Origin of the sequence: Natrinema sp. SYSU A 869 (assembly GCF_019879105.1) — an archaeon.
Taxonomy (GTDB): domain Archaea; phylum Halobacteriota; class Halobacteria; order Halobacteriales; family Natrialbaceae; genus Natrinema.
In genome coordinates, this window is record NZ_CP082247.1 from 403,701 (window position 1) to 634,386 (window position 230,686).

At 54.5% G+C, this 230,686-nt stretch carries 188 protein-coding genes and 40 pseudogenes (2 of these 228 only partly in view); 115 read left to right on the forward strand and 113 right to left on the reverse strand.

Going from position 1 to position 230,686, the window contains the following annotated elements; genetic code table 11:
* The 9 genes from K6I40_RS01820 to K6I40_RS01860 all read left to right on the forward strand — a co-directional run.
* Positions 1–356, forward strand: partial view of a hypothetical protein gene (locus tag K6I40_RS01820; protein ID WP_222913482.1) — the final stretch only. Its footprint begins 781 nt before the window's first position; the window shows 356 of its 1,137 coding nt (coding positions 782–1,137); the start codon falls outside the window, past its left edge; the stop codon is at positions 354–356.
* A gap of 104 nt (positions 357–460) precedes the next feature.
* Entirely contained in the window at positions 461–2,464 is a 2,004-nt protein-coding gene (locus tag K6I40_RS01825; protein WP_222913484.1) for a tRNA-guanine transglycosylase, read from the forward strand.
* Positions 2,465–3,174: 710 nt separating this feature from the next.
* Complete coding sequence (locus K6I40_RS01830) at positions 3,175–7,890, forward strand: DEAD/DEAH box helicase (protein ID WP_222913486.1); 4,716 nt, start codon at positions 3,175–3,177, stop codon at positions 7,888–7,890.
* Positions 7,887–8,804: a hypothetical protein gene (locus tag K6I40_RS01835; protein WP_222913488.1), complete on the forward strand. Its 918-nt coding sequence runs from the start codon at positions 7,887–7,889 to the stop codon at positions 8,802–8,804. Before K6I40_RS01830 ends, K6I40_RS01835 begins: the two co-directional genes overlap by 4 nt.
* Positions 8,805–8,806: 2 nt before the next feature.
* A complete protein-coding gene (locus K6I40_RS01840) occupies positions 8,807–9,640 on the forward strand; it encodes a hypothetical protein (RefSeq protein ID WP_222913491.1) in 834 nt (277 codons plus the stop codon).
* The gene (locus K6I40_RS01845) at positions 9,637–12,546 is read left to right on the forward strand and encodes an ATP-binding protein (protein WP_255681428.1); all 2,910 of its coding nucleotides are present in this window, start codon (positions 9,637–9,639) and stop codon (positions 12,544–12,546) included. The genes K6I40_RS01840 and K6I40_RS01845 overlap by 4 nt, the downstream gene beginning before the upstream one ends.
* Positions 12,536–13,240: a hypothetical protein gene (locus tag K6I40_RS01850; protein ID WP_222913492.1), complete on the forward strand. Its 705-nt coding sequence runs from the start codon at positions 12,536–12,538 to the stop codon at positions 13,238–13,240. Before K6I40_RS01845 ends, K6I40_RS01850 begins: the two co-directional genes overlap by 11 nt.
* A gap of 249 nt (positions 13,241–13,489) precedes the next feature.
* Positions 13,490–17,512 (forward strand): DEAD/DEAH box helicase, encoded by a 4,023-nt coding sequence (locus K6I40_RS01855; protein WP_222913494.1) that lies wholly within the window; start codon positions 13,490–13,492, stop codon positions 17,510–17,512.
* On the forward strand, positions 17,502–17,942 hold the full coding sequence (locus tag K6I40_RS01860) for a phospholipase D-like domain-containing protein (RefSeq protein WP_222913496.1): 441 nt from the start codon (positions 17,502–17,504) through the stop codon (positions 17,940–17,942). Before K6I40_RS01855 ends, K6I40_RS01860 begins: the two co-directional genes overlap by 11 nt.
* Before the next feature lie 499 nt (positions 17,943–18,441).
* Here the strand turns inward: K6I40_RS01860 and K6I40_RS01865 are convergent, their stop codons facing one another.
* Both K6I40_RS01865 and K6I40_RS01870 read right to left on the reverse strand, forming a co-directional pair.
* Positions 18,442–19,125: a hypothetical protein gene (locus K6I40_RS01865; protein WP_222913498.1), complete on the reverse strand. Its 684-nt coding sequence runs from the start codon at positions 19,123–19,125 to the stop codon at positions 18,442–18,444.
* 3 nt (positions 19,126–19,128) lie between these two features.
* Positions 19,129–20,250, reverse strand: coding sequence for a hypothetical protein (locus tag K6I40_RS01870; protein ID WP_222913500.1), 1,122 nt, complete (start codon positions 20,248–20,250; stop codon positions 19,129–19,131).
* Positions 20,251–20,441: 191 nt separating this feature from the next.
* On the opposite strand from K6I40_RS01870, the gene K6I40_RS01875 reads away from it, so the two are divergent.
* Entirely contained in the window at positions 20,442–21,098 is a 657-nt protein-coding gene (locus K6I40_RS01875) for a hypothetical protein (protein ID WP_222913502.1), read from the forward strand.
* Between the two features lie 387 nt (positions 21,099–21,485).
* The gene (locus K6I40_RS01880) at positions 21,486–22,421 is read left to right on the forward strand and encodes a transcription initiation factor IIB family protein (RefSeq protein ID WP_222913503.1); all 936 of its coding nucleotides are present in this window, start codon (positions 21,486–21,488) and stop codon (positions 22,419–22,421) included.
* A gap of 409 nt (positions 22,422–22,830) precedes the next feature.
* Here K6I40_RS01880 and K6I40_RS27660 read toward each other — a convergent pair whose 3' ends face one another.
* Complete coding sequence (locus K6I40_RS27660; RefSeq protein ID WP_255681429.1) at positions 22,831–23,007, reverse strand: hypothetical protein; 177 nt, start codon at positions 23,005–23,007, stop codon at positions 22,831–22,833.
* Between the two features lie 543 nt (positions 23,008–23,550).
* Between K6I40_RS27660 and K6I40_RS01890 the strand changes: the two genes are divergently transcribed.
* The 7 genes from K6I40_RS01890 (at position 23,551) to K6I40_RS01920 (ending at position 28,627) form a co-directional block, all read left to right on the forward strand.
* Entirely contained in the window at positions 23,551–23,892 is a 342-nt protein-coding gene (locus K6I40_RS01890) for a hypothetical protein (protein ID WP_222913505.1), read from the forward strand.
* Between the two features lie 174 nt (positions 23,893–24,066).
* Positions 24,067–24,333 (forward strand): hypothetical protein, encoded by a 267-nt coding sequence (locus K6I40_RS01895; protein ID WP_222913507.1) that lies wholly within the window; start codon positions 24,067–24,069, stop codon positions 24,331–24,333.
* 316 nt (positions 24,334–24,649) lie between these two features.
* Positions 24,650–25,081, forward strand: coding sequence for a response regulator (locus K6I40_RS01900; protein WP_255681430.1), 432 nt, complete (start codon positions 24,650–24,652; stop codon positions 25,079–25,081).
* Between the two features lie 202 nt (positions 25,082–25,283).
* The gene (locus K6I40_RS01905) at positions 25,284–25,472 is read left to right on the forward strand and encodes a hypothetical protein (protein WP_222913511.1); all 189 of its coding nucleotides are present in this window, start codon (positions 25,284–25,286) and stop codon (positions 25,470–25,472) included.
* A 57-nt stretch (positions 25,473–25,529) separates the two neighbouring features.
* The gene (locus K6I40_RS01910; RefSeq protein ID WP_222913512.1) at positions 25,530–25,937 is read left to right on the forward strand and encodes a hypothetical protein; all 408 of its coding nucleotides are present in this window, start codon (positions 25,530–25,532) and stop codon (positions 25,935–25,937) included.
* A gap of 295 nt (positions 25,938–26,232) precedes the next feature.
* Positions 26,233–27,288, forward strand: coding sequence for a hypothetical protein (locus tag K6I40_RS01915; protein WP_222913514.1), 1,056 nt, complete (start codon positions 26,233–26,235; stop codon positions 27,286–27,288).
* 556 nt (positions 27,289–27,844) lie between these two features.
* Positions 27,845–28,627: a hypothetical protein gene (locus K6I40_RS01920; RefSeq protein ID WP_222913516.1), complete on the forward strand. Its 783-nt coding sequence runs from the start codon at positions 27,845–27,847 to the stop codon at positions 28,625–28,627.
* Between the two features lie 496 nt (positions 28,628–29,123).
* Here the strand turns inward: K6I40_RS01920 and K6I40_RS01925 are convergent, their stop codons facing one another.
* Entirely contained in the window at positions 29,124–30,161 is a 1,038-nt protein-coding gene (locus K6I40_RS01925) for a hypothetical protein (RefSeq protein ID WP_222913518.1), read from the reverse strand.
* A gap of 182 nt (positions 30,162–30,343) precedes the next feature.
* Here K6I40_RS01925 and K6I40_RS01930 point away from each other — a divergent pair, with 182 nt between their 5' ends.
* The 4 genes from K6I40_RS01930 to K6I40_RS27665 all read left to right on the forward strand — a co-directional run bounded on the left by K6I40_RS01930 (position 30,344) and on the right by K6I40_RS27665 (position 33,006).
* Complete coding sequence (locus tag K6I40_RS01930) at positions 30,344–30,931, forward strand: site-specific integrase (RefSeq protein ID WP_222913520.1); 588 nt, start codon at positions 30,344–30,346, stop codon at positions 30,929–30,931.
* A gap of 285 nt (positions 30,932–31,216) precedes the next feature.
* Complete coding sequence (locus K6I40_RS01935) at positions 31,217–31,372, forward strand: hypothetical protein (protein WP_222913522.1); 156 nt, start codon at positions 31,217–31,219, stop codon at positions 31,370–31,372.
* A 345-nt stretch (positions 31,373–31,717) separates the two neighbouring features.
* The gene (locus K6I40_RS01940; protein WP_222913524.1) at positions 31,718–32,383 is read left to right on the forward strand and encodes an AN1-type zinc finger domain-containing protein; all 666 of its coding nucleotides are present in this window, start codon (positions 31,718–31,720) and stop codon (positions 32,381–32,383) included.
* A 41-nt stretch (positions 32,384–32,424) separates the two neighbouring features.
* A complete protein-coding gene (locus K6I40_RS27665; protein ID WP_255681431.1) occupies positions 32,425–33,006 on the forward strand; it encodes an AAA family ATPase in 582 nt (193 codons plus the stop codon).
* 144 nt (positions 33,007–33,150) lie between these two features.
* Here K6I40_RS27665 and K6I40_RS27670 read toward each other — a convergent pair whose 3' ends face one another.
* Positions 33,151–33,300: a hypothetical protein gene (locus K6I40_RS27670; protein WP_255681432.1), complete on the reverse strand. Its 150-nt coding sequence runs from the start codon at positions 33,298–33,300 to the stop codon at positions 33,151–33,153.
* Here K6I40_RS27670 and K6I40_RS27675 point away from each other — a divergent pair.
* Positions 33,295–33,441, forward strand: a complete 147-nt coding sequence (locus tag K6I40_RS27675) for a hypothetical protein (protein ID WP_255681433.1) — start codon at positions 33,295–33,297, stop codon at positions 33,439–33,441. The genes K6I40_RS27670 and K6I40_RS27675 overlap by 6 nt on opposite strands.
* Before the next feature lie 500 nt (positions 33,442–33,941).
* Here the strand turns inward: K6I40_RS27675 and K6I40_RS01950 are convergent, their stop codons facing one another.
* A complete protein-coding gene (locus K6I40_RS01950; RefSeq protein WP_222913525.1) occupies positions 33,942–34,577 on the reverse strand; it encodes a vWA domain-containing protein in 636 nt (211 codons plus the stop codon).
* 420 nt (positions 34,578–34,997) lie between these two features.
* On the opposite strand from K6I40_RS01950, the gene K6I40_RS01955 reads away from it, so the two are divergent.
* From K6I40_RS01955 to K6I40_RS01965, 3 genes are all read left to right on the forward strand, one after another.
* Positions 34,998–35,327 carry a hypothetical protein gene (locus tag K6I40_RS01955; RefSeq protein ID WP_345779368.1) on the forward strand — a complete coding sequence of 110 codons (330 nt, stop codon included), beginning with the start codon at positions 34,998–35,000 and terminating at the stop codon, positions 35,325–35,327.
* A 194-nt stretch (positions 35,328–35,521) separates the two neighbouring features.
* The gene (locus K6I40_RS01960) at positions 35,522–36,568 is read left to right on the forward strand and encodes a tRNA-guanine transglycosylase (protein ID WP_345779367.1); all 1,047 of its coding nucleotides are present in this window, start codon (positions 35,522–35,524) and stop codon (positions 36,566–36,568) included.
* Positions 36,568–38,124 carry an ATP-binding protein gene (locus K6I40_RS01965; protein WP_222913531.1) on the forward strand — a complete coding sequence of 519 codons (1,557 nt, stop codon included), beginning with the start codon at positions 36,568–36,570 and terminating at the stop codon, positions 38,122–38,124. The genes K6I40_RS01960 and K6I40_RS01965 overlap by 1 nt, the downstream gene beginning before the upstream one ends.
* Before the next feature lie 777 nt (positions 38,125–38,901).
* On the opposite strand, the gene K6I40_RS01970 is transcribed toward K6I40_RS01965, so the two are convergent.
* The gene (locus K6I40_RS01970; RefSeq protein WP_222913533.1) at positions 38,902–39,096 is read right to left on the reverse strand and encodes a hypothetical protein; all 195 of its coding nucleotides are present in this window, start codon (positions 39,094–39,096) and stop codon (positions 38,902–38,904) included.
* 733 nt (positions 39,097–39,829) lie between these two features.
* Positions 39,830–40,702 carry a hypothetical protein gene (locus tag K6I40_RS01975; protein WP_222913535.1) on the reverse strand — a complete coding sequence of 291 codons (873 nt, stop codon included), beginning with the start codon at positions 40,700–40,702 and terminating at the stop codon, positions 39,830–39,832.
* 5 nt (positions 40,703–40,707) lie between these two features.
* On the opposite strand from K6I40_RS01975, the gene K6I40_RS01980 reads away from it, so the two are divergent.
* A complete protein-coding gene (locus K6I40_RS01980; protein WP_222913537.1) occupies positions 40,708–40,986 on the forward strand; it encodes a hypothetical protein in 279 nt (92 codons plus the stop codon).
* A gap of 24 nt (positions 40,987–41,010) precedes the next feature.
* On the opposite strand, the gene K6I40_RS01985 is transcribed toward K6I40_RS01980, so the two are convergent.
* The 3 genes from K6I40_RS01985 to K6I40_RS01995 all read right to left on the reverse strand — a co-directional run bounded on the left by K6I40_RS01985 (position 41,011) and on the right by K6I40_RS01995 (position 42,042).
* Complete coding sequence (locus K6I40_RS01985; RefSeq protein ID WP_222913539.1) at positions 41,011–41,403, reverse strand: hypothetical protein; 393 nt, start codon at positions 41,401–41,403, stop codon at positions 41,011–41,013.
* Complete coding sequence (locus tag K6I40_RS01990; RefSeq protein ID WP_222913541.1) at positions 41,400–41,588, reverse strand: hypothetical protein; 189 nt, start codon at positions 41,586–41,588, stop codon at positions 41,400–41,402. Before K6I40_RS01990 ends, K6I40_RS01985 begins: the two co-directional genes overlap by 4 nt.
* 151 nt (positions 41,589–41,739) lie before the next feature.
* The gene (locus tag K6I40_RS01995) at positions 41,740–42,042 is read right to left on the reverse strand and encodes a hypothetical protein (protein ID WP_222913543.1); all 303 of its coding nucleotides are present in this window, start codon (positions 42,040–42,042) and stop codon (positions 41,740–41,742) included.
* A 192-nt stretch (positions 42,043–42,234) separates the two neighbouring features.
* Between K6I40_RS01995 and K6I40_RS02000 the strand changes: the two genes are divergently transcribed.
* A complete protein-coding gene (locus K6I40_RS02000) occupies positions 42,235–42,459 on the forward strand; it encodes a winged helix-turn-helix transcriptional regulator (protein WP_222912653.1) in 225 nt (74 codons plus the stop codon).
* A 236-nt stretch (positions 42,460–42,695) separates the two neighbouring features.
* Here the strand turns inward: K6I40_RS02000 and K6I40_RS02005 are convergent, their stop codons facing one another.
* The 3 genes from K6I40_RS02005 to K6I40_RS02015 all read right to left on the reverse strand — a co-directional run bounded on the left by K6I40_RS02005 (position 42,696) and on the right by K6I40_RS02015 (position 46,596).
* Positions 42,696–43,577, reverse strand: a complete 882-nt coding sequence (locus K6I40_RS02005) for an HNH endonuclease (RefSeq protein WP_222912654.1) — start codon at positions 43,575–43,577, stop codon at positions 42,696–42,698.
* A gap of 509 nt (positions 43,578–44,086) precedes the next feature.
* The gene (locus K6I40_RS02010) at positions 44,087–45,664 is read right to left on the reverse strand and encodes a DUF1524 domain-containing protein (RefSeq protein ID WP_222912655.1); all 1,578 of its coding nucleotides are present in this window, start codon (positions 45,662–45,664) and stop codon (positions 44,087–44,089) included.
* A 113-nt stretch (positions 45,665–45,777) separates the two neighbouring features.
* Complete coding sequence (locus K6I40_RS02015; RefSeq protein ID WP_222912656.1) at positions 45,778–46,596, reverse strand: DUF262 domain-containing protein; 819 nt, start codon at positions 46,594–46,596, stop codon at positions 45,778–45,780.
* Between the two features lie 262 nt (positions 46,597–46,858).
* Here K6I40_RS02015 and K6I40_RS27680 point away from each other — a divergent pair.
* Positions 46,859–47,112: pseudogene (locus K6I40_RS27680) on the forward strand (hypothetical protein).
* On the opposite strand, the gene K6I40_RS27685 reads toward K6I40_RS27680, so the two are convergent.
* The 8 genes from K6I40_RS27685 to K6I40_RS02045 form a co-directional block, all read right to left on the reverse strand.
* Positions 47,109–47,237, reverse strand: coding sequence for a hypothetical protein (locus tag K6I40_RS27685; RefSeq protein ID WP_255681309.1), 129 nt, complete (start codon positions 47,235–47,237; stop codon positions 47,109–47,111). The pseudogene K6I40_RS27680 and the gene K6I40_RS27685 sit on opposite strands and share 4 nt — an antisense overlap.
* 441 nt (positions 47,238–47,678) lie before the next feature.
* Positions 47,679–48,164 carry an ATP-binding protein gene (locus K6I40_RS27690; protein ID WP_255681311.1) on the reverse strand — a complete coding sequence of 162 codons (486 nt, stop codon included), beginning with the start codon at positions 48,162–48,164 and terminating at the stop codon, positions 47,679–47,681.
* 22 nt (positions 48,165–48,186) lie between these two features.
* Positions 48,187–49,566 carry a DUF87 domain-containing protein gene (locus K6I40_RS02020; protein ID WP_255681312.1) on the reverse strand — a complete coding sequence of 460 codons (1,380 nt, stop codon included), beginning with the start codon at positions 49,564–49,566 and terminating at the stop codon, positions 48,187–48,189.
* Entirely contained in the window at positions 49,559–50,839 is a 1,281-nt protein-coding gene (locus tag K6I40_RS02025) for a DNA double-strand break repair nuclease NurA (protein ID WP_222912657.1), read from the reverse strand. Before K6I40_RS02025 ends, K6I40_RS02020 begins: the two co-directional genes overlap by 8 nt.
* Positions 50,840–54,148, reverse strand: coding sequence for an AAA family ATPase (locus tag K6I40_RS02030; RefSeq protein WP_222912658.1), 3,309 nt, complete (start codon positions 54,146–54,148; stop codon positions 50,840–50,842). It lies immediately after the preceding gene.
* Entirely contained in the window at positions 54,145–55,341 is a 1,197-nt protein-coding gene (locus tag K6I40_RS02035) for a DNA repair exonuclease (RefSeq protein WP_222912659.1), read from the reverse strand. Before K6I40_RS02035 ends, K6I40_RS02030 begins: the two co-directional genes overlap by 4 nt.
* Positions 55,342–55,539: 198 nt before the next feature.
* Complete coding sequence (locus K6I40_RS02040) at positions 55,540–55,962, reverse strand: HD domain-containing protein (RefSeq protein WP_222912660.1); 423 nt, start codon at positions 55,960–55,962, stop codon at positions 55,540–55,542.
* A 420-nt stretch (positions 55,963–56,382) separates the two neighbouring features.
* Positions 56,383–57,021 (reverse strand): hypothetical protein, encoded by a 639-nt coding sequence (locus tag K6I40_RS02045; protein ID WP_222912661.1) that lies wholly within the window; start codon positions 57,019–57,021, stop codon positions 56,383–56,385.
* A gap of 252 nt (positions 57,022–57,273) precedes the next feature.
* Here K6I40_RS02045 and K6I40_RS02050 point away from each other — a divergent pair, with 252 nt between their 5' ends.
* Positions 57,274–58,185 (forward strand): transposase, encoded by a 912-nt coding sequence (locus K6I40_RS02050; protein WP_222912662.1) that lies wholly within the window; start codon positions 57,274–57,276, stop codon positions 58,183–58,185.
* A gap of 605 nt (positions 58,186–58,790) precedes the next feature.
* Positions 58,791–59,825, forward strand: a complete 1,035-nt coding sequence (locus K6I40_RS02055) for a hypothetical protein (RefSeq protein WP_222912663.1) — start codon at positions 58,791–58,793, stop codon at positions 59,823–59,825.
* Between the two features lie 143 nt (positions 59,826–59,968).
* Here the strand turns inward: K6I40_RS02055 and K6I40_RS02060 are convergent, their stop codons facing one another.
* Positions 59,969–61,165 (reverse strand): orc1/cdc6 family replication initiation protein, encoded by a 1,197-nt coding sequence (locus K6I40_RS02060; protein WP_222912664.1) that lies wholly within the window; start codon positions 61,163–61,165, stop codon positions 59,969–59,971.
* 1,204 nt (positions 61,166–62,369) lie between these two features.
* Between K6I40_RS02060 and K6I40_RS02065 the strand changes: the two genes are divergently transcribed.
* The 5 genes and pseudogenes from K6I40_RS02065 (at position 62,370) to K6I40_RS02085 (ending at position 67,855) form a co-directional block, all read left to right on the forward strand.
* On the forward strand, positions 62,370–62,564 hold the full coding sequence (locus K6I40_RS02065; protein ID WP_222912665.1) for a hypothetical protein: 195 nt from the start codon (positions 62,370–62,372) through the stop codon (positions 62,562–62,564).
* A gap of 199 nt (positions 62,565–62,763) precedes the next feature.
* A pseudogene (locus K6I40_RS02070) lies at positions 62,764–63,441 on the forward strand (IS6 family transposase).
* 453 nt (positions 63,442–63,894) lie between these two features.
* Positions 63,895–65,139, forward strand: a complete 1,245-nt coding sequence (locus K6I40_RS02075) for an AAA family ATPase (protein ID WP_222912666.1) — start codon at positions 63,895–63,897, stop codon at positions 65,137–65,139.
* A complete protein-coding gene (locus K6I40_RS02080) occupies positions 65,132–66,892 on the forward strand; it encodes a restriction endonuclease (RefSeq protein ID WP_222912667.1) in 1,761 nt (586 codons plus the stop codon). The genes K6I40_RS02075 and K6I40_RS02080 overlap by 8 nt, the downstream gene beginning before the upstream one ends.
* A 201-nt stretch (positions 66,893–67,093) precedes the next feature.
* A complete protein-coding gene (locus tag K6I40_RS02085; protein ID WP_222912668.1) occupies positions 67,094–67,855 on the forward strand; it encodes a hypothetical protein in 762 nt (253 codons plus the stop codon).
* Positions 67,856–67,907: 52 nt separating this feature from the next.
* Here K6I40_RS02085 and K6I40_RS02090 read toward each other — a convergent pair whose 3' ends face one another.
* From K6I40_RS02090 to K6I40_RS02100, 3 genes and pseudogenes are all read right to left on the reverse strand, one after another.
* Positions 67,908–68,291 (reverse strand): hypothetical protein, encoded by a 384-nt coding sequence (locus K6I40_RS02090; protein ID WP_222912669.1) that lies wholly within the window; start codon positions 68,289–68,291, stop codon positions 67,908–67,910.
* Between the two features lie 2 nt (positions 68,292–68,293).
* A pseudogene (locus tag K6I40_RS02095) lies at positions 68,294–70,953 on the reverse strand (DUF1156 domain-containing protein).
* A 2-nt stretch (positions 70,954–70,955) separates the two neighbouring features.
* A pseudogene (locus tag K6I40_RS02100) lies at positions 70,956–74,164 on the reverse strand (DUF499 domain-containing protein).
* A 146-nt stretch (positions 74,165–74,310) separates the two neighbouring features.
* Between K6I40_RS02100 and K6I40_RS02105 the strand changes: the two are divergent.
* The 3 genes and pseudogenes from K6I40_RS02105 to K6I40_RS02115 form a co-directional block, all read left to right on the forward strand.
* Positions 74,311–76,061, forward strand: a pseudogene (locus tag K6I40_RS02105) (SNF2-related protein).
* On the forward strand, positions 76,054–77,238 hold the full coding sequence (locus tag K6I40_RS02110) for a hypothetical protein (protein WP_222912670.1): 1,185 nt from the start codon (positions 76,054–76,056) through the stop codon (positions 77,236–77,238). The pseudogene K6I40_RS02105 and the gene K6I40_RS02110 overlap by 8 nt, the downstream one beginning before the upstream one ends.
* 143 nt (positions 77,239–77,381) lie before the next feature.
* A pseudogene (locus K6I40_RS02115) lies at positions 77,382–77,549 on the forward strand (ISH3 family transposase); the annotation flags it as partial.
* 494 nt (positions 77,550–78,043) lie between these two features.
* Here the strand turns inward: K6I40_RS02115 and K6I40_RS02120 are convergent.
* The 12 genes from K6I40_RS02120 to K6I40_RS27700 all read right to left on the reverse strand — a co-directional run bounded on the left by K6I40_RS02120 (position 78,044) and on the right by K6I40_RS27700 (position 84,740).
* On the reverse strand, positions 78,044–78,379 hold the full coding sequence (locus K6I40_RS02120; RefSeq protein ID WP_222912671.1) for a hypothetical protein: 336 nt from the start codon (positions 78,377–78,379) through the stop codon (positions 78,044–78,046).
* A 496-nt stretch (positions 78,380–78,875) separates the two neighbouring features.
* Positions 78,876–79,682 (reverse strand): hypothetical protein, encoded by an 807-nt coding sequence (locus K6I40_RS27695; RefSeq protein WP_255681319.1) that lies wholly within the window; start codon positions 79,680–79,682, stop codon positions 78,876–78,878.
* A gap of 31 nt (positions 79,683–79,713) precedes the next feature.
* On the reverse strand, positions 79,714–80,145 hold the full coding sequence (locus tag K6I40_RS02125) for an AAA family ATPase (RefSeq protein WP_255681321.1): 432 nt from the start codon (positions 80,143–80,145) through the stop codon (positions 79,714–79,716).
* Positions 80,146–80,497: 352 nt separating this feature from the next.
* Positions 80,498–80,782, reverse strand: a complete 285-nt coding sequence (locus K6I40_RS02130; protein ID WP_222912672.1) for a hypothetical protein — start codon at positions 80,780–80,782, stop codon at positions 80,498–80,500.
* Between the two features lie 645 nt (positions 80,783–81,427).
* Positions 81,428–81,835 carry a hypothetical protein gene (locus K6I40_RS02140; protein ID WP_222912673.1) on the reverse strand — a complete coding sequence of 136 codons (408 nt, stop codon included), beginning with the start codon at positions 81,833–81,835 and terminating at the stop codon, positions 81,428–81,430.
* A 282-nt stretch (positions 81,836–82,117) separates the two neighbouring features.
* Positions 82,118–82,708, reverse strand: a complete 591-nt coding sequence (locus K6I40_RS02145) for a hypothetical protein (RefSeq protein ID WP_222912674.1) — start codon at positions 82,706–82,708, stop codon at positions 82,118–82,120.
* Positions 82,709–82,737: 29 nt separating this feature from the next.
* The gene (locus tag K6I40_RS02150) at positions 82,738–83,469 is read right to left on the reverse strand and encodes a DUF262 domain-containing protein (protein WP_222912675.1); all 732 of its coding nucleotides are present in this window, start codon (positions 83,467–83,469) and stop codon (positions 82,738–82,740) included.
* A 190-nt stretch (positions 83,470–83,659) separates the two neighbouring features.
* On the reverse strand, positions 83,660–83,878 hold the full coding sequence (locus K6I40_RS02155) for a hypothetical protein (protein WP_222912676.1): 219 nt from the start codon (positions 83,876–83,878) through the stop codon (positions 83,660–83,662).
* A gap of 73 nt (positions 83,879–83,951) precedes the next feature.
* Positions 83,952–84,116 carry a hypothetical protein gene (locus K6I40_RS02160; protein WP_255681325.1) on the reverse strand — a complete coding sequence of 55 codons (165 nt, stop codon included), beginning with the start codon at positions 84,114–84,116 and terminating at the stop codon, positions 83,952–83,954.
* Positions 84,113–84,457, reverse strand: coding sequence for a hypothetical protein (locus K6I40_RS02165; RefSeq protein WP_222912677.1), 345 nt, complete (start codon positions 84,455–84,457; stop codon positions 84,113–84,115). The genes K6I40_RS02160 and K6I40_RS02165 overlap by 4 nt, the downstream gene beginning before the upstream one ends.
* Entirely contained in the window at positions 84,457–84,603 is a 147-nt protein-coding gene (locus K6I40_RS02170; RefSeq protein WP_222912678.1) for a hypothetical protein, read from the reverse strand. The genes K6I40_RS02165 and K6I40_RS02170 overlap by 1 nt, the downstream gene beginning before the upstream one ends.
* A complete protein-coding gene (locus K6I40_RS27700) occupies positions 84,603–84,740 on the reverse strand; it encodes a hypothetical protein (RefSeq protein ID WP_255681328.1) in 138 nt (45 codons plus the stop codon). The genes K6I40_RS02170 and K6I40_RS27700 overlap by 1 nt, the downstream gene beginning before the upstream one ends.
* 445 nt (positions 84,741–85,185) lie before the next feature.
* Between K6I40_RS27700 and K6I40_RS02180 the strand changes: the two genes are divergently transcribed.
* Positions 85,186–85,407 carry a hypothetical protein gene (locus K6I40_RS02180; RefSeq protein WP_222912679.1) on the forward strand — a complete coding sequence of 74 codons (222 nt, stop codon included), beginning with the start codon at positions 85,186–85,188 and terminating at the stop codon, positions 85,405–85,407.
* Between the two features lie 232 nt (positions 85,408–85,639).
* Here the strand turns inward: K6I40_RS02180 and K6I40_RS02185 are convergent, their stop codons facing one another.
* Positions 85,640–86,266, reverse strand: coding sequence for a hypothetical protein (locus tag K6I40_RS02185; protein WP_222912680.1), 627 nt, complete (start codon positions 86,264–86,266; stop codon positions 85,640–85,642).
* Positions 86,267–86,397: 131 nt separating this feature from the next.
* On the opposite strand from K6I40_RS02185, the gene K6I40_RS02190 reads away from it, so the two are divergent.
* From K6I40_RS02190 to K6I40_RS02210, 5 genes are all read left to right on the forward strand, one after another.
* Positions 86,398–86,613 (forward strand): hypothetical protein, encoded by a 216-nt coding sequence (locus tag K6I40_RS02190; protein WP_222912681.1) that lies wholly within the window; start codon positions 86,398–86,400, stop codon positions 86,611–86,613.
* Positions 86,614–87,377: 764 nt separating this feature from the next.
* Positions 87,378–87,884, forward strand: coding sequence for a hypothetical protein (locus K6I40_RS02195; RefSeq protein ID WP_222912682.1), 507 nt, complete (start codon positions 87,378–87,380; stop codon positions 87,882–87,884).
* A 447-nt stretch (positions 87,885–88,331) separates the two neighbouring features.
* Entirely contained in the window at positions 88,332–88,514 is a 183-nt protein-coding gene (locus K6I40_RS02200) for a hypothetical protein (protein ID WP_222912683.1), read from the forward strand.
* 629 nt (positions 88,515–89,143) lie between these two features.
* Positions 89,144–89,296 carry a hypothetical protein gene (locus tag K6I40_RS02205; protein WP_222912684.1) on the forward strand — a complete coding sequence of 51 codons (153 nt, stop codon included), beginning with the start codon at positions 89,144–89,146 and terminating at the stop codon, positions 89,294–89,296.
* 166 nt (positions 89,297–89,462) lie between these two features.
* Entirely contained in the window at positions 89,463–89,837 is a 375-nt protein-coding gene (locus K6I40_RS02210) for a restriction endonuclease (protein WP_222912685.1), read from the forward strand.
* A gap of 10 nt (positions 89,838–89,847) precedes the next feature.
* On the opposite strand, the gene K6I40_RS02215 is transcribed toward K6I40_RS02210, so the two are convergent.
* The 5 genes and pseudogenes from K6I40_RS02215 to K6I40_RS02235 all read right to left on the reverse strand — a co-directional run bounded on the left by K6I40_RS02215 (position 89,848) and on the right by K6I40_RS02235 (position 93,642).
* Positions 89,848–90,057, reverse strand: a complete 210-nt coding sequence (locus tag K6I40_RS02215; RefSeq protein ID WP_222912686.1) for a hypothetical protein — start codon at positions 90,055–90,057, stop codon at positions 89,848–89,850.
* 804 nt (positions 90,058–90,861) lie between these two features.
* Positions 90,862–91,245, reverse strand: a complete 384-nt coding sequence (locus tag K6I40_RS02220) for a hypothetical protein (protein WP_222912687.1) — start codon at positions 91,243–91,245, stop codon at positions 90,862–90,864.
* 744 nt (positions 91,246–91,989) lie between these two features.
* Positions 91,990–92,829 (reverse strand): annotated as a pseudogene (locus K6I40_RS02225) (DNA-binding protein).
* 54 nt (positions 92,830–92,883) lie between these two features.
* The gene (locus K6I40_RS02230; protein ID WP_222912688.1) at positions 92,884–93,303 is read right to left on the reverse strand and encodes a transcriptional regulator; all 420 of its coding nucleotides are present in this window, start codon (positions 93,301–93,303) and stop codon (positions 92,884–92,886) included.
* A gap of 24 nt (positions 93,304–93,327) precedes the next feature.
* A complete protein-coding gene (locus K6I40_RS02235) occupies positions 93,328–93,642 on the reverse strand; it encodes a DUF6516 family protein (protein ID WP_222912689.1) in 315 nt (104 codons plus the stop codon).
* Positions 93,643–93,921: 279 nt separating this feature from the next.
* Between K6I40_RS02235 and K6I40_RS02240 the strand changes: the two are divergent.
* Positions 93,922–94,357: pseudogene (locus tag K6I40_RS02240) on the forward strand (IS6 family transposase); the annotation flags it as partial.
* A gap of 178 nt (positions 94,358–94,535) precedes the next feature.
* Here K6I40_RS02240 and K6I40_RS02245 read toward each other — a convergent pair.
* Positions 94,536–95,518, reverse strand: a protein-coding gene (locus K6I40_RS02245) for an IS630 family transposase (RefSeq protein WP_222912690.1) whose coding sequence is annotated in 2 segments (ribosomal slippage) — positions 94,536–95,026 and positions 95,026–95,518 — 984 coding nt in all. Because the reading frame shifts where the segments join, the coding sequence is not laid out codon by codon here.
* Positions 95,519–95,559: 41 nt separating this feature from the next.
* On the opposite strand from K6I40_RS02245, the pseudogene K6I40_RS02250 reads away from it, so the two are divergent.
* Positions 95,560–96,144 (forward strand): annotated as a pseudogene (locus K6I40_RS02250) (IS5 family transposase); the annotation flags it as partial.
* 76 nt (positions 96,145–96,220) lie between these two features.
* A complete protein-coding gene (gene fni / locus K6I40_RS02255; protein WP_222912691.1) occupies positions 96,221–97,303 on the forward strand; it encodes a type 2 isopentenyl-diphosphate Delta-isomerase in 1,083 nt (360 codons plus the stop codon).
* Positions 97,304–98,362: 1,059 nt separating this feature from the next.
* Here fni and K6I40_RS27705 read toward each other — a convergent pair.
* Both K6I40_RS27705 and K6I40_RS27710 read right to left on the reverse strand, forming a co-directional pair.
* A complete protein-coding gene (locus K6I40_RS27705) occupies positions 98,363–99,346 on the reverse strand; it encodes an ATP-binding protein (RefSeq protein WP_255681334.1) in 984 nt (327 codons plus the stop codon).
* The gene (locus K6I40_RS27710; protein WP_255681335.1) at positions 99,229–99,927 is read right to left on the reverse strand and encodes a PAS domain-containing protein; all 699 of its coding nucleotides are present in this window, start codon (positions 99,925–99,927) and stop codon (positions 99,229–99,231) included. The genes K6I40_RS27705 and K6I40_RS27710 overlap by 118 nt, the downstream gene beginning before the upstream one ends.
* Positions 99,928–100,052: 125 nt before the next feature.
* On the opposite strand from K6I40_RS27710, the gene K6I40_RS02265 reads away from it, so the two are divergent.
* Together K6I40_RS02265 and K6I40_RS02270 are read left to right on the forward strand one after the other, a co-directional pair.
* Positions 100,053–102,020, forward strand: a complete 1,968-nt coding sequence (locus tag K6I40_RS02265) for an acetate--CoA ligase (protein ID WP_222912692.1) — start codon at positions 100,053–100,055, stop codon at positions 102,018–102,020.
* 656 nt (positions 102,021–102,676) lie between these two features.
* Positions 102,677–103,477: an IclR family transcriptional regulator gene (locus K6I40_RS02270; protein WP_222913604.1), complete on the forward strand. Its 801-nt coding sequence runs from the start codon at positions 102,677–102,679 to the stop codon at positions 103,475–103,477.
* A gap of 355 nt (positions 103,478–103,832) precedes the next feature.
* Here the strand turns inward: K6I40_RS02270 and K6I40_RS27715 are convergent, their stop codons facing one another.
* The gene (locus tag K6I40_RS27715; protein WP_255681440.1) at positions 103,833–104,114 is read right to left on the reverse strand and encodes a transcriptional regulator; all 282 of its coding nucleotides are present in this window, start codon (positions 104,112–104,114) and stop codon (positions 103,833–103,835) included.
* A gap of 1,042 nt (positions 104,115–105,156) precedes the next feature.
* Between K6I40_RS27715 and K6I40_RS02275 the strand changes: the two are divergent.
* A pseudogene (locus K6I40_RS02275) lies at positions 105,157–106,133 on the forward strand (deoxyhypusine synthase).
* Between the two features lie 336 nt (positions 106,134–106,469).
* Here the strand turns inward: K6I40_RS02275 and K6I40_RS02280 are convergent.
* Positions 106,470–108,902 carry a cation-translocating P-type ATPase gene (locus K6I40_RS02280; RefSeq protein ID WP_222913606.1) on the reverse strand — a complete coding sequence of 811 codons (2,433 nt, stop codon included), beginning with the start codon at positions 108,900–108,902 and terminating at the stop codon, positions 106,470–106,472.
* A gap of 7 nt (positions 108,903–108,909) precedes the next feature.
* On the reverse strand, positions 108,910–109,698 hold the full coding sequence (locus K6I40_RS02285; RefSeq protein WP_222912693.1) for a sulfite exporter TauE/SafE family protein: 789 nt from the start codon (positions 109,696–109,698) through the stop codon (positions 108,910–108,912).
* Positions 109,699–110,040: 342 nt separating this feature from the next.
* On the opposite strand from K6I40_RS02285, the pseudogene K6I40_RS02290 reads away from it, so the two are divergent.
* Positions 110,041–110,714 (forward strand): annotated as a pseudogene (locus K6I40_RS02290) (IS6 family transposase).
* 468 nt (positions 110,715–111,182) lie between these two features.
* Here the strand turns inward: K6I40_RS02290 and K6I40_RS02295 are convergent.
* The 3 genes and pseudogenes from K6I40_RS02295 to K6I40_RS02305 form a co-directional block, all read right to left on the reverse strand.
* On the reverse strand, positions 111,183–111,773 hold the full coding sequence (locus K6I40_RS02295; protein WP_222912694.1) for a tyrosine-type recombinase/integrase: 591 nt from the start codon (positions 111,771–111,773) through the stop codon (positions 111,183–111,185).
* Between the two features lie 604 nt (positions 111,774–112,377).
* A pseudogene (locus K6I40_RS02300) lies at positions 112,378–113,276 on the reverse strand (DNA-binding protein).
* 739 nt (positions 113,277–114,015) lie between these two features.
* Positions 114,016–115,020: an IS110 family transposase gene (locus tag K6I40_RS02305; RefSeq protein WP_222912695.1), complete on the reverse strand. Its 1,005-nt coding sequence runs from the start codon at positions 115,018–115,020 to the stop codon at positions 114,016–114,018.
* Between the two features lie 2,078 nt (positions 115,021–117,098).
* Between K6I40_RS02305 and K6I40_RS02315 the strand changes: the two genes are divergently transcribed.
* Entirely contained in the window at positions 117,099–117,734 is a 636-nt protein-coding gene (locus K6I40_RS02315; protein WP_222912697.1) for a hypothetical protein, read from the forward strand.
* 980 nt (positions 117,735–118,714) lie between these two features.
* Here K6I40_RS02315 and K6I40_RS02320 read toward each other — a convergent pair.
* The 5 genes and pseudogenes from K6I40_RS02320 to K6I40_RS02340 all read right to left on the reverse strand — a co-directional run bounded on the left by K6I40_RS02320 (position 118,715) and on the right by K6I40_RS02340 (position 123,612).
* Positions 118,715–119,959: a S8 family serine peptidase gene (locus tag K6I40_RS02320; protein WP_222912698.1), complete on the reverse strand. Its 1,245-nt coding sequence runs from the start codon at positions 119,957–119,959 to the stop codon at positions 118,715–118,717.
* A complete protein-coding gene (locus K6I40_RS27720; protein ID WP_255681450.1) occupies positions 119,956–120,525 on the reverse strand; it encodes a hypothetical protein in 570 nt (189 codons plus the stop codon). Before K6I40_RS27720 ends, K6I40_RS02320 begins: the two co-directional genes overlap by 4 nt.
* A 467-nt stretch (positions 120,526–120,992) precedes the next feature.
* Positions 120,993–121,121, reverse strand: a pseudogene (locus tag K6I40_RS02330) (helix-turn-helix transcriptional regulator); the annotation flags it as partial.
* A gap of 111 nt (positions 121,122–121,232) precedes the next feature.
* The gene (locus K6I40_RS02335; protein ID WP_255681336.1) at positions 121,233–122,159 is read right to left on the reverse strand and encodes a lamin tail domain-containing protein; all 927 of its coding nucleotides are present in this window, start codon (positions 122,157–122,159) and stop codon (positions 121,233–121,235) included.
* 991 nt (positions 122,160–123,150) lie between these two features.
* Positions 123,151–123,612, reverse strand: coding sequence for a hypothetical protein (locus K6I40_RS02340; RefSeq protein WP_255681337.1), 462 nt, complete (start codon positions 123,610–123,612; stop codon positions 123,151–123,153).
* Positions 123,613–123,916: 304 nt separating this feature from the next.
* Between K6I40_RS02340 and K6I40_RS02345 the strand changes: the two genes are divergently transcribed.
* The 3 genes and pseudogenes from K6I40_RS02345 to K6I40_RS02355 all read left to right on the forward strand — a co-directional run.
* Positions 123,917–125,089 (forward strand): inorganic phosphate transporter, encoded by a 1,173-nt coding sequence (locus tag K6I40_RS02345; protein ID WP_222912700.1) that lies wholly within the window; start codon positions 123,917–123,919, stop codon positions 125,087–125,089.
* Positions 125,090–125,164: 75 nt separating this feature from the next.
* A pseudogene (locus tag K6I40_RS02350) lies at positions 125,165–125,898 on the forward strand (IS6 family transposase).
* A gap of 3 nt (positions 125,899–125,901) precedes the next feature.
* A pseudogene (locus K6I40_RS02355) lies at positions 125,902–126,045 on the forward strand (IS1595 family transposase); the annotation flags it as partial.
* Here K6I40_RS02355 and K6I40_RS02360 read toward each other — a convergent pair.
* From K6I40_RS02360 to K6I40_RS02405, 11 genes and pseudogenes are all read right to left on the reverse strand, one after another.
* Positions 126,036–126,335 (reverse strand): annotated as a pseudogene (locus K6I40_RS02360) (DNA-binding protein); the annotation flags it as partial. The pseudogenes K6I40_RS02355 and K6I40_RS02360 sit on opposite strands and share 10 nt — an antisense overlap.
* 774 nt (positions 126,336–127,109) lie before the next feature.
* Positions 127,110–127,451 carry a PemK-like protein gene (locus tag K6I40_RS02365; RefSeq protein ID WP_222912701.1) on the reverse strand — a complete coding sequence of 114 codons (342 nt, stop codon included), beginning with the start codon at positions 127,449–127,451 and terminating at the stop codon, positions 127,110–127,112.
* Complete coding sequence (locus tag K6I40_RS02370; RefSeq protein ID WP_222912702.1) at positions 127,448–127,807, reverse strand: helix-turn-helix domain-containing protein; 360 nt, start codon at positions 127,805–127,807, stop codon at positions 127,448–127,450. The genes K6I40_RS02365 and K6I40_RS02370 overlap by 4 nt, the downstream gene beginning before the upstream one ends.
* A 154-nt stretch (positions 127,808–127,961) precedes the next feature.
* Positions 127,962–128,207, reverse strand: a complete 246-nt coding sequence (locus K6I40_RS02375; RefSeq protein ID WP_222912703.1) for a hypothetical protein — start codon at positions 128,205–128,207, stop codon at positions 127,962–127,964.
* Entirely contained in the window at positions 128,204–128,434 is a 231-nt protein-coding gene (locus tag K6I40_RS02380) for a UPF0175 family protein (protein WP_222912704.1), read from the reverse strand. The genes K6I40_RS02375 and K6I40_RS02380 overlap by 4 nt, the downstream gene beginning before the upstream one ends.
* A gap of 169 nt (positions 128,435–128,603) precedes the next feature.
* Entirely contained in the window at positions 128,604–128,831 is a 228-nt protein-coding gene (locus tag K6I40_RS02385) for a hypothetical protein (protein ID WP_222912705.1), read from the reverse strand.
* A 124-nt stretch (positions 128,832–128,955) separates the two neighbouring features.
* A pseudogene (locus K6I40_RS27725) lies at positions 128,956–129,249 on the reverse strand (type II toxin-antitoxin system RelE/ParE family toxin).
* Positions 129,230–129,505, reverse strand: a complete 276-nt coding sequence (locus tag K6I40_RS02390) for a ribbon-helix-helix domain-containing protein (RefSeq protein ID WP_222912706.1) — start codon at positions 129,503–129,505, stop codon at positions 129,230–129,232. The pseudogene K6I40_RS27725 and the gene K6I40_RS02390 overlap by 20 nt, the downstream one beginning before the upstream one ends.
* 193 nt (positions 129,506–129,698) lie before the next feature.
* Positions 129,699–130,954 (reverse strand): annotated as a pseudogene (locus tag K6I40_RS02395) (hypothetical protein).
* Positions 130,955–131,310: 356 nt separating this feature from the next.
* A complete protein-coding gene (locus tag K6I40_RS02400; protein ID WP_222912707.1) occupies positions 131,311–134,325 on the reverse strand; it encodes a type IV secretion system DNA-binding domain-containing protein in 3,015 nt (1,004 codons plus the stop codon).
* 672 nt (positions 134,326–134,997) lie between these two features.
* Positions 134,998–135,364: pseudogene (locus K6I40_RS02405) on the reverse strand (DDE-type integrase/transposase/recombinase); the annotation flags it as partial.
* Between the two features lie 394 nt (positions 135,365–135,758).
* Here K6I40_RS02405 and K6I40_RS02410 point away from each other — a divergent pair.
* The 3 genes and pseudogenes from K6I40_RS02410 to K6I40_RS02420 all read left to right on the forward strand — a co-directional run.
* The gene (locus K6I40_RS02410; protein ID WP_222912708.1) at positions 135,759–136,880 is read left to right on the forward strand and encodes a hemolysin family protein; all 1,122 of its coding nucleotides are present in this window, start codon (positions 135,759–135,761) and stop codon (positions 136,878–136,880) included.
* Positions 136,881–136,966: 86 nt separating this feature from the next.
* Complete coding sequence (locus K6I40_RS02415; protein ID WP_222913610.1) at positions 136,967–137,398, forward strand: universal stress protein; 432 nt, start codon at positions 136,967–136,969, stop codon at positions 137,396–137,398.
* A gap of 21 nt (positions 137,399–137,419) precedes the next feature.
* Positions 137,420–137,860, forward strand: a pseudogene (locus K6I40_RS02420) (elongation factor 1-alpha); the annotation flags it as partial.
* Positions 137,861–138,011: 151 nt separating this feature from the next.
* Here K6I40_RS02420 and K6I40_RS02425 read toward each other — a convergent pair.
* Together K6I40_RS02425 and K6I40_RS02430 are read right to left on the reverse strand one after the other, a co-directional pair.
* A pseudogene (locus K6I40_RS02425) lies at positions 138,012–138,266 on the reverse strand (helix-turn-helix transcriptional regulator).
* An 84-nt stretch (positions 138,267–138,350) separates the two neighbouring features.
* A pseudogene (locus tag K6I40_RS02430) lies at positions 138,351–139,828 on the reverse strand (amino acid permease); the annotation flags it as partial.
* Between the two features lie 262 nt (positions 139,829–140,090).
* Here K6I40_RS02430 and K6I40_RS02435 point away from each other — a divergent pair.
* Positions 140,091–140,849: an Lrp/AsnC family transcriptional regulator gene (locus K6I40_RS02435; RefSeq protein WP_222912709.1), complete on the forward strand. Its 759-nt coding sequence runs from the start codon at positions 140,091–140,093 to the stop codon at positions 140,847–140,849.
* 175 nt (positions 140,850–141,024) lie between these two features.
* Positions 141,025–141,849, forward strand: a pseudogene (locus K6I40_RS02440) (universal stress protein); the annotation flags it as partial.
* A gap of 74 nt (positions 141,850–141,923) precedes the next feature.
* On the opposite strand, the gene K6I40_RS02445 reads toward K6I40_RS02440, so the two are convergent.
* A complete protein-coding gene (locus tag K6I40_RS02445) occupies positions 141,924–143,420 on the reverse strand; it encodes a TrkH family potassium uptake protein (RefSeq protein ID WP_222912711.1) in 1,497 nt (498 codons plus the stop codon).
* 767 nt (positions 143,421–144,187) lie between these two features.
* Between K6I40_RS02445 and K6I40_RS02450 the strand changes: the two are divergent.
* The 3 genes and pseudogenes from K6I40_RS02450 to K6I40_RS02460 all read left to right on the forward strand — a co-directional run bounded on the left by K6I40_RS02450 (position 144,188) and on the right by K6I40_RS02460 (position 145,402).
* Positions 144,188–144,618: pseudogene (locus tag K6I40_RS02450) on the forward strand (universal stress protein).
* A gap of 103 nt (positions 144,619–144,721) precedes the next feature.
* Positions 144,722–145,215: pseudogene (locus K6I40_RS02455) on the forward strand (TrkA C-terminal domain-containing protein).
* A 34-nt stretch (positions 145,216–145,249) separates the two neighbouring features.
* Complete coding sequence (locus tag K6I40_RS02460; RefSeq protein ID WP_255681338.1) at positions 145,250–145,402, forward strand: hypothetical protein; 153 nt, start codon at positions 145,250–145,252, stop codon at positions 145,400–145,402.
* Here the strand turns inward: K6I40_RS02460 and K6I40_RS02465 are convergent.
* Positions 145,399–146,397 (reverse strand): annotated as a pseudogene (locus K6I40_RS02465) (IS630 family transposase). The gene K6I40_RS02460 and the pseudogene K6I40_RS02465 overlap by 4 nt on opposite strands.
* A 44-nt stretch (positions 146,398–146,441) precedes the next feature.
* Here K6I40_RS02465 and K6I40_RS02470 point away from each other — a divergent pair.
* Positions 146,442–147,635 (forward strand): annotated as a pseudogene (locus tag K6I40_RS02470) (cation:proton antiporter); the annotation flags it as partial.
* A gap of 859 nt (positions 147,636–148,494) precedes the next feature.
* Here the strand turns inward: K6I40_RS02470 and K6I40_RS02475 are convergent.
* A pseudogene (locus K6I40_RS02475) lies at positions 148,495–148,674 on the reverse strand (hypothetical protein).
* Positions 148,675–149,189: 515 nt separating this feature from the next.
* On the opposite strand from K6I40_RS02475, the gene K6I40_RS02480 reads away from it, so the two are divergent.
* Positions 149,190–149,759, forward strand: a complete 570-nt coding sequence (locus tag K6I40_RS02480; RefSeq protein WP_222912712.1) for a hypothetical protein — start codon at positions 149,190–149,192, stop codon at positions 149,757–149,759.
* A gap of 123 nt (positions 149,760–149,882) precedes the next feature.
* Here K6I40_RS02480 and K6I40_RS02485 read toward each other — a convergent pair whose 3' ends face one another.
* A complete protein-coding gene (locus K6I40_RS02485; protein WP_222912713.1) occupies positions 149,883–150,293 on the reverse strand; it encodes a hypothetical protein in 411 nt (136 codons plus the stop codon).
* Positions 150,294–150,548: 255 nt separating this feature from the next.
* Here K6I40_RS02485 and K6I40_RS02490 point away from each other — a divergent pair, with 255 nt between their 5' ends.
* On the forward strand, positions 150,549–151,427 hold the full coding sequence (locus tag K6I40_RS02490; RefSeq protein ID WP_222912714.1) for a hypothetical protein: 879 nt from the start codon (positions 150,549–150,551) through the stop codon (positions 151,425–151,427).
* Between the two features lie 133 nt (positions 151,428–151,560).
* On the opposite strand, the gene K6I40_RS02495 is transcribed toward K6I40_RS02490, so the two are convergent.
* Positions 151,561–151,968, reverse strand: a complete 408-nt coding sequence (locus tag K6I40_RS02495; protein ID WP_222912715.1) for a hypothetical protein — start codon at positions 151,966–151,968, stop codon at positions 151,561–151,563.
* 766 nt (positions 151,969–152,734) lie between these two features.
* Here K6I40_RS02495 and K6I40_RS28845 point away from each other — a divergent pair.
* Positions 152,735–153,013 (forward strand): annotated as a pseudogene (locus K6I40_RS28845) (hypothetical protein); the annotation flags it as partial.
* Here K6I40_RS28845 and K6I40_RS02505 read toward each other — a convergent pair.
* From K6I40_RS02505 to K6I40_RS02525, 5 genes and pseudogenes are all read right to left on the reverse strand, one after another.
* Positions 153,009–153,215 (reverse strand): annotated as a pseudogene (locus tag K6I40_RS02505) (IS5/IS1182 family transposase); the annotation flags it as partial. The pseudogenes K6I40_RS28845 and K6I40_RS02505 sit on opposite strands and share 5 nt — an antisense overlap.
* 113 nt (positions 153,216–153,328) lie before the next feature.
* A pseudogene (locus K6I40_RS02510) lies at positions 153,329–154,427 on the reverse strand (site-specific integrase).
* Positions 154,428–154,795: 368 nt separating this feature from the next.
* Positions 154,796–155,173, reverse strand: a pseudogene (locus tag K6I40_RS02515) (transposase); the annotation flags it as partial.
* A gap of 537 nt (positions 155,174–155,710) precedes the next feature.
* Positions 155,711–156,364 (reverse strand): type 1 glutamine amidotransferase, encoded by a 654-nt coding sequence (locus K6I40_RS02520; protein WP_222912716.1) that lies wholly within the window; start codon positions 156,362–156,364, stop codon positions 155,711–155,713.
* A 270-nt stretch (positions 156,365–156,634) separates the two neighbouring features.
* The gene (locus tag K6I40_RS02525) at positions 156,635–157,420 is read right to left on the reverse strand and encodes a helix-turn-helix domain-containing protein (RefSeq protein ID WP_222912717.1); all 786 of its coding nucleotides are present in this window, start codon (positions 157,418–157,420) and stop codon (positions 156,635–156,637) included.
* Between the two features lie 349 nt (positions 157,421–157,769).
* Here K6I40_RS02525 and K6I40_RS02530 point away from each other — a divergent pair, with 349 nt between their 5' ends.
* Positions 157,770–158,990, forward strand: coding sequence for a digeranylgeranylglycerophospholipid reductase (locus K6I40_RS02530; protein WP_222912718.1), 1,221 nt, complete (start codon positions 157,770–157,772; stop codon positions 158,988–158,990).
* Positions 158,991–159,720: 730 nt separating this feature from the next.
* Here K6I40_RS02530 and K6I40_RS02535 read toward each other — a convergent pair.
* The 4 genes from K6I40_RS02535 to K6I40_RS02545 all read right to left on the reverse strand — a co-directional run bounded on the left by K6I40_RS02535 (position 159,721) and on the right by K6I40_RS02545 (position 162,498).
* On the reverse strand, positions 159,721–159,867 hold the full coding sequence (locus K6I40_RS02535; protein ID WP_222912719.1) for a hypothetical protein: 147 nt from the start codon (positions 159,865–159,867) through the stop codon (positions 159,721–159,723).
* 581 nt (positions 159,868–160,448) lie between these two features.
* Positions 160,449–160,598 (reverse strand): hypothetical protein, encoded by a 150-nt coding sequence (locus K6I40_RS02540; RefSeq protein WP_222912720.1) that lies wholly within the window; start codon positions 160,596–160,598, stop codon positions 160,449–160,451.
* Positions 160,550–160,816 carry a hypothetical protein gene (locus K6I40_RS28810; protein WP_305082480.1) on the reverse strand — a complete coding sequence of 89 codons (267 nt, stop codon included), beginning with the start codon at positions 160,814–160,816 and terminating at the stop codon, positions 160,550–160,552. Before K6I40_RS28810 ends, K6I40_RS02540 begins: the two co-directional genes overlap by 49 nt.
* Positions 160,817–161,859: 1,043 nt before the next feature.
* Complete coding sequence (locus tag K6I40_RS02545; protein ID WP_222912721.1) at positions 161,860–162,498, reverse strand: NAD(P)H-binding protein; 639 nt, start codon at positions 162,496–162,498, stop codon at positions 161,860–161,862.
* Positions 162,499–162,634: 136 nt separating this feature from the next.
* On the opposite strand from K6I40_RS02545, the gene K6I40_RS02550 reads away from it, so the two are divergent.
* A complete protein-coding gene (locus K6I40_RS02550) occupies positions 162,635–162,973 on the forward strand; it encodes a helix-turn-helix domain-containing protein (RefSeq protein ID WP_222912722.1) in 339 nt (112 codons plus the stop codon).
* Between the two features lie 336 nt (positions 162,974–163,309).
* Here K6I40_RS02550 and K6I40_RS02555 read toward each other — a convergent pair.
* Positions 163,310–163,477 (reverse strand): annotated as a pseudogene (locus tag K6I40_RS02555) (MarR family transcriptional regulator); the annotation flags it as partial.
* A gap of 953 nt (positions 163,478–164,430) precedes the next feature.
* Between K6I40_RS02555 and K6I40_RS02560 the strand changes: the two are divergent.
* Positions 164,431–165,777, forward strand: a complete 1,347-nt coding sequence (locus K6I40_RS02560; protein WP_222912723.1) for an orc1/cdc6 family replication initiation protein — start codon at positions 164,431–164,433, stop codon at positions 165,775–165,777.
* Positions 165,778–166,109: 332 nt separating this feature from the next.
* Here the strand turns inward: K6I40_RS02560 and K6I40_RS02565 are convergent, their stop codons facing one another.
* Positions 166,110–166,433 carry a hypothetical protein gene (locus tag K6I40_RS02565; RefSeq protein ID WP_222912724.1) on the reverse strand — a complete coding sequence of 108 codons (324 nt, stop codon included), beginning with the start codon at positions 166,431–166,433 and terminating at the stop codon, positions 166,110–166,112.
* A 97-nt stretch (positions 166,434–166,530) separates the two neighbouring features.
* Between K6I40_RS02565 and K6I40_RS02570 the strand changes: the two are divergent.
* From K6I40_RS02570 to K6I40_RS02680, 22 genes and pseudogenes are all read left to right on the forward strand, one after another.
* Positions 166,531–167,393 (forward strand): annotated as a pseudogene (locus tag K6I40_RS02570) (transcriptional regulator TrmB).
* Positions 167,394–167,704: 311 nt separating this feature from the next.
* Positions 167,705–168,013: a hypothetical protein gene (locus K6I40_RS02575; protein WP_222913613.1), complete on the forward strand. Its 309-nt coding sequence runs from the start codon at positions 167,705–167,707 to the stop codon at positions 168,011–168,013.
* Positions 168,010–168,993 carry a tyrosine--tRNA ligase gene (locus tag K6I40_RS02580; RefSeq protein WP_222912725.1) on the forward strand — a complete coding sequence of 328 codons (984 nt, stop codon included), beginning with the start codon at positions 168,010–168,012 and terminating at the stop codon, positions 168,991–168,993. The genes K6I40_RS02575 and K6I40_RS02580 overlap by 4 nt, the downstream gene beginning before the upstream one ends.
* Before the next feature lie 421 nt (positions 168,994–169,414).
* Positions 169,415–169,741, forward strand: coding sequence for a hypothetical protein (locus K6I40_RS27735; RefSeq protein WP_255681340.1), 327 nt, complete (start codon positions 169,415–169,417; stop codon positions 169,739–169,741).
* A gap of 70 nt (positions 169,742–169,811) precedes the next feature.
* Positions 169,812–170,090, forward strand: a pseudogene (locus tag K6I40_RS02590) (IS6 family transposase); the annotation flags it as partial.
* Positions 170,091–170,530: 440 nt separating this feature from the next.
* Complete coding sequence (locus K6I40_RS02595) at positions 170,531–171,007, forward strand: FAD-dependent oxidoreductase (RefSeq protein WP_222912726.1); 477 nt, start codon at positions 170,531–170,533, stop codon at positions 171,005–171,007.
* Between the two features lie 46 nt (positions 171,008–171,053).
* Positions 171,054–172,226 (forward strand): ISH3 family transposase, encoded by a 1,173-nt coding sequence (locus K6I40_RS02600; protein ID WP_222912727.1) that lies wholly within the window; start codon positions 171,054–171,056, stop codon positions 172,224–172,226.
* Positions 172,227–172,409: 183 nt separating this feature from the next.
* The gene (locus K6I40_RS02605; RefSeq protein WP_222912728.1) at positions 172,410–172,883 is read left to right on the forward strand and encodes a hypothetical protein; all 474 of its coding nucleotides are present in this window, start codon (positions 172,410–172,412) and stop codon (positions 172,881–172,883) included.
* Positions 172,884–173,763: 880 nt separating this feature from the next.
* Positions 173,764–174,648: a hypothetical protein gene (locus tag K6I40_RS02610; protein ID WP_222912729.1), complete on the forward strand. Its 885-nt coding sequence runs from the start codon at positions 173,764–173,766 to the stop codon at positions 174,646–174,648.
* 414 nt (positions 174,649–175,062) lie between these two features.
* The gene (locus K6I40_RS02615; protein ID WP_222912730.1) at positions 175,063–175,671 is read left to right on the forward strand and encodes a hypothetical protein; all 609 of its coding nucleotides are present in this window, start codon (positions 175,063–175,065) and stop codon (positions 175,669–175,671) included.
* Positions 175,672–176,300: 629 nt separating this feature from the next.
* Positions 176,301–176,672 carry a J domain-containing protein gene (locus K6I40_RS27740; RefSeq protein WP_255681342.1) on the forward strand — a complete coding sequence of 124 codons (372 nt, stop codon included), beginning with the start codon at positions 176,301–176,303 and terminating at the stop codon, positions 176,670–176,672.
* Positions 176,665–176,856 carry a hypothetical protein gene (locus K6I40_RS02630; protein ID WP_222912732.1) on the forward strand — a complete coding sequence of 64 codons (192 nt, stop codon included), beginning with the start codon at positions 176,665–176,667 and terminating at the stop codon, positions 176,854–176,856. The genes K6I40_RS27740 and K6I40_RS02630 overlap by 8 nt, the downstream gene beginning before the upstream one ends.
* Complete coding sequence (locus tag K6I40_RS02635; RefSeq protein WP_222912733.1) at positions 176,853–177,179, forward strand: DUF3307 domain-containing protein; 327 nt, start codon at positions 176,853–176,855, stop codon at positions 177,177–177,179. The genes K6I40_RS02630 and K6I40_RS02635 overlap by 4 nt, the downstream gene beginning before the upstream one ends.
* The gene (locus tag K6I40_RS02640) at positions 177,172–177,390 is read left to right on the forward strand and encodes a hypothetical protein (protein ID WP_222912734.1); all 219 of its coding nucleotides are present in this window, start codon (positions 177,172–177,174) and stop codon (positions 177,388–177,390) included. Before K6I40_RS02635 ends, K6I40_RS02640 begins: the two co-directional genes overlap by 8 nt.
* A complete protein-coding gene (locus K6I40_RS02645) occupies positions 177,383–177,685 on the forward strand; it encodes a hypothetical protein (protein ID WP_222912735.1) in 303 nt (100 codons plus the stop codon). Before K6I40_RS02640 ends, K6I40_RS02645 begins: the two co-directional genes overlap by 8 nt.
* 99 nt (positions 177,686–177,784) lie before the next feature.
* Complete coding sequence (locus tag K6I40_RS02650; protein WP_222912736.1) at positions 177,785–178,033, forward strand: hypothetical protein; 249 nt, start codon at positions 177,785–177,787, stop codon at positions 178,031–178,033.
* Between the two features lie 103 nt (positions 178,034–178,136).
* Positions 178,137–178,490 carry a hypothetical protein gene (locus K6I40_RS02655; RefSeq protein WP_222912737.1) on the forward strand — a complete coding sequence of 118 codons (354 nt, stop codon included), beginning with the start codon at positions 178,137–178,139 and terminating at the stop codon, positions 178,488–178,490.
* A gap of 53 nt (positions 178,491–178,543) precedes the next feature.
* Positions 178,544–178,750, forward strand: a complete 207-nt coding sequence (locus K6I40_RS02660; protein ID WP_222912738.1) for a hypothetical protein — start codon at positions 178,544–178,546, stop codon at positions 178,748–178,750.
* Positions 178,751–179,204: 454 nt separating this feature from the next.
* Positions 179,205–180,080 (forward strand): ParA family protein, encoded by an 876-nt coding sequence (locus tag K6I40_RS02665; RefSeq protein WP_222912739.1) that lies wholly within the window; start codon positions 179,205–179,207, stop codon positions 180,078–180,080.
* On the forward strand, positions 180,077–180,493 hold the full coding sequence (locus K6I40_RS02670; protein WP_222912740.1) for a hypothetical protein: 417 nt from the start codon (positions 180,077–180,079) through the stop codon (positions 180,491–180,493). The genes K6I40_RS02665 and K6I40_RS02670 overlap by 4 nt, the downstream gene beginning before the upstream one ends.
* 515 nt (positions 180,494–181,008) lie before the next feature.
* Positions 181,009–181,839, forward strand: a complete 831-nt coding sequence (locus K6I40_RS02675; protein ID WP_222912741.1) for an IS5 family transposase — start codon at positions 181,009–181,011, stop codon at positions 181,837–181,839.
* Between the two features lie 117 nt (positions 181,840–181,956).
* Positions 181,957–182,289 (forward strand): hypothetical protein, encoded by a 333-nt coding sequence (locus K6I40_RS02680; RefSeq protein ID WP_222912742.1) that lies wholly within the window; start codon positions 181,957–181,959, stop codon positions 182,287–182,289.
* A 37-nt stretch (positions 182,290–182,326) separates the two neighbouring features.
* Here K6I40_RS02680 and K6I40_RS02685 read toward each other — a convergent pair whose 3' ends face one another.
* A complete protein-coding gene (locus K6I40_RS02685) occupies positions 182,327–182,560 on the reverse strand; it encodes an HNH endonuclease signature motif containing protein (RefSeq protein WP_222912743.1) in 234 nt (77 codons plus the stop codon).
* Between the two features lie 1,210 nt (positions 182,561–183,770).
* Between K6I40_RS02685 and K6I40_RS02690 the strand changes: the two genes are divergently transcribed.
* Complete coding sequence (locus tag K6I40_RS02690; protein ID WP_222912744.1) at positions 183,771–183,953, forward strand: hypothetical protein; 183 nt, start codon at positions 183,771–183,773, stop codon at positions 183,951–183,953.
* A gap of 276 nt (positions 183,954–184,229) precedes the next feature.
* Here K6I40_RS02690 and K6I40_RS02700 read toward each other — a convergent pair whose 3' ends face one another.
* From K6I40_RS02700 to K6I40_RS02710, 3 genes are all read right to left on the reverse strand, one after another.
* Entirely contained in the window at positions 184,230–184,427 is a 198-nt protein-coding gene (locus tag K6I40_RS02700) for a hypothetical protein (RefSeq protein ID WP_222912745.1), read from the reverse strand.
* 411 nt (positions 184,428–184,838) lie between these two features.
* Positions 184,839–185,807 (reverse strand): hypothetical protein, encoded by a 969-nt coding sequence (locus K6I40_RS02705; protein ID WP_222912746.1) that lies wholly within the window; start codon positions 185,805–185,807, stop codon positions 184,839–184,841.
* 640 nt (positions 185,808–186,447) lie between these two features.
* Positions 186,448–186,948: a hypothetical protein gene (locus K6I40_RS02710; protein WP_222912747.1), complete on the reverse strand. Its 501-nt coding sequence runs from the start codon at positions 186,946–186,948 to the stop codon at positions 186,448–186,450.
* A gap of 385 nt (positions 186,949–187,333) precedes the next feature.
* On the opposite strand from K6I40_RS02710, the gene K6I40_RS27745 reads away from it, so the two are divergent.
* Both K6I40_RS27745 and K6I40_RS02715 read left to right on the forward strand, forming a co-directional pair.
* Positions 187,334–187,462: a hypothetical protein gene (locus K6I40_RS27745; protein ID WP_255681343.1), complete on the forward strand. Its 129-nt coding sequence runs from the start codon at positions 187,334–187,336 to the stop codon at positions 187,460–187,462.
* Between the two features lie 237 nt (positions 187,463–187,699).
* Positions 187,700–188,173, forward strand: a pseudogene (locus K6I40_RS02715) (IS6 family transposase); the annotation flags it as partial.
* Positions 188,174–188,195: 22 nt separating this feature from the next.
* Here K6I40_RS02715 and K6I40_RS02720 read toward each other — a convergent pair.
* A pseudogene (locus tag K6I40_RS02720) lies at positions 188,196–188,369 on the reverse strand (transcriptional regulator); the annotation flags it as partial.
* Between the two features lie 474 nt (positions 188,370–188,843).
* On the reverse strand, positions 188,844–189,740 hold the full coding sequence (locus K6I40_RS02725; RefSeq protein ID WP_222912748.1) for a transcriptional regulator: 897 nt from the start codon (positions 189,738–189,740) through the stop codon (positions 188,844–188,846).
* 150 nt (positions 189,741–189,890) lie between these two features.
* Between K6I40_RS02725 and K6I40_RS02730 the strand changes: the two genes are divergently transcribed.
* The 3 genes from K6I40_RS02730 to K6I40_RS02740 all read left to right on the forward strand — a co-directional run bounded on the left by K6I40_RS02730 (position 189,891) and on the right by K6I40_RS02740 (position 194,263).
* Complete coding sequence (locus tag K6I40_RS02730; RefSeq protein ID WP_222912749.1) at positions 189,891–190,973, forward strand: class I SAM-dependent methyltransferase; 1,083 nt, start codon at positions 189,891–189,893, stop codon at positions 190,971–190,973.
* A gap of 277 nt (positions 190,974–191,250) precedes the next feature.
* Positions 191,251–192,600 carry an FAD-dependent monooxygenase gene (locus K6I40_RS02735; RefSeq protein ID WP_222912750.1) on the forward strand — a complete coding sequence of 450 codons (1,350 nt, stop codon included), beginning with the start codon at positions 191,251–191,253 and terminating at the stop codon, positions 192,598–192,600.
* 493 nt (positions 192,601–193,093) lie between these two features.
* Entirely contained in the window at positions 193,094–194,263 is a 1,170-nt protein-coding gene (locus tag K6I40_RS02740) for an MFS transporter (RefSeq protein WP_222912751.1), read from the forward strand.
* Positions 194,264–194,444: 181 nt separating this feature from the next.
* On the opposite strand, the gene K6I40_RS27750 is transcribed toward K6I40_RS02740, so the two are convergent.
* The 3 genes from K6I40_RS27750 to K6I40_RS02750 all read right to left on the reverse strand — a co-directional run bounded on the left by K6I40_RS27750 (position 194,445) and on the right by K6I40_RS02750 (position 196,826).
* Positions 194,445–194,636, reverse strand: a complete 192-nt coding sequence (locus K6I40_RS27750; protein ID WP_255681344.1) for a hypothetical protein — start codon at positions 194,634–194,636, stop codon at positions 194,445–194,447.
* Between the two features lie 717 nt (positions 194,637–195,353).
* On the reverse strand, positions 195,354–195,896 hold the full coding sequence (locus K6I40_RS02745; RefSeq protein ID WP_222912752.1) for a dihydrofolate reductase family protein: 543 nt from the start codon (positions 195,894–195,896) through the stop codon (positions 195,354–195,356).
* Positions 195,897–196,562: 666 nt separating this feature from the next.
* Positions 196,563–196,826 (reverse strand): hypothetical protein, encoded by a 264-nt coding sequence (locus K6I40_RS02750; protein ID WP_222912753.1) that lies wholly within the window; start codon positions 196,824–196,826, stop codon positions 196,563–196,565.
* A 230-nt stretch (positions 196,827–197,056) separates the two neighbouring features.
* Between K6I40_RS02750 and K6I40_RS27755 the strand changes: the two genes are divergently transcribed.
* From K6I40_RS27755 to K6I40_RS02760, 3 genes are all read left to right on the forward strand, one after another.
* Positions 197,057–197,617 (forward strand): hypothetical protein, encoded by a 561-nt coding sequence (locus K6I40_RS27755; protein ID WP_255681345.1) that lies wholly within the window; start codon positions 197,057–197,059, stop codon positions 197,615–197,617.
* Positions 197,618–197,744: 127 nt separating this feature from the next.
* The gene (locus tag K6I40_RS02755; RefSeq protein ID WP_222912754.1) at positions 197,745–198,308 is read left to right on the forward strand and encodes a hypothetical protein; all 564 of its coding nucleotides are present in this window, start codon (positions 197,745–197,747) and stop codon (positions 198,306–198,308) included.
* Positions 198,292–198,810: a metal-dependent hydrolase gene (locus K6I40_RS02760; protein WP_222912755.1), complete on the forward strand. Its 519-nt coding sequence runs from the start codon at positions 198,292–198,294 to the stop codon at positions 198,808–198,810. Before K6I40_RS02755 ends, K6I40_RS02760 begins: the two co-directional genes overlap by 17 nt.
* A gap of 241 nt (positions 198,811–199,051) precedes the next feature.
* On the opposite strand, the gene K6I40_RS02765 is transcribed toward K6I40_RS02760, so the two are convergent.
* The 5 genes from K6I40_RS02765 to K6I40_RS02785 all read right to left on the reverse strand — a co-directional run bounded on the left by K6I40_RS02765 (position 199,052) and on the right by K6I40_RS02785 (position 205,484).
* Positions 199,052–200,530: an amidohydrolase family protein gene (locus tag K6I40_RS02765; protein WP_222912756.1), complete on the reverse strand. Its 1,479-nt coding sequence runs from the start codon at positions 200,528–200,530 to the stop codon at positions 199,052–199,054.
* Positions 200,531–200,690: 160 nt separating this feature from the next.
* Positions 200,691–201,944 (reverse strand): ABC transporter permease, encoded by a 1,254-nt coding sequence (locus tag K6I40_RS02770; RefSeq protein WP_222912757.1) that lies wholly within the window; start codon positions 201,942–201,944, stop codon positions 200,691–200,693.
* Entirely contained in the window at positions 201,941–203,158 is a 1,218-nt protein-coding gene (locus tag K6I40_RS02775) for an ABC transporter permease (protein ID WP_222912758.1), read from the reverse strand. Before K6I40_RS02775 ends, K6I40_RS02770 begins: the two co-directional genes overlap by 4 nt.
* Positions 203,155–203,931 carry an ABC transporter ATP-binding protein gene (locus K6I40_RS02780; RefSeq protein WP_222912759.1) on the reverse strand — a complete coding sequence of 259 codons (777 nt, stop codon included), beginning with the start codon at positions 203,929–203,931 and terminating at the stop codon, positions 203,155–203,157. The genes K6I40_RS02775 and K6I40_RS02780 overlap by 4 nt, the downstream gene beginning before the upstream one ends.
* 128 nt (positions 203,932–204,059) lie before the next feature.
* Positions 204,060–205,484 (reverse strand): PGF-CTERM sorting domain-containing protein, encoded by a 1,425-nt coding sequence (locus K6I40_RS02785; RefSeq protein WP_222912760.1) that lies wholly within the window; start codon positions 205,482–205,484, stop codon positions 204,060–204,062.
* Between the two features lie 532 nt (positions 205,485–206,016).
* On the opposite strand from K6I40_RS02785, the pseudogene K6I40_RS02790 reads away from it, so the two are divergent.
* Positions 206,017–206,758 (forward strand): annotated as a pseudogene (locus K6I40_RS02790) (transposase); the annotation flags it as partial.
* A 579-nt stretch (positions 206,759–207,337) separates the two neighbouring features.
* Here K6I40_RS02790 and K6I40_RS02795 read toward each other — a convergent pair.
* The gene (locus K6I40_RS02795) at positions 207,338–208,189 is read right to left on the reverse strand and encodes a PGF-CTERM sorting domain-containing protein (RefSeq protein WP_255681346.1); all 852 of its coding nucleotides are present in this window, start codon (positions 208,187–208,189) and stop codon (positions 207,338–207,340) included.
* Between the two features lie 621 nt (positions 208,190–208,810).
* Between K6I40_RS02795 and K6I40_RS02800 the strand changes: the two genes are divergently transcribed.
* On the forward strand, positions 208,811–209,779 hold the full coding sequence (locus tag K6I40_RS02800) for a transcription initiation factor IIB (RefSeq protein WP_222912761.1): 969 nt from the start codon (positions 208,811–208,813) through the stop codon (positions 209,777–209,779).
* 1,244 nt (positions 209,780–211,023) lie between these two features.
* On the opposite strand, the gene K6I40_RS02805 is transcribed toward K6I40_RS02800, so the two are convergent.
* The 3 genes and pseudogenes from K6I40_RS02805 to K6I40_RS02815 all read right to left on the reverse strand — a co-directional run bounded on the left by K6I40_RS02805 (position 211,024) and on the right by K6I40_RS02815 (position 214,099).
* A complete protein-coding gene (locus K6I40_RS02805; protein WP_222912762.1) occupies positions 211,024–212,172 on the reverse strand; it encodes a M14 family zinc carboxypeptidase in 1,149 nt (382 codons plus the stop codon).
* A gap of 502 nt (positions 212,173–212,674) precedes the next feature.
* A pseudogene (locus tag K6I40_RS02810) lies at positions 212,675–213,947 on the reverse strand (transposase).
* Entirely contained in the window at positions 213,944–214,099 is a 156-nt protein-coding gene (locus tag K6I40_RS02815; protein WP_222912763.1) for a DUF2080 family transposase-associated protein, read from the reverse strand. The pseudogene K6I40_RS02810 and the gene K6I40_RS02815 overlap by 4 nt, the downstream one beginning before the upstream one ends.
* A 53-nt stretch (positions 214,100–214,152) precedes the next feature.
* Here K6I40_RS02815 and tnpA point away from each other — a divergent pair, with 53 nt between their 5' ends.
* A complete protein-coding gene (tnpA, locus tag K6I40_RS02820; protein ID WP_222912764.1) occupies positions 214,153–214,551 on the forward strand; it encodes an IS200/IS605 family transposase in 399 nt (132 codons plus the stop codon).
* A 140-nt stretch (positions 214,552–214,691) separates the two neighbouring features.
* Here tnpA and thsA read toward each other — a convergent pair whose 3' ends face one another.
* Positions 214,692–216,380, reverse strand: coding sequence for a thermosome subunit alpha (gene thsA / locus K6I40_RS02825; RefSeq protein WP_222913616.1), 1,689 nt, complete (start codon positions 216,378–216,380; stop codon positions 214,692–214,694).
* 478 nt (positions 216,381–216,858) lie between these two features.
* On the opposite strand from thsA, the gene K6I40_RS27760 reads away from it, so the two are divergent.
* Together K6I40_RS27760 and K6I40_RS02830 are read left to right on the forward strand one after the other, a co-directional pair.
* Positions 216,859–216,993: a hypothetical protein gene (locus K6I40_RS27760; RefSeq protein ID WP_255681347.1), complete on the forward strand. Its 135-nt coding sequence runs from the start codon at positions 216,859–216,861 to the stop codon at positions 216,991–216,993.
* A gap of 147 nt (positions 216,994–217,140) precedes the next feature.
* Positions 217,141–217,722: a hypothetical protein gene (locus K6I40_RS02830; RefSeq protein WP_222912765.1), complete on the forward strand. Its 582-nt coding sequence runs from the start codon at positions 217,141–217,143 to the stop codon at positions 217,720–217,722.
* A 548-nt stretch (positions 217,723–218,270) separates the two neighbouring features.
* Here the strand turns inward: K6I40_RS02830 and K6I40_RS02835 are convergent.
* The gene (locus K6I40_RS02835; protein ID WP_222913619.1) at positions 218,271–219,254 is read right to left on the reverse strand and encodes an alpha/beta fold hydrolase; all 984 of its coding nucleotides are present in this window, start codon (positions 219,252–219,254) and stop codon (positions 218,271–218,273) included.
* 360 nt (positions 219,255–219,614) lie between these two features.
* Here K6I40_RS02835 and K6I40_RS02840 point away from each other — a divergent pair.
* From K6I40_RS02840 to K6I40_RS02850, 3 genes and pseudogenes are all read left to right on the forward strand, one after another.
* A pseudogene (locus tag K6I40_RS02840) lies at positions 219,615–219,990 on the forward strand (zinc ribbon domain-containing protein); the annotation flags it as partial.
* A 217-nt stretch (positions 219,991–220,207) separates the two neighbouring features.
* Positions 220,208–220,570 carry a helix-turn-helix domain-containing protein gene (locus tag K6I40_RS02845; RefSeq protein ID WP_222912766.1) on the forward strand — a complete coding sequence of 121 codons (363 nt, stop codon included), beginning with the start codon at positions 220,208–220,210 and terminating at the stop codon, positions 220,568–220,570.
* A complete protein-coding gene (locus tag K6I40_RS02850; RefSeq protein WP_222912767.1) occupies positions 220,567–221,022 on the forward strand; it encodes a PIN domain-containing protein in 456 nt (151 codons plus the stop codon). The genes K6I40_RS02845 and K6I40_RS02850 overlap by 4 nt, the downstream gene beginning before the upstream one ends.
* A 49-nt stretch (positions 221,023–221,071) precedes the next feature.
* On the opposite strand, the gene K6I40_RS02855 is transcribed toward K6I40_RS02850, so the two are convergent.
* From K6I40_RS02855 to K6I40_RS02865, 3 genes are all read right to left on the reverse strand, one after another.
* Entirely contained in the window at positions 221,072–221,347 is a 276-nt protein-coding gene (locus K6I40_RS02855; RefSeq protein ID WP_222912768.1) for a hypothetical protein, read from the reverse strand.
* Between the two features lie 95 nt (positions 221,348–221,442).
* Complete coding sequence (locus K6I40_RS02860; protein ID WP_222912769.1) at positions 221,443–221,736, reverse strand: hypothetical protein; 294 nt, start codon at positions 221,734–221,736, stop codon at positions 221,443–221,445.
* Positions 221,737–222,106: 370 nt separating this feature from the next.
* Positions 222,107–222,334 carry a hypothetical protein gene (locus K6I40_RS02865; RefSeq protein ID WP_222913658.1) on the reverse strand — a complete coding sequence of 76 codons (228 nt, stop codon included), beginning with the start codon at positions 222,332–222,334 and terminating at the stop codon, positions 222,107–222,109.
* 214 nt (positions 222,335–222,548) lie between these two features.
* Between K6I40_RS02865 and K6I40_RS02870 the strand changes: the two genes are divergently transcribed.
* Together K6I40_RS02870 and K6I40_RS02875 are read left to right on the forward strand one after the other, a co-directional pair.
* Positions 222,549–223,874 (forward strand): aspartate aminotransferase family protein, encoded by a 1,326-nt coding sequence (locus K6I40_RS02870; protein WP_222912770.1) that lies wholly within the window; start codon positions 222,549–222,551, stop codon positions 223,872–223,874.
* The gene (locus K6I40_RS02875) at positions 223,867–224,874 is read left to right on the forward strand and encodes an agmatinase family protein (protein WP_222912771.1); all 1,008 of its coding nucleotides are present in this window, start codon (positions 223,867–223,869) and stop codon (positions 224,872–224,874) included. Before K6I40_RS02870 ends, K6I40_RS02875 begins: the two co-directional genes overlap by 8 nt.
* On the opposite strand, the gene K6I40_RS02880 is transcribed toward K6I40_RS02875, so the two are convergent.
* Entirely contained in the window at positions 224,875–225,930 is a 1,056-nt protein-coding gene (locus K6I40_RS02880) for an NrpR regulatory domain-containing protein (RefSeq protein ID WP_222912772.1), read from the reverse strand. It lies immediately after the preceding gene.
* A gap of 131 nt (positions 225,931–226,061) precedes the next feature.
* Here K6I40_RS02880 and K6I40_RS02885 point away from each other — a divergent pair, with 131 nt between their 5' ends.
* From K6I40_RS02885 to K6I40_RS02895, 3 genes are all read left to right on the forward strand, one after another.
* A complete protein-coding gene (locus K6I40_RS02885; protein ID WP_222912773.1) occupies positions 226,062–227,495 on the forward strand; it encodes a sodium:solute symporter in 1,434 nt (477 codons plus the stop codon).
* 939 nt (positions 227,496–228,434) lie between these two features.
* A complete protein-coding gene (locus K6I40_RS02890) occupies positions 228,435–228,734 on the forward strand; it encodes a hypothetical protein (protein ID WP_222912774.1) in 300 nt (99 codons plus the stop codon).
* 853 nt (positions 228,735–229,587) lie between these two features.
* Positions 229,588–230,043 carry a hypothetical protein gene (locus K6I40_RS02895; protein ID WP_255681348.1) on the forward strand — a complete coding sequence of 152 codons (456 nt, stop codon included), beginning with the start codon at positions 229,588–229,590 and terminating at the stop codon, positions 230,041–230,043.
* Here K6I40_RS02895 and K6I40_RS02900 read toward each other — a convergent pair.
* The gene (locus K6I40_RS02900) at positions 230,036–230,236 is read right to left on the reverse strand and encodes a TRAM domain-containing protein (RefSeq protein ID WP_222912775.1); all 201 of its coding nucleotides are present in this window, start codon (positions 230,234–230,236) and stop codon (positions 230,036–230,038) included. The genes K6I40_RS02895 and K6I40_RS02900 overlap by 8 nt on opposite strands.
* Positions 230,237–230,627: 391 nt before the next feature.
* A protein-coding gene (locus tag K6I40_RS02905) for a MarR family transcriptional regulator (protein WP_222912776.1) crosses the window boundary here: on the reverse strand, positions 230,628–230,686 show its 3' end. 250 nt of this gene lie beyond the right edge of the window; only the last 59 of its 309 coding nucleotides appear in the window; the start codon falls outside the window, past its right edge — the gene reads right to left on this strand; the stop codon is at positions 230,628–230,630.

The following is a 230,686-nucleotide window of genomic DNA, read 5'->3' on the forward strand; positions in this document are numbered from 1 at the left end:
AACGAGCTCGGGCACTTCTCGATGAATTCCCGACTGAACCACCCGTCCTCGTGGACGAAGCATCTGATACGAACGGCGATGAGGTATCGGGTGAGTTGGCGACAGCGGATCAGGTCGGAACGGCGATAGAAGATGACTCCGGGTCGACCTCTCCACAATCAGAATCAGAAGAGTCCTCCTCAACGCCGGTTGAAGATGTCCGTGGTGTGTCTGATTCAGTCGCGGAGGCATTGCGCAACGCAGGCTATGAACGTCTGGTTGATCTTCAGACTGCTACGGATGAGGAGCTCGAAGCGGTAGAGGACGTCTCAGCGCAACGCGTCCAGCTTATCAGAGCAACGGTCGGGAGCCGATAGGCAATCGGGACTGGTGATTACTGAGAAATATGATACAAATCTTGGAGGGATTGTTCGAGAGACGAAGAACCTATCAAGGACTGTCGAGTACCGAGGTGTGATTAATGGCAGATTTTCGGGTAACGTCGGTCGGTGACGACGGGTACGGCCGTTTGGGCGAACTCGACATCCCACATGGGCCGGTCGAGACGCCAGTGCTCTTCCCGGTAATCAATCTCATTGGTGGAACCACGACTGAATCGGGCGGTGTCTGGAGACGGATGCGAGACAATCTCATCTCGCGTGATCATCTTCAGGGGATCATGTTTCAGGCGATGAGTTTCACGGACTACGGGGTCTCTCCGGGGAATCTAAACGAATTCTGGCGAGCCGAGACGTTCCACGAACGATTCGACAACCTCGATGCCCCCGTATTCATCGACTCCGGCGGATTCAAACTGATGAATTCTAACACCTTCGGTAAGGCTCCAACCGAAGGCGGCGCCGAGAACGACTGGGGACTGTATACGAATCCTGCGAGCATCCTCGGACTACAACTGGATTTCGGCAGCGACATTATCGCCACGCTCGATTATCCGATTCCGCCGAAGCTCAACGAAGAGGAGAAATTCGAGCGGATGGAACGCAGTATTGAAAGCGCCGTGGACTGCCTACGGATCGTCGAAGATCCGTCGCTGCTAACGGATGGCCAGAACGACAACAAGCGAGCCAGACAGCACCTCGAGCGGCGGAAGGCCGAAGGGGACGAGCCCGGCGTCTTCATCGCACTCCACGGCCACGACTACGAGACGATAAACTGGTACGTCGGGAACTTCCTTGAGCAGGTTGACGACGCCGGCCTCGAGCACGCGTTCGAGGGGTTCGCGATCGGGTCACTCGTGCCCTTACGGAGCAGTATCGACGTTCTGGTCGATATCGTTCAGGGGGCGAAAGATGCCATCCCAACATCGCGCGCAGACGAGGTGGGGGTTCACGTCTTCGGTGTCGGGGGAAAACAGGTATCGCTGCTCGCGCTTCTCGGCGTCGACTCCTTCGACTGTTCCAGTCACATGCAGACTGCCCAGTATCGAAAGTACCTTCTCCCCGACAAGTGGGAAACCATCGAACTCGATGATTTAGAGTCTCATCTCGGCGATGACGGCGAGTTCCCCTGCGAAATGAGCAACTGTACGCTCTGTGGTCCCGACAGTGAGGTCGAGAGCTACGAGGAGATGATGCAAATCCTCAACAGTGATATGTCCTATGACGAGCGAGAGCGCCGGAAGGACAACGATCAATACATCAAAAGTGACTACTACGGCCATCTCGCGCGACACAATTTCGAAGTCTACAACGAGGAGCTCTCGCGAGTCCGCGACCAGATCAGGCAGGGAACACTTCTGGATTACGTCATCGAGTTCGCCAGACAGGCCGACGATATCAAGAAGGGGCTCAAGCAGGCCCAGCTTCGTAACCAGGGACTCCAACGCGATATCGAGGAGCGTGGAGCGTACGACTTGATTGCAGGGATCGATATCACGAGCGATCAGTCGAAACTTTCCAAGTTCGGTGCTGGCGTCGACGAGACGACAGAGAACCGTACGATTTCGCTACAGCACACTCCCAACGACTTCGATGTGCTTGCGCGAGACTACGAACCTCCAGCTGACAGAAACGTTCTCCTCGTCGTTCCATGTAGTCAACAGAAACCGTACTCGGAGTCACGAACGCATTCTGTGTTAATGGACAAAATTGGTGACCGCCGCGACGACATCCACAAGGTCACTCTCTCGGGAATGTACGGCCCGGTCCCAGAGGAATGTGAATCTGAACAGCCAGTTCTCGAGTACGAGTACGTTCTTGCCAAGGAGGATCACGCACAAATCGAACTCGTGACCGATCGTCTCGTCGCATATCTCGAGCGGCACAGCGATCAGTTCGACCATGTTGTCGGCTACGTGACGAGCAAGACCTACCGGCAAGTCATCGAGGACGCCTTCGATCAGTACGGCCGTGGGACCGTCCTTCCCCGCGATCCGAAGGCAATGCAACTCACTGAATTCTTCCGCTCAAGTAACACGCAAGAACTTGTCGAGTATCTAGATCGGGAGGCGGCAGATTTCGTATAGGTCCGCTTGACAGTCAAGGCCGGTGTGCTAGTCGGTTGCATATTTAAATAGTTGTGGCACACCAGAATACTGACTGTCACATACCAGACGGTGCGACCACACGATGAGTATCGATGAATTCCCAACCGGCGGTGGCTCGATAAGTTCCCCGAGCGAGAGCGGCTCGTTACAACTGGAGCGCACCGTCGTCGTGTTGACGGTTTGCCTGCAACGGCGCGATTTCGGTATACACTCGTGTGCCATGTTCAGATCGACACCGCCGAGAAATTTCAAAGCGGTGAGCGGGACATGAGGGCCGGTAATCAGGGGCATGGAAATGCTCTCGCTGACTTCCTGCTTGACCTCAATCGGTTCAACGTCGGCGCCAGCAGTATAGACAGTAGGTGGTCATCGTTGCGTCGAAGGCCCTGTTTGAGTTGGGCCAACTGACACCGGCGAAAACGCCAAACAGAAATTCTGGAAACTGCTCTACCACGAACCTAATTGCGACGAGACACCGGCTGCGACCGCAACGCTCGATGGGATGGATGTCTCGACACTCGATAGTCGGTTGGTCGACCTTTCGATACATACTGGCGTCGCTAGCCGGGAGAATTAACTATCCGCAATTGTGATACATCAGTAATCAATTCAACACGATGAACGCACCAAGAGACAGGCTCGATACCGCCGTTGACAGAGCCGCAGAAGTGACGTGGTGGAACCGCCAGATGACGAAACTGACGGATGTCGATGGCGTCGATAATGCTCAGCAGTTCGTCGAAGACGATATTATCGAACGTAAGGGCCCGTACGTGGAGTTTGTCGACGCTCCGGAATTTCACGACCAGACTGCAGCCGACTTCCTCTCGGGACTCGATTATCACGATCACATCATCGACGCTATTACTGCCGAACTGTTCGGTGGTGACTCATCAGGTTCGCTCTACCAGCACCAGGCCGAGACAATATCGGCTATCGAATCAAATAACGAAGATAACATTCTGTCTGTTCCGACGGCGACAGGAAAGACCGAGGCGTTCTTTCTACCGATCCTCGACCACTGCCTCTCGACGGACGAACAGGGATTGAAGTCGATCGTTCTCTATCCCATGAAGACGCTGGGCGTCGACCAGCTCAATAGGTTCGTCTCGTATCTCGACGAGATCAACCGACGACGTGATCCCGATGATCGGATCACTATCGGCATCTGGGACTCGGATACGCCCTCCCGTGTGGGCACACGGGACCACGAAATCGAAGTCGGGTCGTACGTCCGTGGACTGGAGTGCCCTCGTGAGGAGGGCGAGAAACTCAAGATCCTCGGCGAGATGAGCGTCGGGACGAATAATCACCAGTATCCCTGGCTCCGAGTGACACGCGAAAGTATCCGACGCGGCGTCGATATCTTGCTGACCGGGCCGGAAGCGCTCGACTACATGTTCGTTAGCGACAACGAGGAGACGCGGTCGATTCTCGGCGATCAACCGGGAGATGTACCGCTCAAACACGTCGTCTTCGACGAGGCCCACGTCTGGAGCGGCATCCAGGGTGCGGCTATCTCGCTGCTCTCTCGCCGACTCAAATCCTACTATGTGGAGCGTGATCCCCAGATCACGATGGTCTCGGCGACGGTCGATAACCCCACGGAACTGGCTTCCGACCTGACCGGCTCCGACGAAGAGACGATTAATACGGTCGAATTCAGTGCACGCGACTTCGACGCACGAGGAACAGCTGACTTCGGCCGTCTCCAGCCGTGTGAGGTCGACGAACTCATCTCGGCGCTGGCACTCGTTCACGTCCTCGATGTCGACGAATCGATGCTTGCATCGGAGTTCGACCTCGAGAACGCCCTCGCGACACTCCGTGCGGTAGGGTTGGTAACAGGAACAGACCCGGTCAGGCTCACAGACACGGCCGGTGACTGGGTAACGAGACCGATTGATCACGCTATCGAACGTACTGTCGATAATGACGATGAGACCTACCCCGACGCTGCGACGGTCGTCACTACCGAACGCGGACGCGACCGGATCGTCGATTCGGTGGTAGCTGCCAGCGGGACTCAGTCGGGCTGGTTCGAGTTTGTCATGGCATCGGTCCCGGAAGTTGCACAGTTCGCGGCGTGGTTCGACACGGATACGACCGGTGTGGTCGGTTTCAAGCACTACGATGATCTCGTCGATCAGTTGGCCGATGCCGGCCTCGATGACCCGGCGGGGATCCTTCAGGCAGTTATGGCCTTCGGACGGCTCGCTGGTGTCGTGACGGAAAAATATCACTCCTTCCTGAAGCCGCCACACAAGGTGTTCTGGTGTCGGGACTGCGAGCGTGTCGCACGCGATAGTCGGTGTCCCGACTGCAGGGCGGACCTGCCGGAGATGCAGTTCTGTCGTCGTTGTCACCAGCCGTATGTCGAAATTCCGTCCACCGATCCGTCGGGGGGTGGTGAAGCGTCTGGAAGTGACTCGTTGGGCGATTCATCATTCGTCCCCGTCGGCGCTGACGCAGTCGATACGACCGCGGCCGGCGGCCAGTGTCCAGGCTGTGACGGCTCACCACAGCTCACTGATGTCGGTGTACCGACCGCGTCACTGCTGTCGTACATGCTGACCGAGTTGTGTCGCGTCTCGCCATCGAAGAAGACGCTCGTATTCTCCGATTCCCGAAGTACTGCGGAGTCCGTCGGTGATCGTATCATCGACACGGAATACGGGCTGATGGCCGAAACGCTCTACATCGACGAACTCATCGACCGGGGCGGTCGTGCCGATAACTACGAACTCTTTCGGGCAGTGTCCGACCGCCTCCGCGAGGAGTACTGGGATCCGCTCATTCAGAACGACGTCAATGAAGACGGCACGGCCTACAACTTCCTGCGGACACTGCTCGACGACATTGAGGCCCACGCGATGCTGTCCAACTGTGATCACCTGCTGGACAGCGCGCTCGTGACCGCTGCACCGATTTACGATGCCGACAGTCTCGAGGAACTCCTCGTGGGCCACGCACTGTACTCGCTGTTCGCTGGCTCGTCGAATCCGTCGTTCTCCAAGCAGCGAATGCGGTTCGATGGATTGACTCGCGGGAAGATTCTCGACCGCCTTGACTCGCGGACTGGGTATGACCGATCGCTAATCGATCACCACCTCGATTCAGTCCTGCAGACGTTGCTTGACGTCGGCGTCGTCAGTGAAGTTACGTGGGACGAGGTCAGAGAGACGATTCAGTCCTCCACACAGGGTGAAGCTGCCAAAGATGAGGTCTTCGACTTCATCGAGGCTGCTAGGGAGACGGCGATCGAACACGAACTGATAGCGGACCCGGAAAGCGGCGTCTTCACACGGATCCCGCAGCGCGACGATAGCGATCTCGTCCTACTGCCGCGAGCGGCTTTCTGTGCCGAGTGTTATCGTTCATATCCAGTGATGGCCGACGGCGATGCACTATCGACGTGTCCCCATTGCGAGGCGTCGCTGAAGACCTATCGGCGGTTCAGCGAGACCGACGACGGCTTCGTTGCCAATCCGGGATACGCGGACGCTGCGAGTGAGTGGGAGTACGCTATCGATCACTGGTCTCACGATGTGACGCGACCGATACGTAACGGTGCTATTCCGGAGTACGTCTCTGTCGGGATCCACAAGGGCAACATTCCGCACTCCCTTCGAGGCGCGATCGAGGAAGGGTTCCGGAAGGACGACCCCGACGTCAACATCGTCAGTGCCACGCCGACGATGGAGCTGGGTGTCGACATCGGTACGTTAGACACCGTTGCACAGGTCGGCATCCCACCGACGTTGACAAACTACGTCCAGCGCAGCGGTCGTACTGGTCGTACCCGTGGGAGCTCCTCGCTCGTCGTCACCGCCATCCGCGGGAACCATCCGGTCGACAGCCACTACTATGGCAACCTCGAGACGTTCCTCGGGGAATTTGAGCCGGTTCGCGTCCCGGACCCGTACGACTTCGACGAACTTCTGGCAGGCCACGTCGTGACCGAGACGTTCGCTTACCTCGCTCGGAATCCCCACGAGAGCAACGTCTTCGAGAAGATGTACACTATCGATGAAAACAAGGAGAACCTGGTCAACTTCATCAATTCCGTAACAAATCAGCTTGATATCCTTCGGGAGTTCATGCTCGAAGAGCGCCGGGAGGCCGTCGTAGCTCACGTGGAATCGGTCTTCGGCGACCGCGGTGTCGAGGCCTTCGAGCAGGTATTCGAGGATGACGGGCCGCTGTCGCTGGACAACCGTATGGAGAAGACATTTTCGAAGCTGACGGGCATGTCCGGTGAGGGCGAGACCAACAAGTCGCTGACGGAGCAGAACGGTCGCCTTGACCAGTGGCTTCAGCGACTGGGATATCTCGCCAACTACCGGTCGTTCGGCCAGCAGTTCCCCGTCAAGTTCACCGGAGCCAACGATGGCATCCAGTTCGAGAGTGAGGGCCGGCTCTACGACATGTTCCCGGGAGAGGAGAACGACCTCGGTTCGGTGATGACGCTACACGGCACGGACTACATCGTCGACGATGTCCACGGGACGTCGACACCGCTGACGACCGTCGCTATCTGCGATAACGACGACTGCGAACGACCGTTCCAGAGCTATCGGCCCGCCGTCGAGACGTGTCCGCACTGCGGTTCGGAGGTAGTTGAGACACCGATACACGGCGTCAGCTCCGTCGAGTGTAAGGCCGCTCGCGGCGGCCAGAAGGGGTACACGACTCGCGGGCTCCAGTCGACGTTCATCGAAGAGCCGACCGCCGACACGGCGGTCAAGATGACTGACGACCGGACGATCTTCGACATGGACGCTCGGCTCACGTACGGCCAACTGGAGGTGACTGACTTCGTCTACGCCTTCGAACGGTGGCACACCAGAGGCAGTGAGAAGGACGTCTTGCGGTCCGAAGCGGTCATCGAGCGCGACGAGGCCGGCGGCTCGTCCGGAGGCTCATGGCAGGATCGGATGGAGGACGTCGAGGAGGAACTCTACCGGCCGGTCGGCCAGCAGTACTTCACGCAAGGGCTCGCGATCCGTTTCGACGAAACCGAGGTCCGAGCGCGCTACGAAGAGGCGGTTCACGAGTCCGTTTCGTGGCCCCAGGCGCTGGTCAGTCTCGAGCAGGCCCTCGAAAAGGCAATCGCAATCGTCGCCGAGTGTGACCGTGACGACTTCCGCGTGAAGGCCAGTACAACGGGCGAGGATGTCGTCGTATACATCGTCGACTCGCGACAGGGCGGCAACGGCATCACGTGGCAGGTCATGGACCGGCTGACAGCCGTCGAGCGTCGCGTCCGAGAAGTCGCTGACTGCGACCGCTGTCGCAATTACTGCGACGAGTGTCTCCTCCTCGCACGAACACCGGCGTACTATCTCGACAACGACCTGCTCGACCGCCGGACGCTCGCCGCTGTCGTTGGAGGCACACCGTGATCAGAGACCAACTGCTCGATGGGGTTCGGGATGCGGATATCGTTTATATGTACGATCCAAGGGAGAACTCGCGATGGGGGTTGCTCCGGGGGTTGCCCGCCCTCCATTACCTGGGAATTGACGACTTCACCTATCCCACATCGTGGTGTCAGTTTGGCCGCGGAAGCCGGCACTTCGAACTCGAGTACGACTACCACGTCGTCAGCAATGGCCTCGATATTCCGGACGAAACCCCTGACTTCGGTGTCGTCACCAACGAGTACTACGAGGAGGAGACTCCCTATACGATCAAGTTCCTCATCAACCGGTACACGGCGGGCGGGTCCAAACTGTTCGTCTTGACTGACGATAGGCTGTTCGAGCCACAGGGCGCTCGACGGCCGCTTTATCAGGAGCCGTTCGTCGACATGCTTGGGACCTATACCTCGGTGTACGAGGTATTCGAATCGGCGTATCGGGAAGCCGATTGGGAGCTCCCGCTTTCGGACACGAAGAACCTCTTCGTCCAGGACAACGCGAACCTATATCGTCTCGTTTCGGGCGAATCACTCTCCGGGACGACCGAGTTGTTCGAGGTACTGCCGGAGGCACCATATCTCCCACTGTACGACGCATTGTCGAGCGTCTTCTCCCGACCGAACGAGTATGGAGCAGTCCCGCTGGACGCCGAGAGCGGCTTACCCGAACTGGTTCGCTGGCTTCGACGACGAATCGAGTGGGACCGCGACACCGCTCGCAAGATAGCGACCGCGCTGAATGAGGCGGTCGTCGCCGATGGGAGCACGTTCGACCGTGCGGCTGCTCGTCGGGACCCAACGGTCCGCGACGCGAAACTCGCTGCGAACGACCTCGAGCCGACAGCATCGCCAATCGACCGACGATACGCAGACTGGCTAACGAGATACGATCTATAATCATGAGCGAAGGATACATCCTCAACGCACTGCAGACTCCGGCCTTGTTACGGCCGGTGTACGAATCAGTACAGGACGGGAACGTCACACAAACAGAGATCGGGGACGATACTGGACTTGACGACGACGCAGTCAAACAGGCCACCGACGGACTTCGATACGTCCGTTTGCTCGGCCGCGAAGACGGTGAGTATTATGTCGTCGAGCCGCCGTGGGCTATCGAAGACCCACAGCTCGCGTTTCGCATGGCTATCCTCCATTCTCTCGCGGGAGAGTGTACGCCCGGCGACTGGGGAACGCAAGCGGTCGTGCTGTTGAACTACCAGTACCTTCTCCAATACGACGTACAGTACTTCGAGGCCAACGACGAGGTACTCTACGACGCGATCAACACGTGGCATCGGGACGAGAAGAACTACGTCCCGATGTCCTCGCAGGGGGAGATCGACCTCAACGAGAACAAGTTCGTCAACTGGGCTCGCATCGTAGACTACCTCGGACTCGTCCACAAGGCTCGCGGTCGAGAACACACAGTCTATCCTGACTCCGAGATTATCGCAACATCAGTGTCACTCGCTGTGGAGGAAACCGGAACTGACGGGCATATCGGCATCACCGAGTACCTCGGATGGCTGCGCGAGAACCTCCTACCCGTCGAACTGACGAGCGGCGGCGAGGTTCCTGCACCGCTGGCGCGGGTCCTCTACAATCTGGTGCGTGACGGCCGACTCCGGATCGTCGAGTATGGCGACGCAGAAGCGGTCTCACTCGCCCGGACGCCCAAACGCAATGGGATCGCCACTGAGGCGAATACACTCGAGGTGGTGGCAGAATGAGCGATGCCGCGCAGTCGCCGGTGTCCTCAGCAGAGGCCGCCTGTCCTCACCTCCATGAGGTCGACAACCGGACGCTCCACCAGTTGTTCAGCAAGGTCGCTGCCGTTCGCTCGGAGAATCGCGACCTATTCGATTTCACCCACCGACGTATCGACGTCTTCCGGCGGACGGCGGGACGGTCAGAGGTGGTCTCGGAGGACGAGGTCTACGATGAGTTCGACGAAGACCGGCTGAAGAACTTCGCTGTCGTCATCGAAGGCGAGGTCGGGACCGGAAAGTCGGAACTCTGTGCCGCTCTCGCTCACCAGCTTCGCGATGACGGACGGCCACTACTCCACGTGGACAAGGAAGACGACCTGATGTCGCTTCTGAGCGATCGGATCCCGGAATTTTACCGCGAACAGTTTGGTGAAGAGATGGATGGTGCGGCGGATTTTCAGCAGCTCCGCGACGATATCGAGTCGATTCCTCAGGTCGTCGCGAACAGCGCCGTTTCGAACACGATTCTCAACCTCAACCAGCGCGGCTACAATGTCACCGCTACCGAAGACCAGCAGGACGAGGTCCGCGACTTCATCCGCGACAAACTCCAGTTGTTCGTCGAGAGCGGTCAGTATGCTACTGAGGTGACATTCGTCACCGAACAGGAGTACCGACAAAACGACTTCCTGCAGATCTTCACAGCCACGGCCGTCGAGGAAGCAGTCGAGATTTTTAACGAGGAGATGTGGCGCGTCGTCCGCGACCGCTACGAGACGGCGTCGCTCTCGGAGGTCCTCAAACGGGTCGGTGCGGCGTTCACTGATACGCGACCGGTCATCGTGTTCGAGGACTTCTCAGTCACTTCCATGGAAGCGGCGAAACTGGCTCGATTCATCGAGAGCGACTCGACAGAGAACACGTGGGACTTCATCATCGCCGGAACGCGTGACTCGACCGGGCCACTTCACAGCCGGACGGCCGAGGACCGCTACGAGTTCTACCAGACCAACGAGGCGGATTCACAGAACGTCCTCTTTCTCGACGAGGAGAGCGCTGTCGACTTCGTCCGGCCGTACCTCGGTTACTTCAAGTCCTTCGACGGCAGCGTGAACTACGATCGCGACCACGAAGCAGGGACGTTCGAGTTACAAGCGGCACCATCCGAATCAAGGTGTGCCGACTGCGGGCTCTGTGACGAACAGTTCCGGGACTTGTTCCCCTTCAACGAACACTTCCTCAGGCGTATCTTCGTGGGACTCGACGAGGACCGTCGATCGCCGCGGGAGTACATCATGACAATCTTCGATGTGCTCAGTGACTACTACGAGGGGAAGATCGACGCTCCGTCGGACGCAAAAGCGCTGAAACCGCTGGTAAATCGGGTTTCCGTTGCCGACGCTGTCTACGAGGATGCCGAAGCCTTCTCGCATCTCGCGCGATGGTACGGGCACCTGAACGATATCGACGACACAGTCGAGGTTGACAGGCGATTTGCGGAGGCGTTTGGCCTCGTCGAACCCGATGACGATACTGGTGACCTTCCCGGGCCGATTGAGGCGACCGACGACACCGTCATCGTGCCGTCGTCGGATATCGATATTATCACAGACCCGCCGGGCGGGGGCGATGATGACGACGATGGCGATGACGACGAGGCGGGCCCGCCACAGACGGACCCAGTCGATGACGAATTTGCCGACAAGGCGCCGCTTCTGGAGTCGTGGTTGAACGTTCCCGACAAGTTCGCTCAGACAACTGTCTACCTAAAGCGTGGCCTTGAGGATGCAATTAAGCGACTTACGGACGGCTACGTGCTATATCAGGGTACCGACCTTGAGTACAACCTCAGCAGCCAGAAGCGACCGTTCGTCTTCTCGATAACCGAGGAGACACCAGGAGAGGATCAGATCGTAATCGATCCGGCGGAGTTCCGGCTCTCCGATCTGCGGAGCGTCCTTCGGTTCGGAATCGAACGCGACATGACGCCCCGAAGCGCCGACTATGAGGCGTTACTTCAGGAATGTGGTACTCAACTGACCGGCTACGCTCAGGCTTGGCGAGCCAAAGTCCGACGGACGTACCTCCAAGACAGCGGTGTCCTCTACGAGAAACAGGCACAGGGTCGATACGATTTCGCCGACTTCCTCCTCGGCGCGTATTGCTACGTAGTGTTACTCGATTCGCCTTGGCAGCGACTTACAGCGGAGGCGCTCGCCGATCGGTTCGACGATGGTGAGTATACGATCGACGATGACATTAGTTCGTGGTTGCAAACGGAACTAGAACACGAGAGCTACGAGGCGCTCAGTAATCTCGTCGATGCAGGATCGCATCTCGAGACGATGGTCGGTGAACTGTTCGGGGTCAGCGGCTCGGATCTGGATCGTCTCAAAGTACGTCGCTGGTTCAAGCGCAATTCACCCCGAGACATACTCGCGTCACTAGCGCGGACATATATTGATAACATCGATACCCGGGTTCGGTTCGCTGATGGGACGACCGTACAGACCCTCGCGAACACGGCGTATGATACCCGAAGCGCACTTGAGGAAATCGATAATCGATATCAGCACGAGGTCGTTGAAGACGTCGCATCGAACCTCGATGGGCTTTCGATTGATACTGTAGAACAGACTGTATCGAAACTCGATACATACGACGTGAGCCCGGACGTGATGGAACCACTCAAGCAGTTCCTCCGTCTGAGCCAATCGACCATCGATGACGCTGCGGCTGCAGCGGCGATTGCCACAGACCTCCGGCTGCGGACGTCCTTTGAGGCCCTTCAGGCAACGCTGGCGAGTATCAAGCTTGCTAACTCGACGGTCTACCAGCGGTACAGCAGTATCCAGTTGCAAACAAGAGACAGCCCGGGACAGATCGGGGAGGAATTCACGGAGGTGGCTGAACACTATGTCGAGTGACCGATCAGGCGAAGATGAAAGCGAAGAAACGTTCGAGGATCAACTCGAGTCGATGTACGAGCGGTACCGGCGGCAGCACCTCGAAGACGAACTCGAGGCGCTAGCGATGACGATGGAGGAGACGCTGTTGCAACAGGCGATCGCCGAGACGTTCTTCGAAGAATCGATCGAGATTGAGAGCGATGTCAAGGCCGCAGTTGAAGCGACCGTCGAGAAGCTCGAAGCCGGCAAGTACGATACGGTTGAAGCGGAGCTCGACGAGCTCTCGAAGCAGGTCGACCGTGCAGAAACTCGCATCACGAACAGGATCCAGCAGCTCAGGATCGATCGACAGGACACGGCCACTGCGATGCGTCGACTGAACGAACGTGTCCAGCGCATCGACGGGTCGCAACTGCAGGCGCTCGAGACGTTACTGGACGACTGGAACTGGAAAGAGGAGGTCTTCGTCGAATCAAATGAGACGTATGCAGACCGGCGGAAGACGGCCGCCCAATACGGTGAGGACATGCGAGTCGTCTTCGAGACGCTTAAGGAGCAACTGTTCGGCGTCTACGAGGATACTGAACTCCGACCGCTGGTCGACGACCTCCTTGATGATGACCGACTCCGGTTGGGTGATCTCACGCTGGCAGAACGTCGACAGCTCGCTGACTCCGACCTGGCCAATTACATCGAGTTGAAACTCTCGTAATTCGATAATATATTTGAAAATTGACAATCACTGACTATTCTGAAGTCTCTGGATCATATATTCATTTATGGCACGCAGACGGCAAGCTGTGAGAGGTGTTATCAATAAATGAACCATTTGTCAGCAGGAAAAGGTTAAGGCACATCGGGCGACAGCATCTGACAGTCACTCCATATCAGAATGCAATATATTGACCGCAATACAGACACAAAACGTCTTCACAGCGACGTCAGCCCGCTCATCAGAGCGATGTTGGAAAACCGGCAGGTCAGGTACGAGGACCAGGAGGAACCGCCGTTCGTAACAGATGCGATCAAATACGAACGCGAACGGCAAGCGCGGCGGCAGACCAGTCCATACACGGGCGATGATCGGTTCGTCGAGTCGATTATCGACGTGTTCGGGTTCAACCCGCTGGACTTTCAGGTGAACAGCTGGCAGACCGTCGACAGACTTGACCGACAACGGCGCGCAGACGGCGAGAGCAAGGCGGCCGTCTTCTCAGCACCGACTGGATTCGGAAAAACAGAAGCCTTCCTCGGTCCGCTATATCAACTGCTCCGTGAGGATCGACAGGATTCAGTCGCGATTGTCTACCCGCGGAAAGCACTTCTTCAAGACCAGCTCGGACGAATTCTCGAGCACATCCACTCGATCAAGGCGGACCACGGCGACCAGCTATCTGTCGGCTGCTACGTGGGGAATATGCCGTGGAAGCGTTCTGAAATCGGGTCCAAGAGTTTCTTCGATACAAAGGGGAGTGGACGACCACGCTTTACGCTCTGTAACTGCTGGTGTGGCGAGGAAGAGGAATCACACTCTTTCGAGTACCACGGGACTAACAAGTCGTATGTCGTCCGGTGTGAGAACGATCCGTCACACGAGTTCACTGATCGCGAACTGATCCTCTCGCGCAGCGACATGGTGTTCGACGACCCGCCGGACATCGTCCTGACGACGCTCGAATCGCTCGAGAACTTCGCGCACAAGCCTCACTACTCACTGGTTGATCAGTTCGACACCATCGTTCTGGACGAAGTTCATCTCAACACCGGCCTGCGCGGTGCACACGCGTCGAAGGTCATCCAGAACGTCGACGATATTTCCGACGATCCGCTGCTGTGGCTCGGCTCAAGCGCGACAATTGACGACCCCAAGCGGTTCGGCTCACAGCTATTTGGGCTCTCCCAATCCGCGGTCGAGACCACGAGCCCGCCTCAATCGGACTTCGATGATGATCACGACGACCACGAGCATTACTACTTCATGCTCGCACCTGAGGACGGACCGGGTGTCTCCTCGATGGCTATCCAGCAATCGATGCTGTTGGGACACACGATGCTTGAGGACAAGAAGGGGCGGCGGAGCAAACAGCTCTCGTTCATCGACAGTATCTCTCAGATCAACCAGCAACGGGTCCAATTGGAGGATGCCGACCGCGAGAACGAGCTGTGGCAGTTCCACCGCGATCCCGACGGCGAAAACTGGGACACCGTCGCGGCGGAGATGGACCAACAGTTTATCGACGAGCCGCTCGATTTCATGCCGGTCTACTCCGAACAGGGCTTCGACAGCGAGACGGCCGCGAACAGCGATACCTTGCTCTCGACGAATTTTCTCGAAGTAGGGATCGACGTCGGTGAAATCAAGATAATCACGCAACACCGGACACCGTGGAATCTCTCGTCGTTCCTACAGCGTGCCGGCCGGGCTGCACGAAAGCCAGGGATGGAGTCACATATCGCGGTCTACCTGTCAAACCTAACTGGCGATGCTAACATGTTCTATCGGGCAGACCGGTTCCTCGGTTCCGATATTCGGACACCGCTAAACACGGATAATCCGGTCGTCGAGTGGATGCACGATCGGTTCAACCGGTACTACGAGCAGGTATCCGAGTTGGATGATGAACGCTTCCGGTCGAAACTCGACGAACACGCGACCTTCCTGAAACGATATCTCAAGGACGACCTCAAGTTCGATCGGTATTTCGAGATGCTCATCGACCCGAAGTCCTTCTTCGATACGGAGCTGGGCCTCGACGTACCCGCTGACCGGATGCTCTCGGAACAGGTTGTCGATGACGTTCAACAACAGATCAGCGCATATCTCGACGAACAACACGACGATGTCTCCGATATCGAGGAGTACTTCGGAATGGAAGACGGGGAAATCGTCCGAGGTGCGGATGCGATTGATAGTTATATTCTCGAAGTTCAGGACCAGACACTGCGGGTCATAAACACGTTCACAGGACAGGTGACGGGCTTTGAGAGAACGCTCGAAACACACGATGCGAGTGGCTACGATAATCTCGTCGTAGAATTGAACCAGCAGTTAGCAGAAGCAAAGAACCGAGCACAAATTCTTCCGTCAGGTGATGTTCACGAAACGGTCGCTCACTTCTCGTCACTACTCGCTGATCTATTCGGATTGACTGGGAAGTTGATGCAGTTACGTAATAGCGCCAACGACGCCGCAGAGAGGCCGATTCCACAAGTAAATCAGGACCGGCTGTCCGACCTGAACAACGCTGTCAATCAGCTCGAAACCCTCAGTGAGGACGACCGAATCCAAGAATACTACAAACTCGAAAAACAGATACACTACCTCCAGTCGGCCCTCGATGAGTTCGACTCGTATCTCGGCGGCAAGAACCCGCATAAGTCACTGTACAGGATCAAGGACCTCTTGCGCGGTGCGTACTATTTCGATCTGTACCTTCGGACCGATGGGCGCCAGCTCGCTGACGACGTTTGGTTCGTTCCACCGAATTACTTTGGGAGCGCCGGCCAGTTCGTCAAGGTATTCCGCGAAAGCGACGACCGAGAGCGACCCGAGGAATCCATCGACCAGGTCGTGAGCACGCTCGCTCCATATCGATCGGAGTATCAGTCCGAATCGGGTATGATGCAGGCGTTTCTCCCCAAAACGACCGTCACGGACGATGGCGTCGTGATGGATTACACGAAACACGTAACGGGAGAAGAACGAGATGGTGTCCTCGTGCCGGACACGCTCCAATTGTCCGAGATCAAGGATCTGTCTGGAGATAGCGCTATGGAAATTGTCCAGTACTGTCCCGAGTGCTTCCAGATCTTACCGGGAGATATCGACAGGTGTCTCCGACACGATCATCGCAAGTACGGAAAGATCCATTCCGAGCCACACGTCGATACCTCCGTTACCGATCGAACTCCGATCGAAACGACCGGGAATCTCATGCTTGCCGATCTCGAGGCGACGGTTTCGCTTGAAAGCGTGACCCTCGAGATAACGCCTGCCAAGTACTACGGTGACGAAATCGGTGTTGCGTACGACTCGGACAGTGATCGATTCACGCAGGAAATCGAAAGTCCCGAAGCCCCGCTTGGGTTTACCACACGGACGCGAGGATTGGTATACGACATGACGTCGTTCATCGACGGCCTCGAGGAGAAGGTTGGAAACTACGTGCAACGGTACAAAGACCTCGAGGACGACGGAGACTTCGAACATCTAGCTTACCACACGGCGGCACACTTCTTCCTGCAGTTGGTAACTGACATCAGCAGCGTCAACAACCAGCGTGTCTTCTACGGCTTCGATCGTGACGCCGGCGAAGTTTACGTCTTCGAACGAACGGAGGGCGGTCAGGGTATCGTCGATCTCGTGTACGACGAACTCCGAACCGACCCAGGAAGTGTGCTCGAGTCGATGAATCGACTCCTGTACAACGAACAAGTCATCGGCGAGCGGCTGTGGGCTCAGAGCACCTTCATCGACGCGCTCCCCACTGAAGAGACGAGCGTAGCGACCGTCCGGCCGATTATCGAGGATTCTCTGGGAACTCCCTTCGACTCGGTCATCGACCGGGTTACCGAAGAAATCATCTCGACGATCGACCGTGCCCGCCAGTTCGCTGGCGACGAGGGTATCACGGTGACCGATGCCTACGAACTCAAACACATCGTCGCAGACGCACAGGTTGCTGGCGAAGACGGATTCCCCAGCGACGCTGTCACCGAACACGACGCGACGGTCTCCGACGTTGATCGGGTCGAGACCGCATTTTACTCACCGGACATCGACGGCTGTGTCGAGAACCTCCACATCACGGAGTGTATCGCCGCTGGCGATCAGAGCGAGACGCTCAGCTACGTTGTCCTCGAGGCACTTCGGAATTATCTGACTGGGACCGTCCCAGCTGAGGAGGCCGCCGAAGAAATGTTCGACCGCGAACTACCCCCAGGAGGTGAGATCGATGGTACGAGCATTTTCCTTGACTTCTGAGAGCCTGCGATACTTCATCGGCTACACGCTGTTGCACGCCCGTCGAGCAGTCATCGTCTCGCCGTGGTTGAGTGACGTGGAACTGCGGTTCCCGGTGAACGAACACCTCGACGACCGCCGGATGGGGATGCTCGATGCCATTGATGAACTCCCCAATACGGATGTGACGCTGATCATTCGCGAGGGCGAGGATCACAATGATTTCATCCGCAATCGGCTTCCTCAGGGCGTGTCGTTGCTCGAGATCGATGATCTCCACGCGAAGGTCGTCGTTTGTGACGAATTTGCCTACCTCGGGTCGGCCAACATCACCAGAGGCGGACTTGCCCTTAACCGAGAAGTCTGCGAGATAATCGAAAACGAGTACGAGGACGCCATCACCTACGTCAGCGAGGAATTGGATATCACCCTCCCGCGCGACCAGCCCTGACCGCGTTCTGCCGGTCACGCCTGCCGTCGCGCCGTTCCCCCGTGAGGACCCAACGGTAACGGACCGTCGAGGCGATCAACAGAACACATCACAAGTCGGCAACCTCGAGGGCTGGAAAGCGACTCCCGCTCCTCAAGGGACTTCCTCTGTCGACCTGCGTAGCGACCGGACACACTTCGGCGTGGGCCAGGATATTGCCATCCCGACCACGACTACCGTTTCTTTCCCCACACCACCTTGCCCTACCGTTTCACCAACCAATTATCGATCACCACAGCCGTCGCCGCCTCGAGCGCTCGGTCAGATGCCGCCCCGCACCAGACGTTTTCGCTTCTCTTTTTCTTCTTCGGAGCTGTCGTTGTGGGAGTCGGCCAGAAGCCGTTCGCCGTTGACATCGTGGATGATTTTCGTCATTCTTGCTCACCGGGTACGCCCTTGCCGCAAGGGCACTGACCCGAGTGACTCCATCACAGTTAAATTGATAACGAGAATTGGGCTGCTACTCGCTTGGTTTGGTTGACGCTGGATCAACGAGGACATCTTCCGGTCGCGTAATCTGCAGAATCCACTCGGGCCCCTGCTCGTCCGCAAGCACGTCGTTGATGCGGTCTGCATGCTGAAAGAGGTCATCATCGTCGAGCGTCACCAAAACGCCTGAGCCGCCGTCAGCGGCCCAAGATCCCGCATCAGTTACGACATTGGTGTCAGCGTCGTGATCGAGCACGTCGTTGATCGCAAATCGGAGCCCAAGTGGCGGCATGGGATCGATCACAGTACCTTCCAGCGCCGATTCTAAGTGTTCGACACGGTGCTTCACCGCTCTGACGAACTGGCGGAGACGACGAAGGATCTCCCGCCGATCATCGAGTCCGGCGAGTTGTCCTTGCAGGTTACGAACGTGTCTCGTGTCATTACCACCAAAGTAGGTCCGCCTGTCATTGGAATCGTACTCCTCGATTTTCTGTTCCGTTTCCAGAAGAAAGTCGACCATATCTTCGTAGATATCACGGCGGCGGGCGACGACATTTCTCAGTTCCTCGAGAACAGTCTCACTGACGATGAGGGTGACTGATGTTGACGTCACGAGAGCCGTTGCATGGTCGGGCTCCCACTCTCGCTGGACGAAGTTCAGCAGGATACACGTGTCGGCGAAGACTTCTGTCGTTGATGCTTTGCCTGCCATTAATCACTCCAAGTATTGGTCTGCGAGAGAAGCAATGGTCTCAGTTACGTCGTCGTTCGAGACTGTGTAGTCAGTATAGTCGGGTCGAAGACCAGCAGCAGCCAGTTCGCGCTCAAATTGGTCGGCTGCGCGATCGAGTTCGGCTTCGAAGTCGGCAAGTCGATCTTGGTGGCGAGCACGCAGCGAGTCCGCTGAGGGACCGGTAGCGGTCTCCTGCGAAATGACGAGACAGGGATACCGCCAGACGTAGTAGTAGAAAAACTCCTGCATCGAGCGGATGACTGCCAGATGCTCCTGCTCGAGCGATGCTGATTCGCGGTCAGTGAGCATCATCAGCCCGTCTTCGATGAGATCGGTGCCGCGGACGAAGCCGTCGAATGTCGCCGATAGCGAGTCTGACGATCGGATCGTACAGTGGAGGTCGGAGATATCAAGACTAGTAGACTTCGCGATATCGTCGATAGACTGGGCTGTCTGCTCATCGTCAAGGTGAGCGGCGACAATCGTTTCAACCTCGCGCAGTCGGGTTCGGAGATGTGTACTCTGTACGTAGAAATCTCGATACGCGGGTGGTGCGTGATCGAGATAGAAGTTCTGGAGGAACCGCATCGTATTCTGGTACCACACGTCCGGGATCGTCGAGGTATAAAAGTCGATAATTTCACCTCGCCTATCGCCGAATTCCTCCGAAGACGGCGTTGGGTCTGGGTCCGGTTCCGAGTCTGTTTTATCGGAGAACAATACTGGATCTATGGGCTCTACGCCCGAGTGATGGGACGGCTGTATCCCGGAGTCATCGATGGATTCGACGATTTCATCGAGCGTCCCGACTGATTGGTCGGCTGGCGCAGCGTCGTCCGTCGGCTCGTCTGGACTCGGAAGCTCGTCGAACGCCGACTCGAGTCCTGACGGCGTGACGGGGTCACTAGGGACAACTGCACCAGCGAGGTACCAGCTGTATGTGAGCGGGAGGTTGAACTCGTCGACTGCGAGGTAGAGTAACTTCTGGAGTTTCGTCTTGGTCGCGTACTTAGGATCGATGTCCTCGAGGCGATCCATCGCCGTTGCGATGCACTCGAGCAGTTCGTCGACGAGCGCGTGTTCCTCCGTTGAAAGCTGTGCCATTAATCCAGTCTCCGAAACAGGCGTTGTTCCAACAAGCGCGACTGCACGTTAAATATCTTGATAGTGGTGTCGCCGAACAACAAGCCATTGCGGAGAACCACCAGGACGGCTCAGTAGTTGGCAGATCGTAGTGAACGGTTATTCCAAAACGTATTGATATGATTCAAGTATGTCCGCTCGGACGCCCGTCTATGTGCCCACCGATCAACGTCGCGTTCTGGACGACGTTTTACGAGACATATGAAGACCCCGACCGGACGTACCACAACGCTATCGCCGCCACAGATGACATTGTCGAGCGCGCAGCGCGGCTCTGGGACTGGAAGGACCTCGGCCGCGGGGTTGACTTCGAGTCGGTTCGTCCCATCCTCGAAACGACAGCCGTTGACTCGTCTCTCAAGCGCGAGCCGGCTGCAGCCGTGGATTCCTTCGGTCGAACCCTCGTCGAATCCGGTGCGCTCGCGAACGCAACGGTCGTCACGCCGGCGTTCATCCTTCATCTCGCGGATAGTGATCCCAACGAATACTCGGTCCGCTTTCCAATTTTCGACGCACGTGTCTGGACTGCATTCGTCTTCCTCTCTGGACGGCGGTCGGGGTCGGACACCCTCCCTGTAGGTGCGACAACCTCCGCGAGAAAGTACGGCGAGTTCGTTAATTTCTTCGATCGGACGCTTCCTGACGATACGGCGGGCCGAACCTACGAGCGGGCGCTCTTCAGATTCGGGTCGTACATCAGTAACGTCCCGGAAACGGAGATTAGCGAAATCCGCACGCATCTGAATGGCCTCGAGGCAGCGGTCGACCAGTATGCGGACTCGACCGCTAACTATCTCATCGAAATGTGACGAAGAGATTTCTCTCTGGCTGGTGTCTACTCGCAATTACAGCCAGTCGAAGTTGATTGTGATTAATGGGTGACCAGATATCGAATTGGACTGGGATGGCTCTGGCGTTCGATTAACAATTTAAGTACCCCCGGCTGTCTCCACGGGTACCGAACGAGATTTGGCCGGACGAACGGACAAACTACCGGAACGTATAATATCCCAACGTGACATAGTACAATTACTTGCGCCCCGGCGTTCGCCCGCCGGAACGGATTGTTGGCACCGTCGATTCAACCAAACCGTGCTCGCGCGGCCGCTCTCCGGCTCTCAGCCGGCAGCGGTGAGTCTATAGTTTCGCCTACCAGCGACGGCCAGCGGCTGCGTAGCGTTCACTTTTCCCAACACATGTCCTCTCGCCAACAGTCCACAGCAGAGCGTGTCGAATCCGAAACCACGTCAACTGACGAGCCGTCAATCTGCGACGCCGACAAGGTTTCCGCCGATGAGTTCGATACAACTTCAACCTGCGTTGAATGCGGCGAGCAGTCCTTCACACAGAGCAAAGCGGGCGAGTGGTACTGTGACTCTTGTGGGGCTGTTCACACGGGAACCGAACTCGAGCGCAGCGAACCTGGATGGACGCCCCGAGACCAGCGTCGGACCGGCCCTGCCACGTCGATCACGCGCGTTAGTGTCGGGACCAAAATCGGACACGACGGTAATGCAGAAGCCTCGTTTTGGGCACAGTACAACACCCGCCTGAGTCACGAGAACCAGACGCTCCGTCACGGGCTCCGCGAGCTCCGCGCGCTGGCGAATGCGCTCGAGGCTACTGAAACCCTCACCGAACAGTCAGCCTACCGCTTCCGCCGCGCGGCTGAAAAGGGACTACTCGTTGGTCACTCGCTCGAAGCGATGGCGGCTGCTTGCATTCATGTGACTGCGCGTGAACACCACGTTCCGTTTCCACTTCAGCAGATTGCAGATGTCTCACCGGTCGACCTCGATGATATCAAAACCACGGTCAGCAAACTCCTGCGGGAGTTTGACCTCCAGGTCGCGCCACCCCTTCCGACAGCGTTCCTCGAGCGCTTCGCCTCCGAGGTGGATCTCTCGAATGAGATTCGACGACGTGCCCTTCAGCTCGCTGACGCCATGATTGAGGACGGGGAACACGTGGGACAGAGTCCGACCGGGTTCGCGGCAGCAATACTATACGGTGCAGCAAAGGATTGCGAGGTCGATATCACGCAGAAGGAACTCGCGTCTATCGCGTTCGTTAGTGTCGTGACGCTGTCGCGTCAATGGCAGACGGTTCAGACGTATCTCGATAATGCATAGATATAGAGGCTAACAACCCTCGATGATGCAATAGTTAGAGGTTTTACCTCGAGTTCGTCTTACGTTTTTCTCTCGAATTTGGGGCAGGGATTTAGTTCAGGTAGTTAGTCTCGAGGTCGTCCCAGTTCTCTCAGTCGTACACCAGAGGCGGATTGGTGTCAACTGAGACGAGCGCGGTCGCCTAGGTCCGTCGGAGATCAGAAACCCGGGGTGATCTCATCTAGCGTCTCCCGTCTCGTCGCGCAACTGGTCGGCCGCCGATCGAACCCACCGGCGAAGTGATTCGAGTACTTATGATCTCGACGCGCGACGAGCTGGTCGGCGCATCACGCACGTCGTCGACAGTCCGGATGGTCGTCGCGAAATCTCGCGGGACCGGCGTCTCACGGAACCTGTCACCTTTCCCGTACTATACTTGAAGCATGGTCCCGGCGTCGGTATCGACGACGTCCTCGGGAGCCACGTCGAGAATCTCGTGTGAGCAAAGCCTATATCGCGCGCCGAGTACGAACGTGATTTGCTGCTGAGTTCCGTCGGCAGTCTCGAGCAACTGTTTGACTTCGTTCTGGCTGAGCCAGACCTTCATATCGTCGCGGTTCTCGTGCTGTTTCAGATTTATAGTGTCTGGGTTGCCTGCATCCCGGACAAGAACGGGGAGAAATCTAGTTCTTTCGGTAGTGCTTGAGGGGAAGATCGGGGTGAATCTGTCCGAGACTACCTGACGTTCCGGACGATGCAGGATCTCAAGCTCGAGTGACTGGATGACAAGGAATCATCGGACAACTGGATCCGACAATCTAACCACGAACAGCAACTCGAGAAGGCGCGGAAAGAAGCTGATCGGAAACGGCGAGACGAGTTGCTGGCATCGATCTATAGAGAGAGTGAATTGTCCGCGAACGACATCGCTCGCTGCTCTGCCGTCGAAATCTCTGACGGACGTATCCGACAAATCGCCAATGATGAGAGCTAACGATACGATACCCAAAATCGCAAGGCTGCAAAGGGGCACTAAGCTGTTAATAGCTCCGGCGGCACTATACATACTGTTATACGCACAAACCCAGCTGACGGACAGGATTAGTGAAGTCGGAAGCAAGGGATCCGGGGGCGATCGTGGTCTGGAGTTGTGGAGATCGTCGTCGAGTTCGTCCTGGACGTCGCGACCAATGGATCACGATGGAGGTCAACTATGAGACGGCAGCTCGTCCAGGAGTTGATCGTCGAGAACCGGTGCGCGTGTGACGACTGTTCGGTCGACAACTTCGTCCGGTTGCGAGCGCTCGGCTTTTGCGCTGCTCCGGCGGTCGCACTGCTGGTTGCTCTCCACGTGATCGGTGTGCCGGCCCCGGTGTTTGTGGTCGCTCCCTTCGTCGTGGTGCTCGGGACTGTCGAGTGGATCGGCCCCGCGATCGAGGAGGCCGTGCCGTCAGAGTGCGGGGCTGATGAGAGGGACCAACAGCACCGATGAGCGGGGAGGGATTCACTGCGTTGCTGACTGTCATCGTCTTCCTTATCGCTGTCCAGCAGGGATCGTCTCAGATCTACCTTGCCTCGGCGATCGCGTTCGGCACGTTCGTGATCGAGGCCCTGGGATCCTCAAGATCCTCGAGGACCTCGAGGAAGAGACGGGTGGGGTGGACGCATGAGCCTTCTCGAGAAGTTCCACGAGGAATACGAATCCGACGGAGATCTCGTGTTGTTCCGCTGCACGGAGTGTGGCCGCACATCGATGAGTCTTGGATCGATACATGCGCACTGCGAGAAGCATCGCGGATACACCCGGTTCAACATCCAGCTGCCGTTCACGAAAACCTCGATGGCAGACTTCGACGCCCTGATGGAGTATACCGAGATCCTGTGTGTCGAGCAGGCTCGTGAAATCAGCCTGAACGAGGTCGAAGGCTTGTGAGTTGATTCGATGAGGCTGCGTTCTACGGACTCGGTGGCGGGGTATCCGCCGCGATCATCCATGCATTCCCAATCGATCCGGCGATAGTCGCCGCGCTCTATTTCCCCCAATGGCCGTCGAGATCGTGAAGGAACCTCTTGTCCGAGAATCTCCCTAAAGTTGGATGGCGATTTTGTTCAATACAGGTGAAGCAGTTAGTGATTCGGCTATCAATCTGTCAGATCATCATGCCAAAGTAATTGGCGATCAATTTTAACAGGGAAAGGGTGTAACACTCAGACAGTTTCAATTATGATACAGAGAATTATTGATTTGTGTGGTTAGAGATAATACTATTCCTGATGTTTTACTTGTAGAGGATAACCCCGGGGATGTTCGATTAACTCGGGAGGCCTTTCGGAAGACCGAATTTGACGTGAGGATGCATATTGCCACAGATGGAATTAAGGCAATTGATTTCTTGAGGGACGATGGATCACCGTGTCCTGATTTTGTGTTGTTGGATTTAAATCTGCCACGCAAAGACGGACTTGACGTGTTAGAGGAGATTAAGGGAGATCCTGAAATGGAGCAGCTTCCGGTGCTTGTGTTGAGCAGTTCGACGGCCAGAGAGGATATTATCTCGAGTTATGAAAAACACGCGAACGCGTACTTGTCAAAGCCAGACAGTCATGAATCGTTTGTCGAGTTAGTTCAGGCTGTTGAGAGTTTTTGGTTTGATAGGGTTCGGTTGCCGCCCTGCTCTTAAGTGGTTTAGGGCAAGACAGGCACTTGACAGAACCACAATGGCAAATTCTACACGTACTTAACGCCACTTTTGAAGATAGGCTTGGTGAAATCATCGTCCGAGAGTTTTCCCAATGTCGGACTCTCCTGTCTTCTACGACAGACTCAAGAATCAAGTCCAATGGAGGAAATGACATTTGAATGACTGGTTAGTAGTAAGGACGATGTCTGATCGACTGATCGTCGAGTTTGCTGCCAAGAACAAATACCAGTCGCTGACTTGCTACGAAGTCACTGAGGGTGAACATGGAATTCACCTTGAGGACAGCTTTGGCGACCAACTGGGATACGTTCCATACGAACAACTCGAGTTCGTTGGTCTGAATCCCGAAGCATCAGATAAGGAGGAGTAACGGCAAACGCGATTCTGTTATAGCCGGTTGTGTAATTAGTCATGGGAGGGAAGTTTAATGAAACATTGGATCTATACCATATACAAGATGCTTCGGGGGATCATCGCGTTTGTCGCATCGCTGTTCGATGAAGCCGTGAAAATCGCAAAATGGCCATTTAACCCAACCAACAGTGCGGGGCAGTACGTTACTCCTTCAAACCGCCAGTTCCTGACAAAGGAGGTGAATCTCGTGGTGACTATTGGATACCGTTTGGGTCAGGCAGGGGTGAATTTCAGCAAGGCGCTTGTTTTCGATGTGTTGGCTCCGTTAATTGATGCCATAATTGGGATTGCGAGCGACCTCTACCACTCAAACCCGAATTATACTCGAATGGCGCTTCGCGGAGGGTTCTCTGCTGTTCAAGCAATCTTTGCAGTAGGGGTTGCTGGTCTAATGTTACTCGTTGAACTGTTCCGCAAGTGAGGAGGAGAGTGGTCTGCCCATTGATTGTAACTTAGCGTCGGTCCTGTGTCCGATTCTTTCTCTGAAGTCGGACGGTGACTTCTTTCAATATAGGGTAAGCAGTTACCAAAGGGGCTATCGATCTACCCGAAATATGCCAAAAGCCGCCTGCTGAATATAGAGCATGAGTTCAGCCGACGGCTTCGTTTGTTTTATAGATAAAGTTACTGAATATACATATAATAGGTCTGCGAATACAGTCAAATTGAAATACAATCTGCAAAGTTGAAATAGGTCGTGAACCATTACGCACCATATGTACCGAAGAGAATATCTTGCTGCTGGAGCAGCGTCTGCCTTCACAATCGGAATTGCTGGGTGTTTTCAGTCTACTGATAGTGATACGTCCTTTAATGAAGACGAGGCGACGGAAGCCTACTACGAAGCAATCGCCGCTGACGACTGGGACGCCCTCTCCGAAGCTGTCCATGATGACTCTGATCTCATGAACGCGTTCGACATGGCCGGGAGCAGCGGCGATGATTGGGGCATTGCTATCCGCGGTGGCGGCCAAGAGTTGATCCAGGATTTCGATGAATTAGATGTCGTAGCCGTGGAGGCTGAAGTCGTGTCTGAGTTCGACGATGTGAGGGATGTCAAAGCAACGGTGACGTGGGAGAACTACGGTCAGGAAACGGAAATGACTGAAGAACTTGAATTCCGGCGTGACGGTAGTGATTGGGCTATCTGGGATGCCAATCCTGACCTTATTCTCGACGTCTACGAGGAACTCGGGCCGTGTCCTGCGTCATACGAGCAGCCGCATAGCTACGTTGCCCGGCAAGCTGAGCACGCTGCTGACCGCACGTACGGCCATCTCAGAACCGCGTACATCATCTCGTTCTTCACTGAAGATGGCAAGTACGTCCACGAACCTGAGGACATCGATAGGATCGTCGTCCAGTTCCCTGAAGAAATACAATGGGGGAACTATCACAAGACGATCGTCGAGTACCAAGACGCGGTTGATACAGTCGAGCGGAACAAGAGCGAGATTGAGGATACTCGAAATGTTGTTCATCAGTGCAGCACGCCCGATGACGAATTCGTCTTATCGATTCTGGATGACATACAGGAGAAGGCAGAGTACTACTTGGAGGCGACGAAGGCGTTCATCTCTGCGCTTGAAACATTGGCTGAGTACGACGGTGATGCAGAGTTCGATCAATATGAACACACCACGACGCTGCCCGGGCCAGAATCGGCGCAGAACGATCTCCTAGAGGGGTTAGAGAATTTGGTTGCTGCACGGAAGGTAGATGGTGTGCCGAGTGATTTAGAGGCACAGTTAGAAGTGGCCGCCCGCGACTAACGAGTCACCTACTGGAGTCTGTCCCTCGTCTCAGCTGGGAAATCTCAGATACCTACCGCGGTCAACAGGCTCCAGGTATTGGAAGGTCAGTTAACACGGAATAAGCGAAATGGTCTGCTGAATCCATCTTCTGTATCGACCGATCACTCCTTTTCGCAGATCGGCCCTCAGTCTGTGCCACATTCGCGCTCTGTATTCAGCACGACTCTGCCAACATCACCGATAGCTGAGAGAAGTACCAGCATTAGATTTGCGTGTATACTTACCGCTTGGGTCGTGTCCGAGAAGTTTCCTAAAGTTGGACAGCGCTTCATTCAGTACAGGTATACAGTTATCGGCGCGAGATTCCGCCTCTCCAAAATGCTGTCAAGATCGGCCCGCTGAATACAGAGGACGTAGTCAGAAAACATTTATATCTTTTCCTTATATACAATTCCAATAAGATGGTCAAGGGTTCTGAGGGAAAATACACAAGACCTTAGAGTCCCAGATCCGGCGATACGGTCTGATCAAACAGAGGAGAATCGATGAAGACCAGGTCGATACAGATCTCTCGATGGAGGAGTTGCTTGAGATCACCGATGGGATTCTCGAAGAAGAAGATATCCCAGAGGAAGGGGAAGAACGCTATTCCTACTTTAGCAGTGTTCTACGGGTGATGATGGAAGAGGGCTTTGAGACAGGGATGGCTTCTCTATCTGGTCTGCTGGAAATGTCTCTAGCTAGTCTAGGTGGTGAAATTTTGGAACATGAGGACATAGAACGGTATGAAGCGGTGGTCGATATGATTAATAGGTTTTCTGATGAGCAACTGGAGTTGGCGTTCGAGTATGTCTTAGAGTTCAGAGAAATGGATCAGGGTATTGCTGCCACTCAGAACCACGTGCAGTTGTCGGAGATGGCGGATCCTGTTTCGGAAATCCAGGTGGATGATTCTGAGTCTGCACAGAAGGCCGTGGATCTCTATTCGAAATGTATGGACGTGTGCGACAACGCCTCGACCCTGTTGTTGGCTTTGAAGCGTATCGATGAGGGTGAGAACCTGTTCGATGTGGATTTGACCGGGATGGGGTACGCGGCGAAGTTAAACGAACTCTCCGATTCAAAGTGTGAGACCTTGGTTGAGGGTATCGACAAGGATCTACGGAACGCCATCTCTCACGGCGATTTAGTCATAGAACCTTACGAGGAAGAGGTCTATGACGCCAGCACTGGGAAACGGTACTCGTTTGAGGGGTTAGAGGATAAAACCAAGACCTGTATATCTGTTTCCAACTTCATGGGGTCGATCGTTTTGATCGTAACCACGAAATGGGTCTATTCTAATGACATGAATTGAATGTTCTTTTGTTAAACTTGTGCGAGATTCGCGTTGTGTATTCAGCACGACTCCGCCACTATCACCGATGGCTGATAGAAGTTCCAACGTTAGATTCGCATACGTACTTAACGCCACTTTCGAAACCAGACTTGGTGAAATCATCGTCCGAGAACCCCGCCTTTAAGGACATCTCAAACCGATATATGGGTCTGCTTCTAACCGAATTACTCAGTCATTCATGCCTTATTAAGCCAAAGTTGGAATTCGGGGGCACTAAAATACGATGAACACAGAGGAAACCAGCTCTGAAAAAGACGGTCAAAAGAATCCACCGAGTAGACTGGCAAATTCACCGACTTTCAGCGCGAGAACCGCGGTTAGGAGGCCAACTACAGAAATGATCATACGACTATGACGCTCTGACTGAGTAGAGCTTAACATTGCTGCGAATCCTCCAAAAGCAAATAGAAGCCCTCCGTAAGAAGCAATAAGGAGCTGACCTGCTTCTTGAGGGTCAGCAACTTTGATCGCTATTTGACCTGTTATCACGATGACTGCGATAATTGCTGAGAAAAACCCAAGAAACTCTAAAACATTCGCTGAAATCCTGATGAATAGTGTCTATTTCGGAATTCAATTCTTTGATTCTTTTCTTTGCTTCCTCGACTTGTGTTTCAGATTTGGTAACAGAACTAGAGATTTCGTCAGTCCTGTCTTCTAGCCTGCTCTGTTGTTGGCGTATTTCGATATGAGTCTCTATTCTTCCAAACTTTGCGCTTAAATTCGTATAATTTGTTCGGGAGCGAGAGAGTTCACTAATAGCATGTGAGATAGATGCTTTTGCTGCATCGTGTTCTCCGTTCAGAGATTCTATTTGTGCTTTCACAGAAAGATACTCTGCTGAATAATCACCTGATTCCACTGCTCGGTTAATTTCTCTCTTTCCTATCTCCAGCAGCTCTTGATCATCTTTTGGTATGTCAGTATTCGACCCTACGTATTGGGCCTCCTTCTCGATCAGTATCATAATGACTTCTGCGAGAATTTTATGCAGATCTGGATAGTCTGGATTATCTCGAGAATTATCAAACGCTTCATCAAGTGCTTTGCTCAGAGTCTCTGGATTGGTTGAATTTACTAGTGAGAAGGACTTTAATTTCCCATAATAAGGATGTCCTTGGAACTCCTGTTCATACCGGTTAACCAACTTCCTCATTCCCTCATAGTCATCTAATTCCTGATGAAGTCTGCAGAGAATGTAGAATATGTAGAACCGATAGTCATCATCCAGGAAATCTGTATTATTATTCAGATCAACTGCTAATTTATGAGGTAGAGAATATGTTGGAGTTGGTCCTATTCGACTCTCCTCGCTAATTGTCATGTCCTCAGCAATCCGATCTAGATAATATATAAACTCGGTAGATTCCTTCGCATATCCATAATCAGATAATAGTTTATAAATTCTGTTAAGTATATGGTCTATATTAATCGGGTTCCCATTTCCATTAGCAAAATATGGGGCGGTGTCAATGTATCCAATTTCATCCATATCTACAGAGTGATTTCAAATCGCCATAAAATATGTGACATCGTATTAAACTGTACTTGCTGTGGTGCTGTGTCCGGGAACTCTTCTAAAGTCGGACGAAATCCACCCTAATCCCACCGTCTGAACCACCGAAACAACTACCATCTCCCCTCGAAACTGACCGGATAGCGCGCATCCCGGACATGAACCTACAACAGCACAAGCAGCGAGACGATATGAAGGTCTGGCTCAGCCAGACCGAGGTCGATCAGTTCCTCGAGGCCGCCGACGATACGCAGCAGCGAATCGCGTTTGCACTCGGTGCCCGCTGCGGGCTCCGTTCACACGAGGTTCTCAACGTCGCTCCTGACGATGTCGTCGACACCGATGCCGGCACGATGCTCCGAGTCTGGCACGGGAAAGGCGACAAGTTCCGCGAGACGCCGGTCCCGCGAGATCTCGCAACGACCATCGACACGATCGACGACTATCGCGACGCGGACGCGAGTTCGCCGCTTGTCGAGATCACAAGCACACGCTCGCTGCGCCGCTGGGTTCGATCGACAGCTGACGAGTTGTACGAAGAGACCGGCGACGCTGGCTGGGATCACCTCGGGTTCCACGATCTCCGTCGGACCTGGGCGACCGCACTCGCCTCGGCGGATGTCGATCCGCTCTTGGTGTGTGACTGGGGTGGGTGGAACGACCTCGAGACGTTCCTCAAGCACTACCGCGGGACGTTCTCACCAGAAGCTCAGCAACGAGAACGTAGGAAAGTGAACTGGCTATGACTGATACAGAGCGAAAAAAGACTTGCACTGGATCGAGGCGATCGACGGGCTCGTCACGGTCGTGATCTTCGTGACTGCGTTAGTCGCTGGCCTAGTCGGAGTGTTTCTCGGCGAGTGGCTGGCGTTGGTCTTGATCCCGATAGGATGACTCTTCGCGGCTTTTGACCCTCATGTCGGGAGGTGGAAACATGTCTGGGTGTATGACACGGAGATCGATCAGGACGAACTGCTGTTTCGAGAGGTCTGGTCAGAATACACGGCCGACAATCTCGGAAAGGCACGAATATGAATATTCCAGAAGAGTTCGACCGGTCGGAGTGGGATAGTGTTGGCTACATCCCTCCCGATCGCCGCTCGAGCAATGAGGTCTACAACTGGTCGCAGTTCTACGACTTCTGGAAGTGGCTGAAACAGGAGGGACTATTCGATGACGGGGAATAACGCAAGACCAGAGGCACCTATTTCACACCGACCACGCGATCGCAGTTCCTGCAACAAATCACGAGTACGTCGCCGTCTCGAGTATAGTGCTGTTCGTCTTTTGGGTCGAAGTCTTGTTCGCAGTATGGACAAATCCCCATACGGAATACACAACATAATAGCACAAATAGGACTCCCCCAGTCAAATAGCCCGGACTACTTGAACAGAGCTGACAATAAGGACTTTTTCGAACAGATGATTGAGAATCCTGGTTACCGTACATCTCTATCGATGTGACGCACTCGACAGGGAGTTCCAACCGACAATAGATTCAGTATGTTATAATAATTATATCTCCATAAGAAATGGCCCAGTGTGATGAATCGAACTGTAGGGGAGACGAGGACTTCTCGCACACGTGCTCATACTGCGGTGGACGCTACTGTTCTGATCATCGGATGCCGGAGGCACACAGCTGTCCAGCGCTCGCGACGGCATCAACTCAAGGTCTGGACTTCCGTGGCGGGACGATCAGCGACCTTGAGGAAAGGAGAGAGGCATCGACAAGTGAGAAAAAGCAGTGCACAGAGTGTTCAAACTTTGTTCCACCTGACAAGGATCTCTGTCTGTCGTGTCGTCGTGATCCGATTGATGATACAAGTCCTGACGTTTCGATCAAGACGGGCGACCCCGAGCCAGAGCAGTCGACCGAATCCAGTACAGGCCCAGGGTTCTTGACATCGATCAAATTCCGCCTCGAGATGGTCGGGATCCGTGTCCGCGGTTGGATGCGGTCGGTCGTCCAGTTCGGATCGATCGGCATGTTCCTACTCGGCATATACGCGATCGTGAAAGCGTACGCAACGGTTTCGTTTGGGCCGCTGACGTTCCTCGAATTCGAGGTGCCCGCCGCATTCGGTTCGTCCAGGATGACGCTGCTGGTCGGTGGGACTGCGATTATGATCGTCGGGCTAGCGCTCTCGTTTAAGCTGATCTTCGGATCGGCGTCTCCGCAGTTTGAGTCACACTAACAGTAGTTCGATTTATTGACTGTCAGTCTCGAGTATGATACATGTCTATCATCAAGGACGCTCGGGCTTTGCGGCCGTCCCATATCCCGAGCGACCTCTACCATCGGGATGCGAAGATTAGGCAGTTGGCCGATGCTCTCCGGCCGATCATGGACGGGGATATCGGGCAGAACACGCTCATCTTTGGGCCCAGCGGAACCGGTAAAACGACGCTTGCAAAGTTCGTCGTCCAAGAGCTTGAGGCCGAGACACTGGATTTCCGGTGGGGATATCACAACTGTATCTCTGGATCCTCGAAGTCCGAGGTACTGTTCGGTGTCATGCGCGACGCTGGTCTGGGAGCGAGTCTCCGCAAGACCGGTTCGCCTACGAGTTCGTTTCTCAATCGACTTCGTGAGAGCGACAAGCGCGTCGTCGCGATCATCGACGAGGTCGACGTTCTCGAGCACGATACGGCCCTTCAGGCGCTCATCGATCTGGACAACGTTACTGTCGTTGCGATCACGATCGACGAGGACGACTTCTTCACGCACCTGGATTCACGCATGCGCTCTCGATTGCGCAGCGCCGAACCGATCCGGCTCGAGCGCTTCACCCACATCCAGTTGGTCGACATCCTCTAGGCGCGGATCCAAGCCGGACTGCGGCCGGGGACGATCACCGCCGATGCGATCGGCCACATCGCCGACGTCGCTGCGGGCGACGCTCGCGAGGCGATCGGGATTCTACGGAGTGGAGCACGGGCGGTCACGCGGGATGATGATCTGTCAAAGATTACGGTTGACGTCGTCGACGACAATCGGACGGCCGCGATCGAGGAGATCCACCTCGAGCGCGTTGAAGATCTCGGGACGCACAAGCGCCTGCTGTACGATATCATCGAAGCCTCGAGAGAGGTCCCCGGTACGGAGTTGCACGACGCCTACGAACAGCGCGCGCAGAACCCGAAGGCCAGATCGACCCGACGGAAGTATCTCAAGAACCTCGAGAAGAAGTACAGCCTGATCGAATCGAACGGAAACGGGAAGGGAAAGGTCTACGCAGTCCCCGACTTTTGAGTTTTCCGTTCGTTCCGTTTGTTTTCCGCTATCCGCGATAGAACGTTTCTCTTAGTTGGTATAGGTAGAGATCGTCACGGATCGGATGAACGTCTCTAGCGACATACTCGATTAACACTACGACAACACACAGAACACGAGAAAATGCAGCTCCGCCGCGAGTTTATCAACGACGCATGATGGTTGAATACATAACCAGCCGACCGTACCAGCATCGCCCTCAAACCAGTGCCAATTCGGGAGTAGGAGGACTCTCAGGAGCAGCACCTACCGGATGGTTCGTATCCCGGCGAGTCAACTCGGAATTTCCTGATTCCGTTGTGTACAGGGTACTATACCGCAAGATACAGACTTTAAAGCGACTAAATCCCCCTCCGATACATTGATTGATAGTATGGATCTGTTTCTGTCCAAACAGCACAGCTCCTTTCAGGTATTATACAGGCAATCAAAACAGAAAACTATGAACAATAGGAACTGCTATATTCGGCGGACGTGGCTTAGCTATCCCGGGCTTTATCCTGATTTTCCCGGTCTTTCTCGTCGAACCCGTCGGTGGTTCCCTTTTGCCGTGCCTGACTGATCTGCTGAGAGGTTGACTCGTACGCCGATTTCGCACCATCCCCGCTGTGAGCCATGTTCAGCGATCGGTCTTCGTCCATTCCCATTCCACTCGCCGTGAGTGCCGCATCCTGATTAGCCCCGATAAACAGAAATTCCCACTCGTGCTCCTCGCGTCGGTATTCCACTAACTCGCGCACTCGTTCCTGTGGGGTCTCAGAGGCGTTCTCTTTCCCGTCGGTCAGGACGACAACGATGACGTTGTCCGGTCGGCCGGCCGCCTCCATTTTATCGATACGATCCCCCGTTTCTGTGACTGCCGTCATAATTGCGTCGTGGAGCGCTGTTTGTCCTCCCGGTGTGTAGTTATCATCGTCGAGTTTTGGCGCAGCCTCGATTGAATACCCCTGATAGACGCAATCGACGTTCGTGTTGAAATCGTACAATGATACCATCGCAGTCCCCGATTCGTCCTGCTGGTCCTCAAGGAACGCATTGAAGCCTCCTTTCGTGTCGTCTTCGATGGCCGACATTGAACCGGACGAGTCGAGAACGAAGGTAACGTGCGTCTTCATGGTACACCCCTCGAGGATGCCCTTCTCATATGAATGTGAATAAGTGTAGTCGGTCAGGATGGAGAAAATGTAATATACATCACACCATTATAATATATATGATAGTTTCACAGCGGGTATTTCGATGTTTATATATTGATAAGGCCTAGTCAGCTCCTGTCTGGATTCAGCTATAGAAGGTAGTAGCAGACAAGTACGGCCGATTTAGGAGATTCAGATGAATCGCAACTCCATGACAACCTTAAAGCGTCTGTGATCGAAACAAGAGTATATGTCGTCGCTACTGGTACAGGGCTGTTCTAAATCGAAAAACACCCCGGAGGAAGCCGTTCCGGCGCTGGAACTATACTCAGGCTATTTCTTCAAAATCATCAAAAATCTATAAGAGATAACGCGTTCGACGAAAGTATCGATATTTGTATTCTCTCCGCTGAATACGGACTAATCGACGCCGACACAGAGATTACCTGGTATGACAGGCGGATGGACGAAGAGCGTGCGGTAGAACTCGCACCGAGTATCAAGACTGAACTCCGTAATCGTGCTGACGGCACATACGATGAAATCATCGTCAATGTCGGTGGGGCATACAAGCAGGCACTCGAGGGGGCAACCGCTGCGGTAGACGCAGATGTCCACTACATCGAGGGTGACGGTATCGGACACAAGGGACACGTTCTTAAGCAAATCGTCCGTGGCGAAACTGTGGCTGGAGATGATAGCTCCGTTAGAACTGCGGTTGGTCAATAATGGCGCATGCACGACCTGCAGAGGCGTTCGAATTCGACGTTACCGCAACAGCCGGTGACGCCCGAGCCGGGACTCTTCGCGTCAACGGTTCAACGCTCGAGACGCCAAATCTCTTCCCCGTAATCAATTTCTATGCCGGCGGCACGAAACGGAGCGTCTACGGCGGTGGCATCCACCGGACGCTAAAGGAATTCATGATCGGCGCTGACCGAGTTGGCGTCGACCCGCTGACCGAATACTTCGACGCCTCAATGATGTCCGTTTCGTCACTTACTGATTACAATATTACCAAGGAACGCTACGAGGCGTATCTCGAGACGCCGATTAAGGAACGCGAACTCTTTGAGCCGTTCAACGGTGTCGTTTTCGCCGACTCCGGCGGGTTCAAGTTCCTCAACAATGCCGAAATCGATGGCAGCGACTTCGAGGTGACGATGAATCAGGAGACGGTCTACGACATCCAGAAGGCCCTCGGAAGCGATATTATCGTCAATCTTGATCACCCAATCGCACCGGGCGATTCACACCAAGAGCGGGTTCAGAAGGCAGAGCAGACTGCCGAGAATATTCACGAGTTCCTCAACCTAACACGTGATTTTGAGGGTGCGAAGTATCTCACCTTACACGGGTACAATTACTCGATGATGACCGAGTTCCTCGAGGTTATCACTAACGAAGTTCCCCTTGGCGTGCTTCAGGAAGGATTTGACGGAATTGCTCTGGGCAGTCTCGTACCGAAAAAGGATAACCGCGATGCGTTGATCAAGGCAGTCACCGACTGCCGCGAGGTGATGAATGACTGGGGATTCGAGAACTGGCCACTTCATGTGTTAGGAATCGCCAGTCGAGCAATCCCGATACTGACGGCTCTCGGAGCCGACTCGTTCGACTCGAGTACACATCTCCACAACGCTATCAACGGTAAATACAACCGTTCAATGATGGAGCAAGTGCCTCTCGATGATGTTGATTTCACTGAGTGTGACTGTCCAATTTGTCAGTCAGATCTGCTGGTTGATCGGATGCGAGGGAATACAGAGTATCAAAAGGATGTTCTCGGCCCTGTCGCAATGCATAATCTGATCGTCCAGAAAAGGGAACTTGCCGATCTTCGACAGTGTATCAAACAGGATGGTACGGATGCTTTGATTGAATACTTAGAGGAAACGTTTAGCCGTGACAAAACAATGCGACAGTATGCACACAAAGTTGTCAACCAATCTCTCGGAGGATATTTTTAATGAAAAAATCACCAAAAGTTAACGAAGTCAACGAATTTCTCGAGATTGCCAGCGACTTCGAGGATCCACTCGAGGTCATCCGCGAATCGCTCTCGAATTCGTACGACGCTGACGCAACGGAAGTCGAGATCACGATCCAGAATCAGCCCAACGGCTCGGACATCATTATCGAGGACGACGGCGACGGGATGAACGAGCGCGATCTAGAGTCGTTCTTCGACCTTGGAAATTCCCGGAAAACAGATTCGATCGGATACAAGGGCCACGGCACCAAAATCTTCTACAAGAGCGACAGGATCGAGGTCACGACGGTCCACGACGGCACGAGTTATCGGGCAGTGATGGATGATCCTTGGGAGAAACTCAACCGGAAGGAGCTCCCGGAATACGAACTGACGAAGAACTCCGTCCGGAGCGGCAACCCCGGAACCAAGATCCGGATCACGAACTTCCGGTCGGGATACGGATTCGATGCCGAGGAGCTCACGTATAATAAGATTCACCACTATCTGAAGTGGAAGACGATCGCCGGATCGACGGCACACTACTTAGGAGAGGACATGCGGGAAATGGAGATTGCTGTCACTCTCGACGACGCAATCGACGATACTCGAGCGCAGTTGGTGACGTCTAACCGGCTCGATTTCCCGGCAGAACAGTTGGAGCCGTCCGAGGGAGAGTATCCCGCGGAGCGCATGTGTAAGCATTATCCGGCGAAGGAAATCGATATCGAATACGAGGGCGGTGAAACTACGCTCCAAATCGTCGGCATGGTTGGTGGGAAGAAAACGCGTAACGAACTGCCAACGTACGGCCGCCACTCCGCACAGTTCGGTATCTGGTTCGCGAAAGACCATATCAAGGTGGAGCGGCTAAACGAGGCGGTTTCCCACGACAACGAGTTCCTTCATTTCTTCTTTGTCGCCAACTGCCAGGATATCGAACTGTCGGCGAACAGGGAGAACATTCGAAACAAAGCTAGCCCGGTCTATCAGGCAGTCAAGGAAGAAGTCGAGTACTACCTCTCGAAGGTCACTCAGGACCCGTGGTTTAAATCGTATCTCGAGACCCGGAAACAGGCGGATCGACAGCGACGGACGGCTGACCAACAATCATCACTCAAAGACCGCCGCGAGCGCATCGAGAAAATGGGATTCGAGCCGGACAACAAAGCTGAGGTGCTGCTCGGCCTCGAGCGGGCCGCGATTGAAGACCAGTCCCTATCGCTCTCCGTTGAAGACTTCGATCCGAACGCGGATGTCCACGCGATACTCAGACAGAATGGACGGCTCCGAAACGCCGCAGTGCACCAGACGTTGACTGGTCTCTTCGAGGAGGAAGTGCCACTCGAAAATACCGATATTGCCGTCTGCTGGACTCACGGCGACCCCGCCGAACTCAAAGAATACGAACGAAACGGCTACTTCGGTGGTGAGGTCTCTCTGCAGCTCGAGGAAGGTGGACTCCAGTATCATAACGATGATAGCAGGTATATCGAGATTATAGACGTAGAATCGCTGCTCACGTCGAAAGCTGTACCCACAGCAGACGACTAATCGGCTGCACGCTGACGATTGGATGGGGGTATTCGTTTGATCGAACACTGAGAGAGAAAGTTAAATCCTCTGTAATAACAATAGTAAAGATACTTGACATCCGAAAGAGTATATGACTCGAGGTAGTCCTCATCTCCAGTTCCTTCGTGGATTTACGAAAGACGAACTGCAGGCAATTCCAGACCGATGTGATTGGTGTCAGGTTCGGAAAACAACTGTTTCGACGAACGAGTTGTCGAAATCCATTCGCGAATCAATCGAGAGGAACGTCTCCAACGGGAATATCACGTACTCCGTGGCAATGGCGGATATTCGACGAGAAGTACTGATCCCCGGACCAGAGACGTTACCACAAAAAATACGCGATGCGCTGCGAGAGACGCCGGTGGCTACGTTAACGGGGAGGATACTACTGGAGACGAAGCCACAGGTTAGTATACTTCCCAATACTACGGCGCGTTGACCGCGTTCATCGTTCGGCCGTACACTGTGAAAACGGACTATGCACTGAACATTCAACATCGCCCCTCCGCAGATATTTACGTCGAATCTGATCAGGGAGACGGCGATTATCTCATCGAAATCAAAAGTGTACTATCAGTCAGGAATACTCAGGAGATCAAGCGCCAACTCGAGCGATACCACCAAGCGGTCGAGACGGAGCTCGGTCGAACGCGAGAGCGAACATTCCTGTGCATCGTCGGTATGGACTTGGAACCAAGTACATACGGTGAATCGAGGAAATCACGTCCGGTCCCCGAGTATATGGACGTCCCATCAACGATTTCCGAGGTGGAAGACGAACTCAAGCGAGTCGAAGTAATTTCGAATTCGTTCCTCTAGATACACGATGCCTGCATGGTCCATGAGATCGGTATTGACCGTCTCCTTAACTGCTTTGAGCTGCTCCTGATACAGTTCCAAGGGTCGAAGGTCGATATCGACCTCGTTGGTCAAGAGTGTGTCGAGCAATCGATCGAGCGTTCCCGTGATCGAATCCAGTTCCCGCTGAGTGTCTCTCGCTAATTCGTCGATCGTCTCGATACGACCTTCGATACGCTCGAGGCGAAATCGGATTTCAACTCCGAACGAACGACCCGTACGAGTATTTAGGATCGAACCGGACCGAAGTCTGCTGGTCGGATGGCATCAGGATGAAACGCACACCGATCTCGGACTAGTTCACCTGCAAGTGAACGATGGTGCAACGGCTGTCGATCGTCAGCCGGCCCGATTCATCGACTCACATCCACTCGACATCGTCGAACAGCGGTTAGGAGAACTACACGCTGCTGTCCTCGCTGTCGAATGGGAAGACAGTCATCCTATGAGATTTGAGCCAGAAATGGAGTTCCGGAGCTAAGATGTCGGTATCGGACAAGGTTCCCGAAGTACTGAGTCATCAGGATGATTCCTCGCGCTGCTAATTCCCGCACCTCGTCAGAGAGTACGAAAGCTCTGTCACTCCCATCTCTTCTACGTCCAGTACCTTCACGACTACCATACCTAAAGCGGCTACCACGAGTGACACATGATGTCCTCGGAGAAGGCACCGGGGGCCGTCTCGAGTAGTCACCTACGACGACCTAGCGAGCGAGAGACCTGCAAGTAACGAGACGACGCGTACAGCCGCCCACATAGTATAGCAACCGTCTAGTGGACCAATGATCACCCGGTTGGGCAGTGGTTAGTTCTATGGTCAGTCCTAGCCGTGGACACCAGCCGTCCCCGGTGATTCATCGGATTCAGTGGTCTCGCCCGGGATCGAGGCATTGGTCTTCAATAGCACTCGACGCTCCGTGTACGGCAATCCGTTCCTCCGTTCTGTCTGCTTGCGGATAGCCAACCGATTCTTCGATAATTCGAGCAACGCGTCAATCGTCCTTGAGACGAGTTTCTTCGCGTAGGCATCACTAACACCACTTTCCTGGCGGCGGATCCAGTGTTTCATATCGCTTGCCTTCACGTACTCCTGAATGTCCTTGCACCCCTTCTGCCAGGGGTTGTCGCCGACGCTCGGATCGGTCCGTGCCCGCCAGAGTTTAGCAGCAAGTCGTGCTGGGAGCGAGTTTGTCGACGAGTGCAACATATCGTCGTCCATCCGTGCAAGTTGCTGGATGGGCAGCAGATCTCCGTGTGATAGCGCTACGCTCCCACTACGGTCAAGTGGGTCGTCGGAGTCGGGGATCCGTACGTAGGCAGTACCGTCTTCCTTGGTGAACCGCTCGAGGCGGTCGACGCTGCCGACAAGCGGATCGGGGTCGACGTTCTCCGCGAGCAGATGTGCTCTTTTTTCGAGCTCACGTGTCTGTATTTCTGCGATTCGATCCTTGTTCGCACCGGCTTTCTTCAGTGCTGCATCGGTGACTGCTTCTAGCCGAGTGTTCTCCTCTTCGAGCCGTTCGACTTCCTTTTCGAGGGCGTCGATCTGTTCTTGCTGATCTTCGATTCGGTCGTTCTGTTGAGCGACCGTCTCTCGAAGCGTTCCGTTCTCGGCTTCGAGATCGTCGATACGATCTTCGAGTTGCTCGAGGCGATTGAGAACTGATGCGTCGCTGGTGGTACTGTTGGGTGTCATCGGAAATGCAGTATAGTATTCTCGAGGATCGGGAACGGCTCCTGACGGAGACGCCCAGAAAGTCGCCCACCATCGACGAGGTAGCAGTTGTGGGCGACGTTGTCGTCCCGATCCGTATAGGTCGTTCTCCAGAAAGGGTCTCGGACGTCGTACCGCGATCACAGCGCTGTCGCTACGGCGATGGGTGGACTGGCTGCCTCGAGAGCGAATACTCGCTCGAGGCGACTGTGGGCGACGTGGCCACTGGCGGTAACTGGCCGTCCCTGACTGGAGCACCGTTCTGAGGGGATGACTGGAGGTAGCGCTCGTCAGACGGTGGCCACGATGGTCGGCTCGACAAGAATCGTCCAGTGGGTCTGACCAGCCATGGCCAGTCCGAGGTCAGCCTCGAGGAGGACGTCATCTCGACCACGTATCGTCTCCGTCAGGTCCGTCGGTGCACAACCGGCACAGTAGATGGCAGCGATGGTGTATGCTGGCTCGTCGGAGTGGCGGTAGGCTCGGACCGTCACCGGACGACCTTCGTAGAGGAGGTCACCGCAATGATGACAGGATGCAGTCTCGCCTGTCGTAATCTGTTTACCATCGAACTGCCTCTCGAGGAGGTGATTGTGATGACCTGTCGGTGAGGGTAGCTGCGTCTCCAGTGATTCGAGGTCGTCATCGCTGATCGTCGGCAGCCAGGCAGATGAGTCCGTCATTGGTTGCCCTCCTGCGGATCGTGATCCTCGATGTCGAACCGCTCGTACACCTCAATCGTCTCCTCAAGATTCCGGATCGCTGGCCCGAGTGTCAGTAGGTCAGCTAGCTGGCCGTCGAGCGTCTTGATGTCGTCGAGGACTTCCTCGAGACGAACACGCATGGCGTGGTCGGCGTCCGTCGTCATGTGTGTTCGACCTCTGTGCAGGCATCGTCGCTATCGATCCTAAGTAGTGCAGTGGGAGCACTGGTCGCCCACATACGCTCGTTGTCGAGAGCGTCAGTTCGATGTTGGACCTTGAGATAGAAGGTGTGATCGCTGGTAGTGTTGATCGCCATTAGTTGCCCACCTCGACTGTGTTCTCAAGGGAACCAGAGAGAGTTTTGTAGAGGTGCTGTGTCTCGAAGCCGTCGCGACGAGCGTCGATGTAGTCGATCCAGTCGTCGATCGATTTGTGGAGGCCCTCGAGGTCATAGCGGACTGTGCGTTCGCCGTCCCCGATGACATGAACGGACTCGTCAGTCGTCCGATAGACGTGGTGTGCGCCCTCTGTGTCGGTGCCAATAGGAATGTAGTCCTCTCGTGGTCCGGTGGACTGCACTTCCGAAACCGTTTCGTGGGTTCGCGGTTGAATACTCATTGTCCTTCTTGTCTGGAGGACGCAGGTCGGCTGCTCCAACAGCCGGCCGAGAACTTTCCCGGCCACCCTGCGTCTCACGGTTACTATTCCATCAGCCAATCAATTAAACCTATTGATTATAGGTTGAAACCGATAAGGTATTGGTCATTGCCCCCAACTTATCATCCACCAGTGAGAATAGCAACTAAATCCATGGATGCAGACGATATGCGCGACGCTGACTGGGCAATTCTCGAAGTACTTCGAGAAGGACGCGCGAACGCACCACTTATCGCCGAGGAAACAGACTACTCTGCACAATATGTCCGCGAGCGCCTCGGACGTCTGAAGCAGGATGATATCGTCAAACCACTAGGCCATGGCATCTACGAAGTCAACGAGAGCGAAGTACCGTCGTATAATTCTAATCAGGAGTGATCCGCCGTCTGAAGAGCAAACCGTCGCTTACGAAAATTGTCGTGATTAACAGGACAAACCGTAGTAAGCGCGCCGTCGCGAAGGACGAATAGTACGACAAGATATGAGATGTAGTCCGATTCGAACTGGTTCCTGCTGGTGGTGTAGAAATCGATACCGCGATCACAGGTCTCAGTGATATCTCCAGCTGAAGCACATGAAACAGTGGTTCTAGGTATGAGAATTTATCTGTTTCTCTACTCAAGATTAGATATAGTTGAATTATGGTACTCTAGGAATTCATAGCTGATTTCGTGTGAATTACTAACAGTAAGTGACGATCCATCTACCGATTCTTCATAAGCATGAGTTACAGTCAAAGTATCTGGATCAACTTCTACTAAACCATAATCAAAGTCAGAATGGTGATTGGGGCAGAGAATAAGTATATTTTCTACTATATCTGGCCCAGGTTGATCGGCGCCAAGAGGCTGAATGTGATGTGCCTCTGCATATCGGTTTGAGTCTGTTCTTTTCCTGTATTCACCGCAAATCTGGCATTTATGGTTGTATTGCTCTTTCAGACTTTTTGCAAGAGATGTATTTCTAATTATTCGGCTAACAGTAGATTCTACTCGATCGGGAGGTTGAAGATCAGATACTCTTTCACTCTTATCAACACTAGATGATTCTCCCTCAGAATCCACTGATGATGGCTCTATCTCGGATCCGCTATCTCTAATTTGATAACGTCCTCCTTGTAAGACAGCAAGCTTGTGAGAGTTCAAGTTCGCCTTCGGTGCATACTTATCCTGGAGATCTCGAATACAGACCATGAAGAATACAGTTTCTGGGTCCAACTGCCCAAGTGGTTTCACGCTCAAATCTGCAGCATAGGTGGCCAAGTTCTCCTTTGATGATTCAAGTAAGCCAACCACATTTAAGAGAAAGCTGTTTTCTTCTGGTGTTATTTCTGTATTTGCTTCAAAGCCGCTCAAGGCTTTTGTCCATTGGACCACCTCCGTTTCAGAAGGTGCTTCAGATAAGATCTCTTCGGCCCCAGGGTACCTATCATTATTTAGTACAGACTCTGTTGCATCAGCAATTCCATCGTACTCTCCACTGCTTCTTGCCCCCATAGACTAACTCTTCACGTCCACCTACTTAATGCCCCGAAGGGAGCGGGGCAATTGCGCGGCGCGCAGAGCGCGCGCCGCGCTGAGAGAAAGACGAATCGGCCGATACCCACCGGAAAGAGGGTGAACAGCAGTAATAGAGAGTGATGGGGCCGTAGTAACCGGAACTAGCGGAAGCTCTTAGGAGGATCACATTTTCTCAGTGTGAATGCGCTGAGACTACTTTACAGAGCCCGCCTCTGATATGCTTGTTAAGGGGATAATCAATGGAAGAAGCGACTCAGGAGGAAGTCAAAGAGGCGATTCTACAACTTGAAGAAGAGGATTCTGACGAGATTGTCATAGCTGATCAATAGCTGTGTCCCCAAGGGGACAACGCCAAAATTACAGCACCCTGCCCTATCTCCTCATAGCAAACCTCCAGTTGAGGCACATGAAACAGAGGTTTGTGAATGGAGACCCTTGAGCGGTATGCAGAGCGCGCGTTTTCTCAACGGAGTTTTGAGGCTAATTTAGAAGTTCCGACACTCGATCCTCCGTTCCTTATCGTCAGTTACTTTTTGTCTGATCTGATCATCTAACCCATCGAACTCGTCTTCCTTCACGCTAAACTCTATGTATTTCAACAGTTGTTTGATGAGTTTTTCTTTCCTCTCGAACATAATATCGTAGTTCCATGCTTTGTCTACCTTTTGTGCAATCGTATCGCTGGCAGTTCCCGTTGAAAGACGCTCAATCTCGCTCCGTTCCACATCAGTAATGTCTGACTCGAAGAAACCACTCTCGTCAGAGTTTTTTAAGAAGTCATTGACCATAATGTCTATATAATAATCATCCCAATATACTGGAATCTTCTTAGAAAACATTTTATTCTGTATGCTTTCATTGTCCGTATCGACTAAGAATATAAGATTTGAAATATCGTCTATGAACCTTCCAGATATTTCGTTCTGAGTAGTATGTATGTCGTCAATATTAGCATCATCCTCTTCAAGGTCCTCTTGCTCCACCTGGCTATTCCTCAATGTATCCACATTATTGTTCTTCAGATTCTGGACGTTCTCGGCGACCGGGATTTCCTTTTCACCGACCTTGAAGAAATAATCAAGCCAAGCATATTTTCCTGGATCAGAGCTGGCTTCGCTACGCTCGCTTTCATCAGATATCGGGGTTTTTGGCAGAATATGTTCGATATCGATATCTTCGTAATTACGTATCTCCTTCTCAATATCTCCATCATTCAAATAAATTTCAGTAGATCTCTGGAAGAGACACCGAGTAAGATTTCCAGAAGTCCAGTTTGTTCGTTTTGTGATGTGGTGTATTAGACCATCTTCAAACAAATCCTCAACTTTCTCTTCGACTTCATTGACGAGGTCAGAAACAACCTGTGTACTGTCAAACCGTTCGTCTTTATCACGACCTCTAAATTTCTGAACAGTACTAGTGTATACTCCTTCGATTGCTTCACCGCTATGGTCACTAATAGACTGACGAAGCGTTACAACTTCTATAGCGTCAAAAACCTCAAGTAAAAATTGGCCCCGTTCTTCCACTCCGTCAGATCCTTCATCAACCTGCATATTCTTATCAACATCCATGTAAATATAGGCAGCAAGCGCACGCCATTGAGTTGCCCCAATGCGGTTCCCTATTCGGTCCATAATCCGCTTGAGATCCTTGATATCATCATCGTTCAATGGCCTATTCGTATTATCTAACCTACAATCTACAATGTCCTTATAATACTTTGAATATTCAGAGACTTCCGAGACTAATTCAGATGCATCATCTTTGGTCAATCTTGCTGTATAATTCACATCACTGGGAGTCGTTCGATCAAACACATGCATTATCGCGTCGTTTGCTTCAGAAATATCGCTCACCTTTTCTTCTGTTGCAGCAATGAAATATTTCAGCATATCTTGAATATCATCTTTGTCACCTCCAAATCTTTCAAGTGTACTTCGCCATTCTTCCATTGTTCCACTGCTTTCTTCCCCGACCAGCCGATGCTTTATTCTGGCCCTTATTTTATCGATATCGTGTAATTCAAGACCCTTATCATTTATGGATTGGAAGATATCCAAACGAAGTTCGGGATTTGGTTCCGTAATCAAACATTCATTTATAGACATTGCATATAGGAGGTAAGATACGAAATTCATTATCACATTTGATTTCTCTTCTAAGGAGTCATCGGTTAACTCGTTAAAATATCCTCAATAAGACTATAAGTTTCAGTATATGTATTCATCATCCGCTCATGTGATTTTTCATACCTAATCCAAGTCCCTAGTTCGCCCGAAAACTCACTTGACACGTCTCGGTCCCCATTGTATTTGATGGGGGATTGGATTTGTGAAATGATTTCCTCAATAGTAATAGCTCTCGGTTTCATTTGACCGCTAACGTGATCGTCTCTCTCAATTCGATTTTCGAGAAATGACTTTAACCCGATATACCATCGGTCAGGATCAGCAGCAAGAGCCTGGAAATAGTCTTTGTCCTCTTCGTTCAATTGAACGGATGGCTCCGATTCATCATTATATGCTTCGTTCAACTTTTGTTCAACTTTTCTAAGATCATCAGCTAGTCCGTATAACTCTTCGTCATTTGCACGCCCTTTCAAATATAGAACATAATCATATGAAACTTTTAAAAGTAGTTGGAAAGTTGCCAATCGTTGTTGGCCATCAACAACATCTAAACGCTTATTATCGTCATTATTAGATGGCTCTGCAAAATACATCGCACCCATATAAATACCAGTTAGTTCCTCAAGGTCGCTGAGATCATCAGGTAGTGGTTCAAGTTCTTTGAAGGCATTCTTCAAGGTAGTCCAGAGATCTTCTCTCTGAGTCTTTTCCCATGAATAGTTTCGCTGATAGTCTGGCACCTGAAAGTCTTCATCTTCAAATATATCATATAGGTTCCTCTCTTCGATATTCAGGGCCTCATCGATAGTCTTCTTTGTATCTGGAAGCTCACGTAGTACGTGGATTTCAGAAAGGTTTCCCATACCCCTCCTTGTCATCAGCCAATAAAAAGTTGATGAGTGCTCTTCTATCTCTACAGCAAATTGACCCCTGGGGTTGTACGCCGATAGAATGTGATTTCACGAATATGCACACGTGACGCGAACCCTCGTGTACATATCTCGAGCCGATCTCTCGTTTGAGACGAGTTTTTTCTGGATAGCAGACACGTTTCTCCAATTTAGGGCCAAAATAGCCCATTCAGTGAGTCGAAAAACGAGGATTTCGGGGGTCGTGTGTACGAGCATGCGAATCAGAACCGACGGTGACTATGCATACCGGCGAGACGCCATCGAACGTGCAGCTGACTTCTACGATTGTAACAAGACGAAAGCGGTGGTGAGTGCGTGCGATGACGTTCCGAAGTTCGTCCAGGCTCCCGTTAGGTCCTCAAGCGCGACGACCTCACGCTCGAGCAACGCTAGGAGATCGCAGAGACTCTCTCGACGCGAGCAGTGTCCTTCGAGATTGATTCCGAGGTCGTAGTCGACACCGATTAGAAAACGGAGTCGATCGAGATCTTCGCTTGCTCGGTCTCGCGGTGATCGCCACCTCCATGCCAGCGCATCAGTTCCTTGAGAAAGTCCACCGGCTCACCATCAGTTGGTTCTGGGAAGTCACTCATTGCCCTCGAGACACCTCCAGTAGATCGTGTGAACGCTCTCACAAACGCGACGGGGGAGGCCTCCGGATGAGGTCTCGGTGATCATCTGACCACCCCAATGTGGGTAGTACCGGGTCATGATCGAATCCCTCTGCCGTACCGCGACTGACCATAACCGAGGTTTACAGTTGCTCGCCCAGCGAGTACACTTCGCTGGCCGTGTTTAGACGCGAAGATTCACGGGATAGAGTGCCTGTTATGTAGGAATAGCAATGTAGCTGTCCGAACTGTCGTTGACGTCCAAGAACACCTCTTAGAAACGTCGACGTCTCAGCCGTTCTTCCGAGAGTGTAGAATCGACACCGAGTGTCCAGTTAGAAACTCTCGACCACATCTCACGTTCAGTGGTCACAATCTAGCCATAGAACTCCTCTCGCTAGCGTCTAAACAAGGCCCACTTCGCTAATTCCCGTGCTTCGTCAGACAGTATGGGAGCCCCGTCACTTCAACTGCCTCAACGTCCGGCGCCTTCACGACTGCCTGTCCTTTCCCGAAGTTCGGAAGGTCTTTCGAAAACTCAGACGGAATCGATGAGACGTCGTCGACGACTTCCGACTTCAGCCCGAGAAAGATGTTCGTGTTGATTTGCTTGATGACATCGTCATCGACATCATCAGGATTCTGCGTGATGAGACAGAGTCCGAGTTTGTATTTACGCCCTTGCTTGACCGCAGCTCGAGCCCGACGGAGAATGTACTCTTCACGAAGGTTATCGGCGCTCGAGAAGTAGTTATGCGCCTCGTCGACGGCAACAAGAAGCGGCGTATTCCGGACGGCGGGATCGACCTGATAGTCGTCGATTTTGTTCTCAATGATATACGAGAGCAACGAGAGGACCGTAAGACTGTCCTTGGCGCCATTGAGGTGGCTCGTCGGGATGACAGTCACCTGTCCTTCTCGGAAGACCTCCTCAGAATATCCGGAAGGAAGTCCGTTCCTTCGTCGAAGACGTCGTGGAACGTTCCCCTGTCGACGCGACGCTGGACGGCCCCCAGGTGCCACCACCGATGTCGTTCTCGGCTCGAAGTCGGCTATCCTCATTGTCGTGTTCGGTGAGGAACGCGAGGAAATCCTCGTAGGTCGGTTGCGACACGCTGCGGTCACGGTAGCCGCCCTGCTCATCGAAACACGAGAAGTACGCATCGATGCAGTCGATAATTGCTCCGCGGGTAATCTCGGTCGGCTGGTACGGCATCAACAGATCCGGTCGGTCGCGAACGACTTCGAACGGGATCGAGAGTTCGCGACTCTCCGTCGTCGACGGCGCGTTCGTTCCGGCTACCTGTGGCACGAAGACCTCGAGATCGTCGACGCCGCCGTGCTTGACGCCGTGTCGTCGGAGCGTTCGCTGGATCGCCTCGTCGTCAGTGATCGCCGAGTTGTCCTCGCCCATCTCCCAGTACTCGTTCTCTGGATCGATGATAACGAGGTTCAACCGCCGCTGTTGGTCCTCGCCGGTGTCGTGATGCCGGATTGGGTAGCGCTTCTCGGAGACGAACTGACGGAGGACGTTCTTCGTAAAGTGGGTCTTCCCCTTCCCAGTCGAGCCAGCGACGAGCGCATGACGGAAGACGGCCGGTTCGCCGTCCTCTACTTCATCAGTCTCGCGATCGATACCGGGATTGCTGAGGTAGTAGGGGAACTTCTCGCCGTCCACGGTCATCGCATCACCGCCGACGGAAAGCCACCCGGCGAAAATTCCGTCCCCGGGAATGTTGAGCCCGGTACGGAGACAGTCTTCGTCACGGGCAAGTCGCGCCGGCGAGTTCGGCTTTGGAATACGGTTGACGATTCCGCTCTCGACGTCATCAGTTCCAACATCATGAAGGATCGAAAGCGGTTCTAACTCGGCGATCTGGACGTATTCGGATTCGTCGAGGTCGGCATACGCACTGATCTGGTTGTGGGCGTCCGACTTGTCGTCGAGGTCGGTGTACGGCTCGTATCGAAGCGTGTCCGTGACCGCGAACAGTTCGGAGTCGTCGGCCGGATACGGGATCTGAACGTAGTCACCGAGTCGGATGTCGTCCCGATCCTCGGTTCGGACGAACGTATTCACCTGGTAGTCACGGCGGCTGACGTGGATCTCTTCGCTCGCGACAACGTGACCGAACTCGTCGTCGGACGGTTCGGTCACGCCACTTGGAACGCTTCGCTCGGGTACTTCCCTGTCGTTGGGTTGGTCTGCTTCTTCGTCTCTGTTGGTGGAAGTACCGGACGAGTCGTTCGTCTCAGTGTGGTCGTCTTCGATCGGGTCGTTCTCGAGGATGTCGTCGATATTGTTACTCATAGTTGCGGCTGTCTTCGAGGTGGCTCCAGCGGCCATCGCGGTTGTAATCGAACGCCGGTTCGACGGTCTGGAGCGCATCGCGGATCGTTTCGCGGTTATCCGGGCTAATGCGTGCGATACGGTCGGCGCGTGCGACGGCACGGGGGACATCATTCTGCCGAGCAATCTCCTTGAGCGCCTTCAGACGGATCTGGTCACGCCGGTCCTCGTCGGTGAGGAAGAGAGCGGGCGTTTCGATCCGGAACACGTTCCCCGTCTTCGGTGTTCGGACATAGCAGAACGCCCGTCGATAATCGTCGGGCCGCCCGTGGCTGAGTTCGTCAGAGACGGCCTCGAGCAGATCGAACGAGTCACCGCGCAGTTCGACGTCCGTCTGGACGAACCACGAGGTGTACGTCAAGTGGTCGAGACTGGAATCTCGGAGCACCTCTCCGATGAACTGGTTGTCACGTAGCCACGGAACGTCACGGAACGTGCCATGCGGGCCGCGCAGTTCGTTCGCTTTGATTTTCTCTCGAAGCGACTCGGTGAGTTCGCCCATGGACGACGTTTTCACGACGCCGAGGATAGGGAGGTCACGCTCGTAGCAGGTATCAACGACTGCGACGTAGTTCTCGATCACCTTTGTCGGGAGGTCCCAGTTCCCGACGGGTGCACCCTGTCCAGACCGCTCGAGTAGCGTCCAATAAATAACACTCAGTGGGTAGACAGAGCCATCGAGGAACAACGGACCATCAATGGCATCGAGACACCGACGTGCGTGTCGTCCTTCGGCGAGTCGCTGTACCGTCGAGGTGAGGATCGATGTCACGTTAGTCCGCTGTCGCATCTCCGGAATCCGGATGATCTCTCCCTCGACACCGCTCTGTTCGATGGTCTCCTGATGGAGTGTGACGTCGTCGTCCTCAAGGTAGACGCCGGTCACGACTGTGCCCTGCTGTTCAGGTTCTCGATCGGCGTCGGCGCCGCTCACACCGAGTTTGGCGTGGGCCGTGTCGACGACCAGGCCGTTGTTGTACTCGAGCGGACGCGTCGTGCTGGCGTCGACGCCGTAGGTCGGTCCGTCCCACGGATCGTCGGCCCACGTTCCGAGTTCCGCCTTGCGCGTCTTGGAGTACGAGAGGTCGCCCAGCGGTTCAATCGTCCCTCCTGTATGATCGAGAAGGTCGAACAACTCCCGGGCGTGCGCTGCCTGATCCGCTACATCACGTGGAACACCGGCATCGATGTGCTCAGCAAGTTCCTGGATGACGCCGAACGCGCGCTCGTCCATTTAGTCGTCACCCAGGGTACGACCGAGCGTTCGCACATCGACGGTGCTGGCGTTCGTTTCCTCGTCGATACTGATGACACACTCGCGCTCGGCGCCCTGAATGAGGCGTTCGTCGTGTGAGACGACGATCACCTGCGGCACGTCCCAGTCGGTGATGCTGTCGAACATCTGCTCGAGGCGACCGACGTGGCCTTCGTCGAGGAACGTCGTCGGCTCGTCGAGGATGAACGGCGGGAGTCGGCCACTGTTGCCATCGCGCATCTCTGCGATGAGTTTGTAGATGCCAGCACGAAGTGCGAGATTGACGATGGCACGCTCACCGCCACTCGCGTTACTCGGGTGCTCGAGCGTGCCGTCGTCCCGGAGGAGCTGGATCGCGTACGGCGTCCCGTCGGGCCCCTCGTCGAGGATGCGCACCTGCTGATAGCTACTGTTCTTGTAGATATCGCTGAAGATGTCGTTCGTGTACTCGTTGACGTACGCGAGGTACTGCTCACGGAGATCGGATTTCGCGCCCTGATAGACGCGCATCATCTTCTCGAATTCGTTGGCTCGATCTTGTGCCCACTCGCGTTTTTCCTCCGCGAGTTCGAGCCGATCGTGGAACCGCTGGAGTTGTTCGAGTTCGTTTTCGAGAACGCCCCGGTCCGACCTGAGCGACTGGAGTGTCTCTTCGAGGTCCTCGGCCGTCCCCTCTCGCTGCTCGATCCGCTCTTCGACGGACTCGAGTTTTGTCTTCGTTTCTTCGATATCCGTCTCACCGAGTTCCTCCTCGAGGTCTTCGATTTCGTCTTCGACGTCAGCGATCTGCTTATTTAGCGTCTCGATGGACTCGCGAGCGTGGCCGATGTCCTGCTTGTGACTCTCGATATCGCCTTCGAGGTCATCGATCTCATCGTACGCATCTACTGCCTCAGCGGCGAGTTCGCGCTGTTTGGTCGCCGTCTCGATGGCGTCTTCTGCCACAGCAAGGTCGTCCTCGGCATCTGTGACCGCTTCCTGCTGTGCTTCGATCTGCTCCGACAGTTCGTCAATCTCCGTCTCTCGGGTCCCAAGTTCGGATTCCGTGTCGGCGTACTCATCCTGAAGGTCCGAGAGTTCGTCAACGCGATCCTCGTGTCGGTCGCGCAGTTGATCGACGGTCTCGAAGGTGTCGACAACGGCGTCACCCTCCTCGATACACGGCTCCAGATCATCGATCGCTGCTTCGAGGTCATCGATTTCGGCTTCGAGTTCGTCGACGGCAGCTTTCCTTTCCTCGAGGTCGCTCTCTGCGTCGGCCAGCGCTTCCTGTTCCTCGCCCAGTTCGTCCTGAAGCGTCTCGAGTTCGTCTTCCAGTTCCTCGACTCGATCCGCTGTTTCTGTGACGGTCTCAGTACGGAACTCTCGGAGGTCGACTGCGTCCTCTCGGAGGACATCTAGTTCGTCACGACGGGAGATGCGACCGTCACGCTCCTGCTTCGCCGTTTCGAGTTGCGTTTCCAACTCTGCGACCTCCGTCGTGATTTCGTCGAGTTCGTTCTCGAGGTGGTCAGCGTCGACCGTCTGACCACACTTCGGACACGTTGCGAGGCCGTCCAACGATTCTAATTCCTCCCGATCCTCCTCGAGGCTCTGTTTCCGCGTCGCGAGTTCCGTGACTCTGTTGTTTGCCTCTTCGATCGATTCCTGAATCTCGGCTTTGGCCTCGGGGATCCGATCGTCGATAGCCGTGCTGAGCGTGTCGTCAGTGACGTCGATGTCGAACGCTGCGAGTTCATCGCCGAGAGCGATCAGGTCGGTCTCGAACTGCTCTCGCTCGGTTTTGAGTTCGTCACGAGCGGATGAGAGCTCTGATTCCACCTCGCCGATTCGCTCTTCAAGTTCATTGATCTCCGATTCCGCAGCTTCGACATCTTCACGGGCGTCCGCAATGTTGCCCTCTTCGGCCTCGAGCGACGCCTCCTTGGCAGCGAGTTCCTCAGAGCGATCGTTCTTCTGTTCGATGAGTTCGTCCTTGTGTGATTCGACGATATCCAGAGTATTGTCGGTTACCGAGTCCGGACAGCGCTCATCAGGCAGGAACTCCTCCGTGGCCGCATTGCGGTCGCCTACGGCCTCCGAGAGTTCGGCCTCGATTGCTTCGACGTCCGTCTCTGCATCGTCGATTTCCTCCTCGAGCGTCGACAGTGACTCCTCGATCCTATCGTGCTCTTCACGGAGTTGTTCACGGTCCTCGTGAAGACGATCTCGTTCCTCTTTCGCTTGCTTGAGGGCGTTCTCTCGGTCCTGTCGCTCGACCCTCGCTGTCTCGACGGCGTTCCGTGCGGCCTCGAGTGTTGCTTCGGCGTCGGATTCAGTGCTGAGGTCGGTCTCGATCGAGTCGGTCGTCGCAGGCGTCTCGAGGTCCACGAGAGCGTTCGTTTTCTCCTCGATCCGGTCCTGAAGATCTTCGATTTCGGCCTCAGCGGCCTCGATCGCTGCTTCTGCCTCCTCGATGTCCTGTTGTTTGGTGGCCCGTTCCTCGAGGTGTTCCTCACGTGTGTCTTTCGCCTCACTGAGGTCTGTTTGCAGTTCGTCGTGATCCTCGATTGTATCCTCGAGTTTCCGTTTTGCCTCCTGAAGCTCCTCGAGGAATTCGTTGAGATCCTCGAGTTCGGATTCGGTGTCCGAGATTTCCGCTTCTTTGTCTGCGAGTTCGGATTCGTACCCTTCTACGTCGTAGTCGAACTCCTCGTCGATCGTCTCGCGGTGGTTTTCTACCGCCTGTTCATTCTCGGTGACGAGGCGGTTCGCTGCGCGACGTGCGCCCTTCATCCGGTAGCGGTAGCTGTCGATCCGATCGAGTCCGAGTAGATCGTCGATGAGCTCCGCACGAGCGTCATCGTCGAACAGACGGTCGACCTCACCCTGCTGGACGTACACCGAGCGGGAGAAGCTGTCCTCGTCCATGCCGACGACGTCGATGACCTCCTTTCGAACGTTCTGGATCCCGGATTTCGGCTCCTCGAGCGCCGAAGAGGAAATCTCCGCGCTATTCTGCCCGTTCGTATTGATCGTCCACGTGACCGTGTACGGGACGTTCTCGACCTCGAAGGTGAGTTCGATTTCCCCCGTTTCCGTCCCCCGACGGACGATATCGTCGAGGTTGAAGTTGTTCGATCCGACGTTGCGAATCTTCGAGAGGAACAGGCCACCAAAGATCGACATCAACAACGTCGTCTTGCCTGCCCCGTTGTCGCCCCGGACGAGTACCGTTCCGTCCGGCAGTTCGATAGTTTCGTCGCTGTAGCTCCGGATGTTCTGTAGCCGCAGTTTCGTGATCTTCATTCGTCTCCCTCCATCGTCACGGGTACGTCGATATCTTCGTCCGGCGTTTCGACCTCGTCGAAGGCTGCTTGCTGTGCGTCTCGTAGCGCGGGTTCGAGGTCGTTCGCAGCCCCGCTGACGGAGTCGTTGAGTCCTTCGCCTTCGCGAACACGACCGTCGACGTCGAGCGCCACCGCTGAGAAGTCCTCGTCTGCCAGTCGCTCTTCAATGGCACCGTCGAGTCCCTGAAGCGACATCGCCTCGATCGAGTCGACATCGATATCGACACGCCCTCGGTTATCGTCAACGCTCACGACGGCGGCGCCGGCGTCACGGGCCATCCGAATTACTTCGTTTGCGGTGACGGCACCGCGTTCGCCGGTGAGCTCGATCTTCGCAACGGCGTTGTTGAGGTCACGTCGGTCAAACACGTCTTGGACGTGACTCGCGCTATCATTCTCGCCGAACGCGATGTGGAACACCGCCCACGGGCGCGTTTCGAGTTCGAGTTGGCGTCGAGTGAGGTCACCGTCCTCGATTTCGAGCAGCTGGACGAGCCCCGTCTCCTCCTGATCCTTCGCACAGCGCTCGGTCGAGCTCGCATACCAAACGTCTGTCCCATCGACGTGTGTGCTCTTCGGCTGGTGGAGATCTCCAAGTGCGAGGCCGTCGAGATCGATATTAACACGCTCGAGGACGTCTTCGACGGGGTGATCAGCGACGATCCCTTCTGCAGGGGGCTCGAGCAGTTCGTGCATGCACAGGATCGAACACTGAATGTCCTCAGGTGGCGCTTCGAGGTCGAAGTCCGCTGTGTCCCAGACGCTCGGGCGGACTGCATCGATACCGTAGAGCGCCACATCACCGACGACTGTCGATGCTCGATCGAGTCGGGTCACGGCGTTCGTCCGCCGGAGGAGGTCGAGCCACTGATCATTGTTTTTCCGTTCGTGGTTTCCCACAATCCCATAGAACGGAATATTGCGCTCCTCAAGCGGCTCGAGTGCGTCAGCGCAACGCATGACCGTCGGAAGTGACGGCACAGGATCATCGAATAGGTCTCCGGTATGGATGACAGCGTCAACGTTGCGATCAACCGCGAGTTTGATTGCTCGCTCGAAGGAGTCTGCAAAGTCGTCACGTCGGACGTCTGAGCCGTATTGGCGCTTCCCGAGGTGGGTGTCACTGATGTGTAATAGTCGGGTTTCAGGCACGTTAGGCGTACAGGTAGCTCAGGATATATAAATGTATAAGAGAGTGAGTAGTCTATTTTAGAAAACAATTCATATGTCAATACTGCGCCTGCAGATAGACAAAGTATTATTTTCAAAGTACTGTCTCAGAATCTTGCCCTAGACTGTTTCTCGTGTCATAAATGCACTGCGCGAAGCCCTGCAGTGACCAAAATCAGGTTAACCCATTTCATTAAGTCGCTGCCATGATCGGTGATACTTTTTGAGTCGGCTCTGGGATTCATCGTCGACTGATTCAAGCCTAGTAAGATCCATGTTATCCCTGAGATCAGCGATTTTCACACGCTGGGCGATCGTATTAGAACCGGCTCGTTCAATGGCTTCAGCATACGACTCTTCCTCTCGTTTCGTCAGTGCATCAACTGCCTCCCGAACAGTGGTATCGAATTGACTCTCGATATCGTCAAGTTCGTAATCGGAGTCCTCAACAACATCGTGGAGGACTGCAACAACTCGTTCAGTCTCAGTGTCCATCTGCCTCATCACACGCAATGGATGCCGAATGTACGTCTCACCGGCCTTGTCTGTCTGCCCAGTGTATGCATCCGTCGCGATATGAATTGCCCGCTCAAGGTCGTTCATACGATACTATCTGTACCGTTCTCTTACTAGTAACTATATGGACTGATTTAGCTACTCCTCCGAGGTGTGAAAATCACATAAATTTAATTATTCTAGTAGTATATTTCTTTCTCCGTTTGTTAGTGGAATGCATTAAAAATGAGAAAGTATTGGGGGTTGTTGAATTGTTCAGTCGTGGTGGCCGGCCACGGAAAGATACGTGAACAGAGAAAATGGCAATTGCAGAGGAAACGGCGACGAAGAGGGGATGAGTAAGGTGGCTCCCAACGTCAACTCTACTTAGACTCTCATTTTCATCATAGATCGGTTTACTGAGGATTTTATTTTCCAGAATAGGCGAGAAACTTCTGAGCTATATGGGTCCCCAGCATTTACCAGGGACAGCTATGATCTCTATCTACCATCTATTTCCGGAATAGATCAGTCTTGGAAGTTCCGTAGGCCAACTTGCTGTTCGCTTCCGACGAGACCGCCTCGAGCCCCACCTAGCCGCCGAATATAAGTCTGATACGAGTACTTCCCGTGATGCTGGAGTTTCTCCACCGAAAGTGACCACCAGTCATCGATTGCAGAGAACACCGGTTTACACGTCTTAGATTCGGTTTCTGAGTACGTCTCCTCGAGCATCACAACCCGCCACAGATCAGCGATCAGGAAGACTTCAGGGATGCGAACTGCAGGGTCGAACTCGGCGGCTTCCAGCGCGGCTTCCCATGATCCGAAGCGTTGCTGGTATGCTCTCGAGCCGAACCGGCCGTGATCGTCGAGATCGTCCTGATAGGGCCGTCGATCAAGTTTGTTCGCAACTCGCCAGAGTTCACGACAGAGCTCTGCGTCAGGAAACGCAACTTCCAGCGCGGTGGTCCAGCTATCGAATCGAGAAATGTACGTCTGGGGATGTGGTGTGATCGCTGGGTCAAATTCCTCAGCATATTGGTCGAGATCGGCAATCGTCGGAAGTCGCTGGTACGCGTCGGTAACTGTTCGAAGGTGCTCGATAAGCGCTGTCTCGGTGTAGCTGCGGCCACGTGAGTCTTCGCTGCCGCCGTGTGCATCCATCAGTACCATCCTCTTATTTCACCAATATAAATCAGGCGGGATGCTGTTCTAAAGGGCTAAAACTTATTATGTTTGTCACAACTGGCCGGTGTGCCGTACAATTCACCCGCGCAGCGGCCGCGCTGTGCTCCAGCCGGTGGAACCGTGCCTACGACTGAACACTCTCGTTCGCTCCGAAAACGAACCAGTCCAGCCAGCTGTCTGGAGAGTGGACCAGGTCTGGCCGAAAATCAGGAAACGAGTGACTGAGCCATGTCTGTAGATGATATCAGTAATTGGTCGGTCGAGTTTGGGCCAATCGACGCTGAGATCGAGTTCCATCCGAGAGATATCAAGTTGTTAGCGAACGCGATGTTGTCTGATTCAGCTGCGATTCTTGGGGTGAACGAATCAGGGATCTGGATCCGATCGAATGTGTATCGTCAGGCAACGCACGCTCATTGTCCGGCAGACGCAGTTCCGGAATTCGAGTGTTCAACTGCTGGTGCTGTAGCGGTTCATCCGTCGCACCTTACAACCCTCCGGTTCGCTACTCTTGCTACTGATCCCGAGCACGTAGTGGTTTCACTCGACGACGACCGGATAACCATGGAAGCAAATGAGTATGGCGGAACTGTGCCGACTGTGGTCCCTGACCGTGAAGATGGCCAGCACCAGCGACTTGCTGATTTCGATCTCAGCACGATCCATGACCGTCATACTGCTGAAGCCCGCGTTGTTGACTGGAAGTTCGAAGATTTTCTCGACCTGAAAGCAGACTCTCCCGACTCACTGCTCACACTCACCCCTGACAGAGTGGATATTATGTCCTCATTCGGAGACGCACACTGGCACTGGAAAGACAGTTCCGGCTCTGGGGAAGCGACGTATCGCGGGCAAGAACTTCTCGAAGTGTTCGATCAGCTCTACCCGTTTGAGACGACCCCTCGTTTCGCGTGGAGTGATGACGAGACAGTTGCGATGCGTGTTCGCTGCGATGGCTGGCTCGCAATCGGCTACGTCGCCCCCTCCCGGGATTCCACACCAAACAATTCTCGAGATGAGTCTGATACGACACCGCGATGCTGTCCCAATTGTGATAGCCAACTTGAACGAGATCCTTCAACCGGGAATTGGAAGTGTCAGTCCCCGAAGTGCGGCTTTCGATCAATTACGTTAGAATGAGGATGTTATAGATGTCTTCTTAGTATTGATTACCCTCACGTCTCCGGTGAATTGGTCGGTAAGTCGGCTTGCTTATAAATAGTCAAACAATTGGTGACTTTTACTTGACCTCACCATCTTTTGTAACCGTCAATCCATGTCTGCTTGCGCCAGAGACGTTGACATTATACTCTTCTTTGTTATTAACAAGGGTAATAATTCTCTCAGGAAGTCAGTTTCTTGCCTAGACTAGACGAAAGGTTCCGCTGTGCTGCGCGTTAGTTATGGAGAAATAGCATATCCGAGACCTATGTAAACTTATTGCCATTGGATACGGTATATTATGGCATGAACCGGCGGCAGTACTTGATGGGGGTTGGTACCAGTATCGGCACAATTCCGCTCGTGTCGTACAGTAGTGGGGTGACCGGCCATATCACTGTCGACATCATCGAGATATCTGCACCGCTCGAGGGCGGTGACCTTCTCGATATGACTGCCGAACTCGAGAATAGCGGATCCGTTGATGAACGCGTTGAACTAGACTTTATTGTGGGTGAGGACCCAGAGGTGGTAGGCGAGCGAACAGTTCCGGTCGGCGCAGGCGAGACACGGACTGTTGATTTTTGCAGTTCCGGACGTATCCGGTACGCGTCGATGATACGTTCCCGGTCCGGCTCGAAACCGAGACCACTGTCGCCGAGTCGATGGTCGATGTCGCCGGTGTAGACCCGTGCGACGCCCAGTATGCGTATCCCGATTACGACCAGGAGCTAACGGTTCGTCCGGGGACAACGATCCTCTTTGAGGTTGATGCCGAACTGATGGCGAGTCAGGGTTCGACACACTGGTACGTCGATGGTGAGTACATCACGACGCCGGTAGGACCGTGGCCCAGTACGTATTTCCATGACGTCGGCCGCGAGTACTTCGCGCATACGTTTGACTCTGCAGGGACATCTCTCGTGGATACGGCCGTGACCGCTGGGGACGGGAACGCTGCCTCACGCTGGGAGGTGACGGTAACCGAGAATGGGGCTGCACCGCCAACCGTCGATGCTGCCTGGCCGGCCACCAGCGAACTTGCCGCCGACAAATCCACCACGCTTGAACTCGAGGTCTCGAGCAGCGGTACCGAACTGGACCGTGTCGTGTGGTGGATGACGCAGTCGGACGTGATCCTTGACGTGTCCGATGTAGAGGGAGCCAGCGACACCGCCTCGGTTGAGATTGATGGCGGGTGCCATACGTGTCAGATCGAAGCGTGGATACTCGACGACAATAATGCGTATACGGCGGTCAATCCATGGGTGTTCAAAGACTTCGCTACGGCAGACGATAATGGTGGGAATGAAGAGAACGTTGTCGTACGGATTCAAGACACGAATAGCCCGGTGACCGGTGGGGAGGTCCTAGAGGTAACTGCTACAATCGAGAATACTGGTGCCGCGGAGGTGACGCGCGAGGTTGATCTGGTGGTCGGCAACGATCCAGAGACGGTGGACAGCCACACGGTGACGGTCCCCGCTGGTGAAATGGAACAACTTGATCTCGTGTTCGAGACGTATCCTGTGGCTCAGGATGATGAGTTCCCAGTACGCGTGGAAGCCGGTGAAAACACAGTTGAACGCGGTGTCTATGTATACGGAACGGAGTCGTGAACCGTTTTGGGGTCAAGCCTCTTCCCATTGGTTTGAGATAATCACTTCCTGCCAACTCGCTCAAACAGTGATCCGCTGAGCGATTACTGAATAGCAGGCGCAAAGCCTCGCCATTTACGGCGGGGAGACGCGCCATCACGATGTTAGATCGATTTGCAGGCCTTCAAGACCAGTTCCGGATCATCGACCAGTTCGTGAATTGTGTGTGCGCCCTTGCCGTGACCGCGTCCCTTTCGCGTCTGTTCAATGATCGAGAGGAATGATAGTTCGCTCAGTAACTCACGAACCCGCCGAATCCGAAGCGGATCAGAGCCCTCCTGTTCGCAGAGAACCTCGTAGGTCGAATAGATATCTGACGTTGGAATCGCCGGCTCATCGTCTGGTGCCTGTTGAGTCTGGAATGCGAGCGCTTGTAAGAGTAGTTTCGAGTGTGGCGGCTGTTTCGAGATGAGTTCTGCCAGCCGGTTTTGCTCCTCTCGCGTGTGTGCCTGATTCACGTGCTCTTCCACCACAGTTCCCGCACCGTTCTCATCAGCGATTTCGCCAGCATAGCGGAGGATGTCGATCGCTTTGCGTGCGTCACCGTGTTCTTTTGCAGCTAACGCAGCGACTCTTGGGATTACTGCATCCTCGAGTACACCATCTTGGAAGGCGTCTTTTCGCGATTCGAGGATCGCCCGGAGTTGCTTCGCATCGTAGGGTGGGAAGACGAAATCCCGCTCGCTCAGACTGGATTTGACGCGCTCGTTGAGTTCTTCCTTGTACCGAATCTTATTGCTGATGCCGATGATTCCGAGTGTGCTGTCCTCGAGTTTGCCAGATTCGACGGCTCGAGAAAGTTGCATCAAAATATTATCGTCGCCGATCTTGTCTACCTCATCGAGGATAATGATACCCACATCGAATCGGCAATCGAGGATATTCCAGAACCGACGATAATACTCGCCCGTACTCAGCCCCGAAGAGGGAATCGAGATTCCCGTTTCGGCTTCGTCGTTGAACTCACGAGCGATCGAGCGGACAGCTTGCGTTTCCGTCGCGTGCTGAAGGCAGTCAATATAGGCAACTCCAATTGAAACGTCGTTTTCCGCAGCACTCGAGCGGAGATCCTTCGTGATATACTTTGAGCAGAGAGATTTTCCCGTCCCCGTCTTCCCGTAGATCAGGACGTGATTCGGTGTGTGGCCCTGGACGGCGTCCTTGAGTGCCTGCGCGAGGCTGTTGAGTTCGTCCTTTCGACCGATAATCCGATCACCCTCGACCAGATGAGAAATCCGTAGCAAGTCCTTGTTTGCAAAGATATAGTTTTGGTTGTCGAAAAAAGACTCTGAGCCTGACATACGACGAGAATGTTGGAGAGGCTACTTAATCCTAACCCCTCGTTGCCGATGTAAACATACCGGGTTGCCGATGTAAGATCTAAAACCGGCCGAGATACCGGCTGAGTCTTCGATTTCGGGACCCCCAAGTGCCAGTGTAACCATACCGGAGTGCCGATGTAGATTATTTTGCTGAAACACACCCTCCCCTTAGTGCCGATGTAAATGCTCCGAGAGTGTCTACAAGAAATGCTGGAAAGACTGATTCAGAATAATAGGATAGACGGAAAGAACAAATTGGCGGTCACACGCGGTTCGGCTGGACACGTTGTGACCGATGTCACAACTCAAGTACTGTGACTCTCGTATGACCGATAACGAAGAATAGTTATTTATATTCTTTGGTATATTCTTTGGTGGAGAGATTACACAGTGATCGTACTTAAATCGTTATTGAGGGGTAGACTAGCTGCCCCGTTCGATTTCGGATGACTTACATCGGCACTCCGGGGTGTGTCTGGTCCATCTCTTTTCGATATGTGAGAAGACTAACTCATGCGGTTCGAAACACAATACTGGATTTAGAACGTAATCGTCTCTCGGTTTCCGTGATCGTTCCTTCACCGATCTCCGCTGGATCAATAGAAAATGCTCCTCTTCGCGTTGATCACGCCGATTCAAAATATGTGGCAGCGGTAGTCTCAATCGCGTCGATGATTGAGTTTTCCTCAGAGGTCTGGCGATGCCACTTGACAGCCACACGGCGCCGCGACATGCTCCATCGGACCGCGTGTGTGTACCAGAATCACTGCTTTCCCGCAATGCGGACACGATGGCAGCGACCAGTCTTCATTCTCTCCTGATTGTCTTTTCTCGCTCATAGCCACCTCGAGCGGCGACTGTCGGAATCGACGGCTACTCGAGTGCGATGCGACTCTCGTGCGGGACGTTTATATCCCGTTAGAAGTAAGCGAAACATGGCTTGCAAACCCTTGCGGGTTGGAAGCCACGTCTCGGGTGTGCCTGCACCCGGGGCATTTCAACGCATGCCCCCGCGACGAGGTGGAGCGCGGCTTCCATCTTGATTAATGATACCTAGTCACTTATAGCATTGGGATTGAAGTTCGAGAGAAATAGTTCGGTACCCATCTTGCTCGGTAACTCTTTGCTGGTATTCTAACCCTCATGCTCTGATCTATATACGATCGGGAGACCATTGTCGGCGATGTCTGAATCCGAATACAGAGATGACCGTCTCATCGCTGTCGCGCTGACTGAGTTTAGCGTCCAGTACGAGCAGGCTGATCCCGAACTAGCTGAGCATACATGGAAACTGGCTGCCACCCGTCTCGTCGATCACGATATTCGGCCTGCTAGGGCTGTCGACGAACTCGAGATTGGAGCGCCAAGTAGAGAGTGAGACTAATCAGAGAAACCGATCTTAATTATCAGAGAATAGCTCACACAATACTATTCTGCTGAGAGCTACCGTTCAGTACAGGCGGTAGACGTAAAACTCGGTATAATGATTCCTAAGGTGGATAACAGCTATTGTGTTAGGGCAGTGTCTAGTTGAGCCAGTTTGAGAAGTGAGCAGGTCGTTGAGTGAATTGGTTAGAATGCTCGCAGACCTGCTCAGCGAGAGCTACGAGGAGGATCTAGAAGAATCTTGGGAGAACGAGCGGACGGCGTCGCCCGTCAGGGCGTTCGCCGTCCGCCTCCATCAGACCGGCTGTTCGCTTCGAGAGACAACAACGATTCTCGCTTAATTAGGCGTTGAACGCTCTCATGGGGCGGTTTGGAACTGGGGACATCGGCTATCTGACAGCGGACGCGACCCGCCTGAGGCGAAGCCGAAGCGGGTCGCTGTTGACGAAACCGCTGTCAAGATCAACGGAGAATGGTCTTGGTTGTATGCCGCAATAGACACCGAGTCAAAGCTGATCCTCGATGTCGCGTTGTTCGGTCGGCACGGTACCGATCAAGCGGCTGCATTTCTGCATGGACTTCGCGAGAAACACGATCTCTCTAACGCTGAGTTTCTCGTTGATCAATTCGGTTATCGGACTGCCCTTGCTCGATTAGGATTGAATGGTCGAGTGAACTACACCGACCGAAACCTCATCGAAAAGTGGTTTCATACCCTCAAAATACAAGTTGACCGTTTTCATAACTCATGGGTGGGCAGTCGGGCGAGCGCACGCGAGTGGATTGAACAGTTCGTGCATTACTACAACTGTCAGAGACCGCACCAATCGCTCGATGGACGAACGCCAGCCGACGAGGTGCTGAACTAGACAGTGCCGGTCGCTGGACACTGTCTAGATAAGAGAAACCGCAATACAGGGAGGTGATGAAGTGACGATACCGACTGTAAAACTACCATATTGGATCTGATATAGGCGGACTCTGTTCTATGAGCAGCGATAAGTCGGCTGCTTCAGCAAACTTCCCATAACCAGCGACAATCACGGATCCCACCGTTACGCTGTAACAGGCTCTGAAACGCTCCTGTACGTCGCAATCGAGTAACTAGACAGTGCCCATCGTCCCGTCTATCATATCGGACGGGCTAACGAGCATCTCCGGCTTCTCCGCCATATTATCTTCCATTCTTTCGAAGGTAGATATCACTGTTTATAAAGCCTTTCTGCCACTGTCGGGACGATGGCGGAAATCCAGCGAATACACAGTTCAAAGTGATTGTCTTATCAACTAATTTTTAGTACTCTGGTGCTTTGCCTCTCTCAATGAACTATTCAAACGGCGAGTATACAGTGGACGATGCGAGAGGCGATTTGAATGTTCTTCGAGAAGTTCCGAACAAGGTCGTGAGCGCGATCGAAAACGCTGCTGACGAGGACGTTCTCGACTATCTGATTAGAGAACAACGGCTCGACACCCTCCACGACGGGAGACGAGGGATCGGCCAGATCCGTCGAGCAGTCCTCAAGTCCGAGGTAGCGTCCGAAGATCTCAAACGGCTCGTCATCACGAGGAACGACAATACGCCGGATACCATGCTCGTTCCTGACGAAGTCTACCGAAACGCGAAAGTAGCACTGAAGACCGGAAAGCCGGTCGTCCTGTACGGACCGACCGGGACGGGGAAGACAACGTTCGCGAAACAACTGGCGCTCGAGCATTCAATCGGCTATTCGCTCAACACGGCCACCCCCTCGTGGACAGCGAAAGATATCATCGGTGGAATCGGACCGAGTTTGAGCGGGCGTCGACTCGACTACGAGACCGAACTGGGTTGTGTCTCGGAGGCGGTGAAACGATCGAAGGACTTCGACATCGACTACACCGTTATTCTCGACGAGATTACCCGCGCCGATATCTCCAAGATCTTCGGTCCACTCTACACGGCAATCGAGAACCCGCAGCAGGAACTCATCGAGACTGATGATGGCGAACCGATCACTCTCAACGAGAACGTGAATATCATCTGCACGATGAACATGTCGGATCGGACGGTGAACGAACTCGATAACGCCATCACACGACGATTCGCTATGATTGAGGTCGACCAGTACAGCGACGATAGTCGACGGGAACTCTTCGAGAAGTTCATCGACGACCACATCGATTCCGTGGACTCGTCCAGCTCACCGCAGATAGACGAAGCACGTCTTCTGGAGCTGTTTGAGAGAGATTATTGCGGGATCAACGGTGGAACAAATGAGACGTCGCAAGGACCGATCATGCGGTTCGGTCCGATGCACTACGAGGATATCGCGAAGTTCGTCGGAGAATCGACGGACGATCCGGAACTGTACCTTGATGACCCAGGTAAAGCGGTCGGGCAAGCGTTTCGGACGTACATCGTTCCACGGCTCCTAAACTCTGCGGCGTTCCCGCAGATAGAGCGGATCGAAAACCACTATCGCGCCCTCAACGACGAGTTTGAGGAGTTCGATCTAACCCCTGCGGCCGATCTCGCAAAGCGTGAGCTCGAGGCAGAGCAGCGTCAGTTGGGTTCCTATGAATAGTGGCGACGGTCATTATATTTACGGACCCGAAACGTTCGACGTTCCGGAGCGCGGCGAGATCGTTATCGAAGACTGTCCGGAGTCGATCGTCGATCAACTTGAGCGAGCCTCGTTCGACCGCGTCACCCCGAACGTCTTCAAGAAAACCCAGGAGGCGTTCGATGAGGATACCGAGTATACGGTGCTCACAGCTACCGTCGACGGTTCGACGCTTCGAGTAGAGGCACGTGACGTCGTCGGAATCGTCAGCCTCACGCCCACGGCGAAGGTCCAAATCAATCCAAAGATCGACTGGGAACCGGTCTTCGATATGGTGCTTGCGGTCTACGATCAGAACCGCTCGCTCGAGTATCGCGGCGTTCCCTTACAGAATTTTCTGGGTGACGACATCGAACTCTCGGACATCTTCCTGATTCTTGCTCTCAATTACTTGGAGGGAATCGACGTCATTCACCGGAACGGATTCATCCGCGATCTCGAAACTCGGCGGGCGGATCTCGACGATGTTCGTGGGGAGATCGACGTCAAGCAAACCCTTGTAAACCACGCAGAAGGACGTACACAGCACCATTGTGTCTTGAAAGAAGTCGAATACGACAATCCGGCAAACTCGTTGCTTCATTATGCCGGAACAGTGTTACTCCGACTCTTTCGGGATCACTCTGACGAGTACGATTATCCCGGGTATAATCACATCTTCTCACAGGTACACCGAGAACTACGCAAACTCGAGGAACTCGGAGTGTCCAGCTCCCCCCGGCGGATCGGTGAGTATCGATCGTTCTCACTATACGACCTCCCGAAGGAACGTCACTACTACCGGAAAGCGTTGGATGTCTCGAAGGCGATCGCCACCTCTTCTCTCAGTCGGCAGCTCGAACGGGGCCAGCGTGAGTTGACGATCGACTACGTCATCAACATGGAGTCGCTGTTCGAGCAGTATTCGCAAGTCGTCCTCGAACAGCAACTCGAGAAGATCAAGACGTACGATCACCGGGATGATCTCGTCGACGTGACCGCTGTGGGGTCGCCGTCGGTAAAGCCATTCGCAGACGAGGCGAACATCTACCATCAGCCCGATCACGCGGTCCAGCGGGGTACGGAGACGCTCGCCATCTTGGACTCGAAGTATTACGCCGACGGTCACGACCCAGTCAAAGAGTCGCCGTCGCGATCGCGTCTGTTCAGTTATGCGTATCTACTTCAGGCCGAGTATCTTGGGTTCCTGTGTCCGTTGCTCGAACCTAAGCGCCGGACGGTTACGCAGACGGATGCAGAACTGCAGATCGTTTCCCCCGAAGGCGAGCACTTCACGCTCGAGTCGTACGAGGCTGCCATGTACGAGTACCTCTACACGGTGCTCGTCACGGAGGCCCCGGAACTCGAGCCGTTCCACGCGGTTGCCGAACATGACCTCTGTCTCGACGGCGTCAGCGAGACAGATCTCGATCGGGCCCGAGAGATGAGCAGTCCGTTCACGTTCAAAGACACGAGGGAATTCTCGCTGCGGGTTATCAAAGCAGCGGCCGATCAGCACTCGTGGAACGTCCGCAATCGGAACGATTTAGAGCAGGACGGCGAGTGGACGCGCGAGCAGATCGAGACGCGGTGCAACGATCGATACAAACACGCGACGACCTGTATTCCGGTTTTCCGTCGGGACGAGGGGGAGGAGTGGATTGATCTCTACTTCCTCAATAACGGGACCGGAGAAATAGAGAAGGAAAAACCGCTCAAACTGCTCGAGCGCTGAGTCATGCTCGTATTCTTCCGGGACAATCAAGACGCGATCGGCACGTCTAGAGACAGCGTGTCGGTATGACTTTTGCTAGGGCTTGTTGCAGCAGGGTAGCATTTGTATTGTAGATGCTGATTTTCCGACTATTCGTGCATTATTTTCACTAAACCATTAGCAAATGTATAGTCCCGCACTGTAGTCTGTTGACAGCACCCTATGGGGGCCATCACGACTATCGATGACGAGACTCGCCGTCAGATCACGGAACATTATCGGACATACACTGAGACGTATCAGCAGATCTGGTCACAGCTCGATACGATTCACGATCGGCTCAATACTACCGATATTGAGGGAAAATCCGCCTACCTCCAGTTATCATATATAAACGCCGTCATCAGTATTCAGACACCGGTTGACAGGCACGAAGAATCACTCCGGAAACTCATGAATGACCGTAATCTCGAGACTGCACTCGAATCCGTGAACTACCGGCGAAAGAAACTGGATAGTATTCAGCAAAGCCTGGACCAGAATACCGTGTGGAGGAATCTGGCATCAATGCTGGAAAATAAAGACGTGAGTTCTGCACACGAAACCGCACTAGATCGTCTTCGACTCGTCGGAACGGTCAAGACTCCGTTTCTGTTTGCAACACTCGGGTATACGGAGAAAATGTGTATCGACGGTAACGAAGCCAATCTTATGGGGATGGACCGGACGCCCCAGACGGACGATATCGATCGCTACGAACAACTTTGTCAAGAGATCTGCAGTGAATTCCCCGCGCTGAGCGAGGAATTAGATCCGTTTCACCTCCATTGGGTTATTTTCGATTGGCAACGACATCCGAACACCAATAAAGAACCACAAGATGAGCAACAACAAGCCGACCCAATCACGCACCATGATGCGTGGTTTGACGCTGCACTGCGTGACACAGCTGCGATTCAACGACGAATGGAATCAATTGTATAGCCCTTAGTATGAATCTCGGACTCCTCTATCCGAACCGATCGACTCACCTGCATTAGAACGGTGCAACGAGCCAATCACCCTTCCCCTTCCGATCGAGTTGGGGGCCGAAGATATCCTGTAGTGGATACAGTTCATCGTTGTATCGCAGGTCGTAGGTCTTCCCCTTTCGATGGAACGAGCCCTCGACGACGAACTGGACTGTGGGACTCTGGTATTCAAGATCGTTCGCCCGCCGATCCATCGATCGCCCGAGTTCTGCGGCACCCTCGCCCTCTTCGAAGGCGGCACCAAGCCCGACTACGCTGACCGTCTCCGGGACATCGTCGTTTTCGAGTCGCTGGACGAACTCCTCGATCGGCATCTGGTGCTCGAACGTCTCGTATTCACCCGCGACGACGACGTTGTACCGTCCCGGAATTTGACCTGGCCCTGCCATGGTTAGTAACTCGTGATGTCTCGATCGCCGAGGACGCGCGTGTAGGTGTCGTCGCCGGTGACGTCGGCGAGTCGGCCGGCGAGTTCGCGCAGGTCGTCGTCGACATCCCACTTGTCGACGTAGTTCTGGACCGCCTGTCCTTTCTCGTAGCGATACCGAAGGAACTGGAGTTTGTCGAGGTTCGAGAGGTGGTCGTCGGAGTCGCCATTGACGCGCTCCTGGATGTACGCCTGGCGCTTCTCGTTGTCCCAGGTGCCGAGTTCGAAGCCGTCGTCCTGGTTGTAGAGGCGCATCTCCGTGAGCTCCTCGGGCGTGGCGTTGGTCCCGCGGCAAAGCTTGTTGACGTCGTCATAGGAGACGTTCGACGTGTCCAGCAGGTCGATGAACACGTCCTCGACGCCGATGTCGCTGGCCTCCTGGATGATGCCGTAGATCTCCTGGACGACCTCCTTTGCGGACATGATCTCGCCGTCGCGCTGGACCTTCCCGTGGTGTTTGGAGTACTCGCGGAAACATGCGCCCATCTCCATCACGCCGATGTCTCCGCGGGAGAGGTCACGGTTCTCTTCAAGTTGCTTGCGGGTGCGTCGGGCCGTGCGGTAGATGTCGCGGCGAAGGGAGTTCCATGATGTGGGTTCGGTGTCGTCGATGGGGCGGGCGACGACCACGATGTCAAACGAGACTGCTTCTCCCGTGATGAATTTGTTAATGTCTGCTGTAAGCGGATATGTCGCCGTCACTTCGAAGCCGACGTTACAGAGCGACTCAAGGAGTTCACCCCACGATTCAGAGTCGCTGTGGTGGTAGGTGAACGTGAGCGATCCATCGTCTTTGAGTGCACGCTTGATGACTGAGAAAGCCTGACTGAGTTCTGATTCGAAATCCTTGGCAGTTTTGTCAAGGAATGGATTCGTGACGATGGATTCAGCGCGTGGGGTTTTTTCTTTATCAAACCCGGGATACTCGTCTTGAAGAAGAATCTTTTGCCAGACGTAGAAGTAATCCGCCACCTCCGAATACATAATGTTATCGTAATATGGAGGATCAGTGATGACGGCGTCAAACTCATCTTCGTAGTTGAGGGTCCGCATGTCGCCCTGATTGATAATGAAATCTCCTCCCGCTGAGTGCGCAAATGGGGATGTTTTCTTGTTTTCACCACCGGTCACAAATCGTTCAGTAGGACTGTTTGCATATTCGACACCACTCAACACCATGTCCCACATGGCGGTGAAAGTACCACTCCCAAACTCGGCACCCCAGATATTATTCTCGATGGGATATGTTGGAGGATCAAATGAATTCGTCCGGAAAAGATCACCTATCTTGTTGTGTGACGTATTATACGAAACCATCATATTGGAATATCTTAGAGATTCAGAGACGGCCATAAGAAGGAACTCCCGGTGATTTTTCGAACTGACTTCGTCAACCGATTTCAGTAATTTCGATAGACACAGAAGCTGACGAGTGGAAAACATATCTGTCCACTCCTTGTAACCATGATCAAACACCGGGTTTCGCTCGGAGGTCATGTGGCCGGGTGGAATTTCCTCGTTAGGGACGTATTCGTGGAGTTCTTTACTCTCCTCCCACTCACGCTCGGCCTCTCCGAAGAGCTCTTTATCGAACTCTTTGGCTTCCTTGTACCCTTTGTGTGCGGATTTCGGCTCGCCGGCGTCGTCGCAGTGTTCGCAGTAGTATTCTAATGCGTAAAGCCGCAAATCGTATCCACCCTGCTCCTGAATCGCGTCCGTAATTCTGTACTTCTGTCCACAATCAGGGCAATTATACTTCCCACCCCGCGAAACGTTCCCTTCCTTTGGAACGAAGCCATGTCCACAGTCGTTACAGATACTTTCTGACTGCCAATCGTCTACTACCGTAACTGCACCACAATCCGGGCAGAGAACGTTGTACCCTGGGTCGTCGGCATACCGTTCTTTCGCCACACGGTAATCCTTGAAAAGCGGGACAGTATGCCCACAAGAGACGCAGTCCAGTTCCTTCACCCAAAGTTGTACATCACGTCCGCCTGATGATCCCCGTTCGGACAGGTCGTCTTGTAGTACTGCGTGATCTCGTCAGCGACGTCATCCTTCACCTGCTCGAAGGCTTCCTCAAGATCTTCGACGTCGGTCTGGCCGGCTTCAAGTTCCTTCTTCGTGACGAACCACGCGACGGGGTTCAGGTCGTTCCCGACGACCTCCGCGCCAAAACGGGAGGCCTCAACGAGCGATGTACCGCCGCCCATGAACGGGTCAAGGATCTTCTTGTCTTCGATGCGGACATCCTTCGGGTAGAGTTCCCAGAGGCTCTCCGGGTCAGTCATATCCACGCGTTCGAGCAGTGAGGTGACATCAAGGTCGGACTCACCGTCGGCGTCGTCGCCGTAGGCTGCGAGCGTTTCGCCCTCGTGACCCGGTTCGTAGACGGAGACCTTCTCCGGGTCGTCGAGTAGCGTGTACAGAGAGATCGTACGGAAAACACAACCCAGACGGCGAGCCCACCACTTGTGCATCGTATAGATTGGGCGATAGTGCATTTTTGCTCGCCCTTCCTTCTCCGCGATCTCGTTCACCCGCTCGATCGGGAACCCCCGTTCGATCGGCAGTTCCGTTCGGTCCGATTCGTCATCTGACTGTTGGATTTCCTTAGACATAACTATAACTCGAAACTAATCTCGATTTTCAGGCTCGACGCCGCGTCCGGCATCCGCTCGAACAGATCCTGAACCTTAGTGAACTCTTGCCCCGATCGCAGCGTCAGGTTCACCTGTGTACGCTCGACTTCGGCAGTTCCCTGCAGTGTTCCAGGCACGCCTTCCTTATCCGGAAGCATGAACGTCACGTCGCCGTAATCGACAGTCCCTCCCTGTTTCTTATCGCGCCACTTGCGACGCAGTTCCGCGACGTCGTCGCCAGTGAACTCGAACCGCCATCCGCCTCCTCCGCTGTCGGGAATACGGAACGGATAACCCGGCACCCAGTCGGCTGCATCGTCCGACCCCGTTGGGCCGACGACGTACGCGGGATCATCCTCACGACCCAGGTTTTCCAGGAGGAACGTCTCCACCATCGCCTCAGTGACGGTGCTGTCGAACCGATCGCAGATTTTGTTCACCGTGAACTGACTCCCAGACTCGCGGTCCGCAATGTAGTCGAGGATCTTCGTCCTGATCCGATCGGTCACCGTCGGCACGAGCTTGACAGTCGCCGGATCGCGATCGCCGAGCGATTCGAGGTACCGTCCGCCGGCCTCCAAGACGTACTCGTCGACCAGGAAGTCGTTCACCGCCTCGCGGGCAGCGTTTTCGGTCTCGTCTGGTGGGAGGAAGACCGTCTCGTCGGCGCGGATTTCGCCGATGATCGTCTCGAGGGTGGCGTATCCGTCCTGATCGATCTTCGCTTCAATCTGCTCGGCGAGCTGTGTCGTACCCACTTCCGTCGCACTGCTAATGTCTCGCAGCGTCGCATCCGACTGTGGCTTGTCGAGGATCTCGTTCCCGCGGATGACGATGTACTGGTCCTCGTGACCCAATCGACCGATAGCCCGCATCACTACGTCGTGACTGTCCCCATCGATCCACACCTCACCGTCCTCGAGCAATTCGAGTTCGAAGTCGCCAATATCAATCGCAGTGGTACCGCTTCCGAAGCGCTGTCGCAGTTCTTGCTCGACGTCGTCGACGCCCCACGTCTTCACCGCGTCCGTTCTGACGAGTACCGTGTCGAGTGAACTCCCCGAGAGGTCGTCCCGGAACCCACCGGAGTCCCGAGCCAGCACCGGCTTGTCCTGCACTGCCTCAACTGTTGCGTTGAGAACGTCGTTTGCGCTGCCCGGGATCGGGAGTTGTGGCGTTCGCAGGAACTCCTCGTAGACGCTCTCGATCGCAATCTCACCTTTTCGATCGAGCAGATCCTCGACGATCGTCCAGACATGACTCCGGAGGTCGAAGGGGTCGGCGGCCGCAGCGTTAGCGATATTTGTCGAGTTGAGTTCATCGTCGCCGCCGACGAACACGTCGAGATCCATCGGTGCGGCCAGGTCGAACTCATTTAGGAGATCGTTCCCGTCAATGACCTCTCCGTAGAGGAGCTGCAGTTCCTCGCGAAGCTCGTTCTCTTCTTGGGCCTTCATTTCGCGGATCGACTCCCGAATTTCGTCATCGAGAGAGTCATCCGCGAGCACTTGCCGTGATCCTTCGATATACCGCGCCTTGTCGATGTACCGTGTTCCCGACTCAATCGCCTTCTCGCCGGCTGGCTGGACGAATACGAGCGTGTTTCGCCACTCTCGCCCTCGCCCGTCGTTCGTGATAACGCGTTTTATCTCGTCTTGGATCCACTGACTGTCCTTGACGACGACCGTGATATCCCGATCGTCGGGAACGTTCTGAATGTCATCGGTGCGGAAGCCAACGGGATGCGCACTCGATCCGAAAATCTCTCCCACAATGTCAGCGATTTCGGCCTTGGCCGATCGTTCGGAGACGTCGACAGCGGCATTCCTGATGAGGGCGTTCGGGTTCTGTCGATCGCGGATGGCGTACTTTCCGTTGAGTTTGTGCAAGTGCCACGCGACCCCGTGCAGTCGTTCGAGGTTGAGCACGACGTCCGAAATTAGATTTCCTGTTTCGTACGTCCCCATAATAATCTCCGAGGTGTCCGCCCCCTCGCCCTCGCTGGGCTTGAGCGAATAGAGAAGGATCGTATTTAGGATACGACGGCCGTGAGGGACATCGTCCTCGTCAATGCGGTTTTTGATATCGCCTGTTGCCGCATTGAGCCGTTCATAGTTGATTTTCGCGAGCTCATCCTCGAACTCGATGGCGTCGATATCGCCATGTGTGATGAGATCGGTCTTGTCTCGCATCTCGAGGAGAACCTTCGAGAAGAGGTAGATCATCCCACGTGTATTTTGGTTGCCGTCGTCGGCATAGTACCGAGTCTCGAGGGCATCTAGAAGGACAGGATGGAAGGGATAGAGATCGTGCATATCCGACAGCAGGCCATCGGGGACATCGACGTGACCTTCGGCGTCGTTGTAGGCGTCGTAGTATCCGTTGACGATCTCGCGTGCAGCGGACTCGTCGACGGAATCGATCAGGCGGTGTCGAAGGACCTCGCGTTTGTCCACCTGATTGTTCATATTGACCTCGACAGCTTGCTCGCGATTCAGGATCTCGTGAACCTCGGATTCCTCGCGAAGCACGGAGACGATCGTGTAGAGTTCGAGATCGGAGAGTGCAGTCGATTCCAGCAGTGCCTGGAGGAAGCCCTTATTTGCGCTTTTGCGGTCACCGCTGAGCGTGTCGAACCAGTCCTCGAGTTCGTCGACGATGAAGGCGACCGTACTGTCTCCTACAGCTTCCCTGATCGTCTTCATGTCCGGATAGCCGCCCGACTCGTACGTATCGGACTCGTACTCAACCGCCTCGAAGAATGGCTCCCAGAGATGCTCGTACTGCTCGTTTTGCATCGAAACCGTGACCGGGACGGCATCTTCTGGGAGGGAATCTGCAACCCCCTCAATTTCGCCATCGGCCCACGCGCTAGCAGTGTGGGGATTGGCAAACAGTGGTAGAGAGCGACCATTTGGTGAGACTTTCCACTCCCATACGGTCCGTAGAGAATGTGGGTGCCACGGGGATCCTCTCCGGTCAAGGAATCGCGAAGGATCGTGAGAGCCTCTCGAAGTCCACGAGTCATCAAGGTACGCTCGAAAAAGAGCTCGGCGTCGGATTCGAACTCGCTCTCGTCATCGACATTGTAGAGCTTTACTTGTCCGTCGATTTGCCCTTCTTCCCGGAGTTCACGGCTCAGCGTAACCGTATCGGTAATAGTCCGAGACAAAGGATCAGTCTGAGACATTTGACTGTTAAGAATAAGTGTAAGTCAGGTATGGATAAGTATTTTGGCCTGTGTTTCTGGCTAACCACCAGACATCTTCCAGATCAATAGTCGACCGGTTCCCTAGGTGCAGAACAAATATAATATAGAACTGAATTTTCATACATATGGATGATTACGACCTCGTCGACGTCGAGGTCACTCACGAGGATACGGATCCACTTCTCGAACGAATACAGGAGGAAAACCGAGGAGAACACTTCCATACCGTACAGGCGCTCCGTCTTAAAGCAGGGCAGCCGGACTCCGAACTCCGGTCGCTCACAAAACTCGATGGAGACTCTGTAAAACTTCTCGAACATCAGGTGGATGCTGCCTATCGAGCGCTGTTCGAGATGGACGGAAAAGCGCTCCTGGCTGATGAAGTCGGGCTCGGGAAGACCATCGAGGTCGGAATGATACTCAAAGAGATGCACTACCGGCAGACTGACGACTCGGTACTTATTCTAACACCAGCGCAGCTGGCGAAGCAATGGCAGGGAGAACTGCTGGAGAAATTTGGCCTCGACTTCGTTTGCAACTACGATGACGAGTTCGAAGGGTTCGACGCGCACGATTACATCATTGCGAGTATTGATACCGCCAAAAGCGATCGGCACCGCGAAACCGTCCTTCGGAAAGACTGGAACGTTCTGGTCCTCGATGAGGCCCATTACATCAAAAACGAAGAAACAGATCGGTACGACCTGATACAAAATCTCACCTACGACTACGCCTTCTTCCTCACTGCAACTCCCATTCAAAACGAACTAACCGATCTCTACAATATCATCTCTCTGCTTCGACCCGGACTGTTCGGTAGTAGAGATACCTTTCATCAGTACTTTGTGAACAAGAGTCAAGAGACGCTTGTCAACCAGAATGAACTGCAGAACCGTCTCAATGAGGTGATGATCAGAAACAAACGGGTCGACACGGATGTCGATTTCACGGAGCGAAAGATCGATACCCGTACCTTCGAGCTGACACACGAGGAACGACAGCTCTACGAAGCGGTTTCGGACTATGTGCGTGGAGCGTATAGCGAGGATCAGGGGCAAAAACTGGTACTGATGCTCCTTCAAAAGGAGGTGGTCAGCAGTCCCGCAGCGCTCAAGGGGACGATCGAGAAGCGACTACACGAGCAATCGGAACTCACGCACGCCGATGAACTGGAGTCGATTCTCGATCTGGTCGATGACATTGAAACCGTCACCAAACAGGATCGGTTGCTTGATATCGTCGAAGAGGCGCGTGAACACGTCGAAATGGGCCGCGTCATCGTGTTCACCCAGTTCCGAGCAACGCAGCGAGAGATTCTGAACCGGCTAACAGCTGAGGGCTACACCGTCCATGCGTTCCATGGTGGACATTCGAGCCAAGAAAAAGAAGACATTGTCGAGAACTTCGAAGAAGAAGGGGAGTGTTAGTATCGACGGATGCAATGAACGAAGGCCGCAACCTCCAGTTTTGCAATATCATGGTCAACTACGACCTGCCCTGGAACCCGATGAAAGTAGAACAACGGATTGGACGCATCCATCGGATCGGCCAGAAACGGGAAATCTACGTCTTCAATATGGCGCTTGAGGATACAATTGAAGAGTACGTTCTCGATAGGCTTTATCATAAAATTGATTTGTTCCAACAAACTGTCGGCGAGCTGAGTGCAATTCTCACGCGGCTCGAGGAATCCAGCACGAGCTTCGAAGACGAGATCTTCGAACGTTTAGTCAAGGCCGATTTGGAGATTGACCTGGAGAACGATTTCGATGCGATGGCCGTCGACCTTCAGGAACAGCGAGAACTCGCTGACAAGCTCGAGGAATTTAACAACGGCGTATTTGAGGGATTCGATCTGGGGGCGAACGATGACTGATGCAGCCCTCGAAGTTACGCAATCCGAAGCCGAGCAGTTCACACAACAGTATCTCGAATCGCTTGGCTGTTCCATCGACATGCGAGGAAAGCAGTGGCTCGTAACTGTCCCCGAGGAAGCTGACACCATAGTGGAGCCTGGCACGTTAACACTCGTCCCGTCAGCCGATGAAGAAGATTCGGACGAAGACAAGCAATTCCTCCACCCCGAGAGCGCGTTCTTTCAGGAGCTGATCGAGGAGGCTGCCGATCGTGCACCGATCGGTTCGATGACGCTGACAGCAGACGATGTCGAGATCCGAGTTCCTGACTGGGCAACGGAAAGCAGTGCTGAGGTAGTCGACACCTCGTTTACACCCTACTACGATCGGACAGCGCTAACTATCCTCTTTCATATAAGCATCGAAACCGTTAGCGAATACCAAACGCAACTCCTTCGCGCGATTTCGCTCGATGTTCGATCGAACGAACCGCTTCCGGGGATAACGAGGGCCTTTCTCGATCAAACGAAGAAGGGATCTGATCGGTTTCACGAGTGGAACGGTGAGCTATCGGCCGACCGAATACGCAATCTTCTCAACTCAGCTGGTGGGAAGATTCGAGAACAGATCCGCCTTACTATCGATGAAATTCACGATGACGCATCCCGTGCTGCTGACGCTGAACTCGAAGAGTATCGGCGGTTACAGGAGCAACGTATCGCTGAACTCGAAGAAAAGATCGAGTCGCTAACGGACACTATCGACGAATTGAGTGCTACGTTGCAGCAGACGGGTGACGAAGCCGAACGGATGGAAGCCCTTCGGCAGCGGAAGGAACTTAAACAGGAACGTACCGAGCTCCAGACGGAATTGTCGGAGTTAAACCGTCAGCGTGAGACCGGATTTCCCGAAAAGCAGCGGGAAATTCGTGATCGACACGCTCTAAAAGTTCGTCTTAAACCGGTTTCGATAACTCTTGTTAAATACGAAACAGGAGACCTCGTACTCTCACTGGCTACTGATACGGAAGAAGGGTCTATTACCGTCGGATACGGAAGCGGTGTTGGAGAGACAGAATCAGTAACCTGCGAATTCTGTGACCGGGAGTTAACCGCGAAGAATCCGGTTCAGTTCACCGGAAATTATCTTGGCTGTTCGAAGTGTAAATCCACGTTCGGCAACAGCTCGTCGTCTTAACCAACATTCTAGTGGACCATCCAGTAAATCCGTACCCAGTTGGGGAACTGATAGATGGGGGCGACTCTTGGCAGCGGAGTGCTCCCCTTGTGTCTGTCATGAGACTCGCTACGTAACCGGTTAGGAACGTACTGGATGGTCCACTAGAGTTCCCGCTCGCGGTTGCTGTCTCCTATTACGCCGGAGATTGCGGAAAACACGATGAGGTCGTCCGAGGATACGTGGCGTGTGATCTGACTGATCGCACGCCCAAGCAGGTCGAACAACTCTATCGAAAGCGCTCAGCCATTGAAACAAGCTACCGGGTGTTTGGCGGTATTCCACTAAAGAGGTCGACTTCCCTACCTATACGCCCAGCCATCACCCCGATCGTGCTTCGAGGGCCGTCGTCGCCCATCTCTATCGTCTATTCTGGTTTGGATTACTGATGACTACAAGCGTCCACGAAGTCGAGACAGGCGCTCTTGAACCGCTCCCGATTTCCTTTTCGATGAGAGCATTAATTGGTAGATGTTTCTTATCGCTGGTAAATCGATCCACATCCGTGCCATCAAGGGTCCACCCCGATTTGCATATCCGGTGAATACGGGGACGGCGTCGGGCTTCGCAGTTCGTATGCAAGGGGGAGGGGTGTCCTCCGATAGCGGTTACTACGTTACCGCCTACGAGGCCAGCGCCACCCACACGGAGATCGTTACGGAGACTGTCGAATTGAATGACGTCGCCGTTGGCTCGGTGTGATGTACGTGACATGGTTTTGGTTTTGATTACAGTTTACAGCGAAACAGTAAAGGGTGTTTGGGGGTTACTCCTCCGGCGCCGCGACGAGATGCTCCTCGAGGTCGCGAGTCCAGTACGTAGCTGGTCCACTGGGACTACACCGTGCACACAGTTGCAGTGGTCCTTCCAGGTGACCGAATTCCACTCGAAACCGCGTGAGCGCTGCGAGTGTGTTGACGACGAGTCTGCACCCGTCGCAGGCGTAGTGGTTGCGCTTGTCGGGATCTGGCCGTATCTGGATCACACAATCGACGCAGATCGGGTGAATGACCCGTTCGTCCGTCCCCCAAGTGTGGGCTTCGCCCAGATCCGAGCCGGGGAGTGCATCGCAGAAGGTACATCCGGAGAGGGTTTGCTGCATTTACGTTCCCTCCTCACAGGCGTCGCGAGCGGCCGTCCACCCGCGCTGGAGGACAGCTAGCTGCCTGGCACTGTCTAGAACGAAAAACCGCAAGACTCGAAGACAGTGACGTTGCGATGTCGACTGTAAAACCACCATGGAGAATCTGATACAACGAGACTCTGTTCTACAAACGGTAGAAATGCGGCTACCTCAGCACAGATCTCACGAGGTGAAACAATTACTGGGATCAGCACTGAAGCCATACCAGTCGCTAAAACGCCGTTCTATGCCAGAATTGCGTAACTAGACAGTGCCCTCAGATGGGATACCTCAGAGACACGTGATGTCCTCGGAGAACTCCTGAAGCATGTCTCGAGTATTGACCGACGACGACCGATCGAACGAGAGACCAGTAAGTATCGAGACCCTGCAGACAGCCGCTGGCACAATGGAGCAGTCGTTTTGGAGACCTGAAGTTACCCGGTTGGGTGGTGATCACCTCCCGTAGTCAGTCCTAGCTGTGGACACCAATCGTCTCCGGCGTCCCATCAGACTTAGTGGCCTCTCCTGGGATCGGGGCATCGGTCTTCAATAATACTCGACGCTCGGTGTAGGGCAATCCGTTCTTTCGTTCGGTTTGCTTGCAAATCGCCAAGCGGTTCTTCGACAATTCGAGCAACGCATCGATCGTCCTCGAGACGAGTTTCTTTGCGTACGCATCATTGACGCCACTCTCCTGACGCCGAATCCAGTGTTTCATGTCGCTGGCTTTCACGTACTCGCGGATGTCTTTGCACCCTTCTTGCCAGGGATCATCACCGACGTTCGGATCACTTCGTGCCCGCCAGAGCATCGCAGCGAGTCGTGCCGGGAGCGAGTTCGTCGACGACTGTAACATATCGTCGTCCATCTGGGCAAGTTGCTGAATGGGGAGGAGATCCCCATGGGACAGCGTGACCGCACTGCCCCGATCAAGCGGATCATCGGAACCGGGGAGCCGCATGTAGGTGCCGTCGTCTTTGGCGAATCGCTCGAGGCGGTCGACACCGTCTGCGAGTGCGTCGGGGTCGACGTGTTCGGCGAGGAGATACGCTCCCTTTTCAAACTCTCGCGTCTGAAGCTCGGCGATGCGAGCTTTGTTCGTGCCGGCTTTCTTTAGAGCGGCGTCGGCGACTGCTTCTAGGCGAGTATTCTCCGCGTGGAACTGTTCGACTTCGTCCTTGAGGACGTCGACCTGTTCCTGCTGGGCTTCGATCCGTTCGCTCTGCTGGGTAACTGTCTCTCGGAGTGCATGTCGGTGACGTCTAAGCGGGAGAGCCAATCAGTACCATCGTGGGCGATTACGACGACAGTTATGTAGCCATCGCGAGGAGTTCGCCGACGGCGTTCGTCTCCGGGAGGTCATCCCCTTCGTCCAAGACGACGATCGTCTTGCCGGTGATTGCCTCGCGGAGCTCTCGGCAGATGTCGTTCGCGGGTAACGTCTGAGCAACGCTGTCAGGCCCATGGGGAAGCGCCTCAAGGACCGCCCGGAGAACACCGCCGGTCGTCTTCCCGAGTGAATCGACGAAGACGCGGGTGACCGACGTTTGTGTCTTGAGGTGGTTGACTTCTGTCCGGGCGAGCAGTGTCTTCCCCACACCACTGGGTCCGGAGATAAGAACGTCAGATTCCCGCGGATGTGCAGTTGTGAACCGGCGAAGAAGTTGCTCGGTTTCGTTCTCCCGATAAAGTGGATCAGGGGGGACGAACGTGTCATCTAAGACCCGCGGATCGGCAATCATATTATCCACGAACCTCTGATATAATAAGAATAATACTTACAGTTCCGAATAGTAGTTGGATATTTCTTTACCCTATAGTGGGTAATTAGGACACCCAATGATGTTCAGTACAAGTAGTGCAGTTGTCGGAGTAGGACTCAGCCTCTCTGGATATTGTCAAGATTAGCCCGCTGAATACAGAGGCTATATTGACTGGTCACCAGCTCGTCAACGACTCTCTATTTCGAATACTCGTTTCACGTCTACCAATCTGTTCCGATAATGGTCTGTACGGCGCAGATTATCTGGATTCATTATGGACTCAGATTAGAAGTTATGGCAGAAAAGACGGCGTAGGCAGATGCTCACTCAGTCAGTATTTTATTCCTTCTTCAACCCGCTCCCTGTGGTGGCCTTCCTCATCCTCATATTCCCGGAACTCATTATCAAGTGTTTCAAGCTTAACTAGGTCTTTGATTTCCATTATCAGGTCAACTTTCCGATCGACGACTTCCTCCCAAGTCCAAGTCTTATTGAATTTCGAGACGATAGATTCATACTCGCTAATATCCTCACATCGGCTTTCACATTCCTCGCCTGTCTCATCGTTTGTTGTGGCAATTTTCCCGAGAATTGACTCGATAGTATCATCTAGCATATCACCAAGATTAGCATCGGCCTGTCCGTCCGAATCTACGAGATTAGAGATTTATGATCTTTCCAGTCATCAAAGATATTTCCGTGATCATCTTCTTTAATGTCGAATCTCTCGAAGAAATCATCTGTTGTATCATAATTATTGGATATACGAGAATCATTAATTGGAGATGGAGAAGACAAGGAGATGTCTGAACAATAGTCGTTGACATCAACAATCCCGACCGTGGAGAAGATTTGTTCAAGTTCATAGAGTAGCAGTTTTGTTTCTCCGTCATTTAGTGTCTTTCCGAAGCACTCAATGAGTTTAGCAAGATCTTCAATCGTTATATCTATATTTCAATATACGCGATATACTCCCCAAAATCGGTCAAATCATTGTATGATCGGAGATAATATGAGAGTATCTTCACCGAAAACTGCCGATTACTGACCTTCTTATTGAGAGTTTTTTGCAGCAGAATACTATTGCCGATATCGTCGAGGAATACTTTGGACTGCCGCTTCAGCCGGTCGTAAGTGTCCGATTCGTGGTTTGGATCATCAACTAGTTCTTCATATACTGAACGGATGTCTTCCCGCGGGGGGTTCCCTTCCTCAATTTGATGGAAGTCACGGAACCAAGCATACGGGTTATCAACGTCTTCTATTTTGGTTCTTTAGGGAGTATGTGTTCTCGTTCTAACTCCGAGAAATCAATCGTTTTATGTCCCTCAACGGCCCCGCTTCGCCCTCTTTCCGACCCAGTCGATGTGTTTACCCGAGCTAGCTTCTTGAGAATGGGTTTTATATTTGACCAGTCTGGATCGTAAAATTTCCGGATTAACTGACCGCCAGATAATTTGTTCCAGGATGAGTTCGCGACCATATAAACTTCCATAATCCTCTCAGGATCATCGGAGAAGTCATCAATATCATCCATCCATTCTTCATCTTCATACGCAGTGATCTCATCAAATTCTGGGGTTGCCTCCTGGTTGTATTTAACGCAAGCAGAAATGAAGGTCTGATTGATAGAAGTAGCTGCACCAGATGCAAATGTGTTTCTAAGCATGAATTTTCAATCAATTCTAGCATAGACTTGAAGAATTCCTCATCAATGTTCTCTTTGGAAAGTTCAATGTACATGAGAAGGGCGAATGACTTCCACTGCTCTCCTTGAAGATCATTGATGATATTTTGACAGCATTCCCTCACTTGACTTGAGTCGAAAAATTTGGATTCAGTTCGAGTTCTCCATCTATTGCCCGGTACTTGTCGGCGTGAGAACAAAGATTCAGTACGAATTCACTACGATCGCTATCTTTCCTCAGCCGTGAAGTTAGGGCCTCTTGTCTCACACTTTCCTGAGTGTTAAATATCTGGAGTAAATTGTTTTCAATATCTCCTTTTTTGTATGTTTTCTCATCCTCGATAGTGAGGAGATAGTTCGTGAGGTAGTCCTTGATTTTGTCTTCTTTGCCTCCAAAGTCTTCTTCGACGAGTTTCTCGAAGTCCTCAACTTCATCGGAGTCGATACCAAAAGCAGCAACGACCCGTGCCAGAATTTTCTCATGGATTTCCAGGCTTTTCCGGTTTCGTTCAATGACTGAAACACGTCAACTTTCAGTGTCTCATCAACCGGCTCTCGGAACTTGCACTCCACAATACGGAAGGAAGTAATTAGTATGATTGAAAGATTAATCAACGCCAACGCTCGTTCTTTGTAAGCATCCTCCGGAATCCCGATCTCGTTGTCGAGATGCTTGGGGATTAATTTGCTATAGGTAGTCTGAGCCTCGATCAAATTCGACTGGGATTCAGTGAATTGTTTGGACTGGCCGAGGATTTCCTCTATTGACTCAAGTTCACTTTCATCATCAATATCGTCAATATCGAATTCATCCTCCTCGACCGTAATATTGAGTCTTTTCAAAATATTCTCCACTTTTAACCAGTGCGGGAAGTTTCCCTCCTCTAATTCATTAGCAATTTTGAGTATGTTCTTTTCTTGTCTTCTAAAATAGTCTGGAAATAGGGGTGATCATGATCCGTCATGTGCAGACGGACCTGATCACCGCTTCCACTGTACGCCATATTTGTGTATAAGAATTGACTGATGATTCCCATCTGGAGTGTCTGAACACCATCAGCAATGTCATCCGAATATTCACTGGATTCTCGAATATTATCCTCATATTCCTCCAGAAGTTTTCGTATTTCATTAAGGATGATGAAAACGGTGGCCAGACGCTGTTGGCCGTCAATCACCTCAAAAATCTCCTCATCATCATCACCTGTCCTTGCCTCAGCGAGGTATATTGTACCGAAGTAGAACTCTTCTAGTCGCTCGTCGGAACCGGCAGACCACAGACTAATTTGGTCATCAGTAAGATCGGCCCTATCAACCTGAGAATATAGTTTTGTCAATGAGTACCAAAATTCATGATGGTTGGTTTCATCCCAGGAGTATTTTCGCTGAAAGCCTGGGACATACAGGTCCCGGCCTGAAGTAACGATATTGCTGAGATACGAGTTTGAGGGTTCTAGAGTGTCCGAAATATCTTTGAAAATCTCACTACTCTCACTGACTTCAACATCTAAGTCGTCAGCAACTGACGTCACATCTGCACCAAGTTCATCCTCGATTCCAGTTGCGCCCCCAATGATCGTTTTAGAAAGAGCACCATTACTACCATTATTTGACATACGTTGATGTTGAAAGTACATAATAAAAAAGCTTTGATAGTGTCTTCCGCATGACCGATAGGTACAGTGTATTCAGCACGGCCTCACAAATATAACCGGGATCTGGTAGGGGTGACAACGTCATATTCACATGTATAGTGAACTATTTTCCCACAGATAAACAATCTAAAATAGGGCCTGAACAGAGCTGTTACTTGCTCAGAAAACGCTCACGCCAGTAGTCAGTACAGGCCCAGCGTTGCGGGCAGTCTTCTGTGTGCGGGATCTCGTCGATGTTCAGATGCGATCGGCCGCACTCCTCCCACTCGATTTCACCCGTCGGTTCACCGAGCTTGAAGCCGTAGACGTCAACCGGCGTCTCGCTGCGGATGAGTTTGTACTCTGTATCCGGGGCCAGTGCGTCCTTCATTATTTCACCGTCGCAACAAAGTACTCGCCCTGGGGCTGCGTCGGGCCGACGCCATAGTCGTACTCCGCGAGAATTAGGAGAACGCCGGTGGGATGCGATCGACCTCCGGGAGGAGGACGATCTCGAGCGTACGGGGATCCGAGTTTCGAGCGTGATCGACGACGCGAACATCACGAACAGTCGGATGGCCGTCGATGGCCTCGGCAGCGCTCTCAAGGTCAGCAGTCTGGACGCTCATTCGGAGCACTTCGGTTCACCAAAAACGTGCTCCCTGAGATCGCCGGCGATATCCTCAGGATTGAACCCTACTGGGACGGCCTCAGCACCGATCGCGAAGGCCACCCGTCGGAGGTGCTTACATCGACGCTCGCGGTATGCATGGTCGGGACATTCGCAGGCCTCGAGGCGGGTATCGACGAGGTATTCGCTGCCGCTCTCTGAGACGACCAGATACTGATCGCGGCAACCGCGTACGCGACCTTGATCTTCAAGCACTGTGAGATACTCTGTCAAGGTGCGGTCGTCAAGTTCGTCGATATCGGCGTACTGAGCCTTGGAACCGGACTTGACGGCTGCCATTACTCATCACCCCCGATATCGTGAATGGGCTGGATCTCGGATCCAGTGACCGCCTCGGCGATCTTGCCCTGACGGATGTCCGCTTGTGCTTCACGCTCGAGTTGATCACCACGAAGACTCTGGTGTCGATCACTCGCCATCATCATCAGCACATCTCCTCGAGAATGTATTGTGCCTGGTCAGCCGTCGAGACCGGACGCTTGGCCCAGCCGCCACACTCCTCGTCAATGAACTGAATCCAGCGCCGGAGCTCGTCGCCGCCGGCACCGTTCGAAGCGAGCACGATGTTCTCAGAGTGAAGGACTGGACTCTGTAGTGAGAACACCGGCACGCCACTGGAGTCGTCGCGCTCGGCGTTGGTCTTCGTTACGACGATGCGCTCGAGTTTGCGGTCGACATGGTGGTGACGACCGTCGTTGTCTTCGCCGATGTAGCCGTAGTTCCACGAGCGGCGCTCGAGGACGACGTCGTCGATCTATGCTTCGTCAGTCGAAACGGTTTCATCCGTCTGGATTGTAGCTGCCATTTGCCTTTCACGAGGCACGGTCGGGGGCGCTGGAACGCCTGCCGGCCACAGATTTCTGCGGTCGGTCTCCCGTGCTCAGTTACTACTTTGCATTGGTGCATATTAAATACTTTGCAGCAGTGCAAATATATGCATAGGCACAAAGTGTTAGGGTGCCAAGAAAGAACCTTCATTTGCAATGGCGCAAAACCAAACACCTAGAATGGGACGGTACCGTGCGATCATGACGGACACGGACCGCGCGTACATCTCTGGTGAGGGCAACCCATCGGAGTCACAGCGGATGCAATCCATCTCGCGTGTACGCTCGCGGATCAATGACGAGCTGACGAAGGATATCGATGTGCTCGAAGAACATCACCCGGAGCTGCTCGAGGAGCTTCGCGAGGTCGTCTGCGAAGAGGACGGTGATCCCGATGAGTAGTGCGGCAGCAAGCCAGAAATAGGTAATTGCGGTTGTCAGAATTATCAACGGCAAGCCCTCCACTCCCGATTAAGAGACTTCTTACCAGCGGACTGTTCGAAACGGCAGGTCCAGCACGCGGAAGTCGAAGACAGACTCGGAGATTGCCGAGGAACCCCTCAAGCAGCGGATTGAGGTTGCCAAGCACCAGTGAGAATCATTAGAGATATGCCTTTTAGGGAAATCTCAGGTCTTATTCATTGTTAGGTTCGTGCTCTTCAATATTGATTTCAGATTCGTCGATATCATATAGGGCCGTGATCTCTTCACGATCTTCTTCAGGAATCCCTTCTGCATACTTCCAGACTCTCTGTACTGCTTTGAATCCGATTGAGCCCAATGAGTATAGAAGCAAAATGCTCTCTACAATGTTCTTTATTTTGTCAATATCATCGTTATAGAGTTTGTCTTCGTCAGCAACTATAATATCCCACTCAGCATTCATACGCTCTTCTTCCTCAGGCTGTTTTATCTCACCTTTCCTTAATTTTTCCAACTCTCCCGACTTTGCACCCTCGATAATAATTTGAATTGAATAGCGCCCAGGGATATCACGTGAAAATCCAAATTCGTATTTAGTCTTCTTTGGATGGACAGAACGCGTCAATACGGTTTCTCCGTTCACTTGCGTTTTAGCACCAACCGGTCCCGGCCCAGGATATTTGACACTTAATTCTACTGACGAACCCTCAAGAAGAATGAATTCATCACGGTCAGGTGTTTCATGGTTAATTAGAATATAGTAGACAATTCTAACTATATTAACTTTCTGTCCTATTTGAATAGCAGTTGCGGGACAACTCGATATAGTGATGCTCATTTGAATTTATCACCGCTAATTCACACCAGTTCTCGTGATGTGCCTTGAACCAGTTCGTGGATTGCCCTAATACGAACAGGTCCTCTGCCGATTCCAGAAATTCAAGGCAGCCCGTGGCAAACTACTCGAGGATGACTGATTCCGAGACTTCGAACAGTGTCCTAACGTGGTCGTGCCCTTCGCCCGATGACTGTAACTTCACCGCCGGCGGCACGGCTGAACTACTCGAGCACGTCAACACTGAGCACGCCGGCGAATACCAGCGAGACGACTGGCCGGATACCGCCGTCGCCCAACAAGAACAGTACTCGGACGAAGACGACAGCGACGAATCGATTGACGAGTAAATAAGAACTCTATTAGCTATTTCGGCCGGTAAAAGCGCTGTACCCCTACTATACGATCAGTAGAACTAATTGGTTACAGTACTGAGATGCTGGTGGCGAGGGATGGGGAAGGATCCGGCTGAACACCCACTACCAGATCCGCTCCGAGACATACCTCTCGCCACTCCTGAGATCGGCACACCTACCTCCAGAATGACCAGATCTCAGACCCGCCCTGATTGACACACCATTTGAGGGATGGGATTCCGACGTCGGTCTTTGGCCGGCGCTTCTCGAGATACCAAATTATTTTGGAGACGGTCATGTCTGTACTTGTCTTATACAGAAGGGTACGGCAGGTGGGTATCTCCCCATCCCAATCCTGCCATTCCCCACCCTAACTCCCTCTTTCGTTTTCCGCGCTTACTCAAGTAGCAATGCTGCTGGCCAAGAGGTTGATCGAACAATAGCAATCAGATCTGCCAGGATCCTATTAGTTAGACACCATCGTTGCTGAAACAGTCGTTAAGTAGGTGTGCAGACTGACCGCTGAGAATCCTGCCAGTTGTAAGTGATACTCGTATCGTCGTACAAGGTGCCAAGGCGTATATTGCTCAGTATAGGTCCAGAGCTAGTGTTAGCCGGCTGTGGAGGAGGGTCCGGCCACGTTATTTCGGAGCTGTGAAGCGGCCATTCAGTGGGTGTGCTGACACAATCATGATATGACTCTACACAGATTCACATCTAGCCATAGTTTCATTAGCATACAACATATGATCCTGATTATGGCAAAATACGATTTCACTGCTGAGAATGAGTTCGAGGGCAAAGACGAGTCTAAGCGTGAAGAAGACCTGGTCCATGATGATGCGACTCTTTCAGATATACTCGGGGCAATTCGGGGGCTAAAAGGGTATATACTTGACTGGAAGGAGGATTTAGAGAACAGTAAATATGGTATTAATAAGGAGATTGAATCGCTTTTAGACGATCATCTTGAGCGCTGTAATAAGTTGGAGAATATTATTGAGGAGAATAGAGCAGTAGTCATTGAAGAGCTTAGAGACGAATTGGAAGGATTGCTCAAAAATTGGCATGAATTAGAAGACAAGATATATAATAGTAAAACAGATACCAAGGATCAATCCACACCCAATCCAGAGAAAGGAACACATTCATCGAAGAAAGTAAACCCACCAAAAAAGGTATCACAGGAAATGGTGAATATAGGGTTACATTTTGGTGACTTTGACAAAAGTTCCCTAGTCAAGAAAATAAGAACCATCTGCTAAAAGGTAAGATGTAGTGAATTTTATATCCTCTACATCTAACGATCAAAGTGTCTGGTTAAGATTGTGAGTAAGACGGCTAAGGGTGAGTCCACGGAATTGCTTCTACTAATGCCGAGAATGAACGAATGTGCCGTATTTTCCGTTTAAGACTGGAGTTCACTGTCTCGTTCTGGCTTCTGTCGCTGAATTCGAGAGCGGAAAGTTACTCAGATATGGTTTCTTCGAGAAAGCCTCAAAACACCCGGATGGGCACAGGGTAACGGCCGCCGGGCGGTGGGATAAGATGAGATCGAGGTGGATGTTGATTGGATCGTCCATGTCGCGCGAGGAACGCGACAGTGAATATGTTCGCCAGAGCCCTTATCAACTTCATCCCGATTCCAGCATACTCGGAATCGGCTCCGTGGATCTCTAAACCCTATCTGCGACACTCTTTCGACCTCGCGCTTGGTCGGTGACAGCCGCCCGCAAAGCTCGTCGACGAATTCAAGCAGCCATCACCTCGACGATGTCATCAAAGCAGTCACGCATCGGAAGCTGGTTGACATCCGCCCCGATAGCGACGACTTCGACGTCGAGGAGTACAAGCCGATCCAGACGGCAAGGGACGTGATACTCGAGGACTGTTGAGCGTCGGTCGAAGGGGGGATTGGGGAAAGGATGCCTCCGGAAGGGGAGGGGAATGGAAGGTCGGAGGCAGTTAGTTGCCCCTGAGTATTACTATTAACTATTTTGCACATTGTTGGTTATCCAATAGGTTGATAGCATATTGGTTCCAAGACGCAGATGGTGAGGGATGAGGGAGGATCCGGCCGAACACCCACTACCAGATCCGCTCCGAGACATACCTCTCGCCACTCCTGAGATCGACCCACCTACCACCAAAATGACCCGATCTCGGACCCACCCTGATTGACACACCACTTGAGGGGCGGGTTCCGACGTCGGCCTCTGGCCAGCGCTTCTCAACGTACCAAATCATTTTGGAGATGGTCATATCTGTACTTGTCTTATACAGAAGGGACGACAGGTGGGTACCTCCCCATCTCGATCCTGCCGTTCACTCTCCCTTCCGTTTCACACGCACCTACTCGAGCAGCGCGATTACTGGCCAAGAGATTGATGAGGTGATAACAACTGCGTTGATCTGGTAAGGGAGTCAATCGTTGCCCACTCTTGATTGACCTGCCGCCCTCGCCTTCTGCTTTCTACTCAGCAAGTCCTGACATTTATGTACGAAGCCGCGGCCAACACCGGCGATGCTATCTGACCGACAGCGAGACCTCCTGATCGCCGTCGCACTGACTGAGTTTTCCGTTCACTACGAGCGCGCCGATCGCCTTGTCGATCACGACGTTGAGCCCGCCGAGGCCGTCGACGCACTCGAGATTGGTAGTACTATTTCTGATTGAAATCCAGAGTAGCAATCAGCCTTTTGAACTATCAGCCAAGATCGGTAGTTATGGAATGCCCCTCATGTGTGGACGAAATGGAAGAGGGCAGCGAGTTCTGTCGCTTCTGTGGTGAGGAACTACCTGCGGTCCCGATGACTTCGACTTGAAGACCGAACTTCAGTCGATGGATGATTACGAGTTCGAACACTTCGTCGCCGATCTCTGGGAAGAGATGGGCTGGGACTGCGAGGTCTCGACAGCGTCGAACGACAAGGGAATCGACGTCCGAACTCGAAAAACAGACCCGTATGAACAAAAGGCGCTGATCCAGGCGAAGCGCTATGGTGAGGGCAATAAGGTCGGGAGCCCCGATATCCAGCAGTACTTGAGTCTCAAGCACCAGGAGTCCAACGTTGATAAGGTGATCATGGTGACGACGTCGTCGTACTCGAGGATCGTCATGTCCAGGCGGATCGCGTCCGACCGGCAGATGAACGCGCTCCGATCGGTGCCGTCGATGACCGTGATCATGTTGTCGAACGGCCGAAACTCTTCGTGACCGTCAAGGGTCAGCGAATGCGCCTCGAGCTCGACCCAGCCTCTCGGGCCATGTCGATCAAGATGACGAGGACGCCGTCGCGAGGCTCGTTGCCCAGCTGCTCGAAGCGGTCACGTGCCTCCTGGAGTGTCTCGCTCGAGGCCGGGCCGTCGACAGTCGCGACATCGTCGTGCTCGAGGGCGTTTCGCCAGATCTCGAGGGTGTCTTCGAAGACGCTCATGCCGGTTCACCCCGTGTGCTATCTGTATCTGATTGCGCTGGGCGCTCGATCGTCCGCTTTGCCCACGCTGCGAGATAGGTCCGGCACGCCTGTTAGGTGATTTTGCCCAGATATGGCTCGACCTCTACAGCGGTCTATCGAGCCCGATGCCCCGATATTCGTGCTGGTGGCAGTCGCGTTGTGCGACCCTGATATCCGCACCAAGGACGTAAGTGTGCGTGTGGTGCGGGAGGTCTTCACATTCGGTCCTGCTTGAGGAGCGTTCGTTCTCACTCATCGGCTCGAGTCACCCCCGTCGCGTTCAGTATCCGCGTGTAGTGAGCATTCCAGCAGACCTCCATGATAGATCTTTATAGATGGTAGCCGTACTATAATCCATGGGACAAGTGGCAATATGAGTGAACCCAAGCGGCGGGAAAAACGGGTAGCTATCTGTGAAAACTGCGGAGAAGCGTTCTCAGTATGGGTTCTCTCTGATGGGGAGATTAGTCCAATCTCGGGCACTCGTGTCTGCTCCTGTGAAGATCCGAATCCACAAGTTCTCGAAGATGATCCATCGGTGGAGAAATAGCTGACACACTGACGTTCCATTCCGCCTGTGTACTTATCGCTCATTGTCGGACAACTCTCCGAAATTTCGGATTATCCCAGCCAAGCCGATCCTTCACCGACCCCCGGCTCGAGCACCGAATGCAACGATACGTCGTTATCGATCCCTTCACTATTGGTGCCGATCTGACGATCGTCACTCCACCACTACAGTTCTCGCACTGGAGTCCATCGCAGATTTGCTCTCGCCAGTAGTCACTCATCGTCGCCACCTCGCAGGTACTGGATCCGTTGATTCGCCAGTCCGATCACATCTCGTCGCGAATCGTCACACCACGAGCGGTTCGTTTCGACTTTCTCGACCAGTGTCTCGGCATTGTCGACCCCCAGCCGAGTGCAGCCCTCGTCATCTTCGACCTGGAAGAGATCACCGTTGCGACGAGCGGCCGTAATCACTCGATGGATCTCCTCGAGTCCGCAGCCGGAACGATTGAGCGTGCCGACCACCGAGGGCTTCGAAGCGAGCGGCGGTTGTCGGTGACCCGAGTTGAAGTTGACAGCCCGGATGGTCTTCTCGTATACTTCCTTCGTTCGCTTGCGGCGTTCTGCTTCCGTCTGGGTGATAGAGGAACGGGCCATCTACGTCACCCGCACCTCCTTGTTGGTTTTCGGCTCGTAGGCGTCGTCTTTCTGTTTAAGTTTCTCGATCTCGTGTTTGGCCTTCTCCTGCGAGATTCCCCTCTCCTCGAGTTTCAGCAGTACCTTTGTAGGGTTGAAGCGATAGCTACAATAGGCAGAATAGGTACAATAGGCGTTTCGGCACTATCTAGTTCTGGATTGTCTCAATTGGCGTCTTTTCGTTGAGATCTTGATGCGTTCTCTGGCGGTTCTCGGAGTTCTTCGAGCGACATAGACACTTGCGACAAGAACTCCTCAGGATCACCGCAGGAGGTCGTCTCTAGTCGAGCAAATGTCTCGGATGACATCCTCGATAAACACTACGACGAACGGACCGAACGCGAGAAGATGGAGTTCCACCGCGAATTTATCGAGGGGGATATAGTCCAATGATGGACTCCACTCCACGCAGAAACAGTATCCGTTTTACCCTAGCCTCGGCAGGCCACCGTATTGCGCAAGCCTCGGCGAGTCTACTACCATTTCTCCACCATTTCAAGGGTTCTACACCGCAGAGTACGGAATAATCTCCTAGGACAGTATTTGGCTGCCTTCTCTGAGGTTGTGGCTGCGTGCGCAGCGACGTTCTCGTGAGCGGAGAAGACTCACTACGTTCGTCTTCCCAAGCGAGCACGGAGCGGAGGGTGGGGAGGAGGTGGTCTGGGTTGGACTGGCAGGAAGTAAAAAGAAGACCGCAGTACCCAACTACGCTTCCCACCAGCGATCGCGATTGGGGAAATGAATCGTGCTCCAGCCGGTCACGGCCAGTGAGACGCGTCCCTCATACCAGTTCCGGGCCGCCTTATGAATGCGCACTTGCTCACCTTCTTCGATCCACGGTGCCGCGGACTTCTCCCAGATCGTCACACGCGTCTGTCCACTGTCGTCCGCGATGAGTCCGACCTGCGCAATGCTTGGATGCGAGGGATCCCATAGTGTTTCGACACGCCCTTCGATACTCACCTCTTTGCGATCGACCTCCTCGAGTTTCCCAATGGGAACACCTGCCCGGGTGCTGTCTGCAACTCCTCGAACACACTGACGACCGCACTCGTTAGGTCTTTCCCACCGGCGACGGCTTCACCCAACCGCCGACCGATCGCCGCTCGAGACCAGCTATCCAACTTCTCGGCCAACCGCATCGACTCCTTGTTCACTGCTGCCAACCCCTCCTGAGTGAGTTCTGCACGGGGATCAGCTCGTTCCGGGTCCACCATCGGATCCACACACTTGCAGCCCGTTTCTGGAACGTCACACGCCGCTCTACGCTCCGTCTTGCGGCAATCTCTCGCGTCCCTCCTGCGTTCCCAGCTTGGCCTGGGAACTAATCCGCTCGAGTTCTTCCTCTCGTGCCTTGATACGCTCTTCCTGCTCGAGGGTCACACCGTGAATCCGCTCGGTGCTCGTCTCTGTAATTCCGTCTGGGTGATTCGCATCCACCTTCGCCTATATCTCCTGTTTGACCGTCGCCTCGAATTCTGGCGTCTCGTCGACGACCGGGACGCTATCTTCATCGACCGTCTGCTCGCCTGCCTGTTCATCCACCGTAACGACCTTGAGATGGTTTCATATCGATTCACGACCAAGAAATTCGGCTGGCTAATCTGCGCTGGCGGGAGTATTATCGGCGTCGCCGTCGTCAAGGAGGGGGTAGTCGATATGCATCTCGATTTTGTCGAATGGGACAATCGGTTGTATCGCGCCACCAGGGCCACCTTCCTTAAGCTCGAGAATGCCAAGCACTTCGAGATGCTTTAGGTCTGCATGAACATCAGAAACATCGCGATCAACGAGCCGTGCAGCTTCACGCATACTGGAGGGGTGCTCTTTGGCGATTGCTTGGATGAGAGTTAGACGCAGTGGTGTGAGACTGTCAACGAGATCATCGTAGGTACCGAACTGGAGGACTGCCTGCTCATCACTCTTATCTAGTTCATCAGCTTCGGCGTCTTGGATGAACTGGAGAGTGTCCTTACGAACCTGCGCTCGATCGCCGACGGTGATGTGAAGTGTGGTCATAGGTTGGTGTGGTGTATGCGGTTTTCAATAGGGACGTGGTGGATTGCCGCTAGTGGTGTCCCAGTATTCGTCAGCATTGGCCCAGAACTCAACGAGAAGTTCCTCCATTCCTGGAAACTCGAGATCAGTATCGCCAGCAGCGGTGTGGAGTTCGTGGCCTTTGGTATCTTCGTGGGCGTTGTCGTAGCGGATGAGTGTCAGGTCTTGTAGTGTTCCCAAGTGCAGTGTGTATTTCCAGCCGGACGGATAGGTGTTTGTATCGGTCGTGCGTCGTATGACGACATTTTCGACAAGTCCAGCTTCGACGTGGGTATACCGATGGGTGAGTTCATGACCCATCCCTCATCTGTTGGGATGTTCCCCAACATCAAAAGTATGTTGGGTGGATACCCAACACCGACCCTGGCTATCTGACATACCCAAGCGACTCAGAACATATTTCGCAATTGAGTAATGTGTTTTGGATCTCTCCGAAATGGTTTCGACTGCGTTGGTGGCAACCCGTCCGTTACCAGTATGAATATACGTTCTCGAGTACAGAATTTCGTTGGAAAAGTATACACGGAACGCTGGAACCCGTATCCACGACCGAATTTGCTTCCCTCTCATCCGTAGAAGCGGGTCGCTGTTGACGAAACCGCTGTCAAGATCAACGGCGAGTGGTCTTGGCTGTATGCTGCAATAGACATCGAGACAACGTTGATTCTCGACGTTGCATTGTTTAGTCGATATGGCACTGATCCGGCGGCTGCATTTCTGCAGAAACTCCGCGAGAAACATGATCTCTCCGAGGCTGAGTTTCTCGTTGATCAATTTGGCTATCGGATTGCCCCTCTCCCGATTGGGGTTGAGCGGTCAGCTCAACTACGTTGATCGAAACCTGATCGAAAAGTGGTTTCACACCTTCAAAATGCGTGTTGACCTCTTCCATAATTCATGGGTGGGCAGTCGGGCAAGCGTCAGAGAATGGATTGAACAGTTTATACACTACTACAATACACAACGACCACACCAATCACTTAACGGACAGACGCCAGCGGAGGTGCTAAACTAGACAGTGCCAGATGAGGAGAGATATCTCTCAATAATCACTCCGGTGTTTAGGAAGGTAAACCACCGTTCTACCGCGATATCGCGTAGGATTAGGACGGAAATCTGCCGTATGTGTCAGTATAATAGAGAATATAGTAATGGTTTAACCAGTTGGTGATGGGAGGACACTATAGTAGGAGTTAGAAATAACTGCTCATCTTTGGTACAGAGAGCTGATTAAGTGCGGTATCGATCGCCGTTGTTAACTCGCCAAGTGAGTCAACCGTTTGGAGCTGTCGCCAGCACTCTTCGACCGGATTGAGTTCAGGAGAGTACGCCGGTAACGTGACGAAGGCGAGGTCGTCACGGGCCGCCAGGTCCGTGACGGCCGATGCCTGGAAATACGGCGCTCCATCGAGCACGATGATTAGATCTTCTTCGAATTCTTTGCATAACGCGAGAATGAAATGTTTCGCGTGATCGGCAGTGACGTACTCGGTGAATCGTGAGAAGAAGCACTCGCCGTCTTCGGTGATCGCGCCGAGCAGACACGTCCAGTCGCGTTGGCCAGAAAGTTCGACGCTCGGCCGCGTGCCGCGCGGAAACCACGCGGCACGCGGCTCAACCTGGACGGATTTCTTGGTCTGATCGATGCAGACTACTGTGGCGTCCATCTCCGCTCGCTTTTTTTGAGTTCGTCACGGAACTCTTCTGTGTCGGATTCCTCGGCTTCGGCGGCTGTGCGGCGCGGTTTTTGGTAACTCAATCCAGCTTCTTTGAGCAACCGCCGGCAACTCGGATAGGAGTACTCGACGCCGTAGGTTTCTTCAAGAAACTCCTGGACGAGCGCCGGCGTCCATGCCGGCGCGTCGATCCCGACTTCCTCGGGAGGTTCGTGAACGGTTTGTTCAAACTCTTCTTGCTGTGTTTCTGAGAGCTTTCGTTTTCTCCCGGATCGGTGAGCATCAGAGACGGCTTGCTCAAGCGGTTCGTCCGTATCGAGTCGCATGAGCCAACTGTAGATCGTCCTTCGACCAGTGTCGTGCCACTCTGCAAGTTCGGTCTGTGTCACGCCGTTCTTGTACGCAATCGCCGCTAACAACCGTTGTGTCGGCTTGTTTCCCTCAACCTTGTCAAGGGCGTCTTGGAGTTCTTCAACGGAAATCTCGTCGAGATGGTCCATTGTCTACAGTAACAATCTACGGGCGAAAAATTCTAACGGTTACTATAGTAAAGTGGTTTGACAGAGTCAAGACAGCACTCTGGCGAGTGCTGCTGCGCCTCTCGGCGCAGTTGCACGAGCCAAGTGGTCACGCCGCTATCGACGCGACGTTTTTCGACCGCGAAAACGCGAGCAAACACTACTGCCGCCGAACGAATTACCGGGTTCAGACGCTCAAAACAACAGCGCTCGTCGATACAGAAAGCCAAGCGATTCTGGACGTTCACTGTACGACCGAGAAACGCCACGACACACAGCTCGGCTGGCAGGTCGCCCGCCGCAACGCGGGCGACCTCGCCAGCCTCGCCGCCGACAAAGGCTACGACTGGATGGACTTACGCGAAAAACTCCGCGAAGACGGCGTGAGACCACTGATCAAACACCGCGAGTTCCGGCCCATCGATCACGCGCACAACGCGCGGATCGATGGGCCTCGCTACCGCCAACGAGCGATGTGTGAAACCGTCTTCTCGACGATCAAGCGCACGCTCGGCGACGCCGTGCGTGCGCGATCCTGGTACGGCGAATTTCGAGAACTCGTCCTGATGTGTGCGGTTCACAACATCAAGCAGGCTGTGAAACAGTGAAATCAAGCTACGTCTGGTGATTCACCACAGCCAAAATAACAGTACCCTTTTGCCTCTCCTTTTGCAAGTTCGACTAATGACGGAGCAGGACTCGTCGGAGACTGAAGACCGAAAAGACGATCATATCCAGATCGTTCGGGAGCGGGACGTTGAAACCACAGGAACGGGCTTCGAAGACGTACAACTCGTCCACGAAGCACTTCCAGAACTCAATTACGACGCTATTGATCCGTCCATCGAATTTCTGGGACAGGAATTATCTGCCCCGATCTTCATCGAGAGCATGACTGGTGGGCATCAGAACACCACGGAAATCAATCGGGCACTGGCCCGCGCTGCCAGCGAGACGGGCATCGCTATGGGGGTCGGAAGCCAGCGGGCCGGCCTCGAACTCGACGATGACGACATCCTCGAATCGTATACTGTCGTCCGTGATGCCGCACCCGATGCGTTCATCTACGGGAACCTTGGCGCTGCACAGCTTCGAGAGTACGACATTGGAATAGTCGAGCGCGCCGTTGAGATGATTGAGGCAGACGCGCTTGCAATCCACTTGAACTTCCTCCAAGAAGCCGTCCAACCTGAAGGCGACGTTGATGGGCAGAACTGCTTAGCTGCGATCGAACAAGTAGCTGAGGATCTCTCGGTTCCGATCATTGTCAAAGAAACGGGCAACGGGATTTCCGGGGAGACTGCCCAAAAGCTGTCCGCGGCAGGAGTTGGCGCGATCGATGTCGCTGGAAAAGGCGGCACGACGTGGTCCGGGATCGAAGCCTACCGTGCTGCTGCCGCGAATGCACCGCGACAGCAACGAATCGGCACCCTGTTCCGAGAATGGGGAATCCCAACCGCTGCAAGCACGATCGAGTGTGTAGCCGAACACGACTGCGTGATTGCGAGTGGCGGCGTGCGGACGGGATTGGACGTGGCAAAAGCGATTGCGTTAGGTGCACTCGCCGGCGGGTTGGCGAAACCGTTCCTGAAACCAGCTACAGCCGGGTCGGACGCCGTTATCGAACGAGTCGAGGATTTAATTGCCGAGCTACAGACAGCAATGTTCGTCACTGGTTCAGGGTCGATCGAAGATCTTCAACAGACGGAGTACGTCTTACAGGGAGAAACACGTGAATACATTAAACAACGAACCATCAGAGAATGATACCCTCCCCGTCGTAAATAACAGGAGCTTCCGTACGAGGAAACCTGGCATGCTATCGATCAGGTTACAAGAGTAGCGGGATTTGAGGAGGATCTGCTAGAATTTAGCTTCCTTGACGGTTCGAGCGTCGGGATTAAGTTTGTGAAGCATGTAACTGACCGCACGCAAACTGATGCAATTGAGTCACGAGAAGTTCAACCTCCACGGATGACCGAGCATTACAGTACAATCAAAAGAAGCGGAAAAACGCTCACGTCGACAAAATCGAGGAGGTTGTCAAACATCTCTACCATGGCTTCCCCGATGATCATCCGTACAGCCAGTTGCATCTGCCCTGTTCCGGCGAGTCCACTCCCAAGACGTGGTTGCTCGGGTCCAGTCCGAACAGTGCGGCGATCGCCGGCAGGTTAGGACTTCCGTATTGCTTTGCCGGGTTCATTCGGCCCAACGTCGCCCCACAGGCGTTCGAAGCCTATCGTGAGAACTTCGAACCCTCTCCGTTCGATCTAGCCCAGACAAACCGGTAGGGATGCGTGGTGTGAATGTGTCCTAGGAGAAACGGATCAGGAAGCAGCACGGCTTCGCGCTTCGATCGAAGCGTATTATCAGCGACTCAATCGTGGCGAGATCGGTGCACCACCGCCAGTGGATGTAGCCCTGACGAACTCGGTAGGGTTCCGGATCCGACGCCAGACTCACTGCAGCCCGTAAATAGCTCCGGCAGATCTCTGGGTGCCCCTCCACTGCTCGGAATCTCTTAGAACAGATGACCGACCAGGTTGGCCTCAACAACGTCGTCGTGCAAAACCTCATCGAAGACTACGAAGACCGGCTTCGGTCGTACGAACTGCTCGCCGAAGGTGTTGGTCCCTCCTCTTAGCAAGTTTGAGACGCTATCTGCTGGCGAGAGCTGCGACTGCCCCGTGGACGGTTAATGTATCGAAGTTCGTCAAGATAGACCCCGAGGAGAGTGTGGGGGTTCGATCCCACCTGCAGGCGCACACTCAGTGGGGATCGCTCGTTCGAGTAGTGGATTGGGAGGACATCACGGCTGCTGAGTCACGTCGGAAGAGTAAACGAGAACATCGCACCTTCGCCGGGCTCGGAGTCGACCGAAATCTCACCGTCGTGACGCTCGACGATGCGCTGACAGAGCGCGAGCCCGATGCCGGTCCCGTCGTACTCCTCGGGGCTGTGGAGGCGATCGAAAATCGTGAATATCCGCTCTTGGTCGTCAGGGTCAATGCCGATCCCTTCGTCCTCGACCGAGATCACCCACTTCTCACTGTGCCGGTCGGCGGTGATGTGGACCCACGGCGGTTTGTCTCCGCTGTACGTGATCGCGTTGTCGAGCAGGTTCTGGAACACCTGTCGGAGCTGGCTCGCGTCGCCCTCGACGCGAGGGAGTTCCCCAACTGTGATCTCGGCGTTGGTCTCTTCGATCTGCAACTGCAGGTCCGCGAGGACATCGTCCAAGTCGACAGGTTCGAACGGATCACCGCGGGTCGAAACCCGCGAGTATTTGAGCAAGCCATCGATCATCTCGCGCATCTGCTGGGCCCCGTCGATTGCGTACTCGAGGAACTCCTCGCCGTCCTCGTCGAACGTATCGCTATAGCGCCGCTCCAGCAACTGGAGATAGCTCGTCACCATCCGCAGCGGTTCTTGTAAATCGTGAGAAGCGATGTACGCGAACTGCTCGAGCCGCTCATTCGATTCTCTGATTTCCCGTTCGTACTCCTTCCGGACACCGATATCTCGGGTTACTCCGCAACGGCCAATTCGACCCCCGTCGTACTCGTACGGCCCGAACCGAGTTTCTACGGGCAGCGTTTCTCCATCGGCCGTTTCGAACTCGTACTCGAGGACACCGACCTCACGCTTGCCAGCACTGATCTCGGTTTCCAGTTCGTTGGCGGCTTCGTTCACCGTCTCGCTGTTGATGAGGGTCGCATGTTTTCCCAGCAGTTCGTCGCGGTCGTACCCGACAAGGTCGCAGAACGCTTGGTTGACGAGAACGAAGCGATCGTTCTCGTCGAGCACGTATACCCGTCCCAGACCGTCTCTACGAGTTGCTCGTACTGCTTGAGTTTCCGTTCGCGTCCCTTACGCTCGGTGATATCGGTGAAATAGATGGACAACCCGGTGTCAGATGGATAGGCGCGCACCTCAAACCACGCGTCGGCCGTGTCCGAGTACTCCTCGAACGAGACCGGTTCCTGGGTCATCATTGCTCGTTCGTACTGCTCTTTAAACGACCGTTCGGTGAACTCCGGAAACGAGTCCCGCATATACTCGCCGTAGACGTTTCCCTCCGTCGTGCCGAGCAGTTCTTCGGCGCGGTCGTTTAGATGGGTGAACCGCAAGTCGGTATCGGCTGCGAAGAACGCGTCAGTGACTCGCTCGTACACTTCGTCCAATTCATGCCGGAGTTCATCGCGCTGACGTTCGAATTGACGTTCTTTTTCTTTCAGCTCCGTGATGTCCTTGCCGGCAACAATGATACGTTCGAGTTCATCGTCTTCGTCAAACAGCGGTGCCGCAGTCAGCGAAACCCATCGCTGCTGTGCGTCAGGCGTTTCGTGCTGAACCAGCCGATCGTAAACGGGTTCACCAACCCGCATAGGGTGAGCAAAGTAGGGTAGGCAGTTTGACTAGGTGAAAGCCATCCTTCTCGCTTTTCAAATCGTAACATCGTCAATGATACTAAACGGAATTTACAGGAGGATCGGTGTCGAAGGAACGTTCTATGACCGAAGAAAGACCGGCATATCCTTCCCTCGAGAACTCATCCGTTCGTCGTTGGACGCCGCAAACATTCGGTCGCGATAGTACTGCGACGGAGTCGGCCGACGATGATTCTTCCGATCACGAGTGGCCGGCGTGCTGGGAGGCCGCCACATCGTTGCTCAAGTGGCGCAAGCCCCATGATCGCATCGTCGACGTGGAAAATTCGCCCTTTTACCGATGGTTCGTCGGCGGACGCTTGAACGCCGCGGAAAATTGCATCGATCGCCACCTCGAGAAGCGGAAGAATCAGGTCGCACTGCGGTGGGAGGGGAAACGAGGTGAGCGCCGAACCTATACGTACTACGACCTCTACCGCGAGGTATCGGCCGTCGCAGCCGCGCTCCGCGAGCTCGGTGTCGAAGCGGATGACGTCGTTACGATCTACCTGCCGAAGCTCCCCGAGTTGCCAATCGCAATGCTCGCCTGCGCTCGTATCGGGGCGGTCCACAACGTCGTCTTTGCGGGTTTTGCTCCCGATGCGCTCGTCAAGCGAATGCAACACGTCGACTCGTCCGCGCTCGTTACCTGCGACGGCAGCATCCGCGAGGAGACCGCGATCGACCAGAAGCGGAAAGCCGATACGGCGCTAGCATCGCTTGAGGAATTGCTCCCCACGATCGTCGTCGATCGACTCGGTGCGAGTCACGGGACGCACCTCGGTGCGAATCAATACGACTACGACGACCTCGTCGAGACGCACGCCGGCGCAGATGTGACTCCAGTGTCGCGGAAGTCGACCGATACCCTCTTTCACATTCACACGTCGGGGACGACCGGCGACCAGCAACGGATGACTCACGCGACCGGGGGCTACCTCGCGGGTGTTGCGTGGACGGCTCAGACAGTATTCGACCTCTCCCCTGGGACCACGATCTGGTGTACGGCCGATATCGGGTGGATCACCGGCCACTCCTACGCCGTCTACGGGCCGCTTCTCTCGGGCGCAACGGCAGTCCTCGTGGAGGGAAGTCTTCGTTATCCGGATCGACACCGGCCGTGGGAGTTGATCGAACGAAACGGCGTGGAGATTTTCTATACGACACCAGGAGTGATTCGGACGTTTATGAAGTGGGGCGAGTCGTTTCCCTCGTCCCATGACCTATCGTCGCTGCGACTGCTCGGTACCGTCGGTGAGCCGATCGGCCCAGATACGTGGGGGTGGTACTACACCCATGTTGGTGAAGAACGGTGCCCGATCGTCGACACGTGGTGGCAGACCGAAACTGGATGCGTCCTCATTTCGGTCCGTCCCGGAATCGACAAGTCGAAGCCCGGTTCGGTCGGCCCGCCGTTACCTGGAATCGAAATCCAGGTCGTCGACGAAGACGGCCGCGAACTACCGCCCGGCGAACCCGGTTATCTGACGATTGACCGCCCCTGGCCGTCGATGCTCGCTCCGCTCGAAGGTGATCGGTACTGGGTTCTCGCGGAGTACTGGCAAGCGTTTTCGGACCCGCGGGCGGATAGCTGGCGATATTTCACGGGCGACCGAGCCGTCGTTGACGACGACGGATACGTGACGATCCTCGGCCGTGACGACGATGTAATCACGATCGGTAACCGCCGCCTTGGAACGGCCGAACTCGAGGCTGCGATCACGACGGTAGACGGCGTTACCGAAGCCGCTGTCGTCGCCAAGAGTACCGGTGGTGAGACAACGCTCTGCATCTTCGCAACCCTCGAGCAAGAGCAGCGGGACCAGAACGCCGTCGGAGACGCCATCGCAGATGCAGTCGCTAAGCACGTCGGTGAGTTTGCTCGGCCGGCAAGCGTCGTATTTACGCCCGAACTTCCCGAAACCTATTCTGGGAAGACGATGTACCGGCTCCTCGAGCGTATTGTCAACGATCGGGCGCTTACGAACAGCGACGCCCTTCGGAATCCCGAAATTCTCGGTGAACTCGCGACGATCTGGAATCGAGAGTGAACAGTCGAACGATACCTTACCCCAGACGCCTCGTTCACTGACTAATAGGATGTTTTCGCGTCCTTGAGTCGATGTTGAGCGGTTCGGCCAGCAGATTTCTACAGAATCGGAGTCCGACGAAGGTACGTCGCCGAAAGCGGCTTATCACAACGAGTCCGTTCCTGAAGCGTGGGACAAAATGTGTATTGATCCGAAGTCGGTATGACCATATCAACATTATTATGGTCTATCCGAAACAAATTCTATACACGCCTCGGTAGTCGATAGAGACACCTCGATCACCATGACCGAAATCCCCTCTCAGTTACAGACGTTCGATATCGTAGAAACCGACGACGTTGTACGAGAGTATCTAAAACGGGAATGTCTGGATCATCCGACGAAAGGTCCGTACATAAAATCACGAGTGCTGTACGAGGCTGTCGAAGACGAAATCGATGGCCGGTTTTCCCTGGAGTTGTTCGGATTATTCTGTAAAAGTCGGCCGTACTTGGAAAAGTGGTCGCGAGGATACAACGGATCGTATCGGTATCGAATCCTGCGAGAGCACCTTCGCTAACGTTCTCTGTGGAGAATCTTCGAGGGGGGAGCTGCTTAGAGCCTTAATAGTCCGAGTCAGGCGAACCATTATATTGTGCCAGTCGGTACAGAGAGATATGACTAAACAGACAGCGAAAACCACAGAACGGTCACTGGGCGTAATCGACACGATTCAGAGAGTGGGTGGCGCAACGCTCGATGAACTGACCGAGGAGTTAGAGATCGCGAGAAGTACCATCCACCTCCATCTCCAGACCCTTCTCGAAAAAGGGTATCTCACAAAGGAGGGCGCGGTATATCACATCGGATTACGGTTCTTAAATCACGGCGAGTATGCACGCTCACGCAAGAAGGCATACACGTTGGCCAAGCAGACTGTAACAGAAATTTCTGACCGAATCGACGAAGAGGTCGAATTCGTCGTTGAGAACGATAATCGCGGCATTCTTGTCCACGAATCCTTCCACCCGGACAGCCACTTTCCGTCCAAGGAGCAACATATATCTACCACGCCTAACTCTGCTGGGATCTACTATTATCTCCACAGCGTTGCAACCGGCAAAGCGATTCTCGCCGAATTATCAGACGAGCGCGTTGAAGCAGTACTGGACGACTGGGGACTCCCAAGACAGACAGCACACACTATCACGGATCAGAACGATTTCTTCCGAGAACTCGAGCAGATTCGCGATCGAGGCATTGCATTCGCCGACGAAGAGTACGTCGACGGTCTCAGAGAAGTCGGGCGGCGCGTGACAGGCCCCGATGGGAGCGTTCTCGGTGCAATCGCCATCATCGGTCCGAAGTATCGATTCACGGACGAACGATACACCACCGAACTGCCGGAGATTCTGATGGAATACGTTAACGATCTCGAGACCGAGATCAACGACTCGTATTTGGATGATTATCGCTAAGTAACCGGATCTCTCACGAACCCTAGTAAATGTCCGAGTATACTGTGTTATTATATATGTCTATTGTTTCATCGTAGATCTGGGGGAATTATGACGACTTATTACATCTGTATGAATGTAATTCTACACACGAAGTTGCGAAGCAGTACGATGCGATGCCGACATTGTTCGAAGGATCTGGACTAGTATATACCACTGGACGTAGACGTTACGTCTCCGGGGAATTGTTGCCCGTCATCAACCGTACTGCCGACAACTGTCAGCGAAGGATCGACTCTAACGGAATGTTCCCACAGAGTGCAAGCAGCGATACGTAGCGAATGGATGTACAGTCTAATTCCCAGCGAACAGGTGGTTACGATCCATCTCTGGTGACTTCGGTTACCCTCCCAATCATCGTCCACTCTGATTCACTTCCGTCCTTACGTCCGACCAGAACTGATCCGTTATCCGTGCTCGTGATAAATCGATAGTCCGCTTCATCGTCCTCACAGACACCCTCCGCCTGAAATTCCTGCTGAAAGAACTCGGCCCCGGAAATATGAAATATGGCCGTCGTTCCATTGTCGAGCGTCAATTCGACGGGATCGGGACTGAGCTGGTGTATTCGTTTTGCGATCGGATTGAGATCTGCCATATGTACATACTGGCGGTTACGGCCTATAAGTCGTGCTGATTTCACGCTAGATCACTCGATGACTTCCTCGAGTAAATCTGTCTCAACGAACAGAATGACGTGATTTCCCGTCTCAGTCCTGTCGTTTCGTGAGGCGTCACGAGTTCACCGGAGCGAGCGACCGTGATTGAGTCACATCTTTGGTCGGGAGTACGATGAGATTGTCCGATATAGATGGACTATTATAACGGACTGTCGATTCTGGGATTTACCCTCTTGAGTACGACCCACCACAAGAGTCATAATCCAAATGTGAATAGGTGACTATGGCCAGAATGAGGACGAACGTCGTGAATGGCTCCTCTCCGAAATCGAGTCCGATTCGGACGACCGGCTAAACGAGAGATGAAATCAGATGAGTCGTGATAGATAGGTGAGATTGTGGTAGACCAAACGATTTATCTCTATCTGATTGGTACTACGAGGTATGGAGCTCGACGAGGTCCTTAGCGGTGACCAGATCACTGGCCGTCAAGCTACGATGATCTTCTTCATATGGCTAACGCTGGTATTTGTAATTGGATTTATCCTTCTACTGATCACGAGAGGCACTATTGGGTAACATCCTCCTCGCAGTAAACGGCGAGGCTTCCCACGCATAGGGAATACCAGTTAGTCGTCGCTGGTGAACAGCCTCGGGTCAAGCCCCGAGGCACTCGCCTTATTCATCTGTAGACGCTCTCCAGAGACCCCAGCGAGAGAAGCGTAGATGCACAGACACCAATTGATGAGTATTTGGGCTGAGGCGCTCTGTTCGTCCTGTGCAGTCAGCTCGAGGTCGTCCGTTGATGCTGAGAAGGGAATCAATGAATAGGAATCGTCAACCGGTGACCTCAAGCGAACGCAGATCTCTGTGAGAGGGGCTGTTCGACGAGACACATATTAGGAGGGACGGGAACTCTACGAAACCAGATGCGAATCAATTTGTTCAGAGATACAGACTACCGAGTATACAGCGATCCATCTCGAGACATTCAAACCAGTCGTCGCGTTACGGGAACGTATGGAGGAAGATGACTCGCATGAACATGTCGTTCCAGATAGTGATGAAGAACTAACGACAGCGAACGTCCGTGGATACGATTTCCGCGAGGAGTTCGACTTTGATGACCTGATCGCGTCCTACGAGACGACGGGATTTCAGGCGACACAACTCGCCGAGGCCGTCGATATTGCCGAACGAATGCAAGAAGAGGAGGCGACGATCTATCTTACGTTCACCTCAAACATCATCTCCTCGGGATTGCGTGAAGTGGTTGCGTATTTGGTACGCGAAGGATACGTCGACGTACTCATCACTACGTCCGGGTCGCTGACGGAGGACGTTATCAAGACGGCAAAGCCGTTCAAGATGGGCTGGTGGGATGCTGACGAGGCGGCGCTTCGCGACCGCGGCATTAACCGTCTTGGGAATATCTTCGTTCCGTCCGATCGGTACGTATGGCTCGAGGAGTACCTCTACGACTTCTTCGACGACTTTTTTGCGGCCAAAAAAGTGCGCACGCCGACGGCGTTCGCACGAGAACTAGGGAGACGCTCGACGACGAGGATTCTGTCTTGAAACAGGCCGCGGATAACGACGTCCCCGTCTATTGCCCTGCGCTGACAGACGCCGAAGTCGGGAACTTCCTCTATTATTATCGGCAAGGATACGACTCGGAGGTCGGAATCGAGATTCTAGATGACTACGACTCGCTCATCGAGGACGGGTTGCTCGCGGATACGACGGGATTGATAGCCGTCGGTGGTGGTGTACCAAAACACCACGCGATCATGACGAATCTGTTCCGCGGCGGTGCAGACTACGTCGTCTACATTTCGACGGGGATGGAAGGGGACGGGTCTCTCTCGGGAGCGCCGCCGAACGAGGCTGTGTCGTGGGGGAAGATCAAAGACGAGAAAACGAATTACACGCAAGTCGAAGCCGAAGCAACGCTCGTATTCCCACTGTTAGTTGCAAGTGCGTTTACGGAGCGATAGGTTTCGTAATCAGTGTTTAGTTCAATTTATTGCTTCGGTCGGCATCGCCACCTAATTCAGTGCTTCGATCCGATCGTGTCGAAGACAGTGGATACGAATACGCCTTCACTAGCGTTGATTGCCACGTTTCAGGTGTCGTGAGTTTGTAGGTATCTCTGTGCGCGAGGTAATTCCGGCGAAAGCCGCAGACGAATCAACGATTCGACTCCTGCTGGCGGTCGGCTAGCAGGAGTCAATGGCTGTCTATACCGATGGCTTTCGAGCGTACGAGCCGCTCGATTTGGAACAAGAACGTGTATACCATTGCCGGTAACTCTCACGAAGAGGGTGGAGACCTCATTCGTCCTCTGGTAGCAATGCTCGGGTTGAATTCGTAACGACCAGTAAGCTACTTGTACCCATCGCAAGTGCGGCAAAAAGCGGATTTAGAAGGCCTAGCACAGCCAGCGGAATTGCAATGGCGTTGTAGCAAAACGCCCACCCGATATTTCCTTTCACGCGTCGATTTGTCGCCTGAGCGAGATCGAAGATGGTTTCGACAGACGAGAGATCGTCGTCGACGAGAGCAATGTCCGCGGCATCAGCGGCCATCGCGGTACCGCCACCGAGCGAGATACCGAGATCAGCTGCGGCTAACGCCGGCGCGTCATTGGTACCATCACCGATCATCACTGTTCGCCCAGTCTCGTTGAATTGTTCGACAGTCGCCACTTTTCCTTCAGGAGGAACACCCGCAAACACTTCGTCAACAGCACGATGCTCACGAAAACTCTCCGCCGCTCGAGCATCGTCTCCGGTGAGGACGATGACATCCCGTTCGTTATCCGAAATCGCGGTCAATGTCTCATCCCAGTTCACTCGTAGTTCGTCACCAACGACGACAACACCCTCGATGGTTCCATCGCGTCCGACAGCGACTGGAACCCGACCCGTTTCGCGGCTGTCGTCAATACGCTTGGCGACTGCCGCAGGAACCTCCCATCCATGGTGACGGAACAGATCTGGATGGCCGACGATGATTTTGTTACCGTCTACGATACCCGTAACACCGGTTCGATGACTATTGAAAGATTCGACGCGATCATCTATCGAACTGGTGTCCGAGGCGGATTCAGCTGTACCACCGTCAGTCACCGGCCGTTCGGCGGCAATTGCTTGCCCAACCGGATGTGATGACCGCTCCTCAAGGAGCGCCGCCTTCTCAAGTAGGGCTGCCTCTAGATTGGTGTCGATGACGGTCATCTCGCCCGTTGTCAATGTACCTGTCTTGTCGAAAACAACGGTGTCCGCATCACGGATTCGCTCAAACACAGTATCGTCAAAGATGACAATCGAGCGTTCCAATGCGTCGCGGATCCCCGCAGCGACTGCAAGCGGTGTCGCCAGTCCGAGCGCACATGGACAGGAAACGATCAGCACTGTGAGACCGACGAGAAGGGCGGAGGCCCCGCTACCGAGCAGGAGATACACGCCAGTGACGATAACTGCGAGGACGAGAACAACCGGCACGAAGATCGTCGCTAATTTGTCTGCGAGCTTCTGAATACCGTGAGAGCCACTCTGGAGGTCCCAGACAAGTTCAGCAATCCGATCAAGACTGTTCGTAGCATCTTCTCCGACGTGGATGGTCACCGCACCATTGGTTACCATCGAGCCGCCAACTACGGTATCCCCGATACGTTTCCGTACAGGAAGAGACTCACCAGTGACAACTGCTTCGTCGACGGCTGCGTCGCCATCGACTACCTTACCATCGATGGGGATTCGCTCTCCAGACCGTACTAGTACGTGATCATCGACCTCGAGCTCATCGACTGCGATATCTTCGTACTCACCATTTCCGCCAACGCGGCGGGCCTCATCGACCTGAATAGCCGTCAAATCGGAGAGACGATCGGTCGCTTGTTGCTTGATCGACGATTCATAATAGTTTCCGACCGTGACGATGACAATAATAGCAACAGTCACATCGTAGTAGATATGCGCGCCCCCCAGTACGATCGAAAGCGTACTGTAGAGGTACGCACTCACGGCTGCAATCGCGACGAGTAGATCCATATTCGGAGACCGTGTCCGAATACTGACGTACGCTCCCTGGAGGATCGGCTTTCCAGTCACGGCCAGGATGATTGTCGTGAGCGCTGCGATGACAACGTAGAAAGGCGTGGCAAGGGGGCTCGCAAGTGTGGCTTCGAAGAACTCTGTGACCCGCTCACCGTAAAATAGTCCGCCAAAATATGTTGGATAGATGATGACTATATACTGCAGCATCACGGACATCCCCATGAGAACACCGACTGCGACTCGGCCCATCTCCCAATTGTTTGCTCTCCGACGGCTAAACGCATCATCACGTGAGTAAGCACTGTATCCGAGACCACTGATCGTGTCTCGAAGATCAGCCTCTGAGACACGATCTGGATCGTGATCGATCTGAACCGTGTCCGTCACATAGCTCGAGTTCGCGTCACTGACACCCTCAACTGCAGTTGCAGAGGATTCAATGAATGCCTCACAGGTTGCACAGTGCATTCCATCGACTTCCAGAAACGTTGCTTCATGATCAGGTGGAATCTCCCGATTAGACTCTGATTCGTCTCGAGAACGGCGGACATCTTCTGCCTCGATATCGTCGACATCGCCGAGCGCATTATAGACATCGCGACAACCGATACAGCAAAACGGGTTCCCATCGTCGACGATATCACTTCCCTCTACGGGAAGATTACAGAGCGTACAACCGGTTTCAGTCGTGCTATTATTATTCATTGTGTTACTAGTTGGTATGATTTGCCACTTCGATTCCATCATAGAACGGTAATCTAGGGTGAGGTAGGTGAATCCCTAAGCTCATCAATCCATGTGCAAGCAGGATGTAGCCGAGGGCGACGAACGCAACCCCAAGCAATCGATGCACTCGTTGTCGATGAACCACATCGATAGCGTCGATGACGGTTCCATACGCGAAGACAGCAGGAATTGTACCGAGTCCAAGTGCGCCAAGAGCTACTGCCCCACCGGCAGGTGAGCCGATCGCAAACGCATACAGAAATGCTGGGTAGAGGATCGGGCATGGTAACAGTCCGTGAACCGCACCAAGTCCGACGATACCAAGGCCGTTCGCAAGACGATCAACGCGTGCCGCAAGCCAGCCAGATATCCGCTCAAGGCCTGGTAAGTGAATACCACCAGTTGTTCGCCCCAGTAAGTAATATACCCCGACGACCATGACGAGGCCACCGATAATGAGACCGATTCCACCACGGACGAACTTGACGACAGATGAAAGCGAGGCAGTCGTCACAAACAACGTACTGCCTAGTGCACCGAACACCGCACCGAGAAGCGTATAACTCGCCGTTCGTCCGATGTTGAACAGTGCATGCTGGCGCACCTCGTAGGTTGTAAGATGACTTTCACGACTGCTATTTGATGTGGCGCTATCCATCTGACTCGCGTAAACGGTGACGAGCGGACCACACATTCCGATACAGTGTGCACCGGCGAGGACACCGATTGCGAGAAATAACAGCACGTCGACGCCTAGGGATGTGAATAGGTCCATATCTATGGGAGTAGCAAGTGATACTGGTCGAAGTAGCCGCCCCGGATAGTAAGGGATTTCGTGTTGAACTCACCGTTCTCCTCTTCAGTTTGATCAAAACAACCGGCAATAGTAACCGTGATTTCGCCGCTCACTGCTGGCACAAATCAGTACTGTTTGATGGCTGCATCACTACAGGTATCACATCGAACCTGACGAGACCGTCCAAGCCCAGTCAGAACGGCACATTAATATCTGTAGACAACTATAGTAACTGTTAGGATTTCTACTCAGAGGTTGTTGCGGCAGTGTCTAGTTAGGCCAGTTTGAGAAGCGAGCAGGTCGTAGAGTTTGTTTGGGACAATGCTCGCAGACCTGCTCAGCGAGTGCTACGCGGCGGAATTTGATGACGCTTGGGACCGAGAGCGGACGGCGACGCCCGTCAGGGCGTTCGCCGTCCAGCTCCATGCGACTGGTTGTTCGCTTCGAGAGACACAAACAATTCTTCGCTCACTCGGCGTTGAACGCTCTCATCAAGCAATCTGGCACTGGGTACATCGGCTGGCTGACAGCGTACCGGACCCGCCGACGGCGAAGCCGTCGCGGGTCGCGGTTGATGAAACCGCTGTCAGGATCAACGGCAACCGATCTTGGATATACGCTGCAATAGACCTCGATACGAAACTCATTCTCGACGTTGCACTCTTTGGACGGCGAGGAACCGATCCAGCTGCTGCGTTTCTGCATGGACTCGCCGAGAAACACGATCTCTCCGACGCTAAGTTTCTCGTCGATGGTGCTGGCTATCTGACTGCCCTCTCCCGTTAGGATTGAGCGGTCACCTTGACTACGTTGATCGAAACCACATCGAAAAGTGGTTTCATACTCTCAAAATGCGGATCGACCGCTTCCATAACTCGTGGGTCGGCAGTCGGGTGAGCGTCAGAGAGTGGCTTGAACAGTTCGCACACTACTACAACACACAGCGACCCCACCAGTCACTCAACGGACAGACGCCAGCGGAGGTGCTAAACTAGACAGTGCCGTGATAAGATAAATGTTGAGAGGCGAATAGACTTACACTTTGAGTTAGCTTCCGAATTAGTTGGTTCAATATACAACCATGCTTATGATGTTCACGGAGGGGAACTTAGCGATTATGAGAAAGTGACAAATATACGTAATTACTACATCTCCTTCCCCGTAATAGGCACGTGTTCTGGTGGTTTGTAACCAAAAATGGATAGAAATTTGGTTTTTCACCGGTTAGGTGTGTGGCTAAATCTTATCTAAATAGTTTCGTCGATTCTTTCTTTTCTGCTCTTTGTCTCGAGCGTCGTAGTGCTGGTCAAGCACCTTCTCGGAGACGTTCATCCGTTCAGAGACGATAGCCTTCGGTACGTCCGAGTCGAGATGATGAGTGATGGCACTTCGTCGAATTGGATGACTACTCACTGAATCAGAGCATTTCGAATATCCTCGATACGAGGTCCCCTCACACTCGTCTATGTCTCTGTCGTGGGGGCAGTCTCCAGCGAAGTAACAAGGTCGAGTAACCTTGTAGCAGATTTAGAGATAGTCTTGTAGTGGAGCCGCCCTTGCTTCGAGGCCAGGAGTGGGTCTCTACCGTTATCATCAGTCACGTCTGGGCGTTGTCGTTTCACCCAATCGTTGAGAGCTTCGGCCAGCCGTGAATCAGTGACACTGACGTTTCGGTCACCTTCTGATTTGAGTTTCAATGCAGTCCCTTGCTCTGGCCGATGGCGGACGGCGAGGTACTGCTCGTCAGAGTGCCAGTCGCCTACGTCGAGCGAGTGAAGTGATGAACGGCGCATTCCTGTGTGATAGAGGGTATGGAAGACGATATGAGCGGTTGAAGCCCACTCGTATCGACAGAGGTAGTCAATAATCTGCATCGCCCTCTCGTGCGAGATATGAACGTCGCGCGCTTTCTCTGAATCGGACACCTCTGGGACGATAATTTTCTCCGAGACGCCTTCATCGACTGCTCCGACATTCTCACACCAGCGGATGAACACACGGAGGGTCTGAATATGGTATTGGAGCGTAACCAGATTCAGGTCGAAGTTCTCCATCCGCCAGTTTTTGAATTGCTCACAATGCATACCGTCAAGGTCGGAGAGGCCACCTGTGTTAGCTTCCTCGTCGAACCATTGAATGAAGTAATTAGCCGATAGCGATGATTCTGGATAGTGCTGGCAGTTGCGTCATGGCGTGATTGTAGGTACTGTTCGAGTGCTTCTTCTGGTGTGATGCTTGTGGACATACTTGCGTACTCCTGTCCGCCTCAGGGGAGGTGAGTACCTTCTTGCATGAGGGACGTTTGAGAGGCCCCGCGGTTGCCTCGCTGGAACCGAGCATAGCGAGGTTCCACGAGGTCATGTACTGGCCGCGAGCGGACTCGAAGCGGGCTGTAACGGCAAATCCCGGCGAGTCCACTACTATTTCTCCGCCATTTCCAGGGTTCTACACCGCAAGGTGCGGAATCATCTCACAGATAGTATTTGGCTGACCTCTCTGAGGTTGTGGCTGCGCACAGCGATGTTCTCGTGAGCGGAGCGAGCGAGAGCTGGGAAGACGAACGTAGTGAGTCTACCCAAGCGAGCACGGAGCGGAGGGTGGGAAGGAGGTGGTCTGGGGTGGACTGGCAGGAAGCAAAAAGAAGATCGCAGTACCCAACTACGCTTCCCACCACCGACCGCGATTGGGGAAGTGGATCGTGCTCCACCCGGTCACGGCTAGTGAGACACGTCCCTCGTACCAGTTCCGGGCCGCCTTGTGAATGCGCACTTGCTCACCTTCCTCGATCCACGGTGCCTCCGACTTCTCCCAGATCGTCACGCGAGTCTGCCCACTCTCGTCTGCGATAAGACCGACCTGCGTGATGCTTGGATGCGATGGATCCCACAGCGTTTCGACACGCCCGTCGATGCTCACCTCGTTCCGATCGACCTCCTCGAGTTTCCCGATGGGAATCACCTGCCCGGGCGCTGTCTGCAACTCCTCGAACACGCTGACGACCGCACTCGGCAGGTCTTTCCCACCGACGACGGCTTCACCCAGCCGTCGGCCGATCGCCGCTCGAGACCAGCCATCCAACTTCTCGGCCAACCGCATCGATTGCTTGTTCACTGCCGCCAACTGCTCCTGAGTGAGTTCTTCACGGGGATCCGCCCGCTCCGGGTCAGCCCTTGGGTTCACGCTCGCAGCCCGTTTCTGAAACTCTACACGCCGCTCTATGCTCCGCTTCGCGGCAATCTCTCGCGTCCGCTTTCACGTCCCTCTTGTGTTCCTAGCTCGGCCTGGGAACTGATCCGCTCGAGTTCTTTCTCTCGCGCCCTGATGCGTTCTTCCTGCTCGAGGGTCACACCGTGAATTCGCTTGGTGTTTGTCTCTGCAATTCCGTCTGGATGGTTCGCATCCACCTTCGCCTGTATCTCCTGTTTGACCGTCGCCTCGAATACCGGCGTCTCGTCGACAACCGGGACGCTATCTTCATCGACCGTCTGATCGCCTGCCTGTTCGAACGCCTGTTCATCCACCGTAACGACCTTGCTACTCGAGTTGTTACTTGACATTGGAGTCAGTACACTCCGAAGGCGCTCAGCGCCTGCCACCGCGATGCCCTTACATCGCGGTTTTCCGACGATAACGACCGACAGACCCATCTGCGCGCTCTCGCTCGCGCCTTCGCGAGCGCCCATCTGGGCGCGAGCGAGAGCGCGCCTGAGACTGGCAATCATCCAGCACCGCGCGCCGTCCGCCCGGAGCGAGCGGCCAGCACACAAGCCGGTTTCGCGTCCGTCGAGCGAGCGACGTCTGGAGCGAGGGAGACGCAACCGAAAGCGAGCTTGGTGCTGGCGCCGAGGGCACATGCATTTTAGCCCGGCAGTCCGCCCGCTACTGCAGGCAGACCGCCCGGAATGGTCGGTCGCGAGCGACGCGGAGGTCTCGTGAGCGAAGCGAACGAGACGTCGGTGAGCTTTGCTCACCGGAAGGCGGCAGCGGCGAGCGGGGCGGGCCGTTACGTACCACTAGTCAACCGGCTACATCGCTCGGCGAATCAGCCACCGTCCTGGTCGGACTCAGAAAGGGCGAGGCCGCCTCAGTCGTCCCCCAACCCCGCAAGCACCTATGAGAATCTGCGGCTGAAGCTACCACGCCGATTACGATAGCTGTTCGGGTGTAATAACAACTGTCTCCGCCATATTTCCCATTACCGCCCTGACCAGACCATAGGTGCTTCGCGAGAGATAACGAGAGCTGTCGCTACTGATAGGGCCAGCCGCTGGCTGAGTCGCGCCAGTCCGGCGCGACTCAGCTCACCGGTGGCGCGTACTCCTCCTCACGCGTGAGCATGTAGTAGACCGACACGAGCAGTTTGCGTGCGGTCGCAACAATCGCTATCTGATGATTCTTCCGCCGTTTTAGTCGCTCGTAAAACCCCGCGAGATACTCGTTTCCGCACGTAATCGCCGTGTTCGCACACTGCGCGAGTACCCAGCGCATCGCCGCCGATCCTTCTTTGCTAATGCCGCCACGAGTCTCGTGATCACTTGATTGGCGAACCGTCGGATTCAGTCCAGCATAGCTCACGAGTTGCTCGTGACTTGGAAACCGTTCGATTTCGCCGATCTCGGCGGTGAGCAACACCGCCGAGAACGGCCCAACGCCTGGAATCGTCTCTAGCAGCTTCGCCGCCTCGCTCTCTGTGGCGACCGCTTCGATTTTTCTATCCAACTCGGCGATCTTCTCGTCGTAGGTGTCGACCACGTCGAGATACGTCTCGACGATCACGCGATCCGTTTCTGCCAGCGAGAGTTCCGCGAGGAACTCTCGCCCGGTCGGGCCGAACAACGCACTCCGATACTGGTTGCCGGTGCGCTTGAGGACGGCCCGGACGCGGGATTTCACCCGCGTCCGGTCCTCGACGAGGGTCTTACGTGTACGAACGAGATCGCGTTGCTCGCGGATCTCCTTGGGCGGAACGTAGCTCTCAGCGACGAGGTTCGCTCGGAGCAGATGCGCGAGCATCTGCGCATCGATTTTGTCCGTTTTGACACTCGCTTCGGCGATCACGCGGGTTTTCTTCGGGTTGACAAGCGTAACGTCCATGTGCTCGTCAAGCGTCTCATAGATATGCCGGTAGAAGCCGGTCGCCTCAATGGCGACGGGCGACCCGGCGAACTCGCGAGCGAACTCGTCAAGGGCGCTGTCAGTAACGCGCCGTTCGTCGAGAATCGTTCCGTTGGACGCCATGACGGCCACCTGGGAGTGACCGTCATGGCAATCCATGCCGATGTATGGAGTCTCTGACTTCATGCTTTCACCAAGGGCTGTGTCGGGTGGCGCGAGCCAGATAGGCACCTATTCGCGCTCCTAGCGCAGTCGTTCCTATCCATGCAAGCGGGCCAGTCACCGCACCGTGTTCTATTCTGTGACACATGCTTACGGACGGCCTCAATCAGCCCCAATGTGGGTTCGCGCCGACAGGACTTAGCAGATTCTCATAAACACACCGCAGCCTATGAGGAGCGCAGCGAGGCGCGGGACTCGAGCGCGTCAGGGGCTTTCTCTTATTCGAATGTTCACGGAGCTCACTGAAGGTCGCCGCTGTCTAGCGATTCACAGCCCTCTGTCAAAGCTAGGGACGTCGTGCGGATTGGGACCCGCTCATCGCTATAGTAGCCACTGAAAGTCAATGCACACTCGATCGCATGACGGCTGTGCGATCGGCATGTAAATCGTTTCAGTTGTTAGTATAGTCATCACTCGAGAACCTCGACGTCGGGATGCTCTCCAGTTGGGCCGGCGACTGCTTTCGCACGCTCGAGTTCACGCAGCTCTTGTTGGATTTGTTATTCGATCGCATCATCAGCACTGTCTAGATAAGAGAAACCGCAATACGGGAAGGTGATGAAGTGACGGTATCGGCTGTAAATCACCATATTGGATCTGATATAGGGGACTCTGTTCCACGAGGAGCGACAATTCGGCTGCGTCAGCAAATTTCTCATAAGCAGTGACAATATCAGATCTCACCGGTAATGCTGTAGCAGGCTCTGAAACACTGCTATACGTCGAGACCGAGTAACTAGACAGTGCCTTAGCAAGCTTCTCCTCCCTATTCTGATAAATATCGGCTGGAAGTAGGAATGTCTGTCCCTGATAACTGATCTTCAAGACAAGAGATGTTCGGTCGATATTGCTCGAGGGGTCGGCTGGCAAGGGGGTTGAGAACCGTGATGTCGTAGCTATCTCCGTCTGGCGAGAGTTTATTCCCGTCGCCTCGCTCGATCCGAGTGGTGCTGATATCGTTGGCCGAGATAGCATCTCAAGCTCTTCTTAGGAGGTAGCATCGTTATTGATACCGGAGTGGTACACTTCTCCAACTGACACCTCATTAATGATTGCATCTGCACTACCGATGTGGTCAGTGTGGTTATGCGTGAGAACCATCGAATCGATCTCATTGACGCCTTCGCTGTCCAAGACGTCCAGAATTTGGTCACCCGCTCCTCGAGGACAGCGATAAGCACAGGTAATTCCGTTTTGGAGTGGTGAGTCAATTCTCATGCGTTCTCATAGGGTATATGAAGTAAAACCCCACTCCAAGCCCAATGCCTGCTCCAATAGCGTGAGCAAACACCAATCCATCTACCGTTTTGCCGAAAACAAACAACTGAACGAACAGTGAGGTAAGAACCCCAATAGCAAATCCAACGAGAGCCATTCGACGAGAAGACTCCTGAATAGTAGTCATATCGAACTCAAGAATCTCTTAGATAATAAATAGATGTATCATCCGGATCATCAGTAGCGTTTATATCGGAAAATTCGCACGTGTACTTACCAAGGACGCCGTAATATGGCCGTGTGAGAATAGTATTTTATTCGCCAACAGTCTCAACCTTGGATAGTAACTATCGACTCGTTCGTCAAACGCTTCAACGATATCTTCAGCGATTGATTCGACCTGACTGTCGGTTTCGATAGCGTCGGGAATCTCCTCGGTCAGGTGTATTTAGATAGCGAACTCAGCCTTGTCAATTCCCCGCTCTCAGCCTCATTTTCAATTTCGAGGAGATCCTCCTCGGCCTATTTAAGAGCCTGATTGCGGACGGCTAAACACGCCCTTCATTTGGAAAAATATAAATATGTAGTATACTTTGAATTAATAGCATGGCAAAAGATAGTTCGGATTTTACTCGTCGAGATGTCCTCAAACGACCGCTGTTGGTGGCGCAGGCTCTGCGGGACTGTTCGGTTTAAGCCAGTCTGTAGCTTCGGCGAAACAGAATCAAGCTTCGGCTCACCACAGCCAGTCCGGAAACGGAATCGAGGACGACCTGCTCGTCGAAAACGGGAAGATAGTGGGCTACGACGACGGCGAAGTCCAGATGAACGAGCCCAAGATCCTCGAGGGAGGTCAGGCCCGGAAGGAGGCCAAGGGTGCAATGCGCAACGAGGAGGTCCGGGCACTGCGAGACTGGTTCAAACAGCAGCAGCTGCGTCCGAACGTGAAGGGCGCCGCCGCGTTCGAGATCAGCTACGAAGGAGAGTACGAGGAGGTAAATCAGGGCAACCCGGTTATCGTCTTAATTCCGTACGCTCCGCGCGGAAAGGACGAGAAACGGGGCGGCCTCCTGCAGTTGTACATGGTCGACGACGGGCCCCAGCGCGTCGTGGGCGGCGTCACGGCCGTTTACAGCGAAGAGTTCGATGAAGGTGTCCACGCGAAGTACCTCGGACTGGACGGCGACGACGTGATCGTCACCCACGAAGAGACGCTCGCCAGCTCATTCTCCGCCTCTTGGAGCGTCAAGTGCGCGACCTGTGAAATTACCTTCGAGGCCATCTGCACCGGTACGTACGGCACAGTGGGGGTAGCTGGCTGCAGTACGATCTGCGCAGCGAGCGGTCCGGGCTGGCTGGCATGTACTCCCGTCTGCAGTACGATGGTGGTCGTCGGAACGTATTACATGTGTAACTTCGGAGCCAGCTACTTTTGCAGTAACATGGTCGACTTCTGTTGATCGGGTACGAAGACGCGTCCACGTACGCGGGTCTGGAAGCTCTCCTCCGCTGACACGCAGCAGGGGACAGCTTCGCAGTACTCGGAGCGGTCTACACCTCCGATCTGCCCTCGGGGAGGCAAGAATCGTCACGATGCGGCGCTCGATACCCCGAGCCACGGGTACTCCCGGTGCGAGAGAAGCAGCGGCGGCCGCACGGCGAGGGGACGTTCTCGCAGTACGTGAAAACAGAAACATTATAATTTACCTCTGTAATTCACTTATATGGAAGTCAATTTTAGTAATATAGTAAGTATATTATTTGATAATATAGCACGGGCAACGGTTATTGCGGCGTTTGGATCGACGGGCGCCTTGATCTACTTTGAGGAGGTTTCGAGCCAAGAGACTCCAGAAATGGTCAGTAGTGCTGTCATCGTCTTTTCGCTCGTGGGATTCTTGGCAGGAATCCTGTCCATCGTCTTCTTTATACACTCTGTTCGATAGCGTTCGGAGGAACGACCGATCCGCGTGGCGCCCTCAGGAATACACGACGCTGCCGTTCAAACCGTGACATTCTTGAACCGGAGATCGGGTTCACTACCCATGAGTTTACAGCCGTTTCTCCGTGACACCGCACTGTTTACCGTCCTGGTCGTCTGTGGGTTCATCGGGACTGGGTTCTTCGTCGCAGCCATGTAAGGCGAGTCGACGTCGGTGTTCCTCAGAGCGTTGTTCACGGAGTCTCCTGGTTGTTCACGTGTCTCGTCCTCTTCCTCGTCTGGTGGCTGATGTACCCCAAACTCCCGCCAGAATCGAGGAGTAGTTCGCTCCCGGCCCGCGGTAACTGGCGGCCAGAGACCGAGTCAAACCGTGCTGGCACTCGACTGAGAATGTGGACGACGGCAGGCGTGTTGGTACTCGCACGCGCAGGCTGACGCGCATGCTACACCGCACACCGATCGGACCACCGGATGCTTCCACGTCCCCTACAGTGCCGTCTACTGAACCGAAAGCAACGATTTGAGATCGAGGTGTCCGGCGCCCCGGTACTGCAAGGGGTCGATCTCCCTTGCAGTCTCTCGTAGACGGAGGCGAGCCGCCTCGGGACCGAGCGCAGGGTTCTTGCTCCGGAGGAGCGCAAGGGCACCTGTGACCTGGGGCGCAGCGAGACTTGTCCCGTCTGCCCAACCGTACTCCGGGACGCGCTTTTCCGACGAGCTGTTCGGTCGGTACGAGAACGTCGTGCTGAGAATACCGTCGTACCGTGCGCCAGGGTGACGGTTGAGAGCGGTTTCGTCGATCTCGCCGCCCGGGGCGCTGACAGTCACGGTTTCCCGCCCGTAGTTCGTGTATGTCGTTGGAGTGTATGCCGGTTCGTCGATCGCAGAGGATGGATCGACCGAATAGCCTCCGACAGCCTCGTTCGAGGATGTTGCTGGCCAATTGTATCCCGCAGGCGCTGTCGCGCTGACGGTGACGAACGACTCCACGTTGGTGGGGAGAGCGAACGGAGGTGCCTCGGGCGACAGCCGCTTGGCGTCGTTCCCCGCCGAGCAGACGACGATCGTCCCCTCCGTTTCAGCGCGTGCAGCGACCCTCTGTAGTGCGTCCAGAAGGACGTCATGGTCCGACTCAGGCGTGTACGGGTACCAGTTCTGGCTCACGTTGACGACGTCGCAGCCGTCTTCGACGGCGTATGCGAGCGCAGCGAGGAGGTCCCCTGCGAGGACGCCATGTCGAGTGGTGACACGATAGTCCCGCACCTCCACACCAGGAGCGACGCCCGTGACGCCACCGTCTCGCCCGGTACCAGCGATGATCCCTGTGACGTGCGTCGCGTGCGAACGACCTCCGATCGGTGTGTGATCCCCGGCGTCTTCCGTCACGTTTCGCGATCTCCCACCGTTCAGAGCGGAAGCGAGATCCGGATGGTTATCGATGACTCCCGTTCCGACGATACCGATGGTGACGCCGTCTCCACGCGTCTCTTCGTGGCACTCTCGGACGGACTGGGACTGCTTGTCCCACTGGAGTTCGTAGAGATCCTCTCCGGAGACGTCGAAAGTTCCCGTGACGCGCGTGCGTATCTCAGGGCCGAAAGACGACCTGCTATCTCTGAACGTAGCGGAGGTCTCGACCAGTTCGGGAGCCACGTAACCAACGACGAGGTCGAGTTCTGGGAGGTCGTGAACGATATCGATTCGTTCCCGGGTCCGTTCGGAGATGTCGCTCGCGTCGATCACGTATCGTCGAGGGTCGCTAGTCTCCGTTCGTCGCTGACAGCCTGCGAGCAGTGCCGTACTGAGGCACCCCGATCGTCGTAGGAAGCTCCGTCTGTCCATAAGACAGTTACCAGAGTGTAAATACATAAGTTCAACAGTTTCCCCAAGCGAACGATGCGTCGGAACTTGTCAGGGTGTTGCTCGAGAGCGTTCAACTCGGTCGCGCCCGCGCCGTGTTGCTGTTCCCACTCGGTGATTCGCCGGTTGTACGCGACGCCGCCGGTACCGGTCGCCGAACTCGTTTCGATCGGCTTTCTCGGGAGTTCCAGCGCCTCAATTTGTTCCGTGGTGACCGCCAGCCGTTCGATCACGACGCGTTGCTCGAGATCGCCGCGCTGGTGGAGCCACGCGAGTTTTCCCGCCATGTTCGCCGGCATACCGTACCCCTTCACGTCGAAATCGGCGAGATACAGGATTACGGCCGGCTTCCCCGCCGCTCCGATTCGTTGGGCGAGCTCATTCGCGACGGTCTGGGAGAGATCGACCTCGCCTTCGACCACGACGTTACAGCCACAGTCCGCAGCCAACCCGCCCTCGTCGCGGATGTAATCGGGAGCGTCTTCTCGCTCCAGAGTTCGATGTGATACGGCGACTGCCGGGCCTTGTCGAACGGCAGTTGCTCGCGAGCGCTCGAGGCGACATGGTCTGCGGCCCACTCCGAGTAGCGCGTCTCGTCGCGGTCGAACACGGACTCAGCGCGGGCCTCTGGATGGGGAATCTGTGGTGTCGAAACCCCAGTGGGAGCGGCAATCGACTCGGGGTCGGGTTCGAGCGTGTGGGTGCCGTACTCGGTGACCGTCCTAGTATGGGCGCGCTTGTCGATGATCCCGTCCAACGGGATGTAGCCAAGAATCCGAGCGAGGACGGCACACTCCTTGGGGTAGCCGTAACACCGCTGGGTGTTGTCGTAAGTATCCCACGAGCAGTCCGTCGGCGGCTGCACGTCTTCGTCGGACATGTAGACCGTGTAGTGAACGCCGCGGACGTGGATGCAGTCGCTCTCGCGCTGGCCGCGGGCAGTGATCGTGTAGTAGTTCGGTCGCTTGTCGAGTTCGCCTTTCTCGACGAGACCCTTGTCGACGACCTCGTTGAGGTTGGGATACAGCCGGGCGTGATAGATCTCGGAGACAGCAACCGCGAGCGCGTCGAGGGCTTTCACCGTTCGTTATCGAGTGCGGTCGCCACCACCTGACCCGCTGCCGAGACGTCTGAAAAATGAGCTGCCACGCTCGCTTTAGTACGCGAGTTGGTCGACGGTCGTCCCGGCTGCCGTCTGCACCGTCGCCGTGTCACCGTCGTCGTTCCAGATTTCGGTCCCGTAGCCCATGTAGCGGTCGTCGGCGTCGTTGGTCCCACTACCAGTGTGGACGTACACCGAGTCACCAGCGCCGAGCGTGAACTCTGCAAACGTGTGGCTATAACCCGCCTCGTCGGCGAGCGTGAACCCGTCGAGGTCGACCGAACTACTGCCGGTGTTGGTGATCTTCACACGCTCATCGTTGAGGGAACTCGCTTCCGCGTTGACCCAATCGATAGTGAGCGCACTTGCGTCCCCACCCGACGACCCGTCATCGCCAGAGCCGTCGTCGTTCGGCGTCCGACACGACCAGGCGTTTCGCTCGGCGGACTGAGCCGCCGATTCGGCGCTGTAGAACGAATCGCTTTGGGAGAACGTACTGTCGTAGACCCGGGCGTGGCCCCGCTCCACGAGACCGTAGTTGAAGTTCGAACCGTCGACCTGTACGTACGCGAGCAGACGGCCGTAGTCACCGCGTCGGTCCGCCTGGCTGTCGAATTGCAGCGTGACCGTTTGGCCAGCGAGTTGGTCAGTCGCGTACGCACTCGCGTTCTCACCCGCGGCTTGCAGGCACTCACGGCCCGCCTGCGTGTCCGGCACGCCCTCGAATTCGCCGGGCGAGACCGACCCGTACGTTTCCGGCGTGTCGACACCCAGTAGTCGAACGGTATCGGTCGACCCGTTCTGGTATTCGATGTCGATTGTGTCGCCGTCGACGACGTTCGTCACCGTCACCGTCGTCGACTCGCTGATCGAGGTCGTCGTCTCGACCGACGGCGTCGTGACTGCCCCCGCCGAGGCCGTCATCCCAGTTGCAACGAGCGCTACGACCATGACCGCTGTCAGGAGTTTACGTCGAACCACACTCACTGACCCGACTGCAATCGTCATCAACTTGTGTAATACCTATATGTACCCGTATATACATATATTTTAGCTCATTTCCTGGATCGAAACGAAACTGCACTCACCGACGGGTCGACCTACCACGCGCCGACGGTCGTCCAACCCGCGTGGCGACCTCTGGCATCAGGGCTGTAATGGAGTGAAAGAGTATCTTGATGCCGGTGAGATAGCCACCTGGATCCGCATCCAGGAACAGGACGTCAGCTGTGAGTACGCGACCAAACTCGCCGGCGAACGATTGACGGGTTGCTCGACCTCTCAAAGTATCGACTGTACGACGAACTGCGCTCCCGGCCGAGTGATGGACTCCAGTACAAGGAGCGACGAGTCGTGTTGCCAGCAGATGCAGAGATACCTGAGGAACAGCGCTATCCGACAGACTCGAGCCCGTCGACACCTGGTATCACCGTTGACTAGCGTCCCTAGAGGCCTGCAGATGCCCAAGCGGGCACCCGGCAGCTAACCGGCCACCGTACATCCACGACTTGTAGTGTCGGCTATCGGTACTGGTCACGGTTCAGTACTCGTCGCCCTGCCTGCGTGATCTCGTAATTACTGGTGGAGTGTTTTACGAGAAGCCTCCTATCTTCGAGAGCGAGTGAGGTTCGGAACTGCGTCTCTTCGACGCCGATCCGCCCCTCTATCTCTTCGCGGGACGGCGGTTCTTCGTCCTCGCCAACCGCCAATTCGGTTAGATACGCTCGCTGGAGTTCCGTTAGTCCGGGGTCCGACCACCCGTGTGTGAATCTTGGAGTCAGATCGGGCGAATCTGGCGAGACTTCGTAGCGAAACTTCGGCGCGTCGCTTGCCGGTGGGATCTCACAATACTCACACTGGACGGCATCGACGAATCGCTCTTCTGTTTCGACTGGTTTGACGTCGTGCGTTACGCAGACCCGCCACCGTCGCTGTCACCCAGCGCAAGTTGATACTGGTCCTCGTACAGAAACTATTCTGGAGTATACTCGTCAGGAAGGACATCACTGACACTCTCAACTGGTGCATAGTAACTGCATTCATCAATCCAGGTTGTGAGCCAACTGTCAGCTGTTTCGACAGTGAGCTTCTCTCGAACAACACCATGAACGAGTATCCCAATAGAACCCGTAAGGTCGATTTCGTATGTAGAAGCAAGGTCTCGGGCTGCACCGTCATCGGTCACGAGTGTGCCACCAGTTCTATCAGCAACAACGAATGCCTCTGCCTCACCAAGGTCGAGTTGGTCTCGAATCGTTGGATACGCTTGCTCGAGTTGCTCTGGTGCACTCTCCTCGAGAGGAATTTGTCCAGTCTCGATGGCCTTGAGTTCGTTTTCAAGATACGGATACCCGTTCTCGGTACCGCGTTGGAGTTCCCGTTCAACGGCAGGAACAGTCGTTAGATTCTCGAGTACCGACGTAAGCCACGTCACTGACTCAGTGCTCGCGAAGTTGCTCAACAAAGTTTGTCCGCTACCAGAACTATCCACAACAGAAATAGTATCAGAAGGCGATTGTTCTCGTAGATGGAACTAGATACTCAGCCGCATCAATTCGCGCAAGGTTTCCTCTCGCTTTATAAATCCCCCAACTGGATCTCGGTGCCAGATCCGTCAGGGAAGGGAAATTCAGGCTTGGATACATCGAATACCACCGCCCCACCCTTTAATCACTAAAGGGAAGGAGCTCCCTCATTTAAAACATAAGCGTTATGCCACACAAAATAAAGCTTCAGGTATGGATTCCGTGTTGTTTCCTTTGGGAATTCTAGCCGCAGCGTTCGTGGGATTTAATATCGGCGGCTCGTCGACTGGCGTCGCGTGGGGACCTTCTGTCGGAGCAAATATTATCAGCAAATCGATGGCCGCATTAGTGATGGTGTTTTTCGCCTTTTTAGGCGGGTGGACGGTAGGTCGCAACGTAACTGAAACGCTCGGAAGCGAACTCGTCCAACAGACCGCGTTCTCCATCGAAGCGAGTATCATCGTGTTATTGTATATCGGTATCGGGATGTTAGTCGCCAATATCTATGGTGTCCCAATTTCGACCTCGATGACTGCTGTCGGTGCGATTGCAGGACTAGGGTTCGCCACGGATTCGCTTAACTGGTCAGCAATCGGTGAGATTGTCGCCTGGTGGCTCATTGCTCCCATTATCGGCTTTTGGTGTGGGGGTGTCGTTGGTCGGTATCTCTATCCGTACTTGAACCAATTTTTCGAGATCCAGCAGTCTGACGGGCCGCTCGTCACGATAGATACGACCAGTACGGTACCGACAGTGGCGCTCGGTCCGGGAACGTCGCCTCGTGAACTTGTTAGTACAGTTATCGCGTTCGTTATCGCCTGTTATATGTCATTCAGCGCGGGGGCGAGCAACGTAGCGAACGCGGTGGCACCGTTAGTCGGTGGAGGTATCATCAACCCTGATTGGGCAGTCGTTCTTGGGGCGCTGGCTATCGGGTTAGGGGCGTTCACGATCGCACGGCGGACCATGGAATCAGTGGGCAACGGGTTAACTGAACTTCCGCTGTTAGCTGCCACCGTCGTGATGGTCATCGCCGCTAGTATTACGACGTTCGCCTCATTGCTCGGTAATCCGATCAGTCTGGCCCTCTCGACCGTGATGACCATTGTCGGACTAGGTTGGGGACGCGCGTCGCGGACCACAACTGCTATCGACCTAGCTAGAGGAAAGGTCAAAGGTAGTGTTTCGGTCAATGCAGTGATGATAGAGGAGACGGATGAAGTAGTACGAATTGGTGAGGAGAGCAACGAAAACCACCGGGCAGCGGGAGAACTATTTGACCCAGCGGCTGTAGTGAAGTACGTCATCTTCTGGATCATTAGTCCGTCTGTCGCGACCTTCTTCTCGTACCTGACTTTCAAATTCTTGCCGATAACTATGACTTAGTGATAAATACCCAATTCAGGCACCGTCTAGTTAGCGTGGTTTGAGAAGCGAGCAGGTCGTAGAGCTACGTTGGCTATGACGCTCGCAGACCTGCTCAGCGAGTGCTACGCGACGGAATTTGATGAAGCTTGGGAGCGTGAGCGGACGGCGACGCCCGTCAGGGTGTTTGCCGTCCGCCTCCACACAACCGGTTGTTCGCTTTGAGAGACACAAGCAATTCTTTGCTTGGTCGGCGTCAAACGCTCTCATCAAGCAATCTGGCACTGGGTACATCGGCTGGCTGATAGCGTGTCAGACCCGCCGACGTCCACGAGAGCAACGCTCTCGTGCGGCCCATCAGAACGCAAAGCGTTCTGAGGACGGCGCAGCCGTCGCGGGTCGCCATTGATGAAACCGCTGTCAAGATTAACAGCGACTGGTCTTGGGTATACGCTGCAATAGACGTAGACTCTAGGCTCGTTCTCGATGTCGCAGTGTTTGGACGACGAGGCACCGATCCAGCCGCTGCGTTCCTGCATCGATTGACCGAGAAACACAATCTCTCCGATACCGTGTTTCTCGTTGATGGCTATGGGTATCTGACTGTCATCTCTCGGTTAGGATTGAGCGGTCAGCTCGACTACGTTGATCGAAACCTCATCGAAAAGTGGTTTCACACCTTCAAGATGCAAGTTGACCGCTTCCATAATTCATGGGTGGGCAGTCGGGCGAGCGTCCGCGAATGGCTTGAACAATTCATACACTATTATAACACACAACGACCGCACCAGACACTCAATGGACAGACGCCAGCGGAGGTGCTTAACTAGACAGTGCCGTACAAAACAATCTATCAGCGCGTCGATCGCTTTACGAAGGCGCTCGACGCACCTTCGCTCGACCTCGTTGGTCCCGTCGAAATCGACGAAGCCTACGTTTCTGCAAGGATGAAAGGCCGCGAGCGCGACCGACCATCCTGCGTTCCCAGTTCGGCCTGGGCACTGATGCGCTCCAGTTCGGCTTCCCACGCCCGAATGCGCTCCTCCTGCTCGAGGGTGACACCGTGAATCCGCTCGTTGCTCGTGTCCGCGATCCCCCGGGTGGTTCGCATCTACCTTCGCCTGCGCCTCCTGCTCGAGCGCCGCCTCGAACTCTGGCGTCTCGTCGACGACCGGGAAGCTGTCTTCATCGACTGCCTGCTTGCCCGCTTTCTCGAATGCCAGTTCCTCGACCGTAACGACCTCCCGCTAGCGTTGTTACTAGACATTGGGTACTCACCGTACCAGTGAAGGCGCTCACGCGCCGACACCGCGATGCTCCTACATCGCGGTTTTCCGACGACACCGACCGACAGATCCATCTGCGCGCTCTCGCTCGCGCCTTCGCGAGCGAGAGCGCGTCTGAACGAGGAGACGCACCCAGCACCGCGCGCCGTCCGCCGGAGCGAGCGACCAGCTTTAAGCCGTTTGTTGTGCCCGGCCCGGACAGCGGACCCGTGTCCAGGGCGACGGTCGTGAGCACGGCGAGCCGTGGCATGGCTCGCCGCGCGGAGCGGCCCAAAGCGCTGGAACGCGAAAGCCCGCGAGGGGCGCAACCGAAAACGCGCTTAATGCTGGCGTCGAGACCAGATGCCCGGAACGGTGACCGAGCGGTGCGTATCGGTCACTGCATGCCTAGAATGGTCGGTCGCGAGCGACGCGGAGGTCTCGTGAGCGAAGCGAACGAGACGTCGGTGAGCAAAGCTCACCGAAAGGCCGCAGCGGCGAGCGGGGCGGGCCGTTGAGAAACACCGTCTATTCAGATTCGACGCTCGTGACGTAACTGATGCCTAGCGGACTCAGAGAGAGCAAGACCGTCTCGATCACCGGGAGATCTGTGCTCTCCCGAGGAATTCGTCAGTCAGAAACTCGTTAATATCGAGAGTCTAGTAGCGACGCACGGGTCTTGATAAAACAGCTTGTACTTGCTGCGGAGCGTTTCTCGGCCCTCGGCAGAGCAGTTCATGTGGTTCCGGTATGATCGTTGATGGCAGCAAGTTCCCTTAGGAGGAGATGTAGCCGATCGATTGCGCTGCTACGTCCGCGGTACGTTCGTCGGTGAGGGAGGTCATATAGAGTTTCACTTCTACAGCACTATTGAGAGTCGCGAGAGACCACGGAAGCACGTGACTCCGTTCCCCGAGTGGATCGCCATCATAGTCGTCGTCGCGGAGCGTGAGTGATTCCTCGTGATACGCCTTCGTGGATATCAGGACGGTGATGAGCTGTATGCCGTGGTTCGGGAACCGGGGTGTTCCCAGAACGAGCATTGGACGACCTTTATCTGAAAGCGGATCGGTCCCCCAAATGATATCGCCGCGTTCCAGTTCATCGAACGCCGTCACCGCACTTCCTCCATCTCGTCAGTTTTCAACTCCTCAAGATGCTCCTCGCCGTACTGTTCGTCTGCAGTCTGGTGGTGCTGATGAAGCCGGTAGGCGGCTCGGAGCCGTTCCTCGTTGTCTGTGATCGCCCAGTACGGTCGCTTGTGTCGCACAAGACCTCGTTCCTTCAGTCGCGAGAGGATCGCACTGACGGCGTCCGTATCCAGTTCGAGTTGTTCAGCGATCGTCGCCGCCTTCCACGCCCGGTCGTCGTTCTCGTCGAGGAACAGCACGATCCGCTCGGTGTCATTTCGGTCCTCAAATTCGTCGTCGTCGGCGTTCTCGAACTCGTCGATATCGATAGTGCCGCTCGACATAGATTGATGTTGGTAGCGTTGTTCCATAGCTGTTTGGGATATTTGTTACAGCGAGAGTAGGGAGTACACTCACATCAGAAGGCCGGTATGACTCGGATACTCCTCCCTACAGACAGCATTTCAAGTATCCGTTTGCAGGTGATCGTATCGGACTTCACAGTTGCTCGAGTTGCTCTGGTGCACTCCCCTCGAGAGGAATTTGTCCAGTCTCGATGGCCTTGAGTGCGTTCTCAAGATATGTGTACCCACTCTCGGGACCGCGTTGGAGTTCCCGTTCAACGGCAGGAACAGTCGTTAGATTCTCGAGTACCGACGTAAGCCACGTTACTGACTCAGTGCTCGCGAAGTTGCTCAACACTGTTGCATCAAGAATAACCGGCGGCGAAAACGACTCACTCATTCGATGTCGAGTGCTGTCTCGACCTCATTCTCGAGATCGTCCATGGTCTGGGGCCCAAGGCGAACCTCAACACCGGCCTCAGTAAGAATCTCTGTCATCTCCCAGCGGGTGACGTCAGCCCGCTCTGCAGCCTTCCCAAGGGAGATTTCACCGAGCACGTAGAGCCCGATCATGGTCGCGAGCTCCTCGGTGTGATCGGCATGGGAATTGTGGCGATCAGTTGCCATGGGTTCTAGTTAAATACTCGAGCGGCAGCGTCGTTAATGTATTCTCGTCTGGCGTCATCGATTTGAGTTGACTGGCAATTCCTGAACATGCCAGTAACGAGTGTGTTTCGAGAGGTTGCAACTCCATACTACGAGTGCCCAACTCGGCTATCGAGCTAAGAAGCGAGGACTAGTCCGTTGAGCGGAGTGGCATCGCATATGGGAGGACATCGAGTCCGAAACTCCGAGCGAGCGTGACAATCGTCCCGTCATACGTGAAGACAAAGTTGGCCTCGGAGCGTGCGACTTCAAGAACGAGTGTGGCTTCTGTGATGTTGAACGCGATCTTCACACGCTCTTCGATAACTGCGTTGCAGCCAGAAAGAGTTCTTTTGGCGTAGTCGAGAGCGTGGTACATACCTAATCACGACTCAGTTGGAAAAAGCGATCAATGACTTCCTAGTGTCGTGCTGATCGGAGGTCAGTCAATCGGGCCGGTAACACTTCTTTCCCCAAGAAGGCAGTCTCCACGGCTATGAGGTTCAATCATCTGCTGAATAGGCCCCGTCTCGTTTTCGAACACTCTCCACGCGTAAGATGCGTTCTTCCGATCAGAGTCGACACCCCAGTCGGTAGGTCCCGACTCGTAACTTCTTGTATGGGGAATTAGTCAATGGCTCGAGAAAATCAGTTGGCTCGCGCCACTCCGAGGACACGACATCATCGAGTTTCGTGATGATCCGGTCCTGTGTTTCTGTAGGTAACTGCGCAAGTTGGTCTTCCGCTCGAGACGAAAATGCCCACTCCCAATCGTCATCACTCGTCGTCGGACCCATATGCTGCTTTGATTTCCTCGCTCGAGCGGCTCTCACCGTCATCAAACTGTGCTTCACTAATTGCAAGGTCCTTCCAGAACCCAGCACCCTCCGGATGATTCACTGACTCTCGCAGTGCGTATCGAATAAACTCACTTCGACTGTTGAAGCCTCGCTCGCGCCACGTCTCATCGACGACTTCGCGGAATGACTGGGAAATCCGAAGGTTGATCCGTTCGATCTCCGGATCATCGTTGTTGCTTTCAGCTTCAGACATACGCCTGTACGTTCGTAGTACACACACAAAACAGTACCGTCGAGATTGCTGGAATCGGATCATGGCTACACTTCTCAATCGATCCGTACAACCACACAATGCGTTGGTCATCTGTCTGGTTGATTTCAGTCATCGTTGAACACCTCACCCCTCCGGGAGTCGATAAACCGGTCAGAGTGCTTTGGAACGGCCCTCAGTTGTCATTTCCGACGAACCGCCGTGCACGACCCCAGATAGAGTCACCGCCATCAGTACCCGCTTCATCCATCCCAAGGTTCGAAGACTGATCACGACGCTCGAGTACCTCTTGACAGTCACTGAGTTGCTCTCGAAGCGCTTCATTGGTCGCCTCGAGTTCGTCGATACGGTCATCTTTCTCCACCAGTGTTGCCTCGAGGTCGTCGACGCGGTCGGTCAACAGTCGATTTTTCTCGACCAGATACGCATGATTTTGCGCTGGTTCGTCATGACTGCCACGGTCGACGACTCGCTCTGTCTGGAACTCGTTTCACTCGAGTCGTCTCGAACATCTGGATCGTAGAACTCGGAAGTGTTCGCAATCGCTCGTTCGATGGTCTTCTCACCGTACGTCGATCCATCAGCATAGTGGACCTCGTCCCATTTTTCGCGGAGAAGCCCTGACTGCCGAAAGAAGGCATCCACTCGAGTGTGGTCGCCGCCGGTCCAGAACGCCAGCAGATAGCACAGTGCCATATCGGCCTCCGACTGACTATCGTACCCAGCAGTCGAGCCACGCCATAATCGCTCGAATTTCTCACCGTTCGACGCGTTTCGGGCCTTCTCGAGAAGATCCTTGTCCTCGAGGTCAACGTCGATATCGACTACCTCGTCCGTCGGCACCTGTTCATCAGTCACGCCACGATGTCCGGATTCGGATTTCGCGTCAGTATCGGTATCTTGGACGTACTCCCGGTGGATCGCCTCGAGTGCATCCTGTCGACGAGCAACTCGACCAGGAGACTCCTCGAAGGTGTCACCGGTTACGGTGAAAAACCGGGCTGTGTCGTACAGTTCAATGCTTCCACGTCGATTCCGTCCATCCGGGAGTTCACCCTCGATGAGCACATGGAAGCCAGTTCCCGACGGAGAAATCTCCGTATAGGAATCAAGCCGCTCGATAATGTCCTGTGCCGCGTCGTCGACGTCCCCAGTCTCCGGATCTCGGCAGTCATCCAGATCCACGCCGACAATGGGACCGTCATCGGTAAACACGAATCCGACGCCATCCGCATCTCTCGAATTGGCGTACTCGAGCGCTGTCTCGAACGAAGCCCATGTTTCGGGATCCGTCGAGGAGGCGAACTCACCACTCCCAGGTGTCACCGGGATCTTAGTCGGCTTCCCGTCTCGCAATTCTTCCCGCCAGCACACCCACTGGTCACGCTTACGTAACTGCTCAGGGAGCACCGAAACCGTCCGTTCAGTCATCGCCGATCCGCCTCGTACTGCACGTCCATCTGGTCGCATACCACCCATCAGTATGCTGATAAACATGCCATAGGCTGGTAGACTGTCCGTGACTCTGTCCAACGGGTGCAACCCGTTCTATACTAGTTGGTTTTGACCTTGGATTTGCCCTGAACATCGCTTCCGTGCTGCGGTTTTGCCCTGAACAATACTCAGATATCTGACCTGAACGCTTGATTTGCCCTGAACAGATCCGATTATATCCCCAGAATTGGCGGGTAGAAGGGCTAACGAGGGAGGGTCGAGATAGTGGCGATGATGCGGAGGTATCCAGAAGTCTCCCCTCTTGTACTACAGTCATAGTTATGATATGAACCTCATTCAAGGAGCCCTGATCCGTCTCTGGTTAGGTCGATACCAGTGTAGACAGTCACCAGATCGTCGCCGTCTCTGATACGGTCATTCTCATACTCGACAACGTTCGCAAGCTTCCGACCGAACCAGCTCGCGTTTGTCCTGTCAATGTCGTGCTGATCAGTCCATCTCGAGTACGCCTGAAACAGTGTTGCCTTCGGTATCTGCGTACCATCAGCCTCCCTGATGTACATCGCTGCGAACGCCTCAATGCCGTCACTATCTGGTTCGATTTCCACGGACTCCTCTACTGATGATCGTTCCCCTGCGGACGGGGACGACTCCGCAGTTTGGGAGTGCTCAACGGAAGGGGCATCCGGCCATAGCTCCTCATAGTCCGGTGATTCAGGTAGTTCCTGTGTGTCGCCCTGCTGGAAGAGTATGGGACTCCCGTCTGTGGGATGTATCAGGATGAGGTAGCTGTCGCGCGAATAGTTCGCGTCTGGCAGGTCAATGTCAGGGAGGAACGGCCGCTTGATCGGCGTCCATTCTGTCTCGAACTCGTCTTTCGAGTCGTACGTCTGTGTCTCACCAGGTTGGTGGACGGTGTACTGACCGGATTCATGGTCGTAACTGTAGTAGGCCGGCACGTCATCTTTCGAGAGCGGGCCATCATCCGGTACACGGGTGAACTCTGTCTCACCGTCCGACAGCACGCGCTCATCGTTGTCACGTGTCCAGACAGTCCGATTCGCATCGGATGTATTGGGACGAACGGCGGTTACGCCACCGTGAGTTGTTGCGCCACCGCCGAAGGTTACGATCTCGTCGCAGTTGTAGAACAGCTCGGTACCATCTGCACGTTCACGCAGCGGTTCTGACAGGATATTTTCGACTCGTGACGCCCACTCTGTCTCAGGGTCACCAGGGCGGACGACGAAGATGGGGATTCGGTCTGATTCGTGAGCCCGTTTGAGATTCTGCAGGACCTTCGCAGGCCGATTCGGCGTCGTTGTCTCAGCCTCAATGTTGAACACACCGTCGTGGTCTGGATGAGTCGCAGTTGCGTCGGGCTGCTCACTCCCGTCCTGCTCGAGGATATTGACACTGAATCCACGCTCTGTGAGCGCTACCTCAGTGTCCATGAGCACTGCATCATGGCTGGTTCCACCGGCCGACCCGACAGTTCCTGTCTCAGGCTGCACCAGTGTTTCTCCCTCGTCAGTGAGACGAGCAACGATCTCGTCATTCTGCAGTTCAACCTCAATCAACCGCGATGCGTCACGGATGTCCGGCAAGTCTTCATATGCATAGTTAATCTCAGGCTCGGTCTTCTCGAGACGGACCGAAAGTTCCTCGTCGACAGTAGTGACATTGACCCAGCCGTTTTCTGCCCGCACACCCTCCTGAATTTGGACCGTTCGAAGTAATTCTGCCATGGTCTCGTCGAGTATCTTCGTGGGATTAGCTGCCGCATTGGCGTCGCTGTAGATGAGATTTTGGAGGATTTCTGCATCCGTCAATGGCTCAGTCCCGTAGCGCTCTAAACTCTGTTCAACGACAGCACCAACAGCATCAATCGATCGAAGCGGTGGATACGGCGGGAATGAGTTGATGAGAACCGGTTCAGAGTACCGCCCACCGTCGAGCGGGAGTTTCGTCCAGGCCTTGTACTGATCAGTCGAGATCAGGTCCTCTGCCGTGTAGTCCTGAAAGCGTTTCATCAGGAGTCGGGCGTCGTCGACATCGTTGACCGAGAAGGCGAGGAGGGTATCACAGTTGTTCTGCATCGCTTTCAGCGTGTCCTCGTCAAACTGAGAGGGATATTGAGAAGCGAGCGTCACCGACAGTCGCATTGACCGAGCACGAGCCAGCATTGACTCGATATCGAGATTGTCACTGGCGATGTCGTCGAACTCGTCACACAGGACGAAATAGGGGTCTGGATCCATGTCACGTTCGTACGACCGATGCTGAATGGCGCTCCAGAGATTACGCATCACGCCGAGCGTGACCATCTTCTTGATGTCCGTATTCTCGACGGGCGTTCGGACAATAACGATCCGGTCGTTGTCGATGATGTCCCGAAAGTCGATGGTACTCTCGCGATGGGCGATGATTCGGCGAATTACCGAGTTCTCGACCCACGACTTGATCCGTTTCAGAAGTGGCCGGATCGTCTCTTCTTCCATATTCGCAATCTCGAGGCAGAACTCTCTGATATAGGGATCCTCGACATCGAGCGCGAAGTCTTCGCGTCGCTCGGCGTTGAGCAACGTGAAGTACATATTGATAATGGAGAACGGTTTCTCGGATTTCATCATCGCCCGAGCCATCGACTCGGTGATCGCCTCCATATTGATGCCCCAGTAGTCAGACGTATCGAAGACCGCTTTCAGGTTCTCGACCCGGTTTTCGATCTCGTTTTCGAGTTCCTCGGTCGTCTCACACTCGGGAACCTCGAGGAAATTCATCCCGACCGTGTTCTCGTGGGTGGTCGATCCGGGCTCGATCCAGACCACGTCCTCGAGACGGTGTTCGGGAAGCTTCCGAAGCAGTTCACGGGAGTCACGGCCCTTTGGATCGAAGTACACGAAGCCGTGGCCAGCGTACGCCCACTGAACCATCATATTCAGGAGTGCTGTGGTTTTTCCATAGCCAGTGGTGCCCGTAATCCAGACATGGCGGAAGAGCGAGTCAAAGCGAAGTGGTGCTTCACGGAATCCAGTTTGGGGATCCTTATCGTAGCCGATCCAGAGCGGTGCAGATGAGGTATCGACACCTACCTCGAACATCTCGCGGATAAACGGTCCTGCGACAGTCCCCTCACGAGCCGTTTCAGTGATAGCTTGCTTCCCTCCAACGAAGCTAGTTTTCTGCTCAGTGATATCGTACGTCTCGCCGAGTCGGGACTGGGGAGCTGGTGGTGAATCAGCCCCTGAGCCACTGTCACCAGTGGCTTGTGTCGCTGGCTTGGTTTCCGTCTCTTCCGTTGCTTCTCCGGACTTGTCGCGGTCAAAGAATCGATCAAACACCATTGTGTCCTCTGTTGACGTTGTGTTCAGTGGAAGCGCTGCTATCGGCAGATTGTCCGTATTGACCGAGGTCGGCGGGGACGCGGTCGCCACACTGCTAGTGGCTGGATTGTTGACCTAATCTGACCGAACAACCGGCGAGTCCGGGTCGAGAAACTGAATTCCGAATGAGGGCATTTGGTGACCGATTCGGATGACTCACGAGGTGAATTATCACTCATAATGGTGGATATTTGGACGTCGTGTTCCCAGCAGCGTCTCGAGATCAACGATCTCAGTCGCTGATTCGGGCAGCTCATCCCACGTGGAGTTGCTCCCACGACGGGTGATATCACAATGGGCTATCAGCCCAGTCACCGCTTTGTAGGCCAGTCCAGACGTATTGGGGCTGGTCGTCTGTCTGAGAAACCACGCGTCGGCAGTCTGGCCTACAGCTATCGTATTGAGTATGTTACCTAGTATTCCACTTAATCCCATGTCTAAATCATGGATTTAATAGTTAGGATAAATAAATATTTCTATAGACTATTACCGATATGAGTCCCATCGTACCATCCGAAGGTGAAGGTCTTGGTGAATAAGTCGATGAACGACAACGAGGCATGGGCCGATCGCCACGAGGTGACCGAGCAGATCGAGGAGACGCTGTTGAATGCGCTGCACTGGGAAGACATGAATCAACTTCGTCTCGAGATCTATTGCAGCATACAACCAAGACCACTCGCCGTTGATCTTGACAGCGGTTTCGTCAACAGCGGCCCGCGACGGCGTCGCCGTCCTCAGAACGCTTTGCGTTCTGATGGGTCGCACGAGAGCTCTGCTCTCGTGGACGTCGTCGGGTCGCGTCCACTGTCAGGCAGCCGATATACCCAGATCCAGACCGCTCCATGCGAACGCTCAACGCCTAATTCAGCGAGAATCGCTGTTGTCTCTCGAAGCGAACAACTAGTCTGGTGGAGACGGGCGTCGCCGTCCGCTCACGCTCCTAACATTGATCAAATTCCGCCGCGTAGCACTCGTTGAGCAGGTCTGCGAGCTGCATGTCCAAACTCGCTCTACGACCTGCTCGCTTCTCAAACTGCGCTAACTAGACGGTGCCCCTTCTCAATAATTATCTGGAGCGTCATTATAAGATATTGATAAGCATTCGTGTGAAGGCCAAAATTGCTATGTATTGGAGTGAGAACGTAGCGTAAGTACTACCCACTATCGCATAACAGTCTACGTAACCTGTTACCTCAGTAGTCAACGAAAAGAAAACATGAGTAAGATAGATATACTTCTTATTCTCCTTATGATGCTGTTTTTAGTGGTCCTGTTCCTCGTAATGATTGTGAGTGATGCAGTCGCGGCATCGACACTTCCACTACTACCTCAGAAAAGCACCTACCCATCTTTCTGGAGTTTGGACATGCCCGAGGCTAAGTATCGTGGTCATGAATTTACTCGAAATCGGAGGCCGCTTGGTCGCTGGCCTCTTCCTGATCCTCACAAATGGATTTTTCGTCGCCATTGAGTTCGCGTTGACTCGTGCTCGACAGTTCACCGAAGAGGAGTTCGTCGGTGGTGATCCTGCCCTTGAGCGGGCGTGGGAGATGACCGATAATCTTGAACTCTATCTCACCACGTGTCAGGTCGGGATTACGGCCTCAAGTATCGCCGTTGGAATAGTCGCCGAACCCGCACTAGCGGCCATTTTCGAGCCGCTCTTCGCAAATACGATGTTAGCCACGATCGGAAGCGGCGCAATCCTCGCCTTCCTCATTATCAACCTCGTCCATCTGACCCACGGTGAACAGACGCCGACGTATCTCGGCGTCGAACGATCACGGATGGTCTGTCGGTACGGGGCAACACCGTTATATTGGTTCCATTGGCTTATCTCGCCGGTCATTACGCTCGGCGATGGTATTGCGAAACTGACGCTCAAACTCTTCGGCATCGAGATGACCGGTGCCTGGCTTGAAACCGAAGAGGATGTTATCGAGTCTCGTGCGGACCTCCGGAACCGACTCGGCTCGATCCTCGAAGAAGGTGACCTCTCCGAGGAACGCCGCGACGAGGTGATGAACGCGTTCCAGATCGGCGAACAGTCCGTCAGCGAGCTGATGGTGCCACCGAACGAGATCGTTGCACTGTCGACCGAGAACGACACTGAAACCAACTTCAGGAAGATGGAAGAACGTCCCCAGACTCGGTATCCACTGGTCGGCGAGGATCTAACCGATTTTCGTGGTATCGTCTATACGCCAATCCTCGTCAGGCACCGTGAGAAACTGGCCGACGGCACTGTCGACTTCGGCGAACTGGCAGCGCCGCCGATGACGTTCTCTCCCGACATAGACGTTAGTGACGCAGTCGACCAGTTTCAGACAGAAAATCAGGAACTCGCGCTGGTAATTGAAGACGGCGAGGAACAAAGTTCCTCGAGCAGTCGGACGCAGTCCGACGACGGCGAGGTCGTCGGACTCGTCACGGTAACCGATCTACTCGAGGCAGTGATGGGAGATATCGAGGATCCGCTCGATCAGGGACAGCTCGAGACAGCAGACCGCTGATCGGTCGTTGCAACTGTTGTCAGCCGGACCGATACCAAGCCCTTGCACACGGCCATTTTTTGCCCGCTAGGGTGGTACCGATGGTCGTGTACGATGACATTTTGGTGCCGACGGACGGGAGCGAATCAAGTATGGCGGCAGTCGATCAGGCCGCCGCGATAGCAGAGAGTAGAGCGACGACGGTTCACTTCCTCCACGTGATAGACGTGGGAACGGAAATGTCCGCAGGCGCGTCCGGGAGCATCGCACCCCAACTCACGGAGACGCTCGAGGAGGAAGCCGAATCCGCCCTCGATGACGCCGCGAACCGGGCCGAGGAGGCAAGGGTCAACTACGACCGAACTACTCGTGAGGGAAATCCGCACGAGGTGATCGAGGAATACGTCGCCGAACACGATATCGACCTCGTTGTTATGGGAGCGAGCGGTCGTTCTGGGTTGAAAGAACGTCTACTTGGCAGTACGTCTGATCGAGTCCTTCGTACAGTTGATACATCTGTATTGCTGGCGCGGCCTTGAACATGTCATGGGGTGTTGATCATGCCGAAGGCCGTGCCCGGTGACAACGTCGGATTCAACGTCCGCGGCATCGGCAAGGGCGACATCCACCGCGGTAATGTCTGTGGTCCCGCCGATGATCCATCGAAGGTTGCTGAGACCTTCTAAGCCTAGATCGTCGTCATGCAGCACCCGAGCGTGATCACCGCCGGTTACACGCCGGTCTTCCACGCTCACACGGCACAGATCTCCTGTACGATCGAGTCCATCGATAAGAAGATGGATCCCTCGAGCGGCGAGGTCGCCGAGGAAGACCTCGACTTCATCCAGTCGGGCGACGCTGCTGTGGTCACGATCCGACCGCAGAAGCCCCTCAGTATCGAGCCATCTAGAGAGATTCCTGAGCTCGGAAGTTTCGCCATCCGCGCCATAGGGCAGACCATCGCAGTTGACAAGGTCCTTGAGGTCAATGAGGGGAATTGACACTACCGAAGACAAGACAGTGATCTCGTTGTAACTAGATTTGAGTATCGATGAGAGCCACATACTGATATCTCGTTGACCCGAGTAGAGGACCGGCTTCATGACTAGCACATGCAATACTCGAGGTAGCAATCAACCTGCTACCAGTCCGTTACTCCGATTCCGAGAGCAACTCGCCCACGTACTGATCTTCCCTTGTCGTCGAGTCTCAGGTTCACGTTGACATGAGCCGTTATCGTGTAGTAATTCGTCCGGCGATCAAGTTCACTCTTCTCGACGAGGCCCTTGTCGACGACCTCGTCGAAGTTCGGGTAGAGTCGTCCGTGATGGTTCTCTTTTCAAGATCTTCTATGCGCTCTGGTCCCAGCCGTACCTTGACATCCGCTTCTGAGAGTATTTCTTCCATCTTCCATCGAGTAAAGCCAGTCCGTTCTCCAGCCTTTCCAAGTGAGATCTCGCTGAGTGTATAGAGCCCAATTGTAGCCGCTAGCGCTTCAGGTACCATTACGTGGAAGTCGCCACCATCCGCAACACTGGCGGCGGGTCGGATCGAGTCGGCCGCGGCCACTGCGGCGTCGGGCATCTCCTCGGAACGGTGGAGGATCCAGTTGACGAACACGCCGGCGCTCTCAACGCGCTGGCGCGCGTACAGCAGGTACCACACTCCCGCGAAGATGACGAGCGCCGCCGAGAGCAGGATGACGAATGGTTCGATGTACGCGATCAGTGCGAACGACGAGATTGTCCCGATAATCGGAACGAAGGGGTACAGCGGGACCTCGAAGTCGGGATCGTAGTCGGCCGGTTCGGCCTCCCGCATGACGATTAACGCGATGTTCAACAGGCCGTAGACGATCAGGTGAAGCACCGAGCCGGCCGTCGACAGCAGCTTGAGGTCGCCGAATAGGAGGAAACCGATGATGAACGCGCCGGTGATCAGGATTGACTTGTACGGCGTCCCGAACCGCTGGTGGATCTCGTTGACCGACGGCGAGATTATCTTCTCCCGTCCCATGGCGAAGTTGATCCGCGACGACGATAGGATCGAGGCGTTCGCACTCGAGGCAGTCGCCAGGAGACCACCGATCAGTAGCATTCCCCAGCCGAGCGCGCCCAGATTGATGCCGAAGACGCTGTACTGGCCGAACAGCAACTCGGCGGCCTCGACGACCGCGGTCTGGTTGTTCGCCACCACCTCGTTTGGGACCGCCGCCAGCAACACCACGAGGAACAGCGCGTAGACGACTGTGACGATGACGACCGATCCGATAACTGCCAGCGGGAGGTTTCGACCGGGATTTTGATCTCCTCGGCAACCGAAGTGATCTGGACGAAGCCGAGATAGGAGACGAAGACGATGGCGGTTACTGGAAGCACCTCGGCTGTCGTTCCCGGCGGCGCGAACGGTCGCAACGAATCGAGTTCGGCATTCAGAAGTCCGATAACAGTGAATACGCCGAGAATGGCGAGCAGTGTGAGTACGATAGCGATCTGGAGACCACCGGTCTCCTTGGCACCGATGTAGTTGACGGCGATAAATAGCGCCGCCCCGATGAGACCGATAGTCTGGGCTGCCGTCACCGTTACTGGGCCGAGTGCGAGCGCTGGCGCGCCCACGAGCTGGTTGACGTACTCGCCGAATCCGTACATATAAAATGCGGATGCGAACGCCAATCCCAGCCAGTTGGCCCATCCGCTTATGGACCCGAACAGCGGTCCGAGCGCACGGTTAATGTAGAAGTAGGCGCCGCCGGATTTGGGCATCGCCGTCCCCAGTTCCGAGGCCGACAGTGCCGTGAACAGCGCGGTCACGCCGCCGATGACGAACGTCAGCGCCGCGAGCGGCCCCGCTCGAGCGACCGCGGTGCCCGGCAGCACGAAGATGCCCGCCCCGATCATCGTGCCGATGCCGATCGCGATTGCTGAGAGGAGCCCGAGGTCTTTCGCAAGTTCCTCATCCGCGCTCATTCGGGTTCACCACCACATAGCGAATCCTCACTCGCCGATCCTGGTGGCCTATTCGATACTACTTGTCCTGGCGGACCGCATGTACAACTTCTAGCGTTCATTGAATCGAATTTCAGAGGGTGACGATGATAAACTCCCGGATTAGATTACTGAATCCGCAGTTACACAATCCTATATTGACGATTGGTAAAAACAGTATTCGAAAATGCACTTTCCGATAAGAAACCAGAACACTGTATGAGAGCAGGTGCAGAATCAGAGTATGAACTACCGTCTCGACGATATTGATCGGCGGATTATCTACGCGGTGATGGACGATGCCCGAAACATCTCGGCGCCAACGATCGCCGAGGAAGTGAACGTTTCGCCAGGAACGATCAGGAATCGGATTTCGAACATGGAAGAACACGGGATCATCACTGGTTACCATGCCAATGTGGATTTCGAGCAGGCAGACGGACGCCTGACGAACTTGTACATGTGCAACGCACCGGTTTCCGAGCGGGAAATGATCGCCCGACAGGCTCAGGTAATCAACGGCGTGATCAACGTTCGGGAACTGATGACTGGGCGCCGGAACCTCCACGTGCTCGCGGTCGGAGAGAACACGAGTGATCTTCGGCGTATTGCCCGGTCACTCTCGGACCTCGGTCTGGAAATCGAGGACGAGGTGCTCGTCCAGAATGAAACCCGGCATGCGTACGCGCCTTTCGGTTCCGACGAGGACACTCACCACGAACGTATCACGGACTTTATCAGCCTCACCGGTGACGCCGAAGTCGCCGAGATCACCGCTAATCCCGAAGCCCCGATTGCCGGGGTGACCTTGGAACAGGCTGTCCGAAAGGAAATCCTCGACGAAGACACTCTTGTGATCGCGATCGAGAGGGGAGACACCGTACTGACTCCGCACGGTAACACCGAGATTCGAGCCGATGACGTCGTTACTGTCTTCTCGAGAGGTGGTATTGGTGAAAGTACTATCGAAGCGTTCCGTAGCGAAGCCAATTCAGCGCAGTAGAACGGCTTAGCGTAGCCTGAGGTTCACATGCCACTATTTTCTGACCCTATAGAAATGATATATGACCGAGTTCTTCGGCTACACTAATTACTTATCGGATTGTGTGCTAATGACTAGTAGAATAGACGAACAAGATGAGTGAAAATACCGTCTCAACGATTATACGGCCAGATGGGGTCAATATCGGGTAATGGTTCCCCTATCGAATCCCGAACATGAGCAAGACCTTATCGAACTTGCCTCGGCTATCGCCAAGCAGCGTGGCGGCGTGGTTGATGCGATTCATATTGTAACCGTACCCGATCAGACGGCTCTCGATCAAGCCGCCAGTCACGTCGACGAGATAGACGCCGAATCAGCGGACCTTCTCAAAAGGGCGCACTCGGACGCAAATACCTTCGGCGTTGACATCGAGACTCACACTATCTTCTCCCACCAGGGCCTCGAGCAAATTTTCGACACGGCACGCGGCCACGAGGCTGACGTAGTGGTGATGGGCTGGGGTGAGCACGGCCACGCCCGCGTCGAGACACGTCTCGAGGAACTCACAGGAAACCCGCCGTGTGACTTCCTCGTGTTGCGCGACCGGGGGTTCGATCCGGACCGCGTTCTGGTACCGACAGCGGGCGGTCCCGACTCGGATCTGAGTGCGGAGGTCGCGTCCTTGCTCCGCCGGGAGCACGGCTCGGAAGTGACGTTATTACACGTCACCGACGATTTGGACGAAGGCGAATCGTTTCTCGGAGAGTGGGCTGCTAAGCACGACCTAGAGGACGCGACCCTTCAGGTTGAGTCAGGCGATGTAGAAACAGCTATCGAGCGGGCCGCCCGAGATGCAACGATGGTCGTAATCGGAGCGACTGAGCGAGGGCTACTGGCCCGTCTGGTGACCGGGTCACTGGTACTGGATGTCGTTGACGAAATAGAATGTTCGGTGCTACTGGCCGAGCGGCCGACGAGACGGTCTTTTCGGGAGCGGCTATTCGGGTCAGGGAAGTAGGGTTGGAAAGTTGCTCGCAGCAATTTATTCAAGTGAAGACTGTAGCATATGCAATAGAAGGTACGTATGACTACTCACTGTCTCCAATATGATGGTGTGAGAAGAACTAAAACAGGGATAATCTCAATACGCCCAATCCACATCAGAAAGATCATTACTGCTTTCGTACTCATCGGAAATACCTCGTAGGTTTCGAAGGGTCCAACAATTCCGAATCCTGGTCCGATATTGAAGAATGTGGCTGCAGCAGCGCTCATTGCCTCAAACTCTCCAATCTGAAGTCCGACTCGTGAGGTATCGAACACGATAAACACTGTTGCTGTAATGAAGAAAATAATGCTCACGAGTGTGTATGCGTAAACGTCTCTGATCGTCTCTTCATCGACAACGCCACCGGATAATCGAACCGGACGAACTGCCTGTGGATGGCCTGCAATAAAGAGATCTCGTCTAAATGACTTCAAAACGATGAGCCAGCGAAGCGCTTTAATCGAACACGTCGTACTACCCGCCATTCCGCCAATAAACATGCAAATAAATAGTAGATTCTTCGTAGAGGCGGACCATATGTTGAAATCCGTACTCGCATATCCGGTTGTTGTGGTTATCGAGACAACCTGGAATACCGCGTGGCGAACCGTCGCCTCTATGCTTTCGGGGTATATTGTATCGTGACTAAGAATCGCACCAATTCCAATGCTGAAAAAGAGCAAAATCCCGACATAGAATCGGAATTCTTCACTCTCGTAGAGTCGTTTGTGTTGTCCTTGAAGGGCGAGATAAATCAGAATGAAATTCGTTGCGCCGATAGCCATGAACGCGATGACGACCCATTGGACCGCAGGTGAGAACGCTGCTATGCTCGCAGGTCGTGGCGAAAAGCCACTCGTTGAAATCGTCGTGAGAGGGTGAGCAATCGCATCGTATAGCGTCATATTTGGTGCGAGTCCGACGAGATGAAGGAGATACATGATCACCATCTGTGAGACAGTGAGACCGATGTATAGAGTCCATAGAAGACGAGCGGTTTCAGCGATCCGGGGTGTTAGCTTCGTAACGTTTCTCGTTTGAGTTTCTGTTTCCATCAACTGAGCACCTGCAATCCCCAAATGTGAGAGGATTGCTGTCGCAAGAACGAGAATCCCTAACCCCCCAAGCCATTGGATGAGCTGCCGCCACATGAGGATTGACTGGGTGTGAACAGAGAAGTCAACCATAGCCGTTGCTCCTGTCGTTGTGATCCCGCTCGTACTCTCAAACAATGCGTTGATTGGGTGTGCAAGAGCTCCCTCGCCAGCAACCAGAAACGGGATTGCTCCGATCACGGCGACAGCAAACCAAGTAAGTGAAACCATTAGGAACGCTTCTCTGGTACCGAGATCACGGTCCTCTGTAAGACGTTCTAACAGGACTCCCAGGACTACTGTAGCAAGAATTGTGATCACGAATGGCAAAGGATTCTCTCTATAGTAAACCGCGATCACAAGCGGAAGTAACAGCGGCGCTGAGAGCCATTTTAAGACTGTTCCAACCAGACTACAGCTCACTCGCCAGTTTACTCGTACGTTCATAATGAGATCCCGCTAGTATGACAGATACAGTGAATTTTCATTGAAGACTCCATGAAAGACAGTATATCCATTTTTGTTGGGATCTACTGATGTGGTTGTTACAGGCCCTCTTATAAATCTATCTTGGACCTATTCAACCAGTCCTATATCTGTTGTATGTGTAATAGAGGAACATGGGCAACTAATCTTCCGATGGGCAACAGAGCGCACAGATCATGATAATGATTGTAGGACCACAGATTTCAATTATTGGTGTTGGATTTTCAGACTATCTACTTATAGTAGACGCTATGCTTACATTTTCTGTAGTAGTAAGGGAGATTATAGCTTAGAAATTTAAGCGTGAAATCTCTATGTGGTTAAAACAGAATCTATACACGAGACACCAAAAAGTAAAGCCGTTCCGCACTCACTGAACAACTGAAGTGAGATTACCTAGCCTTCGTAATCCTAAAGGATTCGGCGACATCTTTCCAATTCTCGCCGGGTACGTCTTTCTACTAGGAATATTCATCCAAATTTCCGATAATATCATCATTCGGCGCGTCTATGTTCTTGGAACAATAGTTGCATTAGGTTGGGTCAGTTGGGCACTTTTCTCGATTCTTGCCACCTCTTCGGAAGAAGAGGACAATTAGTTGTAACTGAGTGACAAAGGTAGTAACCTTCCAAATGCATTAACCAATTGATGTGAAAATCAACTCCATATCCAAAGATGCGCGACTGCATGCTTTCAGTTTTTATCTGCCGTAGTAGAACGGAAACTCATGTATGACGAGATACTGGTTCCCACGGATGGGAGTGAATCGAGTACAGCAGCGGTTGATCAAGCTATCGCGATAGCAGAGAACAAAGTAACGACGGTTCACTTTCTCAATGTGGTAGACGTAGGTACGGAGATGTCTGCAAGTGCGTCCGGCAGCATTGCACCCCAACTCACGGAGACACTCCAGGAGGAAGCTGACTCAGCTCTTGATGACGCTGTGAATCGAGCCGAAGAAGCGGGTGTGGATACGACCGAACCATTCGCGAGGGCGAGCCTCACGAAGTGATCACAGAGTACAGTGTTAAACACGATATCGACCTCATAGTCATGGGCGCAAACGGCCGATCTGGTCTAAAGGAACACCTCCTCGGCAGTACATCCGACCGTGTCATCCGCACAGTAGATACATCTGTCCTACTGGCACGAGCCTGAGCAGCTGTTACTACGACACCTTCGTGAAAAATCACAGAAAGGACGATTACAATCAGTCGGACGGGACATGCCATTTATTACTGTGTCTTTGCTTTTGTGACGTATGACTGTCTACGAGAGCGATCTCCCCGGCGTCGGAAAGAAGTTCGAGATCGAACTCGATGACGGGGAGCGTCTCGTCATCGTGACCCACAACACGGGGAAACGAGAGGTATACCTGAAAGCTGATGCGGATGCAGACAGCGAAAAGGTATTCGAGGTGTCGGATCGCTTGGCCCGGAAAATCGGCACGATTTTGGAAGGAGCGTACTTCCAGCCGGTTCAGGTCAAACAGGTGGAAACGATGCTCTCGGATGATACCTACCTCGAGTGGTACGGCGTCTCCGAGACGGCCGAGGTAGCCGGCCAAACCCTCGCTGAGGCGAACATCCGCGATCGGACCGGGTCTCCATCGTCGCCATTCAGCGCGGCGAGGAACTGATCTCACCGCCGACGCCGGAGACAGTCCTCGAGGTCGGTGACACGCTGGTCGTCATCGGCGATCGTGAGGACTGCGCTCAGTTCGAGGAACTGCTCGGAGCCGGACTCGACGAGTGATCGCGACGAATGTTTCTGCCCGAGGTGATCGGTAGTGGCGACTGAAACGGCACTCGTCGACGTCGGCGTCCTCTTTACCGCAGTCGCACTCGCCGGAGTCCTCTCGAGTCGGATTGATCAGTCGGTGATTCCGTTTACATTATCATCGGAGTGGTACTGGGATCGAACGTACTATAGTAGGCGTTAGAAATAGTTACTCACCTTTGGGATTGAGAGTTGGTCGAGAGCTGTATCAATCGCTGTCGTCAGCTCGTCGAGTGAATCAAAGAAGCGGTTGCTAAGAGACGCTTGAAGCTGTCTCCAGCACTCCTCGACAGGATTCAGTTCCGGCGAATACGACGGTAACGTCACGAAGGCGAGGTCGTCACGGGCCGCCAGGTCCGTGACGGCTGACGCCTGAAAATATGGCGCTCCATCTAGGACGACAATCAAGTTACCTTCGAATTCTCTGCATAATGCTAAAATGAAATGTTTCGTGTGTTCGGCGGTGACGTACTCAGTGAATCGGGAGAAAAAGCGATCACCGTTTTCGGTGATCGCGCCCAGCAGACACGTCCAGTCGCGTTGGCCAGAGAGTTCGACAGAGGGTCGCGTGCCGCGCGGAAACCACGCGGCACGCGGCTCAACTTGCACGGATTTCTTGGTTTGGTCGATACAGACTACTGTGGCGTCCATCTCCCGCCGCTTTTTTTGAGTTCGTCGTAGAACGTTTCTTGTTCGTCAGCCTCAGCTTCAGCGGCTGTGCGGCGTGGTTTTTGGTAGCTCAATCCCGCCTCGTTCAGCAACCGCCGGCAACTCGGGATTGAGTACTCGACATCGTAGGTCTCGTCGAGATACTGCTGGACGAGCGCCGGCGTCCACGCCGGCGCGTCAACCCCAACTTCCTCGGGTGAGTCGTGGACAACTTCCTCGAATTCTTGTTGCTCTTTTCTGAGAGCTTTCGTTTCTCCCAGATCGGTGAGCATCAGTAACAGCCTGCTCAAGCGACTCGTCGGTGTCGAGTCGCTTGAGCCAGCTATAGATCGTGCGTCGCTGAATGTCGTACCACTCGGCTAGTTCAGTCTGTGTAACGCCGTTTTTGAACGCTATTGCCGCTAAGAGCCGTTGTGTCGGCTTCTTCCCCTCCACGTTGTCGAGGGCATCTTGCAATTCCTCGACAGAGATTTCGTCGAGATGATCCACTACGCTTAGCAACAATCTCTGAGTAGAAAGTTCTAACGGTTACTATAGGTGAGCTCCCCTCGCTCGCCGGCAGTGAGTTCGGAATCGGTGGTATCGCTGTCACTTTCCCTGAGGTAACTGTTGGCGGGATCGACCTTCTCGCAGCGCTCGGCGAGTTCGCACTCGGTGAAACCGACTTTATCGTCGTTGGTGCAGAGATCGGGATCGTCCTCCTGTTGTTCTTCCTCGGTCTCGAGTTCAACCTGAGCCGATTGGTCGCGAGCAAAGACCGGATCGGCAAAGCGGGATCTGTCGATCTATTCATCAACTTCGGTATCGGGTTGGTTTTCGGTTATCTCGTCTTCGGGACCTTCCTCGCGGCCTTCCTTACAGCAGGAATCGTCTACATCTCCTCGAGTGCGATCATCACGAAGTCACTGATCGATCTGGGCTGGATCGCCAACAACGAGTCCGAACCAATGCTGGGGACGCTCGTCTTCGAGGACTTGTTCATCGCTGTCTACCTGGCGATCGCATCCGCACTACTCTTGGGTGGCGGTGACATCGGTGAGGCCGCTGGCCAGATCGGAATCGCCGTCGGGTTCATCCTTGCGTTGCTCGGGCTCGTCACCTTCGGGACCGGCTTCTTTCAGCGCTTTCTCGACGTCGACACGAACGAGTTCATCGTCGTCCGCACACTTGGCGTCACGATCCTCGTCGCCGGAATCGCACTCGAACTGGGCGTCAGCGAGGCCGTTGCCGCGTTCTTCGTCGGCATGACCCTCTCCTCGACCGATCACGTCCACGACCTGGAGCAACTGCTCGAACCGCTCCGGAACGCCTTCGCGGCGATCTTTTTCTTTTGGATCGGGCTCGTCACCGATCCGGGGCTGTTCACGCTTTCGATTCTCGGGATGATCGTCGCCGCCGTGATCGTGACGACGCCGACGAAGATCGTGAGTGGCTACCTCGGTGGACGGATATACGGCCTCAACGACCGCCGCTCGCTACGGGTCGGGTTCGGGATGACCACCCGCGGCGAATTCTCGCTGATCATCGCGAGTCTTGCCCTCTCTGGGGCCGGAAGCGGCATGGCAGCGGAGACGGCCCAGACCATCTATGCCTTTACCGTCGGCTACGTCCTCGTGATGAGTATTCTCGGAACGTCGCTCATGCAGTACTCGAGCCGCATCGAACCCGTCGCTGTATCGCTGCTCGAACGGACCCGCAGCGGAACTGCACGGTCGACTACCAAGTGAACGATTAGTGTCGAACTATTTTCATGTGAATTCGTTCTACAAAGGCAAGTAGATAGATCAAAGAGAACTCGATTATTCCTCATAGAAGCTGGAGAGGTATCGTTTCAATTCAATTGTTCCCCTCTGGTTGTACGCCGACAGAATCCGATTCCCGAATATGCACACGAGACGCAAACCCTCGTGTGCATATTTCGAGTCAGTTCATCGTTTGAGATGAGCTCTTCTCTGGATAGTAGACACGTTTCTCCGATTGAGGCCGAAATAGCCCACTCAGTGAGTCGAAAAAACTAGGATTTCGGGGGTCGTGTGTACGAGTACGCGAATCAGAACCGACGGCGACTATGCATACCGCCGAGACGCCATCGAACGCGCAGCTGACTTCTACGATTGTAACAAGACGAAAGCGGTGGTAAGTGCTTGCGACGACGTTCCGAAGTTCGTTCAGGCTTCCCACCATGACGATTGACGCGCCAGAATGACGAGTTTCGACTCGGAACGTATCTCATCCAAAACTGGCGGCTGTCGTTCGCCAGCTACCAAGATAATCGCTGGCGTGTCGAGATCGCAGATGTTGGTTATTCGACTCCGAGGGTGTCAAAGATTTAGGGGGCATCCCACATCCGAAGCACAACGGCTGTGGTGACATTCACGGACGATTCTAAGAGTGTTAGAATCGGGGTGAAGTTGATAAGGATTACAACGAACATATTCACTGTCGCGTTCCCACGGCGCGACACGATCCAATCAGCATCCAACCCCACCCCGATGTTGTTTCCATGCCGCCCGGCGGCCATCCCCCTTGTGCCCATCCGGGCGGCCTTTTGAGGTCTTCTTAAGGCAATTTGACGCCGAGCGATAGCTATCCGATCTCGAGTGCGTCGACAGCCTCGAGTGGCTCGACGTCGTGATCAACGAGACCGTCGGCGGCCAGCTGCCACGCCTATTCGGCGAGTTTGGGATCTGCTTGCTCGTAGTGGACTGAGAATTCGGTCAGTGCAACGGCGATCAGGAGGTCCTCCTGTCGGTTGGTGAGTGGCATCGCCGGCGTTGGCCGCGGCTTCGTATATAAATCATCGCCCGAGCCACTACTCGAATAACAACACTGCTGTCACAGCCGGACTCGCATGCTGCTTAAGACTACTCTCCGTCTCGAGAGTGTATGGCAACTGGCGAATCATGGATCATCCGGCGGTGCGAAGACTGCGGATTGGTGATAATGAGTTCCATAGAGGAGCCCGGTTCGCGGCAGGAGTGCCTCTGCGGGAGTTCGTCGCTGGTCGAGATCTAATCTCTCGGGAAACGCCGGCCAGAAGCCGGCGTCAAACTCCCCTCCCTGAATGGTTGTCAGTGGTAGGTGGGTCTGAGACCAAGATTCCGTTTGGATAGTCGATGTTGGAACGATCTCAATGACGAGGGTCCGAATGTCTCGGATCGAACGGATTCTGTCGGGGCCACGACCGAATCCTTACCTCACCGTGAAAACTTCGAGGAGATCACAACCTTACTGGCAATCTCCGAACTCACGCTCAAGGTCGCGATGAACACGGCGACGCCATGCCGGAACTGGCGCTCCGCGAGAACGGTACCGGCTCGTGGAACACAGTGACCGATGCCTCGAGTCATACGATCATGTACTTGGAACTCGCGACGACCACCGCCGCCCACGTCAGCGTTGGCTACGACGAGACGCTAAGCGCTCGCGATACGACGCCCTGCTATGGCTACGAGATGCAGGGCCTAGATAGCCTCCAGATCGATGCCATCCTCGACGATACGCCCGTCCTCACGAACCGGTCATTCGACAGAAAGTTGATCGACGTTCTTCGCGAGGTCGCGAAGACCGGCAACTTCGTGCTCGAGGCTCATTGGAAGAACGGCGGAATCTCGATCGAATGGATCCATCTGGGCCAGCGTGAGGCCAGCGTCGATCCCGAGATCGTGGACTATAGCATCGATCAGCAGACCGAGGACATCGTTGAGCGGGCGATCGTCTACGGCGGCGCCGCGAGAGTGACCCCGCCAGTCTGTCGATGTCGCGATCGACACATGGGACGACCTGCCGTTCCCCGATTCGAAGATCGTCGACCGGAAGGAAACGATCTACGACTCCAGCAGCGAGACTGAGTTCACTCGAGGAGAGGACTACGCGATTCGCTACGCGACTCCGGAGGGGCAGCCGCGGATCAAGGCACTCTCCGATGAGGCGCTCTCGGATGGTCAGACGGTCTCGGTCGACGCTCTCACACATTACTCTGGTGGCGTCGCATCCTCGAGCGTCTGCCGGCTCGGTAGATCGGCCGTGTATTCACCTTCAGAAAGGATATCGAGGGCCTGTTCATACCGGTAGTAGCCGCTGGTCGGCACATCCGAGCGGTACTCGTCTGAGCTCAATTCGAGCTGTGCCGCGGCCTCGGAGATCGTCGTTACGAGGCTCTCAAGCGAGGCAAACTCGTCGGCGAATAAGGCGGGATCTTCAGGGAACCCAATATCCTCGTACTCTCGAGTGACTGCGTAGAACGTCGACCACGACACGGTGTAGTTTTCGTCGACCGCGTACTCGTCGCCGCCCTCGAGCCAGCCGAAGAGTGCGTCCTCGGCGAGCATCGCGTTAGCTACAGCGTTGAGATCGTCGACGGCCGTCAACCGGTCGTCGATCACCGCCTGCTTCTGCTCGATCTCGGGGTTGAAAATGAGTCAAAGTGCCTTTACGATATCTTCGGAAGTTGTCTTTGGATATTCTCGCTTACCTGCGACAAATATTTTAGTAAATAAACACTCGCCAATTAGTGTTAGAAATTATTTCTAAGCTTGTTATACCATACCAAATACTGGATCTGTTGATCATTAATTGGATGAAGTCCATAAAATCAGATAAAGCATAGTTATAAGTAATAGTGTGATAACAGGTAATTGATGACTTCAAATGGTGAAGGTGTCAATCGACGCAACGTGCTGAAAAAGTCAGCTGTTCTAGGTGGTATCGGATTCACCACGACCGCTGGAGCAGCTAGTGCTGAGTCAGACGAAGAAAGATCAGCAGGATCAGGCGAATTCAGAGGATCTGTCACACTCAGCGAGAGTGATCCGATGAGTGACGAAGAACTTGAAGAGTACGCAAGAAAAGAAATGAAGAAGTCGAGTCCTGCGCAGACTATTCCCCCAGGAGTTGTTAATGAGGTAGTGGATTCTAGTCCAATCAGTATCCAAGCGGCATCTCCAGATGATCCACAACAAGTCACCCTTGATGACACATGGGACACTGGAGTCGAGAAGATAACTGGATCATTTGGTGAGCTCGGCGAAACACGCCATCAGGTTTCAGTGTATGAAGGTGACTACAAGTCTGCGGATGGAGATAACGTCTACATTCTATGGCATATGTCCAGAGCGGATTTCGGCCATGTATCACATAATACAAAGGTGGAAAAGATGGAGAATTACATCGATCTGCCTAGTGATTGGTCGCTGTACACATATGAGCCCCAAGATAGCGTCTCTGATGGCGGACAAGATATTAATGTGGGTATTGGTGCAGCGAAAGGCGGAGGATCGATGTCATTAGGAACAACAGTTACAGTCGGTGGAGGAACAGTTCGTACTACGAACCACACCTCGACTGGAAGTGGGTCAAAGTACGAACTCGAGTATCAGGGGTGTACAAAAGGCGATAACGGTACAGAAATAATAAACGGTCTCTCATTACTCACTACTTCTGATAGTTACATCTCAGAGTATTCTCTAGACTGGAGTTACTACACAAAACTGAATACGACCTTGAACTGCTTCTACTAATAGGGAAATCCCTATATGAAAACCGATCGCTAGTGGTCAGCCGATGGATTCTCTGTTATCACACGCAAGGAGGATATCCCCCTCCAGCTAAGTAAGGGTAGTTCGTGAAAATGTGCTAAATCTTGAAATCGACCTACTTGCACTCTGCTCGAACGATACTTCGATCAATTTCCTCATCACTATCATATGCAACTAATTCAAACGTCCTATCTGACGGACGTTCATCAACATCCCATGATAGTTCCATTTCGTCATCAGTCACAGCAAAGCTGACAACTTCAGAACCATCCTTATTGTATATAGTGATAGAATTTAATCTACTTGGGTCTAATTCTACGATAATAGTAATATGAAAATCGCCATCATCCGTATCAGTACCCATGTAATTCAATGATTCAATATAGTCTGTCTTGAATGCTGTTTCCGTAGAGAAGGTACATATATCGCCATCTGACTCTTGTTCACCGACACACCCTGAGAGGAAACAAAAGCCAGCACTGACTCCGGCTAGAACGTTCCGTCTTCGGTATGGCTTGCCCATAGATGATTTTACACTTGGAACCATATATGAATTTCTTATTTGGAATGTAATATATTGGTCTTATTTGCTAAGGTAAAATTATTTACCAATCTCAAGCACGTCGACGGTGTCAGCAGGCTTGAGGTCAATGATCGAGGCGATCAACCCCGAGACAGTGTGATCTCATCGCTACGCAAGAAGGTCGGTCAAGTCTCGAAACAGTGTGAGCTGATCGTTTGGGAGATTCGCGACCAGACTTCAAGTGACGGCGAACGAGTGTGATCGGTTCCAGTAGGGACGATTCCAAGTGGGCAAGAATCGGGACGACCTCGATTATTCGTAGTTGGATAGTAGTGGTCGGAATACAGTGCGTTAATACCGGTGTCTAGCTCACAATGGAAGAGTGTGTAATTGGATCGGCCCCGGTTCAGCTACAATTCGATGTCCTGCTTTCTTATCGGTTTCTGATATCTGATGGGATTTTTGTACGGCTATTGAGATTGTGTATTTACCCCGTGAACGTTTTTTGTCGTTCGCAACTCAACTCGGAGGAAACCATATTGCAATATACGGTTTATTCATATAGCGCATTTTATCGCTAGACCCACCGTGGGTTTAGCAGACTCTCCCGGTCAGCCGAACCCACAAACTGATAAGGACCGACTGAAACGCTGAATAACTCGAATATGCCACTCTTAGAATCGCCATACTGGACCGCGACTGGGCCTCTATCCAAATTCTGCACCAATCCAATTTTGGACGGTCGAATTCCCCAGAGATCGTTACAATGAGTCGATCGGATGCCGAACAGGAGAACGAGACCGATGCTGAGCGGGTGCTATCATTCGATGGTGTCCGATCCTCGTGTTCGCTCGAGGACTTCACGGACCTGTATTGGGACGAGATCGCCCCCTGCCTTGAAGCAGGGAGTATCGATCCCACGAGCGAGAAACCTCCCCACTAATGGTTTCGGGATCACGATGCGCGGTCATTTCTCGCGGCTCTCAGTCGCCACCACGACCGTTCGTTCGGTGAGTTCTGGAACGAGGATCTCGGGCTCTCCGAATGCGGAGCATCTCGATGAGTTCGTCGAGGAGAGTCCGATAGGTTGTGTCCTTCTGCACTTTGAGACACAGGAGAACGATGTGTTGATGGAGCGTGTAGCGTTGTTTTGAGAACTTCGATGAGTATCGAGCCACAGCACGTTACGCTAACTGAAATGCCTCCTCGACAAATCGGAGCAACCGTGACTTTGGGAGAGCTTGCATTCGGTTCCACTACTGTCCAAACGTGTAACCCCTCAAGGACTTCAACAGAGCCGAGAACTTGCAAACTAATCAAGGAAATATCCACTTCCGGAATCTGCATTACGATTGTGACACTATTCATTTTCAAACACACCCGTATTGTCCTCGCCCAGCTCGCTCGCTTCGATGTGCGAGTACATTTCAGAGGTTGTTTTCGGATCGGCGTGCCGGAGCGTCCGTTGGGCGCGTTGCGCGCCGTGTTCCTTGTATAGCGTCTCGCCGACGCCACGGCGAGCGCCATGGAGGGTCAGATACTCACCGTCCTCGAAATCCAGTCCCAGTACCTCGGCTTCTTTCGAGAGTCGTTTCAATAGCGTTCGAGTACCGGAGGTGCTCATCGACTGCGGTTCGACATCGTGCTCGAGGGCGTAGTCCCACGGGTCGCCGTCGGGTTTGTCGTGTCCGGCGTCTTCGATCGCCTTGTACAGCGATGGCGGGTGTCTCGAGGGAAAGACCGGCCACGGTTCGGCAGGCGGATCGACAAGCGTGCGGAGTCGTCGCAGCGGTTCGATGGTTGGCCCGTGAGTCCGACCTCTTCGTTCGGATCTTGGCTCTTTCCGAAGACTTGGATCATGCTGTTCTCGAGGTAGACGTCGCTCCACCGGAGACCGTTCCGGTCGTCGTGTCTCGAGTCGGCCAGCACTTCCGACCCGCGAACACCCGAGTACGCAAGCACGTAGATCAACGCTCGGTTGCGGACCTCCTCGAAGGCGTCCATCCCATCGGCATCGATTGCCGCTCGAGCGCGTTCGTCGACGTACTCGGTGAGCGCTCCGCGCTGTTCGGGTTGCTAGAACTGTTGTTCGCTACTGCTCGTGCCCCCTTTTGGGAGCGGCTTCTTCGCGTCGCGTTTCTCTGCCGGGTTCTCGGCGAGTTCGCTGACTTCGACGCCCCAGTTCAACAACGCTGAGACGTAGTTGTAGTACGTCCGCGCGGTCGACGCGCTGATAGCGTCGCCTTTTGTCGCCGCTTGAGGTGGCCGGCGTAGTTGCGCATCGTTCGCTTTGAGACGCCGTCAAGCGTCTGGACGTGGTCGCCGGTCCAGTCGATCCATTTCTCGAGTGCGTACTCGAGGTTCGATGCGTAGTTGCCGTCGCGTTCGGCGATAAACTCGTCTTTCGCGTCTTCGAGGGAGATTTGGCCGCGTAAACCCTCGGAGTTTCTCTTTGCCATCGACTCGGCTTCCCAGAGGGCGCGGACCCTAGTAAATGCACCGTACATTATTGGTCTAATCAAGTGTGTTCTGCAAAAAGCAGCTATTCTGATGATATCATCGGTATAAGAGTGCTGTAGGTGAATATTTCCACTCTATAAATATTATATCGCTATACAGAATTGTAGGGATGGAGAGTTCACAGTTTCGGAAGATGGACAGTTTTAGCGTTGTTTCACCGGGAGGTTGGACTAGCTGAGGGGAGAAATGGGATAGGAAATCCGACTACAATAGATCTCTTTCTCTTCAGTTGTCAGAAACTAATCGGAGCATTCCACCAAGAGATAGCGCCACCGCTCACGAAAGGCGATCCCGTGTGCTCAGTCAGTTAATCAGGAGGAAGCAGCGCCGAAGCAACTAATTCGACATACTCTCTAGCGGTTATCACAGGCGCGTAGTTCATCTCATCACTAGTACCAGCTTTCAGCAGGAAGTCGGTGAGTTGCCAAATATTGTAGAGAAGTACAGCAAATATGAAGTAGAACAATCGAACTCGATAATCCTTCGATGAGGTCTTCGCCAAGAAATCGTGTTTGATGCTCTTGTATTCGTTTTCGATCTGCCAGCGGCTACTATAGCGCCGACAGAACTCTTCAGCCTCTTCCGGCTGAACACGAGCATTCGCCGCGAATATCGTCGTTCCATCCGTCTTCGTCGAGGGAACGTATAAGAACTGCATCTGATACCTAGCGGAAATATACAACGAAGTTTGAGTAGCAGTGTGTCTGATTATGTTGTTTCCAATCTCTCACTGAAACCAGACTCTCCGTGCTCCCGGGCGCAATCGTGGTCGCAATTCTGGGTCCCGAGATCGTCGCTAGAGGCCAGCGAAGTGGACGGCAGCAGGTATCACTGCGGTGATCATGAATCGTGTAGAGAATATCTTGATCGCACTCTGTGTAGGAGTCCTCACAGTGGTCGTCCTTCGCTCCGCGGGCCTCTGACGGCAGCCGCTGTGATTGTCGGTAACGCGGTTCAGTGACGACTCTCACGTTACCAACTAGGTGTAACAAACGAATACGATTGATGTGTCGGAGGTCACACGACTGGCACCCACATGAAGCCCCAGAATCGATCAATAAGCATGTGTAGTGACCAGTAGTTTCGCCATGGTCTGTGTCTAAAGAAGAGGGTTTCAACAGAGTCAGCCTCCATAATATGATCCTTTCATTTAGAAATCCGTGATCGGATCGACTACTCAGTGAATATGAGAATTGAGCGGTCCCACTGCGTCAGCTGGCAATTACATTGTTTCATCAATAGCGAGACTCACAAAATTCTCAAAGAGCCGTCCTGCGGTCACGTCCTCGAACGAGAACCGTTCCGATTTCCATCCGAAGTCGTTGACGAGGTTGTCACGGTGTGAGGCTGTGATCTCCGGATGAAACTGAACAGTCCACAATGGTGCGATCCGGTGACGAGTCCCGAACACGCGAGCGTGATCGGCTGACGCGATGATCTCCATGTCTTTCCCCGGGTCCGTCACAACGTCACTATGAAGGGAGACGACGACTGGATCGACACCGTCAAACAGTGGGTCGTCGGCCAGAGTCGCCTCTACAAGCGTCGCAGTTGTTCCGACTTCTTCGACAGTGCCACCGAGGGCCGAATTGACCACTTGATGGCCGAAACAGACACCGAGGGTCGGAATCTCTCGATCGATGAGTTCGCGGACAAGGCCCTCCTGATCGGCGATCCATGAACGACAGTCGGATTCGTAGACGGCAGCTGTGCTACCGGTCAAGACGATGCCATCCGCCTCGTCGAGGGGGACACGTTCACCTGCCACGAAATCGATTTCCGCAGTGGTGGGAAACTGCGCTGCCAATGCATCGCAGTGGTACTCACACTCCGAATCGACCTCATTGCGAACTACGTACAAATCCAACGAATCCATACTGGTAACAGTCACGTATTCCAGTATTCGTGCCTACGGGACCTTATATTTCGGGTCTGTTCAATAATAACCGCTTGATACTTACGATCATCCCGTCCTATTCACTGGTCCCCTATGTCGGAGAATTCTTTTCCTTCATATAGAACAAATATTGGAATTGGTTTGATGTATAGATATGGTTACTGCTTTGCTGAATTGATTAGTCTACGTTACTTCTTGTTCTCTCCTCGCTTCAAGCGAATTATATTATTTAGAGGGGTCTATAATTTACTAAAGGAGAGGATCACCATTGGCCCACAGTTGTTGGAAGTATCTCTCAAACTCTTTGACCACCTTCGAATCTTTAATTCCGACTACTCCAATCCGATCGTCACCGGATACTGGATGTGGGAGGTCAATTGTCGTCTCTACTTGATCGATCACATCGAAGGAGAGTACGACATCAGGAATAGTTCTGACAGTCACATCGACCGATCGCTTGTCAATTAGACGCGGGAATCTATCAGGAAGTTCGGTGACTACCTTTTCACTAAGCAGTAGATCAACTGTGACACCTGAGTTAGCGCCCTCGAAAAGGGCCTCAATTTCGGTTTGGAACGTCTCCCATGTGGAATTCTCATAGGGCGTACCAATGACTGCATGAACGAAATCCTCCGCAGTCCGCATGTGTTGCTGAAAAGCCGTGCTCATCTCGTCACTCCCGAGTGATCCGTGCCAGAAACTACTCTCGGTAGGTGGTGTCGGCAGAAGGCTCGAACGGACCGTTTCAGCTCTCTCTTGATAACGATTCCACTCTTGAGTCAGTTCGTATGTCCTCTCAGCTAGAAGTCTCTCAACGACGGTCTCTGGCTGTACAGCGACGTATTGTTTTGGATCGTTTGATTGCGTCCGGATCAGTTTGCGAGCTTCAAGGCCGTTGAGCACATCATAAATACGGCCTTTCGGAACATCACTAATATCGGATAGTTCGGTCGCAGTTACTGCTCCTGTTACCAGCAGCGCCCGATATACCTTCTCCTCGTAACTGGAGAGTCCCAGTTCGCTCAACTCTGTCATAAAGTATCGTTGTACGTCCAAACGAATTGTAAGTGCTGTTCTGTTTCCATAGTTTCACACCACTTCCATATCTGATACCAGAAGAATTTCCGATCAGTGTCGTCTATGAGATCGTATTGGAATTTGTCGATGTCGCTGATATCGGTGTCGTTGTTTTGATGAGCCAATTGATTTGACTGGGCTTGCGGTATCTCCCCTTGGTCATGGCGAGGTATACTGTGGACCTATTGTATCACAGATGTCATCCTACTAAGGACACCGCAAGGTGGGAGTAGAGATTAGAACAAACTGGAAGTGGCACCGTGTTCCAATACCCTTTCGACCGCTTCTGGATACTTGTATATCAGAAATGAACTATCGCTACGATGTGATAATCGCTGGTGCGGGCCCAGCAGGGACGCAGTGTGCACGAGATCTAGCCGAGCGTGGCTACGATGTGGTCGTTTTAGAGACCGAAGTAGAGGACGAGTTCCCGGCACAGAGCAACAAATCCACAGGCGGCACCTTCGCATCAATGATGACCTCCTTCGGTATCCCCGACGACGTGGTCATGCACGCGACTGATTCAGTAGTTCTTGAATCACCTAACAATTATCTCGTCCAAGATCAGCCGGGATTCGTTCTGGAATTTGCCGAATTCAAAGAATTCCTCATCGAGGACAGCCGTAATAAAGGGGCAGAATATCGCTTTGACGCCCGTGTAAGAGACCCGATCGTCAAAGATGGGGATGTCGTTGGCGTCCGATACAATGGTGACGAGGAGATTTACGCAGAGATCATCATCGATGCCACAGGACCAGCAGCACCGTTGGCCAAAAGCCTGGGTGTCGTCAATCTTGAGCGCACAAATCACGCGATTGGAATCGAGTACCAATTTGAGGGAATCAACCTTAACCACCCTGAGTATGCTGATCTTACTAATGCTATGATGCTAGGCCTAGATCACGAGTACGCTCCTGGGGGATATTCCTGGATCTTCCACACTGGTGAGGATACAGCAAAAGTCGGTGTTTGTTTCATTCAAAACGAGCGTTATCGAGAGCACACTACCCAAGATCGAACTGTAGACGGCTACCTCGAGCACTGGCTTGATACTGATCCACGCTTCGAGAACGCCAAACGAGTTCCGGATACACAGGTTCGTGGCTCAGCACATATCCAGCCGCCAGGGTCAATGAGTACTACGTCATTTATGGCGATTGGCGATACAGTCCCATCGATCGATCCCGTATGGGGTGAAGGTGTGTATAAGTGTATGAAGTCGGCTCGTGCAGCCGCGATGACTGTCGATCGCTGTCTCACTGGCTCGGTGGATACATCTACGAGAGCGATGGCCGTCTACGACGACCTCTGGCATGAGCAGGTCGCATCCCGACAAGAACGCCGTCTGATGATGACCAAGCTGCTGTATCTCGCACCAAATGAACGGTACGATCAGCTCATGCGGGATCTAAACGAGGTCAGCGGAGACTCCCTCTCAGCAATTAACAACGGAAGTATACGCGAGATCGCTAAGTTATTTTCTCCCAGTGACTTGCCTCTTCTCTGGAAATACTGGAGAGAAACGTGAACTGTGCAGCGCTGTATCAACCTCTTACTTGATCGTTCTTGAAGAGGATCCTTAGACCTATTTTAGATAAACTACTTGCCCACGAATAGTTCGTGTTTGAGGTTGTTCTCTAAGCCACTACACGTAACGCCGGAACCGCGGATGTCTCGTAGTTGATACGCGCATTGTATCTCGCATGGCGTTATAAACATCTTCTGCAAATGGTAGGAATTCCAGTGATCAGTTCGCACACCTACGTATCGGTTGGTCCAGCGAAATCGGAATGTAATTTGATGAATGAATCGTTCCCACATCGGCAGAATACCCTGTTACCGTCTCATGTCAGTTTTCCATTGGGGAGTCGGAGATCAGGATATATTGCTCTACATTCAGAGCATCGAATGACCACTTCCACCCATCTTGGATGGATTGAACGACAGTGAATAGATACATAGATGTGGTGGCGAGTTCCAGTTTCTGATTTGATCAATAAGCATCTGTGCGTTTCATGAGACAACCTTATTCGATGCTCAAAAGGATCATATCGGTGCGTTCGGTTTCTTCTCGAGTACAGGTACTCTCTATCTGCCACCAATATCGGGACTGGTTTTCGATGACTGCGACGTGGTTGTCTGCATCGGAACTCTGTAGCCGAGAGGTAACGATATCCATCATAATACTGAACTGCTTGGAACAGAGCGCGACAGGATCAGAGCGAGTGATATTGTATATTCGATACGAGACGCCGACCCTAGATCACCTCACCGATCGTCCCCATCTCAGTCCTCATCGGTGTGTTGCTGAATATCTCCTCCAGAACATCGATATGATCCGTGATGGCTCCGGCAAGCTCCGTCGGGACAGCCTTTCGAGGATCCCCGAGATCAAACTCGCGCACCAGACTGTGGATCCACGGGACTTGAGAAGTGCATCAGCGCCTCAATAACGATCAACTGGTTCTGTTCGTGGAAGTCCGTAACGCCGTTTGGCCGTTCTATCATGCTCTCGCGTACGCGCTCGAGGGTCTTGATAGAGAAGGGCGACACCCCGCGTGCAATCTGATTTTCACGTATCGCAGCGACATCGTTCGGCACACCAGATTTCGAGTGAAACCGCTGCCTGCAACGAAGTTGATAACACGGGCATGAGCACAGCGATCTGTCGCGTCCCCACGCGTGACACGATCACGCCACCAGACACTGTGGCATGAGAGTCCTTGCCAGTCGTTGCCCGACGTCGCTGGACTCGTTACTGGTCGTTTTCTCGAACCACCGCGTTTCGTTCATTATCCGGTACGACGCGACCGTGGCGACTACCAGCCTACTACTGATACGCATAGAAGTCTTCCTTTCGACTGTCGCGTGAGTCCACACGCGACGGAATCCCACTTCCGAAAAGGCACACCGCGAGCGGGCGTTTTCTCTCCCCCGTGCCGCTTGCGGCGTTTTCAACACCCCTCGTGTCGAGTGAAAACAGTCGCTAGTCGTCAGTCCGAAAGAGGTGATCGTCGAACGTTCCATTTGGTGGATGGCTCGCCATGACCGGCTGGGCGGTGTCGTCGATCGCCGCGTTGAGCAAGGTTAGACAGTAGGGGTGGCGAAGCACTGACCATCCTTCGCGGTCGAACACGACCTCGATATCGTCCGAGTAGGATTGGCACTCCGAACAGTAGAGGTTCGTATAACGGCCGTCGAGGATTTGGCCACTCCTGATTCCAGATAGCCCACGAGCATTACGTCCGACTGTGGGGCGGCGCTCGTGTTCTCGTCGGCCGTCTTTCGTTCGTGGCAGTGTTCACACAGCGTTTGAAAATTCGGCTCGTCAAACGGGTTGCCGCCCTCAGAGATTGGCTATATGGTCGACGTGGAACGATCCGACCGGATCCGTGACGCCGTATCGATCCTGTAACTTGTCTCATCGCTTTAGCCACTGGTCGTACTCTCGGGGTCTTGCCTGTCCAGATGGTCGGTCCGCTCATCGACCCAGACCTGTACGTGGTGATAGGCCCGCTACCACATCCGTTTCGAGAGACCATAGTGCTGGCAAGTGTGCTCATCACGCTCGAGGATCTGTTCACGGTGACGTTGGCTATTTCATGACATCATTCCGATCAGTAGTTCCAGCGGCCGTCAACGACCGGTTCGTTGCACACCAAGCACTGTCCACTGTGGGTCTGTGGAAAGAGAATGTCCATCGACTTGCGGAGGCGGTCGGTCCGGACCTAGTGGTTAGGGACATCGCTACTCATTGTCCGGCACCTCTTAGTATGTGTCAGTCTCCTCAAGTTGGTACTGTTCCATCGGATACGGCGTCACATCGTAGTTCTCGATCACCGACCGAACCTCCCGGTAGGCATTCTCGTCCTTCTGTCCACGGTATAACTCGCCCGTTTCCTTTGTCCAGTGGATGTAGGCGTCGCCGTCGTGGCGCAGATACTAGCGGACCGACCACTCGCCCGTGTGATCCCAGCGCGGTCACTCGCCGAGAAATAGAGCTCGCCCGCAGTCGTCTCGAGGACGTCGAGACACTTGTCATCTCGTCATCATCTATCGGCAATGGCGTCGAGTCTGTGAGTATGTCATCAACTGCGCTGACAGCCGAGTTGTCGTATCCCTCAAGCGTGCGCATGAACTGCGCGAGTCGTTCGTCGGCATCGGTCATAGTCTCACTGACCACCGTTCTCACATCGCATATCAGGATGGAACGACCCCAGCACGCGAAATTTCTCGTGGAAGTCGACCGACAGATGAAGTTGCCCTCGCCCTCGTGATCGTGGTACTCACGTGCAATATTGGCGTGCTCCTAGCAGTCGATCAAGAACACGTCTCAACAATCGATACGGTTCGTAATAATAATCGAAAGGAAGTGTTTGTTGGTCGTCTTTAGCGTCTTAGTAGCCGACAGCAAGCTGTGTGTGAATCGCGTCGTCGTTTTCGAGTTCGTCAACGAAGGCGATAGCGAAGTCCTCCATTGAGATGTAACTTTCTCCGTCCTCGCTGGCGACGAGTTGTCCTTCCGACGTTCGGTACTCACCCATTCGTTCCCCCGGCTCAATCTGTGCCGGTGGCGCGATATACGACCACTGGAGATCATCAACACCGCGAATAATTTCAAAGGCGTCAATATGCGCCTCTGCGAGCGGCACAAGTTCGTCTGGGAACTCGTCAGTTTCGATGAGCTTTATATCCGATCCGACGTTCAGACCGCCCGCACCGCCCGTCCAGACAAACCGATCAACGTCTGTCTGTCGGATCCCTTCAATAAGTGCCTCCGCCATCTCAGGAAGAATTTCGACACTTTCCTCTCCAGATGGGCCAAGCGCCGATGCGACGGCGTCGTGGCCCTCAACGAGTTCCGCGATCTCATCGGGGTCGGTCGCATCACCAGCGACTGCCTTGAAGTCTGGGTCGTTGATTGTGTTGATTTCACCGCTTCGGGAGACACCAGTCACCTCGTGGCTATGTTTGAGGAGTTCGTTTGTAATTCGTTGGCCGATTCGCCCGCTTGCACCGAGTACTAGTACATTCATTGTGTTGTGTGGGGATTGATAGTAGTCGTCTGGCAATGCGTGACGGGTGCCGCAGTTGTAGTCATATCTTCATATTTGGTATTGAAGCGTGATCTTAATATAGTTCAGCGAACATAGATATGACCAAGTCACATCAATGTCATCGGACTCGTCCCTCAAAGCAAAATACGATAGTTGCCCCGTTCTCAAGACCCTCGAAGAAGTCGGTTCTCGGTGGCGAATGTCCGTAATTCACGTCCTCCGAGAGGGTGATCTCCGATTTAATGAGATCAAGCGAGCGACGAATGCGAACTCACAAACATTGTCTCGTGTGCTGGATGATCTCAAAGAGAAAGAATACGTCGAACGTCGAGTGGAAGAAGAAAGTCCAGTCGCGGTCTATTATTCGTTGACACCAAAGGGTGAAGATCTCCTCTCTGCGTTCGACGAAATTTATGAGTGGGGCGAAAAATGGCTTGACAGCGAAAACAAGTGAGTTGGTACAGACTGGTTGATATGGATATTTAATCTTATCATAGTATATCTAAATCACATATATTGTATGTATTGAGACAACTAGTTCTTCTCATGTAAACAGTCAGAGAGTGAGACTACAGCCGGTTTAGCAGTCCTGTAATGCGTAGTCCCGGCCAAATCAGTGAACAGAAACTTTCCAAATCGGCTCTCAATCGCCCTCTCCTGTCGTACCAGCAACTATACTGGTAATTTTCCAAGACTAGCGACAGCGTTACCACTTAGAAATTCGCACATTCCTAGACTGAACGTCTCGACGACATCCCCCGCTCGAAAATCGGAGAAGCTTCCTCGTCGGTCACTGTTCGTTTTCCACGCTCGGATGTGACTCGCTAGGAGCGTGTTCGCGCCAGGCCTCCTTGTCCTCGTCACCGAACTGCTCGTTGTACAAGGCAGTCACCCGCTTGTAGCCACTGTATCCTTCAAGTCGATCGACATCGTCGGTTACCGCCCAGTACGTCGCTTCCAGTACAGTACCTAGAAGAACGTTATCGAGGACTATTACAGACATCTGTTACAGAATTTCAGTATAAAAGATGTCTCATTCTTCCCACGCTGAAGAACGAGGCTTCTTCTGGAGAGAGTGAGTTTGTCAAGCGGTATAAGAGAATACTTCGGGGCTTGACCCCAAGACGATTCACCCTGCAAAATTTCCTTCTTGCATAGATCGCAACGCGAAGGTGAACCCCCACACCCCGTGTGCGAGATGAAATCAACGAGAAGGTGAGAGGGTGGATTGTCGATCTGAGGAGTCTCACACCGAAAATGTCTATTACTCCGGAAGAGAGGCACTGTACTGGAAGAATAAGTGAAGGTCTATTTCAATAGGAAGATTTATAATGACTCTCCAAAAACCAAAACCGTACTGGAGCTAGAAGACGCTGAAATGAGATAGACATTTTAGCAGATCTTAGTAGAGTTACCCCCATTTCGATTCTCTATCTAACTGCTGTTTCCGTTCAAAACGCCGTCGTTGGTATCTCTCTAACAGTTATCTATATAATTCCTCTCAAGAAGGTTATCTGTGCCTTTCGCAAATTCATCTCGCACACGGGGTGTGGGGGTCAAACGATCCAAAACAAACTACATTCAAGCCGTCAACGCAATAGGATTGACCCGACGGCCAACAATAGTGGGAGACCTACGCCTTTGGACGTGAAAGATGGCAGCCTTTCGGACACGATATTTCATTTCGCACACGGGGTGAGGCTCTACTCACTATCTCCAACTGAATCTTCTACTGGTCATCTGCTCTATTTCATATCGCACACGGGTGCCTCTTCCGTTTGATTTCGCCCGCGGTTAGATGTCTTTGAAATGACTCCACCTATACTGTGCCTATATCTGGTGAATTCGGAGTGTTTAACATCGCACACGGTACCCCACATCTATTTATGGAATGGACTGTATCCCGATAATATGGCTGACGGCGACGAACAACAGTCTCTCTCACAATCCATTAAAGGCCGTCTTCAAGAGGGGGTCCAGAATTCTGTTTTCAAAGACAAAGGACTCCTCGACCCAGATGCCGTCATTGACGAAGACAGAATCGTTGGTCGCGATCAGCAACTGGACGATATTATCACATACCTCCGGCCTGCCCTCCAAGGCAATCGCCCTCCGAATATGCTTCTCTACGGCCCATCTGGGACCGGAAAATCACTTATCATCAATGCTGTCTGTCAGCAAGTTCTAGAGCTGGCAAACGCTCAAGGAGATCGATTCGGCGTAATCAGAGTCAACTGCCAGACGATCAAATCCCACGACCGTGCTGTCTATCGACTCGTCGAAAGTGCAGCGATCGAGGTCGGCGTCGATCCTGGGGTTCCTGAGAGTGGTGTCTCAACTGACCAGAAACTGAATCGATTTTACGAAATTTTGAGCGAGTATTTCGACTCTGTCATTATCATTCTCGACGAGGTGGATCTCCTTGTCGGCCGGCAACGCGAACCAAATGATGAGCCAGCATATTCGAAGTTACTCTATCAACTCTCTCGTGCATCTCAGCTAGGCCGAATCGAAGGACACATTTCAGTCGCTGCTCTCACAAATGATCCACGGTTCATGGAGAACCTCGATGGACGAGCAGAGAGTTCATTCAATCCGCAGGATGTCGTATTCCCGGACTATGATGCGAATCAACTTCAGTCGATTCTGGGACGTCGTCGCGATGCTTACCAGGAGAATGTCCTCGAGGACGGTATCATTCCTCTCAGTTCGGCGTACGCTGCGCAGGACCACGGTGACGCACGGAAAGCGATTGACCTTTTCCGGAAAGCGGGCGAGATTGCGGATCGGCAAGGAGAAGATATGGTGCGCGAAGAGCACGTCCGTGGTGCTCAGAAAGAGGCCGAGCGCGACCGTACCTTAACACAGATGCAAGGGCTTTCGACACAGAAGAAACTCTCACTCTATGCGACTGCCGTTGTCCCTATCCACTCTCACCGAAACCTGAACGCTGTTCCGAGCACTGTTGCGTACCGAGTTTATCAGTATATCACTGATATCCTGGATACTGACGAAAAATCGCGCGATTCCTATCTTCGATACATGAGCGAAGCGGAGACCTATAATTTTGTCACGTCAGATAAACGAGGACGGGGCTACGGTAGCGGAGTTCATAAGGAATACACGTTCGTTGATGATCCCGAAGTAGTTGCTGAAACACTACAGTCAGATATCCGACTCGAGGAAGTGGAGCACGACGAGGACTTAGTCAAGTCCGTTGTTAACGCTCAGATCGAGGATTTCTTCGAAGGAGAATAGCAGACAGGAAGTTTGACACCGTTCCGATTTCATATCGCACACAGGATGTGGCCCACTCATGTCAATAGATTATTTAATGGTTATATGACATCAGTACATGATATTTCATCTCTTAAACGGTTCCCCTCCCCTTCCAACTAATTAGCTTCTATCACCTAATATGTCGTGAAATATACTCTATTCTCGGAAGGATTTTGTGACAGGAGTATTCTCTCTCCGATTTCACTTTGCACACGGGGTGATTCTTGGTTTAATTCATATCGCACACGGGGCCTGCTTCTTCAAAACCTGAGAATACACTTTGTACACGGGGTGCTATTCCTTGAGATAGATTACTCATCTGGATTGACTGGACCTTTGTACTTTGACTTGATTTTCTCGCCCTCTCTCCACTGCCAGTAGTAGTAGCGGTTGTCGTTGATTTCTTTGATTGTGGTCGTGGCCTTCGACGGGACGTCGTCCGGGAGGTCGTCGGGCCGTTCCTCGACCTTGTCTTCGCCCGACTCTTCCTCAAGACGGGCCTCACGCTCCTTGTGTTCAGCCAGTTCCTCGGCGTAGTTGGCAGCGTCCCGCAGGCGTTCCGGTGCGAAATCGTTGAGCGTGTTGACTACCTCCGTCGGGAGGTTCGCCGGTGGGTTCGGTGGTTCATAGGACATCGGCTGCTCTTGTGTTAACCAACAGGAGACGCCAATCCATAATTTTGTTGGTTAAGATGATGGCGTCGGTTCCCGTATCCGCTGGCTGTAACACTACTTGAAAATATTCGCCACTGTCGAATGTAGCGACACAATCTGCGGGATCGCGACGAAGCTCGACCACAGCGAGAGCTACCTCTCCCATGCCGTCGCGAACCTCGTCGAGAAGGGCCTCGTCTACACGAAACGTGACGGTCGCCGAAGCCGGTCGTTCCCTCAGATGCGTGGACGGTCGAAGTCTACTAGGACCTCCTCGAGCTGTTAACCGACAAGGCTCTCGAGGAGACTCTACTACCTCAACTAACCACGAATCGTCTCCGAAATCGGTGAGCGGGGTGACAACTCCTGTAACACCATCAACCCTCAAGCGACTCCGCGACCATGGTCTCGTCGGCACAGACGACGAACGCTACGACTTCAACGGTGACTTCGACCGACTACACGAGTTCGCACACGAACTGGCGTACTTTCCACCGACAGCGCCTAAAAGAGATCGCCCCGAACGGGACGATTCTCTAGGAGGACCACGACGAATTTCTCACCTGGACAGAGACGGAGATCGAGGCGGAGTACTTCCACGAAACTGGCATCGTTCGGTTCGCGGCGTTCGATCTCCAGTTTCTGCTAATCCGCCACCGCTACTACCTCTACTCCGAGGACGTGGAGGAACTTTCGCCGGCGGAACTCTGTTGTCTCACGTTACTGATCAACGACAATACCCGCCACTGCTCGTACTGTCTCCTATTGCTCAACCACGTCAAGGTCGACGAGAACGACCTTCAAGAGCAAGCGACGAACTACGGACTCGAAGACGAAATCGACACCCTGCTCCAGCACCTCGAAACACAAGGAGAGATCGACGATGACCGCCTCCCCGAGTGGGACGAGTTCCAGGAGCTGACGGCTGACTCTACTGTTTAGTGAAAAGGCAGTTACCGTACTTCCTGATAGATTCCCGCGCCTAATCGATGATCAAAGCCGAACAGTCTCAACTGCAACCAAGTATAGCACGAGAAAAACGCCGAATAAGAATCGAAGTTGAAACTTTCCTTTCGAATGGTAGTGTGTCGATCAGTGGGGTACTATCAAAGATCACTGGCTATAGGGTGTATACTGATCGGTGTGAATACCATGTGGTAGAATAGCATTTAGTAATACAGGTATCATATCATACCTTAATCTAATTTATATGCTCTCAGCGAATAGGTTGAGGTAGTATGGTCGAGCAAACCATAATTGACCGCCTCGAGAAAGAGGTTGATGTTCTCAATCGGCATTTAGAGGTATTCGTACTCGTTTGGCAGGCTGAACCAATTGGCATCGTCAAGTTATCTAATCGGACTGGTCTCCCGCATCACAAGATTCGATACTCGCTGCGCGTTCTTGAGGAAGAAGACATCATCGAACCGTGTCCAACAGGTGCAATGACGACGGATCACGCTCAGCAATTCGTCGAGACGCTAAATAATGAGCTGACAGCAGTGATCGACACGTTAGGCGGTCTGAAGATTTCCGAGTCAGAGGAGATTCAATCGGCATGAATACCTACGAGTTACTCACGCGGAATACGGAAGAAGTCGTCACCGAGCAAGAGGTACGTGAACTCGCCGATGACCTCGCAGACAAACGAGTCTACGTTGGCTACGAACCGTTCGGTGTCCTCCATCTCGGCCACCTTCTGACGGCGAACAAACTCATCGACCTGCAGGACGCAGGGATGGATGTCGTCATCCTGCTTGCAGACGTTCACGCACATCTCAACGGGAAGGGCAGTTTCGAGGAGATTCACGAGACAGCGGAGCGAATGAAGACACAGTTCGTCGCATACGGTCTCGACGAAGACAAGACCGAATACGTCTACGGGTCCGAGTTCCAACTCGAAGTGTACTACTCGCTCGATCTGCACGAACTCGGCGTCTCGATGACGCTCAACCGCGCCCAGCGAGCGGTCGCCGAACTCCAGAGCGGCAAAACTGCAACGGTGAGCCACACAGTGTACCCATTGATGCAGGTACTCGATTTCGAGTTCCTCGGTATCGACCTCGCCGTCGGCGGAACCGATCAACGGAAAGTCCACATGCTCGCCCGAGAAAAACTGCCGGAGTTGGGATACGAGGCGCGACCGTGTTTGCACACGCCCATCCTCGCCGATCTCGAAACTGGCGAGGGCAAGATGTCGTCAAGCGAGGGAACGACGATCTCCATGGAAGACTCTACTGCAGACATTGAGCGGAAGATCGAGTCGGCATTTTGTCCCCCAACTCGTGATCCTGAAGGAAACCGTGAGAATCCCGTCCTTCAGTTGTTCGAGTATTACGTGTTTCCGCGATTCGAGTCGGTGACCGTGAGACGGCCCGAAAAGTACGGTGGAAATCGCATGTACGAGTGCTACGACGATCTTGCAGCAGCGCTCGAAACAGGAGAACTTCATCCAGCAGATGCAAAAGAGACAGCTGCTTGCTATCTTGACGAATTAATCTCTCTAGGTCGTAAGAAACTCCGCGATCTTACGAGCAAATAAGTCAAAATCGGTCAGTCCGCATCCTCTTATGCGGTCACTGTCGGCGTATCTTCTGTGAAAGAATACGACTTCGCCGAGGCTAGGGACCGATGTGATAGGCTGGGTGGTTGTAGGGAGCAAGCGGTGATTATTGAGTAATACGAAATATAAGACCCCTAGTCAAGAAGACTGGAAGAGATGACTATTGCTAATATGGATTTGTTGGATTTGCATGTAGTTTGCAATGAGGTCGATCCAGAGTGTAAATACCACTGTGACGCATTGGCAGCGCAGTTTCCCGCCGACTAGGAGATCGATTTTGTGGCAGGCGAACGTGTCTCCCTTGATGAGGCAGACGGGGTCGTCTTGACCGGTAGCACGGCTGCCGTCTACGAATCCGACAGTCGTTCATGGATCCCTCGGTATCTGTTTCGGCCATCAAGTGGTTAATTCGGCCCTCGGTGGCACTGTCGAAGAAGTCGGAATGACTGCGACACTTGTAGAGGCGACTCTGTCCGACGACTCGCTGTTTGACGGTATCGATCCAGTTGTCGTCTCCCTCCATAGTGACGTCATGACGGAACCGGGGAAGGATATGGAGATCATCGCGTCAGCCGATCACGCTCGCCTGTTCGGTTCTCGTCACCAGACCGCACCGCTGTGGACTGTTCAGTTCCATTCAGAGATCATAGCCTCACACCGTGACAAGCTCGTCAACGACTTCGACCCAATGGAACTATGCGTCGCATTCGAGACGAACCATCTGTAAAGGAGAGAGGCGGCACGGTTTTGTGGTGTCCATACCAAAAATCGACCGCCTCAGCAGGTATAGCGACTGAATCGATTTGAGTTTTGTGGAGAGAGACCGGACACCGCGTCAGCTGATGGGGCTCGGTATTCGACTCCATCTTGCTGGCCTCTCACTTTTGAATACCGTTCGAGAATTGGAGAAGTTTGGTGTCGAACACAGTCACAAGGCAGTCCATGACTGGGTTCACAAGTGCTATCTACAGCCGGCAGATGATGAGGGGCCGAATCACGTCGCGCTCGACAAGACGGTGATTCCACTCGACGAATATCGCTATTGGCTGTACACTGCTGTCGACCCAGAAACGAACTCGCGGCACTGTACAGCAACAAATGGAGCGTCGAGGCCATCATTCAAGAAGAATAATGAATTAGCGACGATCCGGCCCGGCTGACGGTGTTCAGCCGGGCCGGGAGCGCCAATAGTGAGTGGCAACGCTCTTGATCACCGAATTCTTAGGCTGCTTTCGTCCTATTCAAGAAAAATACTAGACCTACGACTATAGATACTAAAAGAATGTTCATCACTGACCGAAATCATTGCCCTTCCAAAATAGTATTTATACTATATTTATGGATTATGTATATGAGACACTCATCCGTCTAGGATTACATACATATGGTTGTAAATAGAGGTCCAGTGAAGTACACTATATCGAAACCGCAGAATCAATAAGCTCATCAACCACTAATTACCATTCTCCAAACGAGGCCAATAGATATTTCAACGATGCCGGAGGAGATACACGCAATGCTACCAAGTGACAAGATAGATGTAGCCGTGGTTGGTGCAGGGATGGCCGGCCTTTCGGCTGCACGTCGACTCGCTCGTGAAGGATACGACGTTCATGTACTCGAAGCACGTAATCGAGTTGGTGGACGCGTGAAAAGCGAAACCGTGATTGATGATTACACGATTGATTTAGGCGCGCAATGGATTGGTCCGAGTCAGGATCGGATTCACAACCTTATCGAAGAATACGGGATCGATACTTTTGAAGAGTACACAGATGGCACCGCTACGCTCGAAACAGCTAATGGTGTATATGAACACGAGGTAGATCCATTTCACGGACTACCGGATGAGGACGAACAAGAGTTAACAGATACTATCAATAAAATCAACACGTTCGCGAGTGAAGTTCCGTTAGAGAGACCGCATGAGGCACCGAGAGCGGAGGAGTGGGATTCCTTTACTGTCGGTAGTTCCCATCGAATCAGAAGTTAGTCAAGACTGATGAGGTTAGATTCTCAGGAAGCGTCTGAATGGGTATATGAAGTGCCTCTACCATCCAGACACCGTTCTTACGGCCTCTGACCTTGAAACCTTAGCGCTTGATCTCCTCTCTGAGATCCCGATTCCCGGAGTCGAAGGCTGCGGCTTCGACTCCGGGATTATCCGACAGACGCTCCTCCAGGCCGCTGTCGATCAGAAATCCATCAAGGCTGTCACTGATACCACTCGTGGAACATACTCCGATGACTACACGCTTGCCCAACTTCACACGGTCCCGCCTGCTGAACTCGAAGCAATCGCTAACCGCCTTCTCTGTCAGCAGGCGGCGATGATCCTCGGCGCTGGGCCGAGGATCATCTGCCTCGACTTCGTCGATATCCATTATCATGGCTGTCCACACGCTGAACCTGGCGTAATTTGTCACACGAAGCCTCGCGATGGCACCGGGAGGTGCCATCGCTACCTTGCTGGATTCGTTCTTTGCCGGGCCAAACCACTGGTCGTCGCAGTCACACCCGTTCGTGGTGATGAACCGAAGAGCGACGCGGTCGAGCGAGTGCTCGACCACGTCGCGGCCCTCCCCTTTGATGTCGCTGGCGTTCTTGCCGATCGTGGGTTCTACGACGGAACGTCGATCGAGCGACTGAATGCAGTCGCATCAGTCGCTCTTCCAGTCGTGCGGCGCGGAAAACAGATGGCGGAGAAACTCGACACGACGGTGTCCTACTGGACGGAGTACGTGATGTACGAGGGGAGCGAGCGGGAACTACGCTTCCCGCTCGCGGTCTGTGTCTCCTACCAGCAGGGCAATCGAGGCAAACACGGCTTGCTCGTTCGGGCGTACGTGGCGTGCGATCTGACCGATCGCACGCCGAAAGATGTCGAAGCACTCTACCAGAAGCGCTCAGCGATCGAGACAGCTTTCCGAACGATGCATGAAGCGCGTGCACGAACCAGCACGACTGATCCAGTCGTGCGGCTGTTGTTCGTTCTGGTGAGCTTCCTGTTGCGGAATCTCTGGGTGATCGTTCGGTGGGGCGTGCTCGCCACGCCGCAGCGCGGCGGGCGAGCACTGCCTGTCTGGTTCCGGTTCGAGGTCTTCCGCGAGTGGATTGATCACGCACTCGACGACACGTTACGGCGGAAATGGGAAGCACCGACGAACTGTACCGGGATTCCGGCGACCTATAGCCAGCTGGACGCGGGCTGAGACCGCCCGCGTCCAGCGGCAACCCTGTAGCGGAGCGACGGCCTCGCATCGTGTCTGGCGCGATGGCTCTCTCACTGTCGTGAGATCGCCGTTTGAGCGTGCCGCAGTGAGTCACTCGGTCTAATCTCTTTCAGTCCTTCTAAAAATCGAGTCAGCAATCAGGATCGATGGGAACTACCGAATTTGGAAACAGCTGAAGAGATATACGCAAAGATCGAAGCGGCATATTCAGGTACTGCATGGCACGGTTCACGCCGTCAGTTCGGTATTAGGAAAAATGAAGTCCGCCGAAAACAGGTCAATAGGGACTATCTGCGACAGGTGCTCAACAAGTGGTCAATGGGATATGGTGAACGACCGTTGTACGTTTTGGGAGTTGCTGTCGTTCTGGGGCTACTCACGACATTCATGCTGCCGTTGTTCGGGGTTCAAGTTCAAGGTACACCGATCCGCTATGGACTTCCGACCGATTTCACCGAGTCAAGTGGGTACTATTTTGCTCTATTGAAGTATACCTTCTATACCCTCGTAGGGACAGATCCAGGTGACGTAACCACAACTGGAGGTGGATCGGCCATTGAATTCGGGTTGACAATAGCTGGTCAGTTATTGTTTGCGATGTTCGTATATACACTCGGTCGTCGAGCCGCCGCCTGACGTTATCCCCAGATAAACACTGGGACTTTCCCCTCGCAGCAAGACAGTCATATTGGTTCCTTGCTAGTGAGAAAATAGCTCTCTCTCACTAACACGGTCTAGCTAAGGAGTGAGCAGAAGCACGTGTCCCCCCCATATTGTTCTTTTTCGGCTACTATACATGAGGGTCCCAAAAAATCATCCCCCTACTGGTCGAATATGTCGTCAAGAGAGGGGTTATCTGACTGGCTTCCTGACTTTATTTGGGAGTCATTGTCAACTAGAGAGACTGTGAGACAGCGTCTTTCTCCCCAGCTACATCGCCGACAGTACCGCCTCATCGTGATACTCTCCCCGTCATCCAGGTCCGCAAAGGTAGCTGTGAGCGACCAGTCTTTGTCACAGACCAAGCGACTCGAGCTGACTTTTCTTCACAGTTAGGACACCATTCTAGGTCCTTTTCTTTGTCCCATGGTGGTGACATGTGGAAAAGTTCGATCGATGGATTGGTATGGTCTTTGCCAAGTGTTGGTCGGAGAAGGCGTTACTGAGTTTAATTGTCTACGGTGGTCAATTGAATTACAGTCTGAGAGCTAATGGGGGTGATGGGAAAGAGCAGAGAATTTTGAGCCACCAGTTGACACAAGAGGAGTGAATTTCGGCCACTCATTGGAGATAGCTGAATCCTGAATTCCACCGCTCAGAGAACGTTAATCGAACATCCAACTAGTTATGTGGATTCTTCCTCTCAGGAATGCTTGCACCGTGTCGAGGACGAGCCGTCTCGAAAGAGGCGAGCTGCCCACGTCCTAGCGTGGGTGCTCAACCTCGATGCGGTCTCTCCCAACCGCATGATCCTTCTCTGGAAAATCTGTCCCTGCGTTCGTCCAGCAAGAAGTCGATGATCATCATTACGCACACGGACGCAGATGGACTTTCGAGTGCGGCCCTTGTCGCGGACTACTTCGATGAGGACGTCATCGTCCAGCCGATCGACTACAACGGCGCGTTCCGGTTCGAACACGTCCTCGAGGACCTCGTCGAACTGGTCTCCGAGACGCCGATCTGGATCTTGGACTTTGCCCTTGACGACCCGGGCCGCGTGGAGGACCTCGCGTATCTGGCCGACGCTCAGGACTGCCACATCGTGTGGCACGACCATCACCAGTGGGACGACGACCTCGTCGCTGACCTCGAGGCTGCCGGCGTCGATCTCCGCCTCGATGAAGACGAGTGTACGGCCTCGCTGGTCCGTGACGAGATCCGCCTCCGTGACTACGATGCCCATCTCGAGGACCTCGCGGAGTGTACGAAGGACATCGATCTCTGGATCAAAGACGATCCGAGAAGTGAGCGGTTGAACGTCTTCGCGTCACTGGTCGACGACCCGTGGGAGTACATCGACGTCGTTCTCGAGCACGGGCCCGACCTCCCGGACGACATCCAGGAGCGAATCGACGAGCGCCTCGAGCGCGATCGCGACCTCGAGGAGTCGGCGATCGAGAACCGGACCGCGTACGACGTCGGTGGCTACTCGGTTGCGATCACGTACGTGCGCGGCGGCCGCTCGAGCCAGATCGGGAACGACCTGGTCGAAGAACTCAGTCACGACATCGCGGTGATCTGCAAGCCCCACGGCGGTGTCGGGATCTACGCCCACTCCACCGCAAGACCTTCGCTCGGTGCCACGAGATCGCCGCCCAGCTGGGTGGCGGCGGGCATCCTACGGCTGCGGGCTGCGAAGTCCCGGCCGAGAGCTTCCGGCAGCTTGCCGCATACTGGCTGACCCGTGGGCAGTCTGTCCATGCTGATATCTGGAACGCGATCGGGTCCGTTGTTGGTACGGACGAGCGCTACGTTGAGGAACAGGGTAGTCAGGCACTCGAGGATGACGTCAAGGACGCAATCTCATTGAGCTACGAGGAGCGTGATCCCGATGAGTGACGAAACACCGGTAAACCATCCCACGTGTGACCGATGCGATTCGATCGTGTTCGCGGCAGAAGTGAAAGTCGCCAACATCGAGACAGGCGAAACGTCGAAAGTTCGACTCTGCGACAGCTGCACTGACGACCTCCGAGAAAAATACGGAGTGGCCTACGGCACTGACGATCCGGTTGCGCAGGAGGTTGACGATGAGTGACGAGAGCGTTCCATCCGTAGGCGGCTGTAAGAACCTGTCTAACTACGAGGTGGGCCGATGAATAATGAAGAGATCCACAGCGTCCTATCTTTTGGGTCTATTGATCAGATGGCAAAAGAAAACAAAGGTGCTTTCGGAGAGTCATTAGCAGGCATCTGGTTGAAAGATCAAATCAAAAAGGACCCCTCGATCATCTCCGATGAGGAAGTCTCTGAATCCCATCCACGGACTTGGTTCTCTCACGTCGGAAAGCATCGGTGTAAGTACGGAAAAGTGGACGACGACGGTCTTGAGGAGATTGCGTGGGAACCAGACTACAGTTTCCATGTCACACTACCGGACTACGATGTGAGGAAAGAGATTCTCATTGAGGCGAAGACTGGAAACAGCAGTTTAGAGAGGCACCAGTCGGATGTGATGAGGTTAGTCGCTCAGGAGGACGAGATGTGTGTTTTCTTCTGTAAGATTGATCTATGCTCTGAACAGGCGGTTCTCAGCTACGAGGAGATCGTCCCCGAAATCGAGGGCAAGCTGGAGGGTGATGTTGATGACGATCAGACCGTCGAGTGCTACGACTGTGGTGCAGAGATTGGCCCCAATGACGCACATCTCACAGATCGGGATGGCTCTCCTTTCTACGTCTGTTCTGGTGGTGAGTGCCAGTGAGTGACTCTGGTAATTCCTTAGGCGATATTGAACGATCTCTACGATATAGGTTAATCCAGATCGGTATCGGTCAGGCTTTTCTCCTCAATGTAGGAACTCACACACGAGTAACTGCAAAAGTCACCGACTCTGTGAGAGCCTCTGAAGCCCTTACGGTCAAGATGGAGCTTCCCTCTGTCCTCAAGTTCTGTCTGGCAATGACTACACTGGACCATGTCCACTTGAAAATCTGTAATCTGTTAGATAAACTTTTAGAAACCATTTTGCCGTTTATAGACCCATTCTGCTCAGGGGACCGTTCACAACACACGGGTACTGAACACGGAGGTAGCCCCGATGCAGAGTGAAAGAAAGTCACGATTCGAGTGGCCTGATGGCTACGATCGCACTAACTTGGATGACCGCGAACCGTATCCTGGCGACCTCTCGCTCACCCACCGCGAGGCGTTCGAGTCGATCGTCGAGGAACTCGAGCGCTGGGGGAAGACCGACGTCCAGATCGAGACCGCCGGGACGCACTACGCAAACGATCCGAATATCCCACACAAGTCCGCTGACCCGGACGATGTCGGCGTCGTTGCGTACTACCGCGACCTCGACAGTCGGGCCGATGAACAGTCTGCGATCGCGTGGACCAGTGGGAGACACAGCGCGAGAACGCCCGTGCGATTTCACTCTGGGTCCGCCGAATCCGACTGGCGGATCGCTGCGGCGTCGAAACTGCACGAGATATCGACGAGGTTGCCCAGCTGCCGCCGGCCGATGGTGATGTCCAGGAGGGCGGGGCAATCGCGGCGCCGCCGGTGCCGTCGCAGAAGGACACCCTCGGTGACGAGGAACCCCACGAGGTTCTCGGCCTCCAGCCGGACGCACCCGACAAGATCGTCACGGCGGCGTTCCGAACGCAGGTGAAAGACCTCGAAGGCCACCCGGATACGGGCGGCTTATCTGGACGATTCCGGAAGCTCGAGAAGGCACGCGGGGAGATGCTCGATGATTGATGCCTGGTCCAGTCGTGGGGCGTCTACCCTCGAGGAGCTGGTGATGCTCGGCGGCCTCGTCGGCGGGATCCTTGCGGTTCTCTTCACGTCGTACGGGACTGAGGCGGCACTGATCTATGTCTGCTTCGCGTTTTGGCGCACACAGGTCCACAACAACCGACGTAATGAGGAGAGATCGCGATGACCGACGATCGCCACGCCCTCGCGTTCCTCGCTGCTCACGCTGCTGGGGACTTCCCGCTCCAGACCGACTGGATGGCTGCCGAGAAGTTCGACTCGCGGCTTGCTCGAGCGACCCACGTGACGGTCTACACGGCTGCGTTCCTGCCGGTGGTCCGTCGGACCGGCTGGCCGTGGCGACGCACAGCGGCTCTCCTTGCGCTGTTGTGGACCTCGCACTTCGTGGTCGACTCCCGTCGGTGGAACGATACCGTCCCGATCTGGTACGACCAGGCGCTGCATTTAATCGCCCTCGCCGTCGCTCTCGAGATAGTTGACGATGACTGAGAACGACTCGAGCGACGTCCGAACCTATCCGTGTCCATCGCCTGACGACTGCTCGTTCACTGCCGGCGGCGCGGCCGAACTCCTCGAGCACGTCAATAGCGAGCACTCTGGGGAGTATCAGCGCGACGACTGGCCGGACACGCCTGCCGGGCGGGCGTCTCGATCGACGTCCGATGATGACGGCCAACAGGAGGCTGATACCGATGGGTGACGGGTTCGTCGACCACGAACTCGACGGTCGCGAGGTAACACTCGAGCGCCTCGAGGCCGCTGCTCGCGAGCGCTGGGGTGAGGAGTGGGCGATTCGGGCGACGCATTTCTCGGACGGGACCACGCAAGCCTACGCCTTCCGTTTGCGCGGCGTCGTCGACGACGAGCGTGATGAGAAAACACTCGAGCAAGAACGGCTGTACGTCGGCGACGAGAAGACCGTGTTCCGCCGTGTCCACCTGCATCGTGAGGACGTCGTCGACGTCCTCGAGGAATGCGAGCTCGAACATGACTGATTTTCTGGGCCATTCTGATTCCATCTCAAAGTAATAACACTACCAATACCATACTGCATATGACAAGTTTGATTTGTTGGGAGTATAGTTGTCTATTATATGATTAGTGGTGGGAATCTGCTTACGTTTGGTTGGGGTGTTGCTCTTATCCTAATTGCAAATCAGGTTCTGAAGACAGCAACTGATTGGACTGTAAGACAGGGATTCGGTTGGATTAAGAACATCACTCTTTCAGAGGGAACCTCTCGTGACGAACTGGAAGGGAATGAACGCGCCCTTGAAATAGAAAGACGACTCCGTGATCAACTGGAGAGAAAAAAGATAAGCTATCTGATTATGAGTGGATGATTCGGAGTTTGAGAAGCGAAAACATATCTAAAAAAGAATAATAGAACAATATTGGCGGCCACTTCCGGCAATCATTATTACCTTCTTCAATGATTATACGGAGGTGAATACTGAAGATAAGTTCTTAAAGAACCATATTCTTACAAATAATGACGCAGAAATGCTTACTGGTAACACGTATGCAATCCCGCCAAAGGGGTTCCCCGACCGTTTTGATTCACCTTCAAAAGTTGGGCGTCGAGAAATCCAGCAATGGGTGGAAGATGACATTTTAAACCAGCATAAGGGTAGTAAAGCAGTTATTTGCCAAGCATCAGCAGTCGACTTAAGGAGGGTATATTCACATACTGATTATGAATCTCATAGCTTTAACCGGAAAACGATAGACCAGGCCATCGATATAGAGCGTATTCTTGGCGAAATAATGTCCATAGAATACTCGCAAGAGACAACGTGAATTTGTCAAAAGCAATAGAAGACGGAGATATTGCGTTTCTACTGTCACGCTATGTGGCAGACGATGATCTAAAAATCATTCACGAAAACCAAGACGATATCCGTCATCAGTTGGAGAATCCATCATTACGCAGAATCGCTACAACCGACTTTGAGGAAGATCTGGTTGCTGTTTTATCCAACTATATTGATGCACCAGAGTATGCTGCAAAGAAGGCAATTGAAGAAGCAAAATTATGGCACCAAGAACTGAATTCATGACTAAAATAATATGTTGAGATAATATGGTATCTAATTGAGTGCCCCAGACTAAAGGCGGACTGGATGCGCTGGATGAGCCGGCAACGGAAATCCCGTCCCAGACTGATGTGATCCAGTTTGACGATATCATGATGCGATTAAGGCGATCGATCAACTCAGCGATCCGGACGTCCTTGCCGAGATCGCCGAGTACCGTAGTCCGCTCGAGAGCGACGAACCACTTACCGTTCGAGAGGCGGTTGCAGAAGCGATCGACATCGACATGTCGACAGTCAAATGTACGCTCACCTCTATCTGATCACACCTTGTTGTCGGACTTGAGGTCCTTTCCAAATGGGCCTAAGACTCAGATCTAAGATTCTTAGATTAGTCTCTTAGGTAACTCACTTAGCTATCACTCTTAGATAACTTGTCTGACGTACTTTCTTATCTTAGTAACTCTTCGGAGACACTCATGCTCTCGTATACGGTGTACTCGGAGGCCGGCGGCGTTGGGAAATCGTCGCTGACAGCGAACCTGGCGGTCGCGCACGCTCGAGCCGGACTCGACGTGCTGGTCGTCCCACTAGATCCACAGGACGGCGACCTCAGCCGACTGCTTGGCGTCGACAGTGATCGGGACAGCAGCGATGCGGACAACCTCGTGCGACACATGGTCAACGCCCCGAAGGGGCCGTTTGAAGACCTGATCCGAACCGCAGAGGGCGTCGACATCGTCCCGGAGCACAACATGCTCTCGGACCTCGCCGACCACCTCGCTCGAGAACAGAAGAAGGCCGAGGACTTCGGCGATGCGTACAACATCTATGCCCAGCTGCAGCGCGTCCTCCAGGAAGCCGGCGTCGGCGATGACTACGACGTTCTGATCTGTGACCCGCCGGCGACCGAATCGGACCACCTCTACAACGCGATCTTCGCGACGCGGAACCTCGTGATTCCTGTCGAGCCCTCGGCGAAGGGACGGGCTTCGGTCGAGGGCCTCGAGGAACTCGCGACGAACTTCGCCGACCAGCTGAACATCGACGTCGGTGTCCTGGCTGCAGTGCCGAACGGGTTCAAACGAACGAACGACCAGAAGGAGCTCATCGACGAGATCGAGTTCCCGACGCCGGAGGTGCTTGGCGACCGGACGTCGCTGCTCGAGGGCTGCTGGAAAGAGCAGTGCTCCGCGTTCACGTACGAGCGGGATCATCGCGACTACCCGCGTGATCACGAGCTCGAGACGCTCGCCCAGTTCGATCGCCTCGCACGATATCTCGAAGCCGAGGCTGGCCTCGAGGCACCAAACGCGCCAGAGCCCGGTGAACTCGAGCACGGGGTGGAGGCATGACGGGCTTCAAGAGTGGGAGCGCCGGCGACCCCTTCGGCGATGACGATCGCGAGGAAGACGACGAGGAGGAGCTGACGGAGACGTCGTCGACGGCAATCGATACGGAGTCCAACACCGATCGCGACGACGATCGTGACGACGCGAGCAGCGGGACGTCGCCCAGTCCCTCGAGTGGCGGCCTTCCCTGGATCTACGAGCGCAACAGTATCACGGACGGGCGGGCACAGACTGTCCAGTTGCATCTTCAGCAGTCGACGCTCGATCGCCAGCGTGAGACGAGGACCGGTGTTGAGACCGCTCTTGGGGAGGCCGTCAAGAAGGCCGATCTTCGCGAGGCCGCGCTCCTGGTCGGCCTCGAGCACGTCGACGAGGTCGCCGACCAGCTCCGCGAGTGGGGCTACGACTTCGAGTAGGCCCAAGGACCATGATTGTCTGAGAATCGGCTCTAGCTTCGTCGTCTTATCGAGATTGCAATATCACGCGCTCTGATCCTGTGGCATCCTATTACAAACCGTTCGGTATAGTATCGGAGATCGTTAGTTCTCGAGTGAAGGGCACCGATGCGAACAACCACGTCGCAGTCGCCGAAAATCAGTCCCAATATTGGTGGGAGATAGATAGTACCTGTACTGGAGAAGGAGTCGAACATATCGATATAATCGCGCTGAGCATCGATGAAGGTCGTATTATGAAACCGGCAACAGATGGCGACTCACGTTCCGATACGAGTCGTGAGCTCACGATTTGAAACAAGTCGTAATGCAGCCGGTAGATCAGTAACGGGTAGAAATTTAAGATGGTAGTCAAATCATAAAATATGCCAAGCGCAACTGACCTGAAACGCAAAATTCGGCTGTGTTGAATCACTAGACAGCGGCGGAATGGTTCGCTAAATCGAAGGTCTTGAAGCGGGAGACTTCAGTTGTTCATGACCCAAATCTCCCGCTTCATTGGGGCAGTTGTGCCGATTGCTCAAAACGTTACTGGCGATGGAGACGAATCCGCCGCCCCGAAAGGTGGCGGCGGATTCACCGACTATGCCCTCGTTTCCCTGCATTGTCTGCGGATTTACCTCGATACGTCCTATCGAATGACGATCGATCTGCTGAAGGAAATGCCGCAAATAACAGGGGAGATCGGCCTTGATACGGCCGATCTCCCCGCACCATCTACGCTGTGTAAGGCGTTTGATCGGATCGAGATGAGCGTTTGTCGAGTGTTGCTGTGCCAGTCGGCGCAGCTACACGACCTCTCTGAGCACGCTGCGATCGACGCTACGTTCTATGAACGAGATCGTGCAAGCCGTCACTACTGTCAACGAACGAATTATCGCGTTCAGACGCTCAAAGTAACCAAACTCGTCGATACAGCAACGCAAGCTGTGCTTGATCTTCACTGCTCGACGACGTTAGAAGGCAGCGACGCAGATCTCTGTGAGCAGATCGCCCGCCGGAACGCGGGCGATCTGCGGTCTCTAGCCGCTGATAAGGGCTATGACAAGCAACAACTCCGCGAACGACTCCGTGAACTCGACATTCGCCCGCTGATCAAACACCGGATCTTCGCTCCGTACGATCACGCACACAACGCCCGCATTGATGAAGATCGGTACGCTCAGCGGTCAATGGCCGAAACCGTCAACTCAGCCGTCAAGCGCTCGCTCGGCTACGCCGTGCGAGCGCGTAGCTGGTATCGAGAGTTCCGTGAAATTTCTCTGATGTGTGTCGTCTACAACATCAAACGTGCCGTCAAACAGTGAAATCTACCGCCTTACAGCGATTCAACAGAGCCCAAAATTCAAGAATCAAGACCTGAAGATTGGGAGAGATATGATGCAGACTGGGGCCTCCATAAAACAGACGATCTAGGGTCACAAATGGCCGTGTATCAACCTGATGTTCAGCTACGAATCGAACAAGGACGAAAGGCGGTAGAAGACTTCTCCGAAGAGTGGTCTGATCGCTATCCAGATACAGAGAACAACGAGAGCTATAGCTTCTGGGTCGTCTATAACCAGTCGCCAGTCGACCATGTCGTATTGGTGGCAGTTGATGGATATCGAGCATTCATTCCCGTACCCGATCGCCCCGACTCTGATGGTGATCCGTGGACAATCTCCCAATACGAATATATGATTGGGGATGCAATTACAGCAGGTCATAGGAGCTACACAGATCGTCTGGACATGGGAGATATCGAGGTCAAGTAACGACTCTTGATACAGTCGGTTGTGGTGCCTAGCGCTTTCAATCGGCCAGCGCTTCAAACTCCGATCGCATCTCGCCTAACCGCTGTTCAATATACTCCTGCCGGTGCCGATGTACATGGCACTGGTGGCAGAGTCCGGTGAGGTTCTCGAGGTCGTTGTTGAACGGATCGCCGTCGATGTGGTGTACTTCGAGTTCGTCGCCAACGTAATCGCAATCCGGGCAGCAGTACTCGGTCTTGTCGTACTCGGTCCAGAACGTCTCTCGGGCCACTTTACGCGCAGCTATCGTTTCTCGAGTTGATTTGGATTGCATCTAAAGAAGTTTACCAAGCGTTATGTGGTTTATTCATGAATTTACACGCCACCCTCGCGGGTGTAACGATCAACACTTTTTGGAGCAGGGGTTATCGCCTCGAGTCCGTACGGCCGACTGCAGTGCGAGGCCGCCCCCAGCGGTCCCGCTCCCCCACTCGTAGTACTTTCACCCCAGACTCAGACATCGAGAGTGCCGTTCTCGAGTGCTGCAGGTCTTAACCAACGGACTAACGAATCCGCCTCGAGTGTTGGTTAAGCTCAGAACAGCGGCGCTGCGATCGCCGACACCGCAGAGAATTCTGAATATATAGGCATAGACGTTAGTATCGAAGATTGAGATAACCAACCTACTCCTGAATCGTGTCTCTCCCCGGTTCACTCCCGAGCGGTCACGGTCAGGACGGCTCGCCGATGATCGATGGCCGGCGTCGGGACTGGCTCATGAACGCAGAGATTAGTTTTTAAACGATATAGACTCTCTTCAGGGCTCGATTCCCGATCGCGTTTTGACTGTTTTCTCATCTGTTCTCTTGTATATTCAAATAGTCTGAAATATAACGATAGTGGGGGTTTTGTAGCACGCAACTCCACCAGATGATTGGGAGGGCGGTTCCCGTAGTGTCAGTACCGGCGGGACCGGTAATTTCGCTACCAGCACTACACGAAACGCCCGGTCCCTCCCCTACTTTCGATCGGTGTCCCTAAGAGAACTCCCAAGAGCTTACGTCTCGAGAGTCTCCGAGGCTCGTGCGACTGCCCGGACTACGTCCACCGGAACGCGACGTGTAAGCACATCCGGCGAACCGTGTTCGCCACCCGCCGGAGAGACCTACCCGAGTGGATCGATGAGAACGACGTAGACGACGGTCTCGACGAGTTCGTTACTCCCAATGTTCTCGAGACCGACGGCGGGACGACGCGGATCGAGAGCGGATCCGAGACCAAGAGCGACCTCGAGATTAAACTTCTCATATCAAATTGTATGACCAAATCTCGAATTTACTCGAGAGTACGCTTGAATAGGATGAATGAAACCCTAATCATCGCTACCCTCAGCTTGGCTGTTCAATACTCCGATGGCGCGAGGAGCGTAAGCGCCGGAAAGATGCAGAGAAACGACGCCCGCAGACGGGGCTTTATCACGGAAGCCGCGGCCAACGGCAGTGATGCCTTTGGACGATCGCCGCGAGGACCTCCTCGTCGCAGTCGCACTGACCGAGTTCCCAATTCACTACGAGCAAGCCGATCCCGAACCCTCGCGACAAGCGTGGCAGCTGGCCGCCGACCGCCTCGTCAATCACGATGTCGGGCCCGCCGAGGCCATTGACACGCTCGAAATTAGGGAGTGAAACCTCACTCAGATACAGAGTATTTAATCGCCAGAAGGCTACCTACAGCTGTAGCTATAAATCCAAATCCGGGTGTACTATCTTGTTCAGGAACCACTACAGGTGGTGGGCTGCTTCCCTGAGTTTCATTGGATACACTTTTATTTAGGAATTCATAATCGAGAGAATCCTATCGTCTGGGAGGGTTGAGTAGGTACCGGCAGATTCGTGTGCTGTTAGCGCAAGGATGGCAGCATCAAGGACGTCGTCGACACGACCTGACTGGATTCGGTGGTGTCATTGGCTGTTTATTCCTCGCTCCTCAACGATGTTGAGTACTGGCTGGAAGGATTTGCCTCCATTCTCGATGAGACAGTCTTTCCGGGCTTTGAAGTCTGCGTCGCTTTTCTTTGACGGGAGATCATCACCGTGGTACGCTTTGAAGCAGACCTCTGGGTGGCTTTCGTAGACTGTTTCATGCAGTATCGATTTCATCCAGCAGTGCGTTCACTTCTCGGATACGCGGGATGAGGCCCCAACTGTGGCTGCCCAGTCCCCGAGTATTCCTCGCAACGGCCTCACCGTAGTCCCCAGCTGTCACCGCACGGCTGTTCGGTGTCCAGAAGACGGTACTGCCACGAGAACCGAGGAGTCCTTTGCTTTCTGATCACATCCTCGGTTCCCTTCGCTCTCCAAGTGAACTGGGGTGTCCACTATAGTAGTATTTGGAAGTCTTTGTAGTGGCGCCTGCTGAAGATTGGCGTATCTCGTTGTCTCTCGGAGATATAATGAGAGTGTGAGTAGACATTTCTGGAGATTACTATAGGATCTCGCTTGCTCGATCGCCATACTCGTGCCAAATGTTCAGTAACGAGAAGTCATTCGCTACAAGCCACGATCTCAACTTTATAGAGTCTCACCACCGCAGCTGACATCTAATGCTGTCTCAGCTTTGTTGGCTTTCTCTTCGGCAGTTTCCCAATCTCCCTCGGCTGCTGCTTCACTGGCCTCAGTGAAGAGATTGCTAGCCTCTAAGACTGCATCTGTCCGGCAAGTTTGATCAATGAACTCCTTCCGGAAGGATTGTGGCATCTCCGTTTCAGCCTCACGATACTTGTTATTTGCGGCCTCAAAGGAATTGGCTGCATCTTCGAATGCAGACGCAGCGGCATTAAAGCGTTCTTGCCCGAATAAGTCACTTCCCTCAACAAAATACTCTAACCCAGTAAAGAGATCAGCAGTGGCTTCAGAGAAGCGAGCATAAGCGTTGCACAGCTCTTCAAGATAGTCGAGATCGTCTGATTCCGTTGCTAATTCAACGTCCTTACTCTCGAATTGGTCGGCGTCAAGCTCATCCCACGAGGCCTTCGTATCACTAACGAGCGATTCGGCCTCACGGAAGTGTTCTGCTGCCGTCTTGATTTGGTCTGCAGCGTCACTATGTCGATCATTGGTCTCGTACGAGTCCGCGGTTTTCCATGCATTGAATCCTTCTTCAAGTTCCACTAAAACCGACAGGCCGTCCTCGAAGAAGGCAAGTGCATATTCGGCATTTTCCAGCCGATCCAGTTGTTCGTCACTCGCTTCGTTCTCGTTGACGTCGTCCAGTGCCGACTCTACGTTCTTAAGCGCCGTTTCGATCCCGCTGGTGGAAAGGGGATTCTCTGGTTCTGTCTCGAAAGCAACATCGGCTTGCGTTTCAAATTCGTTGCCGGCTGTCTCAAGATGGTCATACGCTTCGTTCAGCGCTTCGTTGTTTGCCGTGCTTCCCTCTGGATTCGCAGAAGAGTCCGATTCATTGTCGTTGGATAGGCACCCACCAAGTACGCTTGTCACTGTTGCTCCAGTTCCCACTAATAACGTTCGTCGATTCACATCAACCTGATTCTATAGTCTGATGATAAGCTTTGGGCTATCGCTATTGGTCTATCACTCCAACAGCGCGAACCGACGGGCGGCTACGACGGCCACTCGATGAGCGATAGCGATCAACGCGGCTTCGATCGCTTTCCGCTCCTGCTTGTCTTCCGTCGCCGGGAGAACCGCGTACGAAACCTGCGCTGGTTCTCTCAGTAGCCGACCGAAACGAACCGCGTACGAAACCTGCGCTGGTTCTCTCAGTAGCCGACCGAAACGAACCACGTACCGAATCTGCCTCATTCCTTGGTTGCTGTTGAGACCGACATACACTGACACGCGTCCGCCGATTACTCCCCTTTGACGAACCCGAGTACAACCTCACTTGTTTGCCGAATCGTTTCCAGGCGCCTTTTATCGTCACCATCGAGACAGGAGTGATACCGAATCACTCTACCGAGATGTACTTTCGAGAGGCGGTCGAGGTCGATCATTGGCAGAGACGCAGTATCGTCGTCGTGAATCTCGAACGTCGCGTGCCCGTCGATCGCGAACTTGAGAGTATCTCTCGATCGGCGCTCAAGGGTGATCTGGTGCTCGTCCGCGGACCAAGCGTATTTTGTTCCCCTCTCGGCCGGGCGGACGATGACCCGGTATGTCACGGACTTCTCAAGTAGCGAATGGAACAGCGGCACGGCGAAGTATTCCGTGGTTCTTTGAGTGCACGAATCGGCTGTGATTGCTTAAGTTTCGTCTCGTCGCGCCAGCACTCGAAGATGAGGTCGTCGAATGCATTGTTGCCGACGTCATCACCTACTAGGTCATCGAAGTCGAACCCGAGCCACATGATCGCTTGCTCCGGGTTAAGCGACGTGAACGGGAGTTCCTTGGGAACGTCAGCACTGGAGTGGAGGGATGTTATGAGCCGCTTTCGGGCGTCAATTGTCGCCGTGTCGGTGTATAACCAGAACGGTTCCGCATCCGTCTCGACACCTAGCAGTCCCCGAATTGTTACTTTAGAGTAGGGGACAGGTGGTGTGAACGTCTCCGTAGAGTCGTGTTTGATGCGTGGATTGTAGAAGTACCCCTCTCGGCTGGATTCGTAGGCGTGTGTCTGAAGTACTGAAATCAATGGCATCATCATCGAGAGAGATGTCAAGCGTCGAGTCTTCGTGGATGAACGGGTCGACGTCCGCATCCACACCGGGGATATCCGGTACGGACATTTCCGCCAAGTGGTACCGCGGACGGACGCAACGAACCTGCCGTAGTCGTCTCGATGTCGTCCCGACTTCAGTCTGTTCAGTCGAGTCAGCACTCGGAAGGGTACAGTCGTGATGCTCGTCCGGATAGCGTGCCTCGAGTGGTCGACTTGGCGACACCGAAATCGACTGCGGCGAAGCGGTAGGTTCGAAGGCGTAGCGGCGGCCGTGCGCCGTGTTCATCCAACCGACAGGCTCCACGGACGCCGTGCTGGTTTCGAAGTCGATACTGTCGGTCGGCGGCAAGATACCTGTAGCGAACCCTACGTCGATACATGGGAGGTGACTGAGGCCATTGACTGCCTGTGTCGTCGTCGCCACGTCGGTGATGACGGTCTCCGGGAGGAACGGATCGTCGAACCCCGCCGATTCGAGATGATCACTGTCAAGGCGGACGGGCCGCGTGAGTGAGTGGTGTTTGGGGATGTGACGTGATATCCGGGTTCCACTCATCGTTGTACTGTTCGAGATCAGCGATCGTCGGGAGGTGCTGGTACGCGTCGTTCGCTGCTTGCAAATGCTCGATAAGTGCTGTCTCCGTGTAGCTGCGTTCATGAGTTCCTTCGCTATCGGCGTGTACTCTCATCAAACAGGCACCGTCTAGTTAGCGCAGTTTGAGAAACGAGCAGGTCGTAGAGGTAGTTTGGAATGTGGCTCGCAGACCTGCTCAGCGGGTGCTACGCGGTGGAATTTGATGAAGCTTGGGAGCGTGAGCGGACGGCGACGCCCGTCAGAGTGTTCGCCGTCCGCCTCTATGCGACCGGTTGTTCGCTTCGAGGGACACAAGCAATTCTTCGCTTGATCGGCGTAAAACGCTCTCATCAAGCAATCTGGCACTAGGTACATCGGCTGGCTGACAGCGTTCCCGACCTGTCGACGGCTTCGCCGTCGCGGGTCGCTATCGACGAAACCGCTGTCAAGATCAACGGCGAGTGGTCTTGGCTATATGCTGCAATAGACATCGAGACAAAGTTGATTCTTGACGTTGCATTGTTTCGTCGACATGGCACTGATCCAGCGGCTGCGTTTCTGCAGAAACTACGCGAGAAACACGATCTCTCCGAGACTGAGTTTCTCGTCGAGATGCTCCACTACACTCAACAACAGTCTCTGAGTAAAATTCTAACGGTTACTATAGGCGATTATCGAATTCGTCAAGGACATCGACTGGACCTACAACCTTATCGACTCCCCACACCGACTCGCTGGTCGCGTGAATCTCCATTGATCGGGCGTGGAGATCCGGATGTTCGATGAAGAGGTCCATCACCTCATCAACACCTTTCTCGTACTCGACAGTGAAGACGACCTCACGCATTATACTTCGCGTACTTGCTCACCGCGTATAACCCGAGTGGATCTTTCCGCTCTTCTGCGGTGGGTACTGAGAGGATCGTAGACGGTCAATAAGCAGGTCTATCGAGCAGTCGGCACTGTCTAGATACGAAAAACTGCAAGACTCGAAGACGGTGACGTTGCGATGTCGACTGTAAAACCACCATGGAGAATCTGATACAACGAGACTCTGTTCTACAAACGGCAGAAATTCGGCTACCTCAGCACATATCTCACGAGGTGAAACAATCACTGGGATCAGAACTGAAGCCATAACAGCCGCTAAAACGCCATTCTATGCCAGAATTGCGTAACTAGACAGTGCCCAGAGCGCGTATCCATCATTCAAACAAAGTAAGATCATCTCGTTCGAAGCCACGAAGAGATGAAAATACAATCGCAGCCAACAGCATCCTCTTTCCCGGTTCACGATGGTTACTAGACTGGTCCGCAGCTCTCACTGCTCTACCGGACTGTTGAGTGGCGTAGAATCTGCCTTGACTGACGCGTAGACCCGTTCGGCCCACTCACGGGCCATAGGCGAGTCCGTATCGACGAACACCTGCATCAACCCTGTGTCGTCGTCGTATCCTCCGAGCCCAACGCGTTCATCGAAGAGTGCGAGTCCGTAGGGGAGCTTCTCGCGGGTCCGGATGGTTAACTGTCCGCGATCGACCGCCTCCGTCACGCGGGTCGGATACGTTTCACGCAGTGTCTCGGCGACGCGTGGCGTGTAAATGAGTTCGGCCTTGGTACCGTCGAATACTCGCTGGTAAAACTCACCTATCATTAATGGCGCCAGATGTGTCGTGTTGAACCCCCGGAACGTCTCCGACTCGCTCACGAGCGAGATAAACCGCTCGACCGGTCGGTCCGGGACAGTCGGTTCAGCGACCGTCACGGTCGAATCAATCATCGGTTCGATGGCGAACTCCGCGTGATGCGGACAGATTACGTCCAACAGCGGTCCCATCCGGTGGACGGTGCTCACGTTCGCCTCAAACCGGAGCACCTCGTCGGTGACCGCCTCGCCACGGCCCGTCAACTGGAACCGGCCGTCAATCTTCTCGACGAATCCCTGTTCGTCGAGCCACTTCGTCAAGCGGTGGCTCGTCGCCCGCGAGACGTCGAGACGTTCCTCAATCTCGCGGCGGTCCAATGGCTCCGCTCGGAGCGCTTCGAGAACCGGACCGTGACGGACGATGTCGCCGAGATGGTCTGGGTCGGCGCGGTCGCCTGCTGCGTCAAGGCGCTTGCTGAGATATTGCTGGTTCCGCGCATTCTGCATGACGGCCTCTACGATCGGCGACGCCGGTGGATTGAATGTGAGTTGGTCGTCTTCGGGAGATTCCATGGTTCTTACTACCATGATGTTTGGTGGCACGGGTAGTAACTCTATCCCGCACACGACGCGGAATTCCTCTCACGTCCTGAAACGGCGTTCACACCGTCGAACGTCGTTTCCGTGAATGAGGCCAATAGGTCTGCCGCCCACACTCTAGGCATGGCACCACCGACTACCGCGGACGAACCGATCGACGAAGAACAATTAGACGAACTTGCCGGAATGGCCGTCAACGAACTCGGAGCGGCCTATTACGCGCCACTGATCGTCATCGGCGACAGGCTTGGCCTTTACGAGGCATTGGCCGACGGCGGACCACTCCTGCCCGCCGAGTTGGCCGAGCGAACCGATACTGTGGAACCGTACGTCGCCGAGTGGCTCGCCGCAGGAGCGGCTGGCGGATACGTCACTTACGATCCCGAGACGGGGCGCTACAGCCTCACACCCGAACAAGCGGCGCTGCTGGCCGACGAAGACAGCCCCGCCTTCCTCGCTGGCGGGTTCCAGGGACTGATGGGCTATCAGAAGAGCCTCTCTGAGATCGAAGCCGATTTCCGAACCGGTGAGGGCCTGGGCTGGCACGAGCATGACGAGGACGTGTGTCACGGGACTGAGCGCTTCTACCGGTCCGGCTATGCAACGAATCTCGTTGCCGAGTGGATTCCCGCGCTCGATGGAATGGACGCGAGACTCAGGGAGGGTGCGCGCGTGGCCGATGTGGGCTGTGGGCACGGTGTCTCGACGATCATCATGGCCGAGGCCTACCCCGAGTCGGAGTTCGTTGCCATCGATTACCATGATCACTCGATCGAGGTAGCCCGTGAGCGAGCCGAAGAAGCCGGTGTCGCAGACTGTATTAGATTCGAGGTGGCGACCGCAAAGGAGTACAACGGGGACGATTACGACCTTGTGATGATGTTCGACGCGTATCACGACATGGGTGATACGGTCGGCGTGGCGGCACACGTCCAGGAGACGCTCGCAGACGACGGGACGTGGATGTTGGTCGAGCCGTTCGCCAGCGATCAGGTCGAGGACAACCTGAACCCGGTGGGTAGGGCGTTCTACTGCGCCTCGACGTTGGCCTGTGTCCCGAACGCGCTTGCCCAGGGTGGTGATCCCGTCTTGGGCGCACAAGCTGGCGAAGCGCGTCTCCGTGGGGTGATCACCGAGGGAGGGTTCACGCGGGTCCGTCGAGCGACCGAGACGCCGTTCAACCTCGTCCTCGAAGCCAAACCGTGACGACAACCCAGCCCCAATTGTTGGCGGTGCAGCGTGTCTGAGCATGATTATGCTATTGGGTGTTCTGCTGGTCTCCTCGACACGCGGTGGATTCGGCTTGGCAGTAGCACCGCTGCTGTTCGTCGAAGACGGGGCGCTGACTTAGAATGCCAGCTCGGCCGCTTATACAATCCGAGAGCACGGTTCATCACTGGCACTTTGCTATACTTGGGACGAACATGAATCCAGATAATGCTATATACTCACATGCCAATAGAGGAAGGGAGGAAGCCACCCGATGACCTTAGCGACCGTTCCTCCGTATGATCCGGATCAGATCACTGAGAAGAGGGGCCACGCAGTGGTCGTCGGAGCAAGTATGGCGGGACTTTTGGCAACTCGGGTCTTAATCGACCGATTCGAGACCGTCACGCTCATCGAGAAAGATTCACTCCCCGACGAGGCAGTCCTTCGCCCAGGCATCCCACAGGCACGTCATATCCACGTGATGCAGAAAGCTGGCCAAGTGACCTTGGAGACTCTCTTTCCGGGCTACAGTGACGAAGTGACCGAGGCAGGTGGACTGGTGCTCGATCTTGCGAGCGACGTGAAGCTCTACCAAGTGGGGGACTTCCTTGCAAACGGACCCACTCGCATCCCTCAATACACTGCGAGTCGGCCAGTGTTCGAGCAGGTTACCCAGCGACGAGTTGCGGAGCTTGATGGGGTAACCATCCAGGATGAATGCCACTTCAGAGACTACCTCGTTGACGACCAGGGTTCGACCGTCGAGGGCGTAACCGTGCAAACTGCCGATGGTGAACGGGAGATCAACGCGGAGTTAGTGGTTGATGCCACCGGACGAACATCTCGAACGCCAGCCTGGCTGGAAAACAATGGGTGCCCGGCCCCACCACACGATGAGGTGTCGATCGATCTTGCGTACAGCACAGTCCTCCTCGAACGACCTGCCAACGATCGCCGGGCGTTTCTCGTACTGCCCCACGCTCCTCGTACGCGCGGCGCGGCTGTGTTTCCAATCGAAAACAGGCGCTGGTTGCTAACGCTCGGCGGCATGCATGGGGATCACCCTCCGACCGATCCAGAGGGCTTTCTGGAATACGCCGCTAGTCTCCCGGTCGCTGATATCAGCCGTCTCCTCGATGAGCATGCGGTAGTTTCCGAGGACATCTCTTACTATCCGATCCCATCTTCTGTCAGACACCGCTATGAAGACCTCGACCAGTTCCCTGAGGGGCTGGTCGTCATTGGTGATGCAATCGCCAGCTTCAATCCGATTTATGGACAGGGGATGTCAGTGGCTGCACTGGAGGCCGTGCAGTTACATCATACCCTGACGATGGACGACCATGGCGACCTCGCACCCCGGTTTTTCGAGCGAGCCGCACGAGTTGTCGATGACGCGTGGAGTGTGGCGGTCGGTTCCGATTTTCAGTTTTCCCAGACGGCGGGGCCGAAACCGTTCGGAACGAACCTCGTGAACAGATACGTCGCCAGGTTGCACCGGAAGGCACACACCGATGGCAGCTTAGCCGATGCCTTCAACCGTGTCATTATACTGGAAACCCGGCCGACCTCACTGTTTCGACCGAGCGTCATGTGGCGAGTCCTCAAACCGGGTCAGTAAGGTCCATCAATCGTGATGGGTTTCTTCCAGTCGATTCAGCGGTTCCAGGGGTTCCGAGATGACTGAAACGTTCCTCTTCTGGTGAATACGTCCTTTGGGCCTTTTAGACGCTAGCGAAAGGTATTCTATGGCTAGATTGTGACTGCTGAACGTGAGAAGTGGTTGAGAGGTTCTAAATGGACACTCGGTGTCGATTCTACACTCTCGGAAGAACGGCTGAGACGTCGACGTTTTTGAGAAGTGTTCTTGGACATCAACGACTTCAGTCTATATTGAGACGAATAGGTTGGCAAGTGCGTATGCCTACTGAACGGTCGTTCCCCAAGAGAGTCACCTGAAAATACCGTGCTACTGTCACAATAGCCATGGATTGGGGGATCGATCTCCGCATCTGTTGACCAGCAGGATGTGAGAACCTATTCCCGTGGTATGCTAAACACATACTTATAATATTTCCGATAGGTTCTTACGTGCGAGAGAGTGCCTACACTGCATGGGTCTTCGAGATTTCCACCCAGCCGTCCTCGCGACGGCACTGGCAACGTTCGTATCCTTCCTCGGAATCGGGGTCGTCGATCCGATTCTGCCCAGTATCGCGCGTGAGATGGGAGCGTCCCACTTCATGGTAATGTTCCTGTTCACGAGCTACCTCCTAGTGATGGGTCTCTCCAATCTGTTCGCGGGCGCGCTCGCCACGCGAATCGGGAGCAAAAACACGATGCTCCTCGGGATTGCAATCGTCGCCGTTTTCGCAGGGGCTTGTTCACTTGTGTCGACAATCGAATCCCTCGCGGTTCTTCGCGGCTTCTGGGGGTTGGGGAACGCGCTGTTCACCACGACGGCACTCGCCATCATCGTCGGTGTGGCCGCCGGGAACAGTGAGACAGCGATTACGCTCTACGAGGCATCCCTCGGCTTCGGCATCGCCTGTGGGCCGCTCCTCGGTGGCCTGCTCGGCGCGCAGTCGTGGCGACTGCCGTTCGCAGGGACCAGCATCCTGATGATTATCGCATTCGGTTTCGTCGTCGCCACGGTCACCGAACCGGACGCCGAACGCCAGCAAGGTGTTCGCGATATCGTCGGTACGTTCCGCCACACGGGCGTTCTCACGAACGCAGTAATCGGCTTACTCTACACGTTCGGTTTCTTCACGTTACTCGCCTACACTCCGCTTATCCTCGGCCTCGGCACGCTCCAGATCGGCCTCGTGTTCTTCGCCTGGGGGCTGTTTGTGATCGTCGGCTCGGCCGTCCTCTCGCCCCGCCTGAACCGGCGGTTCGGAACACCCGAGGTCACCGGTGGCGCGCTCGCCGCCTTCGCGGGGATATTGTGTTTGATGTGGCTTTCGAGCGGAAACAGCGGGGCGCTCTCCGGACTCGTCATCGTCGGCGGGCTCTTCTGCGGAATCTTAAACGCGAACTTATCGACGCTTGCGATGAGTATTTCGTCCCACAGCCGGTCGGCGGCCTCGGGGGCGTTCAACAGTCTCCGGTTCACCGGCGGTGCGTTCGCGCCGATTACGGCGGGATATCTCAGCCAGCACTACGCCGCGACGGTTCCGTTCTTGCTCGGCGCACTCGCCGTCGTCGTCGGACTCGTCGTACTGCTGGGTCGGTTCAGTGACTTTCGGTTCTCCGAACCGGAACCGGCCACCGGCCACTGATAGCGTCCCGGGCGCAGTCTATCCGACGGTAACTGAGCTCGAGAGGCAACTCGGACGGAAGAAACATGCAGTGAAGCACAGATCGATCAGTGCATCACCTGTACTGAACGGTAGCTCTCATCAGAATAGCGTTCAGAGGACTATTGTTTGATGATGTATATTTGATTCTCTGATCAGCCAACTATTCTCTTGATGTTCCAATCTCGAGTTCTTCGATAGCACTAGCGGGCCGACTATCGTGATCGACGAGACGGGTAGCAGCCAGTTGCCACGCATGTTCAGCAAGTTCGGGATCAGCCTGCTCGTACTGAACGGTGAATTCAGTCAGTGCGACAGCGATGAGAAGATCATCTCTATATCTAGATTCAGGCATCGCCCCCATTGGCTGCATGATCGGATATAAATCAGAGCATGAGGGTCAGAATACCGGTGAGGAATCACCAAGCAAGATTGGTGCCGACCTGTTTCTCTCGAGAGATAATCCCAATGCTATAAGTAACTAGGTATCATTAATCAAAATGGAAGCCGCGCTCCACCTCGTCGCGGGGGCATGCGTTGAAATGTCCCGGGTGCTAGGACACCCGAGACGTGGCTTCCAACCCGCAAGGGTTTGCAAGCCATGTTTCGCTTACTTCTAACGGGATATAAACGTCCCGCACGAGAGTCGTATCGCACTCAAGTAGCCGTCGATCCAGACAGTCGCCGCTCGAGGTGGCTATGAGCGAGAAGACACAATCAGGAGAGGAGGAAGACTGGTCGCTGCCGTCGTGTCCGCATTGTGGGAAAGCAGTGATTCTGGTACACACACGCGGTCCGATGGAGCATGTCGCGGCGCCGTGTGGCTGTCGAGTCGCGTCACCTGACCTCTGAGGAATACTCGGCCATCGACGCCGATTGAGACCACCGCTGCCGCATATTTTGGATTGTCGTAGAGGGTGCCATAGAACTATTCTCAAGGACTGATTTCAGTTATCTTCTGGTGAACCAGCCGGCACGTACGTGTGCGAACCTAACGCTGTTACCCCTGTCAATTATTGGTGATGTTGGTAGAGTGTGCTGAATACGGAGCGCGAATCAACAATATGCAGTCCTAGTTGGCTACCTCATAGTGGTGTTCTACGATTCCGCTGTTGTGTGTAGTCGTATCGACCAGACGCAGTCTCTGTTCGTCATATTCACCCGAGAACAGCTGTATTCCCCCTCCCAAGAGAATCGGGATGAATGATAGTTGGATCACGTCGATCTCGCACTCTTGGAAAAATGATTGTGCGAGATGTGCACCCCCGACTACCCATACGTGGTTGTATTGCTGTCTGAGTTCAGGTACAAGATCGGCTATCTCTCCGTTAACGAACCGTACTGCCTCGGTTGCGGGTGAGAGGCTTCTGTGGGTAAACACGTACGTTGGCTTGTCGCCGTATGGCCACTCACCGAAGCCGAGAACTTGTTCATAGGTCGTTGCTCCCATTACGAGACAGTCCACTGTCTCGAAGAACTCGGAAAACCCCTCGACATCCTCGTCGCCATCTGACTCTGCTTGAAACTCTTCTAGCCAGTCAACGCTACCCTCCGCGTCGGCAACATAGCCGTCCACGCTCGTTGCGATGTAAAGTGTGATTCCACTTGCACTCATGTGACGTATTATAGACTCTGATCCTCATTAAGATTAGCAGCCAAATCTTAATGCTGGATACATCCTCTATATCCAGCACGTTGTTCTTGATAGGTATTGGTGAGATCGAACGCTGCTTCGGTAACCACGTGTGCGTACGTTTCCTCTCACTATTCAATCGTGATTCATTCCTATCGAAGGTAAAAAGATATTATGTTTGCTGATTAGGGTTGAACGCGTAAAATAGGATAGCCATTGTGAAGGCCTTGAGGGTCACGTTTTCGCCAAATAATGCGCCAACAAGCAGGAAGACGAAGTGGATACGACGCCGATGAAAGCAGCGTGTTGGATACGCGATAGATCCCGCGCCCACTCATCGAAATGGTGGTAGAGCTGTTTTGTGTTACTTATAATTCATATTTCAGTTGATGGCGCATCTGTCTTCTTCTGACCCACACGCACCCTCTACTGACCGGGAAGGGGTTTCGATAATTCCTTCGCCTATACTTATCATTCGTCGGGTGCCCGCACAGAGAGTATGAGAACTCTCTATAACTCCCTCTTGTCGTAATCAACGCGAAGGCGAGTAGTTTTCTACCGATCCAGCGGATATCGGTGAAGGAACGATTACGGAAACCGAGATGCGATTACGTTCCAAATCCAGTATTGTGCTTCGAAGAGCGTGAGTTAGTCTTCCGGCGTCGTCACCCGAAGGTCGCCGTCGACCTCATAAAAGTAGCCTCGCTCGATCAACCGGGAGAGTGCATGGGCCGCGTCCTCGGGTTTGAGGGCCAGTTCATCAGTACTGTGGAGAACTTCGATCGCTTGCTCTCGAGGGATCGACTGGACGTCTTCCTGCTCAGCCGAGTTGAGACTGTGAGTACAAAGGACATCGTACGCGTTCAAGATCCACTCTGGAAGCGGTGGCCGTGGATCAGAGAGATCATTCATCGCGACTTCGTACTCCACTCTTTGCTATCGACTTGCTTAAGAATACCCCTCAACGGGTATAGGCCAGACTCTGGGAGGTACCAAACGGTCTTGGAGTGCTCCTTCGAACAAACTAGGACTGAGATCCTATTCAGAATTGTCTCCTCACAACCGATTCCCTGACCTAAAATCTGAGTTGCCTTTTCGCGCCTGACGGGTGAGGCGCGACGACGTGTGCCTCGAGAGTACCCATGAGTATAGATCGACCAATCCATCACGAGCAGCAGGAGCACCACCACGATCGCGGCGACACCACTGACCGAGAGCAGAGGTATTCCAGTGGCGTCGCTCGACTGAACGGGCGCGAACTCATCGCCATTGACAAGTGGTTACCAGGCAGGGAACCGACACCATACGATCTCGATCTCACCGATAGCTGCGAGTACTGCACACGCTACTGGCGCTGTCGGAACTGTGGCCAAGAACGTAATCGTCGCGACGAGTTCAGAGACCCGTGTGAAACACCAGTACCACCGACTCCACTCGAGGCAGGTGGCTACTCGATCGACGACCCACGAACACGTCGTGTGTTGAGCGAGGAGATAGACATCCGCTTCGCCACGGTGGGTTCGATCTACGAGGTCGAGAGTAAGAGCGGGAATACCTATGAGGTCGACATCGAGAGGGAGACCTGTAGCTGTCCAGATTTCGCACACCGCCAGCCAGACGACGGCTGTAAGCATCTTCGGCGTGCCGATCTCGAGATTCGTATAGGACTGGTTCCTTCTCCGGATGGGACACTCAGTCACTGACGATAGGTGACTGAGTCATCGTGCAGTGACTTTCAGTGGCTACTATCGAGCACACCGACTGAGCCCGATTGGTGACCGTCACGAACACGAAAACTATTCTTGTCGCTCGGGACGTCCCTAGAGAGGCATGCAGGAACCTTTCGGCCAACGTGGACGTCTCGCCGCAGGCGTCGTCCTCCTCGCCATTCTGGCCGGACTCGTGTTGTGGGCGGGCGCAGTTCCCTCCGACCTGATGACGAGCGGTCATCCTGACGAAGTCGAGGTGACACCGAACCGTGAAGCCTACGTGGGCGAGCAGGTCGCCATTGGCGGTCGCGTCGTTGATACGGAACCCGTCGTCATCGCGACTCGAGCTAGCGGCTACGGCAGGTTTACCCTCGCAAACGCGGACGAGGAGCTCCAGAACTCGGACATGGCCCTCGAGCGGGGTGATCGCGTGACCGCGTTCGGCACCCTCGAGGATGAGTCGACCCTCGTCGTCGACCGCACGACGGTCGGCAACGCATCCGGGACGGCGTACATGCTCTTCGTCTCGTTCGTCGGCGGACTCTGGGTTGTCAGCCGGTTCGTCCGTGACTGGCGATTCGATCGCGGCCAGCTTGCGTTCGTCCGGCGGGACGGTCCGCTTTCGCTCCGAGACGTGATCCCTGGGACTCGAGGGGACGCAAGCGGTGGTGATCGCGGTGCCTGATGTCCTCACGCACGTCATCGTCGGGTACGTCATCGGAACGCTCCTGTCGATTCGGTATGAGCGGATACGACGAGCGCACGTGACGCTCGTGATGATCGGCGCGCTCTCGCCCGACTTCACGAAGATCGACCTCATGTTCCCGGACGGGTTCATCGGATACCTGCTCGGCATTCCCTTCTCATGGGCGCCGCTACACGTTCTCGGCGGGACGATCGTCGTGGCCCTCTTTGGCTCGCTCCTATTCGCACCCGAGTACCGACGGGACGCAATCGTGCTCGTCGCGATCGGCGCAGCGTCACACCACGTCCTTGATCTGGGCCTCATGACGCCGACGGGGTACTCCTACGCCGCGTTCTGGCCGCTGACCGAGTTCCGGCCGCCGTCGGGCGGACTCTATCTGAGTACTGACCGCTGGCCAGCACTCGTTTCCGGGCTGTGTGCGGTACTCGTCTGGGCAGCCAAGCGGCGGCTCAGTGAACGACGAGACGAGCGGTCAGCGTAGGTCACCAGCTCGCCAACAGATCCGACACGGCACGTTGTCTCGTCAACCGTGACTGGGACTCCGGTGTCTAGATCAGTGTCGCCGTATCTTTTCGTGAGGACGGGTATATCACCCTTGGTGATGGCAACGATCGCTTCAGGAGTGACATCCCTGGTCGTGGTTGCGGCCGAAATATTGCGTGGATACACACCAGTCCTCCCGAATTGATGCTCTTCAGTGCAAAGAAAAGGGATTTTGCGACTTACTGAAGGCCGCTCTCTCGAAGAATCTGCCGACCTGACTTCACGAGCCGATCACGATGTTTCTTTGTGATTTCGTTGTACAGTACGCCATCTCGTTTGACGATTTCACCATCGACGAGTACAGTATCGACGTTCGCGACTCCCGCTTGGAAGACGACCGTCTCGACAGGATCGTGAACCGGTGATGTGTTGATATCGTCCGTCTGAATGAGCGTAACGTCTGCCCGCTTGCCCGGCGTCAGCGATCCGATCTGGTCGTCAAGTCCGAGTGCCCGGGCTCCGTCGATCGTCATGAGTTCAAGTGCGCGTCTGGCAGGCAGGGAGACCGTTTCGATCTGCTCGTTTTGTTCGACAGTTGGCTGATTGTCGAGCGCCCGTTGGACCTGTAGTGCTGTCCGCGCCTGAGTGAATAGGTCACCGCTGACGTTCGATACGATATCGACGCCGACCGACGGGATGCCGCCCCCATCAAGCGTCTCTCGAAGCGCCGGCATTCCCATCCCCATCTGCATTTCGACCTCGGGTGTAATCGACACCGACCCACCGGAGTCGCCGATAAGTTCGAATTCCTCCTGCGTGAGTCGGTTCGTGTGGACGTAATTGAGGTCGTCGCCGAGGAGGCCAAGCTCCTCGAGCATCTCTACACCGCCACCGCCAAGTGACCCAATGTGCATCGAGGCCGGAATATCGAGTTCGCGAGCGAGCTCAATATCGTGCGTGACGACCTCGTCCGTTGAATAGTCCGGACCACGAATCCCCATCGCCAGCGTGAGCAGCCCATCGCCGGTGGGGAAGCGTTCGCGGTGCAGCCGACGGATGTCGTCCGGATGCGGCTCCGTACTGTTCTCCCACCATGTCGCACTGTCATCTCCTGGCGGACCGTGGGTGAACACTGCCCTGATACCGGCATCCTTGAGGCCGTCTATCGCGCGGTTCGTGTGAGCCGGTGAATTCGCGATGTGGAACCAATCCAGAATTGTCGTCGTCCCGGCGTTGAGCTGTTCGACAGCACCAAAGAGGTTCCCGAGGTACGCGTCGACGGGGCGATAGTGACTGCTGATCTCTCCAAGCATCGTGTCCAGATACTCGGAGAACGACCAGTCCCCTGCAACGCCGCGAACGCCCGCTTGCCAGGTATGGAGATGTGAATTGATGAATCCGGGGACAACGATTGCGTCTCCGGCATCGATGATTTCGGCGGCCGGCTCATCGATCGATTGTTCGATCCGTTCGATCGTTCCGTCTTCAATGAGAACGTCGCTATCACGGAGGATGCCGAGGTCTGAATCGACCGTAACGATCGTCCCATCCTTGATGATAATTCGATCGTTTGTTTCTCTCCTTTGACCAGAATTCTTCGGTCGATCGGTCGCTTCAGCACTCCCGAGGGAAGCGAAGGACAATGCCGTTGCGCTCCCAAGTGAGATGTAATTTCGTCTCGATACACTGGGACTGTCGGTATCTTTGGGTCTTTTCATAGCGGCTCTGCGTATCGTGGTTCAGGGTGAGGCGGAATAGGAGTTGGTTCGGAACCAACCATCGGTGGATGGATGCCAGAAGCTCACAATGTGTCTCTACGTCATTCTACTTCCACAGCTGGCGCCGTTCGCTAAGGAAGGATATAGCGTCTCAATTCAACTAAAGAACTTCCAATGGCGGTGTACGATTCGCGCGCCATCCAGCAATAGCTGCAGCGATTGTTCCAACGCTAATGGCGATTCCTAAGGAACTCAGGTAAATCCAGGGAGCAGTTTGGACAAGACCTTCGAAGCCAACAACGGCTGCTGAGAGTTGATTGAGGAGGACGACAGCAGGTGGAGTAAGTAGTAAACCGAGTCCACCACCGAGAACCCCGATAATAAATCCTTGCCCGACGACTGTCGAAACAAGGAGTGTGAACGAGATGCCTTGTGCGTTGAGAGCTGCGAATGTCTGGCGCTGTTGGTGGATCACAAGCGAAAGAAGGGACATCGTTAGTGTGATTCCTGCACCAAGCGCTAAACAGATGAGCGTTCCTGCAGCCGCGAAGAGGACCACCTGTTCTTCCAATACGGCTGCAAGTTGTTCTTGGTTCGATCGAATCTCGTAGTCAGGATATGATTCTTCTAGGTCCTGTTGAACGGCATCGACATCTGCATCGTCCTCGACATTGATCGTGATGAAGGTAGCTGGTTCAGTTTCCGTATCCCCCGTAATCTGATGGAGTTCACTGAGTGGTATCGTCACCGTTGGTGTTCCAAGCATCTGTTCAAAGGTGGGAGAGATCCCGATGACAGTAAACTCGTTTTCTCTGGCAGCAGCCAGTGATCCTCCCACGTGAATCGTGTCGCCGACTGTAACGTTGAGATCACGAGCTGTCTCTTCATCAATGAGGACCTCATTCGTCATTTCTCCCTCATACGTTCCGTTCGCGTAATGAGGATCTCCGCGAATTTGTTCACCTTCAGTTACCTGTACGGCAGGCCCACCGCGTGATGTTCCCGTAGCAACGAATGTCTGGAAATCATCACTGGAGTTAGTACTAACGTATACGGTTTCAAACGCTAATGGTACTGCAACGGCGACATCCTCACGCGATTCTATCTCGGTAGAAATATTCCGGGAATTATACAGAGTATTTTCGAAGCCACCACCGCCTGCGGACGTTATTCGTGTGTCGCCTGCTGTAACCCAGAGGTCACGATCGGCTGCATCGAACTGTTGTTGGCCTGTTTCCAGAACACCGACCCCGGTTCCGGCGAGTAGCGTTATCGCGAGGACGGCAAGCGAAACACCAATAACCGCTAATATGAGCCGGAGTTTCTGCTGGCGGAACTGCGCAACGGTAAGCGCTCCAGCAGTCCGAATCCGAGCGATATAGACATCGCTCCGGCTGAGAATCCACCGAATCATTCCGGAACACCACCCGAAACACGGCGTGCGACTACTAACAGAAATGGCAATGAGAACAGTCCGACTAGTAGTGCAACACCGATTCCATAGCCCACAAACAGGGGATGTGAGATCGCAATCGGTTCAGTAGTTATTGTCCTGACCGCAATGGCATTTATTACTCGAATCCCAATGAGGCCGCCGATAGTGCCAACCAGCCCGCCGGCACCAGTCAGTACGAGTGTCTGTGTCCCGACAAGGCGTAACTGGCTTCTGACCGAAACACCCATCGCGGACAGGATCGCTAATTGCTGTCGATCCGCAACGATCTCAAGCCCTGATGTTGTAACGACAAAAAGCGTCCCAATAGAAAGCGACACGATGAGCGCAGTAAGCGCAAGCGCCAATGACAAATCAGAGTTGAGTGTTTCACTCATAGCGACTTCACCACGTGATTGAACGGACGACTGTGGATAGATTTCTTCGAGATCGCTCTGAACGGTTGGTGAGTTCGTTCCAACGACGAACTGGTCCGCCTGATCATAGGTCTCAGAGCCAGTCACATGTTGTAACTCACTCAGTTGAACAAGTGCTGTTGGAACATCACCGGCAGAGCGCGATTGATTGTTGATAGCTGTGACAGCGAACGAGTTGTTTCCAGCGATCGTTACCGGATCAGTAGAAGAGACAGTGAGGAGATCGGCTGCGCCCTGTGACAGTATGACCTCACCAGTCCATTTGCCGTTATATTCTCTATTACTGTAGTGCGGATCGTGTGGTGTGAGCGAATTCGAATCAACCCCAGAAACCCGATCGAGTTCGGGTGTGTTTATGACGCCAACGACGAGGATATATTCGGATGTCCCATTCGCTTCGACCCGATGTATCTGTGATAACACTGGTGTCGATGAATCAACGCCCTCGTGTTCACGGATACGATCGTTCGTCTCATGAACGGAACTGAACTGTGTGTTGTCAGTCGCGATCAGCGGTGATTGTGGACTATCCGTATCGGGAACGATCCAGTAATCGATCTCATCGTCGTAGACGGTTGTACTAGTAGCGAGACCGACACCGAGGCCCGTGACCATGATCAACAATGCAATCGCAGCGGCAACTCCGATCCCGCTAAATCGAACCCGTTGACGGGCCGTATCGGTCGCACGTGACGCCGTTCGACGGATCCCAACGGCGATAAACCCGATCCACCGGATGAGAGTCCGACGGAGCTTCATTGTGTCAGTTTTTCCTGCTTTGTACGGTCAGTGACCTCTCCATCACGGAGATGGATCAACTGATCGCATATTTCGAGTGTCTCATGGTCGTGTGATGCAAGGACGACAGCCCGATTTTCTGCGACGCCTTCGAACTCTCGGAGTACTTTTTGCCCAGCTTCCGTGTCGAGTTCACCAGTTGGCTCGTCGGCGATCACAAGCATTGGATCCGTCACGAGCGCACGGGCAATTGCAACACGCTGTTGTTCCCCGCCGCTGAGTTCTCCTGGACGATGCGTGATGCGGTCTCCGAGTCCAACTCGCTCGAGTAACTCAGTCGCTTGTTGACGACGTTGTCGCTTTCCAATACCGAGTTCGACTAATGGGAGGGCGACGTTTGCGCGAGCTGACAGAGAGTCAAGCAAGTGAAACCGCTGAAAGACGATACCGATGTGTTCGAGTCGATGGCGAGTTCTCTCACGAGACGAGAGTGTGTCGAGGTTAGTTTCACGAAACGAGACCGTCCCAGTAGTCGGCTGTTCTAATCCGGCAAGGAGATGTAGTAACGTCGATTTTCCGCTTCCGCTCGGTCCTGCAAGCCCGACGATTTCACCTTCCGGAACGGTGAGCGAGATCGAATCAATCGCACGGACTGTTGGGGGATTTGAACGTCCGAGCGCCTGAGCAATCCGTCCAGGTTCCGAACCTCTCGTGTAGGTTTTCGTCACGTCAGTCGCTGTGACAACAGCGGAAGGAGAAGGCGTATCACTGTGCGAAGCGGCGGACCCAGCCATACGCCAGCCACGTATCTACAGGTAATTAGCTGTTTGGAATATAGATTGTTCACACCAGACTGCAGTAGCTCTGTCTGAAATTCGTCTCCCAGTTGCCTGTTCGGAGATGATCGGTAAAGAAGAAGGGCTTAGTTTTGCTGCCGACCCAAGAGCAGTGCAACGGACAAGAGGGCGACGAGAGTCACAAGGGTCCCAAAGCCGGGAACGGTATCTTCTACATCACCGTCACTGTCGCCGTTGTTGCCATTGTCGCCGTTGTTGCCATTACTAGCGTTGTTGCCATTACTAGCGTTGTTAACATTGACGGCGCTGTTGGCATTGCCAGCGTTGTTGCCATTGCCGCCATTGTTGCCATTGACAGCGTTGTTGCCGTTGCCAGCGTTGTTTCCATTGTCGCCGTTGTTGCCATTGCCAGCGTTGTTTCCATTGTCGCCGTTGTTGCCATTGCCAGCGTTGTTTCCATTGTCGCCGTTGTTGCCATTGCCAGCGTTGTTTCCATTGCCGCCGTTGTCGCCATTGCCAGCGTTGTTTCCATTGCCGCCGTTATTACCGCCTCCACCGGAGGAATCGGCCTGTAACGTTATCGTTCCAGTCGCAGTCTGCAGTTCGTCACTCGAGGAACCGGATGCGATGTGGATCCAACGGTACTCGCCTTCCGTCCAGTTTTCGTACGTTTCAACGCTAATCGTCGTTTCCGTCTCTGCCTCCTCAGCAGTAATGGAGGCATCGAGGCGACGGTCACCGGTTACGGTCGTCTGCGACTCATCGATACCCGCATCGTTCCCGATGAATCGAACGAGGTTACCGACCTCGGAGACTCCCGTTCCGATTCCCTCATCGACGTTTTGATCGAAGAAGCCGACGTCATCCTCGACGTTATGCATGCCGTTGACATCCGCGATATCGTGCTCGATAGCCACGTCTTCGGACGAGAAGTCCGAACTCAGTTGTTCGGTGATATTGATTGTCATCGTACTCTTGGTGAACGTCTCTTCGTCGTACAGTACGACGGCATGTGACGATTCACCGTCCAACTCGGTAGCATCGACATCGAAGTCGATTTCGTCACCCGGCTCCGCCGAGTCGGTAACATCAACGTCCGACGGGCTATCCTGTGCAGTGATTTGCTCGAGACCAATAACCGTTGTCTCGCCGGTGATTTCGACATCCCCGTCGTCAACGGCGAGATTATCGCCCGTTGCGAGTACGTACATGTAGTGACCCGGTTCCGTCGGCTCGACGGACTGGTCGAGTTCGCCGTCAGTGAGCGTCGTACTCGTTAGCGAGAACGACATGTTATCGTTGAGAGAATCAACGTTCCCGGACGACAGTTCGTCGATAAGCGCTGGACCGGTCGTCGGAGCGCTGCCATCGCCCTCGAGATAAGCAGTTAAGAGCTGAACCTCTTCGTCGTCGAAGTTACTCGTGTCGGCCTCTTCACCGAACGAGAGCGTCGTTTCTTCGTTCGTTTGGAAGACAGAGAGCGTATCGCGGTTCAGGGTACTGTCTCCACGCTGTGTCTTCGCGTCGAGCCACAGATTGTCAGCAGTCACTGCTCCCTCAGCACTAGTATCGGCTCGTAGTGAGAGTAGTGACCGATCCCAGACTGTGACGTACTCTCCAGTCTCAATATATTCGTCGTCCGTTGCTGCCGATACATCTGTCGCAGTACCTGTACTCCCAACTGCTCCTACACTCCCAGCAACTGGAGCGAGGAGCATCATAGCACTTACGAGTAGTGCGGTGAGTAGTCGTGAATGTCTCGTCATATATCCCGTAGACACACTCCATCGTTTTAACATTATTGTGTGTCTCATGATATGGGCAAGCAATTTCTCTGTTCTCTTCAAAATTAATAAATTCTATGAAAGAGTATATGTATAAATACCGCTACTAGTCGCATAATGGATTCACTCACCACGGCTAAAGTCGTAGGGATTTTACTAAATCACCACACGAGTGACTTTCTCCTATATCGTGAATGCTCCGTTTGTATGCTCCGCGCTGAAACGGAAGAGTAGATACCTCCATTCGGCTCTGTTGAAATCCTCGGAGGGTTACAGGTTCGACCACTAGTATGACCAGATAGAGGCTCTCCCAAAGTCGCAATCATTCCAATTTATCGAGCAAGCGTTCCATTTACTCAGCGAGCTGACTTGCGATACTCCTCGAAGTTCTCGAAACAACGCTACACGCTCCACTAGCACATCGTCTTACTCTGTCTCAAAATTCGAAAGAATACAACCTACCGCACTCTCCTTGACGAACTCATTGAGATGCCTCGCATCCGGGACGCGATCAGGCTCACCGAGATTTCCGCTCCATCAACGCTGTGCAAAGCTTGAATATGACTGTGTGGCGAGTGTTTCTCAATCTCTCGGTCACGCTCCTTCCAACGAACAGTGTTGGCGAGATCGATGCCTCGGGCTTTGACCGTAGTCATGCATCTAAGCACTATACGAAGCGGGCGCGGCTAACAATTCAGCAGTTGGAAGTCACGTTGTTGGTACGAGAACGAACGTGATCCTCGATCTGTATGTGACGACGACCAGAAACACGACATGCAGATCGCTCCATCGCTTCTCAAGCGGAATATCGAAGACATTGCGACTCTTCTCGGAGACAAGGGCTACGACGATCGGAAGATCTGTACATTAACTCGAGAAAAGGAGATGCGTCTACTCATCAAACACTGTGAGTGCTTGTTACACCATAAAGCTTGGAAGGCACAATTGAATGCTGAGTTGTACGGCCAGCGAAGTCAGAGCGAGACGGTAAATTCACGTCTCAAGCCGGCAGGTACGAGGCGTTTGTCTGCTCCCGACACTAGTGGAATCAATTTCGTGAAACCGCTCGTAGCTATCTCACTCCCAACTCAGACTAGACACTCTGATCGTTAGATACAGAAGGTGTGTCTAACAGAAATAGACGGAATCTCAAGAGGACACAAATTCATAGACGAGTGCCAGAACTAACATCAGAACAGTAGTCCCGACAACTGCCCCAACAGGACCCGTCTCGAGATACTCGGAAGCGGCGACCCCAAGTACGAGGGAAACACTTCCCAACACCCATACTGCCCGTGACGGAAGGCGCTTCGTTGCAGTATTAGTACTCATGTTGTCGATTTCTCTACCTACGCACAACAGTTTTGTGCACGGAAATCCTTCAGGCCACCCAAAGTGAGAGTAAACGAGCGTGGTACACTCTCATAGCTACCTAACGGCTGTTTCAGTTATGAGAGTTCAAACTAATAGAATTTCAATGAATATACCATTCAGAAACGAATGTCCTACATGGGACCCACGGGCCGTGCTAGTAGCCGTAATTCGATTCGTGTCGTCTCAAGAACATCTCCGCATCGGCAGGATCAACGTACTCGAAGGCACAGGGACTGCAAGTTCGCTCAGTGTGCGGCTCGATAGCCGACCAAAAGCAACGCAAGGACCGCTACGAGGGGACCAAATCCAGGAATGGAAAGCGAGTCGTCGTCTGTGTTCGTAGATTCGATCTCAGATTCATTATTCGGCTCAAGGGTCTGTCCGTCGCTTGTATTGGACTCGTTATCCCCGTCTCCATCATCGGGTTCGGTCAGGTCGTCAGTATCGGTTTCGTTGTTGCTATCGGAATTATTAGTTTCTGAAGTCTCATTTCCTACAGACGTATTTCCATCGTCCACAGGCTCCGTTTCGTTTGCTGGAGTGCTTTCGTTTTCGGGAGTATCATCGGTCGGTGATTCATTTTCATTTTCATCTTCAGACCCGCCATCCGACGGAGCACTACCACTGCCTCCGCCGGGAGTCGTATCATCATTATCGCTTTCTTCGGCCGTTACGGTGAACGTCGGCCCGTTATCGACTGCCATTGCAGTAGGGTACCCCTGTGCCTCGTCCTCACCAACTACGGCGCTGTAGACGTTGTACTCACCCTCGCCGAATTCACTAGCATCGACGGTGGTGCGATACGTTCCGTCGCCTTGGGAATCCAACTCGAGGTCCATCCCCTCTTCATCGGCTTCGTTCCAGACGGCGACATCGACGGTATCGGCGTTCGTTGCGCTCTCGGCCGACTCGGTCGTCGCAGTGAATTCAACTTCCTCGTCTGCTGATGCGGTTTCAGGATACTCGACGGACAGATCAAACGCCTCGATCACAACAGGGTAAACGGCCTGACGCCCTTCTCCACGAACCTCTAACGAGAGCATGTAGGTCCCAGGCTCGAGCGTACTCGTATCGAGCGCATCGTCTTCGGTTCCCATTGCGACGTGGTTTCACTGGCATCCCACACGCTGTCGAACTCAGTTTTCTCATCAGTATTGTACAGGTAGATACGATACTGTTCCGGGGACGTAACATCGATTTCTATCGGCTCACCTGGTTTGATAACGCCGACGCCATCGACGGGATACTCCGTCCCCTCAATTTCAACTGTTTCTTCGGGGGTCGATATCGAATCGGCAACCTCAAGATCGTACTTTGACTCCGATGCTACCGGGGCAGCAATCGAAACGGTTGCGAGGACAATGAGACAGATACTCACAACTTGGAGGACGTCAGTTCGCATAGACGAGTATTTCGAAAGTGTTGAATAAAATCTTTCCGCTATTGCGATTGGTGCTGTGCTTTGGTTCTGAGAACACGTCTAGTCGTTAGAACCGCTTATTTTGCCGGATTAAACCGGCTCTTACCGCATACCACGCTCTCCTACTCAAGTTGCATGCTATAACAGCTGTTTCTGTGGTGTGCACGATAGACTATAATTGCAATCCCGAATTATAGATTAAAACTATAACTCCTCAGTACGTAGTCGGTTCAAGTCAGTATTCCGTTCTTAGCGCAGGAACGAGGGCTTAAACAACTCTAGCTATAGATCACATATCATGGAGCGTCCGACTCGCACACGTGAGCGCGATTCAGATACGGACACGAATCAACAAGCCGAAGAAGTGAGCAGTGAGCAAACATGTGATGAATGTGGCTCGAACGCTCTCATCACGAGCGAGGATCAGGGAGAACTCGTCTGTGAGGAGTGTGGCTTGATCATCGACACGACAAATATCGATCGAGGGCCGGAATGGCGTGCGTTCAATACCTCCGAACGGGAGAGCAAGTCTCGGGTTGGGGCACCCACCACCCAGACGATGCACGACAAGGGACTCACTACGCAAATCGACTGGAAAAATAAGGATGCCTATGGGCGTTCACTTTCCTCGAAAAAGCGCAGTCAAATGAACCGTCTCCGCAAGTGGCAAGAACGCATCCGAACGAAAGATGCCGGCGAACGGAACCTGCAGTTCGCGCTCAGCGAGACCGATCGGATGGCAAGCGCGCTCGGTGTCCCGCGGTCGGTTCGTGAGATCGCTAGCGTCATCTATCGACGGGCGTTAGACGAAGACCTCATCCGCGGACGTTCGATCGAAGGTGTCGCGACGAGCTGTCTCTATGCGGCATGTCGTCAAGACGGAATCCCACGCAGCTTAGAAGAAATCGCTGACGTCTCACGTGTCGAGCGAAAAGAAATCGGGCGCACGTACCGCTATATCTCTCAGGAGCTTGCACTCGAGATGGAGCCAGTCGATCCAAAGGAGTACGTTCCCCGGTTTTGTTCTGAACTCGGCTCGAGTGAGGAGGTCCAGGCCAAAGCCAACGAGATTATCGATAGCACTGCAGAGCAGGGGCTGCTATCCGGGAAGTCGCCGACAGGATTCGCCGCCGCTGCGATCTACGCTGCCTCGCTCCTGTGTAACGAGAAGAAGACGCAGAAAGATGTCGCAGACGTCGCGCAAGTCACCGAAGTCACCATCCGGAACCGCTATCAAGAACAGATCGAAGCAATGGGGATCCACTAGCAATCTTTGTTCGCAAGTTAGGCCGTTAGCAACAATGAAACTCGCGTCCGGGGTGGCGACAGAGCTGGCGGGTGGAGGCAACGATCACGGCTGGGACAACCCCGCGTCGTCCTCGAACTCGGGCTGACGGCCCGCAACTAGCTGGACGGTTGAGAGACAGTCGGTGCATCCAAACCACGTCCCGACGCCGACTTGCGGCGGTGCTGGGCGTGGTCATCCACGGTCAGGCCATGACAGCAGTCAACGGAGTGGCTCACCGGTAGCAGCCCACTCTCGGCAGAGCCGTCGCCGATCGGTGATTTCGGCGGCGTATCCCGGACTGATTATTCCACGATTACAGTAGATTTCCCATGCACGGTCGCTCCCGATTGTCTCTTTCTCGAGCATTCGATGTCTCCCGAGAAATTCGCTCTCTGCGGAAGCAGCATAAGCCTTCCTAATACGAATACCCTCTAGCGACCAGAGGTGGCGGTTGTTCCAGCCCGTTCTGCGATCAATGGACAGCAGCCATTATTCACTCAAGCGATGTCCGTGCGTCTGTCCATGAGCATTTCAACCGCGGCAATTCGCACACCAAGGTAAAACACATCGCCACCGCACTTGAGGAACCACCACAACGGATCAGCCCAATCGTCGGGGAACTCGTTCGTGACGGCACGCTTGACGTCTGGCGCGAGACGTCCGGGAATCCAACCGTCTATCGAATCACTCGGTGACACAGGCACCCCGGGAACGGTCCGCGCCAGCCGCCGTCACCGTTTTCCATTCATGCTGCAACCCCTGCCGCGCCAAAGAGCCGCGTGAGATGCCGGTGATGGTTGCACCCACGAGAACTACCCACTGGCGGGCGAGACCAGCTTTGTCCACAGCGAGTCTGCTGGACTGCAGGTGGTCGCGGCGCTGTCCGAACTACTTTTGGACTGAATCGAGGCGGTGCCGTTGGACACTGAATTGCGCCGAGGGGACCGACGGCAGCCTCGACTAGTGATGCACGCGACGAGGAGTCCCATGAGATCCACAAGGAATGGGTGCGAGGTGTGCCTCCGGAAATCATCTTTAGACAGCGAGCAAACCCCGCCCCTTGCAGGGGTTGTCAAACTTCGTATTGGTTGTCCACGATCTCACGCTCAACTTCTGTTCTTATTTCACTTCAGAATTGATTGCAATTTCCCGCTTCACAAAGACGTCCAGTTTCTTAGAAACAGTGAAAAATATACCAACTGTTATAATTTATTTGATTGATGTTATTCTGCGTATGCCTCATGTTCTGGGTTCCACTCCTCTCGCGGGAGTTCCTTCCAGAAGTAATCCCCACGGGGTGGAATATCGTCAGCGACGGCGGGATCGACCTCATAAAGTTCGCCAGACGCGATTCCCTCAAGGACTTCGTTCATAATCGTGCTGATGACAGTCACGAGCCTCCCGTTTGCTGCATTCCCGAGATCGCTGGCCTGTCCACGGAACTCGAAGAGGACACTCCCGCGACCCAGAACGCCGTGGGCGTTTCGAGCGATATTGGCGGTGGTCCCGCCAGGGTAGGTGTCCCAAGTCGTGTGACCGAGATCCTTTGTCTCTTGGTAAGCATGCGCGGAGATCTGCCGAGAGAGGTTTACTGCATCTTCAGGCGCTGCCTCATTGAGTGGCCACCTGGTCGATGCATTGATCAGCTCGCAATCATCATTCCGGAGGGTGAACTGATGATGCCAGTCACAAACGATGTCAGCGTCAATCTCATCAGCTTTGTCGAGCATCGCCTGGGTCTCGGGCGAGGGGTTCTCGTCTGGGATCTGGTCGGGATCGATACCATCAGCCTCGGCAAGGATATCTGGATCAATGCCGAAATAGTGCTGCCGGTTTGGATCGACTGAGCCACACTGATTTTGTCCAAAGTATGGACCGTCGTGACACACGTCCTCTGGCCGCCTATTTTCCCGCTGCGGTGTCTCGTTGTCGTCCGCTGGCGCCCAGCCATCGGGGTTGTGGCGTGGAATGACGTGGAGCGTCACCTCTTCTAGGATCTTGTCGACCTGACGCCCTCCAGCGGCGAACTTCTGAAGGAGTTGTAAGGCGGCCTCCGTCGTGTGTTGCTCATCGCCGTGCTGCTGGGTTACGTAGAAGACATCGGTATCACCACCATCGATACGCACATAGGGGATGGGGCGTCCCTCCCACGTTTCGCCGATGGATCCATACTCAAGGTTACTCTGAGTGTCGAGTTTTTCGAGTGTCTTATAGAGTTTCTCATTGCTCGTGAATGAATTATAATTGATATTTGCTGTTTCTGGGGGGAATGGCCCGCCCGGTTTTATAAAATCACCCTGACAATCGGCGGCACTGACGATGCCTGTTCCGAGAGTCCCTACTCCTGCGATACCACCGATAGTTTTGAGCATGTTACGTCGCCTCATTATCCAATTAGCTTCTATAACACCATCACTAATAAGTATTTTCTACAGATATATCATTTCACCCTATGTGTTAGATATTAGGATAAGATATAATAAGAGTTTTAAAGAGATAATGCTGCTGGAGAGTGTGCGTATCTCGAGAGTTGCAGGAGTTTCGCTGAACCTTCACGCGCTTCTCGTTTGAGCACGTATCGTCGCATCACCGGGATCTCAACAGCAGTGTCGTCCTCGTCGACGACCCACAGCCGGCGCTCTTGGTCGTAACAGGGGTAAACGGCTGGTCGTCAACCCACAAGTCCAAGGTGGACGCTTCCGGGCAACGGCGACACGACGCCTGGACGATCCTCGAACAACGCCAAGACAAAAACGGTGAACCGTTCGGCCACCGGATCACCCTGAATCGGGCATCGCCGCTCGCAAACCCGTTCCGTCGGCCTCAAACTGCGTGTGAACCGCCTCGGGGTCAAGCCCCGAGGCTTCCCATGGGTTAGTCGGACACTCCCATCCGACCATCGGCCTGATAGCCTCGGGCGGTCGGGTGGGTCACGGTCGGGGCGTCCACGGCCCCGATGCCTGCCGTCGCACCTTCCGAACAACGGGAAGGCTGTTGAGAGCAGGCACATTCCAATCGAGTTTCTTCACGCCTTTTACGGCAATATTGACGCTTGCACCACGGTCGCTGTGGTCTTGATGGGAACACGACCGACACTTGAACCGCTTCTTGTTGCGATTACCGCGCTCTGTGTGTCCGCACATCGGGCACCGTTGACTCGTGTACTCGGGGTTAATCCACGCGGTTGGAATCCTCTCGAACGACGCCTTGTACGACGTATAGAACTGGAGGGCGCGGAACGGGAGGTGGTGCAAGCGTCGGTTCATCCGCGTGCCGTAGTCGATACTGTCGCGCATCTCTTTGAGGTCTTCAAAGACGATGCACGGCCTCTCGAACTGCTGACTCCACTCCACGATGTGTCGAGACACCTTGTGGAGTCGGTCACGGACAAACCCCTCCTCACGCCCTTCCAGCGTGTCGTGTATGCTGTCCTTCCCCGCGTTCTGCACGCGCTTTCGCATCGTGAAATAGCGGTGACGCTCGAACTTGATTCGGGGAAGTCGATAACCAGCGTGTCCTCGACGCCACCCTCGGAGAGTGCGGTGAGGGCCACGTTGTCCTCGTTCACGTCCACACCCACGACAGTCTGTGAGTCCTGCTTGTTCCGAACAGTCTGCTCGGTGTTGGTGACGTTGACGTGCAACTCGGCGTTCTCGTTGTGGAACAGGGCTTCTGCCGTCCCAATCTTCCACTCGTCACTCGTGAGTGCAGTCGTGAGAATGTCGAGGTGGTCGTCACTCCCGTCGAGGACACCCTTGACGTGCTTGTACGGCTTCGCGCTGATTCGGAACGCCACGTCGCCGTCGTCGGTGAGCGACAGGTTGTACCCTTCCTCGTAGTTCGCACGAAGCGGGTACGCGCCGTCCTTGGTGTGACTGGGTTGGCCGAAGTCGTCGTACTCGTAGTAGTTCTCCATCGAGCCGAGAGCCTTGGCGACGACGCGCTGAGTCGTGTTTTTCACGAGGCCGGCGTCGTCAGCCACGCGGTCAGGAATCGTGTCCCAGTCCACGCCTTGCTTGGCGAGGCGGATGGTTTCGTTGTACACCGAGCGTGCTTCAAGGGTGGCGTCGTACAGCAGGCCCTCGTTGTCACTCTGGATGTCGAGTTGGAAGTCCAGCGTCTTGACGAGAGCCTGTGAGTCGGTCATTCTTCGTCTTGTTTGGTAGGTTCTGAGGTGCGGACAACTTTCACGTCCGCGCCACGCCAGCGTTTAGGGACGGTGACGTGGGCGCTGTTCCCGAACGGCTTGACCTCACCGTCGAGGACTTCTTCGCCGTCGATTTCAAAGCGGTTCGCCATACTTGTGTATATCCTTTGGATATACTTAACTGTATCGGTCACGTACCTCCAATATGGGTGAGAAGCGGTCGAACCACACGGTGTACAACGTCAACTATCACTTCGTGTGGTGTCCGAAATACCGCCACGCGATTCTCGAACCAATCGAGGACACGTTGGAAGTGAGTTTCCGCGACGTGTGCGACGAGTACGGCTACGAGATACTGTCGCTCCAGATCTCACCCGACCACGTACACCTGTTCCTTTCAGCCCATCCGAAGCACGCGCCGAGCGAGATTGTACGAACGGTCAAGAGTATCACAGCACGGGAGATGTGGGAACAACACGAACCGTTCTTAGAGGAGTATCTGTGGGGTGATGGGTTTTGGGAGGAATCGTACTATGTAGGGACGGCAGGGGGTGTTTCAACCGACACGATTGAGCAGTATATCGAGCGAACGGAACACGTTTAGCAGGGCTTACGGCCTTCACCCTCGGGGTCAAGCCCCGAGGCACTCGGCCTGTTCCGCCAGTAGAAGAGCAGCAGTTTCGGGACTGCCTTGGAGGGACGAATCCGGATCGGGAACGATGAATTACTGCTACTTGCCGGAACTCACATCGCGCCGCCCATCCCACCCATGCCGCCCATTCCTCCCATTCCGCCGCCCATCCCACCGCCGGGGCCACCAGCAGGAGGCCCGCCCGCGTCGTCGTCATCGTCGGCGTCAACCTGGCCACCCTTGAGATCGCCAGCCGCGATAACGTCGTCGATGCGCAGGAGCATGGCCGCTGCCTCGGTTGCAGACTCAATCGCCTGGGTCTTTACGCGTAGCGGCTCAACTACGCCCGCTTCTTCCATGTTGATGACGTCACCGGTGTAGACATTGAGTCCTGCAGTCGTATTCCCGGCATCGTGCTGGCCCCGGAGTTCGACAAGTGAGTCGATCGTGTCGAGCCCGCCGTTCTCAGCAAGCGTGCGCGGGATAACTTCGAGTGCATCGGCGAAGGCTTCGACGGCCAGCTGCTCGCGGCCGCCAACACTGTCAGCGAACTGGCGCAGTTCGAGCGCAAGCTGGGTCTCGGGTGCACCGCCGCCGGGCAGTGCCTTCCCATCGTCGAGGGTGACGCGGACAACGCCAAGGCTGTCCTCGATGGCGCGTTCAATTTCGTCGACGACGTGTTCAGTACCGCCACGAAGCAGGAGCGTGACGGAGGTGGCGTCCTCAACATCTTCGACGACGATCTGTTGACTGCCACTGACGTCCTGCTGGGACACGGAGCCAGCAAAGCCGAGATCGTCGGATCCAATATCGGTGACGTCGCCCACGGTGCGGGCTCCGGTCGCGCGAGTGATCTGCTCGGCATCACTAGATTTGGCGCGACGTACCGCCAAGATGCCTGCGTCGGCGAGATATTGCTGGGCGATGTCATCAATACCATCCTGTGCGAAAACGACATCAGCGCCGGCGTCGATGATCTCGTCGACCATTTCACGGAGCTGCTCCTCTTCCTGGTTGAGGAACTGCTGGAGTTGATCGGGATCGGTGACGTTGACTTCAGTGTCAATCTCGGTTTCCTTGATCTCGAGGGCGTCGTCGAGCACTGCGACATCGGCGTCCTCAACGAGAGACGGCATGTCCTCGTTGACACGCTCTTTGTCGACGACAACACCCTCGATGAGTTCAGAGTCCTCGACTGTCCCCTCGGTAATCTTCTCGACCTTGATGTTGTCCGTATCAACACCATCATCGTCAGCAACGCTGCTGGCGGCGGTAACGACGAGGTCAGCCAACAGTTCTTTGGCATTCTCTGCGCCTTTGCCGGTCATTGCTGTGGCGGCAATCTGCTGGAGGAGTTCAGTGTCGTCGGCATCAACGTCGATCGACATATCCTCGACGATTCGTTTTGCTTCCTCGGCAGCTTGGCGGTACCCCTGTTCCAGAGACGTCGGGTGAACGTCCTGCTCGAGGAGGTCCTCAGCTTGCTTGAGAAGTTCACCACCGATGACGACAGCCGAGGTCGTCCCATCGCTGACTTCCGCTTCCTGTGTCTCCGCTACCTCAACAATCATATTGGCTGCGGGATGGTCAATTTCCATCTCCTTGAGGATCGTAACACCATCGTTCGTCACGACGACGTTGCCCGTCGAGCCGACGAGCATTTTGTCCATCCCCTTAGGACCGAGCGTTGTTCGGGCTGCCTCCGCGACGGCTTTCCCGGCGGTGATGTTCATCGACTGTGCGTCATCGCCAGAGGTTCGCTGACTGTCCTCGGAAAGGACGACCATCGGCTGATTGCCCATTTGCTCTGCCATAACTACTCATATGATTGATTGAGGTTCTATATATACGCTTCGGTATAGGATATATCATCGTCCTAAGATATAATCGACCTAAAGGAGTATAGATCTGGGTCGACGCAGACGCACAGTCACCACATCCGAGGCGCTTCTGTGGAGCCAGGTGCAGTCGGTTTCAGTCGCACAGGACAGTGGATCAGGGAACGCCGAGACGGCATTCTCGCTCACCATCCGAACGACATCTACCAGCCAGAACAGTGCTCTCCAAGGTGTTACACTGCCGCCGGATAGTGTTAGCGGCGTGGAGTTGATCCAGGCCTCGCTCACAAGCCAGAGACAACAGTGATGAGAGTATTAGTGATATGATATCTCAGGAAAGAAGACATGATCGACGCATATGTGCATATCTTGGCTGATCCCGGCGCCGTCACGACCGCGGTGAATGAGATCGGTGAACTCGGTGCAGTCGGGACGGTCCGTCGTGACTAGTGAATATAATATCATCGCACAACTTGACCTCAACGATCCGGATGCCCTCCCCAGGGTCGTTGCGGACGACATTTACGCCGTCACAGGTGTTATCGACACGGTAACGAACGTCGCCTTCACACCGTAACTGCGCGCCCTACCAACCCGGGAGGCTCCCAGTCAAGCCGAGCAGCGCGAGTCGTAGTCTCGGGCCTGCCACGCGTCGCCCCCTCCGAGAAGTCCGCAACAGGACCGTGTTGAAGCGACGCTGCGTCGTTCCGCGACCCAGCGCGGGATGAGCGTGGCCCCAACGCCAGGCCGCGCACCGCAAAGACGGTACGCAACCCGAGAGATGGCGCGGTGCCCGCTGACGGCACGGTTATGGGTTCTAGGAGGCCGCCTGGCTCTGGGTGACGTTCGAAAAGCGCTCACACTGTTCCGACAGGCCAGCGAGACCGCAAACGACCGCGGCCTAGAGACGGTGTCGGAGGACTGCATTGCGGTGAATCTCGAGGCGACCGAGCGCGAGGCGACCATTGGGAAACCACTTGCCCTACCGGCAAACCACTTCCTCGTGCTCACCGGCGTGACGGGCTGTGATCAGGGTGCGGCGATCAAACAGCCCGTGACGACGGAGGGCCACGAGCTCCTGCAGGGCGACGCGTTCCCGGCCGAGTTGTGTCTCGGCGAGCATGCCATTCGGGAGGTCGTCACCGACCTCGAGACGATGGGACTCGTTGAGACATGGATCGACGCGTGGGAGCGCGACGGCCGCGTGAAACAGATCACGACAACGTTCGAACCGGTGTGGGTCCACGAGGCTACCGACCCGTACACAACGGAGTCGGAATATCTGGTGGCGATGAACAGGCACTGAGCGCCAGTGCCAGCGACATCGTCCCAATGCAATACCTCTGGGTCTACAACCCGTGTGTCACCGTATCGCATGAGGCCGAGGGTTCGATCCTGCCACCATCAGAACGCGCCCGACGCACATGAATCTGGGAGCGCTACGTCCTGCGGAGGGAACACACAAGGAGGTCGTCTCGGAGATCGCGACTGAATTCGACGTCGGTGAGGAACCAGTCACCGCGGAGATTGCTTCGGTCTCCGACTGGCTCCCGCGACTCGACGAGTTCCGCGATATCGGAACGTGGCGTCTTGTCCAGAACTGGCTCAAGTCTGGTTCTGGACAAGCCACAAGTCAACTAGGCTTAAAAGAAGGATATTGACAAGAACGACGATTTCAATGTCTCCACTGCATAGTGGCAGTGCAGGAGTTCACTGACAAGCCTCGGGGCTTGACCCCGAGGCAGTTGATCAGAGCTGGTATGCAACTCTCGCTCAGCGGAGAACCAGATGGCTGCGCCTGATACCGACGTCTGTTCCGGACAAATGAGAATCAGATGCCGTCTGGCCCCTGTATTATACTGACTCGTTCAGGAGATTACTGATATGCTCATTGATCGCTTCGAGATCCTTGTCGAACACACCAAACATGGTAAAATGCCCCCACAAGCTAGGGATCGGTCGCAACTCACTGTCTGGAATCATCTTCTCCTCGTATTCGCAGTCTCGCACCGGGAAAAACATATCCTCCTCAAACGGCATGACGTATACTTTCGCCACAACTCGGCCAAGCGCTGCTTCAAGATCCCCATCGGTATTTCGGCTCACGTCGCCATGCTGCCATTTCGTCGCCATCGTGAGTAAATTATTCGGGTCCATTGGAAGAAACCAATTCTCCCAGAAGTTTGCCATGAAATCATCGACTGACTGGAACCCTGCCCGCTCCCAGGCCTGTTCGGATTGGTGATAGAACTGGGTGCTTAGACCCATGACCGACCAGATAAGAGCGTGTCGCCGCAGCCCTGTGTGAACGGCGTGCGGCTCCGTATAAAACCCATCATTCCATGCGGGGTCTGAACAGATCATCTCTTTGTGGGCCTCGATAAAAAGCTGGTCGTGTGGTGTGACCTTGGCCGTACCAGCGATCGGGGCAGCCCGCTTGACCATATCCGGATACCGAACGATCCACTCATAGGTTTGCTGTGCACCCATTGACCAGCCAAGGATGAGTTGGAATTCTTTAATCTCAAACTCCTCCGTGATGAGTTTGTGCTGGGCGCGGATGTCGTCCTCAATCATCACATCCGGGAAATAACCCATGCCACCGTCTTGCGGCGGCGTGTTGTGCGGTGACGTCGAGAGGCCATTCCCGAGCTGATTCGGGAGAATGACGAAATACTCTGTCGGGTCGATTGCCATATCTTCGCCGATAAACCGTTCCATATCCCGGTGGGTCCCGGAATACATATGGGGAAAGAGGATAACGTTATCCTTCTCGTCATTCAGGTCCCCGAACGTCTGATAGGCGGACGCTAGGCTGCCTTCTCTGGAACGAACGATCCACGCTTGAGGAGGACTGTGATCGCTGTTGCGGCTTGGTTACTTTTCGTTGTGCTTTCTCGAGCCACCTACGGCGCAATACTACAATTATCTTCATGTATACGATATTGTCTTACCAAAAATTATCGTATTTCGATGGATCGCTCTCTTGTACTGGCTGTCAACCTCCGTGGCAGTTTCGTTGACGCCTGAGAGCGCTCCGTTCATGAAATGCGAACGGATTATCCTCGAAACGTGTCGGGTAGAAACTTCCAGAGTGTGCCAATCTTTACAGATCATCGTCGCTTACCAACGCCACTGCCTCATTTCGGATCGCCAACACAGTGAGCGTCGTGTTTAAAACGGTCTCAACCCCACTGCATTCTCGAGACACACTGGTCGGTGCGGGCGAACGCAAAGACGCACAATTTCTGGGCGTTCCGCGCGTTCACCGATCGACTTGCGTGTACTGCCGAAGAGTTCGATATCACCGTCGAAGTCCGGCCCGAAGCGTGGACCTCCCAAGGGTGTCCGAATGCGGGCCCGCGACAGAGACGACGCGGCATCAAGACACGCTCACGTGTCCGTGTGGCTTCGAGGGCCACGCGGACCTCACGGCGTCAGAGACGTTCCTCCGACGCCATGAATCGACCGTACCACGGCCGATGGCACGGCCCGTGTGCCTCAGTGGGACGACCACCGATGGTCGGCGTCACCACGCGCTCACCGTCCCAACGAGGAGCAGACAGACCCGTGAGTTACCGCCGGGGAATCGGCGTATCCGACCCCAACGGTGGAATCCTCGCGCTTCAGCGCGGGGAGGATGTCAATCTAGCACTCAAGCGTTTTCTGCAATGGTCACACCACCCAAGAGACTGAGCTTCTACACTGTACACTACATAGTGCTCGGTATTAATCCCGTCGGCACATCTATTAGTGTGTGGATTCTACACTGGGGTAGAGGTAAATCGGACATGTCTGGGAACACCGGACGCGACGAAAGTGGACAGTTTGAGTCTGAGCTTGACAACGAGGACATCATGAGCTACTTCATCAAAGGACGGCCATTCCACACCGCACAAGAGGTGGCAGACCGGTTTGGTATTGACCGGTCAACCGCATACCGACGGTTGAGTCGGTTAGAAGACGAGGATAGACTTGAGAAGGTTTCTCTTGGCAGTCGAACGGTTGTCTGGTGGTACACAGCGGACACGGAAGCAACTCCCGATGAGATCGGTCCTGATGACCCGCTCTTCTCTGCTCCAAAGTTCTCAGTTGATGAGCCCGTTGATGAAGACGAGATTGACGATGTCCTCTACGGCGAGATTGAGGGATGAGCGGCCCAGGAACCACACCCTTGTTCGTTGATACGGGCGCGTTTTTCGCTCATTTTGTTGCAACATCTCCTCGCCACGAGCGTGCTCGTGCAGTGATGGATGCTATCCAAGCAGGTGATCTCCGCTTTCGTCCGATATATACCACGGGATATGTCCTCAGTGAACTGACAACGCTAATCCTGCGTAAGAAGAACCACGAGAAAGCCATGGACACGTTGAGTCGCATCCGGAATTCACCAGTAGTGACTATTCTCCACTCAGATGAATCGCAGTTCGAATCAGTCTGCGATGAATTTGAGCGGTTCGATGACCAGCAGATTTCATTTGTAGATCATACGACTAGCACGCTCGCAAGTGAATTTGACGCGGAACATATCTTCGCCTTCGATAGTGATTTCCGGACGCTGGGATTCTCGCTTGTTCCGGACGACATCAATCTCCCAGAGGAGTGATCAATAGCTGCGAATCAGACGTCCGATAACGAGTGACCCGCTGTGACGGTTACCGTTCCTCGTCTGCGAACAGCTCTTCCTCAAACTCCGAGAGTAGACTTGGATCGAGGTCCGGGAGCGTCCAGTCTGCCGGAAGGTCATCGGTTATCCCTGTTTCATGAGCAAGCTGGCGAATCCGCTGTTTCACGTCCGGATTCAACGTGAATGAGTAGTCGATCTCCTCTTCCCACTCCCAGTACATCGGAACATGGGGGTTCAGGAAGCCCCGCTCTAGGTCTGCAACCGCTCCAAAGTAGTACCGCGTTGGACCAACCTCGAACGTCATTCGTTCGATGGTTCCAGTAAGAGTCTCAGACGTCACTAATTCTTCGAAAACATCGATTGCCGTGTGCTGGTCAGCATAGAACGCCGTTTTGAGCGTTATGCTCGTCCACTTGTGCTCTGTGTCGGCCAGTGCGCGTAACTGGTCACCCACTGAATGGGCAGGATGACCGATCCCCCATCCGTGTACGATTCTTCAAACGCTACCGCAAATTCGCCCACGTACTCAGGAATCACACCCAGGTACGCGAGTGCCTCCGCCGGGACCGAATTGATGCCCTCGGAGAGGCGGGTCCGGACGAGAGAGCGCCCCATCGCGTTCGCAATCACGTGTGCAACTTCCGGAAGCCTGTCTTCTCGTGGGTCATACGCGTCTACGAACTCAACGAGCATATCCCAGCCATTCGCTTGCGCTGCCGTATCCAGCCCCTCGGCAAGTGACTCGTAGTACGCAAACAATATGTCGTGATGAGTATCGTCAGAGCGCGATTCAGTCTGTGTCGATTTTTCGTCAGTGCCGTCTCGTACTCCGCGACTGCACGATAGAGGGCCGACAGGTCGCCTTCTTTAGCTTCCTCGATGATGTCTGAGAGGTCGCTCACGAGTGCCGGGTATTCGGTCTCGACAGCCACTGAATCAGGAGCCGGGTCGGCTGGTGACGATGAGTCAATTGGTGTATCGTCGGTGGATTCAGACGAGCACTCATAGAGCCTGAAACGCGAAAGGGTATCGAACGACGCACCACAGTGGTCACACTCGTAGCTCATTGGTCAGTGAGTCTCGTCGTCTCTCCAGGAATGTCCACATCCGCTGGCAGAACGATCCGGCGTTCGGTGTACTCGAGGTCCCCCGACCAGTAATCGATCGCGGCCCGGCGACAGGACTCGACGGTCTCGAACGCGCGCCGCGAGGTCTGGTCCTCGAGGACGTCGCCGAGCAACGCCCCAAGTTCGCGGACGTCCTGCCGGACGCCCCTGTTGTGCAGTCTCATGTCCTTTGAGATATGGTAAAAACCTAGCAGGAGCAGCGATCGCCCTTCTGGACTCGTACCCTCGAGACGCGACGGCGGAGAGTGGCCCGGTACTGAGACGGTCGTGCGGAACGAACCGGTGTTGAGCTAGCGGTAGCGTCCCAGCGCGGGCGACGAATAACCAGAATGGATAAATACCGGAGGGTGGCAATATGTTGCCATGGTGTTTCGCTAGATGTCCCGCAACGAGCCCTCCTCGAACGAGACCATCGAGCGTCAGTACGAAGAGTACGTGATGCCGATCTGGAAGTCGTTAAACGTTCCCATCCGCCGCGCGACCGACTGTACGGTCGAGGACTTCGACGGGAACGAATATCTCGACGTCTTCTCTGGGATCTCGGTGACGAACGTGGGCCACCGCAACGGTGCGGTCGCCGACGCGGCGACGGCCCAGCTCGACGAGTTCGTCCACGGCTGTTCCTACGTCCATCCGAACAGACCGGTCGCCGAACTGGCCGAACGACTCGCCGAGATCACCCCCGGCGACCTCCGGAAGAGCTTCTTCTGTAACTCCGGAACCGAAGCCGTCGAGGGCGCCATCAAGCTCGCCCGAAAGTACACCGGCAGCAAAGAGGTCGTCGCCCTCGAGATGGGGTTCCACGGCCGGACGCTGGGCAGCCTGGCGCTGACCGGCAATCACACCTACAAACACGACATGGGGCCGACGATCAACGACGCGGTCCACGCACCGGCACCGTACCGCTACCGGTGGCCCGACGAGACGAGGTCGGCGTCCGAATTCGCAGCTCGCTCTGCCGCCGAGATCGAACACGTGATCGGTACCCATACGAGCGACGATCTTGCCGCGGTCGTCGTCGAACCGATCATGGGCGAAGGTGGTATTATTGTGCCACCAGAAGGCTGGCTCGAGCGGGTCCGGGAGATCACTCACGATCACGGCGCGCTCCTCATCGTCGACGAGGTCCAGACGGGCTACGGGCGGACGGGAGCGATGTTCGCCAGTGAGCACGTCGACGTCACCCCCGACATCCTCACGCAGGCCAAGGGCATCGCGAACGGGCTCCCGCTCGGTGCGTTTACCGCGCCACCGGAGATCGCGGACGCGTTCGACGCGGGCGACCATCTCTCGACGTTCGGCGGTAATCCGATCGCCTGTGCCGCCGCGCTGGCGACGATCGACGAACTGCAAGGCGGGATCGTCGCCGAGACCGCGGAGAAAGGGAGGTGGCTCTCGGAGCGCCTCACCGAGCTCGCGGCCGACTTCGACGTCGTCGGCGAGACCCGCGGGCGCGGGCTCATGCAGGGCGTGGAACTCGTCGACCTGAGTGCGACCGGGCCACGCGACGCCGCGCCGGCCCCGGACAAGACGCTCGCGGCGGCCGTTGCCGACGAGCTTCGGGAACGAGGCATCATCATGGGCGTCGGCGGCTACTACAAGAACGTGCTCCGGTTCCAGCCGCCGCTTACGATCTCCACCGAGCAGCTCGACCGAACGCTCGCGGCACTCCGAACGGTGCTCGCGGAGGCAACCGATGAGTGAGGATCGATCGCGCGCCCGCGCGTTCCGGGAGCGCCACGACGGGGCCGGTCTCGAACTCGCGTACGCCGGCCAGCAGACGTTTCTCAAGGGCGAGCCGCGAGACGTCGAGGACCTCGACGACGTCGACGTCGCCGTGCTGGGCGCCCCCCTCGACGCCGCTGCGAGCAACAGACCGGGCGCACGCTACGGCCCAGCGGCCGTTCGCGAGGCGAGTACCTGGTGGGCGTACCTGTCGGGCTACAAGGGTGGACTGACGAACATGAACACGCGCGCCCAAGTCGACTTCAGCGATCTGACGGTTGCCGACTGCGGCGACGTCCCGGTCTTCCCGCAGGACCAAGAGACGTCCGCGGAGAGCATCACCGCACACGTCGCGACCGCGGCCGAACGGGCGTTCCCGGTGATGATCGGCGGTGACCACTACTGTACGTATCCCGCCTACCGCGGGTTCGCGGAGGCGATCGACGCCGAGCGCGTCGGTCTCGTGCAGATCGACGCCCACACGGACACCGCCGAGGAGAGTCCGATTTTCGGCGAGCACTTCCACGGCTCGCCCACGCGGCTGATCGCGGAGTCGGACTACGGCGACTACGCGAATATCAGCCAGATCGGGATCCGGGGGTACGAGTCGCCGGGGTTCTTCGACTTCGCCGAGGAGACCGGGCTGGGCCTCTACACGATGCGCGACGTCCACGAACGGGGTATCCGTGACATCGTCACCGACGCGATCGACCACGCCGCCGACGGGGCGGACGCCGTCTACCTGACGTTCGATATCGACTCGGTCGATCCGAGCGTCGCGCCGGGCACGGGGACGCCCGAGCCCGCCGGCCTGAGCAGTCGGCAAGCGCTCACGATCATGGAGATCCTCGGGACGCACGACGCGATCGGCGCCGCGGACCTCATGGAGGTCGCTCCCGACCACGATCCCACGCGATCGACCCAGACGCTGGCTGCCTACCTCCTCGTCACGCTCCTCGAGCGCCAGTTCGCGGAGTAACTACGTCCGGCGGGCCCGCACGACCGAGACCCGCTCGAACCGCGAGCGCGGCACGAGGCCGGACAGCGTTTCCCACGACTCGGCGTAGCCGTCCGCCGTCAGTAGCGAGAGGACGAGTTCGCCGACCGCCCCGTAGGTCATCGACGCGAACCCCCAACCCGGTTTTTCAGTCGGGAACGGGCCGTCCTCGCGGGGCTTCCGGACGTCGAGGACCCCACCGAGTCGATCGCGCGCCTCGATCGCGAGGTCCACGGCCTCGTCGTACCGCGTGAGCGGGAACTCCCGGTTGTCGACCACGAACAGGGCGGGCACGTCGCTGTCGTCGAACGCGGGCCGGACCGCGGTGCGCCCCGCTTCGGTCAACAGACTGACGACGTCGACCGTCGATCCCTCGCCGCTGATCGCATCCGTATACCGCAGGACTGCCCCGCCGTTGTCGGGATCGAACGCCCCCTCGTGGGGAAACGCGTCGGCGTCATGGCCCGCATAGTACTCGACGATGCCGGCCGTCCGGAGCTCGGCGTTGATGCCGCGCGAGAGCAACACCCCGTCGAGCGTGATACTCGAGGGGGCAGAGAGGCGCACTAGGTCGGCCGATTCGCTGTCGGCGCTTGCGAACACGTCCTCCTCGATCGCGAGCCGGATCGGCCCGAGCGGCGTCTCGGCGAGCGGTTCGATCGCATCCAGTGCGGCGTCGAGCTCCGCCCGCGGGACGGTGATGGAGGCGGCGACGACCTCACCGGTGTCCTCGAACGGATCGTACGTGACTTGCCCGGTCAGCGTTCGGATCCGCTCGCGGACCTGCTCGAGGCGGGCGCCGACGTGGCCCCGCTCGAGTTCCGACTGGCCCTCCGGCGTCAGACAGCGCCCCTTCCCGGGTATTTTCTTGGTATAGCCGGCGTCGTCCAGGTTCGAGAGCATGAGGCGCACGGTGCGGCTCTTGATGGAATACCCGTGCCGGTTCAGCAGGTCGACCAGCCGGATACTACCGATCGGTTCGTGACCGTCGATGAGGCGGAGGAGATCGTACGCTCGACGGTCGAGATTCTCGGGCATAGCCCTACGGCTCTCCCAGAGTCCAATAAACGTATCCGTCGTCGGGCCAGGCCGGACGCGGCGGCCCACGGCCGCCCGACGGACTCCCATGATAGAAACTGTTAAATACCATAATGTGGCAATCCTTTTCCATGGTAGTGTCGCCCATTGACACAGGTGTACTGACACTCTACATGCTCGGCCTGCTCGCTGTCGGGTACTGGGGGTATCAAAAATCGGACACGCTCGACGACTATCTCGTTGCGGGTCGGAACATTCCGATCTGGATGTACATACCCGTCATGTCGGCCGTCATCCTCGGCGGCGCCTCGACGATCGGCGGTGGCGGCCTCGGCTACCAGAACGGGATCTCCGGGGCGTGGCTCGTCATTATGCTCGGGCTCGGCACCATCGCGCTTGGGCTCCTGATATCGACGAATCTCGCCAGTCTCAAGGCCTATTCGCTCGGCGAGGTCCTCGAGCGGCGGTACGACCGCTACTCCGGGACGATCGGGGCCGTCATTGCCGGGATCTACGCGCTCACGCTCGCGATCACGCAGACGATCGCGATCGGCAAGGTGTTGAGCGTCCTGTTCGGCTTCGAGCAGAACACGATGATTCTGGCTGCCGGGGCCATCGTCATCAGTTACACGATGCTGGGCGGAATGCTCTCCGTGACGATCACCGACTTCGTCCAGTGGTGTATCATGACGGTCGGAATCTTCTTCCTCGCCCTGCCGCTCGGCCTGGACGCCGTCGGCGGTTTCTCCGGCCTCGCGGCCGAACTGAATCCCTCGTACTTCGATATCACCGCGATCGGGTGGCAGACGATTGCCAGCTATTTCCTGCTGTACGTCCTCGGCATCATGATTGGTCAGGACGTCTGGCAGCGGGTCTTTACGGCCGACTCGACGGAGACCGCCCGCACGGGCACGATCGCGGCCGGGTCGTTCGCCGTCGTCTACGGAATCGTCACCGCCCTCCTCGGGGCGATCGCCGTCGTGCTCCTCCCGAACCTCGCGGATCCCGAACTCGCGCTCCCGCGGTTGATCCTGGAAATCGTGCCGGTCGGCTTCTCGGGTCTCATCCTCGCGGGCTTCATCTCGGCGATGATGTCGACCGCGGACTCGGCGCTGCTCGCCTCGAGTACCCTGTTCACGAATGACGTGTACAAACGCTTCGTCAATCCCGACGCCTCGGACGAGACCTATGCGCGCGTCTCCCGTACACTCATCCTCGTACTCGGCGTCGTGATGGTCTACGCGGCGATCGCGATCGGCAACGTTGTCCAGGCTCTGTCGCTGACCTATGCCCTGCTGAGCGGAAGCATCTTCGTGCCCATCTTCGCGGCGTTCTTTTGGGAGAGGGCGACGTGGCAAGGCGCCCTCTCATCAATCTTCATCAGCGCGACCGTCGTGATCGCGACCATCTGGCTGCACGGCTTCGCGTCGAACCTCCCGATCATCTACGGCCTAGCCACGAGCGTGGTTTCGTTCACAACAGTGAGTCTCCTCACCGGGCCGCCCGCACAGGAGAAACTCAGCGCCTGGGTCGACAGCCTCGACTCGTCGCCATCTGCTGACTGACCCGCTCGCTCGCCAGCTACTCGAGCGCTACGACGCGGGCCCACAGCGAGCGCGCGGCTAGTCGTCTGCATCTGCTCTCGCGGGCGGCACGCCAGCGGCCGAGCCGGGTGTGCTCGTGGAGGTGTGCCACCACCTGAGGCCGACAACAATCTGGTCGTCGACACCCATAAGAAGGTGATAATGACGATTGGGGATATGTCAAACTACACCACCCCAGTCGTCGACCGGAGAGACCCAACGAGCGGGTAAACCATCTACCACCACGACCGCGTCCGAACAGCCCGCGGTCAGCCCCATGTGTCCAATCGCTGCTAGCATCTGATCCGGAAGTTCCTCGGTTACAAGGAAGAACAGGTCGGGACACCGGGGACCGCCGATCACTGTCTCGACGCGGTTCGCTACGCCTGTATGGGGGCCAGCGACCAGGTGGGGCGCCGCAGTGGGGCCGCAGGCGTCGAGTCACGGCCCGCCACCAGTGGCGGACGTCCGGCCCTGCGCTCCCAGCGGCTGGGGGCACGAACGGCCGGTACGCGACCGAGCCCCACGGCTGGCGTGGTCACACTCTCTGTCTCTCGTCCAAATCGCGGCCTCGAGCGGAAGACCAGTGGTGCTCGGCTCGCTGTCAGTGCCGGGCAGATGCGGAGTCGCCATGATCTGTGACCGTGTCCGTCTCGGTGGGGACTGGCACTTTCACCTCAGTTAGCTGCTGGGCGGGCTGATCGAGAGGGCTGACGCTCGGTGACGGTAGTGATGCCAGCCAAGTCCTGCTGCGCAACAACCCACGATAGGCTCGTCTCGCGCCGCCAGGGTGACAGCGTCACTCGTCGCGATCGGACGTGATCACGGAGAAGACCTGCCCGGAACGGAACGCCCTCGAGAGGGGAGAGGTGGGGGTTTAAGCACAGCCCTGTGGCCCGTTCCCACGGAGGACGACCAACGATGCCTGACCGACACACTGCCCTCACTGACCGACGACGCGAGCGAGCACCGTTTGAACCGGGCGACCGGGTCCGCATCTCGATCGCTGAGCCTGACGATGTCGACCGCCGCCACAATGGCAAGTGGGGGACTGTCGAGAACGTAGTGGGTGGCGACGACCTGGACGAGCTGTTGGAGCTGGACGATCCACGGCAGTCGTGGTGTGTCGATGTGCGGACCGACGACGGCATGCTGGTCCCGTCCCATCCGCACGATCTTCGCCCGCTCGGCACAGACGGCAAGCGGGAAGATGGTCCCTGAGTGATCCGGCCCGACTCTTGTCGCGGCCGCCATCGACTCGCTCGAGCGGCGGCAGCGATTTCACTCGTGGGTGGGTCTCGTGGATGGGTGCACTCTAGGCGCTCCATCCATGCAGACCGAGCTGCCTGCCTCCGATGACGCCCGTAGCGCCCTCGTCCTGTCTGGCACTGCTCGAGACCTCGCAAGTAGCTCAACCGACAGGGCACTGCTATCGCCGATGCGATCCAGGCGCTCTAAGACGGGGCCGACAAGTCCCACATTCGCACTACGGCACGGCCTGCATACATGCGAGTTGCAGATGGGCGGCTCTGCGCACGCCTGCAGCGACACCCGGTCTGTCAGAGCGAGCAGTACAACGGTCTCTGACTGGGTATCGGTTCTGACCGCATTCGCTCCGTCCGACGCCCACGCGCGGACGCTATCAACTTCACGGGTCGCGAGATGCCGCACAGATGAATGTGGCGACACGGAGTGAGCGCCAGTACGATGAGCCACCGAGGCGTGGAACAACTCGCGATTGTCTTTGCTCATAGCCGACCAGGGGGCAGGTCCTCCCAGCCCGCGCCGCGATCGATTGGCCACAGCCCGTGGTCACCCAAGCGCGTGGCAGTGGCCGTCGCTGCTGGCGACGGCGTCCGATCGCGCCGCGAGCGGCGCCTGACGGCGTGGGAGCAGCGAGTGCGCGGGCGATGACCCGAGTCCGCCTTGGGCGCTTGAGCGCCAGGGTGGCAGCACCGGTAGTCGCATCTGGGCACACGCGGCCGCCACCCCAGCAGGGGCTCTCGCACTGTCCGCTACTCCCGGCTCGAGACAGGCCGTTCCCACCCAAAGCGGCCGCTGGACGGCTGGTACTGTGGAACAGCCAGAGACACACATCGTTCCGCTGGAACAGGCCGGTCACCGCCTGCACACGGTTGTATGGATCGGTAATATTATATCAGATCGCAGGATGCTAACTAGTTACATGGTTGGGAATGCCACCCGGAACGTCGAAATGCAGCACTTGTCCAAGAACGTTCTCTGTGAGATACTCTCGCACGAACGGCGCCGGTTCACCCTGTACTGCCTTGAGAGATATCGGACTCCGATGGCACTCGCCGATCTAGCCGACGAAGTAGCACGCTTGGAATATGATGCCGCGACGCTTCTGCAGATCCCAGGTGAAGATGTGAAGGAGATCTATCTGGACCTCTATCATTCTCATATCCCGAAGCTGGAAGAAGCAAACCTCCTTGAATACTCTCAAGAAGAGGACACGGTGTATCTCACATACGAACTCTCCGATCTCAATTTAAGTGAGATTATCTGACTTCTTCGGAGTGGGCGTGACGCTCACCGACCTCGCCGAAGGCCACATTCGGGTTGCCGGTCTTGATTTCGACCGTTCCCAGCTCATTCACCGCAGCATCTGGGCCGATGCTCACATACCCTCGTTCGCCGCGAGCGCTACCGTCTCCCTGGTCGCCACTATCTTCGATATCGACAGGACGCTGTTTGCCCATCTCAACAGGGGGGGATCGGTCCTGGGTCAGAGCGATCGTGGTGCTAAGTCGCTCTTGTGGAGACTGGCGGACGAGTACGTTTACAAACGCCACATACTCCCGCGCTCCGGGCTGAGACGCCGGAAGACAAGAGAGCGGCGATCACTCCGCCGGGTTGTTCAGGCCAGTTCCGCTGTACTACAGCAGAGCGTGTGGGTTTGTCGCGGCCGTCGGGCGAGGCCGGCGTCTTCGGGTCGGCCTTGTTGCTGGGCACTTGCTTGGGGTGGCCGGCGATCGCCCCACCGGAGGCCAGCGTGACGCGAGTGGTCTCGAGCAGTGCAAGCATGGCGCCGGTGGTGATCGCGTGACCCAAAGGGGGCGCCAGCAGCCAGTGACGGCCTGGGCGCATGAGCTACTCCTCATCGACGGTACCAGAGACGTCGCACGGAACATACCGCTCGCGGGGGATAG

Excerpts from the sequence above, each read along its gene's own strand:
- K6I40_RS01895 (WP_222913507.1), top strand. The coding sequence starts at position 24,067 with ATGAGCCTTCTCGAGAAGTTCCACGAGGAATACGAATCCGACGGAGAT.
- K6I40_RS27665 (WP_255681431.1), top strand. The coding sequence starts at position 32,425 with ATGTCTATCATCAAGGACGCTCGGGCTTTGCGGCCGTCCCATATCCCG.
- K6I40_RS02435 (WP_222912709.1), top strand. The coding sequence starts at position 140,091 with ATGAACTACCGTCTCGACGATATTGATCGGCGGATTATCTACGCGGTG.
- tnpA (WP_222912764.1), top strand. The coding sequence starts at position 214,153 with ATGGGTGAGAAGCGGTCGAACCACACGGTGTACAACGTCAACTATCAC.
- K6I40_RS02615 (WP_222912730.1), top strand. The coding sequence starts at position 175,063 with ATGAATAATGAAGAGATCCACAGCGTCCTATCTTTTGGGTCTATTGAT.
- K6I40_RS02870 (WP_222912770.1), top strand. The coding sequence starts at position 222,549 with ATGTCCCGCAACGAGCCCTCCTCGAACGAGACCATCGAGCGTCAGTAC.
- K6I40_RS27710 (WP_255681335.1), bottom strand. The coding sequence starts at position 99,927 with ATGCGGGTTGGTGAACCCGTTTACGATCGGCTGGTTCAGCACGAAACG.
- K6I40_RS02490 (WP_222912714.1), top strand. The coding sequence starts at position 150,549 with ATGACTTCAAATGGTGAAGGTGTCAATCGACGCAACGTGCTGAAAAAG.
- K6I40_RS01910 (WP_222913512.1), top strand. The coding sequence starts at position 25,530 with ATGAAACATTGGATCTATACCATATACAAGATGCTTCGGGGGATCATC.
- K6I40_RS01980 (WP_222913537.1), top strand. The coding sequence starts at position 40,708 with ATGCAGTATAGTATTCTCGAGGATCGGGAACGGCTCCTGACGGAGACG.
- K6I40_RS02280 (WP_222913606.1), bottom strand. The coding sequence starts at position 108,902 with ATGAATAATAATAGCACGACTGAAACCGGTTGTACGCTCTGTAATCTT.
- K6I40_RS02765 (WP_222912756.1), bottom strand. The coding sequence starts at position 200,530 with ATGAAAAGACCCAAAGATACCGACAGTCCCAGTGTATCGAGACGAAAT.
- K6I40_RS02885 (WP_222912773.1), top strand. The coding sequence starts at position 226,062 with ATGGTAGTGTCGCCCATTGACACAGGTGTACTGACACTCTACATGCTC.
- K6I40_RS01830 (WP_222913486.1), top strand. The coding sequence starts at position 3,175 with ATGACGAAACTGACGGATGTCGATGGCGTCGATAATGCTCAGCAGTTC.
- K6I40_RS02030 (WP_222912658.1), bottom strand. The coding sequence starts at position 54,148 with ATGAAGATCACGAAACTGCGGCTACAGAACATCCGGAGCTACAGCGAC.
- K6I40_RS02560 (WP_222912723.1), top strand. The coding sequence starts at position 164,431 with ATGGCTGACGGCGACGAACAACAGTCTCTCTCACAATCCATTAAAGGC.
- K6I40_RS02000 (WP_222912653.1), top strand. The coding sequence starts at position 42,235 with ATGGATGCAGACGATATGCGCGACGCTGACTGGGCAATTCTCGAAGTA.
- K6I40_RS02385 (WP_222912705.1), bottom strand. The coding sequence starts at position 128,831 with ATGTACCACGCTCTCGACTACGCCAAAAGAACTCTTTCTGGCTGCAAC.
- K6I40_RS02015 (WP_222912656.1), bottom strand. The coding sequence starts at position 46,596 with ATGGGAAACCTTTCTGAAATCCACGTACTACGTGAGCTTCCAGATACA.
- K6I40_RS02410 (WP_222912708.1), top strand. The coding sequence starts at position 135,759 with ATGAATTTACTCGAAATCGGAGGCCGCTTGGTCGCTGGCCTCTTCCTG.
- K6I40_RS27755 (WP_255681345.1), top strand. The coding sequence starts at position 197,057 with ATGAGTATAGATCGACCAATCCATCACGAGCAGCAGGAGCACCACCAC.
- fni (WP_222912691.1), top strand. The coding sequence starts at position 96,221 with ATGACGGAGCAGGACTCGTCGGAGACTGAAGACCGAAAAGACGATCAT.
- K6I40_RS02795 (WP_255681346.1), bottom strand. The coding sequence starts at position 208,189 with ATGGGAACCGAAGACGATGCGCTCGATACGAGTACGCTCGAGCCTGGG.
- K6I40_RS02780 (WP_222912759.1), bottom strand. The coding sequence starts at position 203,931 with ATGGCTGGGTCCGCCGCTTCGCACAGTGATACGCCTTCTCCTTCCGCT.
- K6I40_RS02085 (WP_222912668.1), top strand. The coding sequence starts at position 67,094 with ATGGGGGCCATCACGACTATCGATGACGAGACTCGCCGTCAGATCACG.
- K6I40_RS02390 (WP_222912706.1), bottom strand. The coding sequence starts at position 129,505 with ATGTCTGAAGCTGAAAGCAACAACGATGATCCGGAGATCGAACGGATC.
- K6I40_RS01870 (WP_222913500.1), bottom strand. The coding sequence starts at position 20,250 with ATGGCACAGCTTTCAACGGAGGAACACGCGCTCGTCGACGAACTGCTC.
- K6I40_RS02215 (WP_222912686.1), bottom strand. The coding sequence starts at position 90,057 with ATGAGCGTCTTCGAAGACACCCTCGAGATCTGGCGAAACGCCCTCGAG.
- K6I40_RS01995 (WP_222913543.1), bottom strand. The coding sequence starts at position 42,042 with ATGAGTATTCAACCGCGAACCCACGAAACGGTTTCGGAAGTGCAGTCC.
- K6I40_RS02725 (WP_222912748.1), bottom strand. The coding sequence starts at position 189,740 with ATGGAATCTCCCGAAGACGACCAACTCACATTCAATCCACCGGCGTCG.
- K6I40_RS02645 (WP_222912735.1), top strand. The coding sequence starts at position 177,383 with ATGGGTGACGGGTTCGTCGACCACGAACTCGACGGTCGCGAGGTAACA.
- K6I40_RS02665 (WP_222912739.1), top strand. The coding sequence starts at position 179,205 with ATGCTCTCGTATACGGTGTACTCGGAGGCCGGCGGCGTTGGGAAATCG.
- K6I40_RS02630 (WP_222912732.1), top strand. The coding sequence starts at position 176,665 with ATGATTGATGCCTGGTCCAGTCGTGGGGCGTCTACCCTCGAGGAGCTG.
- K6I40_RS02635 (WP_222912733.1), top strand. The coding sequence starts at position 176,853 with ATGACCGACGATCGCCACGCCCTCGCGTTCCTCGCTGCTCACGCTGCT.
- K6I40_RS02670 (WP_222912740.1), top strand. The coding sequence starts at position 180,077 with ATGACGGGCTTCAAGAGTGGGAGCGCCGGCGACCCCTTCGGCGATGAC.
- K6I40_RS02610 (WP_222912729.1), top strand. The coding sequence starts at position 173,764 with ATGATCATCATTACGCACACGGACGCAGATGGACTTTCGAGTGCGGCC.
- K6I40_RS02675 (WP_222912741.1), top strand. The coding sequence starts at position 181,009 with ATGACCCAAATCTCCCGCTTCATTGGGGCAGTTGTGCCGATTGCTCAA.
- K6I40_RS01985 (WP_222913539.1), bottom strand. The coding sequence starts at position 41,403 with ATGACGGACTCATCTGCCTGGCTGCCGACGATCAGCGATGACGACCTC.
- K6I40_RS02745 (WP_222912752.1), bottom strand. The coding sequence starts at position 195,896 with ATGAGTGCAAGTGGAATCACACTTTACATCGCAACGAGCGTGGACGGC.
- K6I40_RS02305 (WP_222912695.1), bottom strand. The coding sequence starts at position 115,020 with ATGAAGTCAGAGACTCCATACATCGGCATGGATTGCCATGACGGTCAC.
- K6I40_RS02400 (WP_222912707.1), bottom strand. The coding sequence starts at position 134,325 with ATGGTGTTTGATCGATTCTTTGACCGCGACAAGTCCGGAGAAGCAACG.
- K6I40_RS01905 (WP_222913511.1), top strand. The coding sequence starts at position 25,284 with ATGTCTGATCGACTGATCGTCGAGTTTGCTGCCAAGAACAAATACCAG.
- K6I40_RS27750 (WP_255681344.1), bottom strand. The coding sequence starts at position 194,636 with ATGCCTGAATCTAGATATAGAGATGATCTTCTCATCGCTGTCGCACTG.
- K6I40_RS02195 (WP_222912682.1), top strand. The coding sequence starts at position 87,378 with ATGGCAAAATACGATTTCACTGCTGAGAATGAGTTCGAGGGCAAAGAC.
- K6I40_RS02235 (WP_222912689.1), bottom strand. The coding sequence starts at position 93,642 with ATGGGTCATGAACTCACCCATCGGTATACCCACGTCGAAGCTGGACTT.
- K6I40_RS27715 (WP_255681440.1), bottom strand. The coding sequence starts at position 104,114 with ATGGCAGATCTCAATCCGATCGCAAAACGAATACACCAGCTCAGTCCC.
- K6I40_RS02125 (WP_255681321.1), bottom strand. The coding sequence starts at position 80,145 with ATGATTGCCGATCCGCGGGTCTTAGATGACACGTTCGTCCCCCCTGAT.
- K6I40_RS02155 (WP_222912676.1), bottom strand. The coding sequence starts at position 83,878 with ATGAAGGACGCACTGGCCCCGGATACAGAGTACAAACTCATCCGCAGC.
- K6I40_RS02750 (WP_222912753.1), bottom strand. The coding sequence starts at position 196,826 with ATGAATGATCTCTCTGATCCACGGCCACCGCTTCCAGAGTGGATCTTG.
- K6I40_RS02775 (WP_222912758.1), bottom strand. The coding sequence starts at position 203,158 with ATGAAGCTCCGTCGGACTCTCATCCGGTGGATCGGGTTTATCGCCGTT.
- K6I40_RS02160 (WP_255681325.1), bottom strand. The coding sequence starts at position 84,116 with ATGAGCGTCCAGACTGCTGACCTTGAGAGCGCTGCCGAGGCCATCGAC.
- K6I40_RS02370 (WP_222912702.1), bottom strand. The coding sequence starts at position 127,807 with ATGTCGAGCGGCACTATCGATATCGACGAGTTCGAGAACGCCGACGAC.
- K6I40_RS01940 (WP_222913524.1), top strand. The coding sequence starts at position 31,718 with ATGGCCCAGTGTGATGAATCGAACTGTAGGGGAGACGAGGACTTCTCG.
- K6I40_RS02380 (WP_222912704.1), bottom strand. The coding sequence starts at position 128,434 with ATGGCAACTGATCGCCACAATTCCCATGCCGATCACACCGAGGAGCTC.
- K6I40_RS02530 (WP_222912718.1), top strand. The coding sequence starts at position 157,770 with ATGAACTATCGCTACGATGTGATAATCGCTGGTGCGGGCCCAGCAGGG.
- K6I40_RS02890 (WP_222912774.1), top strand. The coding sequence starts at position 228,435 with ATGCCTGACCGACACACTGCCCTCACTGACCGACGACGCGAGCGAGCA.
- K6I40_RS01915 (WP_222913514.1), top strand. The coding sequence starts at position 26,233 with ATGTACCGAAGAGAATATCTTGCTGCTGGAGCAGCGTCTGCCTTCACA.
- K6I40_RS01865 (WP_222913498.1), bottom strand. The coding sequence starts at position 19,125 with ATGGCAGGCAAAGCATCAACGACAGAAGTCTTCGCCGACACGTGTATC.
- thsA (WP_222913616.1), bottom strand. The coding sequence starts at position 216,380 with ATGGGCAATCAGCCGATGGTCGTCCTTTCCGAGGACAGTCAGCGAACC.
- K6I40_RS02880 (WP_222912772.1), bottom strand. The coding sequence starts at position 225,930 with ATGCCCGAGAATCTCGACCGTCGAGCGTACGATCTCCTCCGCCTCATC.
- K6I40_RS02830 (WP_222912765.1), top strand. The coding sequence starts at position 217,141 with ATGAGCGTGGCCCCAACGCCAGGCCGCGCACCGCAAAGACGGTACGCA.
- K6I40_RS01850 (WP_222913492.1), top strand. The coding sequence starts at position 12,536 with ATGTCGAGTGACCGATCAGGCGAAGATGAAAGCGAAGAAACGTTCGAG.
- K6I40_RS02875 (WP_222912771.1), top strand. The coding sequence starts at position 223,867 with ATGAGTGAGGATCGATCGCGCGCCCGCGCGTTCCGGGAGCGCCACGAC.
- K6I40_RS02190 (WP_222912681.1), top strand. The coding sequence starts at position 86,398 with ATGACTGATTCCGAGACTTCGAACAGTGTCCTAACGTGGTCGTGCCCT.
- K6I40_RS02050 (WP_222912662.1), top strand. The coding sequence starts at position 57,274 with ATGTCTGTAGATGATATCAGTAATTGGTCGGTCGAGTTTGGGCCAATC.
- K6I40_RS02110 (WP_222912670.1), top strand. The coding sequence starts at position 76,054 with ATGACTGATGCAGCCCTCGAAGTTACGCAATCCGAAGCCGAGCAGTTC.
- K6I40_RS02205 (WP_222912684.1), top strand. The coding sequence starts at position 89,144 with ATGCTATCTGACCGACAGCGAGACCTCCTGATCGCCGTCGCACTGACT.
- K6I40_RS01990 (WP_222913541.1), bottom strand. The coding sequence starts at position 41,588 with ATGACGACGGACGCCGACCACGCCATGCGTGTTCGTCTCGAGGAAGTC.
- K6I40_RS02860 (WP_222912769.1), bottom strand. The coding sequence starts at position 221,736 with ATGCTCGTTGAGTTCGTAGACGCGTATGACCCACGAGAAGACAGGCTT.
- K6I40_RS02020 (WP_255681312.1), bottom strand. The coding sequence starts at position 49,566 with ATGAGTAACAATATCGACGACATCCTCGAGAACGACCCGATCGAAGAC.
- K6I40_RS02800 (WP_222912761.1), top strand. The coding sequence starts at position 208,811 with ATGGAGCGTCCGACTCGCACACGTGAGCGCGATTCAGATACGGACACG.
- K6I40_RS02480 (WP_222912712.1), top strand. The coding sequence starts at position 149,190 with ATGCCGGAACTGGCGCTCCGCGAGAACGGTACCGGCTCGTGGAACACA.
- K6I40_RS02735 (WP_222912750.1), top strand. The coding sequence starts at position 191,251 with ATGACCTTAGCGACCGTTCCTCCGTATGATCCGGATCAGATCACTGAG.
- K6I40_RS02855 (WP_222912768.1), bottom strand. The coding sequence starts at position 221,347 with ATGACGTTCGAGGTTGGTCCAACGCGGTACTACTTTGGAGCGGTTGCA.
- K6I40_RS02210 (WP_222912685.1), top strand. The coding sequence starts at position 89,463 with ATGGATGATTACGAGTTCGAACACTTCGTCGCCGATCTCTGGGAAGAG.
- K6I40_RS02900 (WP_222912775.1), bottom strand. The coding sequence starts at position 230,236 with ATGGGCAAACAGCGTCCTGTCGATATCGAAGATAGTGGCGACCAGGGA.
- K6I40_RS02520 (WP_222912716.1), bottom strand. The coding sequence starts at position 156,364 with ATGGATTCGTTGGATTTGTACGTAGTTCGCAATGAGGTCGATTCGGAG.
- K6I40_RS02045 (WP_222912661.1), bottom strand. The coding sequence starts at position 57,021 with ATGGATGCACACGGCGGCAGCGAAGACTCACGTGGCCGCAGCTACACC.
- K6I40_RS27685 (WP_255681309.1), bottom strand. The coding sequence starts at position 47,237 with ATGAGTGACTTCCCAGAACCAACTGATGGTGAGCCGGTGGACTTTCTC.
- K6I40_RS02680 (WP_222912742.1), top strand. The coding sequence starts at position 181,957 with ATGGCCGTGTATCAACCTGATGTTCAGCTACGAATCGAACAAGGACGA.
- K6I40_RS02025 (WP_222912657.1), bottom strand. The coding sequence starts at position 50,839 with ATGGACGAGCGCGCGTTCGGCGTCATCCAGGAACTTGCTGAGCACATC.
- K6I40_RS02545 (WP_222912721.1), bottom strand. The coding sequence starts at position 162,498 with ATGAATGTACTAGTACTCGGTGCAAGCGGGCGAATCGGCCAACGAATT.
- K6I40_RS02270 (WP_222913604.1), top strand. The coding sequence starts at position 102,677 with ATGACTAAACAGACAGCGAAAACCACAGAACGGTCACTGGGCGTAATC.
- K6I40_RS02755 (WP_222912754.1), top strand. The coding sequence starts at position 197,745 with ATGCAGGAACCTTTCGGCCAACGTGGACGTCTCGCCGCAGGCGTCGTC.
- K6I40_RS02580 (WP_222912725.1), top strand. The coding sequence starts at position 168,010 with ATGAATACCTACGAGTTACTCACGCGGAATACGGAAGAAGTCGTCACC.
- K6I40_RS01855 (WP_222913494.1), top strand. The coding sequence starts at position 13,490 with ATGTTGGAAAACCGGCAGGTCAGGTACGAGGACCAGGAGGAACCGCCG.
- K6I40_RS02120 (WP_222912671.1), bottom strand. The coding sequence starts at position 78,379 with ATGCAGCAAACCCTCTCCGGATGTACCTTCTGCGATGCACTCCCCGGC.
- K6I40_RS01840 (WP_222913491.1), top strand. The coding sequence starts at position 8,807 with ATGAGCGAAGGATACATCCTCAACGCACTGCAGACTCCGGCCTTGTTA.
- K6I40_RS02815 (WP_222912763.1), bottom strand. The coding sequence starts at position 214,099 with ATGGCGAACCGCTTTGAAATCGACGGCGAAGAAGTCCTCGACGGTGAG.
- K6I40_RS02345 (WP_222912700.1), top strand. The coding sequence starts at position 123,917 with ATGGATTCCGTGTTGTTTCCTTTGGGAATTCTAGCCGCAGCGTTCGTG.
- K6I40_RS02075 (WP_222912666.1), top strand. The coding sequence starts at position 63,895 with ATGAACTATTCAAACGGCGAGTATACAGTGGACGATGCGAGAGGCGAT.
- K6I40_RS02180 (WP_222912679.1), top strand. The coding sequence starts at position 85,186 with ATGGGACGGTACCGTGCGATCATGACGGACACGGACCGCGCGTACATC.
- K6I40_RS02295 (WP_222912694.1), bottom strand. The coding sequence starts at position 111,773 with ATGGAGAACTTCGACCTGAATCTGGTTACGCTCCAATACCATATTCAG.
- K6I40_RS27660 (WP_255681429.1), bottom strand. The coding sequence starts at position 23,007 with ATGAAGGTCTGGCTCAGCCAGAACGAAGTCAAACAGTTGCTCGAGACT.
- K6I40_RS02170 (WP_222912678.1), bottom strand. The coding sequence starts at position 84,603 with ATGATGATGGCGAGTGATCGACACCAGAGTCTTCGTGGTGATCAACTC.
- K6I40_RS02150 (WP_222912675.1), bottom strand. The coding sequence starts at position 83,469 with ATGTCAAATAATGGTAGTAATGGTGCTCTTTCTAAAACGATCATTGGG.
- K6I40_RS02565 (WP_222912724.1), bottom strand. The coding sequence starts at position 166,433 with ATGTCCTATGAACCACCGAACCCACCGGCGAACCTCCCGACGGAGGTA.
- K6I40_RS01935 (WP_222913522.1), top strand. The coding sequence starts at position 31,217 with ATGAATATTCCAGAAGAGTTCGACCGGTCGGAGTGGGATAGTGTTGGC.
- K6I40_RS02690 (WP_222912744.1), top strand. The coding sequence starts at position 183,771 with ATGCCTTTGGACGATCGCCGCGAGGACCTCCTCGTCGCAGTCGCACTG.
- K6I40_RS01880 (WP_222913503.1), top strand. The coding sequence starts at position 21,486 with ATGTCCTCTCGCCAACAGTCCACAGCAGAGCGTGTCGAATCCGAAACC.
- K6I40_RS01845 (WP_255681428.1), top strand. The coding sequence starts at position 9,637 with ATGAGCGATGCCGCGCAGTCGCCGGTGTCCTCAGCAGAGGCCGCCTGT.
- K6I40_RS01925 (WP_222913518.1), bottom strand. The coding sequence starts at position 30,161 with ATGGATGAAATTGGATACATTGACACCGCCCCATATTTTGCTAATGGA.
- K6I40_RS01930 (WP_222913520.1), top strand. The coding sequence starts at position 30,344 with ATGAACCTACAACAGCACAAGCAGCGAGACGATATGAAGGTCTGGCTC.
- K6I40_RS01965 (WP_222913531.1), top strand. The coding sequence starts at position 36,568 with ATGAAAAAATCACCAAAAGTTAACGAAGTCAACGAATTTCTCGAGATT.
- K6I40_RS02230 (WP_222912688.1), bottom strand. The coding sequence starts at position 93,303 with ATGACCACACTTCACATCACCGTCGGCGATCGAGCGCAGGTTCGTAAG.
- K6I40_RS02805 (WP_222912762.1), bottom strand. The coding sequence starts at position 212,172 with ATGCTCAAAACTATCGGTGGTATCGCAGGAGTAGGGACTCTCGGAACA.
- K6I40_RS02265 (WP_222912692.1), top strand. The coding sequence starts at position 100,053 with ATGACCGAAGAAAGACCGGCATATCCTTCCCTCGAGAACTCATCCGTT.
- K6I40_RS01875 (WP_222913502.1), top strand. The coding sequence starts at position 20,442 with ATGTGCCCACCGATCAACGTCGCGTTCTGGACGACGTTTTACGAGACA.
- K6I40_RS02185 (WP_222912680.1), bottom strand. The coding sequence starts at position 86,266 with ATGAGCATCACTATATCGAGTTGTCCCGCAACTGCTATTCAAATAGGA.
- K6I40_RS01975 (WP_222913535.1), bottom strand. The coding sequence starts at position 40,702 with ATGACACCCAACAGTACCACCAGCGACGCATCAGTTCTCAATCGCCTC.
- K6I40_RS01950 (WP_222913525.1), bottom strand. The coding sequence starts at position 34,577 with ATGAAGACGCACGTTACCTTCGTTCTCGACTCGTCCGGTTCAATGTCG.
- K6I40_RS02165 (WP_222912677.1), bottom strand. The coding sequence starts at position 84,457 with ATGGCAGCCGTCAAGTCCGGTTCCAAGGCTCAGTACGCCGATATCGAC.
- K6I40_RS01825 (WP_222913484.1), top strand. The coding sequence starts at position 461 with ATGGCAGATTTTCGGGTAACGTCGGTCGGTGACGACGGGTACGGCCGT.
- K6I40_RS02700 (WP_222912745.1), bottom strand. The coding sequence starts at position 184,427 with ATGAAATCGATACTGCATGAAACAGTCTACGAAAGCCACCCAGAGGTC.
- K6I40_RS02060 (WP_222912664.1), bottom strand. The coding sequence starts at position 61,165 with ATGTCAGGCTCAGAGTCTTTTTTCGACAACCAAAACTATATCTTTGCA.
- K6I40_RS02650 (WP_222912736.1), top strand. The coding sequence starts at position 177,785 with ATGATTAGTGGTGGGAATCTGCTTACGTTTGGTTGGGGTGTTGCTCTT.
- K6I40_RS02130 (WP_222912672.1), bottom strand. The coding sequence starts at position 80,782 with ATGCTAGATGATACTATCGAGTCAATTCTCGGGAAAATTGCCACAACA.
- K6I40_RS01920 (WP_222913516.1), top strand. The coding sequence starts at position 27,845 with ATGGAGGAGTTGCTTGAGATCACCGATGGGATTCTCGAAGAAGAAGAT.
- K6I40_RS02090 (WP_222912669.1), bottom strand. The coding sequence starts at position 68,291 with ATGGCAGGGCCAGGTCAAATTCCGGGACGGTACAACGTCGTCGTCGCG.
- K6I40_RS02220 (WP_222912687.1), bottom strand. The coding sequence starts at position 91,245 with ATGGCCCGTTCCTCTATCACCCAGACGGAAGCAGAACGCCGCAAGCGA.
- K6I40_RS02065 (WP_222912665.1), top strand. The coding sequence starts at position 62,370 with ATGTCTGAATCCGAATACAGAGATGACCGTCTCATCGCTGTCGCGCTG.
- K6I40_RS02040 (WP_222912660.1), bottom strand. The coding sequence starts at position 55,962 with ATGAACGACCTTGAGCGGGCAATTCATATCGCGACGGATGCATACACT.
- K6I40_RS02285 (WP_222912693.1), bottom strand. The coding sequence starts at position 109,698 with ATGGACCTATTCACATCCCTAGGCGTCGACGTGCTGTTATTTCTCGCA.
- K6I40_RS02315 (WP_222912697.1), top strand. The coding sequence starts at position 117,099 with ATGAACGAGCCCAAGATCCTCGAGGGAGGTCAGGCCCGGAAGGAGGCC.
- K6I40_RS02445 (WP_222912711.1), bottom strand. The coding sequence starts at position 143,420 with ATGAACGTACGAGTAAACTGGCGAGTGAGCTGTAGTCTGGTTGGAACA.
- K6I40_RS01960 (WP_345779367.1), top strand. The coding sequence starts at position 35,522 with ATGATCGGCGCTGACCGAGTTGGCGTCGACCCGCTGACCGAATACTTC.
- K6I40_RS02495 (WP_222912715.1), bottom strand. The coding sequence starts at position 151,968 with ATGGGCAAGCCATACCGAAGACGGAACGTTCTAGCCGGAGTCAGTGCT.
- K6I40_RS02080 (WP_222912667.1), top strand. The coding sequence starts at position 65,132 with ATGAATAGTGGCGACGGTCATTATATTTACGGACCCGAAACGTTCGAC.
- K6I40_RS02375 (WP_222912703.1), bottom strand. The coding sequence starts at position 128,207 with ATGAGTGAGTCGTTTTCGCCGCCGGTTATTCTTGATGCAACAGTGTTG.
- K6I40_RS02850 (WP_222912767.1), top strand. The coding sequence starts at position 220,567 with ATGAGCGGCCCAGGAACCACACCCTTGTTCGTTGATACGGGCGCGTTT.
- K6I40_RS02845 (WP_222912766.1), top strand. The coding sequence starts at position 220,208 with ATGTCTGGGAACACCGGACGCGACGAAAGTGGACAGTTTGAGTCTGAG.
- K6I40_RS02865 (WP_222913658.1), bottom strand. The coding sequence starts at position 222,334 with ATGAGACTGCACAACAGGGGCGTCCGGCAGGACGTCCGCGAACTTGGG.
- K6I40_RS02740 (WP_222912751.1), top strand. The coding sequence starts at position 193,094 with ATGGGTCTTCGAGATTTCCACCCAGCCGTCCTCGCGACGGCACTGGCA.
- K6I40_RS02600 (WP_222912727.1), top strand. The coding sequence starts at position 171,054 with ATGAAGTGCCTCTACCATCCAGACACCGTTCTTACGGCCTCTGACCTT.
- K6I40_RS02730 (WP_222912749.1), top strand. The coding sequence starts at position 189,891 with ATGGCACCACCGACTACCGCGGACGAACCGATCGACGAAGAACAATTA.
- K6I40_RS02005 (WP_222912654.1), bottom strand. The coding sequence starts at position 43,577 with ATGGGGGCAAGAAGCAGTGGAGAGTACGATGGAATTGCTGATGCAACA.
- K6I40_RS02770 (WP_222912757.1), bottom strand. The coding sequence starts at position 201,944 with ATGATTCGGTGGATTCTCAGCCGGAGCGATGTCTATATCGCTCGGATT.
- K6I40_RS02525 (WP_222912717.1), bottom strand. The coding sequence starts at position 157,420 with ATGACAGAGTTGAGCGAACTGGGACTCTCCAGTTACGAGGAGAAGGTA.
- K6I40_RS02640 (WP_222912734.1), top strand. The coding sequence starts at position 177,172 with ATGACTGAGAACGACTCGAGCGACGTCCGAACCTATCCGTGTCCATCG.
- K6I40_RS02595 (WP_222912726.1), top strand. The coding sequence starts at position 170,531 with ATGCTACCAAGTGACAAGATAGATGTAGCCGTGGTTGGTGCAGGGATG.
- K6I40_RS02140 (WP_222912673.1), bottom strand. The coding sequence starts at position 81,835 with ATGCTTAGAAACACATTTGCATCTGGTGCAGCTACTTCTATCAATCAG.
- K6I40_RS02550 (WP_222912722.1), top strand. The coding sequence starts at position 162,635 with ATGTCATCGGACTCGTCCCTCAAAGCAAAATACGATAGTTGCCCCGTT.